The organism is Phenylobacterium sp. GW821-FHT12F10 (assembly GCF_058806695.1).
In genome coordinates, this window is record NZ_JBXAPY010000001.1 from 967,501 (window position 1) to 1,189,585 (window position 222,085).

Here is a 222,085-nt window from a genome sequence, read left to right on the forward strand (position 1 = left end):
GAAGCCTACAAGCAGTCGGAGCCACCTCGCGTGGTGACGGCGTACCTTTTGTATAATGGGTCAGCGACTTCATGTGCCGTGCAAGCTTAAGCCGTTAGGTGTAGGCGCAGCGAAAGCGAGTCTGAATAGGGCGAATAAGTACGTCGCATGACGACCCGAAACCAGGTGATCTATCCATGAGCAGGTTGAAGGCTGGGTAACACCAGCTGGAGGACCGAACCCGTGAATGTTGAAAAATTCTGGGATGACTTGTGGATAGGGGTGAAAGGCCAATCAAACCTGGACATAGCTGGTTCTCCGCGAAAACTATTTAGGTAGTGCGTCGGACGAATTCCTTGGGGGGTAGAGCACTGGATGGATGCGGGGGTCGCGAGATCTACCAATTCTAACCAAACTCCGAATACCCAAGAGAACTATCCGGCAGACACACGGCGGGTGCTAACGTCCGTCGTGAAGAGGGAAACAACCCTAACCATCATCTAAGGTCCCCAAGTAGTGGCTAAGTGGGAAACGATGTGGGATTGCTTTGACAACCAGGATGTTGGCTTAGAAGCAGCCATCATTTAAAGAAAGCGTAACAGCTCACTGGTCAAGCGATCCTGCGCGGAAAATGTAACGGGGCTAAAGCCACTCACCGAAGGTATGGGTTTGCAGTTTACTGCAAGCGGTAGCGGAGCGTTCCGTAAGCCTGTGAAGGTAAGGCGTGAGCCTTGCTGGAGGTATCGGAAGTGAGAATGCTGACATGAGTAACGACAAAGAGTGTGAGAAACACTCTCGCCGAAAGTCCAAGGGTTCCTGCGTAAAGCTAATCTGCGCAGGGTTAGCCGGCCCCTAAGGCGAGGCCGAAAGGCGTAGTCGATGGGAATCAGGTGAATATTCCTGAGCCAGTTGGAAGTGACGAATCCCGTAAATTGTCAGGGCTTAATGGATTGTTCCTGGCAGTGAAGGGGTTCCTGGAAATAACTCCAACGGAGACCGTACCCTAAACCGACACAGGTGGACAGGTAGAGTATACCAAGGCGCTTGAGAGAACTATGCTGAAGGAACTCGGCAAATTGCACGCGTAACTTCGGGATAAGCGTGACTCTGCTTAGGGCAACCTTTGTAGAGTGGCACAGGCCAGGGGGTAGCGACTGTTTATCAAAAACACAGGGCTCTGCGAAGCCGCAAGGCGACGTATAGGGTCTGACGCCTGCCCGGTGCCGGAAGGTTAAAAGGAGCGGTGAGAGCTGCGAATTGAAGCCCCGGTAAACGGCGGCCGTAACTATAACGGTCCTAAGGTAGCGAAATTCCTTGTCGGGTAAGTTCCGACCTGCACGAATGGCGTAACGACTTCCCCACTGTCTCCAGCATAGGCTCAGTGAAATTGAATTCCCCGTGAAGATGCGGGGTTCCCGCGGTCAGACGGAAAGACCCTATGAACCTTTACTGCAGCTTCGCCTTGGCGTTAGCGGCAACATGTGTAGGATAGGTGGGAGGCTATGAAACCGGGGCGCCAGTCTCGGTGGAGCCAACCTTGAAATACCACCCTTGTTGTCGCTGACGTCTAACCGCAGCCCGTTATCCGGGTTCGGGACATGGCGTGGCGGGCAGTTTGACTGGGGCGGTCGCCTCCCAAAGTGTAACGGAGGCGCGCGATGGTGGGCTCAGAGCGGTCGGAAATCGCTCGATGAGTGCAATGGCATAAGCCCGCCTGACTGCGAGACTGACAAGTCGAGCAGAGACGAAAGTCGGCCATAGTGATCCGGTGGTTCTGCGTGGAAGGGCCATCGCTCAACGAATAAAAGGTACTCTAGGGATAACAGGCTGATTTTGCCCAAGCGTCCACAGCGACGGCAAAGTTTGGCACCTCGATGTCGGCTCATCACATCCTGGGGCTGGAGCAGGTCCCAAGGGTTCGGCTGTTCGCCGATTAAAGTGGTACGTGAGCTGGGTTCAGAACGTCGTGAGACAGTTTGGTCCCTATCTGCCGTGGGTGTACGAAACTTGAGAGGATCTGTCCCTAGTACGAGAGGACCGGGATGGACATACCTCTGGTGGACCTGTCGTGGCGCCAGCCGCGCAGCAGGGTAGCTAAGTATGGAATAGATAACCGCTGAAAGCATCTAAGCGGGAAACTAACCTCAAAACAAGGTTTCGCCGAGAGCCGTGGTAGACCACCACGTTGATAGGCCAGGTGTGGAAGTGCCGCGAGGCATGCAGCTTACTGGTACTAATCGCTCGATCGGCTTGATCGTTCTTAGTGAAATTCATGAATGCGCTTCAGAAATCGCGCTTTCAGCAGTGATGTCTTCTCAAATATCCGTTTCGTTGACCTGGTGGTTTTGCCGAGAGGTCCCCACCCGATCCCATTCCGAACTCGGTCGTTAAGCCTCTCTGGGCCGATGGTACTTTGTCTTAAGGCACGGGAGAGTAGGTCGCCGCCAGGTCTACCAAACGGATATGTCCAATAACCCTTCAAATTACGATTTCTAGCTTTGCCGCGGGGTGGAGCAGCCCGGTAGCTCGTCAGGCTCATAACCTGAAGGTCACAGGTTCAAATCCTGTCCCCGCACCCAAGAACTCGGAAAGCCCCGCTCACGCGGGGTTTTTTGCGTTTGGGCCGTTGCGCTGGCTTCGAAACAGCCCAAATCTAAGCTTGCGAATACTTGAAGCGCAGCAGAATTGGCCCTCGATCATGCCCAAAATCGACCTCTCCGCCATCCCCGTGGGCCGCGGCAGCAGCTATCCCACGCCCTTCGACGCCCCGTGCGAGGGCCAGACCTATCAGAGGCTGGCGCGCGAGAGCGGCCTGACCCTGTTCGGGGTGAACCTGACGGTGATCGAGCCCGGCGCCTGGTCCAGCCAGCGCCATTGGCACACCCTCGAGGACGAGTTCGTCTGGGTCGTGGAGGGCGAACTCACCCTGGTCACCGACGCCGGCGAGGAGATCCTGCGGGCGGGCGACTGCGCGGCCTTCAAACGCGGCGTGGCCGACGGACACCACCTGGTCAACCGCACGGACCGGCCGGCCAAGGTGCTGGAGGTGGGCAACGCCGACCCGCAGGACGTCTGCACCTATCCCGACATCGACATGATCGCGGGGCCCGAGCCGGGCTACAAGCACAGGGACGGCTCGCCCTATCCGCCCAAGGCCTGACGCCTTGAGGCCCGACCACGAAAAAGGGGCCGGCGTTCGGCCGACCCCTTTCCCCGTTGGATCTGGGAGGTTCGCTTAGCGCTGGGCGACGCGCGTGGCCTGCATCTGGGCCACCTCGGAGGCGCCCAGCTGCTCGAGGGCGCTGTTGACCGAGCCCTTCACGCAGCGGCCATAGGCGTCGAGGAAGAGGGTCTCGCTGGTGGTCGCCTTGGCGCACACCTTCTTGGCGGCCGCGACGATGTCGGCGTGGATCTGGTCGCTGGACTTGCCGACCACGGAGACGCGGACGCTTTCGGCGGCGTTGGCGGCCGGAGCCAGGGCGAGGGTGGCCAGGGCGGCCAGGGTCATCAGTTTCATCATGTTCTTCGTCCCGGAAAGGGGTTGGGGTTCAACCGCCTCCCGGCGTTCCTCAGGCCGGCGCTGAGCTTCTCGATGGCTCAAGCGTCCCGCCTGAGACCGACTTAGCGCGTGGATTCGGCTGGCCGCAAGTGACAATGGTGCGACGCAATATGGGGAATATTGCGGTGCGATATGGGCAGGCGCCGCCGCCCAAAAGGAGGGCGCCCGAGGCGTCCGGGCCCGCGCGCGGCACGACGGTTGCGGCGGGGCGGGGGGAAGACGCCGAAATGAAACACTTGCGTTCGGCGGCTCTTCACACTTCATTAACCTCTCGTGCTCGCCGAGGTCCCATGTTGCTTCAAGTTCTGGCTCTGACCGCCGCCCTTTCGTCGCCGTCCAGCGCCCCGGCCGCCGAAGCCGCCGCCCCGGCCCTGGCCGCCAACGCCTATATCGTCGAGTGCCTGGTGAGCGGCGTGTCGTTGACGGAGTGCAAGGTGGTCGACGCCGACCCCGCCACCAACCCCGGGGCCGCCACGGCCCTGAAGCTGGCCGCCGACATCCACGTTCCGGTCTCCATGGCCCAGGCGGGCCGGATCCGCATCAAGCTGAACGTCAATCCGTAAGGCCCTCGGGCGCGATTGACGAAGGCGAGCCGCAGGCTCCAAAAGGCTCGCGCGCATCCTCGCGCCCGGAGCCCCCAGATGCAGACACGTAAGCTCGGCCCGTTCGAGGTCTCCGCCATCGGCCTCGGCTGCATGAGCCTGTCGCACGGCTACGGTCCCCCGGCGCCGCGCGAGCGGGCCGAGCGGGTGCTGAAGGGGGCGCTGGACGCCGGCTACACCTTCCTCGACACCGCCGCCGTCTACGGCGTGGGCCACAACGAGACCCTGATCGGCGAGGTGCTGGGCGACCGGCGCGGCGACTACGTCCTGGCCTCGAAGTGCGGTCTGACCAATGGCGACAAGCGCGAGCTGAACGGTCATCCCGACGTGCTGAAGGCCACCTGCGAGGGCAGCCTGAAGCGGTTGAAGACCGACGTCATCGACCTCTACTACCTGCACCGCTGGGACAAGCGCGTGCCCATCGAGGACAGCGTCGGCGCCCTGGCCGAGCTGGTGGCCGAGGGCAAGATCAAGACCATCGGCCTGTCGGAAGTGTCGGCCGACACCCTGCGCCGCGCCCACGCCGTCCACCCGATCACCGCCCTGCAGACCGAATATTCCCCCTGGACCCGCAACCCGGAGATCGCGGTGCTGCAGGCCTGCAAGGACCTGGGGGTCACCTTCGTGGCCTTCAGCCCGGTGGCCCGCGGGTTCCTGGCCGGCGGCGCCTCGGACCCGGCGGCCTTCCAGGAAGGCGACATGCGCCTGGGCATGCCCCGCTTCCAGGGGGAGGCCTTCGCCGCCAACCTGAAGCTGCTGGCGTCCTTCACCGCCCTGGCGCGGGAGGCGGGCTGCACGCCGGCCCAGCTCTGCCTGGCCTGGCTGCTGGCCAAGGACGAGACCATCGTCCCCATTCCCGGCACCACCAATCCCGACCACATGATGGAGAACGCCGGCGCGGCGGCGATCAGGCTGTCGGCGGACGTCATGGCCAGGGTCGAGGCCCTGGTGAACCCCCAGACCGTGGCGGGGCCGCGCTATTCCCCCGCCATGCAGGCAGCCATCGACACCGAGGGCTAGGCGAAGGGGACATGCGGCTGGCGAGGGTCGGCGCTTCCCCCTCCGCGTCATCCCGCATGCAGCGGCCAAGCCGCGGACGTGCGGGACCCATAGACACCGATCCGTCCGGCAAGCCCCGCGTGTCTGGGTCCCGGTCTTCCGCGTAGCGCGGAAGCCGGGACGGCACCCCTAAGGGTTGCCCGGGAGAGCTGCGCTCAGGCGCCTTCCAGGCTTTCGAAAGCGGTGATCAGGGCGGCCTGGGCCAGGCGCTTGGCGCGGGCGGCCACCTCGGCCTCGGGCAGGTCGTGCAGGCCGCGCGGGCGCGGCAGGCTGATCTGGACGGTGATCCCGTCATCGGTGAGGACGGAGACCCCGACCAGGGTCGGGCTGACGGTGACGGAGGGCGGCAGGGACAGGTCCAGCATGGCTTGCGTCTCCAGTTTCCCCCAACGGGGCGGGGTTTGGGCGCTGCGGACCGGCAAGTCCAGCCACGGTTTTATGACCGGATGTGATGGAACCCGTTAAGCCTGTGGGTGGGGCGCCGGGGCTTATGCGGCGAACACCCAGCCGTCGGTGAGGCTCGCCATGGAGACGCCCACAAGGATCATCTTTCCGCCGCCATCCATGTCGATCACCACGTCTGCGCCCACCTGCTTGGCGACCGCGCCTGTCCCGGCGTCGAGCTGTACACGGTCGCCCTGAGAAGGGTTGAAATCGATCACCCTGTCGATGCCTGCGCCGCCCCAGGTGTGGAAGGTGTCCGCGCCCGAACCGCCGCTGAGGGTGTCATCGCCCAAATCGCCGGACATCCAATCGTCGCCCGCGCCGCCCGACAGACTGTCGTTGCCCTGGCCGCCGCGCACCCAGTCGCGACCGACACCGCCATCCTGGGTGTCGGCGCCAAGGTTGCCGTAGACCACGTCGTCTCCGACCTCGCCGTAGAGCCAGTCATTCCCCTGCCCACCGACGACCCAGTCATCGCCGTCGTAGCCACGGACCGTGTCGTCTCCCTTGTTTCCATTTAGGTCATCGAAGTCTGCGCCGCCCGTCAGGCTGTCGTCGCCATCGTCCCCGCGGACGTAGTCCAGGCCGTCGCCGGCCCAGATGGTGTCATTGCCGGCCTGGCCGAAGACAGTGTCGGATCCGGGATAGCCCCATATGCTGTCGGCTCCGTCACCGGTCATGATGTAGTCGCCGAGAGGGCCGCCGCCGCCCAGCACGGTGTCGGAGCCCGTGAGATAGGCGTCGGCGAACTGCTGACCGGTGATGGTCGGCAACTGCTGCCAGAGCACCGAAAGTGGCGTCGAGATATCGGAGACCATCAAACCGCCCGGCCTGTCGAAGCCTTCGTAATAGAAGCCGTGGACATAGCCGTACTTGGGGAACCCCATCTGATCGGCGCCGCCAAAACCCGTGCCCTCGACATTGAAGGCGACGGTGTAGGGATTGGCACGATAGCTAATGTGCTGCTGATCGATGACGCTGAAGAACATGGTGCTAGGCGTGATTGCGGGAAACATGGGTCCGTTCATGTAAATCGGACCGTTCATCGTCGCCATGTTCAGAGCTGTCCCAGAAGTTGCAGGCCGGCAAGAACGCAGGCGCAGCGTGTGAACCCTACTAACCGCCCCCTCTAGTCCGCACCAGCCCCAGCCTCGAATTCTCCCTCCGCCGCGTCACGGCTGACACGGCGCCGCTTTGCCCCTAGACCATCGCCCATGCCGATTGCTCCGCCCCCGCCCGAAGTCGAAGTGCTCATCGTCCATCCGCCGCGCCTGCCGGCGCTGGGCGGGGAGGCGGTGTTCGCCGTCCAGCAGCTGAGCGCGGAGGATCTGAAGACCGCGCCGCGGCTGGACGTGGCCCTCAAGCGGGCGCCCGGCGTGTCGCTGTTCCGGCGGACCGGCAGCGACGCGGCCAATCCCACCATCCAGGGCATCTCCCTGCGCGGCGTCGCGCCGTCGGGGGCGGGCCGGGCCCTGGTGACCCTGGACGGGGCGCCGCAGAACGATCCCTTCGGGGGCTGGGTGATCTGGTCGGCCCTGCCGCCGGAAGGCCTGGAAAGCGTCACCATCGTGCGCGGGGCCGGCGCCGGCGCCTATGGGGCCGGGGCACTGACCGGGGTCATCGCCCTGGAGGAGCGCGGGAGCGGCGAGGGCGTCTCGGCCCTGGACCTCTCCGTCGCCCAGCGGGGCGGCGCGCGGGCGGCTGTAGCCATGGGCGCGACGGGTCTGCTGGTCACCGCGAGCGCCGAGACCTCCGACGGCTATGTGCCGGTGCGCGGCGGGCGTGGGGCGGCGGACACGCCCACGACGCTCGACTCCGGCGCCTTCGCGGTGCGGGTCCAGGGCGAGCGCGATGGCGTCGTCGGCGCCCTGCGGCTGGGAGTCTATGAGGAGCAGCGCGGGGCGGGCCTGAAGGGCGCCAACTCCACCGCCAGCGGCGGCTCGGCGGCCCTGACGGTGGCGAAGATCGTCGATGGCGGCGGCTGGCGGCTGCAGGCCTGGGCGCGGTCCAGCGACCTGGCCAACAGCTCGGCGGCGGTGGCGGCGGGGCGGGTCTCCACCACGCCCGCCAGCGACCAGTATTCGACGCCCGCCCTGGGCTACGGCTTCAACGCCGCCTGGCAGGGACGGGGCGAGGCCTTCTCTTGGGAGGTGGGCGGCGATGTCCGCTTCGCCGACGGCCACGCCTATGAGCGGTTCCGCTATCTGAGCGGCGCCTTCACCCGGGGCCGGGAGTCCGGCGGGACCACGGCTGTGGGCGGGGTCTATGCCGAGGGCGTTCTCGACCGCGGCGACTGGCTGATCACCGGCGGCGCCAGGATCGACGCCTGGCGCCAGGCGGACGCGGTCCGCCGCGAGCGGGACCTGGCCACCGGGGCGGTGACCCTGAACCAGACCTCCCCCGACACCTCGGGCACGACGCCGACGGCGCGGTTCGGGGCGCGCCGGCGGCTGGGAGACGACAGCTGGCTGAGGGCGGCGGCCTATGCCGGCTTCCGCGCCCCGACCCTGAACGAGCTGCACCGCCCCTTCCGGGTGGGCAATGACGTGACCGAGGCCAATCCGACCCTGACGCCCGAGACGCTCTACGGCGTGGAACTGGGGCTCGGCGGGGACGGAGAGACCCGCTGGAGCGCCACGGTCTTCTACAACCGCCTGGCCGATCCCATCACCAATGTGACGGTGGGCGCGGGCCCGGGGACCTTCCCGGTGGCGGGCTTCATCCCGGCGGGCGGGGTGCTGCGCCAGCGGCGCAACGCCGGCCAGATCGAGGCCTGGGGCCTGGAGGCCGATATCTCCCGCAGCTTCGGGGACCTGAGCCTGAACGGGGCCCTGTCGGCGACCAAGGCGGAGGTGGACGGCGGAACCGCCGCGCCTCAGCTCACCGGCAAACGCCCGGCCCAGACTCCGGAATATACGGTCACGGCCGGCGCCGACTGGAAGGCCTCGGAGCGGCTGACCCTGTCGGCGAACCTGCGCTTCGAGAGCGAACGGTTCGAGGACGATCTCAACAGCCGCAGGCTGGCGGCCTCGGCGGGTGTCGACGCCCGGGCGGCCTGGCGGCTCACCCCCGACAGCGAGGTCTATCTGGCCGCCGAGAACCTCACCGACGCGCGCATCGAGGTGGGGGAGACCGGCGATGGGACCGAGAGCTTCGCGGCGCCCCAGACCTTCCGGATCGGCTTCTCCCTGCGGCGCTAATCGGCGGTCTCGCCGAACAGCTCTTCGTGCTTGGCGCAGATGGCGGGCCACAGGGCGGCCATCTGCGGGACATCGAGACCGAACTCGCCGGTCAGGATCTCGCCGAACTGATCGGCGGACTCGATCAGGGTCTGGGTCCGCTCGCCCGGCCGGACGCGGCGCAGGGTGCGCCCCAGGATGATCACCAGGCCGTCCGGCGTATGCCGCTGGACGATGGGGAACTGGGTGAAGACCGACTCCGGGGCGGTGCGCAGCCACTGGCAGGTGGCGGCCAGGGTCTCCTCCCGCGCCGTCTCCAGGGTGAAGTCGAAATAGGGCGCGCCGCCCAGGGCATGGTTGTGCAGCCGCCACCAGTCGGCGTCGACCTGCTCCAGCTTGAAGTCGTAGCCCGCCACCCTGTGATCGCTGGCGGCCAGCGGGATGGGCTCCAGCACCCCGTCGCCGAAACCGACGTCGGCGATATAGGGCTGGTCGAGATCCACCCGCAGGACCAGGTGATTGCCGTGGCTCGCCTCGCCGCGCTCCATCCGGGCGACGGCGCCGGACAGGCGGGTGACCGCAAAGCCGATCTCCGACAGGGCCCAGCCCAGGACGCCGTTCATCTCGTAGCACCAGCCTCCGCGCCGGCGGGTGACCAGCTTGTCGAAGGCGTGGGCGACGGTCACGTCGCCCGGCGCCTTGAGCTGAACGTCCAGGTTCTCATAGGGAATGGCCAGCAGGTGGGCGCGGTGGATCGCGCGCAGGGTCTCGAGATCCACCCGGGGCGTCCCGGCATAGCCGATGCGGTCGAGATAGGCGGCAAGGTCCATGGGACGCTCCTTTCAAGGTCAAGCTAGGGCGGCTGGCGCGACTTCGCCAGCTTGGCTAGGACGGATCACTTGGACAATCTGACCACCGGGCTGGAACTGCGCCCGACATCAAGCAGCGCGTGGCGCTCAAGGTGCTGAGCCGAAGCTCCGTCCCCCGGCAGGCCGCCTTCGGCCTGGAGCGCGGCTGGCGCGACCTGGATTTCGTGCAGACGGTCGGCGACGACTACCCCCGCGACCTGGGCATTCTTGGCGATGACGGCGGCGAGGGTGCGGCGATCGTCGTGTTCAAGCGCGACGGCGATCGGGTGCGACTGTTCTGGGCCAGCGAGATGACGGACGAGATGGCCGATCCCGGCCAGGACCCGCGCGACGCGCCGGACATCGCGGCTCTCTGGTCGATCCTGGACCTCACGCCAGAGGGACGTGGCGCCGACTGGTATCCGAAGCTGAGCTACTGAGGCGACCGCCATGACCCGGCAGATTCTGTTCGTCCAGGGTGGCGGGGAAGGCGCGTACGACGCCTGGGACATCAAGCTGGTGGACAGTCTGACGCGGGCCCTGGGCCCCGGCTACGAGGTCCGCTATCCGCGCATGCCGAACGAGGAGGATCCGCAGTTCGCGGCCTGGAGGGCGGCGCTGGGCGAGGAGCTGGGCAGGCTGGAGGCGGGCGCCGTCCTGGTGGGCCATTCGATCGGCGCGACCGTCCTGGTCCATAGCCTTGCCGATGGCCTGGCCGCGCGGTCGCCGTCCGCGATCTTCCTGGTTTCGGCGCCGTTTGTCGGACCGGGCGGCTGGCCCAGCGACGATATCAAGCCGAAGCCGGACCTCGGCGCCAACTTGCCCGCGCCCGTCTATCTCTATCAGGGGGACGCGGACGAGACGACGCCGGCCAGCCACGTCGACCTCTATGCAAAGGCGATCCCGCAGGCGGTGGTGCGCAGGCTCCCGGGCCGCGACCATCAACTGAACAACAACCTGTCCGAGGTCGCCGCGGATATCCGCGACCTCGACCGACGGCGGTGATCAGCGTCGACGGCGGCTTGGCGAGAACGCCACGATGAAGCTGCTACTGATCGATCCGGCCGGAACCCCCAACACCGGCGACGCCGCAACGGCGACACCGGCGGTGGAGCTCCAGGCGCCGGGCTCGGCGCTCCGGCGGCGCGCGCTCAGTCCTTCTTGGGCGCCTCGCCCGCCCCGGCGCCGGTGATCAGGGCCACGATCTGCGGGCTGATGTTCTCGGCGCCCTTCTCCATCATGTGGGAGACGATGCGGGCGCCGACCGCGGCGCGGGTCTGGCTGGTGAACTCGGTCTTGTTCTCGCGCACCCAGTCCATGGAGGCCTTGCGGTTGACGTTGAGCTGCTGGAAGTGCGGGACCACGTAGCGGGCGATCATCTCGTAGGAGCGCTTGGTGTTCTCCCAATTGGCCCAGTTGTGGGCCATCATCAGATAGCAGCCGAAGCCGCCACTCTCTTCCTGCAGCTGCTCGATGCGGGCGATAGCCTCGTCCGGGGTGCCCACCACGGCCGAGCCGAGGGCCAGATAGGCCTCGACGGGGTCGCCGGCGAAGTCGTCGGGGACCATGGGCAGGTTGGCGATCTCGCGGAAGTAATAGATCCACTTCTCCAGGCCGAAGCGCACCTGTTCGATGGCCTTGTCCTTGGTCTCGGCGATGTGCATCTGGCCCACCAGCCGCCAGGCGTTGCGGTCCATCGTCTGGCCGCTGGCCTTGGCGATGTCCTCCGCGATGCCCCAGTTGGCGGCGAGCGCGTTGAACCCGGCCGTGGTGGTGGCGCCCAGGGAGAGCAGGCCAAGGCCGTGCTTGCCGGCCGCCCGCGCCCCGGTGGGCGAGACCTGGCTGGCCACGGCGATCTCCACCGAGGGCCGCGAATAGGGGGTCATCTGCAGGCGGGCGTTGACCAGGGTGAACCAGTCGCTCTCGTGGCTGACCTCCTCGCCGCGCAGCAGGCGCACCAGGACGTCGAGGGCCTCGTCCATGCGGTCGCGCTGCTTGGCCACCGGGATGCCCATCATGAAGGCGTCGGAGGACAGCGCGCCGGGGCCGGCCCCGAACATCACCCGGCCGCGGGTCATGTGGTCGAGCTGGTTGATGCGGTCGGCCAGCATCATGGGGTGGTGGTAGGGTAGGGAGGAGACCCCGGTGCCCAGCCGGATGTGTTTGGTGCGCTCGGCCGCGGCGGCGATGAACACCTCGGGCGAGGCGATCAGCTCATAGGCGGCGGAGTGGTGCTCGCCGATCCAGGCCTCCTCGTAGCCCAGATTGTCCATGTGCTGGACCAGCTCCAGGTCGCGCTGGATGGCCAGGGTCGGGTTCTCGTCCAGCGGATGGAAGGGCGCGATGAAGGCGCCGAAGCGCAGTTTGGTCTCGAGCATCTAGCCCTCCCTGGGTCTGTTTGGGAGACCTTAGCTGGGATGACGCGGGGGCGCCTAGCAGCCCGTACCTGCGTTTCGAAACCTCAGGACGCGGCGTCGCGGGCGGCCTCCAGGAACTTCAGAACCGAGAGCTCGAAGGCGCGCGGCGCGCCGGACCCCTTCAGGGGCAGGACCCCGCGCTCATAGGATTCCAGCACCAGGGGATGGATGTAGGAGCCCTTGCAGACCGCCGCGGTGTTGCCGAGCAGGGTCGCCACCGCCTTGACCGAGGCCGCGACATTGCGCCGAGCCTCGGCGGCGCTGGCCGCCGGCGGATGGGCCACCAAGGCGCGGGCCGCCGCCAGGGTGCCGGCCCAGGTGCGGAAATCCTTGGCCGAGAAGTCGTCCCCGAGGGCCTGGCGAATATAGGCGTTGACGTCGGCGCTCTCCACCGCCCGGCGCTGCCCGGCCTCGTCGATGTACTGGAACAGGCGCTGGCCGGGGATGTCCTGGCAGGCCTTGACGATGCGGGCCAGCCGGCGGTCGCGGAAGCCGGTCTGGTGGACCTTGCCGCTCTTGCCGCGGAACTCGAACACCGCGCCGGTCCCGGTGATCCTGGCGTGCCGGTCGCGCAGGGTGGTGAGCCCGAAGCTCTTGTTGGCGCGGGCATACTCCTCGTTGCCCACCCGGATCAGGGTGATCTCCATCACCGCCACCACGGCGGCCAGCACCTTCTCCCGGGGCAGGCCGCGGCGGGCGAGATCGGCGGCCACCCGCCGGCGCAGCCGCGGCAGGGCGCGGCCGAAGGCGATGACCCGGCCGTACTTGATCCCGTCGCGGTCCTGCCGCCACTCGGCGTGGTAGCGGTACTGCTTGCGCCCCTTCTGGTCGCGTCCGGTCACCTGGATGTGGCCGCGGGCGGAGGGGCAGATCCAGACCTCGGTCCAGGCGGGCGGGATGGCGAGGGCCTTGATGCGGTCCAGCGTCGCGGCGTCCTTCACGGCGCGGCCCTGCGGGTCGCGGTAGGCGAAGCCGGACTTGGTGGTGACCCGGGTGATGCCCGCGTCATCGTCGTTGACGTAGGTCAGGCCCACGGGGACGGGAGGACTGAGGTCCGCGGTGTCTCTGGCCATCTGTCGCCTTTGGAATTGGCCGGGGACGTGGCAGGTACGCCCCCTGTGGCCGGTCAACGTGAGGCCGGCGCGCGGGGTTCCTAAGTCGGACGGGAGACGCAAGAGCCGTGAACTATCGCCACGCCTTCCACGCCGGGAATTTCGCCGACCTGGTCAAGCACGCCGGCCTGCTGCGGCTGATGGCGGCGCTCACCAAGAGCGCCGGGCCGCTGACCGTCATCGACACCCATGCCGGGCGCGGGCTCTACGACCTGTCGGGCAGTGAGGCGCAGCGTTCCGGCGAGGCCCAGGCCGGGATCGGCCAGCTGATGAAGGCCGCCGACCTGCCCGCCGGCTTCGCCCCCCTGCGGGCGGCGGTGACCAAGCTCAACAATGGCGGTCCCACCAAGCTGTATCCGGGCTCGCCGCGGCTGATCGCCGACACCCTGCGCAAGAAGGACCTCTATATCGCTTGCGAGCTGCGCGGCGAGGAGCATGCGGCCCTGCGGCAGGCGCTGAAGGGCCGTAACGGGATCGAGACCCTGTGCGCCGACGGCTACGATACCGCCATCGCCCGCTGCCCGGCCAGGGGCGCGGTCCTGGTCCTGATCGATCCGCCCTTCGAGAAGGCCGACGACTATGCCCGCATCGTCGCCACCCTGAAGGCGGTGACCCGGCGCAACCGCGAGGCGGTGGTGATGATCTGGCTGCCCATCAAGGACCTGCAGACCTTCGACAGTTTCCTCAATGAGGCGCAGGATGCCGGGGCGGGTCCGCTGCTGGTGGCCGAGACCCGCATGCGGCCGCTGAGCGACCCGATGAAGATGAACGGCTGCGCCCTGATGATCGCCCGCGCCCCGGCCGACCTGGCCGCGCCGCTGGAGGAAATCTGCCGCTGGACCGCCCAGACCCTCGGCGAGAAGGGCCAGGGTCGAGTGTCGGTGTTGTCGTAACGTCATTTTGCGGTTGCGAAGGGCGGGCGTATGATATGTTGCATCGCACAATTCAACTCCGGAGACGTTCCATGATCGAGCTTAAGCCGAACGAGTCCGTCACCCCGACCGCGGCGCTTCACGTGCCGATCGGCGCGGCCTCGCCCCTGTGGTTCATGTTCGCGGGCGCGGCCTCGGCCGGCGTCGCCTATTGGTGGATGACCCGCTGGATGCGGCCGGTGAACCTGGAAGCCCTGCTGTCGGCGCCAGCCGCCGACGCCCATCCCCTGGAGGAGGCCGCCATCCTGGTGGAGGCCTTCGTCGAGCCGGTGCTGGAGGCTGCCGAGGTGGTGGAGCCGGTGCTGGAGGCCGGTGGCGTCGTCGATCCCGATCCCGCGCCGACCCCCGCGCCCGAGCCGGCCCCCAACCCCCTCGACACGCCTCCGCCGCCGGTGGAAGCCGCGGCCGGGGCGGCGCCTGTTCTGGAAGCCGCGCCCGAGCCGGCGACGCCCAAGCCCGTGGCCGCCAAGCCCAAGGCCGCGCCGAAGGCGTAGCGCGGCGACGCGCGGCGCATTATGGCTGATCCCAGCGCCGGAGACGGCGAGGGGGCCGCGACGTGCTGAAGCGAGGGCTGGACATCCTGGGCGCCGTGGCGGGACTGATCGTCCTGTCGCCCGTCCTGCTGATGCTGGCGGTCGCGGTGCGGCTGGAGTCCCCCGGCCCGGCCCTGCACTGGTCGCGGCGGGTGGGGCGGTTCAACAAGATCTTCGCCATGCCCAAGTTCCGCAGCATGCGCACCGGCGCGCCGGACGTGGCCACCCACCTGCTGCCCGATCCGGAGAGCTGGATCACCCCCCTCGGGCGCTTCATGCGCCGCACCAGCCTGGATGAACTGCCCCAGCTCTGGAGCGTGCTGGTGGGGGACATGAGCCTCGTCGGGCCCCGGCCGGCCCTGTTCAACCAGGACGACCTAGTGGGCCTGCGCACCCAGGCCGGGGTCGAGGTCCTGCGTCCGGGCCTCACCGGCTGGGCCCAGGTCAATGGCCGCGACGAGCTGCCGATCCCCGACAAGGCGCGGCTGGACGCCGAGTACCTGGCGCGCCGCTCCACCTGGATGGACCTGTCGATCATCGCGCGGACGGCGGTGACGGCCTTCTGGGGGCGGGGCGTCCGCCACTGACGGACCCCTTTGGCCGCTGAGGCGTTCTGGCGAGACGCGGAGCCTCCAGACCTTGTCAGCCGAACCGATCCATCACCGCGCCCGCACGGGCCTCATCCGCGCCCGGGACAGGGCCGCGGCAGGCCTGCGGCGGGCCCGCGGCGCGATGCGTCCAACCTGGGACCGGGCGCGGACCCGGCTGCGCGAGACCCGGTTCAAGCGCCCCAGCAACCGGACGCTGGCCTGGACCGGCGGGATCGTCGGCGTCCTGGTGGTCGCCATCGCCCTCTTCCTGATCCTGTTCGACTGGAACTATCTGCGCGGCCCCATCGGCCGTTTCGCCTCGGCGCGGACCGGCCGCGAGATCGTGCTGGCGGGGGACCTCAAGGTCCACGCCTTCTCCTGGCAGCCCACCGCCAGGGCGGAAGGAATCCGTATCGGCAACCCCAAGTGGGCCGGTCCCGGCCAGACGGCCGAGATCGCCAGGCTCGACCTGAAGGTCAAGCTTCTGCCCCTGTTGCGGGGGCAACTGGTGCTGCTCAACCTGCAGCTCGACCAGCCGAAGGTGAACCTGCTGCGCGACCGCCAGGGCCGGGCGACCTGGGATTTCTCCAACGGCAAGAAGAGCAAGACCCCCTTCCGCCTGCCGCCGATCCGGCGCTTCGTGATCAATGACGGCCATCTGCGGATCGTCGACCAGAAGCGGCGCCTGGTGCTGAACGGCGAGGTGAACGCCACCGAGAAGATGGGCCAGGCCGGCCGCGGCTTCCTGCTGAGCGGCGACGGATCGCTGAACGGAAACCGGTTCCTGCTGCGGGTGCAGGGCGGCCCCCTGCTCAATGTCGACCCGGACAAGCCCTATCCCTTCGACGCCGACATCCGCTCCGGCGCGACCCGGGTGACCGCCAAGGGCGCGATCCCCAAGCCCTTCGACCTGGGCCAGTTCTACATGAACACCACCGCCCAGGGCCCGGACCTGGCCGACCTCTACGACCTGACCGGCGTGGCGCTGCCCAACACGCCGCCCTATCGCCTGAGCGGCCGGCTGTCGCGGGACGAGCATCTCTACCGGATCGACGGCCTGGGCGGCCGGGTGGGCGACAGCGACCTCGCCGGCTCCATCTCGGTCCAGACCGGCGAGGATCGGCCCTATCTGAAGGCCGACCTGCGGACCCGCAGCCTGGACTTCGACGACCTGGCGGCGATCTTCGGCGGCGTGCCCTCGCGCAAGGCCGGCGAGACGGTGTCGGCCGAGCAGAAGGCCATGGGCCAGCAGATGGCCGCCCAGCGCCGCCTGCTGCCGGACTCCACCCTGAACGTCGAGCGCATCCGCTCCCTCGACGCCGACGTGCGCTATCGGGCGACCTCGATCCATGACGCGGTGGTGCCCCTGCGTGGCGGCGACGTGACCGTGAAGCTGGATCATGGCCTGCTGAGCGCCAATCCGCTGATGCTGGACCTGCCGCAGGGCAAGATCGCCGGCCAGGCGCACCTGAACGCCCGCGGCGCCGTGCCGGTGACCGACGTCGATGTCCGCTTCTCCAACGCCCGGCTCGAACAGCTCATCCCCATCAAGGGTCAGCCCCTGACCGGCAGCTTCGTCGGCCGCATCAAGCTGAAGGGGACGGGCAATTCGGTGCACCGTGCGGCGGCCAACGCCGACGGCGAGGTGCTGGCGGTGGTGCCGGGCGGCGAGATTCGCCAGGCCTTCGCCGAGCTGCTGGGGATCAATGTCACCAAGGGCCTGGGCCTGCTGTACGCCAAGGACCAGAGCGCCGTGCCGATCCGCTGCGGCGTGGCCCATTTCCAGGCCAAGGGCGGCGTGCTGACCGCCGACCGCATCGTCTTCGACACCAAGCCGGTCCTGGCCACGGGGCGGGGGACGCTGAACCTGGACACCGAGCGGCTCGATTTCCGCATCCAGGGGCACTCCAAGGAGCTTCGACTGGTGCGCCTGCTGTCGCCGATCACCGTCAAGGGGCCGATCCTCGCCCCCAAGGTCGGCATCGAGACCGGCCGGGTCATCACCCAGGGTGGGGTCGCCGCGGTCCTGGCCGGGGTGATCAACCCCCTGGCGGTGCTGCTGCCCTTCGTCGATCCAGGCCTGGCCAAGGACGCGGCCTGCGGCGCCCTGATCGCCGAGGCCGGCCGCGACGGGGCGCCCGTCAAGAGCGCGGCCCGCTGATCATTTCAGGGCGGCGACAAAGCGGCGCCCTTCTGAAACCAACCCGCGATTGACGCCGCGTCGGGACGCCCTGCAATGTCGCGGCTCAGGTTTTCAGCTTCGAAGAGGTCTCCCCATGTCGGCACGTCACACCAAGCGCCCGCTGGGCCTCGTCCTCGGCGTCGCGCTGAGCCTGGCCGCGGTGAGCGGAGCGGCTGTGGCCGCGGTGTCGGCCGAGAAGGTGATCGCCGAGCGCCAGAAGGGCCTGAAGGCCATGGGCGGCGCCTTCAAGACCATCAACGACAACCTCAAGACCGACGCCCCCGACGCCAAGCTGATCGCCGCCCAGGCCAAGATCGTGAAGGATTGGTCGCACCACATCCCCAAGTGGTTCCCGAAGGGCAGCGGTCCCGAGGCCGGCTTCAAGACCGCCGCCAAGCCCGAAATCTGGACCGACCCGGCCAAGTTCGCCGCCGCCGCCAAGGGCCTGCAGGTGGAGGCCGCGAAGCTGGAGACCATCGCCAAGGGCGGCAATATCGACGCCATCAAGGCCCAGGTGAAGGCCACCGGCGGCGCCTGCGGGACCTGCCACACGCCCTTCCGCGTGAAGTCCTAAGCGCTCATGAGCGAGACGCCCGCGGCGCCGACCAAGCTCTGGGACCTGCCGACCCGGATCACCCACTGGTCCCTGGTGGTGCTGATCCTCACCGCCTGGCTGAGCGGCGGCCAGCAGATGCAGATCCATACGCTCGCCGGCTACGGGGTGATCGGCCTGCTGGTGTTTCGGCTCTATTGGGGCTTCGCGGGCGGGGAGACCGCGCGGTTCTCCCAGTTCGTGAAGGGGCCGGGCGCCACGGTCGGCTACCTCAAGACCATGGGCAAGCGCACGGCCGCCGACATGGTGGGCCATAGCCCCGTGGGGGCGGTCAGCGTCGTGGCCCTGCTGCTGGTGATGATCGTCCAGGCCGGCCTGGGCCTGTTCGCCACCGACATCGACGGGATCAATTCCGGGCCGCTGTCCTACATGGTGGACTTCGACACCGGCCGCCTGGCCTCGGAATGGCACGAGCTGAGCTTCCGGGCGCTGCAGGGCCTGGTGGTCCTGCACCTGGCGGCCATCGCCTTCTACGCCCTGTGGAAGCGGCAGAACCTGGTGACCGCCATGATCACCGGCAAGCGCCGGTTCATCGGCCCGGCCCCGACCCTCAAGTTCGCCCCGGCCTGGCGCTTCGTGCTGGGGGTGGTGATCGCCGTGGGCGTCGCCTGGCTCATCGCCCGCGGGCTGAAGCTGCCGAAGCTGTAAAGGCCTCAGTGCATGGTGTCGGCGACGATCTCGAGCTTGTTGCCGTCGGGATCGAGCAGGACCGCGCCGTAGTAGTCGGGCGCGATATCGGGGTGCGCGCCCGCGGGCCGGACCGCGCGGGCGCCCTGGGCCAGGGCCGCCTCATAGGCCTGGTCCACCGCCTGGCGGCTGCCGGCGGAGAAGGCGATGTGGGTTCCCAGACCCGCCACCTGGGATCCGTCCACCGGATAGAGATAGAACTGCCGGCTCTGGCCGGGACCGTAGGCCAGCTCGGCCTCGGCCGCCCAGGTGTTGGCGCAGCCCAGCGGGGCGAAGAAGGCGTCGTAGAAGCGGCGCGCGGCGACAAGGTCGCGGACGCCCACCGACAGATGATCGAACATGTCTTTGCTCCCGGCCAAGCTTGCGCGGGATGTAGGGGCGCGGCGCGGAACCCGCAACCGCGCCGCCGGGGGGCTTAGGCCGCCGCGCCCTTCAGGCACTTGAGCCAGGCGTCCTCGCGAGCCTTTTCGGCCTCGCGCAGGGTGGCCTCGGCGTCGCGGACCGCGGCGTCGTGCTTGCGCCATTCCAGCACCGCGCCCTCGCGGGCGGCGCGGGCGGCTTCCATGGTCTCGAAACGGGCGAGGATGGCGCGCACGCTGTAGGTCACCGGCGGGCCCACCGTCTCGCGGTCGGGATAGAAGCCGGTGATGGAGTCCGTGCTCTCGCTGTCGATGTGGAAGACATCAGCCCAGCCGGCGTGGTGGCGCATCAGGGCCCAGGGACGTTGGACGGTCATCAATAGCTCCTCAGAATCCGCAAGGCGGTGTCTCACGCCGAAACTAGCCCGGCTCGCGCCCGGCTCCAACGGCGCAGGCGCGCCCATAGCAGATGCGCCGCGCCGGGCGAAAGCCCAACCGCGAATGTCGGCGTCTCATAGCGCCATCAAGGCCAGGGCGTTGGCCGCCGCGGCCCCGTGCATGGTGTTGTCGAAGATGCACCAGCCCTCGGTCCCGGGCGGGCGCGCCGCGAGGGTCCGGGCGACGGCGGCGATCTGCTCGGCGGAGTAGGGCGACGAGTACATGCGCGGCGACCCGTGCAGGCGAATATAGGTCAGGCCGGGCCAGCCGCCGGGCCGGGCGGCCTGCGGGACCACGGCGGGGTCGGCCGCGACGCGGGCGATGCGGGCGGCGGCCAGCCGGCTCGAGACATCTTCGGTGAACCAGGTGGCGTGCCGCGCCTCGAGCGCGGTCAGGTCATCGTGCAGCCGAGGCCATAGCGCCACGAAGGCCGCCGCCTCCGGGGTGAAGGCCAGGCTGGGGGGAAGCTGGATCAGCACCGGTCCGAGCTTGTCGCCCAGCGGCGAAACCTGCTCGAGGAAGGCGCGCGCCAGGTCCTCGGCGTCCGTCAGCCGCCGCTCGTGGGTGATGGTCCTGGGCGCCTTCACCGCGAACCGGAAATCCGCCGGCGTGGCCGCGGCCCAACGCTCGAAGATGGCGGCCTTGTGCGGCCGGTAGAAGGTGGTGTTGATCTCGACCGCCGGCAGGACGGCGGCGTAGCGCTCCAGCCCGGTCCCTTCGGTTGGGAAGTGTTCCGCCGAGGTGCGGGGAATGCTCCATCCCGCCGTGCCGATCCTGTCCATGAGGATTGAGCGCGCAGCCGCCGGAGCGGTTGCTAGGCGTCGAAGGCGATGACCCGGCTTTCCTGATCCCCGGCCACGCCCACCCGGGGGCAGGCGTCCTTCAGGGCGCAGAGGCCGCAGGCGGGGTCGAAGTGGGTGCAGATGGACTGGCCGTGGGGCTTGAGCAGCCAGTGCAGCTCGAAGACCTGTTCGGGGCCCCAGTCAGCGGGGACCTGGTCCATCAGGCTGTCATAGGCCTCCCGCAGGTCGCCGCCGCGGCCGGTGAGACCCAGGCGCCGCGCCACCCGGTGGACGTGGGTGTCCACCACCAAGGCTCGCTGGTTGAGGGTGGAGAAGTTCAGCACCGCGGCGGCGGCCTTAACCCCCACGCCGGGCAGGCGCATCAGCCAGGCCAGGGCTTCGTCCACCGGCTCGGCGGCCAGGAAGTCGAGGCTGAGCTCGCCGCGCTTGAGCAGGATCACCCGGACCAGGATCGGCAGCTGGCGGGCCTTCTGGTCGGCGAAGGTCACCGGATCGATCAGGGGCTCGAGGTCCTGCTGGGTCGCATGCACCAGGGCCGACCAGTCCGGATAAGCCGACCGCAGCCTGACGAAGGCCGCCCAGGTCACCTCGTCATAGGTGCGGGCGCCCAGCATGGCCTTGATGAGCTGGGAGACCGGATCCATCCGGTGCTCGGGCCGCTGGGGGCCGAACACCGTGCGCAGGCGATCGCGCGTGGGGGGCAGGTCTGACGGGAGGGCGAGACGAATCTGCATACCGTCACGCTAGAACAAAAGTAGAACATTTGTAAAGGGCCGCGCCGCGCCCTACGAAGGATCGCAGCATCCACGGGAAGGGCGGCCATGACCCCGGCTTCGGTCTCCGACTATCGCGAACTGGCGCGCCGCCGCCTGCCCAAGATGTTCTTCGAATATATCGACGGCGGCTCCTATGCCGAGGTCACCCTGGGGCGGAACGTCGCCGACATCGAGGCGCTGGCCCTGCGCCAGCGGGTCATGCGCGACATGAGCCAGCTGGACATGAGCATCGAGACCCTGGGCCAGAAACTGTCCATGCCGCTGGGCCTGTCGCCGGTGGGCATGGCCGGGATGTACGGACGCCGGGGCGAGGTCCAGGCCGCCAAGGCCGCCGCCGCCGCGGGGGTGCCCTTCTGCCTGTCCACCGTCGGGGTCTGTTCGGTGGAGGAGGTGGCCGCCTCGGGGACCGCCCCCTGGTTCCAGCTCTATATGCTCAAGGACCGCGGCTACATGGCGGAGCTCCTGGCGCGCGCCAAGGCGGCGGGCTGCCCGGTCCTGGTCTTCACCGTCGACCTGCCGCTGCCGGGCTCGCGCTATCGTGATGTCCGGTCGGGCTTCACCGGATCGAGCGGCGTCTCCGGCGCGCTGAACACCGCCTGGCAGGGGGTGACCCATCCCGGCTGGCTGTGGGACGTCTGGCTGCACGGCCGCCCCCACAGTCTGGGCAGCGTCGCCGGCGCGGTGCCCAAGGCGGGCTCGGTCACCGACTTCCTGAGCTGGATCGCGCGCAACTTCGACCGCTCGGTGACCTGGGCCGACCTCGACTGGGTTCGCAAGACCTGGGACGGCCCCATCGTCATCAAGGGGATCCTGGACCCGCAGGACGCCCGCGACGCCCGCTCGGCCGGCGCGCAAGGCCTTGTGGTGTCGAACCATGGCGGGCGGCAGCTCGACGGCGTGCGCTCCTCGATCTCGGCCCTGCCGGCGGTGGTGGACGCCGTCGGGAGCGACCTGGAGGTCTATCTGGACGGCGGGGTGCGCTCGGGTCTCGACGTGCTCAAGGCGCTGGCGCTCGGCGCCAAGGCCTGCTTCGTCGGCCGGGCCTGGGCCTATGCGCTCGGCGCCGGCGGCGAGAAGATGGTCGCCCGCATGCTGGGAACCCTGAAGAGCGAGCTGGCCACGGCCATGGTGCTGACCGGCTGCCGCAACGCTCGGGACGCGGACAAATCCCTGCTGGACGCCGCGCTGTAGAAAAACTTTTCAAATCCGCAGGTTCAGACCCATCGACAAGGGTCGTTCTTGCCGCTAATGGCCGCCCGAACGTACGTTTCACGGTCGGGTTCGGCCGTGCTGCCGCATGCCTGTAACGCATGCCTGTATGAGAATGAGGGACCCGCATGGGAGCTCCGGAACGGCAAGGTCTGTACGACCCGCGCAATGAACACGATGCGTGCGGTGTGGGGTTTGTGGCCAATATCAAGGGCCGCAAATCGCATGAGGTCGTGACCGCTGGTCTGGAAATCCTGATCAACCTCGACCACCGCGGCGCTGTCGGCGCCGATCCCCTGGTGGGCGACGGGGCCGGGATTCTGATTCAGATGCCCGACGCCCTGCTGCGCGACTGGGCCGGCAAGGAGGGCGTCACCCTGCCGGCGCCCGGCGACTACGCCGTGGCCATGTGCTTCATGCCGCAGGACGACGCCGCCCGCGCCGTGGCCGTCTCCCAGTTCGAGCACTTCCTGAAGGTCGAGGGCCAGGTCTTCATCGCCTGGCGCGACGTGCCCGTCGACACCACCGGCCTGGGCGAGGCCGTGCTGGCCGAGATGCCGGTGATCCGCCAGGCCATCGTCGGCCGCGGCCCGGGGACCAAGGACCAGGACGCCTTCGAGCGGAAGCTGCTGACCATCCGCAAGCAGCTGCAGAACCCCTTGGCCGAGCTGGCGGTGAAGAAGAACCTGCCGGGCCTGACCCAACTCTACCTGCCGTCCTTCTCGACGCGGACGGTGGTCTATAAGGGCCTTCTGCTGGCCGGCCAGGTCGGCACCTTCTACACCGACCTCGCCAACCCGTTGACGGAGTCGGCGCTCGCCCTGGTGCACCAGCGGTTCTCCACCAACACCTTCCCGTCCTGGAAGCTGGCCCACCCCTACCGGTTCATCGCCCACAACGGCGAGATCAACACGGTCCGCGGCAACGTGAACTGGATGAACGCGCGCCGCCGCACCCTGGAGTCGGACCTGCTGGGCCCCGACCTCAACAAGATGTGGCCGCTGATCCCGCACGGCCAGTCCGACACGGCCTGTCTGGACAATGCGCTGGAGCTGCTGGTGGCCGGCGGCTATCCGCTGGCCCACGCCGTCATGATGCTGATCCCGGAGGCCTGGGCCGGCAATCCGCTGATGGATCCCAAGCGCAAGGCCTTCTACGAGTATCACGCCGCCCTGATGGAGCCGTGGGACGGCCCCGCCGCCGTGGCCTTCACCGACGGCCGCCAGATCGGCGCCACCCTGGACCGCAACGGCCTGCGTCCGGCCCGCTTCGTCATCACCGACCAGGACCATGTGATCATGGCCTCGGAGGTCGGCGTGCTGGTGGTTCCCGAGGAGCGGGTGGTGCGCAAGTGGCGCCTGCAGCCCGGCAAGATGCTGCTGATCGACATGGAGGAAGGCCGGATCATCGAGGACGAGGAGATCAAGGCCTCCCTCGCCGACGCCGAGCCCTATGCCGACTGGCTGGCCCAGACTCAGTTCAAGCTGGAGGATCTGCCCGAGGCCCCGCCGGCCCAGGCCCTGCTGGGCAACGACCCCAGCCAGCTGCTCGATCGCCAGCAGGCCTTCGGCTACACCCAGGAGGACCTGCAGTTCTTCCTGGAGCCCATGGCCCAGACCGGGGACGACCCGATCGGCTCGATGGGTCAGGACATCCCCATCGCGGTGCTGTCGAAGCGCCCGAAGCTGCTCTACGACTACTTCAAGCAGAACTTCGCCCAGGTCACCAACCCGCCCATCGACCCGATCCGGGAAGAGCTGGTGATGAGCCTGGTGTCGATGATCGGCCCGCGCCCGAACCTGCTGGGCCGGCAGGCCGGCACCCACAAGCGCCTGGAGGTCTCCCAGCCCATCCTCACCAATGAGGACCTGGCGAAGATCCGCGCCATCAGCGAGCTGCTGGACGGCGCCTTCCGCACCGCCACCCTGGACGCCACCTGGGCGGCCGAGGAGGGCCCGGCGGGCCTGGAGCGGGCGCTCGATCGTCTGTGCCGCGAGGCCACCGACAACGTCCTGGCCGACATGAACATCCTGATCCTCTCGGATCGGGCCACCTCGCCGGACCGCATCGCCATCCCGGCGGCCCTGGCCACGGCGGCCGTGCACCACCACCTGATCCGCCAGGGCCTGCGCATGCAGACCGGCCTGGTGATCGAGACCGGCGAAGCCCGCGAGGTGCACCACTTCTGCGTCCTGGCCGGCTATGGCGCCGAAGCCGTGAACCCCTACCTGGCCTTCGAGACCCTGGAAAACCTCCGGGTCCAGAACGGCTATGCCCTGTCGGCCTACGACGTGCGCAAGAACTACATCAAGGCGGTCGGCAAGGGCGTGCTGAAGGTGATGTCCAAGATGGGCATCTCCACCTACCAGTCTTATTGCGGCGCCCAGATCTTCGACGCCGTGGGCCTGAACTCCACGGTGATCGAGCAGTACTTCACCGGCACCGCCACCACGATCGAGGGGATCGGCCTCTACCAGATCGCCGAGGAGGCGGTGCGCCGCCACCGCGACGCCTATGGCGACAACCCGATCTACGCGACCCAGCTCGACGTCGGCGGGGCCTACGCCTTCCGCCTGCGCGGCGAGGAGCACGCCTGGACCCCGGAGACCGTCAGCAAGCTGCAGCACGCCGTGCGCGGCAACCTGCCCGACGAGTACAAGGCCTTCGCCGCCGGCATCAACGAGCAGTCCCAGCGCCTGCTCACCATCCGCGGCCTGATGCGCTTCAAGTTCGCCGAGACCCCGCTCAGCCTCGACGAGGTCGAGCCGGCCAGCGAGATCGTCAAGCGCTTCGCCACCGGGGCCATGAGCTTCGGCTCCATCAGCCGCGAGGCCCACACGACGCTGGCCATGGCCATGAACCGGATCGGCGGCAAGTCGAACACCGGGGAGGGCGGCGAGGAATCCGACCGCTTTAAGCCCCTGCCCAACGGCGACTCCATGCGCTCGGCCATCAAGCAGGTGGCCTCGGGCCGCTTCGGGGTGACCACCGAGTATCTGGTCAACGCCGACGACATCCAGATCAAGATGGCCCAGGGGGCCAAGCCCGGCGAGGGCGGCCAGCTGCCCGGCCACAAGGTGGACGCCAATATCGCCCGGGTCCGGCATTCGACGCCGGGCGTCGGCCTGATCTCGCCGCCGCCGCACCACGACATCTACTCCATCGAGGATCTGGCCCAGCTGATCCACGACCTGAAGAACGCCAACTCCAAGGCCCGCATCTCCGTGAAGCTGGTCTCGGAAGTCGGCGTCGGCACGGTGGCGGCCGGCGTGGCCAAGGCGCGCGCCGACCACATCACCATCTCGGGCTTCGAGGGCGGCACCGGCGCCTCGCCGCTCACCTCCCTGACCCATGCCGGCTCCCCCTGGGAGATCGGCCTGGCCGAGACCCAGCAGACCCTGCTGCTCAACGGCCTGCGCACCCGCGTGGCCGTCCAGGCCGACGGCGGCCTGCGCACCGGCCGCGACGTGGCCGTGGCCGCCCTGCTGGGGGCCGACGAATTCGGCTTCGCCACCGCGCCGCTGATCGCGGCCGGCTGCATCATGATGCGCAAGTGCCACCTGAACACCTGTCCGGTGGGGGTGGCGACCCAGGACCCGATCCTGCGGGCCCGGTTCACCGGCCAGCCCGAGCACGTCATCAACTACTTCTTCTTCGTCGCCGAAGAGCTGCGCGAGATCATGGCCCAACTCGGCTTCGCCACCATGAACGAGATGATCGGCCAGGTGGAGCGCCTGGACATGCGCGAGGCCGTCGACCACTGGAAGGCCGGCGGCGTGGACCTGTCCAAGCTGCTGCACGCGGTGCGTCCCGAGGGCCAGAAGGGCCTGTGGAACATGGACCGCCAGGACCACGGCCTGGAGAAGGCCCTGGACAACACCCTGATCGCCGACGCCAAGGACGCGCTCGCCAACCGCACCCCGATGCGCGGCGAGTACCCGATCAAGAACATCAACCGTACCGTGGGCGCCATGCTCTCGGGCGAGGTGGCGCGCGCCTATGGCCACGCCGGCCTGCCGGAGGACACCATCTCGCTCACCTTCCACGGGGCGGCGGGCCAGAGCTTCGGCGCCTTCGCGGCCCGCGGGGTCAGCCTGGAGCTGATCGGCGACGGCAACGACTATGTGGGCAAGGGCCTGTCGGGCGGCCGGGTGGTCGTGCGCCAGCCCAAGGAATCCACCCGCGATCCGACCCAGAACATCATCGTCGGCAATACGGTCCTCTACGGCGCCATCGCCGGGGAGGCCTATTTCCAGGGCGTGGCCGGCGAACGCTTCGCGGTTCGCAACTCCGGCGCTGTCACGGTGGTGGAGGGCACGGGCGACCACGGCTGTGAGTACATGACCGGCGGCGTGGTGGTGGTGCTGGGCGACACCGGGCGCAACTTCGCGGCCGGCATGTCCGGCGGCATCGCCTATGTCTACGATCCCAAGGGCCGGTTCACCCCGCTGTGCAACACCGCCATGGTGGACATCGAGAAGGTCGCGCCCGCCAGCGGCGGCGCCGACGATCCCGGCCGTCCGAGCCAGCGCTCGATCTCGGTGGAGAACAACGGCATGGGCGACATGCTGGCCTTCGACGCCGAGCGCCTGAAGATCCTGGTGGAGCGGCACCTGCTCTATACGGGCAGCGCCCGGGCCCGGGAGATCCTGGAGAACTGGGACACCTGCCTGACCTCCTTCGTGAAGGTCATGCCCAAGGACTACCGCCGGGCGCTCACGGACATGGCCGCCGAACGGCTGGCGGCCGCCGCCGTCGCCGCCGAATAGTATTTCAGAGTCGGAGTAGACCCATGGGCAAGCCCACCGGCTTCCTGGAGATCGAGCGCCAGGATCGCGGATACGAGAAGCCGCAGGACCGCCTTCGCAACTGGAAGGAATTCGTCCACCCGCTGCCGCAGGAGACCCTGAACAAGCAGGCTGCGCGCTGCATGGACTGCGGGATTCCGTTCTGTCACACCGGCTGTCCGGTCAATAACCAGATCCCGGACTTCAACAACCTGGTCTATCGTGACCAGTGGAAGACGGCGCTGGAGAACCTCCAGTCCACCAACAACTTCCCGGAGTTCACCGGCCGCATCTGCCCCGCCCCGTGCGAGGCGTCCTGCACGCTGAACATCATCGACAGCCCGGTGACCATCAAGACCATCGAGTGCGCCATCGTCGACAAGGGATGGGAAGAGGGCTGGATCACCCCGCAGATGTCGCCGCGCGGCACCGGCAAGCGGGTGGCCGTGGTGGGCTCCGGCCCCGCCGGCCTGGCCTGCGCCCAGCAGCTGGCCCGCGCCGGCCACGCGCCGACGGTGTTCGAGAAGAGCGACCGCATTGGCGGTCTGCTCCGCTACGGCATCCCCGACTTCAAGATGGAGAAGCACCTCATCGACCGCCGCGTGGCGCAGATGGAGGCCGAGGGGGTCATCTTCCGCACCAATATGGAGATCGGCGTCACCGTCTCGGTCCAGCGGCTGCTGGACGACTACGACGTGCTGGTGATGGCTGGCGGGGCCGAGAATCCCCGCGACCTGGAGGTCCCCGGCCGCGAGCTGGAGGGCATCCACTTCGCCATGGACTTCCTGGTCCAGCAGAACAAGCGCAACGCCGGCGACGACGAACTGCGCGCCGCGCCGAAGGGCGCCATCTCGGCCACCGGCAAGCATGTGGTGGTGATCGGCGGCGGCGACACCGGCTCCGACTGCATCGGCACCTCCAACCGTCACGGCGCGGCCTCGGTGACCCAGTTCGAAATCATGCCCGAGCCGCCGGCCCGGGAGAACAAGTTCATGACCTGGCCCGACTGGCCCATGAAGCTGCGCACCTCGTCGAGCCACGAGGAGGGCTGCGAGCGCGACTTCGCCGTGGCCACCAAGCGGGCCATCGGCTCCAACGGCAAGGTCGAGGCCCTGGAGTGCGTGCGCATGGAGTGGGCGCCCGGTCCCGACGGGCGCCAGGTGCTCAAGGAAGTCGAGGGCAGCACCTTCCAGATCAAGGCCGATCTGGTGCTGCTGGCCATGGGCTTCGTCTCGCCGCGCCACAACGCCTTCACCGAACAGGCCGGCGTGGAGTTCGACGCCCGCGGCGCGGTCAAGGCGCCGGTCACCGACTACAAGACCACCACGCCCAACATCTTCTCCTGCGGCGACATGCGCCGGGGCCAATCCCTGGTGGTCTGGGCCATCCGCGAGGGCCGCCAGTGCGCCCAGGCGGTGGACGCCTTCCTGATGGGGGCGAGCAAGCTGCCGCGCTGAGGTCGCCAGACTCGGCGCGAGGCGCCAAGCTCCGCGATGGGAGATCCATCCGGGGAGGGTGCGGTGTGAGACAGAACCGGCAGTTGGCGGCGGTCTATGGGCTGTTGGCGATCATCGCCCTTGTCCTGACCTGGAGCCAGAACCTGGCCTATTTCGGGGGCGGCGGCGGCCTGTCGGCGTTTCCGGCCTTCCTGAGGGACGCGGCGGTCAATCCCGCCAGCCGGTCGGTGACCTTCGACATCGCGCTCGTGCTCTACGCCGCGGCGGTCTGGATGGTGTTCGAGGGACGGCGGCGGCGCATCCCCTTCGTCTGGGCCTATGTGATCGGGGGGCTGCTGGTGGCCATCAGCGTCACCCTGCCGCTGTTCATGGCCGCCCGCGAACTCAAGTCCGGCGCGACCCCCGAGATCGAGGGTCGTCCGGGCCTGCTGGACGGCGTCGGCCTGGGGGGCCTGGCCATCCTGATCATCGGGCTGTGCGCCTTCGTCCTCAGGGCGCCGGCGGGCTGAGGCCCTACCGCCCCGGCAGGTTGTTCACCGCGTCGAGCTGGTCGGCCACGCGGGCGGCCGTATCCACGGCGTAGTCGCGCAGGATGTCGTTGTCGCCCTCGGCGGCGTAGCGCTGGTGCAGGGCGAGCGCCTCCTGCTGGGCCCGGCGCTGCTGGGCCAGGTAGGTGTCGTCGAAGTCGCGACCGGTGGTCTGGGTCAGGGCGTCCATCTGGGCCCCCTTGGTCATGTCCCCGGACGGCGAGGTGGGCGGCGGCACATTGGCTGTCTCGGCGGCGGTGAGCAGGGCGTTGGTGGTCATCTCCGCGTCCTCGATCATGTGCTGGGCCAGTTCACGGACGGCCGGGTTGCGCGAGCGCGCCAGGGCCAGGCGGCTGGCGGTGACCTCGAAGGCGTCGGCGGCGAAGGCTTCGTCCACGTAGGACGCGGCGTCGGTGGGGGTGGGAGCGGGGCGCTCGGCCGGGCCCAGGCTGGGCTGGGCGAGGCTCGGGGAGGCGGCGGCGAGGGCGGCGATCGAGGCCGCGGCGACGAACCAGGCACGCATGGGGTTTCCTTCCGTTCGGAACGTGAACTGAAGGGGCAAACCGGCGCCGGGGCCCGAGGTTCCGGCGGCGCGGGGGGCGGGGCTCGAATCGTCCTACATCTGGCCCATGAAACGGCTGGTCTTCGATCTCGACGGCACCCTCGCCCTGGACGACCCGGGCCGCCCCTATGCCGAGCGCGAGCCCAACCTGCCGGTGATCGCCCGGCTGCGGGAATACCGCGAGCAGGGCTATTCCATCATCATCGCCAGCGCGCGGAACATGCGCACCTATGGCGGCCAGATCGGCCTGATCAACGCCAACACCCTGCCGGTCATCCTCGACTGGCTGGCGCGCCACGAGGTGCCCTATGACGAGGTGCATGTGGGCAAGCCCTGGTGCGGAACCGAGGGCTTCTACATCGACGACCGCGCCGTGCGGCCCTCGGAGTTCCTGGCCCTGTCCCTCGACGAGATCGCGGCCCTGATCGCCGCGGAGGCCTGAGGCCGATGACCGTCCGCCTGATCATGTCCGGGGCGGTGGTGGGCCAGGAGCTGGCCGCCGAGTTCGGCCCCCTGCCGCCGTCGATGCTGCCGGTGGGGGTGCAGAAGCTCTACGAACTGCAGCTGGCCGCGGTGGGCGGACACGGCGCCGTCCACCTGGTGCTGCCCGAGGCCCACGGCGTCTCGCCCTACGACAGCGACCGCCTGGCCGCCCTGGGGGTGGAGATCGTCCCCATCCCCGAAGGGCTCAGGCTGGGGGAGGCGGTGGTCTATGCGCTGAACGCCATCGGGGCCGGGGACGGGCCCGTCCACATCCTGCACGGCGACACCCTGATCTCCGACCCGCCCCTGGCGGCGGACGACCTCATCGTCGGGGGCCAGCGCGGCAACGAATACGCCTGGGCCGAGATGGAGATCGGGGAGGGCGGCCGCGTCCTGTCCCTGGTCAACAGCGCCGCCGGCGAGGACGGCCACGAGGGCTGGCCCGTCGCCGCCGGCTATTTCGCCTTCGCCTCGGGCCTGGATCTGCTGCGGTCGCTGACCCGGATGCGCGGCGACTTCATCGAAGGCGTGAACCATTACCTGGCCGAGCACGCGGTGCGGCTGGTCCCGGCCCAGGGCTGGCTCGACTTCGGGCACCTGCAGACCTTCTTCCAATCGCGGCTGGCGGTGACCACGGCGCGGGCCTTCAACACCGTGCGCATCGACGGCCTGACCGCGCGCAAGTCCAGCGCCGACCAGGCCAAGATCTGGGCCGAGACCCACTGGCTGCAGGAGGCGCCGCCCGCCGTCCAGGTCTATTGCGGCCGCCTGCTGGGCTTCGGGGCCGAGGAGGGCCGGGTCTTCTACGAGACCGAGTACGAGTACCTGCCGGTGCTCTCGGAGCTGTTCGTCCACGGGGCGGTGGGGCGCAAGCCCTGGCTGCGCATCCTGGCCTCCTGCGAGGACTTCCTGGCCGCCTGCGCCGCGCACAGAGGGACAGGCTCCGGCGACGCGGCCCTGAGGCTGCTGGTGGCCGACAAGACCCAGGCCCGCCTGGAGAGCTTCGCCCGCGACGCCCGGTTCGACATCGACCAGCCCCTGTCGCTCTCGGGCAGGCCCATGCCGTCCCTCCGGGCCATCAGCGAGGCCCTGGTCCCGGCCTATGGCCTGGACGCCGGGCGGCCGGACTCCATCCTGCACGGCGACTTCTGCTTCTCGAACATCCTCTACGACAGCCGGGTGCGGCGCATCAAAGCCATCGATCCCCGCGGCCTGGTGGGGGACAGGCCCACCATCTATGGCGACCTGCGCTACGACCTGGCCAAGCTGGCCCACTCCGTGGTCGGCCGGTACGACCAGATCATCGCCGGCCGCTGCGCGGTCACCGTCGACGGGAGCGACTACGCCATCGCCTTCGAGGAGATCGCCTGTCAGCCCTGGCTGGAGGCGGGCCTGGCCGACCTCGCCATCGACGGGGTGACGGGACTGTCGTCGGAGGTGCGCGCCATCATGGTCAGCCTGTTCCTGTCCATGATCCCTCTGCACGCCGACCGGCCCGACCGGCAAAAGGCCTTCGTGGCCAACGCCCTGCGGCTCTATGCGGAGCTCGAGGCGGCGTGATCGTCATCCCCATGGCCGGCCGCTCGCAGCGGTTCTTCGACGCCGGCTACGCCCAGCCGAAATATCGGCTGGACCTCAATGGTCTCAGTGTCTTCGCCCATGCGGTGGAGAGTTTCCGCGGCCAGTTCGAAACCCACCCCTTCCTGTTCATCGTTGCGGCCGAGGCCCTTGAGTTCGTTCGGGAAGAGACTCGCCGCCTCGGCGTGCGGGACGTCCGCGTCGTCGCCCTGCCGGGCCCCACGGCGGGCCAGGCCGAGACGGTGGAGCTGGGGCTGGAGGGCGAGGGCGACGCCACGCCGCTGACCATCTTCAACATCGACACCTTCCGGCCGGGCTTCGTCTTCCCCGGCCCCTGGTACGAGGCCCTGGACGGGTGGCTGGAGGTGTTCGAGGGTGAGGGGGACAACTGGTCCTATGTCCGGCCCGCGCCCGGCGCCGAGCCCCTGGCCCTGGAGACCGCCGAGAAGCGGCCGATCTCCAACCTCTGCTGCACCGGCCTCTACCACTTCGCCCGCGCCGGCGACTTCCGCGCGGCCCTGGCGGCCGAGCGCCTCGCGCCCCAGGCCCGGGAGCTCTATGTCGCCCCGCTTTACAACCATCTGATCGGCCGCGGCGCGCGGATCGGCTATCACCGGATCGGGCGAGACGAGGTGATCTTCTGCGGAACCCCGCAGGAATATCAGGGCCTTATCCGGCCTGCTTGACGATCTTGACGAGCTTGGCCGCCCGCGCGGTCCAGGTGTGGTCGGCGAGCGCCCGCTTGGCGCCGGCCCGGGCCAGGGCCGCCAGCGCGTCCTGGTCCTCCAGCAGGGCGGCGATCTGGCCGGGGACCCGGTCGAGCTTGTCCCAGGCGTAGACCGCCATCTCCCGGCCGGGCTTGAAGGCCTCGGCATAGTAGCGGTTCTCGTCGGAGATCACCGCCGCGCCGCCGCACATGGCGGTGAACACCCGCTCGTGCCCCCCGGCCACGAAGCCGTTGTTGGAGTTCAGCACCAGCCGGGTCCGCCGCAGCAGGTGCAGGGTCTCCTCGAAGCTGCCGACCCCGCCATAGACAAAGGACCTGTAGCGCTCCAGCAGCGGCTCCCAGCCATTGCCGTAGATGTGCAGGGGCGTGCCCGCCTGGCCCAGGGTGTTGAGCAGGGCGTTGCGGTGGTGGGCCTCGGCGTAGAACTGCGGGGCCTGCAGCAGGGGCAGGAACTCCTCGAACAGGTCCGGGGTCAGCTCCCCGCCCAGGCGAGCGATCACCGCCTTCAGGGCGTCCAGCACCGCAAGCTTGCCGTCGGCGGCCATCCGCTGGGCGATCTCCTCCACCGCGTCGCGGCCGATGCTGGGGGGTTCGTCGCGCCAGGGGGCGACGGGTTCGCCGCGATAGGTGCCGGTGAACAGCAGCGGGATGTCGCGGGCCAGGAAGGCGCCGTCGGTGGTCTCCAGCGGCGCGTCGATCTGGTTGGCGCCCGGCGGCAGGAAGGCGAGCTGCGCGAAGCCCCGGCCCTTGGACCAGGCGGCCATGAACTGGACGTGGCTGCGGTCGAGGAACAGCCCGACCTTCTTGCGGATCGGAACCGAGAGCCGCTGGGTGTGGTGGATCGGGTGGTCGACATAGAGCGAGGCGTAGGTCGCCCCGATGGCGTCGTAGACCGAGGCGTTCCCCACCTGGATCTCCGCCCCGATGCCGCTGATGCCGAAGTAGCAGTCGGCCGGGGCGGCGAAGCTGGCGTTGACCTTCTCCACCGCCTCGGGGGCGATGAGGTCGATGACCGCCGCCTCGTGCCCCAGCCCTGAGAGGGCGGCCGCCAGCTGGTCGATGTGCAGCCGCAGCGATCCGTACTGCGACTGGCCTTTGAACAGGACGAACCGCACGCGAACCCCTCACGACTTCAAGATCTCCAGACTCCGCCGATTCCGCGCTCGCCCCAAATCGCGACCTGGGGCTATGTCGAGGGCATGATCGCCAAGCTCCTCCTCGCCGCCGGCCTCTCCCTCGCCGCCCTCGCGGCCCAGGCGGCCGAGCCGCCCTATGTCGTCTATCGCGGCGCCAGCGTCATCGACGGGACCGGCGCCGGTCCCAGACCCGACATGTCCATCCTGGTGAAGGGCGACCGGATCGAGAAGGTCTGGGCCAATTCGGAGCTGGCCCTGAAGCTGCCGCCGGACACCCGGGTGGTGGACGTGAGCGGCCTCTACGCCCTGCCGGGCCTGATCAACAGCCACGAGCACCTGGCCACCCCCCCGGTCCGCGCCTTCGCCCAGGCCCAGCTGAAGCGCGACCTCTATGGCGGGATCACCGGCGTCCGCGACATGGCCGACGACCTGCGGCTGGTGGGCGACCTGGCCCGTGAGACCAGGATCGGGACGATGCCGGGGCCGGACATCTACTACGCCGCCCTGATGGCGGGGCCTGAGTTCTTCGACGATCCGCGCACCCACGCCGTCACCGCCGGCGCCGTGGCCGGTCATGCCCCCTGGATGCAGGCCATCGAGGCCAAGACCGACCTGAAGACCGCCGTGGCCCTGGCCCGTGGCACGGGCGCCTCGGCCATCAAGATCTATGCCGACCTGCCGGGCGAGCGGGTGAAGGCCATCACCGCCGAGGCCCACCACCAGGGCGTGCCGGTCTGGGCGCACGGGGCGGTGTTCCCGGCCAGTCCGCAACAGGTGCTGGACGCCCAGGTCGACGCCGTCAGCCACGTCTGCATGCTGGCCTATCAGGCCTCCAAGGCCCTGCCGCGCGCCTATCACAACCGCGCGCCCGTCGACTATTCCGCCTTCACGAACGGCGACAATCCATTGATGACAAAGCTGTTTTCCCAGATGAAGCGACAGGGGACGGTGCTGGACGCCACGGTGCTGGTCTATGCCGGCCTGGACGCGCGCGCCGCCGCCAATCCTAAGACCCCCAAGCCCTACTGCACCGCCGACCTCGCCGCCAGGCTGACCAACCAGGCCCTGCGCGCCGGCGTCACCATCTCCGCCGGCACCGACGGTTTCTCCGAGCCCGAGGACGCCTATCCCGGCCTGCACGATGAGCTGGAGCTGCTGGTGGCCAAGGCGGGCTTCACGCCGCTGCAGGCCATCTCGGCGGCCACCCTGGGCGGGGCGCTGGCGGTGACCAAGAACCCCGACTTCGGGACCCTGGCGCCGGGCAAGCTCGCCAACATGGTCTTCGTGGCCCAGGACCCCAGCGCCGACATCAAGGCCCTGCGGACCGTGGTCCTCACCGTCAAGCGCGGCGCAGACTACCGCCGCGCCGACTACGACCCCCAGAGCGACGCCGAGGCGCGCAAGGAGCCCCAATGATCTCGCGCCGCGCGACCCTCGGCCTCGGGGCCGCCGCCCTGGCCGCCACGGCCTTCCGCCCCGCGATGGCGGCCGGCGACCCGATCATCGTCAACGCGCTCGGCGGCCTGATCAATCCGAACCGCGCCATCGGCCGCACGGGCCCGCCGCCGCCCATGGAGGCCGACTTCGACGCCCGCTCCATCGCCGACGCCAAGGCCTCTGGCCTGACGGCGGTGAACACCACCCTGGGCTACGTCTTCGGCCCCGGCGATCCCTATGCGGAGACGCTTCGGAGTCTCGACGCCTGGGACGCCATCCTGGCCGCCCATCCCGCCGACCTGATGAAGATCACCAAGGCCGCCGACTTCGCCAGGGCCAAGGCGAGCGGCAAGGTGGGGCTGATCTACGGCTTCCAGAACGCCGTCCAGGTGGGCGACCATCTGGAGCGGGTGGACGAGTTCGCCGCCCGCGGCGTGCGCGTCATCCAGCTCACCTACAATCCGGAGAACAGCCTTGGCGACGGCTCCATGGCGCCGGCCAATCGCGGCCTGACCGAGCAGGGCCGCAGGGTGGTGGCCAAGCTGAACGAGGCCAGGGTCATGGTGGACCTTTCCCACTCGGGCGAGCGCACCTGCCTGGACGCCATCGCCGCCTCCAAGGTCCCGATCTCCATCAACCACACCGGCTGCCGGGCGCTCACCGACCTGCCGCGCAACAAGACTGACGCCGAGTTGCGGGGCGTGGCCGAGCAAGGGGGCTTCGTGGGGATCTACTTCATGCCCTTCCTGACCCTGGACGGCCATCCGAAGGCCGCCGACGTGGTCGCCCACGTCGAGCACGCCCTGAAGGTCTGCGGCGAGGATCATGTCGGCATCGGCACCGACGGCTCGGTCACCGCCATCGACGACCTGGCCGCCTACCAGGGCGCCCTGGAGAAGGAGATCGCCGAGCGCGCGGCGGCCGGCATCGGCGCCAAGGGCGAACGGGCCGACACCTATCCCTTCGTCGTCGACCTGCGCGGCGTGGACCAGTTCCGCAGGCTGGGAGCCTTGCTGGCCGCGCGGGGGATCAAGCCCCGGGTGATCGACAAGGTGCTGGGGGCCAACTTCGTGGACTATGCGGCCCGCGTCTGGGGCTAGCCGGGCGCTGGCTAGCCCATCCACCGCCCCACCAGCCAGAAGGCGCCGGCCGAGATCAGGGCGGCGGCCGGCATGGTGAGCACCCAGGCGGTGACGATGTCCTTGGCCACGCCCCAGCGCACGGCCGAGGCCCGCCGCGCCGCGCCGACCCCGACGATGGCCCCGGTGATGGTGTGGGTGGTGGAGACCGGGACCCCTAGGCTGGTGGCCAGGAACAGGGTGATGGCCCCGCCGGTCTCGGCGCAGAAGCCCTGCATGGGTGAAAGCCGGGTGATCTTGGAGCCCATGGTGTGGACGATCCGCCAGCCCCCGAACAGGGTGCCCAGGCCCATGGCCGCCTGACAGGACAGCACCACCCACAGGGGCACGTGGAACTCGCCGGTTCCAGATCCCATGCCGTGGGCGATCAGCAGGGCCGCGATGATTCCCATGGTCTTCTGGGCGTCGTTGCCGCCGTGGCCGAGGGAATAGAGCGAGGCCGAGACGAACTGCAGGCGGCGGAAGGTGGAGTCCACCGCGAAGGGCGTGAACCTCACGAAGGTCCAGGAGACGATCAGCACCAGCAGCAGGGCCAGCAGGAAGCCGGTCCCGGGCGACAGGACGATGGCGATGACGGTCTTGTTGAGGCCCGCCCAGATCACGGCGCTGAACCCGGCCTTGGCGATCCCGGCCCCCACCAGGCCGCCGATCAGGGCGTGGGAGGACGAGGAGGGGATGCCCGCCCACCAGGTGATCAGGTTCCAGGCGATGGCCCCCATCAGGGCCGAGAAGATCAGGCCGTCGGAGACCAGGTCGGGCGAGATGATCCCCGAGCCCACCGTCTTGGCCACGTGCAGGCCGAAGAACATGAAGGCGATGAAGTTGAAGAAGGCCGCCCAGATCACCGCGTACTTCGCCGAGAGCACCCGGGTGGAGACGATGGTGGCGATGGAGTTGGCCGCGTCGTGCAGGCCGTTCAGCAGGTCGAAGGCGAGCGCCGTGACGACCAGGATGATCAGGAGCGGCGTGACCCCGGCGAAATCCACGGGGTCAGACCTGTTCGATGACGATGCCGCTGATGCGGTTGGCCACATCCTCGAAGCGGTCCAGCACCTTCTCCAGGTGGCTGTAGACGTCGACGCCGACGATGAAGGCCATCGGATCGTCGTGACGATGGGCCGCGAACAGCGCCTTGCGGCCCTGGTCGTAGATGGTGTCGGACTTGTCCTCGATGTGGGTGATCTGCTCGGTGATCTGGTTCAGCCGGTGGGCGTTCTGGCGCATCTTGCCCATCAGGCCCACCGCCTCGCGGGTCAGTTCGGCGGCCTGGACGATGATGTCGGCCATCTCCTGCATCGGCGCCTCGAAGTCCCGCAGCTCGAACAGCATGATGACCTTGGCGGTCTTCTGCATCTGGTCGATGGCGTCGTCGAGGGAGGTGATCAGGTCCTTGATGTCGCCGCGGTCGAAGGGGGTGATGAAGGTCCGGCGCACCGCCAGCAGCACGTCGCGGGTGATCAGGTCGGCCTCATGCTCGAAGGCCATCACCTTGGCGCAGTCCTCCAGCACCCCGTCGCCGCCCTTCAACACGTTCCGCAGGGCCTGGGCGCCGGAGACCAGGGTCTCGGCGTGGGCCTCGAACAGGTCGAAGAACTTGTGCTCCTTGGGCATCATCGCCTGGAACCATGAGAGCATCGTCGATCCGCCGTCTGAAAGTCCGGGCGCGGAGGACTCAGCGCCGCTGTCTGGCCGCTCCATAGCCCGTCACGGCCGCGCGCTGAAATGGAATCACGGCCGGGGGCGTCCGCCGAGGTTCTTCCCCAGCACCGCGGCGATGATCAGGATGAAGGCCGCCAGCCGAAGCAGGTAGACCCCGCCCTGGTCCTCGCTGGCGATGTCCAGCAGCACCGGCAGGGCCTGGTTGAGGGCCATCAGCCAGAAGGCGCCGGCGAAGGCCAGGAACAGGGCGTCGCGGGTCCGCGCCCAGAAACGCAGGAAGAAGGCCCCGGCCACCAGATAGCCCAGGGCGATGGCGCCGCTCACGAAGGCGATCAGGACGGGGGTCATTCGGCCTCCCGGATGAAGCCGAACAGCAGGACGCCGATGGCCGCCAGGGCGCTGGCGTGGCGCAGGGGCCGGAAGTCGATGTCGGGGAACACCACCAGGTCGGCCACCAGGAACAGGTTGTTCAGGGCCAGGAAGGCGAAGCACAGGGCGGTCCACAGCAGCAGGCTGGTCCGCGCCCGCAGATAGGCGCGCGCCAGCAGGCCCGCGCACGCCAGGCTGGTGGCCAGGCACAACAGGTAGACGGCGGTCGGCGCGGTCACTTGGGGTCCCTCTTGATCCGGAAGGCGTCGGCCAGGGCCTGCAGCCGGTCGGGCGGGGTGACGATCGCGTTGATCACCGCCACCGACCGCTCACGATAGGCATGGTCGAGTTCGTCGCAAAGGCTGGCCAGGGCCGGGGCGGCCGGCGCGAACCGGTAACGCCCGTCCTGCGCCCGCAGCACCAGGCCCGCGCGCTCGAAGCGGGCCAGGTTGTCGCCGACGATGCCGGTGGAGGCGCGCAGCTCGCCCAGCAGCTCCTCGACGCCCCAGGCGCGCTCGGGCGACCGGCGCAGGAGCAGCAGCAGCTCCAGCGCCCAGACGGACCTCACATTCTCTCGAATGAAGCCCAGAAGGTCCTGATCCACCGACACGCCGCGCGTCTTCCCCCCGCCGAAGGCCGCGGAAGCTAGGCCGACCGGCCGTGTTTCTCAGCTCAAAATCTGTTGTTCGCGACAAGGGAACCGTTTTTGACCGAAGGACGTTTCGCGCAGCAGGGCGGGGGTGCGTGCCGCTTGAGGGGGAGACACCGGTCCGCGGAGGCGCGGCGCGATGGCCCTCGGCGCGCCGTCCCGCGGGTTCGTACCGTTCGGGGGAAACATGCCTGCATCTGCCACCCTTCAAACCACCTCCAAGTCCCGCCGCGCCAATGGCCGGGAGCCCCTGGGCCTGGAGACCCGGGAGCTGCTGGCGGCCCTGCGCGCCTTCCGGCGCGGGGACTTCTCGGTGCGCCTGCCGCGCGGCCTGGACGGCGCCGACGGGGAGATCGCCGAGGCCTTCAATGAGGTCGTCGAGCTCAACGACCGCATGACCAAGGAGTTCGAGCGGCTCGGCGACGTGGTGGGCAAGCAGGGCAAGATCAATCACCGCGCCAAGCTGCCGGCGGCCACCGGCTCCTGGGCCGCCAGCGTCGACGCGGTCAACACCCTGATCACCGACATGGTCCACCCGACGGCCGAGATGGCCCGGGTGATCGGCGCGGTGGCCAAGGGCGACCTCTCCCAGACCATGGACCTGGAGAACGAGGAGCGGCCCCTGCGCGGGGAGTTCCTGCGGATCGGCAAGGTGGTGAACACCATGGTGGGCCAGCTCGGCTCCTTCGCCTCCGAAGTGACGCGGGTGGCGCGCGAGGTGGGCACCGAGGGCAAGCTGGGCGGTCAGGCCCAGGTGCGCGGGGTGACCGGCGCCTGGAAGGACCTCACCGACAACGTGAACTTCATGGCCGCCAACCTCACCGGCCAGGTGCGCAACATCGCCGAGGTGACCACCGCGGTGGCAAACGGCGACCTGTCGAAGAAGATCACCGTGGACGTGAAGGGCGAGATCCTGGAGCTGAAGTCCACGATCAACACCATGGTCGACCAGCTCAACTCCTTCGCCTCCGAAGTGACGCGGGTGGCGCGCGAGGTCGGCACCGAGGGCAAGCTGGGCGGCCAGGCCCAGGTGAAGGGGGTGGCCGGCACCTGGAAGGAGCTCACCGACAATGTGAACCTGATGGCCGGCAACCTGACCGGCCAGGTCCGCAACATCGCCGAGGTGACCACCGCCGTGGCGCGCGGCGACCTGTCGAAGAAGATCACCGTCGACGTGAAGGGCGAGATCCTGGAGCTGAAGAACACCATCAACATCATGGTGGACCAGCTCAACGCCTTCTCCTCCGAGGTGACCCGCGTGGCCCGCGAGGTGGGCACCGAGGGCAAGCTGGGCGGTCAGGCCCGGGTGGAGGGCGTCACCGGCGCCTGGAAGGACCTCACCGACAACGTGAACTTCATGGCCGGCAACCTGACCGGCCAGGTGCGCAACATCGCCGAGGTGACCACCGCCGTGGCCAATGGCGACCTCTCCAAGAAGATCACCGTCGACGTGAAGGGCGAGGTGCTGGAGCTCAAGAACACCATCAACATCATGGTGGACCAGCTGAACGCCTTCTCCTCCGAAGTGACGCGGGTGGCGCGCGAAGTGGGCACCGAGGGCAAGCTCGGCGGCCAGGCCCAGGTCCGCGGGGTCGGCGGCACCTGGAAGGACCTCACCGACAATGTGAACATGATGGCCGCCAACCTGACCGGCCAGGTCCGCAACATCGCCGAGGTGACCACGGCCGTGGCCATGGGCGATCTGTCCAAGAAGATCACCGTCGACGTGAAGGGCGAGATTCTCGAGCTGAAGAACACCATCAACACCATGGTGGACCAGCTCAACGGCTTCTCCTCCGAAGTGACCCGCGTGGCCCGTGAAGTGGGCACCGAGGGCAAGCTGGGCGGTCAGGCCCAGGTGAAGGGGGTGGGGGGGACCTGGAAGGAGCTCACCGACAATGTGAACCTGATGGCCGGCAATCTGACCGGCCAGGTGCGTAACATCGCCGAGGTGACCACCGCCGTGGCCAACGGCGATCTCTCCAAGAAGATCACCGTCGACGTGAAGGGCGAGATCCTGGAGCTGAAGAACACCATCAACACCATGGTGGACCAGTTGAACGGCTTCTCCTCCGAAGTGACGCGGGTGGCGCGTGAAGTCGGCACCGAGGGCAAGCTGGGCGGCCAGGCCCAGGTGAAGGGGGTGGCCGGGACCTGGAAGGAGCTCACCGACAACGTGAACTTCATGGCCGCCAACCTGACCGGCCAGGTCCGCAACATCGCCGAGGTGACCACCGCCGTGGCCATGGGCGATCTGTCCAAGAAGATCACCGTCGACGTGAAGGGCGAGATCCTGGAGCTGAAGAACACCATCAACACCATGGTGGACCAGCTCAACTCCTTCTCCTCCGAAGTGACCCGCGTGGCCCGCGAGGTGGGTACGGAAGGCAAGCTCGGCGGCCAGGCCCAGGTGAAGGGGGTGGCCGGGACCTGGAAGGAGCTCACCGACAATGTGAACCTGATGGCCGGCAACCTCACCGGCCAGGTGCGCAACATCGCCGACGTCACCACCGCGGTGGCCAAGGGCGACCTGTCGAAGAAGATCACCGTGGACGTGCGCGGGGAGATCCTGGAGCTGAAATCCACCATCAACACCATGGTGGACCAGCTCAACGGCTTCGCCTCCGAAGTGACCCGGGTGGCGCGTGAAGTCGGCACCGAGGGCAAGCTCGGCGGCCAGGCCCAGGTGCCCGGCGTCGCCGGGACCTGGAAGGACCTCACCGACAATGTGAACATGATGGCCGCCAACCTGACCGGCCAGGTGCGCAACATCGCCGACGTGGTGACCGCGGTGGCCGAGGGCGACCTGAAGCGCAAGCTGACCCTGGACGCCAAGGGCGAGATCGCCAGCCTCGCCGACACCATCAACGGCATGATCGAGACCCTGGCCACCTTCGCCGACCAGGTGACCAACGTGGCCCGCGAGGTGGGGATCGAGGGCAAGCTCGGCGGCCAGGCCCGGGTGCCCGGCGCGGCGGGCCTGTGGCGCGACCTCACCGACAACGTGAACGAACTGGCCGCCAACCTCACCACCCAGGTCCGCGCCATCGCCGAGGTGTCCACCGCGGTGACCAAGGGCGACCTGACGCGCTCCATCACCGTCGAGGCCTCCGGCGAGGTGGAGGAGCTGAAGAACAACATCAACGAGATGATCCGCAACCTGAAGGATCAGACCTTCAAGAACACCGAGCAGGACTGGCTGAAGACCAACCTGGCCCGCTTCACCCGCATGCTGCAGGGCGAGCGCGACCTCTCCACCGTGTCGAACCTGGTGCTGTCGGAACTGGCGCCCCTGATCAACGCCCAGCACGCGGTCTTCTACGTCACCGACACCGACGAGGAGGGCCAGGACATCCTGACCCTGGCCGCCAGCTACGCCTTCAACAACCGCAAGCACCTGGCCAGCCAGTTCCGCCTGCGGGAGGGCCTGATCGGCCAGTGCGCGGCCGAGAAGTCCCGCATCCTGCTGACCAACGTCCCCAAGGACTACGTCCAGATCAGCTCGGGCCTCGGCGAGGCCGCGCCGCTGAACATCATCGTCCTGCCGGCCCTCTTCGAAGGCGACGTCAAGGCGGTGATCGAGCTGGCCACCTTCGGCGAGTTCAACGAGACCCAGCAGGCCTTCCTCGACCAGCTGATGGAATCCATCGGCATCGTGCTCTCCACCATCGCGGCCAACATGCGCACCGAGGGACTGCTCAAGCAGTCCCAGCTGCTGACCTCGGAACTGCAGGCCCAGCAGGAGGAGCTCACCAAGACCAACGACCGGCTGGAACAGCAGGCCGCCTCCCTGCGCCAGTCGGAGGAGCTGCTGCGCACCAAGCAGGACGAACTGCAGCAGACCAACGCCGAGCTGGAGGAAAAGGCCCACCTGCTCTCGTCCCAGAACACCCAGGTGGAGGCCAAGAACCGCGAGGTGGAGCAGGCCAAGATCGCACTCGAGGAAAAGGCCGAGCAGCTGGCCCTGACCTCGAAGTACAAGTCGGAGTTCCTGGCCAATATGAGCCACGAGCTGCGCACGCCGCTCAACAGCCTGCTGATCCTCTCCAAGCTGCTGGCCGACAACAGCCAGGGCAACCTGTCGGACAAGCAGGTGGAGTTCGCCAAGAACATCCACGACGCCGGCGCCGACCTGCTGGGCCTGATCAACGACATCCTCGACCTGTCGAAGATCGAATCCGGCACCACCACCCTGGACATCAGCGAGATGTCCTTCGCCGGGCTGAGCGATCAGGTGGACCGCACCTTCTCGCAGATCGCCAGCAACAAGCGGCTCGACTTCATCATCGACATCGACCCGGCCCTGCCGCGGTCGATGCTGACCGACGACAAGCGGCTGCAGCAGATCATCAAGAACCTGCTCTCCAACGCCTTCAAGTTCACCGAGACGGGCCATGTGAAGCTGAAGGTCAGCCGCGCGGTCTCCGGCTGGAGCCTGGCCAACGACCATCTCAACACCGCCGGCCAGGTCCTGGCCTTCGCGGTGGAGGACAGCGGCATCGGCATCCCCGAGGAGAAGCAGAGGATCATCTTCGAGGCCTTCCAGCAGGCCGACGGCACCACCAGTCGCAAGTATGGCGGCACGGGCCTGGGCCTCTCCATCAGCCGCGAGATCACCCGCCTGCTGGGCGGCGAGCTGCGGGTGGACTCCCGGCCGGGCCAGGGCTCGACCTTCACCCTGTTCCTGCCGCTGAACTTCAGCCCCGCCCAGGCCTCGGCGGCCACGCGCAACCTGCCCAGTCCGCCGCGCGCCCTGACGCCCCTGTCGCTGCCGGAGTCCTCGGCCGAGCCGGTGGCCGACGACCGCGACACCATCGCCGAGGGGGATTCGGTGGTGCTGATCGTCGAGGACGACCCGCGCTTCTCGGCCATCCTGCTGACCATGGTGCGGGACTCCGGCTTCAAGGGCGTGGTGACCGCGGAGGGCGGGGCGGTGCCCTCCCTCGCCCGACGGTTCTCGCCGGACGCCATCATGCTCGACCTCGGCCTGCCCGACATGGACGGCCTGGCCCTCCTGGATCTGCTCAAGCGCACCAGCGAGACCCGGCACATCCCGGTCCACGTCATCTCCGCCGACGACCAGCGGGGCCTGGGCCTGTCCATGGGCGCCTTCGGCTTCACCCACAAGCCGGTGGAGCGCGAGGAGGTGGTCTCGACCCTGCGCGAGGTGAAGAGCTTCGTGGAGAAGGATGAGCGCCACCTGGTCCTGGTGGGGGGCGAGGGGGAGGCGGCCGACACCCTGCGCAACTGCTTCGCGGGCATGGAGCTGTCGGCCGACCTGGCGGGCGTCCTGGCGCGCGATCCGGACGAGCGGCCCGAGGCCCTGGTGATCGACGTCAGCGCGGTCGGGCCGGGCGAGACGGTGGACCTGCTGAAACAGGCCCGCGGCCCGATCAACCCGGTGGTGATCTACGCCCCCGAGGAGCTGGCGCCGGAGGTGGAGCGCCGCCTGCGGCTGGCGGTGTTCGGCGGCCTGGCGCGCTTGGCTCGAACCCTGGACCAGCTCGTCGACCAGGTCTCGATCCTGCTGCACGAGCCGGTGGCGCGGCTCTCCGATCCGGCCCGCGCCAAGCTCGGCCTGGTCCGCAACGAGGACGCCATCCTAGCCGGCCGGAAGATCGTGGTCATCGACGACGACATCCGCAACATCTTCTCCCTGGCCAGCGCCCTGGAGGAGTACGGGGTGGAGATCTCCTACGCCGAGAGCGGCCGCGCGGGATTGGAGATCCTGGGGGAGCGCGACGACATTGACGTCGTCCTGGTGGACATCATGATGCCGGACATGGACGGCTACGAGACCATCCGCGAGATCCGCGCCCGCCCGGGGATGTCGAACCTGCCCATCGTGGCGGTCACCGCCAAGGCGATGAAGGGCGACCGGCAGAAGTGCATCCAGGCGGGGGCCTCGGACTATGTCTCCAAGCCGGTGAACATCGACCACCTGGTCTCGGTGCTGCGGGTCTCGATCCAGCGGGGCGACGCCCAGCGCCTGGCCGCAGACCCCGTCATGTCCCTCATTCCCCAGGCCGGGTGACCGCGTGAGCCACTCCATCCCCCTGCGTCCCGGCCGTCTTCGAAGCGCCGACCCGCCGCCGCCGGACATGGAGGCGCCGCTGCGGGCCAAGGTGCTGATCGTCGACGACGATGAGCGCAACGCCTACGCCGCGGTCCACGCCCTGGAGGCGCTGGGTCACGACCTGGTGGTGGCGCGCTCGGGGGACGAGGCCCTTCGCAAGATCCTGGAGGACGACTTCGCGGTCATCCTGCTGGACCTGCACATGCCCGGCATGGACGGCTTCGAGACCGCCAGCCTGATCCGCCAGCGCAAGCGCACCAACCGCACCCCCATCGTCTTCGTCACCGCCATCTTCCGGGACGAGGCCCACGTCTTCCAGGCCTACTCGGCCGGGGCCGTGGACGTGGTGTTCAAGCCCGTGGACCCTTTCATCCTGCGCTCCAAGGTCACGGTCCTGGTGGACCTCTATCTGAAGACCGAGGAGGTGAAGCGCCAGGCCGCCTACCGCCAGTGGCTGCTGGACGAGAACGCCCGCATCCAGGCGGCCAAGGCCTCGACCGAGCGCGCCCTGCGCCGCACCGAGGCCCGCCAGGAGGCCATCCTCCGCTCCCTGCCCGTGGTCTTCCACTCCCGCCGGGCCGAGGCCCCCTTCGAGGTGCTGTTCGTCAGCGAGTCGGTGTTCGACATCACCGGCTACACGGCCGAGGAAATGATGTCGGAGCCCGATTTCGGGTCCAGCCGCATCCATCCCGACGACCTCGACATGGTGGTGGAGAAGGTCTCGGCCGCGAACCGCACGGGCTCCTACGCCGTGGAGTTCCGCTGGCTGTGCGCCGACGGGACCTATCGCTACCTGCAGGACCAGGGGGTCCTGGCCCCCGGCGAGGACGGGGAAGGCCGCGAACTGTTCGGCGTCATCCTCGACGCCACCGACCGCCGCAGCCTGGAGGAGCAGCTCGCCCAGGCGCGCAAGATGGAGGCCGTCGGCCAGCTCACCGGCGGGGTGGCCCACGACTTCAACAACCTGCTGACGGTGGTGCTGGGCAATGTCGACATCATGGGCCGCAAGGTGGAGGACGAGGACCGGCGCGCCCGCCGGATCGACGCCATCCGCCAGGCCGCCGAGCGCGGTCGCGACCTGACCCGCCAGCTGCTGGCCTTCTCGCGCCGCCAGCAACTCACCCCGGTCACCCTCGACGTCAACGCCCTGATCCGCAACTTCACCCCCCTGCTGCGCCAGGCCGCCGGCGAGGCCATCGATCTGGAGCTGGCCCTGGAGGACGGCGAGCTGCGCGCCCACGTCGACCCCACCCAGCTGGAGACCGCCCTGCTGAACCTGGCGGTCAACGCCCGCGACGCCATGACCGGCGGCGGCCGCCTCACCCTCGGCAGCCGCCGGGTGAGCGACCTGGACGGCCAGGCCGGCGACTGGGTGTGCATCGAGGTCCGCGACACGGGCCACGGCATGGCGCCGGAGATCCGCGCCCGGGTGTTCGAGCCCTTCTTCACCACCAAGGAGGTGGGCAAGGGCTCGGGCCTGGGGCTCTCCCAGGTCTACGGATTCGTCAGCCAGTCGGAGGGCCATGTGCGCATCGAGAGCGCGCCGGGCGCCGGGTCCACCTTCCGCCTGCTGCTGCCGGCCACCCAGGCCCCGGCCCAGGCGGTGCGCGGCCCCGCCCCGGTGACAGAGCTGCGGGGCGGGGGCGAGCGCCTGCTGGTGGTGGAGGACGATCCCCAGGTCCTGGCCCTGACCCAGGACATGCTGGTGGGGCTCGGCTACCAGGTGGAGACCGCCACCAACGCCCGCGACGCCCTGGAGATCCTGGAGCGCCGGCCGGAGATCGAGTTGCTGTTCTCCGACGTGGTCATGCCGGGCGGGCTCAGCGGAGTGGACCTGGCCCGCGCCGCCCGCGTGCGGCGGCCCGACCTGCGCATCCTGCTCACCTCCGGCTTCGTCGGCGAGGGCGCGGTGCTGGAGACAGACGAGTTCCCCCTGCTGGACAAGCCCTATGAGGCCGCGGGCCTGATGGCCAAGCTGCACCAGGTGCTCAAGGCCAAGCCTCGGCGCCGCAAGGCGGCCGGCGGCAGGGCGGTGGCGGCTACGGCCTAGGCAGAAGCGGTCGCCGGCGGCGAAAAGCGCCTCGGCGTGCTTTCCTCGCCCACTGGGATCGTGGCTCTATGCCGCCGCCATCCAGGGGGAATCGTCTCGACCATGCGCCGCCAACTCGCCTGCCTCGCCGCTGTCGCCAGTCTCGCCGCCGCCGGCGCGGCCCAGGCCGCCGACCTGCTGATCTTCGGCGGGCCGATCTATACCGGGGTCGACAGCGCCCCCAAGGTCGAGGCCCTGGTGGTCCGCGACGGCAAGGTGGCCTTCGCCGGCGCCCTGGCCCAGGCCCGCAAGACCGCCGCCAAATCCCAGGCCATCGACCTGAAGGGCGCCGCGGCCTATCCGGGCTTCGTCGACGCCCACGGCCACCTGATGGGCATCGGCTTCCGGGAGATGACCCTGAACCTGGAGGGGACCCTCTCCATCGCCGAGATGACCGCCAAGGTGAAGGCCTGGTCCCTGGCCCACCCGGGGCCGGAGGTGCTGTCGGGACGTGGCTGGATCGAGACCCACTATCCGGAGAAGCGTTTCCCCACCCGCGCCGACCTCGACGCCGTGGTCTCCGACCGCCCGGTGGTCCTGAGCCGGGCCGACGGCCACGCCCTGGTGGCCAATTCGAGGATGCTGGCCCTGGCCGGCGTGACCCGCGACACGCCCGATCCGGCCGGCGGCCAGATCCTCCGCGACGCCGCGGGCGAACCCACCGGCATGCTGATCGACAACGCCAAGGCCCTGGTGACCGCCAAGGTCCCGCCGCCGTCCCCGGCCCAGATGCGCGAGGCCGCCCGCCGCGCCGTCGACCTCTATGCGTCGCGCGGCTGGACCGGCCTCCACAGCGTCAGCGTGGGGGCGGCCGACGTCGCCATCCTGAAGGACATGGCCGCGGCCGGGACCCTGCCGATCCGGGTCGACAACTTCATGGACCTGTCCTCGGCCGGCGACCTGCTCACCACCGGCCCCTCCGCCGACCCCACCGGCCTGGTCCGCATCGACGGGATCAAGATGTACATGGACGGGGCGCTGGGCTCGCGGGGCGCGGCCCTGCTGGCGCCCTATGACGACGCGCCGGGCACGGGCCTGCTGCTGACCCCCGCCGACGTGATCGCCAGGACCCTGGCGGCGGCGCGCAGGTCCCACGCCCAGATCGCCATCCACGCCATCGGCGATCGCGGCAACCGCCTGGTGCTGGACGCCTTCGAGACCGCCTTCGACGGCGATCCGGCCGCGCTGCGCGCCGCCCGCTGGCGGATCGAGCACGCCCAGGTCATCTCGCCCACGGACATCCCGCGCTTCGCCGAAGATGGCGTCATCGCCTCGATGCAGCCCTCCCACGCCATCGGCGACCTCTATTTCGCCCCGGCCCGCCTGGGGGCGGCCCGGCTGAAGGGCGCCTATGCCTGGCATGACCTGCTGACCAGCGGCGCCCCCATGGCCATCGGCACCGACGCGCCGGTGGAGAAGGGCGATCCCCTCGTCGAGTTCTACGCCGCGACCTACCGCCACGATCTCAAGGGCTATGCCGGTCCCGACTGGGGCCTGGATGAGGTGCTGACCCGGCCCCAGGCCCTGGCCCTGATCACCAAGGGCGCGGCCTACGCCGTGTTCCGGGAGAAGGACCTGGGGGATCTGTCGGTGGGCAAGGCCGCCGACCTCTCGGTCTTCTCCGTCGACCTGATGACCGCCCCGTTCCCCGAGATCGCCAAGGCCCACGCGGTGATGACCATCGTGGGGGGCAAGGTGGTCTATCGTGCGCATTAGGATAACTGCGGCCAGCCTGGCCTTGCCGGAGCCGGAGCGGCGCCCACCTCTGGCGCCATGAGCACCCTGCGCAGGCCCTTCGGCCAGAACTACGCCTTCGTGGTCGCCGCGGCGATCTTCGTCGCCCTGCTGGCCGCCGCCGGCCTGCGCTCGGCGCCCGGCGTCCTGATCCTCCCCCTGGAGCAGGCCTTCGGCTGGAGCCGCGCCACGGTCTCGACGGCCGCCGCGGTGGGCATCTTCCTCTATGGCCTGACCGGACCCTTCGCCGCGGCCCTGATGCAGTCCTTCGGGGTGCGCCGGACGGTGACCCTGGCCCTGCTGCTGATGGCGGTCTCCACGGGCCTGTCGTCGATGATGACGGAGCCCTGGCAGTACATCGCCACCTGGGGCGTGTTCGCCGGCTTCGGCTCGGGCGCGGTGGCCATGGTCCTGGGGGCCACCGTGGTGAACCGCTGGTTCGTCGAGCGGCGGGGCCTGATGATGGGCCTGCTGACGGCCTCGACGGCCACCGGGACCCTGATCTTCCTGCCGGCCATGGCCTGGCTGGCCGAGACCGCCGGCTGGCGGCCGGTGGTGCTGACCGTGGCCGCCGTCACCGGGATCCTGGCGCCCCTCCTGTGGTTCGTCCTGCCGGAGAAGCCCGCCGACATCGGCCATCTGCCCTATGGCGCGCCGGCCGACTACGAACCCCCGCCGCCGCCCGCCAACGGGGCGCTCAGCGTCGCCTTCGGGGCCCTGGCGCGGGCGTCGAGGACACGGACCTTCTGGCTGCTGTTCCTGGGCTTCTTCGTCTGCGGCCTCACCACCAACGGCTTGGTGGGGGTGCACCTGATCGCGCTGTGCGGCGACCACGGGGTGGCCGAGGTCCAGGCCGCGGGCCTGCTGGCCATGATGGGGCTGTTCGACCTGGTGGGCACCACGCTGTCGGGCTGGCTCACCGACCGCTACGACCCGCGCAAGCTGCTGTTCGTCTACTACGCCCTGCGCGGCCTTTCCCTGATCGTCCTGCCCTATACCGACTTCTCCATCGTCAGCCTCGGCGTCTTCGCGGTCTTCTACGGGCTGGACTGGATCGCCACCGTGCCGCCGACGGTGCGCCTGGCCACCGAGACCTTCGGCGACCGTGACGGCCCCATCGTCTTCGGCTGGATCGCCGCGGGCCATCAGGCGGGCGCGGCGACGGCCGCCGTCACCGCCGGGATCATCCGCACGATGCAGGGTAGCTATCTGGAGGCCTTCGTCCTGGCCGGCGCCGCGGGCTTCCTGGCCGCCGCCGCCTCCCTGATGATCCGCCGGGGGGCGGTGGCCCAGGCTGTCTAGGCCAGGGCCTCGTCCACCAGGTTCGGGAACACCTTGGCCACCTTGGAGAGCAGGTAGTCGCCGTAGGTCCCCTCGAACTCGTGCACGCTGGCGCCGTCCCAGCGGCCCTCCGCGCCGGTCACCGACGCCGCGCCGGGCAGGGGGACCATCCGGGCGGTGAAGTCGGGGTCGAAGAACAGCGGAAAGGACAGCCGGTCCTGGCCGCTGACATTCCTCACCCGGTGCGGCGTCGAGCGATAGCGGCCGCCGGTCAGCCGCTCCAGCATGTCGCCGATATTGCAGACCAGGGCGCCCTCCAGGGGCGGCGCCTCGATCCAGCCGCCGGGCGCCTTGACCTGCAGCCCCCCGTGCGCGTCCTGGGCCAGCAGGGTCAGCAGGCCGTAGTCGGTGTGCTCGCCCACGCCCCAGGAGCGGCTCCAGTCCTCGCCGCCGGGGCCCTGGGCCGGGTAGTGGAAGATGCGGAACAGCACGGTGGGCGTGTTGGTATAGGCGTCGCGGAAATAGTCGTCGTCGAGGCCGAGGCTCAGGGAGAACCCCTCCATGAGCGCCGCCGCGGCTCGGGTCGCGCCGGCCATATAGGCTTCGGCGGCGGTTTTCAGGCCGGGCAGGGCGGCGGGCCAGAGGTTGGCGCCGTGCATCGGCAGGCGCGCCTGCACGCGGGGATGGTCGGCCGCCAGGTCGGTCCCCAGATAGAGGCCCTCCTTGAGATCCGGCACGCCCGAGGTCAATTCGCCGCCCACCGGGAAGAAGCCCCGCCAGGCCCGTCCGCCGCGCGCCATGTCGATCGCCAGTTTCTCGTCCAGGGGCAGGGCGAAGAACCGGCGGCTCTGGGCCTCCAGCTCGCGCAGCGTCTCAAGGCCGATCCCGTGACCGGTGAGGTAGAAGAAGCCGTGGGCCTCGCAGGCCCGGGCGATCTCGCGCGCCACCCTAGCCCGGCCCGCCGCGTCGCCGCGGTCGAACAGGGCGCTCATCTCGATGACCGGCAGGGTCTCCATCAGGCGGCCGGCGCGGGCCGGGCGCGCTGGTTGTAGAGCAGCTTCATGCGGCGCTCGCGTTCCTCGGGCGTGACCGTGGCCGGATCCTCAGGCGGGCCGGCGGTGACCGCCATGCCCTTCACCACCGCGGGGCGGGCCGACATCGTGTCCCACCAGCGCTTGAAGTACTTGAACTCGCCCATGTCGATCCCCTGCAGCTCCCAGCTGGCGGTCCAGGGATAGGCGATCATGTCGGCGATCGTGTAGTCGTCGCCGGCGATCCAGGGGCGGTCATAGAGGCGGTTGTTGAGCACGCCGTAGAGCCGGTGGATCTCGTCGTTGAAGCGCCGCTGGGCGTAGGACTGGTCGCCGTGCTTGGGATCGACCCGGCTGAAGTGGCCGCGCTCGCCGGTCTTGGGACCCTGGTTGGCCATCTGCCAGACGACCCACTGGTTGACCTCGTACTTTCCGCGCACATCCTGCGGCCAGAAGCGCCCGAACTTCTCGGCCAGGTACATCATGATCGAGCCCGACTCGAACACGCTCAGCGGCGGCCCGCCGTCGGCCGGTTCGTTGTCCACCAGCACCGGCATGCGGTTGTTGGGGCCGATCTTCAGATAGGCGTCGGTGAACTGGTCGCCCTTGCCGATGTTTACCGGCACGATGTTGTAGGGGACCCCCAGCTCCTCCAGCAGGATAGTGACCTTCTTGCCGTTGGGGGTGGGCCAGTAGTGGAGATCGAGCATGGGGCGGCCTCGTCAGGATTTCAGGCGCCAAGCCTAGGCGCGGACCCCGCCGCCTCAACCCCACAAAATCTGAAAACTGACCCAGGCTGAACGCAAACGGGCCCTCGGCGATGCCGGGGGCCCGAAGCGTCATCGGCGAGAGACGCCGATGTCAGGGGTCTTAGTAGCCGCGCGGACGGTCGTCGCGGTCGCGACGGTCGAGGCGGATATTGGCGGCCACCGTGTCCAGCTTGGCCTGGATGATCGCGGCGTCGCGGCGGCCGAGCTGGCCGTTGCGATAGTGACGCATGCCGCGTTCCTGGCGGCTGATCATGTTGAGCGAGCGCAGGGCGTTGTTGGCCTCGGCGCGCGACAGCGAACCGTCGTTCATGCCGGTGCGGATGCGTTGCTCAAGCCAGGCGGTGCGGCCGCGGATGTCCTGCGGGGCGCTGGCCCAGCCGGAATTGGCTTCGTAGCTGGCGTTCTGGCCATAGCTGCCGGCCGCGGGGGCGGTGGCGATCCAGCGGCCCTGGGCGTCGTAATAGCCCGTGGCCGGACCGGCGCGCCAGCGACCGTTGGTGTCGTAGTAGCCGGGCTGGGCGTCGGCGACCCACATGCCGTTGGCGGCGCGGTGACCGGCGGGCTGGCCGGAGATCCAGCGGCCGTTGGAGTCGTAACGACCCGTGGCCGGACCGGCGACCCAGCGGCCATTGCCGTCATAGTAGCCGCTGGCCGAGGCGCCGACCCATTGGCCGTTGGCGTCGTAATAGCCGCCGGCCGAGGCCGGGACGTAACGGCCGTTGCGGTCATAGTAGCCGCTGGCCGAGGCCGCGGTGTTGGCGGCGATCCAGCGGTTCTGGTTGTCGTAGTAGCCGTTCGGGGCGCCATCGACCCAGCGGCCGTCACGGTCGTAGTAGCCGGCCGCGCTGGCCTGATCGACGGTGTTGGCGTGCCAGGCGCCATTGGCGTCGTAATAGCCATAGGCGTTGGCGCTGGTGCAGTTGGAGCGCGACTTGGCGATCTGGTTGCCGGCGATCGCGCCGCCGATGGCGCCGATCACCGAGCCTTCGGTCTTGGCGCCGTGGCCAGCGACCTGGCTGCCCAGGACGGCGCCCAGGCCCGCGCCGATGACGGTGCCGGCGACGCGGTTGTTGTTGGATTGTTGTTCGCAGCTCTGTTGCGCCAGGGCGAAGGTGGGCAGCAGGGCGGCCGCGGCGATGCCGGCGGCGAGAAGGGTCTTACGCATTGTGGTGAAGCTCCTGGATTGGACATGTGTCCGTCCGTCGGGAAGCTCAACGCGATGATGTGGTGGAGGTTCCGAACCCCGTCGCGCCCGTCGCGTCGAATAAGTCATTATTCGTCAGAGGGAACCGGCGGGCGGGTGCTAGGGTGGGTTTGCCGACATAACCGGTCGCTTGCGGAAATAAGCCGCAATCGGGTGGTCTCCTAACTCTCTCGAATGCGAGTCGCATTCTTTAGGTCAATGCTGTCCGGCCAAACCGACGACGTTGGCGTCTTCGGGTCTGGCCGCCTCGGCCGAAGGAAATCCGATCGCCAACATCCTGATCGTCGAAGACGACGTCTTTGTCCGCGAGATCGCGGGCCTGATCCTCGAAGACCTGGGTCACGTCACGGCCCAGGCCGGCGACATGAGCGAGGCCCTGGGCTTCCTGAACTCCACCCAACCCTTCGACGCCATGTTCTCCGACATCCGCCTCAAGACCATGTCGTCGGGCGGCTATGACCTGGCCGACCGCGCCGTCGGCCTGCGGCCCTCGCTGCGCGTGCTCTACACCACCGGCAACACCCTGACCGACGACATGCGCGCCCGGTTCGTGGAGGGCGCCCGCTATCTCCAGAAGCCCTACAGCGAGAAACAGCTGCAGGACTCCGTCACCCAGCTCCTCGCCGACTGATCGCCGACCGACGCCGGATTCCCGCGCGCCAACGCCCTAAAGTCACGGGACAGAACAGCATCGAAACGCAACTCCGCGAGGCCCGCTCCCGCCTCGCCGTCGCCCAGGCCGCCGACGACACCATGCGCGAGCAGGCCGAGGAAGCCCTGCTGAAGGCCGGCGCCCTGCAGAGCGCCATCTTCAACAGCGCCAACTTCTCCAGCATCGCCACCGACGCCAATGGGGTGATCCAGATCTTCAATGTCGGCGCCGAGCAGATGCTGGGCTACGCCGCCGCCGAGGTGATGAACAAGATCACCCCGGCCGACATCTCCGACCCCCAGGAGCTGATCGCCCGGGCCGAAGAGTTGAGCATGGAGCTCGGCACCCCCATCACCCCGGGCTTCGAGGCCCTGGTCTTCAAGGCCTCGCGCGGCATCGAGGACATCTATGAGCTGACCTATATCCGCAAGGACGGCAGCCGCTTCCCGGCCGTGGTCTCGGTGACCGCCCTGCGCGACGACCGCGGCGACATCATCGGCTACCTGCTGATCGGCACCGACAACACCGCCCGCAAGCAGGCCGAGGAGGCCCTGCTGAAGGCCGGCGCCCTGCAGAGCGCCATCTTCAACAGCGCCAACTTCTCCAGCATCGCCACCGACGCCAATGGGGTGATCCAGATCTTCAATGTCGGCGCCGAGCAGATGCTGGGCTACGCCGCCGCCGAGGTGGTGAACAAGATCACCCCGGCCGACATTTCCGACCCCCAGGAGCTGATCGCCCGGGCCGAAGAGTTGAGCATGGAGCTCGGCACCCCCATCACCCCGGGCTTCGAGGCCCTGGTCTTCAAGGCCTCGCGCGGCATCGAGGACATCTACGAGCTGACCTATATCCGCAAGGATGGCAGCCGCTTCCCGGCCGTGGTCTCGGTCACCGCCCTGCGCGACGTTCGCGGCGGCATCATCGGCTACCTGCTGATCGGCACCGACAACACCGCCCGCAAGCAGGTGGAGGAGGAGCAGAAGAAGTCCGACCAGAAGCTGCGGGACCAGCAGTTCTACACCCGCTCCCTGATCGAATCGAACATCGACGCCCTGATGACCACCGATCCGTCGGGGATCATCACCGACGTGAACCGGCAGATGGAGGCGCTCACCGGCTGCACCCGCGACGAACTGATCGGCGCGCCCTTCAAGGACTACTTCACCGACCCGCGCCGGGCCGAGGCGGCGATCAAGCGCGTCCTGCGCGAGAAGTCGGTCACCGACTACGAGCTGACCGCGCGGGCCCGCGACGGCGCCCAGACGGTGGTCTCCTACAACGCCACCACCTTCTACGACCGCAACCGCAAGCTGGAGGGGGTGTTCGCCGCCGCCCGCGACGTCACCGAGCGGAAGCGCTTCGAGGCCGAGCTTCAGCAGGCCCGCGCCGTGGCCGAGAGCGCCAGCCGCACCAAGTCCGACTTCCTGGCCAGCATGAGCCACGAGATCCGCACGCCGATGAACGCCATCATGGGCATCGCCGACCTGCTGGCCAAGACCTCGCTCACCGCCGAGCAGGACAAGTACGTGCAGATCTTCCGCCGCGCCGGCGACAACCTGCTCAACCTGATCAACGACATCCTGGACCTCTCCAAGGTCGAGGCCTCGCAGCTGGAGCTGGAACAGACCGGCTTCCGGCTCAACGACCATCTGGAGAAGGTGATCGAGATCGTCGCCGGTCGCGCCCAGGAAAAGGGCCTGACCCTCGACTGGGTGATCGCCTCGGACGTCCATCTGGACCTCGTGGGGGATCCCACCCGCCTGCGTCAGGTCCTGCTCAACCTGTTGGGCAACGCCATCAAGTTCACCGAGACCGGCGGCGTCAGCCTGCGGGTGGAGCTCGACACCGAGTCCTCCAGCCCCACCGCCCTGCGCTTCGTGGTCACCGACACCGGCATCGGCATTCCGCAGGACAAGCTCGGGCGGGTGTTCGAACGCTTCACCCAGGCTGACTCCTCCACCACCCGCCGTTTCGGCGGCTCGGGCCTGGGCCTCACCATCTGCAAACGCCTGGTGGAGCTGATGGGAGGCCGCATCTGGGCCCAGAGCGAGATGGGCAAGGGCAGCGTCTTCACCTTCACCGCGCCGCTCGAGGTCTGGGCCGACGTCGACCGCCCGGTCCTGGAACAGGCCGGGGAGGGGGTCCAGGCGCCCCTGCCGCCCCTGCGCATCCTGCTGGCCGAGGATTCCCCCGACAACTGCACCATCACCCTCGCCTATCTCGAGGACACCCCCTACCGGGTCGAGATCGCCGAGAACGGCGCCGTGGCCTGCGAGATGTTCGCCGCCGGGCGATACGACCTGGTGCTGATGGACCGCCAGATGCCGGTGATGGACGGCCTGGCCGCCACCCGGACCATGCGCGCCTTCGAGCTGGCCAACGGCCGCGCGTCGACCCCGATCGTGGCGCTCACCGCCGCGGCCCTGAAAGGCGACCGGGAGACCTGCCTGGCGGCCGGCTGCACCGCCTTCCTGACCAAGCCCATCAAGCAGGACGTGCTGCTGCGGGCGATCCGGGAACAGGCCCCCGCCGCGGCCGCTCCGCCCGAGCGGGAGCCGGGCGCCCTGGCGCGCAAGATCGCCGCCCGGGTGCCGGCCTATCTGCGAAACTGCCGGCAGAGCGCCGAAGCCATCCTCGTGGCCCTCGACGCCGGGGACTTCGAAACCGTCACCATCCTGGGCCACAACATGCGCGGCTCCGGCGCGGCCTACGGCTTCCAGGCCATCACCGATCTCGGCGCGGCCCTGGAGGCCGCCGCCGAGACCGCCGACCTCGCCGCCGCCCGCCAGGGGCACACCGACCTCACGGCCTGCCTCGATCGCGCCGAGGCGGTGGCGGCCTAGAGGGTCGTCACGAAGGCGTCGACCTCCCGGTCGGTCCGCAGGCGGACCACAGGGACATTCGCCCCGTATTGCTTCCGCGTCGCCTCGATGCGGGGGCGGTTGCGGCGGTTGAAGCCCCAGATGAACCGCAGCACGGTGAGCAGATCGCCGGGCCGATGCATCTCCCCGGCCCGGAACACGCGGGCGATCGCACGCCAGGCGCAGACCAGCCGCGGCCGCTCCAGCCACACCACCAGGTCGGCGCGAGGCAGGCGCAGATCGAAGGTCACCGCGGCGAAATTCCCGTCGCTGATCCAGGCCTCGCCGGCATGCAGCGCGGCCAGGGTCGCCCGGAACTCCGGCGTCTCCTGGGTCCGCGAGCGCCAGATCTCGTCCAGGTCGATCACCGGCGCCCCGGTCGCCGCCGCCAGCCGCCGCGCCAGCGTCGTCTTGCCGGCGCCGGCGCAGCCCAGAAGGATGATGCGGGTCATGGCCCGACACCTAGCCCGGCGGCGGGCGCGGGCCTAGGCCATCGTCACCGGCAGCTTCAGGAACACCCGCCCCGCGGCCGACGCCTGGGGCAGGGCGCCCGCGCGGATGTTCACCTGCAGGGCGGGCAGGATCAGGGTCGGCGGGGGCAGGGTGGCGTCGCGGGCCTGGCGCATGGCCACGAAGGCGGCCTCGTCGACGCCCTCGTGGGCGTGGACATTGTGGGCTTTCTCCTCGGCCACCGTGGTCTCCCATCGTGTCTCGGTGCGCCCCTCCGGCAGGTAGTCGTGCCCCACGAAGACGCGGGTCTGCGGCGGCAGGGCCAGGATCTTCCGGATGGACCGGTAGAGGGCGTGCGCGTCGCCGCCGGGGAAGTCGGCCCGCGCGGTCCCGTAATCGGGCATGAACAGCGTGTCGCCGATGAAGGCCGCGTCGCCGATCAGGTAGGTGACGCAGGCCGGGGTGTGGCCGGGGGTGTGCAACACCGAGATGGCCAGGTCACCCAGAGGGAGTTCGTCCCCCTCCCGCACCAGCCGGTCGAAGTCGCCCCCGGCGGGCTTCAGGTCGTCGGCCTCGAACATCGGGGCGAAGGCCTTCTGGACCTGGGTGATCGCCGCGCCGATCACCACCGGCGCCCCGGTCCGGCGGCGGATATGGTCGGCGGCCGACAGGTGGTCGGCGTGGGCGTGGGTCTCCAGGACATAGGTGAGCGTCAGGCCCTGCTCGGCGATGGCGGCCAGCACGGCGTCGGCCGAGCCGGTGGAGAGCCGGGCGCCCTTGGGTTCGAAGTCCAGCACCGGGTCTATGATCGCGGCCGCTCCGGTCGCGGGATCGGACACCAGATAGGTGGCGGTCGAGGTGGCGGGATCGAAAAAGGCCTGAACCTTGGGTGTCATGAACGGAGCCTCCAATGGCGTTGGCCTGTATATAAGAAGTTGCTAATTTAGAATCAACTGATATATAGAGCGGCATGGTCGACCTCGCGAACTTCGACATCACCCTGTTCGAGCCCCGGGCCGCCGAGGCGGCGAAGCTGCTGCGGGCGCTCGGCAACGAGCGGCGCCTGCTGATCCTGTGTCAGCTGGGGGACGGCGAGCGATCGGTGGGGGAGCTCCAGACCCGGGTTGGTCTGTCCCAGTCCGCCCTGTCCCAGCATCTGGCGGTGCTACGCGAGGAGGGGATCGTCGCCACCCGCCGCGACGCCCAGACCATCTGGTATCGGATCGCCGACCCCGCCGCGATGCGGGTGGTGGCGACCTTGGCGGAGATCTTCTGTCCGACCGACGGGGGGGCGACCTGACCATGGAACTCCCGATCCTCAGCCTGGTCCTCGCCGTCGTCGGGGGGGCGGTGATCGGCCTGCTGCTCTCGGTGTTCGGGGGTGGGGGTTCGGTCCTGGCCACGCCCCTGCTGCTCTACGTGGTCGGCGTGCGCGATCCCCACGTCGCCATCGGCACGTCGGCCGCCGCCGTGGCGGTGAACGCCCTGGTGGGGCTTGGCGCCCAGGCCCGGGCCGGCCGGGTGAAGTGGCGCTGCGCGAGCGTGTTCGCCGTCTCGGGCCTGATCGGCTCCCTGGTCGGCGCCCACCTGGCCAAGCAGGTGGACGGCGGCGCCCTCATCCTGTGGTTCGCCGTGGCCATGGCCGCGGTGGGGGGCTCCATGCTGATCCCGCGCAAGGCGGCGGGCGATCCCTTCGTGACCCTCACCCCGGCGCTCACCGCCAAGCTGGCGCCGCTGGGCCTGCTGGTGGGCCTGGCCGCCGGCTTCTTCGGTATCGGCGGCGGCTTCCTCATCGTGCCGGGGCTGATGGCGGCGACCGGCATGACCATGGCCCACGCCGCGGCCTCGTCCCTGGTCTCGGTGGTGCTGTTCGGGGCGGCGACCAGCGCCAGCTACGCGGTCTCCGGCCAGATCGACTGGGCGGTCTTCCTGGCCCTGGTGGCGGGGGGCGGCGTCGGCGCCCTGGCTGGCGGCCCCGTCGCCAACGCCCTGGCCGATCGGGCCGCCATCGCCCGCCGGGTCTTCGCCCTCTTCGTCATCGCCACGGCGGCCTATGTCGCCCTGCGCGCCCTGCACATCCTGGGCTAGCCCCTGGCGCGGGCCTGCGACATAAGGCGGGACATCCTCGGCGCGGAGACCTCCCATGAAGCTCTTCTATTCCCCGGCCTCGCCCTATGCCCGCAAGGTCCTCGTCGTCGCCCAGGAGCTGGGGGTCGCCCTGGAGGTGGTCCAGGTCGGCGCCAATCCCGCCGGCGCCCCCGATCCGGCGCTGGCCGCCGCCAATCCCCTGGCCAAGATTCCGGCCCTGCTGCGCGATGACGGCGTGGCGATCCATGACAGCCGGGTGATCTGCGAGTACCTCGACAGCCTGGCCGGCAAGCCCCTGACGCCCCCCGCCGGCGAGGCCCGCTGGTCGGTGCTGACGGAGGTGTCGGCCGCCGATGGCCTGCTGGATGCGGCCCTCCTGGCCCGCTACGAGGTGGCCCTGCGCCCCGAGCCCCTGCGCTGGCCCGACTGGATCGCCGGCCAGATGGGCAAGATCGACCGCGCCCTGGACCTCTTCGAGGCAGGCCCCCGCGACGCCGAAAACCCCAGCCTGGCCGACATCGCCGTCGCCTGCGCCCTGGGCTATCTGGACTTCCGCTTCGCCGCCCACGACTGGCGTGCCAGCCGTCCGAAGCTGGCCGCCTTCTTCGCCGCGATCTCCGAGCGCCCCTCGCTGAAATCCACCGCTCCGGCCTGACCCAACGGCAGGGCGAAACCCTGTTATCCTGTCTCCGCGGCGGCCGACCCAAGAGCCGCCCACGACCGGAGGACAGACGACCATGGCCCACGACGCCGCCTCGATGAACGCCCTGCTGGCCAAGCAGAAGGCCGCCCACCTGCGCGATGGCGCGCCCACGGCCGAGCAGCGCATCGCCCGCATCGACCGCTGCATCGGCCTGCTGATCGACCACCGCGAGGCCATCGAGCAGGCGCTGAACACCGACTTCGGCTCCCGCTCCCGGGAGGCCACGGCCTTCACCGACATCGCCGGCTCGATCGGCCCGCTCAAGCACGCGCGCGATCACCTGACCAAGTGGATGCGGCCGGAGAAGCGCAAGACCACCCCGGCGATCCTGGGCCTGTTCGGCGCCAAGGCCGAGGTTCGCTTCCAGCCCAAGGGCGTGGTGGGGATCATCAGCCCCTGGAACTTCCCGGTGAACCTGACCTTCGCCCCCCTGGCGGGCGTGCTGGCCGCCGGCAACCGGGCCCTGATCAAGCCCTCGGAATTCACCCCGGCCACGTCGGAGCTGATGGCCGCCATGTTCGCCAGCGTCTTCTCCGAGGAGGAGATCGCGGTGATCACCGGCGGGCCGGAGGTGGGCCAGGCCTTCTCCGACCTGGCCTTCGACCATCTGATCTTCACCGGCGCGACCTCCATCGCCCGTCACGTGATGCGGGCGGCGTCGGCCAACCTGGTGCCGCTTACCCTGGAGCTGGGGGGCAAGAGCCCGGTGATCCTGTCGAAGTCCGCCGACATGGCCACGGCGGCGGCCCGGGTGATGAACGGCAAGACCCTCAACGCCGGCCAGATCTGCCTGGCGCCCGACTATGTCATGGCCCCCAGGGACCAGCTGGAGGACTTCATCGGCCACGCCCAGGGCGCGGTGTCCAAGATGTTCCCGACCATCCGCGACAATCCCGACTACACCGCCATCGTCGCCGACCGGCACTACGACCGCATCAAGGGCTATGTGGACGAGGCCCGCGCCCGGGGCCTGCGCGTCATCGAGATGAAACCCGAGGGCGAGGACCTGACCCAGCAGGAACACCGCAAGATCGCCCCGACCCTGATCATCGACCCCACCGACGACATGAAGGTCATGCAGGAGGAGATCTTCGGCCCGGTCCTGCCGGTGAAGACCTATTCCGGCGGCGTCGACGAGGCCATCGCCTATGTGAACAGCCATGACCGGCCGCTAGGCCTCTACTATTTCGGCGACGACGCCGCGGAGAAGGAGAAGGTCCTGGCCGGCACCACCGCCGGCGGGGTGACCATCAACGACGTGATCTTCCACGTCGCCCAGGAGGAGCTGCCCTTCGGCGGCGTCGGCCCCTCGGGCATGGGCAGCTATCACGGGGTCGACGGCTTCCGCGAGTTCAGCCACCGCAAGTCCATCTACACCCAGATCAAGAAGGACATCGGTCCCCTGGTGCAGATGCGCCCGCCCTACGGCCCGGGCATCCGCAAGTACCTGGCCGGGGCGATGAAGCGCTAGGCCTTCGGCGTCTTCAGGGACAGCAGCGCCCGCTCGTGGGCGTAGGCGGCCACATCGGCCAGGGCGGCCTGGAGAGCGACGCGGACGCTCTCCAGGCGCACGGCCCCTTGGGTCTCGGCGGTCTCGCAGGCGTCGCCCAGGGCGAAGGCCCCGACGCCGCGCGCCGCGCCCTTGATGGTGTGCACCGCGTCGAGCCAGCCCTCGCTGGCCGGATCGAGCATCGTCGACCACATGGCGGCCTGTTCCCGGAACAGGGCGAGCACCTCGTCGATCACCTCGGCGTCGCCCGCGGCGAAGTCCTCGAGGAAGCCAAAATCCACCGCGCCGGTAAGGTCTCGCCTGGCCAAAAAATTCGTCCCCCAACCCGCCTTGCTTTCGGCGAGGCTTCAAGTATGTTCCGCGCCCTTGCCGCCAAGCCCCTCGCGGGACTCAAACGGTACGGGTGCATAGCTCAGTTGGTAGAGCAGCTGACTCTTAATCAGCGGGTCGTAGGTTCGAATCCTACTGCACCCACCATTCGCTTGGTGGACGGACTTTTCCAGAACTTCACAACAGAACCGCCGCCGCCTGGCGCGTGGAGAAACGTCGCTGCGGGTAGCCTTGGCCGGCGCCATACTCTATCTTCTAAGTTACGACTCCGGCCCTGGCGGCTCAGGTGTTTGTTTTCTTTGAATTTAAGACGAAGGCCATTGCCATGACCACTGAGGTCCCGACAGCGAAAGTCATCGACAAGAAGGCCCTGCTGGCCAAGTACGTCGCCGAGCGCGACAAGCGCCTGCGGGCCGATGGCAATTCCCAGTACCTGCAGGTGAAGGGCAATCTGGCCCACTACCTGGAGGACCCCTACACCCCGCGCGTCGAACGCGAGCCCAAGACCGACCACGTCACCTTCGCCTTCGTCGGCGGCGGCTTCGCGGGCCTGGTGACCGGGGCCCGGCTGGTGGAGCAGGGCGTCACCGACGTGCGCATCATCGAGAAGGGCGGCGACTTCGGGGGCACCTGGTACTGGAACCGCTATCCGGGCGCCCAGTGCGATACCGCCTCGATGATCTACATGCCCCTGCTCGAAGAGACCGGGCACATGCCGACGGAGAAGTACGCTCACGCGCCGGAGATCCTCGAACAGTGCCAGCGCATCGGCAAGCAGTACGGCCTCTATGACAACGCGCTCTTCCACACCGAGGTGGAGGACCTGTCTTGGGACGACGCCAACGCCCGCTGGGTGATCTCCACCAACCGCGGCGACCGCTTCACCGCCAGCTTCATCGGCCTGGGGACCGGGCCGCTTCACGTGCCCAAATTGCCGGGCATTCCTGGCATCGAGAGCTTCAAGGGCCACTCGTTCCACACCAGCCGGTGGGACTACGACTATACCGGCGGCGACCCCAAGGGCGCCAAGATGGAGAAACTCGCCGACAAGCGGGTGGCGATCATCGGCACCGGCGCCACCTCGGTCCAGGCGGTCCCGCACCTGGCCAAGGCCTGCAAACAGCTCTTCGTCGTCCAGCGCACGCCCTCCTCGGTGGACGTCCGTGCCAACAAGCCCATCGACCCGGAATGGTTCGCCTCCATCGCCACTCCGGGCTGGCAGCAGCGCTGGCTGGAGAACTTCACCGCCAACCAGGCGGGCGGGAACGCCGAGGAGGACCTGGTCCAGGACGGCTGGACCGACCTGTCGCGCCGCATCCGCGCCAAGATCGCGCAGCTGCCCCGGGAGGACCTGACCCCGCAGAAGATGCTGGCGGCCTATGAGGACAGCGACTTCGAGAAGATGGAGGAGATCCGCGCCCGCGCCGAGGCCATCGTCAAGGACCGCGAGACCGCCGAGAAGCTGAAGGCCTGGTACCGCCAGCTCTGCAAGCGGCCCTGCTTCCATGACGCCTATCTGCAGGCCTTCAACGAGCCCAGCACCACCCTGGTCGACACCGACGGCCAGGGCGTGGAGCGGATCACCGAGCGGGGCTTCGTGGTGGCCGGGGTGGAGTACGAGGTCGACTGCATCATCTACGCCTCGGGCTTCGAGGTCGGCACCGAATACAAGCGCCGCGCCGGCTTCGACCTGACCGGCCGCGACGGCCTCAAGCTGTCGGAGGCCTGGGGGGAGGGCATGAAGTCCAAGCACGGCATCCATGTGCACGGCTTCCCCAACGCCTTCTTCGTCCAGCCCACCCAGGGCGCGAACCTGATCTCCAACGTGCCCCACAACCTGACGGAGTCGGGCCGCACCATCGCCATGACCGTCAAGCACGCCCTCGACGTCGGCGCCAAGCAGGTGGAGGTGACGCAGGAGGCCCAGGACGCCTGGGTGCAGCTGCTGCTCACCGGCATGGGCCGCATGATGGGCGCGCCCGACTGCACGCCGGGCTACTACAACAACGAGGGCCAGGACCCGGGCCCGGCGGCCAAGCTGAACGTCGGCTATCCGGCCGGGGCCACGGCCTTCTTCAAGTATATCGACGCCTGGCGCAATTCCGGCCAGTTCGAGGGCCTGGCCTTCCGCTGAGCTTTCGGAGCCCAGCCCCCTGACGCATAGTCCCCCGAGTCACCGTCGACCCTCGCCGGCGGTGACGGCAGGGAGCGCTCTTGGAGTCCGTCGTCACCATCCTTCTGCTGCTGCTGGCGGTGATCCTCAGCGGCTCCTTGGCCCGCCTGACCCGGCTACCCCTGCCCCTGGTCCAGATCGCCCTGGGGGCGGTGATCGCGCTGTCCATCGTCCCGACGGTGGAGCTCGAGCCCGAGCTCTTCTTCCTGCTGTTCCTGCCGCCCCTGCTGTTCCTGGACGGCTGGCGGATTCCCAAGGACGACCTGCTGCGCGACCGGGCGACGGTCCTGGAGCTGGCCCTCGGCCTGGTGATCCTCACCGTCATCGGGGTGGGGTTCCTGATCCACTGGCTGATCCCCGCCATGCCGCTGCCCGTGGCCATGGCGCTGGCCGCCGTGGTCTCCCCCACCGACCCGATCGCGGTGAGCGCCATCGCCGCCCGCGCCCCTATCCCCAAGCGGATGATGCACATCCTCGAGGGCGAATCCATGCTCAACGACGCCTCGGGCCTGGTCTGCATGCGCTTCGCGGTGGCCGCCATGCTGACGGGGACCTTCTCGTTCCAGGAGGCCCTCGTCACCTTCGTCTGGGTGGCGTTCGGCGGGGTCGCCCTGGGGGTCTGCGTCACCTGGGGCGTGGTGCGGGCCAAGCAGTGGGTGACCAGCTATCTGGGGGAGGACACCAGCGCCCAGATCCTCATCAGCCTGCTCATCCCCTTCGGCGCCTATCTGCTGGCCGAGCACTTCCACTGTTCCGGCATCCTGGCCGCCGTCGCCGCCGGGGTGACCATGGGGTTCATGGAGCAGACGGGCCAGGCCCTGGCGGTCACCCGCGTGCGGCGCACCGCCGTCTGGGACACCGTGCAGTTCACCGCCAACGGGGTGATCTTCGTCCTGCTGGGGGAGCAGATGCCGGGCATCCTCGCCAAGGCCGGCGAGACCGTCCGGCTCACCGGCCACAGCGAGCCCTGGTGGCTGGCGGTCTATGTCCTGGCGATCAGCGCCGCCCTGGGCGCCCTGCGGCTCATCTGGGTCTGGGCCTCCCTGCGCTGGACCCTGTTCCGCGCCCAGCGCCGGGGGGAGAAGCCGCCGGCCGTGAACGGGCGGCTGGTGATCGGCATGTCGCTCGCCGGGGTGCGGGGCGCGATCACCCTGGCCGGGGTCCTCACCCTGCCGCTGACCCTGACCGACGGAACCGCCTTCCCCGGGCGCGACCTGGCGATCTTCCTGGCCGCCGGCGTGATCATCGTCTCCCTGGTGGTGGCCAGCGCCGGCCTGCCCAGCCTGCTGAAGAATCTCCAGCTGCCCCCCGAGCCCTCGCGCCAGGCCGAGACCGACCGGGCCCGCATCACAGCGGCCCAGGCGGCGATCAAGGCCATCGAGAACGCCCAGCACGCCCTGGGGGAGGGGCGTCCCGACGCCGACCTCTATACCGACGCCTCGTCCCGGATCATGGAGCTGTACCGCGAGCGGATCGACGGGCGCCTCGAGAGCCCGGAAGCCGCCGCCCTCAACCGCAAGGTCGAGCAGATCGAGCGCCAACTCCGCGTCGCCGGGCTCAGCGCCGAGCGTGACGAGATCTTCCGCATGGCCCGCGAGCACGAACTGGACGGCGAGACCGCCCGCAAGATCGTCCGCGAAATCGACCTGCTGGAGGCGCGCTACCGCCTCTGATGGGCTAGATCCCGGCCCCGTTGTCCAACGCCTGCAACGCCAGCTCGTGGGCCTCGGCCTCGGCGGTGATCCAGGCGATGAAGGCCTTCACCTGGGGCAGGCGGCCCTTGGCCTTGGGGTGGACGACGTAATAGGCGAAGTCCACGGCCGTCGAGATCTGCAGCGGCGAGATCAGGCGGCCGGCGTCGATGTCGGCCTGGGCCAGGGTCCGCTTGGCCAGGGCCACGCCGCGGCCGTTGACGGCGGCCTCGATCACCATGCTGGACTGGTTGAAGCGCGGGCCGCGGGTGCCGTCGACCCCCTTCACGCCCCGGGCGGCCAGCCACATGGTCCAGTCGGGGCAGCTGTCGTCGGGCTCCGGCGAGCCGTCGTGCAGCAGGGTGTGGCCCAGCAGGTCGGCCGGAGAGTTCAGCGGATGGCTGGCGTGCAGCTCCGGGCTCAGCACCGGGACCACGGTCTCGCCGATCAGCCGGCGGACCTCCAGCCCCGGATAGCGGCCGGCGCCGTAGCGGATGGCCACGTCCACCTCGCCGGCGGTGAGGTCCACCAGCTCCAGGCCCGCCGACAGCCAGACGTCCACCTGCGGATGCAGCTCCTCGAACTTGCCGAGCCTCGGCACCAGCCACTTGGCGGCGAAGGAGGGGGCGGCGGTCAGGGTCAGGCGGCGGCCGTCCACCGCGGCCGTCAGCATGGAGGCGGCCTCGGCCAGGCGGTCGAAGGCCTCGCGCAGGGCGGGCAGGGCGGTCTGGGCCGCGTCGGTCAGCAGCAGACCCTTGGGCGTGCGCTTGAAGAGGGCCGCGCCCACATAGTCTTCCAGGTTCTGGATCTGCTGGCTCACCGCCCCGGGGGTCACCGACAGCTCGTCGGCGGCGCGGGAGAAGTTCAGGTGGCGCGCGGCGGCCTCGAACGCGCGCAGCGCGTTGAGGGGCGGCAATCGGCGGCGCTGTGCGTCGCGTTCCATGGAGTTTTCCTGACAGCCCCGGCAGAAGACCTTGGCTTGCGAATTGGGCCTTACGTCGCCAGTTTGCAAGCGTCCGGCGGTGTATAGGCCCTTTTCACCGGCGGACATCCAGCGGGGCGGGCCTTACACCCGTCCCGCTTCAGGTTTCAAGTCTGGTCGTTAGAGAACCTAAAGCCCATGCCGCAGCGCTCGTCCAAGGCCAAGACCGCCAACCGCCTGGTCGTCCTGGGCGGCGAGGGCGCGCGCGAGGCCGGGTCGGTCTGGCTGGTGGGCGCCGGCCCCGGCGACCCCGAGCTACTGACCCTGAAGGCCTTCCGCGTGCTGGCGACCGCCGACGTGGTGGTCCATGACGGCCTGGTGAGCGACGAGATCCTCGACCTGGCGCCGGCCGCCGCCCGCCGGATCAGCGTCGCCAAGCGCAAGTCGCGCCATTCCTACGCCCAAGGCGAGATCAACAGGATGCTCGTGGCCTTCGCCCTGGACGGCCTGACGGTCGTCCGGCTGAAGGGCGGCGATCCCTTCATCTTCGGCCGGGGCGGCGAGGAGCTGGAAGCCTGCCGCGAGGCCGGCGTCGCCTGCCACGTTGTCCCCGGCGTCACCGCGGCCCTGGCCGCCGCCGCCGACGCCGGCGCCCCGCTCACCCATCGCGGCGCGGCCCAGGCCGTCACCTTCGTCACCGGCCACGCCGCGGCCGGCGCCGAGCCCGACCTGGACTGGGCGAGCCTGGCCAAGCCCAACCATACCGTCGTCATCTATATGGGCCTCTCCACCGCGGCCGGCATCGCCAGCCGCCTGATGGCCGCCGGCCGTGTGGGGTCGACGCCCGCCCTGATCGTCGAGAACGCCAGCCGCGCCGACGAGCGCCGGGTGGTCACCGACCTGGCGGGCCTGGCGGAGGCCGCCGCCGGGATTTCAGGTCCCGCCCTACTGATCGTCGGCGAGGCCATGGCGCTCGCCCAGGCCGGGACCGCGGAGATTGTTCAAAGCCTCGAGGCTCGGGGCCTCGAGCGGGGAGTGGGATCATGAAAGCCTTGACCGCCAATCGCCTGGAGGACGGCGAGGTCGTGTTCTGGAACAAGGGCGCCTGGGTGGAGCGGTTCGTCGACGCCGAGCTGTTCGCCGACGACGCCAGCGGCGAGGCCGCCGAGGGCCAGGGCAAGTCCCAGCCCAACACCGTGATCGACGTCTATCTGATCGACCTGATCGAGAGCGAGGGGCTCTGGGCGCCCCTCAGCTTCCGCGAACGCATCCGGGCCCTTGGCCCTCTCAACCACCCGACCCATGGCAAGCAGGCCGAGGGGGGCGCGGCCATCGAGGCCCTGCGGCGCGCCGCCGGCGCCTCGCGCTCCACCGGCCGCGTCAACCTGATCAAGCGTAAGTAGGGCCGATGTATCAGTACGACACCCTCGACAAGGAATTCCTGGCCGACCGGGCCGCCGAGTTCAAGGAACAGGTGGAACGCCGGCTTTCGGGCGAGATCACCGAAGACCAGTTCAAGATGCTGCGTCTGCGGAACGGTCTCTACCTGCAGCTCCACGCCTACATGCTGCGGGTCGCCATCCCCTATGGCTCGCTGAACGCGACCCAACTTCGCAAGCTGGCGGATATCGGACGGAAGTACGACAAGGGCTACGGCCACTTCACCACCCGCACCAACCTGCAGTTCCACTGGATCAAGCTGCGCGAAACGCCCGCCATCCTGGAGGAGCTGGCCAGCGTCGACCTGCATTCCATCCAGACCAGCGGCAACTGCATCCGCAACGTCACGTCGGACCCCTATGCCGGGGCGACGGCCGAGGAGATCGACGACCCGCGCGTCTGGTCCGAGGCCATCCGCCAGTGGTCGATGCTGCATCCCGAGTTCAGCCACCTGCCGCGCAAGTTCAAGTTCGCGGTCACCGCCGCGCCCAAGGACCGCACGGCGGCCCGGGTCCACGACATCGGCCTGGTGGTCCGCCGCGCCCGCGACGGGACGATGGGCTTTGAGGTGATCGTCGGCGGCGGGATGGGGCGCACGCCCTATGTCGGCCCGACCATCCGCGAGTTCCTGCCGGCCAACCGGCTGTTCTCGTACCTGGACGCCATCCTGCGCGTCTACAATCGCCACGGCCGCCGGGACAACAGCTACAAGGCGCGCATCAAGATCCTGGTGGCCGCCCTGGGCGCCGAGGAGTTCCGCCGCCAGGTCGAGGAGGAGTGGGAGAAGGTCGGTCCGAACGCCGACATGCCCGACCTGGAGATCGCCCGCATCCGGGCGGCCTTCGCGCCGAAGTCCTTCGACACCCTGGTGAACCGCTCCGAGGCCTTCGAGGCCGCCAAGGCCGCCGATCCGGCCTTCGCCCGCTTCGCCCGCAACAACCTCAAGCCCCACAAGCGGCCCGGCTACACCATCGTGGAGATCTCCCTGAAGGGGATCGGCGAGACGCCCGGCGACGCCACCTCCGACCAGATGGACGTGGTGGCCGACCTGGGCGAGCGCTACGGCCAGAACGACATCCGGGTGACCCACGAGCAGAACCTGGTGCTGCCGCACGTGAAGCTGGACGACGCCCACGCGGTCTATAGGGCGCTGGCCGCCGCGGGCCTGGGCACGCCCAACATCAACCTGATCACCGACATCATCGCCTGCCCGGGCCTGGACTACTGCGCGCTCGCCAATGCGCGCGCCATCCCCATCGCCCAGGACATCGCCACCCGCTTCGCCGATCAGGATCGCGCCGAGCTGGTGGGGGAGCTGAAGATCAAGATCAGCGGCTGCATCAACGCCTGCGGGCACCACCATGTCGGCCACATCGGCATCCTGGGGGTCGATAAGAAGGGCGAGGAGTTCTACCAGCTCACCCTGGGCGGCTCCGGGGCCGAGGACGCCGAGGTCGGCAAGATGCTGGGTCCGGCCCTTCCGGCCGACCGCGTCACCGACGCCATCGACACCATCGTCGAGGTCTATCTGCGCGAGCGCGCCGAGGGCGAGCGCTTCCTCGACACCTTCCGCCGCACGGGCGTCGCCCCCTTCAAGGAGGCTGTCTATGCCGAAGTTCATTAGGATCATCGACGGCCGCTTCGTTTCCGCCGACGACCCCTTCACCTATGTCGCCGACGACCAGGGCCTGCCCCAGGGCGACGTGATCATCTCGCTCACCCGGTTCTCCGCCGAGGGCGACGCCCTGATCTCCCAGGGCCGCGCCGTGGGGGTCCGCATCGAGCCGGACGAGGAGGTCGAGGCGCTCGCCTACGACCTGCCCAAGCTGGCCGTCGTCGCCGTCGCCTTCCCCAAGTACCGGGACGGCCGCGGCTTCTCCTCGGCCCACCTGCTGCGCGAGCGCTTCGGCTTCAAGGGCGAGATCCGCGCCGTGGGCGAGGTCCTGCGCGAGGAGGCCAACTTCCTCACCCGCTGCGGCTGCGACAGCTTCGAACCCGCCGACGGCTCGACCCCGGAGCAATGGGCCCACGCCGCCAATCGTCATCGTCACGTCTATCAACGCGCCGCCGACGGCCGCACCCCGGCCTTCGTCGAGCGCGCGGAGTCCTGAGCATGGCCTTTGATCAACTGGAACGCCCGCAGATCGCCCTGCGCCTCGACGCCGAACTGCGCCACGCCCATCCGGCGACGGTGCTGGAATCGGCCGTCGAGACCTTCGGCGACAGGCTGGCCCTGGTCTCCTCCTTCGGGGCGGAGTCCGCGGTGCTGCTGCACATGGTCTCCAGGATCAAGCCGGACATGCCGATCATGTTCCTCGACACCGGCATGCTGTTTGGCCAGACCCTGGACTACCGCCGCAACCTGGCCGCCAAGCTGGGCCTGACCGATGTGCGCGACCTGCGGCCGCTCTATACCGACCTGGCCACCGTCGATCCCAAGGCCAACCTCTGGCAGACCGACACCGACGCCTGCTGCAATATCCGCAAGGTGATCCCCCTCGACAGCGCCCTGAAGGACTTCGACGCCTGGATCACCGGGCGCAAGCGTTTCCACGGCGGCGACCGCCTGTCCCTGCCGGTGGTGGAGCAGGCCGACGGCCAGGTGAAGTTCAATCCCCTGGCCAACTGGGGCAAGACCGAGCTGGACGCCTACATGGCCCAGCACGACCTGCCGGCCCATCCCCTGGTGGCCCAGGGCTTCCCGTCGATCGGCTGCTGGCCCTGCACCAAGCCGGTGGAAGAGGGCGAAGATGTGCGCGCCGGCCGCTGGGCGGGTTCCGAAAAGACCGAATGCGGCATACATGTCGCCCGCGCGCCCGACGCCGTGACCAATGTCGGCGGCGATATCTAGCTTCTGAAGCGAACTGATCATGACCGATGTGACCGCCGCCGCCCCGGCCAAGAAGGCCGGCGCCTTCCTCCATGAGACCGTGACCTGGGTCCAGCACTGGACCGACAGCCTGTTCTCGTTCCGCACCACGCGGGACCCGGCCTTCCGCTTCCAGAGCGGCCAGTTCGTCATGGTGGGGCTGGAGGTGGACGGCAAGCCGCTGCTGCGCGCCTATTCCATCGCCTCGCCGTCCTGGCACGACGAGCTGGAATTCTATTCCATCAAGGTGGAGAGCGGGCCTCTGACCTCGCGGCTGCAGAAGATCCAGGTCGGCGACCAGGTCCTGATCGGCAAGAAGCCCACCGGCACCCTGGTGCTGGACGGGCTGAAGCCCGGCAAGCGCCTCTACATGCTGGGCACCGGCACCGGCCTGGCCCCCTGGCTCAGCCTGGCGCGCGACCCCGAGGTCTATGACCGCTTCGACGAGGTCATCGTCACCCACACGGTGCGCAACGTCGCCGATCTGAACTATCGCGAGCTGTTCGAGCGCGACCTGCCCAATGACGAGATCCTCGGCGAGATCGTCGCGCCGAAGCTGCGCTACTATCCCACCGTCACCCGCGAGCCCTTCAAGCACCAGGGCCGGATCACCGACCTGATCGCCTCGGGCAAGATCTTCGAGGACCTGGGCCTGCCGCCCCTGGACCCCGCCGTCGACCGCCTGATGCTGTGCGGCGGCCCCTCGGTCCTGGCCGACCTCAAGGTGCTGCTGGAGGCCCGCGGCTATGTCGAGGGCTCGCTGGCCGCGCCCGGCGACTACGTGCTGGAACGCGCCTTCGTCGAGACCTGAGCGATCACGCCGCGCAGGAAGTCGGCGCGGGCGGCCACGGTGGTCCTGGGAACCTCCACCACCCGGTAGTCCAGGCGCCACAGGGTCGCGACGATGCGGTCATAGGTCTGCACGGCCTCGGCGAAGTCCTGCTTGCGCTCGGCGTCCTGCACATAGATCTCCGCCCAGGGCGGGAAGGTGAAGACGTGGACATTGCAGGCCCGCGCCTCCAGCTGGGCCACCAGGTCCGGATCGGGGGCGAAGTCCGCCGTCCGCGCCCAGGCCAGGTCGTCCACCACCCCGCGGTCGAAGAAGACGGCGCGGGTCTCGCCGGCCAGGCCGTCATAGAGCGCCACGTCGCGGCGGGAGGTCTCCCGCCAGTAGGCCTGCTGATCGCCCCAGGGCAGGGCGGTCCCGCCGCTGGCCGCCTGCTCGCGGATCACCGCCCGCGCCGTCTCGTCGACGCAGAGCTCGCCCTGGCTTCGCAGGTGCTCGATGAGGGTGGTCTTGCCGGCGCCGGGACCGCCGGTCAGGACGAAGAAGTTGGATTTCAGCATGGGAGTCCTCGAAGGCATGGAGTTTCGCGCCGGCCAAGGGGCCGACGGGGAGCCGTCCGGGGAAAATCGTCGCGCCTCGGCGGCGCGGGGCCCGCCTAGCGGGGCGGGCAGCCCTTGAATTCGCCGGCCTTGACGACCGTGAGCTGGGCCAGGTTCAGGGGCCGCATGGGCTTCATCGAGCCCGAGCCGATGCCGGTGAACAGGTCGATCCTGGCGCCCTTGATCGCGCCGCCGACGTCGGAGGCGTACCAGTAGCCGTCGTGGGTGGAGCCGTCGGGCATGGGCAGGCCGACGGTTTCCTTGATGAACAGGACGGTGCGGCGGGGGATCAGGTTGCGGTCGATGGCGGCGGTGCGCATGGCCACCACCTTGCAGCCCAGGGAGTCCAGTCCGCCCACGCCCTTGGCGCCGGCATGGTAGAGGGTGGCCTTCAGGCGGAAGTCGGCCGAACCGGGCAGAGTCCCGGTGAGGGCGTTCATCAAGAGGTCCCCGATGGGGTCGGACGGAGCGGCGTGCGCTCCACCTCCGAAAGCCAGAAGGGGAAGGGCGGCCAGGGCGGCGAGGCGGCGTCCCATGACGGCGTCCTCCTTCGTCGTTGATCTGTCAGCGGCCGTCTGAGTACCGGGACTCTGGGGCCAGGGCAACCCCGCTATTAGGCTTACTCACAGGCGCCTGCAGACAGCTTCGATTGCGCGGCCAGAGTCTTGGTCTATCAACAGCCGCCAGCAACGGGGGCCTGCACATGCGCATCTACGGCGACTCCATCTCGGGCAACTGCCTGAAGGTGAAATGGACGGCGGATCATCTCGGGCTTTCCTATGACTGGATCGAGACCGACGTCATGAAGGCGGCGACCCGAACGCCGGAATTCCTGGCGATGAACCCGGCCGGCCAGGTGCCCGCCGTGATCCTGGACGACGGCCGGCCCCTGGCCCAGTCCAACGCCATCATCCTGCACCTGGCCGAAGGCTCGGATCTGATCCCCGCCGACGCCTATGAGCGGGCCCGCATGCTGGAGTGGATGTTCTGGGAACAGTACAGCCACGAGCCCTATGTGGCCGTCGCCCGCTTCCAGGTGCGCTTCCAGGGCAAGCCGGTCGCCGATCTGGAGCCGCGGCTGGTGGACCGCGGCAAGGCCGCCCTGCAGCGGCTGGAGGACGGCCTGGCGGCCCAGCCCTTCCTGGTGGGCGACCGCGTCAGCCTCGCCGACGTCGCCCTGGTGGCCTACACCCGCGAGGCCGGGGACGGCGGGTTCCGGCTGGCCGACTATCCCAAGGTCCAGGCCTGGATCGGCCGGGTCGAGACGGCGTTGAACATCGCCTGAGGCGTCTGCGACGTTGCGGTGAAATCGCCGCGTCGCGGATCCGGCGGCGCTTGCCTTCCGGTCCGCGGCGCTTCAAATCGCAGGCATGACGCTCAAGCCGCTCCGCCTCGCCCTGCTCCTGCTCGCCGCCGTCCCGGCCCCCGCCTTCGCCTGGGGCGGCGCCGGTCACCGGATGGTGGGGGAGGAGGCCATGCGGGCCCTGCCGCCCACCCTGCCGGCCTTCCTGCGCACCCCCTCGGCGGTGGCGGCCGTCGGCGAGCTGTCGCGCGAACCCGACCGTTCCAAGGGGGCGGGCAAGATTCACGACTCCAACCGCGATCCGGGCCACTTCGTCGACCTGGAGGATGACGGCCGCATCCTGGGCGGACCGGCCCTGGCCGCCCTGCCGCCCACCCGCGCCGACTACGAGACCGCCCTGCGCGCCGCCGGCCAGGACAGCTGGAAGGCGGGCTATCTGCCCTATTCCATCGTCGACCAGTTCCAGCAGCTCACCACAGACCTGGCCTATTGGCGGGTGGAGATGGCCGCCGAGCCGCGGCAGAAGAGCCGCGCGCGCCGCGCCTGGATGCATGCCGACCGCCTGCGCCGCGAGCAGCAGATCCTGATGACCATCGGCTTCCTGTCGCACTTCGTGGGCGACGGCTCCCAGCCCCTGCATGTCACGGCCCACTACAACGGCTGGGGCGACTATCCCAATCCCAAGGGCTACTCGACCGCCAAGGTCCACGGCCCCTTCGAGGAGGCCTTCGTCTTCGCCAATGTCCACGCCCCGGCGGTGCGGGCGAGGATGACACCGTTCCGGTCCTGCGGCTGCCCGATCGAAAAGCGGGTCGCCGACTATCTGGCCGTGGCCGGCGGCCAGGTCGTTCCCTTCTACGAGCTGGAGAAGGCCGGCGGCTTCGCCGAGGCCGATCCCCGCGGCGCGGCCTTCGCCACGGTGCAGGTCGCCGCCGGCGCCTCGGAGCTTCGCGACCTGATCGCCGAGGCCTGGAACGCCAGCGCCGGCGTCAAGATCGGCTGGCCCGCCGTGGCCGTGCCCGACGCCGTCAGCGGCAAGGTCGATCCCTACGAAGCCCTCTACGGCCGCAACTGATGGCCCCCCAGTTCGGCGCGCCGACTCCGGGCCTGACCCACGCCGACCGCCCGGCCGCCTTCGGGATCGCCGTGCGGGCGGGCAAGATCGCCCTGGTGCGGGTGGAGAAGCCGGGTTTTCCGCCCTGGCTGGACCTGCCCGGCGGCGCCCTGGACCCGGGGGAGGACGCGGCCCAGGCGGTTGTCCGCGAGTTCGGCGAGGAGACCGGCCTGAAGGTCGAGGCCGGCGAGGCCTATGCCCGGGCCGATCAGTATTTCGTCAACACCGACGGCCAGGCCTATGACAACCGCGCCACCTTCTTCGAGGTGACCGTCATCGCCGAGGCGCCGGAGCTGAAGGTGGAGGACGACCACACCCTGGTCTGGGAAGACCCCCGGGCCGCCATCGCCCGTCTGAGGCACGAGGCCCACGCCTGGGCCGTGGCGGCCTGGCTGCGGCGGGGCTGACGGACCCTCGGGCGTCAGGCGGCCTTGGACTTTCTGGCCGTCTTAGTTCGGGCCGGCTTGGCGGTGGTCGCCTTGGCCGGGGCCTCGCTTCGCTTCTTGCTGGCGTGCAGGGCAGGCAGGTCGCCGTTACGACCCTGCTTCTTGGTGACCAGGCGCAGCTCGGTGGCGTTCTTGTCGCACTCGGCCAGGATCGCCTCGAGTTCCTTGTCGGTGAGGTTCTCGATGCCGATGAAGCCGTTCTCGCCCTCCGACACGCGGATCAGCTCGTCGAGCTTGGCGTGCAGGGCGTTGTTGTCGCGGTTCTGGGTGTTCTGGATCAGGAACACCATCAGGAAGGTGATGATGGTGGTCGATGTGTTGATCACCAGCTGCCAGGTGTCGGAAAACCCGAACATCGGACCCGACAGGGCCCACAGCACCACCAGTACGCAGCAGCTGGCGAACACGATCGGCCGGCCGGTCCATTTGGAGACCGCCGTGGAAAATTTCGTGAAGAAGGCGGTGAACCCCGACATGCATCTGCTCCTGCCCGCATTGCGCGGCGCAGCCTGAACGGATAGTCGAACGCGCGAGTTCCGGCCCAAGAAGGAGCGTTCATGACCTCAGCCCACATCATCGACGTGAAGTCCCTGGCCGAGCAGGTCCGCGCCCAGGCGGCCGGCGAGACCGCCCTGCTGAAGGCCGAGCATGGCGTCCAGCCGGGACTGGCGGTGGTGCTGGTGGGCGAGGATCCGGCCAGCCAGGTCTATGTGCGCTCCAAGGGCGAGCATTCCCTGGCCGCGGGCATGCATTCGGAGACCCACCGGTTGCCCGCCGACGCCACCCAGGACGAACTGATGGCCCTGGTGGATCAGCTCAACGACGATCCGAAGATCCACGGGATCCTGGTTCAGATGCCGCTGCCCGGGCATCTCGACGAGAAGATGGTCCTGGCCGCCCTCGACCCCAACAAGGACGTGGACGGCCTGACGGTGGTCAACGCCGGCCTGCTGGCCAGCGGCATGCCCGCCCTGATCCCCTGCACGCCGCTGGGCTGCATGCTGGTCCTACGCCAGACCCTGGGGAACCTGGCCGGCAAGCGCGCCGTGGTGGTGGGCCGCTCGGTCCTGGTGGGTCGCCCGGTCGCCCAGCTGCTGCTGGCCGCCGACTGCACGGTGACCATCGCCCATTCCCGCACCGTCGACCTGCCCGCCGTCTGCCGCGAGGCCGACATCCTGGTGGCCGCCGTCGGCCGTCCCCAGATGATCAAGGGCGACTGGATCAAGCCCGGCGCCACGGTGATCGACGTCGGCATCAATCGCGTGCCCTTCCGCGATCCGGTCAAGGCCGCCGCGGGCAAGACCAAGCTGGTGGGGGACGTGGACTTCAAGTCGGCCGAGAAGGTCGCCGCCAACATCACCCCAGTGCCGGGCGGCATCGGCCTGATGACCGTCGCCTGCCTGCTCTCCAACACCGTCACCGCCGCCAAGCGCATCCACGGCCTGGAGGGCTGATCTTAGATCCTCCCCCGGCGCGAAGCGCGGTTTGGGGGAGGTGGCGCGCGTCAATAGACGCGTGACGGAGGGGGCTCGCGCCCACGAACAAGGGTCAAAGTCCCCCTCAGGCGCTTCGCGCCAGCTCCCCCAGCGGGGGAGCATCTTTCCACAGCCGCGCCCTCAGGCCGGCGTTTGGCCGAGCGCGCCGGTCCAGGCCACGATGTCGGTCAGCACGCCGCTGACGGCGGTGTTGAAGCCCGCCACGATGGCGGCCTGGCGGTTGTCGTTGACCGGGACGGCCTGCACGAAGGTGCGTTCGGCCACTAGGGTGCGGTCGGCGGAGCGGGTGAGGGTGGCGTGCACGCTCACCACCACCTGCGGCCTGGCCTTGGGGGCGTCGTAGGCGACCTTGAAGTCGGCGACGATCAGCTTGAGCGCATAGTCGGACTTGCCCATCTCGCCGCGGCCGATCAGCCGCGCCCGGCCGCCCTGGTCGAAGGCGCGGTTCACCGCCTCGTCGAACAGCACCGAGGCCGCCGCGACCCAGCGGGCCTGACCGATATAGGCCACGTCGCTGCCGCCGGTGACGGTGAGGATCTGGTCGCCGGCCGAGGGGCGGGTGAAGCCGTTGGCCAGCTTCATCACCCCGAAGGTCTCCCCCGAGGCCGGCGCGGCCGCCGAGGCGGGCGCGACATAGCCGAAGCTGTAGAGCTGGGCCGGCTTGCTCTTGGGGAAGAGCGAGATGCAGCCGGTGAGGGCCACGGCCGTGGCGGCCATGACGGTGAGCCGGAGAAGACGCTGCAGGCGGGTCATGGCTTCACCTCGAGTTCCTTGCCGGCCGGCTTGCCGACGGCGCCGCGGGGGTTGGTCTGGAGTTCATTGGCTAGGCGCTCGAGCGCCTCGGCGGTGGCCTGGAGCTGCACCGCCGCGGCGGTGAGCTGGGGCAGGCCGGTGGTGGCGAAGTCGCTGGTGGGGCCCTCGAGCTTGCCCATCATCTTGCGCAGGTCCTTGGCGGCGGCCTGGGCCTCCTCGGCGGCGTCGGCCACGTTCTTCATGGTCCGCTTGCCGTCGCCGTCCAGCAGGTTCTGGCCCGATTGGCCGAGCGCGGTGATGGACTGGGCGGCGGTGTCGATGCTCTGCAGGGCCTTCTGGGCGTCGGCGATCACCGCCTTGCGCTCCCGCAGTTCGGCGGTCACCGCCTGGGTGTCGCTGAGCGCCGCGGAGAAGGTCTTCACGTTCTGGTCCGACAGCACCTTGTTGATGCGGTCCAGCGCCTCCACCGTGCGGCTCAGCACCGTGCCGCCGCCCTCCAGCAGGTCGGAAAGCGTGCTGCGCTGGCTGCGGATCACCGGCACCTTGCCGTCCGGAGTCACCTCCCGCAGCAGGGGCTTGGAGGGCGTGCCGGCGCTGATCTGGACATAGTTCACCCCGGTGATGCCCTGGGGCTCCAGGGTGGCCACCGAGTCCACGCGGATCGGCACGTCGGAGGTGACCCGGGCGCGGGCCACCACGTTCTTGGGGTTGTCGCGGGCCAGCTCGATCTTGGTGACCTCGCCCACCTTGATGCCGTTGAACCGCACCTCGCCGCCCTGGGTCAGGCCGTTGATCGGGCCCTGGAAGACGATGTCGTAGAGCTGGTAGTCGCGGCTGAACTGGACCTTGGCCAGCCACACGCCGAAGATCACCAGACCCAGGAAGAGGATCAGGGTCGAAAGGCCCACCAGGGCGTAATTGGCGTCTTTTTCCATTAGCCCACTGTCTCGGCTTTTGTCGCTGAACGCACGGCGGCCCGGCCGCGCGGCCCCAGGAAATACTCACGAATCCACGGATGCTTGGACTTTTCCAGCGTCCGCACCGGGGCGTTGGCCACCACCTTCTTGTCGGCCACCACCGCCACCCGATCGGTGATCGCATAGAGGGTGTCGAGGTCGTGGGTGATCATGAAGACGGTCAGGTCCAGGCTGTCGGAGAGGTCCTTGATCAGCTCGTCGAAGGCCGCGGCGCCGATGGGGTCGAGGCCGGCGGTGGGCTCGTCGAGGAACAGCAACTCGGGGTCGAGGGCGAGCGCGCGGGCCAGACCGGCGCGCTTGCGCATGCCCCCCGACAGCTCCGAGGGCTTCAGATGGGCGGCGTTGGCCGGCAGGCCCACCAGGGCGATCTTCAGCTCCGCCAGCTCCATCACCACCCGCTTGGGCATGTTGGTATGCTCGTACATGGGGGCCGCGACGTTCTCGCGGACCGTCAGGTTGGAGAACAGGGCGCCCTGCTGGAACAGCACTCCCCAATGGCGTTCGATGGCCGACCACTTGCGGCGCGAGGCCTGCTGGATGTCCTGGCCGAAGACCTGGACCGTGCCGCCGTCCGGGGTCTTCAGGCCGATGATGGTGTTGAGCAGCACCGACTTGCCGCTGCCCGATCCGCCCACCACGCCCTGGACCTCGCCGCGCTTGACCACCAGGTCCAGGCCATCGTGGATGACCTTCTCGCCGAACCGCGAGACCAGGCCCTTCACCTCGATGGCGGGGCCCGTGGTCGGCAGTTCGTCCTCGGTCAGTTCGATGGCGTCCGGCGTCTCGAGGCTCACAGGTCGAGCTCCATGTAGATCAGGGCGAAGATCGCATCGATCAGGATGATGGCGAAGATCGCGTGCACCACCGCGGCCGTCACCCGGCGGCCGAGGGACTCCACGTCGCCGCCGACCTCCAGGCCCTGGCGGCAGCCGATCCCAGCCACCACCGCGGCCATGACCGGCGCCTTGGAGAGCGCGATCCAGAAGTGGGTCGCCCCCACATTGTCGACGATCCGCTGCAGGAAGAAGGAGGGGCCCAGGTTCAGCACCGACCAGGTGATCATCAGGCCGCCCGCCAGGCCCGCCAGGGTGGCCACGAAGGTCAGCAGGGGGATGGTCACGAGCAGGGCGACGAAGCGCGGCAGCACCAGGGCCTCGAAGGGATCGACCCCCATCACCTTCATGGCGTCGATCTCCTGACTCATCTTCATCGAGCCGATCTCGGCGGCGAAGGACGAGGCCGAGCGGCCGGCCAGCAGGATGGCGGTGATCAGGATGTTGAATTCGCGGGTCACGGCGATGCCGATCAGCTCGACGGCGAACACCTCGGCGCCGAACTGCCGCAGCATGTTGGCGCCCAGCAGGCCCACCACCGCGCCGATGAAGAAGGAGGTGGTGACCACGATCGGGATGGCGTCCAGCCCCGCCCGCTCGGCCAATGACACGCAGGCCGCCCAGCGGATGCGGCGGGGATCGAGGATCGCCCGGAACAGCACCACCAGCAGGTGGCCGGCGAAGGCCAGGGTGTCGATGATCTCCTTCGAGAGGTCCACCACGCCCTTGCCGATGCGGATGGTCAGTTCGTGGAAGCCGCGCGGCTTGGGCTTGGGGGGCGGCTTGACCACGGCGGCCTGGCTGACCAGCTCGATCAGCCTGCGGGTCTCCGGGCGAGCCTTGACGCTGGCGGCCTCGAACCGGTCGCCGGCCGCCTGGATGACAGCATAGGCGCCGGCGGTGTCCATGCGCCCGACCTGGGTGAGGTCCAGATGCACGGAACTGCGTCCGGCCAGCTCGTCGCGCAGGCCGCTGGCGGCGGGCCCGATGAGCGCGGCGGTCCAGTCGCCGGTGAGTTCGATGACCCCCTGATCGCGGGCGTCCTTGACGGTGAAATCGGCGGGTCGTTCCATCGGCTCGCGCGTCTTCGCCTTCCTGGAGAGGGATGGCTCGTTCGAGTCGAGCCTGGGAGCGAACCTAGCAGAGCCGGCCCCCCACGCCGAACGCCTTATGGCGCCGGTTGTTCCGTGCCCTGCAGCTTATCGGCGGCGCTGCTCGCGCTCTGGTGATCGCTGATTGTCGACATAGCCTATCTTTCGCCCAATTCCCTCGGGTATCAGAGGCCCCATGTTCAGTCGTCCAACTGCCGGGAGCGTCCCGTTGACCCGCCAGATCGATTTCGCCGGCAAGTCCGGATCGGTTTACCGCTATTCCGCCCTCGAGGAGGAGCGGACCCTTCCGCCCGTCGGGGCCAACTATGTCATCGCCCAGGTGACCCCCAAGGGCGCCAGCATCCTGTTCGCCGGCGAGACCGAGTGCCTGTCGGCCCGCGACTGGCAGGCGGCCCTGGACGAGGCCCACGCCCGCTACGGCGCGACCGAGGTGCTGATGCGCCTCAACGTCCGCGGCGCGGTGCGCAAGGCCGAGCGCGAGGACATCATCGAGGAACACAGCCCGCCCATGAACGCGGGCTAGCGGGATCAGCAGCGGCGGGAACCGGTCTTCCGCCCCCATCCCGCTCAACTAAGAAATAGCTCTAGACGCGCCCGCCCGGCATCATGGCGCCATGGCCTGGGCGATCGTGATCTTCGGGGCGGCGGTCTGGCCGGACGGCGGACCCAGCCCCACCCTGCGCCGGCGCGTCGCCTATGGCCGCCAGGCCGCCGCCGACCATCCCGACGCCCTGGTCTTCTGCTCCGGCGGCGTCGGCCGTCACGGACCCTCCGAGGCCTCCCTGATGGCCGATCTGCTGATCGGGCACGGGGTCGATCCCGCCCGCCTGGTCCTGGACGAACTCAGCCGCGACACTCTGGAAAACGTCGTGGCCGCCGCCCGCTTCATCCGCGCCGAGGGGCTGGAGGGCGCCGTGGTCTGCACCGACGGCTATCACGTCCCGCGCGCGCGCATGCTGTTCCGCACCCTGGGGGTTCCCAGCCGCCAGGGCCCGCGGCGCGCGGGTCCCGCCGGATCGCGCGCCTATTGGATGAGGATGCTGGTCCGCGAGACGCTGGCCTATCCCTACGACCTGGCCCTCGCCGTCGCGTCACGCCGCAGACTTCTGCGCGAGCTGGAAACCTGAGGGCAGAACTCAGCCGGCGATCCCGGCGATGTCGTCCACCGTGGCGAAGGTGAGCTTGGGATTGTGGGCGATCAGGCTCTCCGGGGTCGAATAGCCCCAGGTGACCGCGCCGAAGTCGATGCCGGCCTTGGCCGCCGCCCGGGCGTCGCGGTCCTCGTCGCCGATGCAGATGGTCTGGGTCCGGGTCATGGACAGCTTGCGCAGCACGCGGCGGAACTTCCGCGCCTTGCCGAACAGCGAGGCGCCGCAATCGAAGTGGACGAACAGGGCCGACAGTTCCGGCCCCAGGCCGATCCGCACGCTGGCCTCGGTGTCGGAGGACACCAGGGCCAGCACCACTCCGCGCCCGTGCAGCTCGCGCAGCATCTCCGGGATGCCGGGGAACAGCGGGATGCCGGAGGAGGCGTCCTTCTTCATGGCCCGGAAGTCCTTGGCGATCCGCGCCAGCTTCCAGGTGGAGACACCCATGGTCTTCATGATGACGCGCGCGCTCGCGCCGCGCAGCGACTCCCGCTCCTCGGCGTCGATGGCGCGGAAGTTGTGCCGCGCGGCCATGTGATCGAGGACGCTGGTGAACCACGGATAGGAGTCCGCCAGGGTGCCGTCGAAGTCGAAGATCGCGAGTCGATAAGCCACGGAAGTTTCGTAGCCCGTGGCGGCCCCGGCTGGAAGGGACCGATTGCGCGGCGCGACCCTGCGTCGAAGTTGCCGCCTTGCCGAATCAACCGCGGGCACGTCGTCTCTCCCCGCGTCCGCCTTCCGCCGCCGAGACACCGCCATGACCCCGCAAGAGTTTCTCTCCCAGCTCACGCAGAACATCGAGCGGTTCGAGAAGGTTGCGGCCTTCCTCAGCGTCCCCGGTTACCTCTCCTGGCACGAGGGCTTCACCCTGCTGAGCCTGGCCGAGGTCTGGCCGGTGGAGGGTGACATCGTCGAGATCGGCAGCTTCAAGGGCAAGTCCACCTGCTTCCTGGCCCAGGGCCTGCTGCGCTCGGGCCGCGGCAAGGTCCACGCCGTCGACCACTTCCAGGGGTCCCCGGAACATCAGAAGGGCGGGCATGAGGAGACGGCGGAGATCGTGGAGTCCGGCTCCACCTACGAGCAGTTCCGCGCCAATCTGGCGGCCTTCGGCCTGAGCGGCGTGGTCGAGGCCATCGTCTCGAGCTCCCAGGAGGCCGCGGCGGCCTGGACCGGATCGGCGCGGATGATCTTCATCGACGGCGACCATTCCTACGAGGGGACCAAGGGCGACTTCGAGGCCTGGTTCCCCCACGTGGCCGAGACCGGCCTGATCTGCTTCCACGACTACCAGAACAGCCACTACCTGGACGGGGTGACGAAGTTCATCGAGGAAGAGGTCAATCTTCACCCCAACATGCGCTTCCTGCACCGGGCCAACAGCCTGATGACCTACATGAAGGTGGCCTGAGGCCGGCGACGTGTTCCGGCGCGTCGAAGGAGGGGGAACCCCTCCCGGTCAGCGTCTCGCGACGGGCGGGAAGGAAGTGGTGGATGCGACAGGGATTGAACCTGTGACCCCCTCGGTGTGAACGAGGTGCTCTCCCGCTGAGCTACGCATCCTCCGGAAGGGATGCGCCTATAGCTCGCCGCTTCCCGCCGGGCAAGCGGTGAGAAGCCGCAGACACGCATCCGTCAACTGATCGAAGTGGTCGATGAGGATGTCGGCTCCCAGTTCGGCCACCGGGATCTGGGTGTAGCCGAAGCTCACCAGCACCAGGGGAACCCCCGCCGCGCGGGCCGCCCCGGCGTCCGGGGCGGCGTCGCCCACCATCACCGCCCGGTCGATCCGGCCCCCGGCGGCGGCGATGGCCGTGGTCAGGTGGCTGGCGTCGGGCTTCTGCTTCGGCGCCAGGTCGCCGCCGATCACGGCGTCGAAGAAGGGCCGCAGCGCCAGGGCCTCCAGGATCGGAATCGACAGGCCGGTGGGCTTGTTGGTGCAGACCGCCAACCTCGCCCCGGCGCTCTTCAGGGTGGCAAGACACTCGATCACCCCCGGAAAGGGCCGGGTCTGGTCGGCGCAGTGGGCGCCGTAGTGGGCGATGAACCGGTCGAACAGGGCCGGCATGCGCTCGGCCGGGACCGGGTGGCCCTGGGCGGTGAAGCCGCGCTCGATCAGCCATTTGGCGCCGTGGCCGATGAAGGGACGGGCCTCCGCCAGGGGCAGCGGCGCGATGCCCTCGTCAGCCAGCAGGACATTGAGCGTGTCGATCAGGTCGGCGGCGGAATCCACCAAGGTTCCGTCCAGATCGAAGGCCAGGGTGGCGCCGGCAAGCACGGTGAGGTCGGACACGGGCGCACGCTCCATCGAAAGCGCTCGCCGTTTCGGCTAAACGCCGCGAGATTGCAATGTCTTCGCCGATTCCAGGACCACGCCCATGACCGCACGCGCCGCCGTTATCCTCGCCGCCGGCCAAGGCACGCGCATGAAGTCGCCGGTTCCCAAGCTGCTGCACAAGGTGGGGGGACGCACCCTGCTGGACCGGGTGATCGACACGGTCCAGGCCTCGGGTTGCGAGCGGATCGTGGTGGTGGTGGGCGACCACAGCCCCGGCGTCCGCGAGCTGGTGGTCAAGCGCCTGGGGGAGGCCGCGGTGGCGGTGCAGGATCCGCCGCTCGGCACCGCCCATGCGGTGCTGGCGGCCAAGCAGGCCCTGGCCGACTTCAACGGCGACGTCCTGGTGACCAATGGCGACTGCCCGCTGCTGCAGGCCGCCGACCTCGATCCGCTGTTCGCGTTGAGGGCCTCGGGCACGGACCTGGCCATCATGGGCTTCAAGCCGGTGGACGGCCTGCTCTATGGCCGCCTGATCCTGGGGGCCGATGGCCACGTGATCCGGGTGGTGGAGCCCAAGGACGCCACGGCCGAGGAGTTGGCGGTGAAGGCCTGCAACGCCGGCATGTACTGCGCCGACCGCGCCGCGCTGTTCGCCTGGCTCGACCGCGTCGACAACAACAACGCCAAGCAGGAATATTACATCACCTCGATCGTCGGCCTGGCCACGGCCGAGGAGAAGAAGGTGCGGGTGAACTTCGCGCCGGAGAACGCGGTGATGGGCGCCGACACGCCGGCGCAGCTCTCCCAGGCCGAGGCCATCTTCCAGGGCCGCGCCCGCGCCCACTTCCTGGCGCAGGGGGTGGCCATGGCGGCGCCGGAGACCGTCCACTTCAGCTGGGACACCCAGCTTCAGCCCGGGGTGCAGGTGGAACAGTTCGTGGTCTTCGCGCCGGGCGTGAGCGTCGAGACCGGAGCGGTGATCCGCGCCTTCAGCCATCTGGAGGGCGCGGTGGTGCGCGCCGGCGCCCTGGTGGGGCCCTATGCCCGCCTGCGGCCGGGGGCCGACATCGGCGAGGATGCCCACATCGGCAACTTCGTCGAGGTCAAGAAGGTCAAGGTCGGCGCCGGCGCCAAGGCCAACCACCTGTCCTATCTGGGGGACGGCACGGTCGGGGCCGGGGCGAACATCGGGGCCGGCACCATCTTCTGCAACTATGACGGCTTCGACAAATACGAGACCCATATCGGCGAGAACGCCTTCATCGGCTCCAACACCGCCCTGGTGGCCCCGGTGAAGGTGGGCGCCGGGGGCATGACCGGCTCCGGATCGGTGGTCACCGCCGACGTCCCGGCCGACGCCCTGGCCCTGGCCCGCCCGCCCCAGCAGATCAAGGAAGGCTGGGCGGCGAAGTTCCGGGCCAGGAAGATGGCCGGTCGGGCGAAGAAATGAGTCGTAAACCTCCTCCCTCCCCTTCATGGGGAGGGGAGATCGCGGAGCGATCGAGGGTGGGGAAGTCTGACACGCCCCACACCTCACTGGCATTCCCCACCCGGGCGGCTTCGCCGCCTTTCCCTCCCCATGAAGGGGAGGGAGGATAGGTACGATGGACGCAGACGATCAGAAACGCGCCGCGGGCGAGGCCGCCGCGGCCCTTGTCGAAGCTGGCATGACCGTGGGCCTGGGCACGGGCTCCACCGCCGCCTGGTTCGTGAAGGCGCTCGCCGCCCGCAAGCTGGATGTGGTGGGGGTGGCGACCTCGGTGGCCACCGCCGAGCTGGCCGCCAGCCTGGGCATGAGGCTCAAGGAGCTGGGGGAAGCCAGGTCCATCGACCTCACGGTCGACGGCGCCGACGAGATCGGCCCGGCCCTGTCCCTGATCAAGGGCGGCGGGGCGGCCCTGCTGCGGGAGAAGCTGGTCTGGGAGGCCTCCAGGCGCTGCGTGGTCATCGCCGACGCCGCCAAGCGGGTTCCGATGCTGGGCAAGTTCCCCCTGCCGATCGAGGTGGTGGCCTTCGGGCACGAGACCACCATGCTGCGGATCTGCGATGCGCTCACCGAATGCGACCTTGGCATCGCCCCGCGCCTGCGGATGAAGGACGGCGCGCCGGTCCGCACCGACGGCGGCAATGTCATCTATGACGCCGCCTGCGGGCGCATCGAGGAGCCGGCCCTGCTGGCCGCGGCCCTGAAGAGCGTCACCGGCGTCGTGGACCACGGCCTGTTCCTGGACCTGGCCGATCTGGCCCTGGTGGGGACGGCCGACGGTGTGGTGAGGGTGGAGCCCTAGACCCGCTAAGGCCCAGGTTTATTTGATCTGACGTGTTCCCGCCGGACGGCCCGAGGGCCATTTCCAGTGGAAACGCTTCGAAGGAGTTTCACTTGGCGAGCTACGACTACGATCTCTTCGTCATCGGCGCGGGTTCGGGCGGCGTGCGCGCCGCGCGGCTGGCGGCCATGTCCGGGGCCAAGGTGGCGGTGGCCGAGGAGCACCGCGTCGGCGGCACCTGCGTCATCCGCGGCTGCGTGCCCAAGAAGTTCATGGTCTACGCCTCGGAGTTCGCTAGCTACGCCAAGGTGGCCGAGGGCTACGGCTGGTCGCCCAGCCAGTCGACCTTCGATTGGCCCAAGTTCCTGGAGGCCAAGGATCGCGAGATCGCCCGCCTGTCGGGGATCTATGTCACCAACCTCAGCAACGCCGGCGCCGAGCTGGTCCATGCCCGGGCCACCCTGAAGGACGCCCACACCGTCGAGATCGTCGGCAAGGGGACCGTCACCGCCGACAAGGTCCTGGTGGCCACCGGCGGCCGGCCCTGGATGCCCGCCGACCTGCCGGGCGTCGAGCACGCCATCAGCTCGGAGGAGGCCTTCCACCTGCCGGAGCTGCCCAGGTCGATCCTGATCGTCGGCGGTGGCTATATCGCCGTGGAGTTCGCCGGGATCTTCGCGGGCCTGGGGGTGGACACCACCCTGATCTATCGCGGCGCCAACATCCTGCGCGGCTTCGACGACGACGTCCGCTCCCACCTGGCCGAGGAGATGAAGAAGCGCGGCATCAAGGTGATCCTGGGCTGCAGCCACACCAGCATCGAGAAGACCGTCGCGGGCCTGGTGAGCCACCTCTCCAGCGGCCACGACGTCGTCACCGACCAGGTGATGCTGGCCACCGGGCGGACCCCCCACACCAAGGGCCTGGGCCTGGAGGCCGCCGGCGTGAAGCTGGCCGAAAGCGGCGCGGTGGTGGTGGACAAGTATTCCAAGACCAATGTCGACAACATCTGGGCCGTGGGCGACGTCACCGACCGCATCAACCTGACCCCGGTGGCGATCCGCGAGGGGGCGGCCTTCTCCCAGACCGAGTTCTACAACAACCCCACGACCTTCGATCACGACATGGTGGCCTCGGCGGTCTTCTCCCAGCCGCCCGTCGGTTCGGTGGGGCAGTCGGAAGCCCAGGCGCGGCACGAGCACGGCAAGGTCGATATCTACCTGTCCCGCTTCCGGCCGATGAAGACCACCTTCTATGGCGGCGACGACCGCTGCCTGATCAAGCTGGTGGTGGCCCAGGACAGCCAGAAGATCGTCGGCTGCCATGTGGTGGGCCCCGACGCGCCGGAGATCATCCAGATGGCCGCCATCGCGCTGAAGATGGGCGTCACCAAGGCCCAGTGGGACTCCACCTGCGCCGTCCACCCGACGCTCGCCGAGGAACTGGTGACCATGCGCGAGAAGCACGCGCCGGCGGGCCTGAGCGCGGCATGAACCCCACCGCCGCCCGGCCGAGCGCCAAGCTCGCCGCCTGGTGCGGCTGGGTGCTGGCGGGCGGTTTCGTCCTGACCCCGATCATCGGCTGGCTGGCGCCGCTGGCCTTTGCGCCCCTGCTGACCCTGATGGGCCTGCTGACCCTGCCGGCGGTGCGGGTCGAGGACGAGGACCGGCCCGTGGGCATCGCGGTGGTGACCCTGGTGCTGTGGGCGGCCGGTTCCTCGGTCTGGAGCCCCTTCACCGCCAAGGGCCTGGGAGATTCCACCGCCGCCAAGCTGATCGCCGAGACCGTGGTCTATTTCGCCGCCGTCTGCGCCGCCCGCGCGGCAGCCCCGGGAGGGCGGCGCGCGGCCCTGCACATCCTGGCCTACGGGACAGCCCTGCTCGGGCTGCTGATGCTGGTGGAGGGCCTGACCGGCGCCATGCTCTATCGCGCCGTCCGCGACGCCATCCACGATCCGATCCGGCCCGACCTGGGGATCAAGAACGCCGCCCAGGGCCTGTTCATCCTGGCCATGCTGGCCCCGCCCGCCGCCCTGGCCGCGGTGCGGGTGGCCCGGGCGCCCTGGCTGATCGTCCCCATGCTGGCGGGCCTGGTGGTGACCTGCGTCACCTTCGGCTACGACGCCCCCCTGATCGCCCTGGCGGCCTGCCTGCTGGCGGGTCTGGCCGTCTGGCGCTGGCCGAGCGGAGCGCCCAAGGCCTTGGCGGCGGTGGCTGCGACCTTCTTCCTCACCGCCCCGGCCATCGTCTGGGCCGTGCGGCGCTCGGGTTGGTACGCGGTTCTGGAGCGCGACGTGCCGCTCTCCTGGTCGCAGCGCATGGGCTACTGGCGCCACGCCGCCGACTGGATCAGCGACCATCCCTTGCGCGGCTGGGGCCTGGACGCCAGCCGGATGTTCAATCCCGGCATCAAGCTGCATCCCCACGACGCGGCCCTGCAGATCTGGCTGGAGCTGGGCCTGATCGGCGCCATGGCCGCCGCGGTCTTCTGGGTGGCCTTGCTGGCGGGCATGAGCCGCAAGGTCCGCGATCCGGCCCTGGCGGTCTCGGCGGCCACCGCGACGGCCTACCTGACCTTCAGCGCCTTCTCCTTCGGGGTCTGGCAGGAATGGTGGCTGGCCACCGGGGCCCTGGCCGCCGTGGCCTGCGCGGCCCTGCAGCGCCAGCCGGCCGTGGCGAAAGCCCGCGCCCCTGTGGCCGCGCGGCCATCGACGCCGGCCGTGTTCTCGGAGTAAGAACGCCGCGCCCGCCTGACCAAGCGGGAGCGGAGCGTGGATTTATGACCGAACACTGGACGCCGGCCTCCTGGAGAGCCAAGCCGGCCAAGCACCTGCCGACCGATTATCCGGATCCCGCGGCCCTGGCCGCGGTGGAGCAGACCCTGCGCGGCATGCCGCCCCTGGTGTTCGCCGGCGAGGCCCGGCGCCTGAAGACCCTGCTGGGGGAGGTGGCCGAGGGTCGGGCCTTCCTGTTGCAGGGCGGCGACTGCGCCGAGAGCTTCAAGGAGTTCCACGCCGACAACATCCGCGACACCTTCCGGCTGATTCTGCAGATGGCCGTGGTCCTGACCTTCGCCGGCGGCAAGCCGGTGGTGAAGGTGGGCCGCATGGCCGGCCAGTTCGCCAAGCCGCGCTCGGCGCCCACGGAGACCATCGGCGGGGTGGAGTTGCCCTCCTATCGCGGCGACATCATCAACGGCATGGACTTCGACTCCGCCTCGCGGATCCCCGATCCCCAGCGGCTGCTGCAGGCCTATTCCCAGTCGGCCTCGACCTTGAACCTGCTGCGCGCCTTTGCCGGCGGCGGCTACGCCGACCTCTACAACATCCACCGCTGGACCCTGGGCTTCGTCGCCGACAGCCCGCAGGGCGCGCGCTACCGCGAACTGTCGGAGAAGATCAGCGAGGCCCTGACCTTCATGGCCGCCATCGGGGTCACCCCCGAGAGCCAGCCGGATCTGCACCGCGTGGAGTTCTTCACCGCCCACGAGGCCCTGTTGCTGGGCTTCGAGGAGGCCATGACCCGCGTCGATAGCACCTCGGGCGAATGGTACGACACCTCGGCCCACCTGCTGTGGATCGGCGAGCGCACCCGCCAGCTGGACGGCGCCCACGTGGAGTACTTCCGGGGCATCAAGAACCCCATCGGGGTCAAGGTGGGCCCGACGGTGGAGCCCGACGAGCTGCTGCGCCTGATCGACGTGCTCAATCCCAAGAACGAGCCCGGCCGTCTGACCCTGTACGGCCGCTTCGGCTCCGACAAGATCGTCGACCGCCTGCCGCGCCTGATGGAGGCCACCAAGCGCTCGGGCCGCAGCCTGGTCTGGGCCATCGACCCGATGCACGGCAACACGCTGACCGCCGCCAACGGCTACAAGACCCGGCCCTTCGACCGCATCCTGTCGGAGGTGAAGAGCTTCGTGGAGATCGCCAAGGCGGAGGGCGTGCACCCCGGCGGCGTGCACCTGGAGATGACCGGCCAGAACGTCACCGAGTGCCTGGGCGGGGCCAGGGCGCTGAGCGAGGGCGACCTGGCCGACCGTTACCACACCCATTGCGACCCGCGGCTCAACGGCGAACAGGCCCTGGAGCTGGCCTTCCTGGTGGCCGAGAAGCTGAAGGAAGACCGGGTCGACGCGGCCTTGCGCGCCGCGGTCTGACGCCGGCCCTCCAGCGCGGCGGCCCTAGCCCGAAACCGGGTCCTGGGTCGCGGCGAACTTGCGCAGGGCGTCGGCCGCGCGTTTGGCGGCGGGGCCCGGGGGCGCGGTCTTGCCCTCGGCCATGGCCTGGAGCGCGGCCAGCTTCCTGGCCCTGGGCATCAGCCCGTCGGTCAGGCCGCGAACCACCGCGCCCTCGGACTCCAGGGCGCCGCCCACCTCGCTGAGGCGTTCGAGGAGCGGCTCGATCCCCACCAGGCCGGAACCCTTGTGGGTGAGCTTCCGATAGACGCCGGCCACGGCCTCCAGCGCGGCTTCCGGGCTTCCGGTGGCGTCGAGCAGGTCGGTCTTGAACTGGGGTGGGGTCACCGTCGCTTCGATGAAGCGCAGGGCGCGCCGCCGATTGGCGTCGCCGGTGACGTTCTTGAGCACGGTCAGCAGGCCATCGAGACCCGCCACGAGGGAGACCTGCTGGTGCAGCAGGGTGGCGATGAAGTTCGGCTCCACCAGCCGCTGCGAGCGAAGCAGGATGGCTTCGGCGACATCCTCGGCCGGCAGGCAGGGGCCGCTGGCGGCGGTCAGGGCGACGGCGAGCCCGCGCACGGCGGTGATCTCGCCCATGGCGCTGTCGGGCGCCAGGCGGCGCTTGCTGTCGAGCTCGGTCAGGACGCGGCGGCTCAGGGCCAATTGGAGATTGGGGAAATCCCCCCGGTCGATGCGATGCGCCAACCGGGCGCCGGCGGCGGGCAGGGGCGAGGCCAGGGGCCGCAGGGAGGCGTGGGCCTGGAAGACCGCGTCGATGATCCCGCCGTGGGCAAGGCGCGTCATCCCCAGCAGCAAGGCGCCGAGGTCGAGGTCCGGGCCCAGCAGTTCGGCCATCCCCAGGGGGGAGCGGCAGACGTCCTCGAGCGCCTGTTCCAGGATGGTGAGGGCGAGCGTCCGGGCGGAGCCGTCGGCGGGCGCGGCCTCGGCGAGGTCCATGAGCAGGGACACCTTGCCGCCCCAGCTGTCGGCGGCGGCGATGAAGCCCGCGACGCCTGCGGCCAGGCGATAGCCGTGTTCGGGGTCCGGCAGGCTGGTCGCGCAGGCCGCGGCGAAGGTCGCGCCGTCGATCCGTGGCAACAGTCCCTGGCGTTCGTCGCGGAGCATGCGGGCGATCGCCTGGTCGGCGACGCCGTGCAGGCTGCGCATCACCTCGTGGACGCTGGCGCGGCGCGCCAGAGCCATGGGGACGGCCACCTTCTGGAAGGCGTGCTGAAGATCGCGGCTGGAGGCCTCCAGCTTCTTGATGAGGTCGGGTCGATGCAGCAGTTCGAAGGGAGTGGCCAGGTTGTTGGCCAGCCAGCTGTCGAGGACCTCGCCGATCTGTTCGCGCGCCGAGGCGGTGTACAGGTCCGCGGCGTTCGAGCAGAGCGGTTCGAGACTGCGCCTGGGGGAGGGCGTTTTCGAAGTCACTGATTCTTCGGGCGGGCCGGATCGCTTCGGCGCGCCCTCTGCCTTTTCGAGTCGGGTTGACGTTGAATCGATCTTCGCGGGGAAGTCCGTACGAAATCCTAAGGCGATCCCAGATTGTTCACCCTGTGCGTCAGGGTCGCAGGCGCATAAATTACAGATGTAGTTTTTGTTCCCGGGCGCGTCTAGCATGTCCCTCCGGCAGGGGGAGGGCGGAGCGTGCGACGCAGCAGCGACTATGGCGGCCAACCCATCAGGCGGGGCGCGCGGCTCGCCTTCGCGGTGGCCGGCGTCTGCACGGCCGCGCCCCTGCTGGCGGTGACGGTGGGCCACGAGATGTCTCTAGCCGCCGCCGAGCGGGTCCAGGCCCGGGCCCTGACCCGCGCCCTCACCCGTCCGGGTCCGGCCTGCCCGGAGCTCGCCGGGACCGAGTTCGAGGCGCGTCATCGGCCTTTGAAGAACGTGTTCGACTATGGCGGGGTCCGCTTCGCCCGCCGGTTCGGCCACGCCGACTGCACGATGATAGGCCGCTACGAACCCGGTGGCGGTGAAGCCTATCCCGTCTGCCGGTTTACGGCTCCAGCAGTGTTGCGAGTCGCGCCGAACCAGGGGCGGGCGGTGATCTTCGAGGTCGGCGTCGGTCGCGCGGCCAGGGTCGTCGTCCGCGATGGCCGCGTCCGTTGCGTCCTGACCGGGCCGTTCGGCCTTTCCTGATCCACCTGCGGATGTGCCATTGTTATCACCGGGGCCGAGAAATCTGGCCCCGGGGCCCAAGCTTCGCTTGCGAGGCGAAGGGGGCGGCGGCAGGTTCCGGCCCTCTTTGAAAATTGGTGATCCCATGGCCGACCCCTCGGCCCCCGCGAACTCCCCGCCGGGAGGGCGCGCGCAAGTCGTCCGCACCGAACTGGCCGAGCTGCTGCAGCTCTCCTGGCCGGTGGTGCTGTCGCGCCTGGGCATCATGGGCATGGGCCTGTCGGACGCCATCGTCGTGGGGCGCTACTCGGCGACGGAGCTGGGCTATCACGCCATGGCCTGGGCCCCCACCAGCGTCATCGTCACCATGACCGTGGGCCTGCTGAGCGGCATCCAGGTGATGACCTCCCGGGCCAATGGCCAGGGCCGGCCGGAGATCACCGGGGCGGTGCTGCGCCGGGGACTCTCCTACAGCCTGTGGATCGGCCTGGCCTCGACCCTGATCCTGGTGGCGGCGGGACCGGGCTTCCTGCACATCCTGGGTCTGGAGAAGGACCTGGCCGACGGCGCCTCGCGCCCCCTGATCATCTTCGCCCTGTCCATGCCGGGCTACGCCTTCAGCGTCGCCGCCAGCTTCTGGCTGGAGGGGCAGGGGCGGCCCAAGCCGGCGGCGGTGATGATGTGGCTGGCCAATGGGGTGAACCTGGCCCTCGACCTGCTGCTGGTGCCGGGAACCTTCGGCCTGCAGCCGCTGGGCGCGGTGGGCGGCGCCTGGGCCACCACCGGGGCGCGGACCTTCCTGGCGGTCGCCCTGCTGGTCTACATCGCGCGAATGCCCGACGCCCGGGCCCTGGGTGTCTTCACCAAGCCCGAACCCGACCTGGCCGCGGAGGCCGAGCAGCGGCGGATCGGCTACGGCGCCGGGGCCTCCAACTTCTTCGAGGTCGCCTCCTTCGCCGGCATGAACGTCATCGCCGGCTGGATCGGCGGCCTGGCGGTGGCGGCCTGGGCCATCACCCTCAACGTGGTGGCGATCATCTTCATGGTCCCCCTGGGCCTGTCGACCGGGGCCGCGGTCCTGGTGGGCCGGGCCTATGGCGCGCGCGACACCGGCGCGGTCAATCGCGCCGGGGCCATCGCCTTCGGGGTGACGGCGGCCTTCGGCCTGCTGGTGAGCCTGATCGTCTGGCCCGGCGCGCGCCTGATCGCCGGCGCCTACACCCATGATCCCCTGACCCTCGCCATGGCCGCCCCGGCCGTGGCGCTATCGTGCCTGTTCCTGATCCCCGACGCCGTCCAGGTGGTGGCCGCCCAGGCCCTGCGGGCCAGGGGCGAGGTCTGGATTCCAACCTTCACCCACCTGGCCAGCTACGCCCTGGTCATGGCGCCTCTCGCCTGGTGGCTGGCCATTCCCATGGGCCTGGGCCTGAACGGCATCGTCTGGGCGGTGGTCGCCGCCAGCTTCCTGTCGGCGGGCCTGCTGCTGGCCCGCTTCCACTGGCTGAGCCAGCGCGGGCGCTAGTGAACGGAGTTTTCACGGGCGTCGGCTAGGGCTTTGGCCCATGGAACGCGTCCTCCCGCCCAAGACCCTCGCCCGCGCCCTGCTGCTGTTGGCCGCCCTGGTCTGCGGGATCGGCATGGTTGGGCCCTTCCAGGGCGCCGAGCAGGCCCTCGTGCCCTGGGACAAGGCCGCCCACTTCATGGCCTTCTACGGCCTGACGATCCTGCTGTTCTCGGCCTTCCCGACCCGCCGGCGGCTGGACCTCGCGGTCCTGTCCATCTTCGCCGGGGCGGCCGTCGAGGTGGCCCAGACCCTCACGGGCCGCGACGGCGAGATCGGCGACCTGTGCGCCGACGCCCTGGGCGCCTTGGCGGTCCTGGCCCCGGTCTGGCTGGAGCACCTGCGCTTCCCGCGCGTGGAACGGCGGGCCTCGGTCCTGCGAAAGCCTGAGCCGGACCTGGTCCGCGAAGCGGCCTAGCCCTCGACCCCCAGGATCCAGCCCTCTTCCGTCTCCGCGTCGACCACCACCGCCGGATCGGCGGTCTTGGAGGGGCCGAACACGGCGCCCAGCTTGCCGGCCTCGTCCAGCTTGGCGAAGTGTTCGGCGGTGACCCGCACCTGGGCCTGGTCCTTGACCTCGCCGGGCAGGGGCTGGGCCTTGTAGAGGCTCGGATAGACCTCGGTGACCACCACGTCGACGCCGGCCAGGTCGGCCTCGGTGAGCGCCTTGAACCCGGTCTCGAAGGGGTAGGCCTTGAGCGCCTCGCCACGGGCCAGCTTCAGCCGCCGCACGGCCGGGATGCCGAGGATCGCCTGACCGCCCACCGAGCCGTTGTAGTAGAGCTTCCAGATCGAGGCCGCGCCCTTGGCGGCGATGTCGGCGTGGCGGAACTCCGGCAGGTCGTCCGGGCCATGGGGCCGCGTGCGCTTGGGCTGCAGGGTGGTCAGCGCGTCCTTGGGCGGGCAGCCCCAGAAGGGGAAGGGTCCGCCGGTCATGCGCCGGTTGATCTCCGAGCCCACGCCAAAGCGGTTGTTGGTGTTGTCGGCCTTGTCCTTGACCATCTTGTCGAGCTGGTCCCAGACCGCGCGCCAGGGATGCTCGCCTGCGAGGTTCAGCGCCTTGGCGAAGCCGCGCGGGAAGCCCAGTGGGAAGTCGAAGCCCACCAGGGCGCGCTCCGAACGCTTCTTGAAGTCGTCGAGGATCGTGTTGAGCAGCTTCTCGGCCTCGGCCCGGGTGGCCGGGTTGTGGCTTTCGAAGGTGAGGCGGAAGCGGACGTCGCGCTTGGCGACGCCGATCCAGACGGAATCGGCCCCCGTGGACGGCTTGGCCGCCGCGCTCCAGTCGACGATCACATAGGCGCTAAACAGACGGGACACGGGGGGCTCCGGGGGAGGGAAGTCGGGAGGCTTGTAGACCTTCCCTTCCAACCGGCCAACGGCGCAGGCGTTCACATCGCAGGTGTTGTGGCTCCGGGCCGCGAATAGAGGTCGCAGGCGGCCACGCGCCGGTGGCGTCGGCCGCCTCGCCCCTGTATGCGCAGGCGAGCTTTCGGAGTGAGTCATGGCGGAAATCTTGCGGGGCGGCGTGATCGGCGCCGGCGTGTTCGGCGGCTATCATTCGCGCCAGTACGCCAACCAGCCGGGCGCGCGCCTGGCGGCCGTCTATGATCCCCACCACACCGCCCGGGCGCAGGAGATCGCCCAGAGCCATGGCGGCCAGGGCTTCGGCGACCTGGCGGCCTTCCTGCGGGAGGTCGACGTCGTCACCGTGGCCTCGCCCGGCAGCCATCACGCCGAGGGCGCGCTAGCGGCCCTGGCGGCGGGCAAGCCGGTCTATGTGGAAAAGCCCCTGGCGGTCAGCCTGGCGGACGCCGACAGGATCATCGGCGAGGCGGCCAGGCGCAGCCTGATCCTGGCCTGCGGCCACCAGGAGCGGGTGGTCTTCCAGGCCATCGGCCTCTTCGACGTCCCCGAGCAGCCCCTGCGGCTCGAGGCGGTGCGCCACGGGCCGCCCTCGGAGCGCAGCCTGGACGTCTCGGTGGTGCTGGACCTGATGATCCACGATCTCGACCTGGCGCTCTCCCTGTCGGCCGGCCAGCCCCTGGCGGTGGAGGCGGCCGGAGTCCGCGACTTCAGCGGCGGCTGGGACCAGGCCCGGGCCGAGGTCAATTTCGACAACGGCTTCCTGGCGGTGTTCGACGCCTCGCGCATGGCGCCGGCCCGCAAGCGCAGCATGAAGGTGGTCTATCCCTCCGGCGAGCTGGAGATCGACTTCCTGACCCGGGAGTTCCGCAACACCACCGGCTTCCCCCTCAACCCCGACTTCGCCGAGACGCCGGGGGCCAAGGATCCCCTGGGCGCCAGCGTCGCGGGCTTCCTGGCCGCCGTGCGCGGCCTGGCCCCGCGGCCCGTGGTCACCGGGGAGGAGGCGGCCCGGGCGCTGGATCTGGCCCTGGCCGTCGAACAGGCGTTGGAGGACGCCGGGTAAGCGGGTTAGCTTGCGCCCGCAGTTCCGGGAGAAACGCCATGTCCGACGCCTATGACTTCTCGTTCAAGTCCATCGACGGCGCGCCCCTGCCGCTGACCACCTTCAAGGACAAGGTCGTCCTGGTGGTGAACACCGCCTCCAAGTGCGGCCTGACCCCGCAATATGACGGGCTGGAAAAGCTCTACAGCGACTACAAGGACAAGGGCCTGGTGGTGCTGGGCGTGCCCTGCAACCAGTTCATGGGCCAGGAGCCGGGGACCGAGGAAGAGATCAAGGACTTCTGCGAGACCAAGTTCAACATCGACTTCCCGCTGACCTCCAAGGAAGACGTGAAGGGCGAGACCGCCCACCCGTTCTACAAGTGGGCCCTGGCCGAGCTGGGGGAGTCCGCCGATCCGGCCTGGAACTTCCACAAGCTGCTGGTGGGCAAGGACGGCAAGCTGATCCGCGCCTTTGGCCCGCGCACCGAGCCCCAGGCCGACGAGATCACCGCGGCGGTCGAAGCCGCCCTCTAGGTCGCTCATGACGAACGAGGCTCCGCCGTCCCGGCCAGAGGCGGGTGATACCGACGCCAAATTTCGGGAGGCGGTTCGACTGCATGGTATCGGCCAGCTGGACGAGGCCGAGTGCCTTTATCGCGCGGTCCTCGCGGAATCTCCCGTTCATCCACAGAGCCTCCTGAACCTGGGGCTCATTATGAAGGCGCGAGGCCGATACGAGGTGGCCCTCTCCCTCTGGCGCACCTCGGTCCTCAACAATCCCGACGAGGCTGCGGCCCACGTCGCCGCTGGGAAGGTTCTGGCTATGCTGGGACGTGTGGCCGAGGCGGTGCGGGCTTTCGAGGCCGCGCTGAAAATCCGGCCCCGGGACGCCGATGCGCTGAATTGCCGGGGCAACGCCTTGGCCCGGCTAGGCCTTCACTCCGAAGCCCTCGCCAGCTACGATCAGGCCCTGACGGTGGATCCGGACTACGGTCTGGCCGTAGTCAATCGCGCAAATATCCTGGGCGCAAACGGGCGGTCAGAGGAGGCCGTGGCGGCCTACAAGCATGGCCTGCGGCTGGGCCAGAAGAACCCGGAACTCCTGGGGGCCAAGCTCCACCAGCAGCTACAGAACTGCGATTGGTCCGACTATAGCGAAGCCACGGCCGAGATCGTCCGACATATCGAGGCTGGTGAGCCGGCGGACCTGCCCTTTCCTCTGCTTGCCCACTGTGATGACCCCAGCGTGCAGCTCTTGAACGCACGGAACCATGTCAGGCAGCGCTTTCCTATCTTGCCCGCCCACCTCTGGACGGGAGAAATCTATCGTCACGAGCGCATTCGCGTCGCCTATGTTTCGGCAGATTTCTTCAATCACGCGACGGTCCACCTCATGGCGGAGCTGTTCGAGCGCCATGACCCTGAGCGGTTCCAAATGGCTGCTTATGCGCTGGGGCCCAGGATTGAAGATGCGGAGCGCGCCCGGGTGCGGGCGGCCTTCCCGGAATTCCACGACGTCGCCGACCTTAGCGATCTCGAGGTTGCGAGGATGCTACGCGCCTCCGAAACCGACATCGTCGTCGACCTCAAGGGGTTCACCACCCACTGCAGGCCGGGAATATTTGCCCACCGCGCGGCGCCAATCCAGATGAACTATCTCGGCTATCCGGGGACGATGGGCGCCGATTTCATCGACTACATCATTGCTGATCACATCGTCATTCCGGCGGGGTCGGATCGCTTCTACATCGAGCAGGTGATCCGCCTGCCCCATAGCTACCAAGTCAACGGCCGTAGCCGTGGGGCCGTTGGCAGGGCTCCAACCCGGCATGAAGCAGAGCTTCCTCAAGACGCCTTCGTCTTCGCGTCCTTCAACGCCAGCTACAAGTTCAACCCACCGATGTTCGACTGCTGGATGCGCCTCTTGCGGCGCGTGCCCGGCAGCGTCCTCTGGCTTCTAGCCCCCGGGCCTACCGCGATCACCAATCTCCGGGCAGAGGCGGCGCGCCTAGGTGTGTCACCCGACCGCCTAATCTTCGCGCCCCGCCTAGCTTCCCAAGACCACCTTGCGCGCCATGGCTTGGCGGATCTCTTTCTCGACACCCTGCCCTGTAACGCCCACACCACGGCGAGCGACGCGCTGTGGGCGGGCCTGCCAGTGGTGACTTGTGCCGGACGAGGTTTAGTCGCGCGGGTGGCGGCAAGCCTGCTGACCGCTGTCGGCCTAACCGAACTCATCACCAACGAGCTTGAAGCCTACGAAGCCCTGGCGCTGGATCTCGCGTTGAATCCCGAACGGCTTGCCGCCGTGAAGGCCGATCTGCGCGCGCGGGTTGGGACCGCCCCTCTTTTCGACATTGATCTGACGCGCCGCCACATCGAGATGGCCTATACGACGGCCTGGGAACGCTTTCAGCGCGGCGAGCCCCCCGCCGCCTTCGACGTTCCCGCCTAGTCCTCGACGATGCGGCTGTGCTTTCGAGTGTCGCGCATGAACAGGTAGACCAGCAGGGAGACGCCGATCACCACGGTGACGTAGGTGAAGAACCAGGTCTCGTGGCCCTTGGACTTGAACCACAGGGCGACATATTCCGCCGTGCCGCCGAACAGGGCGTTGGCCAGGGAATAGGGCAGGGAGACCCCCAGGGCGCGGACCTCCGTGGGGAACAGTTCGGCCTTCACCACCCCGTTCACCGAGGAATAGGCCGCCACGATCAGCAGGGCGCCGGCGGTGATGGCGAAGGCGGCCAGGGGATCGCGGGTGACGGCCAGGGTCGAGAGGATCGGCCAGGTCAGGGTCACGCCGGCGACCCCGAACGCGATCAGCAGCGGGCGTCGTCCGACCCGGTCCGACAGCATGCCGAACAGCGGCTGGGCCAGCATGAACACCACCAGGGCGCAGGCGGTGACGGCGGTGGCCGTGTCCTTGGAGAAGCCCGAGGTGTTGACCAGGAACTTCTGGATATAGGTCGAGTAGGTGTAGTAGCCGAGCGTCCCGCCGGCGGTCAGGCCCATCACCAGCAGGCTCTCGCGGGGGTGGCTGACGATCAGTTTCCAGGTGCTGGCCCGCTCGCCGGACCGCGCGTGGAAGGAGGGGGTCTCGTGCATCCCCCGCCGGAACCAGAAGACCGCCAGGGCCAGGGCGCCGCCGATGAAGAAGGGGACCCGCCAGCCCCAGGCCTGCATGTCCTCCTTCGACAGCGCCGCGCTCAGCACCAGCAGGGTGGCCACCGCCAGCAGCTGGCCGGCGATCAGGGTGGAGTAGAAGATCCCCGACCAGAAGCCGCGGTTGGTGCGGCCGGCCATCTCCGACATGTAGGTGGCGCTGGTGCCGTATTCGCCGCCCATGCTGACCCCCTGCAGGATGCGGGCGGTGACCAGGACGACCGGCGCCCAGACACCGATCTGGGCGTAGCCGGGGCACAGAGCGATGATCAGGGAGCCCAGGCACATCAGGCTCACCGAGGCGACCATGGCCGCCTTGCGTCCCACGCGGTCGCCATAGAGGCCCATCAGCCAGGCCCCCACGGGGCGGGCGAAGAACCCGACACCGAACACGGCTGCGGCGTTCAGCAACTGGGCGGTCTGGTCGCCGTCGGGGAAGAAGACCTTGGCGAAATAGAGGGCGAAGGCGGCGTAGACGAACCAGTCATAGGTCTCCACCAGGTTGCCCGCCGACCCCGCCAGGATCGATTTCAACCGGTCGGCCGCTCGCACCGGCGTCGCCGCCGTCACCGTGATATCGACCATGTGTCCGCCTCCCCAAGCGGGCGGATACGAGCCGGTTTCGGCGTCGAGTTCAATGGCTGGCTAGGCGGTCTGGGCCACGGTCAGGCCCAGCTCGATGATCATCTGCTCGCGGATCACGAACTTCTGCACCTTGCCGGTGACCGTCATCGGGAAGGCGTCGACGAAGCGGAGGTAGCGGGGGATCTTGTAGTGGGCGATCTGGCCGCGGCAGAACTCGATCAGCTCCGCATCGGTGGCGGACTCGCCGGGCTTGAGGCGGATCCAGGCGCAGAGCTCCTCCCCGAAGCGGGGATCGGGAACGCCGACCACGGTGACGTCCTCGATCTTGGGGTGGCGGTAGAGGTACTCCTCCACCTCGCGGGGATAGACGTTCTCGCCGCCGCGGATGACCATGTCCTTGATGCGTCCGACGATATTGCCGTAGCCCTCCGCGTCGATGACGGCCAGGTCGCCGGTGTGCATCCAGCCCTCGGCGTCGATGGCCTCGGCGGTCTTCTCGTGATCGTCCCAGTAGCCCAGCATCACCGAGTAGCCGCGGGTGCAGAGCTCGCCCGTCTGGCCGCGGGGCAGGGTGTTTCCGTCGAGGGCCACCACCTTGCATTCCAGGTGCGGCTGCACCCGGCCGACGGTGGAGACGCGGCGGTCGAGGGGGTCGTCCAGGGAGCTCTGGAAGCTGACGGGGCTGGTCTCGGTCATGCCGTAGGCGATGGTGACGTCGGACATGTGCATGCGGCCGATCACCTGCTTCATCACCTCCACCGGGCAGGGGGAGCCGGCCATGCAGCCCGTCCGCAGGCTCGAGAGGTCGTAGCGGTCGAAGTCGGGGTGGCCGAGGATCGCGATGAACATGGTGGGCACCCCGTAGAGGCCCGTGCAGCGTTCGGCCTGGATCGTCTCCAGCACGGCGGTGGGGTCGAAGCCGTCGGAGGGATAGACCATGGCCGCCCCGTGGGTCAGGCAGCCCAGATTGCCCATCACCATGCCGAAGCAGTGGTAGAGGGGCACCGGCAGGCAGAGGCGGTCGCCGGGTTTGAGCCCGATGGCCTCGCCCACGAAGAAGCCGTTGTTGAGGATGTTCCGGTGCGAAAGGGTCGCGCCCTTGGGCAGGCCGGTGGTGCCGCTGGTGAACTGGATGTTGATGGGGTCGGAGGCCTTCAGGCCGGCCTCGATCGCCTTCAGGCGCAACATGTCGGTGGTCGTGGAGAGACCAGGAACGGACTCGAAGTCGAGCCAGCCCGACCTGGGGTCGCCGCCGATCTTTATTACAGTTTTAAGTTGTGTAAGGCGGGCGGCGGCCAGCTGGCCCGGGGCGCTCGTGGCGATCTCGGGGGCCAGGGTGTCGATCATGTCGGCGTAGAGGCTGGTCTTGAAGCTCTCGGCGGCCACCAGGGCTTTCACGCCCACCTTGTTGAGCGTGTATTCGACCTCGGAGAGCCGATAGGCGGGGTTGATGGTCACCAGGATCAGGCCGGCCTTGGCCGCGGCGAACTGGGTGAGGGTCCATTCGGCGCGGTTGGGAGACCAGATTCCGATCCGGTCGCCGGGCTCGAGGCCGAGGGCCAGCAGTCCGGCCGCCATGGCCGATGAGTGACCGTCAAGGTCCCGCCAGGTCCAGCGGATTCCCTGGTGGACGGAGACCACGGCCTCCTGGTCGGGCCAGCGCTGGGCGGCCTGCGCCAGGGCCTGGCCGATGGTGTCCTCGCGCAGGGGCGGATGGTCGGCGCCGCGGGCGATCGGATCGGTCTGGGGCATGGCGTTTCCTCCGGCGGTCTTGCGAGCGAGTTTCGCGCAAGTTCATGCCCGTGACCATGCCGGGGCTTCCAACCGCGGCCCCCGCCCGTTAGGGAAGGCGCAGTTTGAACGGAGGCGTCACGATGACCCGCAAGCCCGACGGAACCTGGGACAAGTCGAACCTCCCCAGCCGCCATGTGACGGAAGGCCCGGCGCGCGCGCCGCACCGGTCCTACTATTACGCCATGGGGCTCGGGAGCCGGGAGATCGCCCAGCCCTTCGTAGGGGTCGCCTCCTGCTGGAACGAGGCCGCCCCCTGCAACACCGCCCTGATGCGCCAGGCGCACGCGGTGTCCGAGGGGGTCAAGAAGGCCGGCGCCACCCCGCGCGAGTTCTGCACCATCACCGTCACCGACGGCATCGCCATGGGCCACGAGGGCATGCGCTCGTCCCTGGTCAGCCGCGACGTCATCGCCGACTCCGTGGAGCTCACCATGCGCGGCCACGGCTATGACGCCCTGGTGGGCATCGCCGGCTGCGACAAGTCCCTGCCCGGCATGATGATGGCCATGCTGCGGCTCAACGTCCCCAGCGTCTTCCTCTATGGCGGCTCCATCCTGCCCGGCCAGTGGCAGGGGCGCGACGTCACCGTGGTGGACGTCTTCGAGGGCGTGGGCATGCACTCGGCCGGCAAGATGAGCCTGGAGGACCTGTGCTCCCTGGAGCAGCACGCCTGTCCGTCGGACGGCGCCTGCGGCGGCCAGTTCACCGCCAACACCATGGCCTGCGTGTCCGAAGCCATCGGCCTGGCCCTGCCGCTCTCGGCCTCGCTGCCCGCCCCCTACCTGACCCGCGACGCCTACGCCGTGGCCTCGGGCGAGACGGTGGTGCGGCTGATCGCCGAGCAGCTGCGCCCGCGCGACATCGTCACCCGCAAGTCCTTCGAGAACGCCGCCGCCGTGGTGGCCGCGACCGGCGGCTCCACCAATGGCGGCCTGCACCTGCCGGCCATGGCCCATGAGTGCGGCATCGAGTTCACCCTGCGCGACTTCGCCGAGATCGCCCAGCGCACGCCGCACATCGCCGACCTCAAGCCCGGCGGCCGCTTCGTGGCCAAGGACATGGGCGAAGCCGGCGGCATGCCCATGCTGCTGAAGACCCTGCTGGAGGGCGGCTTCATCCACGGCGACTGCATGACCGTCACCGGCAAGACCATCGCCGAGAACGTCAAGGACGTGAAATGGCGTGACGACCAGGTGGTGATCCGCAAGGTCAGCGAGCCGCTCTCGCCCACCGGTGGCGTGGTGGGGCTGTGGGGCTCGCTCGCCCCCGACGGCGCCATCGTCAAGGTGGCCGGCATGACCAGCCACCGCAGCCATCGCGGCCCGGCCCGCTGCTTCGACGGCGAGGACGCCTGCTTCGCCGCCGTCGAGGCCGGCGACTATCAGGACGGCGACGTCCTGGTGATCCGCTACGAGGGCGCCCGCGGCGGGCCCGGCATGCGCGAGATGCTGTCCACCACGGCGGCGCTCTCGGGCCAGGGCCGGGGCGACAAGGTGGCCCTGATCACCGACGGCCGCTTCTCCGGCGGCACGCGGGGCCTCTGCGTGGGCCACATCGGTCCCGAGGCCCAGATGGGCGGCCCCATCGCCCTGATCCAGGACGGCGACATCATCCACATCGACGCCGACGCCGGGATCCTCGACCTCGAGGTCGACCCCATCGAGCTGGAGAACCGCCGTCGCCACTGGCAGCCGCGGGTGACCAACTACGGCTCCGGCGCCCTGTGGAAATACGCCCAGATCGTCGGCCCGGCCCACAAGGGCGCCGTGACCCATCCCGGCGCGGCGGGGGAAACCCACGTCTACGCCGACCTCTAAGGCGGTGAAGACGCTCGGCCTGCTCGGCGGGATGAGCGCCGAGAGCACGACGCTCTACTACCAGGAGCTCAATCGCCTGGTGCGCGAGCGGCTGGGCGGGCTGCACTCGGCCCAGTTGCTGCTGTGGTCCGTCGACTTCGCCGGCATCGCGGCGATGCAGGCCGCCGGCGACTGGGACGGGGCCGGCGCCGTGCTGGCCGAGGCCGCCCGGCGGCTGCAGGGGGCGGGGGCCGACGCCATCCTGATCTGCGCCAACACCATGCACCTGGTGGCCGACCAGGTGCAGGCCGCCGTGACCGTGCCGGTGATCCACATCGCCGACACCACGGCCGACGCGGTGAAGGCGGCGGGGTGTAAGCGGCCGCTGCTGCTGGCCACCAAGTTCACCATGGAGAAGGACTTCTACCGGGGGCGGCTGGCGGCCCAGGGGGTCGAGGCCCTGGTCCCCGATGCGGCCGACCGCGACCTGTTGCACGCGATCATCTATGACGAGCTCTGCCAGGGGGTGATCTCGGCGGCGTCGAAGGCGCAGGTGCTGGCGATGATCGCCAAGGCGGGCGAGGCCGACTGCGTGATCTTTGGCTGCACGGAGATCGGGCTGCTGCTGGCGCCGGGGGACCTCGCCGTGCCGGTGGTGGACACGGCGCTGGTCCATGCGCGAGCCGGGGTGGATTTCGCGCTGGGCTAAGACCAAACCCCCGCTCACCCCGGCGAAGGCCGGGGCCCAGATCTTAGGTCATGGCCTGAGTCCAAGAACCCGAATCGGCTGGTGAATCTGGGTCCCGGCCTTCGCCGGGATGAGCGGATCGAGGGGGCTATTTCTCGCGCTCGGCCTTGCGGGCGATGGCGTCCTGGCTTTCCTCGAATTCGCTGGCCTTGACGGCGCGGGTGTCCAGGGAGGGGCCGGCCGTCAGGTCGGGGGCGGTGGGGGTGAAGGTGACGGCGTCGCCGGAGGGCTTGGGAGCCGCGACGCCGAAGGCGGCGGGGTCCTGCTTGGCCTTCTGGGCCAGATAGTCGGCCTGTTCGTCGTCGGTGACGACGCCGTCCCTGTCAGCGTCGGCGGGCCGGAACAGCTTCATGGGCTGGGCGGCGACGGGGCCGGCCAGGGCGACCGCGACGGCGGCCAACAACGCGATACGCATACGAAAAATACCCCTCAACAGGCGGGCAATCTGACGGCGCCCGCCGTGGGGATCAAGAGACCGCCGAGACCCCGAACAGGAAGGGGTGGGCCAGGGCCAGGGCGACATAGACGACGATGGCCGCGAGAATCCGCCAGAGGCCGATCTCGCCCAGCTTCAGGGACTGGCGGCCGGCGACGATGGCGCCGAAGGGGATGTTGGAGGTCTGGGCGGCGAAGGCGTCCCACTTGTCGCCGAGCGCCCGCTTGCGCTTGGCGTCGATGCTGGCCGTGCCGAACAGGGCCAGGATCAGCAGGCCGCCGAACAGGGCGATGCTGGCGCGGTCGCCGTTCACCAGCAGGTGGCCCGCCGCCCACAGGGCCACGCCCCAGAGGAAGGGATGGCGGGTGACCCGCAGCATGCCCTTGACCACGTCGGGGCGGTCCAGGGCGCCCTCCTGCTTGACGCTGGTGGGGTTCGGCGTGGTCAGGCCCACCACCACGAACAGGAAGGCGAGCGCCTGGACCGCCACCTGGATCTTCCAGGTGACCGGGGTGATGTCCCAGTAGGCGAGGTTCCAGTCGGCGTTGCGGCTGTCGGCGAAGGCGAAGCCCAGCCAGGCGAGGCCGGCCGCCGAGGCCAGGGAGAAGAGGCCCATATAGGGGCCTTCGCCCATGGTCCCGACGAGGGCGCCGCGCAGTCGGGTGCCGGAGACGAGCAGGTGCAGCAGGATGAAGAAGGCCGCCGCGGCGAGCAGATTGGTCATGGAAACCTCCCCTAAGGTTGCGGGGAGGGTGCGCGCGTCAATTTACAGCGTCAAGTTTAGAGTGGGCGAGGATGACGGTCTTGAGGGGCAAGGGCCGCGCCTGGCGGTCTATCGCTCGCCGTCGTCCAGGTCGTCCTCGTCGGTCTCCCAGGGCGGGGGTTCGGCGCCGGCGCGGGGCTGGGGCGGGGGGAGGGGAAGTTCGGCCTGGGGCGTGGGGGTCGGAGGCGCCGGCGGCGGCGCCAGGGGGGCGGTCACCGCGGCGGCGGCGGCGGCCGCGGGCTGCAGCGCCCGGGGGCGGCGCAGGATGGCCTCGCTGCGGGCCAGCCAGCGGTTGGCCTCCAGCACGGCGGCGCCCGGCGAGGCGGCCACGCGGCGGGCCTCGTCCCCGCTGACCCAGAGATCCAGTTCGAAGTCGGGGTTCCGCGGGTCGTCGAAGATCAGCCGCAGGGTGACGCGGGCGGCGTGGCTGACCCGCTGGTCCAGGGCCCGGCGCGGCTCCTCGCGATGGACCCGGGCCACCACCTGGCCGTCGATGATCAGCTCGGCGCCCACCAGCTCGTCGATGCGGTAGATCAGGCACCAGGCGCCGGAGTCCCAGGCCACGGCGGCCAGGCCGGTGGCGAAGGAGAAGCCGACCCCGCGCCCGCGGCCCTTGGCCACCAGCATCGCCTCGGGCTCGCCCTTCAGCACGCGCTTCAGGGCGCGGCCGATGCGCCGCTCCTCGTCGAAGAACCAGATGGCCGCCGAGCCCGCGAAGGTCACGGCGGTCCCGGCCAGGGCGAGCAGCAGCAGGAGCCGGACGACGTCGTTCATGGCGCCAAGCTAGAGCGCTTCGCGGCGTGCGAGAAGCCTCGCCTCAACGGGCGTAGTTGATGGAATAGGTCGCTTCCAACAGATTGTTTTCGCGCATGAATTCCGCCATGGATTCATAGGTCGCGGTGCGGATCGGCCCCTGCTGGTCGTCGGTGCGCAGGCGCTGGTCGGCGATGGGGCCGAACAGGCGCAGGACGGCGTTGGCCTTCACCAGGGTCGGCTTGTAGTGGGCCTTGAGGTCGGCGGTGATCTGGTCGGGATCGCTGGTCTGCCAGATGGCCGCGGCGATGACGTTGAGCATGAAGTTGTTGCAGTTCTGGTAGGTCCGCTTCCACGGATTGGCCACCAGGGAATAGCGCCGGTTGTGGACCGCCTGATAGGTGGGGCTGTCGATCACCGCGATGATCCGGCGCTGCATCTCCGGCGAGGGGATGATCACCGCCATGTCGTCGACGGTGGAGCCGCGGGTGAAGTCGAAGGGATAGTCCTGGACCAGCCGGCTCTCGATCTTGGGCCAGGCCACGCCGTCGCCGGCATAGAGGTTGTAGACGGCGTAGCCCTGCTGGGTCTTGCCGTCCGCCGTCTTGATCATGCGGTGCACCCAGAAGCCGCCGTGGGTGTAGCTGATCCCTTCCGGAAGCTGGCTGCGCGGCCGGCCGGTGCGGAAGACGATGGCCAGCTTGGCGCCGCGGGCGGCCAGGTCGCGCTCCACCTGCTTGGAGAAGCCGGCCGCCTCTGCCGCCGTGAAGTGGGGGGCGACGGCGTGGGCCGAGGAGTCCTGGGCGGCGGCGGGCAGGGGCGCCGTGCTCAGGACGGAGGCCGCGGCGACGGCGATCAGGGCGCGGCGGATCATTTCTTAGCGGTGGTCGGGGTGTTGTAGGGCACGGCCGGGGCGGGATCGGGGGAGACCACCACCTTGTCGTCCACCACCAGCTTGCCCGAGGCGTCGGCCAGGTCGGAGACCGCCCCGCCCACACCCACCGAGGCCGCGCCGCTGGCGGCCACGGCCGAGCCGCCGGCCACCGAGCCCGCGCCCACCACGCCCACCGGCAGGGCCGAGACCCCCACGGCGGTCTTCACCCCCGAGGCGGCCAGCAGGCCCACGGCCTCCGAGGTCGCGGCCGAGGCGCCCGAGGCGTCGGTGGCGCTTTCCTGGGCGAAGGCGGGGGCGGCCAGCAGGCTGGCGGCCAGGGCGAGAAGCGGAAGCGAACGCATCACGGGGTCTTTCATGTTGGGAGCGGCCTCTTAACCATGCCGCCCTGATTTCGATAGTTAAGCTTTCGCAAGCTGAACGGCAGCTGACAGCGGCGGCTTATTTCGCCGGTGGCGCCTCGAACATCTGCGGGGGATAGGCGGCCAAACCCGGAAAGGCGGTCAGCCAGTCCTTGCCTCGGACCTGTTCCAGTAGGGCGGCGCACAGGGCCGGTGCGGCGGCGGCATAGTCGGTGACGGGGCGATAGCCGAGGGCCGCGGCGGCGCTCATGTCGGCCACCAGGGGCGCCTCGACGCTCCAGGGCGTGCGGCCCTTCCAGCCCTTCGGCGGGCCGGGGAAGGGGGCGAGGGTGGCCGAGGAGCCCATGGCGGACAGGATCGCCTCGCCGATCTCGATTACGGTAGGGGCGTCGGGATCGGCGGCGTTGAGGACGTGGAGGCCGGGCTGCTCCAGGGCGACGCGGGTGAGGTCCGCGAGGTTGGCGGTGGCGGTCGTGTGGAAGCGGCTCCGGCCGTCATAGGCCAGCGGGATGGCCTGCGCGCCGCGCAGGATCTGGGTCAGGAACCACCACTCGCGGGGCGCGCGGCTGCCCGGCCCATGAACGGCGAAGGGGCGCAGGATCTTCAAGGGGACGCGGGCGCCGTCCAGGAGGGCGTCCTCCATCGCCACCTTGTTGCTGGAATAGTCGGCGGTTCCGGGCGGGGCGCGGCGCTGGTCTTCGCGCAGGGGGATGGGATAGCGGGCGCCGTCACCCAGGGTGCGGCCCTCGTCGTCCACATAGACCTTGCCGGTGGAGATCACCGCCAGGGCGCCGATCCTGTCCTGCAGGGCCAGCCACTGGCGGGCGTGAAGGGCGGTGTAGGCCACGGTGTCGACGACGGCGTCGAAGGGTAGGGTCAGCGCGTCTGCGAGGGCGGTGTCGTCCTCGCGGTCGAGGATCGTGACCGCGACGCGGCCCTGGAGTTCGGCGGAAAGCTCGCCGTGGCGCTGGCCGACGGTGACGTCCCAGCCGTGCTCCAGCAGGTTGAGCGCCGCCGCCCGGCCGATTTGGCCCGAGCCTCCCAGGATGAAGGCGCGGCGGCTCACCGCCCTAGAGGTCCAGCTCGATCACCACCGGCACGTGGTCGGAGGGCTTGTCCCAGCCGCGGACGTCGCGGTGGATGACGCAGGCGGTGAGCTTGTCGGCGGCCTGGGGGGAGAGCAGGGCGTGGTCGATGCGGATGCCGTTGTTCCGTTGCCAGGCGCCGGCCTGGTAGTCCCAGAAGGTGTAGCTCTCGGGCGATCCGTCGACCTCCAGGAAGGCCTCGGTGAGGCCCAGCCACTTCAGCGCCCGGAAGGCCTCGCGGCTCTCGGTCTGGAAGAGGGCGTCGCCGGTCCAGTTCTGCGGGTTGGCGGCGTCGCGGGGCTCGGGGATGACGTTGTAGTCGCCCACCAGGGCCAGCGGCTCCTCATAGGCCAGCAGCTCGCGGGCGTGGGCGTTGAGGCGCGCCATCCAGGCCAGCTTGTAGGCGAACTTGTCGGTGCCGATGGGATTGCCGTTGGGCAGGTAGATCGAGGCCACCCGCACCGGGGTGGGGCCGGAGATCACCGCCTCGATATAGCGGGCGTGGTCGTCGCCGTCCTCGCCGGGCAGGCCCTTGCGGACGTCCTCCAGGGGGGTCTTGGAGAGGATGGCGACGCCGTTGTAGGTCTTCTGGCCGTGGACGGCGATATTGTAGCCCAGCCGTTCGAAGGCCTCGGCCGGGAACTTCTCGTCGACGCACTTGATCTCCTGCAGGCAGGCGACGTCGGGGGAGACCTCCTCGAACCAGCGCAGGACGGTCTCCAGCCGGGCGTTGACCGAATTGACGTTCCAGGTGGCGATCTTCATGGGCGTCCTTCGGCGTGAGGGTCTGGCTTAGATCTTGCGTCTACCGCCTCCATGCAAGGACCGCCAAGCAATCTAGGACAGGCCGCTAGCCTCGCGGGCGAACAGGACGCCGCCCGCGCGGCGATTCCGTTTGACGCGTGGCGGGGCGACGGGGACCTTGCGGCCATGTCAGGGGCCACCAAGCCGGGCCGGCGGCTGTCGCGCCGCGCCAAGATGATCTGGATGGGGGTGGCGACCGCCGCCTGCCTGGCCCTGGCGCCGGTCGGGGCCGTGGGCGCCCTGTTCTCGCCGCTGGTCTTCGATCACCAGGGCAACATCCTCAATCCCCTGGCCTGGATCGCCTTCCTGCTGATGGTCCTGTTCTGGATCGTCTGCCTGATCGGCCCCTTCCTGGCCTGGGTGCTGTTCAAGCGCGACCGCGAGCCCCTGGCCTGGGCCGCCATGGCCGCGCCGCTGGCCTGGCTGACCGTGCTGGTGGCGATCCTGCAGTTCATCCCCGGCTGAGGGCCGCCGCGGCGGCCTCCAGGATCATCGTCCAGCCCTGACCGGTCTGGTCGCGGTATTGGTCGTCGACGCCTTCGTGGGTCAGGGTCAGGGCGGCGCCGTCGCCGTCGGCGGCGATCTCCAGCCGCACGGTGGTGAAGCGGGGATCGTATTTCGGCACGGCGAACTCGAAGACCAGCCGGCGGGGGCGGTCCAGCTCCAAGATGCGGCCGACATGCTCGATGTCCTGGCCGTCGCGGCGGTCGACGAAGGTGTAGGCGCCGCCGACCCGGGGTTCGATGTCCACCCGCACCATCTCGCCGCCCGCGGTGGCGAACATGAAGCGCCCGGCGATGGCCGGGTCGAGGAAGGCGTCGAACACCCGCTCGGGGCTGACCGTGAAGCGGCGGGTGACGGTGACGGTCTGGGTCATTTCGGAGGCTCCTGGGCGTCCTGCGCCCGGAAGATGGCGTCCAGGGCCTCGAGGCTTCGCGTCCAGAGGGCGCGCTGGGTCTCGATCCAGGCCTGAGCCGCCTCGAGGGGGGCGGGGTTGAGGGTCAGCAGGTGCTCGCGGCCGGCGCGGCGGCGGATCACGAGGTCGGCGCGCTCCAGCATGCGGATGTGCTTGGAGACCGAGTTCAGGGAGATGTCGAAGGGGGCGGCGAGCTCGGTCACGCGGGCCTCGCCCCGGGTCAGCCGCGCCAGGATCGCCCGCCGGGTGGGGTCGGCGAGGGCGGCCAGGGTGTTGTCGAGCTGGGCAGTCATTCACCCATTTGGATGAATAAATCGATCCAGGTCAAGCCGGGGAGCGGTTGACCCGTCCGCCGGCCTCTGCCATGGGAGCGATTGAGAATTAATCGCAAAAGTGGATCGTGTTCATGGGACGGCTCGGCAGGGTATTGTGCGGCGGAACGGCCTTGGCGCTGCTGGGGGCGATCATGCCGGCTCAGGCCCAGGAGGCGGTGGCGGTCGACGAACTCGTGGTCACCGCCATGCGCTCCGAGGCGCCGCGCGCCACCGTGCCCTCCACCATCCAGATCATCGGCGAGACCGAGCTGCGGGTGCAGCAGGCCCTGGCGATGAGCGCGGTGGAGGCGGTCTCGGCCCTGGTGCCGTCCTTCTCGCCCACGCGGCAGAAGCTGTCGGGCGCCGGCGAGACCCTGCGCGGCCGCTCGCCGCTCTATCTGGTGGACGGGGTGCCGCAGTCGACGCCGCTGCGGGACGACAGCCGCGACGGCTTCACCATCGACCCCTTCTTCATCGACCGCGTCGAGGTGGTGTTCGGCTCCAACGCCATCCAGGGGGTCGGGGCCGCCGGCGGGGTGATCAACTATGTCACCGCCCCGACGCCCAAGTCCGGCCAGGGCTGGACCGGCAAGGTCATGGCCCAGACCAGCTTCGACGACGGGGTGCTGGACGACAGCTTCGGCTACAAGGCCGCCGGCCTGGTGGGCCGCGACTTCGGGACCTGGGACTTCGTGGCCGGCGCGGCCTACGAGACCCGGGGCGGCTATTACGACGCCCAGGGCCGCCGCGTCGGCATCGACGCGACCCAGGGCGAGCTGCAGAACTCCGACAGCTGGTCGCTCTTCGGCAAGGCGGGGGTCGACCTCGGCGACGAGCGGCGCCTGGAGGCCATGGTCAACCACTTCGAGCTGGAGGGGGGCGACGACTACGTCCTGGTCAACGGAAACCGCGCCACCGGCCTGCCGGCGACGGCCCGGCCCGGCGTCCAGCCCGGCCTGCCCACCGCCAACGAGGTGACCTCCGCGGCGATCACCTACAAGGACCGCGACCTGTTCGGCGGGGTCCTGACCGCCCAGGGCTTCGCCCACGACTATCACGGCGTCTTCGGGGGCTCGATCACCGGCACCTTCCAGGACGTCCGCCTCGCCCCGCTGAACACCCTGTTCGACCAGTCGGCCAACAATTCCCAGAAGCAGGGGTTCAAGCTGGACTACGAGCGCGGCTTCGCGGCGCTGCCGGGGTTCAAGGTGCTGGTCGGCCTCGATGGCCTGAAGGACAAGACCTACCAGGAACTGGTGCTGACCAACCGGATCTGGGTGCCCAAGACCACCTATAAGAGCCTCTCGCCCTTCCTGCAGGTCCACCAGGCGCTGTGGGACGACCGCATCCACCTCTCGGCCGGGGTGAGGCAGGAGAACGCCACCCTGGAGGTGGGGGACTTCACCACCCTGGCCTCGTCGGGCTCCACCCGGGTCGCCGGCGGCGCGCCCAGCTTCACGGAGGTGCTGACCAATGTCGGCGGGACCTTCCGGGTGACGGACGGGGTGGTCGCCTACGCCTCCTACGCCCAGGGGTTCACCATGCCGGACGTCGGCCGGGTGCTGCGGGCCATCAACACGCCGGGCCGTGACGTCGACACCTATCTGGACGTCGCCCCCGTGGTCTCCGACAACATCGAGCTGGGGGTCGAGTTCGCCCGCGGGCCGGTGAACGGGTCGCTGGCCTGGTTCGCCTCGGCCTCGGACAAGGGCGCCCTGCTGGTGCTCAACGCCGGCGGCACCTTCGACGTCCAGCGCCAGCGCACCGAGATCGAAGGCGTCGAGGCGACCCTGCGCTGGAAGGCCAAGGACTGGCTGACCCTGGGGGCGGCCTACTCCCACCTGGAGGGCCGGACCGACGGGAACGGCGACGGCCGGGTCGACCAGGACCTGGACGGGGCGAACATCTCCCCCGACCGCCTGACCCTGACCGCCGACGCCACTTATGGCGACTTCAATTTCCGCCTGCAGGGCCAGGTCTTCGAGGCCCGCAGCTTCCAGGGTCAGCCGGCGGCCAACGCCTTCGAGGGCTATGAGCTGCTGGACGCGGTGGCCGCCTGGAACGCGCCCTTCGGAACCGTCAGCCTGGGGGTTCGCAACCTGCTGGATGAGCAGTACATCACCTATAACAGCGACACGACCAACCCGACGGACAACGCCCGCTACTTCGCCGGCCAGGGCCGGGCGGTGACGCTGGGGATCGTCCGGGCCTTCTGATGGGTCTGATCCGCACCCTGCACGCCTGGGCCGGGGCGATCCTGGCGCTGATCCTGGTGCTCCTGGGGCTCACCGGCTCCCTGCTGGTGCTGCGCGAGGACTGGGTGAAGCTGACCGTGCCGGAGGCCCGCGCCGCGGTGACGGCGTCCCCGGCCGTGCTGGGGGCGGCCGCGGAGGCCGTGGAGGCCCAGGGGACGCCCCGCAGCATGATGTTCGCCGGGCCACACCTCGGGGTCCATCGGCTGACCTATGCGAAGGACGGCATGGCCTATGCCGCCGCCGACGGCGCGATCCTGGCCCGCTGGACCGACACCGAACGGGCCGAGCAGTGGGTCTTCCAACTGCATCACCGGCTGCTGGCCGGGGAGAGCGGTGAGATGGTGGTGGGGGTCGCGGGCCTGGCGGGGGCGATGCTGTGCCTGACCGGGGTGATCGTCTGGTTTCCCGCCTGGCGCAGCTTCGCGGGGAAGGTGTGGCCGAGGTCGGCGGCCCGGCGCGACCTCGTAGCCTCGCACCGCGACCTGGGCATCCTGATGGCCGTCCCGGTCTTGGTCCTGTGCCTGACCGGCGGGATGATCGTCTTCAACGACACCAGCAAGGCGCTGGTCACCGGACTGGCGCCCGGCGGCGTCGAAGCCCCCAACCCGCCCAAGGCGGGGCAGGGGGATATTGACTGGCCGGTGGCCCTGGCCGGCGCCCAGGCGGCCTTCCCGCGAGCGACCCTGCGGCTGGCCAGCTGGCCAGCCAAACCCGGCGCGCCAGCGGTCATCCGCATGAAGCAGCCGGCCGAGTGGCACCCCAACGGGCGGACGATCGTCTATATCGACCCGGCGACGTCGAAGGTGATCGGCACGGTGGACGCCCAGGCCTTCGGGCCCGGCGCGCGGTTCCAGAACGCTGTCTATCCGATCCATGCCGCCTCGGTGGGGGGCCGGGCCTATGACCTTGTGGTGTTCCTGGGCGGCGTCGCCCTCGCGGCCCTGGGCGGACTGGGCCTCTGGTCGTTCCTGATCCAGCAGCGCCGAAGTTGGGCGCGCGGGCGGTGAAGAGCCCGCTCGTCCCGGCCTTCGCCGGGATGAGCGGTCGGTTTCAGATCGAGAAGCTGACGCCGCAGCCGCAGCTGGACTTGGCGTTGGGGTTGCGGACGCGGAACTCGGCGCCGGCCAGTTCGTCGACATAGTCGATCACCGAGCCCTTCAGCAGGATGAGGCTCATCTCGTCCACCAGGGCCGCGGCGCCGTCATGTTCCACCACCAGGTCGTCGGCCTGTCGCTCGCTGACCAGGGCGAACTGGTACTGGAAGCCCGAGCAGCCGCCGCCCTCCACCGCCACGCGGAGCATGACGGGATGGCCCTCGGTCTTGCTGAGGTCGTGCAGCCGCTGGGCGGCGGTGGGGGAGAGGGTGAGGTCTGATGTGGTCATGATGCGTAAAACCCTGGTCTGGCCTATATGAGGGTGACTGGGCTCTTGACCAAGGGGCCACCGCAGATTGCGAGCATACATGGCTTTGACGGTTCCGCCCCGCGTCTCCTACGCCGAAGACCCCGGCCTGTCCCTGGGCCGCAAGGTCGTGGAGCCGGAAAGCCGCAACCGCACCCCCTTCGCCCGCGACCGCGACCGCATCATCCACGCCACCGCCTTCCGCCGGCTGAAGGAGAAGACCCAGGTCTTCGTGGCCCATGAGGGCGACCACTTCCGCACCCGCCTGACGCACTCCCTGGAGGTGGCCCAGGTGGCCCGGTCCCTGGCCACGGCGCTGGGGCTGGACGCCGACCTGGCCGAGACCATCGCCCTGGCCCACGACCTGGGCCACCCGCCCTTCGGCCACGCGGGCGAGGACGAGCTGCAGGTGCAGATGGAGCCCTATGGCGGCTTCGACCACAATGTGCAGACCTTCCGGGTGGTCACCAAGCTGGAGCGCCGCTATCCGCGCTGGGACGGGCTGAACCTCACCTGGGAGACCCTGGAGGGGGTGATCAAGCACAACGGCCCGGTGACGGCCAAGCTTTCCCAGCCCTCCTGGAAGGCGATCTCCGAGTTCGACGCCGAGTACGATCTCGGCCTGGACACCTGGGCCTCGGCCGAGGCCCAGTGCGCGGCGCTCGCCGACGACATCGCCTACAACAACCACGACGTGGACGACGGGGTGCAGGCGGGCCTGTTCCACCTGAAGGAGCTGCTGGACGTGCCGCTGATCGGCCCGATCCTGGCCAGCGTCTACAAGGACTATCCCGACCTCGACCCCGGCATCGTGCGGCTGGAGGCGGTGCGGCGCATGATCGGGGCCATGATCGACGACGTCCTGGCCGAGACCGAACGCCGGGCGGTCTCGTCCAAGGTGGCCTCAGCCGACGACGTGCGGCATCTCGACCACGCCCTGGTGGCCTTCTCCCGCGACATGCTGGAGGATCTGGGGCGGCTGCGGGAATTCCTGATGAACCGGATGTACCGGCACTGGAAGGTCAATCGCACCCGCTCCCAGGCCCGCCGTATTCTGGCCGAGATGTTCCAGTTGTTCATGGGCGAGCCCGATGTCCTGCCGACGGAGTGGTTCGCCCGGTCGCAGAACCGCGACGACGCCGGCCGCGCCCGGGTGGTGTGCGACTACATCGCCGGCATGACCGACCGCTTCGCCATCGAAGAGCACCGCAGGCTTTTCCACCTCGACGTCTGGAATTAGGGCGTCTCGGCGGTTCGAAGCCCGCCGCCCTTCGGTACACTGCCGCTGACGCCGCGCGATTCGTTTCGCGCGCGCTTTCCGATTCCCTTGGGAGCCTTCGATGACCAACCCCGATCGCGGCGCCTACACGCCCCCGACCGACGCGCCCCTGGCCTTCGACGCGCGCCAGCCGGTGCGCGGAACCCGGCCGGCCCCGATGATGCTGATCATCAGCGCCCTGGTGCTGATCGGCCTGGTGGTGGCGATCTTCGTCTTCTATCGCTCCGGCGTGCGCCAGGCCGGCGCCGCGCCGCAGGCGGTGGGGACCCCCGTGGGCGCCATCAAGGGCCCCGCGCCCGCAGAGGACCAGCCGGTGGACCCCGCCGCGGGCCTGCAGATCTACCAGTCCTCCGAGGGCGCCGCCGCGCCGACCACCCCCAACTTCACCGCCCCGCCGGAACAGCCCGCCGCCCGCGCCACCCCGCCGGTGGCCGTGGTCACCCCGCCGCCGGCCCCCAAGCCCGCGCCGACCCTGCCGGTGGCCGCCGGGCCCGCTCCCGGTCCCGTGGCGGCGCTTCCCGTCACCCCGGCGCCCAAGCCCGTCCCGGCCCTGAAGCCTAATCTGCCGGCCGCCACGCCGGCCGCCGCCGGCGGCGGCGCAGCCGCGGTGCAGATCGGCGCCTTCTCCTCCCAGGCCCTGGCCGACAAGGGCTGGAACGACGCGGCCAAGATCGCGCCGGGCGCCACGGCGGGCAAAGGCAAGCGGGTCGAGGCCATCCAGAAGGACGGCGCCACCCTCTACCGGACGGCGGTGACCGGCTTCGCCAGCCGCGCCGACGCCGCGGCCTTCTGCGATCAGCTCAAGGCCGCCGGCAAGTCCTGCTTCGTGAAGTGAGCGTCAAGGCCGCCATCCTCGGCTGCGCGGGCCTGAGCCTCTCGAGCGAGGAGCAGGCCTTCTTCCGCGACGTGCGTCCCTGGGGGTTCATCCTCTTCAAGCGCAATGTCGACAGCCCCGACCAGGTGCGGACCCTGACCGAGCAGCTCCGCGCCTGCGTGGAGCGGCCCGACGCGCCGATCCTGATCGACCAGGAGGGCGGCCGGGTCGCCCGCCTGGGGCCGCCGCACTGGCGGCGCTACCCGCCGGGCCGGGCCTATGGCGACCTGCCGGCCAACGACCCCCTGCTGCGCCGGGAGATCACCCGGCTGGGCGGGCGCCTGCTGGCCCACGACCTCGCCGCCCTGGGGATCAATGTCGACTGCGTGCCGGTGCTGGACGTGCCCGGCGAGGGCGCCCACGACATTATCGGCGACCGGGCCTACGCCAAGACCCCCGAGGGCGTCGCCCAGCTGGGCCGCGCGGCCTGCGAGGGCCTGATCGCGGGGGGCGTGCTACCGGTGATCAAGCACATCCCCGGCCACGGCCGGGCCATGGCCGACAGCCACCTGGACCTGCCGGTGGTGGACGCCGCCTACGAGGACCTCGACGCCCGCGACTTCGCCCCCTTCCGGGTCCTGTCGGACATGCCGATGGCGATGAGCGCCCACGTCGTCTACACGGCCGTCGACCCGCGCGGCCCGGCGACCACCTCCAAGCGGGCGATCAGCACGGTGATCCGCAAGGCCATCGGCTTCGACGGCCTGCTGATGACCGACGACCTGTCCATGAAGGCCCTGGGGGGCGACTTCACGACGCGGGCCAAGAGCGCGCTCTCGGCCGGCTGCGACGTGGTCCTGCACTGCAACGGCGACATGGCCGAGATGAAGGCGGTGATCGCCGGGACCCGCGCCCTGTCGGGCCGCGCCGCCCAGCGGGCCCGCGCGGCGCTGGGCCGCATCGCGCGGACCCCCGAGCCCTTCGATGCTGAGGAAGGGCGCGCGCGATTCGACGCGGCCTTCGCGGGGCAGTGGTCTTGAGCAACACCTTCCAGCCCAATCTCGACTTCGAGGCCGCCGCCACGGCGGCCGAGGACGGCGAGGCCCTGATCATCGACCTGGAGGGCTACGAGGGCCCGCTGCACGTGCTGCTGGCCCTGGCCCGCAGCCAGAAGGTCGACCTGATGAAACTGTCGATCACCCGGCTGGCCGACCAGTACCTGGCCTTCGTCCACCAGGCCCGTCGCATCCGCTTCTCGCTGGCCGCCGACTATCTGGTGATGGCCGCCTGGCTGACCTATCTGAAGTCCCGCCTGCTGCTGCCCAAGCCGGAGCGGCCCAAGGCCGAGGAGCCGCCGGCCGAGGAGATGGCCGCGCAGCTGGCCTTCCGCCTGGCCAAGCTCGACGCCATGCGCCGGTCGGCCGACGCCCTGCGCGACGGGGCCCAGCTGGGCCGCGACGTCTTCCTGCGCGGCGATCCCCAGGCGATCCAGATCATCCCCTCCAACCGCCTGGAGGGCGACCTCTACGGCCTGATGAGCGCCTATATCGCCCAGCGGAAGAAGGAACAGGACCGCCACTACACGCCGCGCACGCCCCAGGCCTATCCGCTGGAGGCGGCCCGCGAGCGGTTGCGGGATATGCTGCCCGACCTGTCGCGCTGGACCGCCCTGGAGGGCATTGCCCCGATGCGTCCGAGCAGCGAGCCGGGTCCCAGCCGCGCCTCCTATGTCGCCTCCACCCTCTCGGCCAGCCTGGAGCTGGTGAAGGAAGGGGCGATGGAGGCCCGTCAGTTGGAGGCCTTCGCCGACATCTTCCTGCGCGCCCGCCGGGGAGCCGCCGCGTGACCGATCCCGCCGAGCGCCAGGTCGAGGCCCTGCTGTTCGCCGCCGCGGGGCCGCTCAGCCTGGACGACATCGCCAAGCGCCTGCCGGCCAATTCCGACGTCGAGGCCGCCATCGCCGCCCTGCAGGCGACCTATGCGGGAAGGGGCGTGGAGCTGGTCTGCGTGGCCGACCGCTGGCGGTTCCAGACCGCGCCGGACCTCGCCTTCCTGATGACCGAGGAGCGGGAGGAGCCCCGGCGGCTGTCCAAGGCCGCCCAGGAGACCCTGGCCATCATCGCCTATCACCAGCCGGTGACCCGGGCCGAGATCGAGTCCGTGCGCGGGGTCCAGGCCAGCCGCGGCACCCTGGACGTCCTGCTGGAGCTGGGCCTGGTGCGGATGCGCGGCCGCCGCCGCACCCCGGGCCGCCCCGTCACCTACGGCACCACCGACGCCTTCCTGGAGCATTACGGCCTGGCGGCCCTGGCCGACCTGCCGGGCATGGCCGAGATGAAGGCCGCCGGCCTGCTCAGCCTGGATCTCCCCGCCGACTTCGCCATCCCCAATCCGGGCGGCGTGGACCTGGAGGAGGACCCGCTGGAGGACGACGCGGCGCCCGAATTCCACACAGACTTCCTCGGGGAGGAGGAAGAGAGCTGATTGAGGCGCTGGCCTCTTGCGAACCGATTGGCGCGCCGTCACCTAAACGACTATATTCGATTGGAATATCGCAACGGGCGCGCGCCCATTCGGGCGCCGGCGCAAAGGAGTAAGGTCATGGGTGCTTTCGGGCCCATCCACTGGATCATCGTGGCGATGGTCGTGCTGCTGCTGTTCGGCGGCCGCGGGAAGCTGTCGGGGATCATGGGCGACGCCGCCAAGGGCATCCGCGCCTTCAAGGACGGCCTCAAGGACGGCGACGAGGTGGCCTCGACGGCCGCCAAGCCCCTGCCCAGCGAAAAAGACGAAGCCCGCAGCTAGTCGGCTGCCGTTCCCGGAAATCCGCCCACGCCGGTCCTGATCGGCGTGGGTTTTGATCGTTTAGGCGTTGCCTATGCTTCCTGAAGTCGGCGGGATGGAACTGCTGGTCATCGCCGCGGTCGCTCTGATCGTGGTGGGGCCGAAGGATCTGCCCATGCTCCTGCGCAAGCTGGGGCAGTTCGTGGCGCGCCTGCGCTCCATGGCCGACGACTTCCGCGCCAGCTTCGACGAGATGGCCCGCCAGTCGGAGCTGGACGACCTGCGCAAGGAGGTCGAGGCCATGCGCCGCGGCCAACTGGTGGACCAGGCGGCGGCGGAAGCCTCGAACGTGGAGATCAACCAGGTCTTCAATGAGATCGGCGACAGCCTTCAGGGCTCGGGCATCCAGTTCCACCCGCCGATGAGCCACCAGTACGGCGAGGCCGAGGGCGCCGAGGGGGCGACCCCCGAACCCGTCGCGGCCAAGCCCAAGGCGGCCCGCAAGCCCCGGGCGCCGAGCGCGGCCACCACCAAGCCCAAGGCCGCGCCGAAGAAGAAGCCCGCCACCGTCGCCGCCGCGCGCCGCGCGCCCAAGGGGACGGTGTCTTGAGCGACGAGATCGACGACGAGATCGAGGCCTCCCGCGCTCCGCTGCTGGACCACCTGATCGAGCTCCGCTCGCGCCTGATCATCTGCGTCGGCGCCCTGGCGGTGGGGTTCGCGGTCTGCTTCGCCTTCTCCACCCAGATCTACTACCTGCTGCTGCACCCCTATCAGGTGGCCGCCCAGTTGATGGCCGCCCAGCGCCTGGCCGAGCATGCGGGGCCGCACGCGGGCTTCGTGGACGGAATCCTGCAGTTCCTGCACATCAAGCCGACCCCGCCGAACCAGGCGAGCTCGGCCGGCCCCTTCGACCTGCTGCTGGCCCTGGTGGGGCTGAAGGAGGTTCCGAACCTGACCTCGGGCGCGCTGAAACTGGTCTACACCGCGCCGCTGGAGTTCTTCTTCACCAAGGTGAAGCTGTCGGGCTTCGGGGCGGTGATCCTGACCTTCCCGGTGCTGGCCGCCCAGATCTACGGCTTCGTGGCGCCGGGCCTCTACAAGAAGGAACGGCACGCCTTCCTGCCCTTCCTCGTCGCCGCCCCGCTGCTATTCGCCCTGGGGGCGGCGCTGGTCTATTTCATGATCCTGCCCTTCGTCCTGTGGTTCTCGCTGAGCCAGCAGATCGTCGGGGTCGGCGCCATCTCGGTGGAGCTGCTGCCCAAGGTGTCGGACTACCTGACCCTGGTGACCACCCTGCTGATGGCGTTTGGGCTGTGCTTCCAGCTGCCGGTGGTCCTGACCCTGCTGGGCATGGCCGGGATCGTGGATTCCAAGCAGCTGCGGGCCGGGCGCCGCTACGCCATCGTCGGCATCTTCGTGGTGGCCGCGGTGGTGACCCCGCCCGACCCCATCAGCCAGACCCTGCTGGCGACCCCGATCATCCTGCTCTACGAGATCTCGATCTGGTGCGTGGCCCTCATCGACCGCCGCCGCGCCCGCGAGGAGGCCAGCACCGACGTGGCGCTGGTCTAGGGGGCGGTCCGGGCGGCGCTCCGTTGCAGGAACAATCACCGTCATCCCGGACGGCCGGCAGGCCGATCCGGGACAAAGGGGCCCAGCGCGCCGCCCCTGGATCCCGGCTCTCCGCTTCGCTGCGGCCGGGATGACGTGAAGGGTTTGCTGGCTAAGCCTGTCGACCGCCCATCCGCCCGGCAAGCCGATTCCAATCACGCGCCGCCCCTGGGGGTTGGCCGTGAGCGCGGCGCGCTCTAGAGAAAGCCGCTTACCTTACGGCGGATCCCATGCACGACATTCGAGCCATTCGCGAAACCCCTGAGCTTTACGAAAAAGCCTGGGCTGCGAAGGGCCGCTCCGGGGCGGCCGCGCAGGCGATCGCGCTGGACGCCAAGGTCCGCGCGGCCAAGACCGCCGCCGAGACCGCCCAGGCCAAGCGCAACGAGCTCTCCAAGCTGATCGGCCAGGCCAAGGCCCAGAAGAACGAGGCCGAGGCCCAGCGCCTGCTGGCCGAGGTGGAGGCCCTGAAGGGCGCCGGCGCGGCCCAGGCCGAGGCCGAGCGGGCCGCCAGCGCCGAGCTGTTCGACCTGCTGGCCTCGCTGCCGAATATCCCCGCCGAAGACGTGCCGATCGGCAAGGACGAGCACGACAATGTCGAGGTGCGCCGCTGGGGCGAGCCGAACCACGTCGCCGCGCCCAAGGACCACGTGGACCTGGGCGAGGCGCTCGGCCTGATGGACTTCGAGGCGGCCGCCCGGATGAGCGGCGCCCGGTTCGTGGTGCTGCGCGGCCAGCTGGCGCGCCTGGAGCGGGCGCTGGGCCAGTTCATGCTGGACATCCAGACCCAGGAGCACGGCTATACCGAGGTCTCGCCGCCGCTGATGGTGCGCAGCGAGGCCATGTTCGGCACCGGGCAACTGCCCAAGTTCTCCGACGACCAGTTCGTGGCGATTCCGGGCCTGGAGAACACCCGGGCGCTGAGCCCCAATGACCTGGCCGAGGCTTCGGATATTCGCTGGCTGATCCCCACCGCCGAGGTCTCGCTGACCAACCTGGTGCGCGAACAGATCACGGCCGAGGAGGAGCTGCCGCTGCGGCTCACGGCGCTCACCCCCAGCTTCCGCGCCGAGGCCGGCGCCTCGGGTCGCGACACCCGCGGCATGATCCGCCAGCACCAATTCTACAAGGTCGAGCTGGTCTCGATCACCGCGCCCGACCAGTCGGAAGACGAGCATGAGCGCATGGTCGGCTGCGCCGAGGCGGTGCTGAAGGCCCTGGAGCTGCCGTTCCGGACCATGAAGCTGTGCAACGGCGACATGGGCTTCTCGGCCCGGCGCACCTACGACCTCGAGGTCTGGCTGCCCTCGGAGGGCCGCTATCGCGAGATCAGCTCCTGCTCCAACTGCGGCGACTTCCAGGCCCGCCGCATGGACGCCCGCACCAAGGCGGCCGGGGAGAAGGGCACGCGCTTCGTCCACACCCTGAACGGCTCGGGCCTGGCGGTGGGCCGCACCCTGGTGGCGGTGATGGAGAACTATCAGGACGAGAACGGCCGCATCGCCATTCCCCAGGCCCTGCATCCCTACCTGCCGGGCCTGACCCACATCGGTGGCGAGGCGTGAGAATCCTGCTGACCAATGACGACGGCATCCACGCCGAGGGTCTGGTCGCGCTGGAGAACATCGCCAAGGCCCTGTCCGACGACATCTGGATCTGCGCCCCGGAATACGAGCAGTCGGGCGCCAGCCGGGCGCTGACCCTGTCGGACCCGGTGCGGGTGCGGAAGCTGGATCCCCGCCGCTTCGCCACCAGCGGCACGCCGACCGACTGCGTGATGCTGGCCATCTTCGAGCTGATGGAGGGCGCCAAGCCCGACCTGGTGCTGTCGGGGGTCAATCGCGGCGCCAACCTGGCCGAGGACGTGACCCTGTCGGGGACCGTGGCCGGGGCCATCGAGGGCATGGCCATGGGGGTGCCCTCCATCGCGCTCTCCCAGACCGGCTGGCCCACCGGCAACGAGGACATCTTCGCCCCCGCCGAGCACTTCGCGCCGGGGATCATCGCCAAGCTGGTGGAGACCGGCTGGCCCAAGGACGTGATCATCAACGTCAACTTCCCGGCCGCGCCGGTGGAGAAAATCACCGAGGTGGAGGTCACCCGCCAGACCTTCCGCGACATCAATGTGCGCCACGCCGAGAAGCGCACCGACCTGCGGAACCGGGACTACTACTGGATGGGTTTCCGGCAGGAGCGCTCCTCGCCCGCCGACGGAACCGACCTGAAGGCGATTTACGAGGGAAAGATTTCGGTGACGCCCTTGCACATCGACCTGACTCACCTTGAGACGGTCAATCGGCTGAAGGGCGTGCTGGGCGGCACGCCGCCCAAGGCGTAGATGAGCGTGGACATGACCAAGACGGAGAAGGACTCGCCTGAAACGCGGCTGGCGCGCCTGATCCTGAATCTGCGTTCGCAGGGGGTCAGCGACCCCGGCGTGCTGAACGCCATCGAGTCGACGCCGCGCGACCTGTTCACGCCCGATCTGTTCCAGGAGCGCGCCTGGGAGGATTCGGCCCTGCCCATCGCCTGTGGCCAGACCATCAGCCAGCCCTTCATCGTCGGCCTGATGACCCAGGCCCTGTCCCTGGAGCCCCGCGCCCGGGTCCTGGAGATCGGCACCGGCTCGGGCTACCAGACCACCGTGCTCTCCAAGCTCTCGCGGCTGGTCTACACCGTGGAGCGCTACCGGACCCTGATGGGGGAGGCCGAGGCCCGCTTCAAGGCGCTCGGTCTCACCAATGTGATCACCCGCTTCGGCGACGGCGGCCTGGGCTGGCCCGAGCAGGCGCCTTTCGACCGCATTTTGGTCACGGCGGCGGCGCCGGAGGAGCCCAAGGCTTTGCTTTCGCAGTTGAAACCCGGGGGGGTGCTGGTGGCGCCGATCGGCAAGGGACCCGTCCAGAGCCTCAAACGCTATACCGGCGACGGCAAGGGCGGCTTCACCGTCGAGGCCCTGACCGACGTTCGGTTCGTACCCCTGCTGGACGGCGTGGCCCGGGAGCTTTAGCCGTCCACAACCTTACGAGTTTGTGGGTTGGCGGTGATGGGCTCCTTAACCCATCATTAACCCCGACGCCTCGACTGATTCCGAACCCATAGAGCGGAGCGGCGATGACGCTTTCTTATTCCCGAACGGCCTTGATCCTGTTGGCGGCGACGTCCCTCAGCGCCTGCACGACCTATGCGCCGTTCGGCGAGGACGCCCAGGCGCCCCGGCCCAACTTCCCCACCCGCCTGCCGCCCCCCGGCGCCCAGGCCCCGCCGCCGGCCCAGGAGCCCCAGGACCAGGGCCCCATGCCGCGGCCCGGCCCGGGCCAGGTGGAGAGCCGTCCGCTGGAGCCCGTGCCCGGCGGCCCGGCCTATGTGACGCCCTCGACCCCGCCCTATACGCCGCCGCCCGCCTACCAGCCCCCGGCCTACCAGCCGCCGTATCAGCCGCCGCCGCCGGTGATGCAGACGGTCACCCGCCAGACGGTGACCGGCAAGGTGGTGGACGCCGCCGGACCGCCCAAGACCCACACGGTCAAGAGCGGCGACAATCTCGACGCTATCGCGCGGTCCATGGGCACGACCCGCAAGCAGCTGGCCGAGGACAACGACCTGAAGGAGCCCTACGTCCTGCGGCCCGGCAAGACGCTGAAGGGGCCCTCCAGCGACGCCAAGGCCTATGTGGTGGGGCAGGGCGACACCCTCTACGCCATCGCCCGGCGCTTCTCGGTCACGGGCCAGGCCCTGGCCGAGGCCAACGACATGAGCGTCGACAAGCCGCTGACCGCCGGCAAGAGACTGATCCTGCCCGACGGCTTCAAGGACAAGGGCCCCACCACGGTCACCGTGCGGGTCCAGGTCCCGGGCTCGGGCGTCCAGGCGCCGGCCCCCACCCCCTTCCAGCCCCAGACGCCGGCCCAGCCCCAGCGGCCGCCGGCCTACACCCCGCCGCCGGCGGTGACCCCGGAGCCCGAACCCGAGGCGCCGCGGACCACGACGACCACCACCACCAAGACCATGGTCACCGGCAAGCTGGTGGAGGTGGCCGGCCCGCCCCAGGTCTACACCGTCAAGAACGGCCAGAACCTCGACGCCATCGCCCGCGCCATGGACACCACCCGCAAGCAGCTGGCCGACGACAACAAGCTCAAGGAGCCCTACGTCCTCCACGCCGGGGACAAGCTGAAGGGCCCCAAGACCACGGTGAAGGCCTATGTGGCGGTGTCGGGCGACACGCTCACCCTGATCGCCAAGCGCTTCAGCGTCACCCCCAAGGCCCTGGCCGCCGAGAACAACATGAAGGTCGGCGACGCCATCAAGGCGGGCCGCAAGATCAGCCTGCCCGACGGCTACAAGGACAAGGGTCCGATCAAGGAGACCACCCGCACGACGGTCACCCTGCCGCCCGAGCCGCGGCGCGAGACCCCGCCGGTGACGCCGCCGCCGAGCCGGCCGGCCCCGCCGCCGGTCTCTCAGCCGGTGACGCCGCCCCCGTCCAACAACGACTACAGGCGGCCGACCCCGCCGCCGCCGACCCAGCCCAACCGCACCTTCCCGATTCCGCCGGCGGCGAGTTCCGGCCCGCTCAGCGACGCCCAGATCACCAGCCAGGGCCGGGGCCGGTTCAACTGGCCGCTGCGAGGCGACATCATCTCGGACTTCGGTCCCAAGGGGACGGGACAGCGCAACGACGGCCTGAACATCCGCGCCAACGCCGGGGAGGCCGTCCGCGCCGCCGCCGGCGGGGACGTGGTCTATGCCGGCGACCAGGTGCCCGGCTTCGGCAACCTAGTGCTGATCAAGCACGCCGACGGCTGGGTCACGGCCTATGGGCACCTGGCCCGGGTGGACGTGAAGATGCAGCAGAAGGTGGTCCAGGGTCAGCAGATCGGTCAGGCCGGCACCAGCGGCGGGGTCTCCGAACCCCAGCTCCACTTCGAGGTCCGCTACGCCCCGGCGCCGACGGAACGCGCCCGACCCATCGATCCGAAGCTGGTTCTGGGACGATAGGGTGTTCTCCCTCCCCGTCATGGGGAGGGTGGACGGCGGAACGCCGGACGGGTGGGGAATTGGGGCCAGACTCCCCCACCCCGATCGCTTCGCGATCTGCCCCTCCCCATGAAGGGGAGGGAGGCTACATCGGCAGGCTTTTCCCCAGCTCGCCGGCCAGGTCGCGGATGAACTGCCAGGCGACGCGGCCGGAGCGGCCGCCTCGCAGCTGGGCCCATTGCAGGGCGCGGCGTTCCAGGTCGGCGACGATCAGGCCGTGGGCGCGGGCGTAGGCGGTCACCGCCTCCAGATAGGTCGCCTGGTCCATGGGCGGGAAGCCCACCCACAGGCCGAAGCGATCGGAGACGCTGACCTCCTCCTCGGCGTCCTCGGCCGTGGCGATCAGGCCGCGGTCCTCGCCGTGGGCCCGCGGCATCAGGTGGCGGCGGTTTGAGGTGGCCACGAACAGCACATTGGCCGGCGGGCCGGAGACCCCGCCCTCCAGGGCCGACTTCAGGGCCTTGGCCGCCGCCGCGCCCTCCTCGAAGGAGAGGTCGTCGCAGAGCACCACGAAGCGTTCGGGGCGTTCGCGCAGGGTGTCGAACAGGGCGGGCAGGGCGGTGACCTGGTCGCGGTCGACCTCCACCAGCTTCAGGTCCGGGGCGTCCTGCGCCACCGCCATGAAGGCGGCCTTGGCCAGCGAGCTCTTGCCCGTGCCGCGCACGCCCCAGAGCAGGGCGTGGTTGGCCGGCAGGCCGGCGGTGAACCGCTGCAGATTCTCCAGGAAGCGGGCCTTCTGGGCGTCCACCCCGATCAGGGCGGCCAGCGGCAGGGCGTAATCGGGCGCCGGATGGAAGGCGTGGGTGGCCGGATCGTGGCGGAAAAGCCGCGCCCCTTCGAAGTCCGGAGTTATGCGGGCCGGGGGCGCCAGGCGCTCCAGGGCCGAGGCGATGCGCTCGAGAACGGATTTCAGCTCAGATTCCATGGCCGTGGTGCTTAGCGGTCCTGCCGTTCCATTGCAAAACGAGGGGCGAACGCATAGCTTCCGCCGACTTGAAAACCGGCGGCTTTTCGCACGCCCGACGACGAACTTCGGAGAGACCATGTTCGCCACCCCCGCCTTCGCTCAGACCGCAGGCGCCGCCGCCGGCGGCGGACCGCAGGAAATGCTGATGCAGTTCCTGCCGCTCATCGGCCTGGTCGTGCTGTTCTACTTCCTGATGATCCGCCCGCAGCAGCAGCGCATGAAGGCCCATCAGGCGATGATCTCCAATGTGAAGCGCAACGACACCGTGGTGCTGAACTCCGGCGTCATCGGCAAGGTAGTTCGCGTCGAGGACAAGGAAGTCGGCGTCGAGATCGCCCAGGGCGTCACCGTCAAGGTGGTCAAGACCATGATCTCCGACGTGCGGGTCAAGGGCGAGCCCGCCCCGGCCAACGACTCCAAGGCCTGAGAGCCCCGTAAATGATCGCTCCGTCCCGCTGGAGGACGATCGCCGTCCTGATTTCGGTGATCTTCGGCATCCTGTTCAGCCTGCCGAACGTGATTCCGCAGAAGACGCTCGACACCTTGCCGAGCTTCCTGCCGCACAAGAAGCTCAACCTGGGCCTCGATCTCCAGGGCGGCTCCTATCTGCTGCTGGAGGTCGACACCAAGGCCCTGCGCGCCGAGAAGCTGACGAACCTCATCGAGGACGTCCGCACCACCCTGCGCGAGGACAAGATCGACTTCACCGACCTGGGCCAGGTCGGTGGCGCGGTGTCGGTGCGGATCACCGATCCCGAGCAATTGACGGCGGCGACCAACCTGCTGCGCCGGAGCGTCGGTTCGCCGCTGGCCGGCGCGGTCGGCGGCCGTGACGTCACCATCAACTCCGGCGACGACCAGCGGATTCGCATCGTCTTCGCCGAGCAGGCCCTGGCCGCCGAGGCCGGCAAGGCGGTGGAGCAGTCCATCGAGATCATCCGCCGCCGGATCGACGAGCTGGGCACCAAGGAGCCCGATATCCGCCGTCAAGGCGTCGACCGCATCGTGGTCCAGGCCCCGGGCGAGAGCGACCCCGAGAAGCTCAAGAACATCATCGGCCAGACCGCCAAGCTGACCTTCCAGATGGTGGACGACAGCGTCACACCGGAGGAGGCCGCCGCCGGCCGCATTCCCCCCGGCTCGCAACTGCTGCCCTACGAAGAGGGCGGCGGGGCGATCCTGATCAAGAAGCGCGCCCTGGTCACCGGCGAGATGCTCACCGACGCCCACCAGGCCTTCGACTCCCAGACGGGTCAGGCGGTGGTCAACTTCCGCTTCAACGGCCAGGGCTCGCGACGCTTCGGCGACGCCACGGCGCAGAACCTCGGCAAGCGCTTCGCCATCGTGCTGGACAACAAGGTCATTTCGGCCCCGGTCATCCAGAGCGCCATCACCGGCGGGTCGGGCCAGATCAGCGGCAACTTCACCGCCGAGAGCGCCAACAACCTGGCCATCCTGCTCCGCGCCGGCGCCCTTCCGGCGCCCCTGAATGTCGAGCAGCAGAACACCGTGGGCGCCGAACTGGGCGCCGACGCGGTCAAGGCCGGGGCCCTGTCCCTGGCCGTCGGCGCCGCGGCGATCATCATCTTCATCGTGCTGGCCTATGGCCTGTTCGGGGTGTTCGCGGCGCTCGCCCTGATCGTCAACATGCTGCTGATCTTCGGCGTCATGTCGCTGTTCCAGTTCACCCTGACCTTCCCCGGCATCGCGGGCCTGATCCTGACCCTGGCGGTGGCCGTGGACGCCAACGTGCTGATCTATGAACGGGTGCGGGACGAGGCCCATGCGGGCCGATCCCCGATCTCGGCCCTGGAGCACGGCTATCAGCGGGCCCTGGTCTCCATCCTCGACGCCAACATCACCAGCGCCATCTCGGCCCTGATCATGTTCCAGTTCGGGGCCGGCCCCATCCGCGGCTTCGCCCTGACCCTGCTGATCGGGGTCGTCACCTCGGTGTTCACCGCCGTGGTCATCACCCAATTGCTCATCGGCTGGTGGTTCCGCGCCACGAAGCCGAAGACGCTGCCGATCGTTTGAAGGTTTTCCGCATGCGTTGGCCCCTGATCCGTCTTCTCCCGCGTGAATTCCACTTCAACTTCGTGGGGCTCGCGCCCTATGCGGCGGTGTTCTCGGCGATCCTCATCGTCCTGTCGGGCGTCTCCTTCTTCACCAAGGGCCTGAACCTGGGCATCGACTTCATCGGCGGGTCGCTGATCGAGGTCCGGACCCCGGGCGACGCGCCCATCGGCGAACTGCGCACGGCGCTCGCCGCCGCGGGCGGCGAGGACGCCAAGGTCCAGGCGCTGGGGGATTCCCACGGCGCCATGCTGTCGTTCCGCACCGCCGAGAACGTCAACGCGGTGGCCGGCGCGACCCGGATCCAGAACGAACTCACCAAGCGGTTCCCCGGCATCCAGTTCAAGAAGGTCGAGGTGGTGGGGCCCAAGGTCTCCGGCGAGCTGATGCAGGGCGGCTTCATGGCGCTCGCCATCGCCCTGGCCCTGATGCTCGCCTACATCTGGTTCCGCTTCCAGCTGCAGTTCGGCCTCGGCGCCGTGGTGGCGGTGTTCCACGACGTGCTGCTGACCCTGGGGGTGCTGTCGGTCACCGGCTTCGAGTTCTCCATGACCTCGATCGCGGCCCTGTTGACGGTGATCGGCTATTCGATGAACGAGAAGGTCATCACCTTCGACCGACTTCGCGAGAACCTGCGCAAGTACAAGACCACCCCCCTGGCCGAGGTGATCAACAAGTCCGAGAACGAGCGTCTGTCGCGGACCCTGATCACCGGCTCCACGGCGATCCTGGCCCTGTCGGGCGCCTTGGTCCTGGGGGGCGTGGTCCTGCGGCCCCTGGTGGTGACCATGGTGTTCGGGATCATCATCGGCACCTATTCGTCCATCTATGTCGCCCTGCCGATCATCCTGCTGTGGGGCGTCAAGCGTGGCGACGAGCCGGCCGAGCCGCTGAAGCCGGCCAACGCCCGGCCTTAAGCCATGGCCCGCGACGCGCCCTCCATCGACGCCTATGGCGACGGCGGGTTCCGGCTCTCCGGCGCGCGTCACGAGGGGTCTGTGCTCATCGTCCAGGACCGGGCCCGGCCCTGGCCGGTCACCGGCCTGGCCGAGCTGACGCCGGAGGCCCTGGCCCCGGTGCTGGAGGCGGGGCCGCGTGAGGTGGAGTTCGTCCTGCTGGGCCTCGGCGCCGCCAACGCCCTGCCGCCCCGGGCGGTCCGCGAGGCCCTGTCCAAGGCCGGCATCGGCCTGGAGTTCATGGACACCCCCACCGCGGCGCGGATGTACAATGTGCTCACCGCCGAGGGCCGCAGGCTCGCCGCGGGCCTGATCGCGATCTAAGCTCGTCCCTCCAGGGAGAGCTTCCATGCAGACCGTCCGTCTCGGCCGAACCGACGCCGTCGTCAGCGCCGCCGGGCTGGGCTGCGGCGGCCATTCCCGATTGGGCATGAGCGGCGGCGCCAGCGCCCAGGAGGCGTCCCGCGTGGTCAGCGCGGCCATCGACCTGGGGATCACCTTCATCGACACCGCCCGGCTCTATGGCACCGAGGAGGCCGTGGGCCTGGGGGTGAAGGGGCGCCGCGACCAGGTGTTCATCTCCACCAAGGCCACTCCAACCGGCGGTCGACCCGGCCGGGAGGGCGAGTTGGCGACGCCCGAGGAACTGACCGAGAGCCTGGAGGGGAGCCTGAAGCGGCTGGGGACCGACCATGTCGACCTCTTCAACCTGCACGGCGTCACGCTGGCCCAGTACGACGCCTGCCTGGAGACCCTGCTGCCGGAGCTGAAGCGCCAGCAGGCCGCCGGGAAGATCCGCCACATCGGGATCACCGAGGCCTTCGGCGTCGACACCTGCCACGAGATGCTGGCCCGGGCGGTTCCGGAGGCCCGGTTCGACGTGGTCATGGTGGGCTTCAACCTGCTGAACCCCTCGGCGCGGCGCACGGTGTTCCCGGCCGCCCAGGTCAAGGACATCGGGACCCTGATCATGTTCGCCGTGCGCCGGGCGCTGGGCCATCCCGACGTCCTGCGCGACACCGTCGCCAAGCTGCTGGCCAGCGGGGAGGTGGCGGCCGGCGCCGTCGATCCGCAAGCCCCGCTGGGCTTCCTGCGCGGCCATCCGGGGATCGCCTCGGAGCTGGAGGCGGCCTACCGCTTCTGCCGCCACGAACCCGGCGCCCACGTGATCCTCACCGGAACCGGCAGCGTCGAGCACCTGAAGGCCAATATCGCAGCCATCAACGCGCCGCCCCTGCCGACGGAAATCTCCGCCCGGCTGGAGGCGATCTTCGGCGGCGTGGACAGCGTCTCGGGCAACTAGCAGGCCCGCGGGAAACCCCTTATAGCTGACGGTCAGGGCAGGAATCGTAGAGGGATACCTATGGCTGGACTTCTCGCAAATCTCCGCAACACCGTCATCGTCAGCTTCGTGCTGGCGCTGATCATCATCGCTGGCTACTTCAGCCACTACGGCTCGGCTGACGCCATCTTCTTCCAGGCGCTGTTCCGCTTCATCCACGTCCTCTGCGGCATCATGTGGATCGGCCTGCTGTACTATTTCAACTTCGTCCAGATTCCGCAGATGGCCAATATCCCGGCCGAGCTGAAGCCGGCGGTCTCCAAGTTCATCGCCCCGGCGGCGCTGTTCTGGTTCCGCTGGGCGGCGCTCTTCACCTGGGTGGCGGGTGTGATCCTGGCCTTCAACCGTGGCTATCTGGTCCAGGCCTTCACCCTGGGCGCCACCGAGGGCTTCGCCGACGTCGGCCACATCTTCATCGGCATGGGCATGTGGCTGGCCACGGTGATGTTCATCAACGTCTGGGCCTTCATCTGGCCCAACCAGAAGATCGCGCTGGGCCTGGTGGAAGCCGACGCCGACGCCAAGGCCAAGGCCGGCCGCACGGCGATGCTGTTCTCGCGGACCAACACCCTGCTGTCGATCCCGATGCTGGTGACCATGACAATGAGCCAGACCATCTTCGGCTAGACCCGACGATCATCTACAATCGGAAGGCCCGCCCCAACCGGCGGGCCTTTTGCTTTTTGCGAACCCCATGTCCGAAGACGACGCCCACGACCCGAACGACCTCGACGCCCTGGTGGGCCGCGTCGATCCCGACCGCTGGCTGGCCAGCCGGTTCATCGCCGACGCGGCCGCCCGCGCCGATGTCGTCGCCCTCTACGCCTTCGACCACGAACTGGCCCGCGCGCCACGGGTCGCCTCCAACCCCCTGATGGGGGAGATCCGCCTGACCTGGTGGCGCGAGGTGCTGGACGAGGTGTTCGAGGGCCGGGCGGTGCGCAAGCATCCCACGGCCCTGGCCCTGGCCGAGGCCATCGGCCGCCATGGCCTGGCGCGGGCGCGGCTGGAGGCGATGATCGACGCCCGCTACCGCGAGCTCAGCGCCGAGCCGATGAAGCTGGGGGAGGCCTTGGAGTGGGCGGACGGCACGGCGGGGAACACCGCGGTCCTGGCGGCCCGGATGCTTGATCCGGCGGCCGACGAGGCCAAGGCCCTGGCCGGAGGCCGCGCCTGGGCCATCGGGCGGCTGATCGGCACGGCGGGCCTGGCCGGGCCCGATGTCGGGCCGATCCTGGACCGGGCGCTGAGGGAGGCGGGGGGCCTGTCGGTCCCGGCCTTCCCGGCCATCGCCCAGGCGACCCTGGCCCGCGTCCGCGCCAAGGGCCGCAGGCCCTCGGAGCTGGAAGCCCGCCTGCGCCTGTTCCTGGCCGTGGCGCGCGGCAAGGTCTGAGGCCTATTCGGCGGCGATCTTGGCGCCGCCGGTGACCCAGGTCTCCAGGTCGGCCAGGGCGCGCTCGCCCACCGCCAGCTTCTTGCCGCGGGACTTCTCCTTGGCGCCCAGCCTGCGGCCCGTGTCGTCACGCTTGGCCACGCCCTCCACGGGGGGCAGCAGGCCGTAGTTGATGTTCATCGGCTGGAAGGAGCCCTTGCCGCCCGCCAGGTGCCCGCCGGTGATGTGGCCCACCAGGGCGCCCAGGGCCGTGGTGGCCGGCGGCGCCTCGATCGGCGCGCCCAGGCGCTCGGCGGCGGCCAGGCGGCCGGCGAGCAGGCCCATGGCGGCGCTCTCCACATAGCCCTCGACCCCGGTCACCTGGCCGGCGAACCGTAGGCGGGGCTCGACCTTCAGCCGGAGCTGGTTGTCCAGCAGCTTGGGACTGTTGAGGAAGGTGTTGCGGTGCAGGCCACCCAGCCGGGCGAAGACCGCCTTCTCCAGGCCCGGGATCATCCGGAAGATATCTGTCTGGGCGCCGTGCTTCAGCTTGGTCTGGAAGCCCACCATGTTCCACAGGGTGCCCAGCGCATTGTCCTGGCGCAGCTGGACGATGGCGTAGGCCTTCTCCTGCGGATTGTGCTCGTTGGTCAGGCCCACGGGCTTCATCGGGCCGTGGCGCAGGGTCTCGCGGCCGCGCTCGGCCATCACCTCGATGGGCAGGCAGCCGTCGAAATAGGGGACGTTCTCCCAGTCCTTGAACTCGCTCTTCGGCCCGGCCAGCAGGGCGTCGATGAAGGCCTCGTACTGGTCCTTGTCCAAGGGGCAGTTGATGTAGGCCGCCGCGTCGCCGCCGGGGCCCTCCTTGTCGTAGCGCGACTGGCGCCAGGCCACGCCCATGTCGATGGACTCGAAGTTCACGATGGGGGCGATGGCGTCGAAGAAGGACAGCTCCCCCTCGCCGGTCAGGGTCAGGATGGCGGCCGACAGGGCCGGCGAGGTCAGCGGCCCGGTGGCCACGATGACGCTGTCCCACTCGGCGGGCGGCAGGCCGGCGACCTCCTCCCGGGCGATGGTCACGTTGGGGTGGGCCTCCAGCCGGGCGGTGACCGCCTGGGAGAAGCCGTCGCGGTCGACGGCGAGCGCGCCGCCGGCCGGCACCTGGTGGGCGTCGCCGCAGGACATGATAATGGAGTCCAGCCGGCGCATCTCGGCGTGCAGCAGGCCCACGGCGTTGCCGGTCCAGTCATCGGCGCGGAAGGAGTTGGAACAGACCAGCTCGGCCAGGCCGTCGGTGTGGTGGGCGTCGGTGCCGCGGACGGGGCGCATCTCGTGCAGGACGACCGGCACGCCGGCCTGGGCGATCTGCCAGGCGGCCTCCGAACCGGCCAGGCCGCCGCCGATCACGTGGACGGGATCAATCTTGGTGCTCATGCGTGGCTAAGTAGCAACGATTGGCTTCGATCGCGAGGGAGGCCTTGCGGCGAAAGAGCCGCAACCGCAAAGATCGCAGCCAAAGGGGCGGCCGACTCGTTTGGTTTTTCAGACGGGCGGCCAGAGGACAGACATGACCAAGTTTTCGCCGAGCGAGTCGGCGCTGGAAGGCTTCAGAATTACCCGCGAGCGGCCAGGAACGATCCTGGTCTGGAGCCTGGTCTACTTCGTCGGCATCATGGTCATCGCGATGATCATGCTCAGCGCGCTGGGCCCCGACTTCATCAAGTTCGTGCAGAAGGGCGGCCTGGAGTCGGGCGACGCCAGCGCCTACGGCGCGATGCTGCAGAAGCACAAGTTCTCGTTCCTGCTGGTGATCGTCATCTCCATCGCCCTGATGTCGGTGCTGATGGGCGGCATCTACCGCCTGGCCCTGCGGCCCTCGGAGAAGGGCCTGGCCCATCTGCGGCTGGGCGCCGACGAACTGCGCCTGACCATCGTCAACCTGGCCCTGTTCACGGTCGGCCTGCTGTTCCTGGTCCTGACCTTCACGGTCACCGCCGTCGGCGGCCCGCTCGGGGTGCTGGTGAGCCTGGCCCTGGCCGTCGGGATGATCTGGGCCGGGGTGCGGCTGCTGCTGGCCACCCCCATGACCTTCGCCGAGCACCGCATCGCCATCGTCGACTCCTGGCGTCTGACCAAGGGCCACTTCTGGAGCCTGTTTGGCATGACCATCCTGGCCATCATCTTCTACGTGATGGTCTGGCTGCTGTTCAGCATCATCAGCGCCGCCACCGTGGCCCTGGCGGGGGGCCAGGAGGCCATCGCCAATCCGGCCAACCTCGCCCCCCTGGCCATCGTGGCCTTCGTCGCCACCCTGGTCGTCCAGCTGCTGCTGCCGATCCTGCAGGTGGTGATGATCTATTCGCCGCTGGCCGAGGCCTATCGCGAACTGACCGGCGCGCCGCGGGACGCCCTGCCTTAAGGGCGCCCGCCGCCGGGATCAGGCGCTGGCGCTGGGCCGGGCGCTGACCCGGTCGTGCCAGGCCTTGAGGTGGGTGAATTCCGCGTCCAGCGGCAGGCCGATCCACTCGGCGAAGTCGATCGTCGACAGCAGGCAGATATCGGCCATGGTGTAGGTGTCGCCGGTGACGAACTCGCGGCCCTCCAGCTCGCGGTTCATGTACTTCTGGGCGCCCTTGTAGGTCTCGGCGTTGGACTCGCCAAAATCCTTGAACTGGGTCAGCAGGGCCGCCGTGCGCGGGTGGAAGTGGCGCCAGTACATGCCCACGGGCGTCATCACCGTGAACTCGATGCGGCGAATCCACTGGTCCACCAGGGCCTTCTCCACCGCCGTCGTCCCGAACATCGGCGGCCCGGGGTTGGTCTCGTCCAGGTAGCGGCAGATGGCGACGGTCTCGGAGATGGTGGTGCCGTCGTCCAGCTCCAGGGTGGGGAGCTGCCCCATGGAGTTCTTGGCGCGGAACTCCGGGCTCTTGTGCTCGCGTTTCATCATGTTGACCGGGGTCTCGGGCAGGTCGACGCCCTTCTCGGCCAGGAAGATGCGCACGCGGCGCGGATTGGGGGCCGGGTTCGGCGCGCCGTACAGCTTCATAGGGTCGACTCCAATGTCTTAAACGAATGGAACGACGCTATTTCAAACAATTGTTTGGGGGAAGAGCTCTCTTCCCCCAACGAAAGCTACGCGTTGACCAGCTTCTTCACCCGGTCCTTGCGGCGGTCCTCGTGGCGCTTGAGCAGGTCGGCCAGGTATCGGCCGGTCCAGCTCTTGGAGCTGGCGGCCACCTGCTCGGGGGTCCCCTGGGCGACGATCTCGCCGCCGCCGTCGCCGCCCTCGGGGCCGAAGTCGACGATCCAGTCGGCGGTCTTCACGACGTCGAGATTGTGCTCGATCACCACCACGGTGTTGCCCTGGTCGGCCAGTTCGTGGAGCACCTCCAGCAGCTTCTTCACGTCCTCGAAGTGCAGGCCGGTGGTGGGTTCGTCGAGGATGTAGAGGGTCTTGCCGGTGGCCTTGCGCGACAGCTCCTTGGAGAGCTTCACCCGCTGGGCCTCGCCGCCGGACAGGGTGGTGGCCGACTGGCCGACCTGGACATAGCCCAGGCCCACGCGCTTCAGCGTATCCATCTTGTCGCGCACCGGCGGCACGGCTTTGAAGAAGTCGGCGGCCTCCTCGACGGTCATGTCCAGGACCTCGGAGATCGACTTGCCCTTGAACAGCACCTCCAGGGTCTCGCGGTTGTAGCGCTTGCCGTGGCAGACGTCGCAGGTGACGTAGACGTCGGGCAGGAAGTGCATCTCGATCTTGATCAGGCCGTCGCCCTGGCAGGCCTCGCAGCGGCCGCCCTTGACGTTGAAGCTGAAGCGGCCGGGGCCGTAGCCGCGGGCCTTGGACTCCGGCAGGCCGGCGAACCAGTCGCGGATCGGCTGGAAGGCGCCGGTATAGGTGGCCGGGTTGGAGCGCGGGGTGCGGCCGATGGGGGACTGGTCGATGTCGATCACCTTGTCGAACATCTCCAGCCCCTCGATCTTCTCGTGGGGGGCCGGCACGTCGGAGGCGTTGTGCAGCCGCCGCGCGGCGGCCTTGTAGAGGGTCTCGATGGTGAAGGTGGACTTGCCGCCGCCCGAGACGCCGGTGATGCAGGTGAAGGTGCCGGCCGGGATCTCGGCGGTGACGTTCTTCAGGTTGTTGCCGGTGGCGCCGATGACGCGCAGCACCTTCTTCTTGGAGATCGGCCGGCGGTCCTGGGGCACGGCGATCTCGCGCGCGCCGGAGAGGTACTGGCCGGTGATGCTGTTGGGATTGGCCATGACCTCGGCGGCCGTGCCCTCGGCGATGATCTCCCCGCCGTGCACGCCGGCGGCGGGTCCCATGTCGATGACATAGTCGGCCGTCAGGATCGCCTCCTCGTCGTGCTCCACCACCAGTACGGAGTTGCCCAGGTCGCGCAGGCCCTTGAGGCTGGTGAGCAGGCGGGTGTTGTCGCGCTGGTGCAGGCCGATGGAGGGTTCGTCCAGCACATAGAGCACGCCGGTCAGGCCTGAGCCGATCTGGCTGGCCAGGCGGATGCGCTGGCTCTCGCCCCCCGACAGCGTGCCCGAGGCGCGGCTGAGATTGAGGTAGTCCAGGCCGACGTTCACCAGGAACCGCAGGCGATCATTGATCTCCTTCAGGATCCGCCGGGCGATCTCCATCTGCTTGTCGGTGAGGCTGGTCTCCAGGCCTGTGAACCATTCCTCGGCGTGGCGGATCGACAGGCGCGAGACCTGGCCGACATGCTGGCCGGCGATCTTCACCGCCAGGCTCTCGGGCTTCAGGCGATAGCCCTCGCAGGCCTCGCAGGGGGTCTCCGACTGATAGCGGCCCAGCTCCTCGCGCACCCAGGAACTGTCGGTCTCCCGCCAGCGGCGCTCCAGGTTCGGCAGCACGCCCTCGAAGGTCTTGTTGACCTCGTACTTCCGGGCGTTGTCGTCATAGACGAACTTGATCTTGTCGGCGCCCGATCCGTAGAGGACCACCTTGCGGGCCTGCTCGGGCAGCTTCCACCAGGGGTCGTCCATCGAGAAGCCGTAGTGGCGCGACAGGGCCTGCAGGGTCTGGGTGTAGAGCGGGGAGGGGCCCTTGGACCAGGGTGACACCGCGCCCTTGTGCAGGGACTTGTCCTTGTCGGGCACAACCATGTCGGCGTCGAAGGCCAGCTTCATCCCCAGACCGTCGCAGACCGGGCAGGCGCCGTAGGGGTTGTTGAAGGAGAACAGCCGCGGCTCGATCTCGCTGATGGTGAAGCCGGAGACCGGGCAGGCGAACTTCTCGGAGAACAGCAGGCGCTTCGGCTCGGCCTCGCCCTCGGCCTTGTCGGCCCACTCGGCCACGGCGATGCCGTCGGCGAGCTTGAGCGCGGTCTCCAGGCTGTCGGCGTAGCGGCCCTCGAGGCCGGCCTTGGTCACCAGCCGGTCCACCACGATGTCGATGTCGTGCTTGAACTTCTTGTCCAGGACCGGGGCGTCCTCGATGGGGAAGAACTCGCCGTCGATCTTCAGCCGCTGGAAGCCGGCCCGCTGCCACTCGGCGATCTCCTTGCGGTACTCGCCCTTACGCCCGCGCACCACGGGGGCCAGCAGGTAGAGGCGCTCGCCCTCGGGCAGGGCGACGAGCTTGTCGACCATCATGGAGACGGTCTGGCTCTCGATGGGCAGGCCGGTGGCCGGCGAGTAGGGCACGCCCACCCGCGCCCACAGCAGGCGCATGTAGTCGTGGATCTCGGTGACGGTGCCGACCGTGGAGCGCGGATTGCGGCTGGTGGTCTTCTGCTCGATGGAGATGGCCGGGGACAGGCCCTCGATCAGGTCCACGTCGGGCTTGGACATCAGCTCCAGGAACTGGCGCGCATAGGCCGAGAGGCTCTCGACATAGCGGCGCTGGCCCTCAGCATAGATGGTGTCGAAGGCCAGCGAACTCTTGCCCGACCCCGACAGCCCGGTCAGCACCACCAGTTCGCCCCGCGGGATGTCCACGTTGACGTTCTTCAGATTGTGCTCCCGCGCGCCGCGCACGCGGATGAAGTTCAGCTGTTCGGCCATCTTGTCCTGAAACGCTCTTCACCCGCCGAGGGTCTCGACGGGACCGTTTAATGTAGTGAACGGACTCACGGATAACATGGGAACAATCGGAGAACAAACGTCGCAGGACGTCAGTCTCCGACCTCCGCACGCCGTGGGTCGCGCGCGGACTCTAACGCGCGGGCCGCCGAAAACTGTCAGCAGTGATCTGAGATCCTAGCCTTCGCGCTTGGCGTAGACCGGCGGGCGCTTCTCCAGGAAGGCGCGGACGCCCTCGCCGAAGTCGTCGTCCTGGGCGCAGAGGATCTGGTTGCGGTCCTCCATGGCGATCACCGCCTCAAGGCCGTTCGCGTCGATGGCGTGGTTCAGGGCCTCCTTGGTGAGGCGCAGGCCCAGCGGGGTGGCGTTGAGCATGTCCTTGGCGAAGGCGTCGGCCTCAGGTTCCAGGGCCTCCGGCGCCACGACGCGGCTGACCAGGCCGAGTTCGCGGGCGCGCTCGGCGTCGATGAAGCGGCCGGTCAGCATGAACTCGGCGGCCACCGAACTGCCCACCATGCGCGGCAGGAAGTAGCTGACCCCGATGTCGCAGGCCGACAGCCCGATGCGGATGAAGGCGGCGTTCATGCGCGTCCGCGGGGTGGCGATCCGCACATCCGACGCCAGGGCCAGGGCGAAGCCGCCGCCGCTGGCCGCCCCGTCGACGCAGGCGATGATCGGCTGCGGGCAGCGGCGCATGGCGATGACGATCTCGCTGATCTGCCGCTGGCCCGTCAGGCCGGCGCCCACCGAGCGCGGCGTCCCGTCGTTGGACCCGGAACGCTCCTTGAGGTCCAGGCCGGCGCAGAAGGCTCCGCCGGCGCCGCAGAGCACCACCACGCGGACGTCGCGGCGCCAGTAGAGGCCGACGAAGAAGTCGCGCAGCTCCTCCACCAGCTTGCGGTTCAGGGCGTTCAGCCGCTCGGGGCGGTTCATGGTGGCCCAGACGACGTCGCCGTCCATGCGCAGGTCCAGATGCTCGTAGGTCATGCTTGCCTCGTCTGTCCGCCGTTCGCGGGCGAGATCGCCCCGCGCGCATCTTCGCCCTGCGGCTCAGCTTGCTGCGCGTCTCCCTGGGGACCAAGCTGAACGCCCGATCCCTACGTCAGGCAAGCCGGGCTTTGACTGACCCAGCGGGACCCCGCGCAGCGTGACGGCAAGAGACGCGACAGGGAGGCGTTCAGGTGAACTTCGATTTTTCCGACGAACAGAAGCAGCTGCGCGACGAGGCGCGGAAGTTCCTCGCCGACCGCTGCGCGCCGACCGCGGTGCGCGCCATCCTGGAGGGGCCGGAGCCCTATGACCGGGCCCTGTGGAAGGGGCTCGGCGAGATGGGCTTCCTCGGCGCGGCCATTCCCGAGGAATATGGCGGCGTCGGCCTCGGACACCTGGAACTCTGCGTGATCGCCGAGGAGCTGGGGCGGGCCAATGCGCCGGTTCCCATGGCCTCCTCCATCTATCTGGCGGCCGAGGCCTTGATGCTGTGGGGAACCGAGGCGCAGAAGTCCGCCTGGCTGCCCAAGCTGGCCTCCGGCGCGGCGGTGGGGACCCTGGCGCTCGGCGAAGGCGTCGGCCGGGTCACCGAGCGCACGATCAAGGCCCAGGTGGCCGGCGGCAAGCTGTCGGGGGTCAAGATGCCCGTGGCCGACGGCGACGTGGCCGACGTCGCCGTGGTGGCGGCGCGGGATGGGAAGGGCGTCTCGCTCTATCTGGTGGATATGGCTGGGCCGGGCGTCGCCCGCGAGACCCTGGAGACCATCGACCCCACCCGCAGCCAGGCGCGCATCGTCTTCGATCAGGCCCCGGCGGAGCTGCTGGGGGAGGCCGGGCAGGGCTGGCGCCTGGTGTCGGACCTGCTGGACCGCGCCGCCGTCCTGATGGCCTTCGAGCAGGTGGGCGGCTCCGACCGCGCCCTGGAGATGGCCCGCGACTACGCCCTGGAGCGCATGGCCTTCGGCCGCCAGATCGGCTCGTTCCAGGCGATCAAGCACATGCTGGCCGACATGTACGTCGCCGCGACCCTCGCCCGCTCCAACGCCTATTACGGCGCCTGGGCGCTCTCGACGGGTTCGGCGGAGCTGCCGGTGGCGGCGGCCACGGCGCGGGTCTCGGCCACCCAGGCCTACCAGCACTGCGCCAAGAACAACATCCAGGTGCACGGCGGCATGGGCTTCACCTGGGCCTTCGACTGCCACCTGTTCTACCGCCGCGCCAACGCCCTGGCGGTGGCCCTCGGCTCCCAGACCACCTGGGAAGACCTGCTGATCGAACGCCTGCGCCGGCGCAATGACGCCCCCGTGGCGGCCTGAGGAGGATAGGCTCATGAACTTCGACGACACCCACCAGGAAGCCGCCTTCCGCGCCGAGGTCCGCGCCTGGATCGACGCCAACGCCCCCAAGGAGCTGGAGGCCGAACTCAAGCAGGCGACCTTCGGCAATTCGGGCCTCACCAGCGGCGATCCCATCGCGCTGGCCAAGGCCTGGCAGAAGAAGAAGGCCGACGCCGGCTGGGCCTGCCTGCATTGGCCCAAGGAGTATGGCGGCCGCGGCGCCACCCCCATCGAGCGGGTGATCTGGGGCCAGGAGGAGGGGGTCTATGGGTCCCTGGGCGGCCTGTTCATCATCGGCCACGGCATGTGCGGCCCGACCCTGATGGCCTGGGCCAGCGAGGAGCAGAAGCGCAGGCTGCTGCCGCCCCTGGCCTCGGGCGAGGAGGTCTGGTGCCAGCTGTTCTCCGAACCCGCCGGCGGCTCGGATCTGGCGGGCCTGCGGACCCGCGCCGAACCCGCCAATGACGGCACCGGCGACTGGATCATCCGGGGCCAGAAGATCTGGACGAGCGGCGCCCAGAACTCCGACTACGGCATCCTGATCACCCGCACCGATCCCGACGTGCCCAAGCACAAGGGCCTGACCATGTTCTGGCTGAGCATGAAATCGCCGGGCGTCGAGATCCGGCCGATCAAGCAGGCCAACGGCCAGTCGGGCTTCAACGAGGTGTTCTTCACCGACGTCCGCATCCCCGACGCCCAGCGGCTGGGGGCGGTGGGGCAGGGCTGGACGGTGTCGCTGACCACCCTGATGAACGAGCGCCTGTCCATCGGCTCGGGCATGCCCACCGGCTTCCCGGAGTTGTTCGACTACTGCCTCAACCTGGAGACCGAGGACGGCCCGGCGGTGGACAACGCCATGGTCCGCTCGCGCCTGGCCCAGTACGCGGTGAAGGCCAGCGGCCTCAAGTACACTGGCATGCGGGCGATCAGCGCGCTGTCCAAGGGCGAGACCCCGGGGCCGGAGAACTCCATCGGCAAGCTGGTGGCCGGGGCCTCCATGCAGGAGTTGGCGATGTTCGCCCTCGACCTGCAGGGGGAGACCGGGGTGATCAACGACCCGCGCCACGCCGAGGCCGCCCAGAAGTTCCAGGCCATGCTGCTGCGCTCGCCGGCCACCCGGGTCGAGGGCGGCACCGACGAGATCCTGCGCAACATCATCGCCGAGCGGGTGCTGGGCCTGCCGGGGGATATCCGGGTCGACAAGGACGTGCCCTTCAAGGACATCCCCACCAGCGGCAGCCGCTAGGGCTTGGCGGTGCGCAGGTCGGCGGCGGCCTTCAGGACGCGGAGCGCATTGCCGCCCCAGATCTTGGCGACGTCCTCCTTGCTGTAGCCCGCCGCCATCAGGCGGGCGGTGATCGCCGGATAGTCGGTGACGTCCTCCAGGCCCTCGATGCCCCCGCCGCCGTCGAAGTCGCCGGAGACGCCGACGTGGTCGACGCCGGCCACCTCGATGGCGTGCAGCATGTGCTTCATGAAGTCGTCGAGATTGGCGCGGGGGACCGGCCACTTGGCGTCGATGGCCTTCTTGCCGTCCAGGAAGGCCTTGCGCTGGGCCGGGGTCATGTCGCGGCCCGTCGCGCCCACCGAGGTCATCAGGGCGGCCAGGGCGGCGTCGCGTTCCGGGATCTTCGGCGTCGGGACCATGTAGTTGGAGAAGGCGTTGATCTGGATGACCCCGCCCTTGGCGGCCAGGGCCTTGAGCCGGGCGTCGTCGATGTTGCGCGGGTTGTCGAAGATCGCCTTCAGGCCCGAGTGGGAGAGGATGATGGGGGCCGTCGACAGCTCCAGCATCTGGTCCAGCACGTCGTCGGAGGCGTGGCTGGCGTCCAGCACGATCCCCAGGCGGTTGGCCTCGGCGACGAAGGCTTTCCCCTTGGGACTCAAGCCGTTCCACACCTTGCCCTTGGGGTCGGTGGAGGAGTCGGCCAGGTCGTTGTTGAGGAAGTGGACCGGCCCCATCATGCGGACGCCGAGATTGTAGAAGGTCTGCATCAGGGTGAGATCGGCCTCCACCGGCTGGCCGTTCTCCATGCTCATGAAGACCACCTTCTTGCCCGCCGCGACGATGGGGGCGGCCTCCTCGGCCCGGGTGGCCAGGGCGAACTGGGCGCCGTGCTTGGCCACCATCTCGTGGATCTCCACGGCCCGCAGCAGGGCCGCGTCGCGGCTCTTGGCGTCGCCCTCGGGGGTGCGGGGCCCCTGCGGGGTGAAGATGGCGAAGAAGCCGCCGTCGACCCCGCCGTCCACCATGCGCGGATAGTCCACCTGGCTGCCGTCAGCGCCCACCGAATGGCGGTCCATGATGTCCCAGCCGGCCCGGTGGAAGTTGGCCGGGGTGTCGAAGTGGGTGTCCAGCACGATGGCGGCCTTGTGGGCCTCGGCGGCTGGGGAGGCCGCCAGGGCCGGCAGGGCGCAGGACGCCCACAGGATCGCGAGCGGTACGGTCAAACGGTGCAAGGCGTCTCTCCCCAACTGAAGGCGAGAGGGTGTCGCCGATCCCGGCGCCGGCGCAAGCCTCAGCTGCGGTCGATCCGGGCGGCGAAGCAGCCGCGGCCTGCATTGTGGGCGTGCAGGTAGGCCGCCTGCGTGTTTTCGAACAGCCGCAGGATCAGGCCCTCCACCTCGGGCCCCGGGACCACCTCGGCGTCGAGCATCATGCCGGCCTCGTCGAAGGCGCGCAGCGAGATGGCCTTGCGGACGGTGAGCACCGGCGGGACCTCGTCGATGAAGGTGGCGGGGGCGGTGGCGGCCTCGTTGACGAAGATGGCGTGCTGGCTGCGGTAGGGGGTGGCCGCCGGCTGGTGCTCGTAGTTCAGCAACAGCAGGGTTTCGCCGGGGGCGGCGTCGGCCAGCAGGATGCGGCAGGGGAAACCGACGGGCGCGTCGGCGGTCATGCGGAGGACCCCGCGCCGCGCCAGCTCGGCGTCGGGAAGGCCGAACAGGGGCCGGAAGGGTTCGACCGGCAGGCCGGAAATCGTGAAGGCCATTGGGGTTGCTCCAAGTCAGAGGGCGTCGTGGAAGATGACGCCGAGGGTGTGACGGGTCCCTGAGCGCAGGCGGCTGACGCCGTGGCGCAGGGTGACGCGGTAGGGGCCGCGGGTCCCTTGGACCGGGCGGTGATGGACGGCGAAGACCACGGCGTCGCCCTGGCCCAGGGGCACGACCTCGGCGCGGGACTGCATGCGAGGCCGTTGTTCCGTCAGGACAAATTCGCCGCCGGTGAAGTCCTCGCCGGGCGCCGACAGCAGGACGGCGACCTGCAGGGGGAAGACGTGCTCGCCGTAGAGGTCCTGGTGCAGGCAGTTGTAGTCGCCGGGCCCGTACCGCAGCAGCAGCGGGGTGGGGCGGACCTGGCCGGCGGCGTGGCAGCGGGCGAGGAAGTCCTTGTGCTGCAAGGGATAGCGGACGGGGATCCCCATCGTCTCGTTCCAGCGGTTGGCGACGCCGACGAGGCGCGGATAGAGGCTCTCGCGCAGCTGCTGGACGACGCCCGGCAGGGGGTAGCCGAAGTAGCGGTATTCGCCCCTGCCGAAGCCGTGGCGGGCCATGACCACCCGGCTGCGGAAGCCGTCCTCCTGGCCATAGAGGGCGGCCAGGTCGCGGCACTGGGCGGGAGTCAGCAGGGCCGGGAGGACGGCGCAGCCATAGGCGTCGAGGTCGGCCGCGAGGGACGTGTCGGTGGTCATGGATGGAGAAGTCGGGCCTTTGCCGGCCGGGCTCAAGGGGGCGCCTGGAACACAGGTCCGGATTGCGCCAGGGCGCCCCGGGGCCTATATCCGCGGGCCTCAGAAGGAGCCTGACGACCATGCGCATGCCGACGGAACGAGCCCTCGTCCGCCACCCCCATGCCCTCAAGGTCGCCCATGCCCGCCCATCTGATCCTCGAGCGTCTGTCCTACGCAACGCCTGACGGCGTAAGCCTTTTCGACAATCTGAGCCTGGCCTTCGGGGCCGAGCGCACCGGCCTGGTGGGACGCAACGGGGTGGGCAAGACCACCCTGCTGCGGCTGATCGCGGGCGAACTGACGCCGGCCGCCGGCTCGGTCGCTGTCAGCGGCCGGATCGGAACCTTGAGCCAGGCGATGAGCCCGCCGCCGGGCGCCACGGTGGCCGACCTGCTTGGCGTCAGGGCCGACATTGACCGACAAGTGCGCATCGAAGACGGACGGGGTTCGGAGGAGGACTTCGCCAACGCCTTGTGGGACCTGGAGTCTCGCATCGAGCAGGCCTTGGCCGCCGTGGGCCTCCAAGGCCAGCATGTGGACCGCGAGGCCGCCACGCTCAGCGGCGGGGAGGCCACGCGGCTGGCGCTCGCCGCCCTGCTGATCGCCCAGCCCGACCTGATCCTGCTGGACGAGCCCACCAACAACCTGGACGCCGAGGCGCGGAGCCTGGTGGCCCAGGTGCTGCGCGGCTGGAAGGGCGGGGCCATCGTGGTCAGCCACGACCGCGCCCTGCTGCGCGAGATGGACAGGATCGTCGAGCTGTCGGGCCTGGGCGCCAAGGTCTATGGCGGAAACTACGACCTCTATCTGGACCGCAAGGCCGCCGAGGAGGCCGCCGCCGCGCAGGGCCTGGCCGCCGCCGAGCGCACGGTGGCCCGGGTCGCCCGCGAGGCGCAAGGAGCCCGCGAGAAGAAGGCGCGACGCGACGCCGCCGGCAAGCGCTTCGCCGCCTCGGGCAGCGCGCCGAAGATCCTGCTGGGGGCCATGGCCGAGCGGGCGGAGAACTCCGGGGCCCGCGAAGGTCGGCTGGCCGACAAGCTGGCCGAGCAGGCCGGCGCGGAGCTGGCCGACGCCCAGGCGAAGGTGGAGCGGCTGCGGCGGCTGGCCTTCGATCTGCCGTCCTGCGGCCTGGCGGCCGGCAAGGGGGTGTTGGCCTTCGAGGACGTCACCTTCGCCCATCCCGGCGGCCGGCCCCTGGCCTTCGACCTGCGGATGACCGGCCCCGAGCGGGTGGCGGTGACGGGCCCCAACGGGGCGGGGAAGACAACGATGATCGGCCTGGCGGTGGGGGCGCTGATGCCCGCCTCGGGCCGGGTGAGCCTCGGGGTGCGGGCGGCTGTGCTGGACCAGAAGACCGCGATGCTGCGGGACGACGAGACCCTGGTCGCCGCCTTCCGGCGGCTCAACCCCACGGCTGGCGACAACGCCGCCCGCGCGGCCCTGGCCCGCTTCCTGTTCCGCAATGTGGCGGCCGACAAGCGGGTGGGGTCCCTGAGCGGCGGGGAGCGGCTGCGGGCGGCGCTCGCCTGTGTGCTCTGCGCGCAGGCCCCGCCGCAACTGCTGATCCTGGACGAGCCCAGCAACCACCTGGACCTGGACTCGCTCTCCGCCATCGAGGCCGCCCTGCGCGGCTATGACGGGGCCCTGCTGGTGGTGAGCCACGACCGGGACTTCCTGGACGCGGTGGGGGTGGAGCGGGAGATCACCTTGGGTCCTTCTCCCCTTGCGGGAGAAGGTGTCAGCGCAGCTGACGGATGAGGGGTCGCACTCCGTTCCAAGACAATACCTCGTCATCCCGGCCGAAGCGTAGCGGAGAGCCGGGACCCAGGGGCGGTGCGCATGGCCCCTGGGTCCCGGATCGGCCTGTCGGCCGTCCGGGATGACGGGAATGGGTTTGCTTGAGGCGTTTATCGACCCCTCATTCGACCCTACTCCGCAGGGCGACCTTCTCCCGCAAGGGGAGAAGGCAACCTCCCGAAATACCCCCACAGCAGGGCGAACCCGGCGGCCACGGCCGGCAGGGCCAGCAGGATCGGGACGCTCATCGGCGCCCCCAGGCTCACCAGGCCCGCGGCGGTGACGCAGGCGCCCGCGCAGCCGAGGTCCCAGCCGCCCTCGGTGGCCATGTGGAAGCGGAAGGGGCAGGGCGACGCCTTGGCGAGGTTGTAGGCCGCCGCGCCGAGGGGCGGCAGCAGCAGGGGCATGAGTACGGCGCCCAGCGCGTGGGCGGCGACGGCCAGCCAGGGCAGCGGCAGGCTGCCGGCCCGCAGGATCACGATGGCCACGGCCACGGAATAGGCGATCAGCACCGCCCGGCGGCCGCCGCCGCCGTCCACGTGGCGGCCGACCCAGAGGCCGAAACAGGCCCCCACCAGGCCGGCGAGCGCCATGGCCCCGCCATAGGCGGCGATGCTCTCGCCCAGGGTCAGGAACAGGGCGATCTCCCAGACGAAGAAGTAGCAGGCGTCGAACCAGCCATCGATCACCAGCAGGGCGAAGGCCAGCCGCGAGGCGTGGAGGGCGCCCGGCGCCCGGGGGAGCACCGCCATGTTGGGCAGGGCCAGCAGGGGCAGGACGGCGAGGGCCTGGATCACCGCGATCCCGGCGAAGGCCCAGCGGGGCCCGAGCGTCAGCAGGGCCCAGGTCCCCAGCAGCGGCGAGGCGATGCTGAGCACGGCGATGAAGGCCTCGCGGGCCGCCACCTGGTGGCCGCGATGCTCGGCGTCCCCCAGCATGGCGAAATAGGTGTTGTAGGCCAGCCAGTAGCTGAGCTCCGCCACCGCCGTGACCGCCAGCAGGGCCAGGAGGGGCCCGTCCACCCCGCGCACCTCCGCCAGCAGGGGGAAGCGCAGGGCCATCATCAGGGTCCCGGCGATCAAGAGGGGCTTGAGCCCGACCCGCTTGGCCAGGGGCAACATCAGGGGGCGCAAGGTGAAACGGCCGGTGACGATGGCCGCCTGGGCCAGCAGGGCGTGGGGGACCGAGACCCCCGCCTTCAGCATCAGGACGAAGAAGAAGATGCTCCCCGCGCCCTGGGCCAAGGCCTGGACGCCGGAATGCAGGTTGACGCGATTGATCGCGTCATTGCGCAGAAATGCCATGGGTTACCGGAGGTCGAGATGGGTGAGTACGGGCCGCGCGGTGTGGCGCGGCGGGTGCGGGGGGCGTTCAGCCCGCGGTGCAGCCGGTACTCATATCTCGGGGTCTTCCCTCTTGATGCGAGGAAGGTGGCTGAGAGAACGGCGGTTGGCAAGGGGCCTAAAACCCTCGCCCCCTTCAGGAGGAGAGGGAAGGGTGAGGGGGCCTCCGCGCAGCGGAGGTTTCTTCGGTGGCGGGAGCGGTCGCGGCGTCTCAGCAGTCCCCCTCACCCTACCCTCTCCCCCAGGGGGGAGAGGGGGGCGGTCGTCGGGAACTGGCGGGACAGGAACGCGCGTCCGCGCCGCCGCCTACTTGACCGCCGTCACCAGGGCGAAGGAGAGCAGGTCGCCGCGGTCGGCTTCGAGCATGGCGATGACGCGGTCGCGGTCGGGGGCGCGGCTGGCGCGGGTCCAGGCGAGCCAGTCGGACCAGCCGGTGTCCTGCAGTCGGGCTGAGGTGACGGTGACCAGGCCGGTGACCGCCCAGTGGAACCGCCACCAGTCGGCGGTGTGCCAGGCGGCCGCCTCCCAGCCGACGCAGGCCTTGATGTGGGCGGGGATCTCGCCGAGCTCCCGGCGCAGGGCCGGCGTGGCGATGCCGAGCTGTCCGCCGGGCTTCAGGAACCGCGTGATGTAGGCGAGGTAGCCGTCGGCCGTGCCGAAGTACTCGTAGGCGTCGATGCTGACGATGGCGTCGAACGAGGCCGGCGCGAAGGGCAGGGCGTGGGCTTCGGCCCGGACGGCCTCCACCCGCCCGGCCACCCCCGCCTGCGCGAACACCGCGGCGGCCTGGGCGGGATCCACCCAGAGATCGGCGGCGACGACCTCGACCCCGAATTCGCGGGCCAGGAACACCGAGGTGGCGCCGCGGCCCGAGCCGAGGTCCAGCACCCGCATGCCGGGCTGCAAGTCGAGATCCCGCGCCAGGTCCTCCAGCAGCCACAGGGGGTTGGGGCCCATGTCCAGGTCCAGCAGCCAGGCCGCGTCGTACCTGGAGGTCAGGGGATAGCGGTCGGGCTGGTGGAGGTCGGGGGTCATGTTCCGGGACGGTAGGCGGACGGCGCGCGGGTCCGCAACGGGTGGCTTGCGCGAACTCGGGTCTCGGCGGCAGATAGGGAAGCTTGACCTTGGGAGGGCCTGTCATGCGTCGCTTGGTTGTTGCGGCAGCCGCCGCTTTCCTGTTCGCCGCGCCGGCCGGGGCGGCCGATCGTCTGCTGGATCTGCGGCAGCCGGAGGTGGTGGCCCAGGCCCTGCGGGAGGGCGGGTTCCGCGGCGAGGTGAAGACCAACAAGGCCGGCGAGCCCTATGTGCTGAGCGGCGTCAACGGGTCGGACTTCACCGTGGAGTTCTACGCCTGCGAAGGGGTGAAGAACTGCGCCTCCTACCAGTTCAGCAGCTGGTACAAGGCCGAGCCCCTGTTCACGCCCACCTTCGCCAATGACTGGAACCGCGAGAAGCGCTTCCTGAAGATCTCGGTGGGAAGCGACGGGGAATTGAACGAATACATGGACTTCACCGCCATCGGGAAGACCACCTACGACAACTTCATGGACAGCGTCGACTGGTACAAGACCATGGACGCCAGCCTCGCCCGGTTCATCGAGGACAAGCGCAAGGCGTCGGCGGGGAAGTAGGGGGTAGATCCTCCCCCAGCGCGGAGCGCGGTTTGGGGGAGGTGGCGCGCGTCGGAGACGCGTGACGGAGGGGGCGGCAGGCATGGCGTCTCCAACCAAGAGTCAAAGTCCCCCTCAGTCAGCCTGCGGCTGACAGCTCCCCCAGAGGGGGAGCATCTGTGGGGCGTCAGATCTGTGGGGGGCGGGCATGGAGGCGCCGGCGCGGACGCGGCGAATTGCGAAAGAGCTCCGGCGCACGATGAGCCTTCCGGAGGTCCTGCTGTGGGTTCAGATCAAGGGGCGGAAGCTGGACGGACTGCCGTTCCGAAAGCAGCATCCGATCGGCCCCTACATCCTGGATTTCTACTGCGAGCGGGCGAAGCTCTGCATCGAGATCGACGGTGCTAGCCACGGAACCGAAGACCGGCCGGAGCGTGACGCGCGACGGGATAGCTGGCTCGCTGAGCAGGGGGTGCGAACTCTGAGATTGCGGGCGGGCTACGTGCTGGAAGAGATGGACGGGGTGCTGTCGATGATCCGCAAGGCGGCGAAGGGCGAGCCTCTGGCCCCCTAGATCCTCCCCCAGCGCGGAGCGCGGTTTGGGGGAGGTGGCGCGCGTCGGTAGACGCGTGACGGAGGGGGTGGCCGGCGGGGCTCGGGGAAACAAAAGTCAAAGTCCCCCTCAGTCAGCCTGCGGCTGACAGCTCCCCCAGAGGGGGAGCATCTGGGTCTCCAGATCCTCCCCCAGCGCGGAGCGCGGTCTGGGGATGACGGCGTGGCTTGTCGCCCCCTCAGTGCGGCTTCTGCACCACCTTGAACACCGCGTTGGCCCGGGCGCAGGGGTCGCCGTCGGCGGTGACGAAGGCCTGGGCGAAGCAGAGCGAGTTTCCGGGTTTGACGAAGATGGTGTCGAACTCCAGCCACTGGCCGGTGCGGGCGACGCTGAGGAAGTCCACGGTGAGGTTCACCGTCACCAGGCTGGCGCCGGCGCCCAGGACCTGGCCGCAGGACAGGCCCATGGCGTTGTCGGCCAGGGCCGTGATCAGGCCGCCGTGGACGAAGCCGCGGCTGTTGGTGTGGGCCTGGCCGGCCGGGAGGCCCAGGACCACCGCGCCCTCGGTGCGGCGGCTGTAGAGGGGCTCCCAGGGCTGGGTCAGGGGGCTCTGGCGGTCATGCCGCGCGAAGCCCCGCGGGATGGCGCAGGACTCCATCACGCCGCCGCCGTGACGCGATGCAGGCCTTCCAGGGTCATGGCGCAGGCCCGGGCCGCCTCGGCGCCCTTGGTGACGAAGTGCTCGGCGAAGAAGGCCTGGTGGATGTCGTGCTCATGGAAGTGGTGCGGGGTCAGCACGACCGAGAACATCGGCACCTCGGTCTTCAACTGCACCTGCATCAGGGCCGAGACCACGGTCTCGGCCACGAACTCGTGGCGGTAGATGCCGCCGTCCACCACCAGGGCGCAGCCGACGACGGCGGCGTACTTGGCGGTCTTGGCCAGAGTCTGGGCGTGGAGGGGGATCTCGAAGGCGCCGGGGGTCTGGAAGACGTCGATCATCGCCTCGGGGAAGCCCAGCTTGGCCATCTCGGCCAGGAAGCCCTTGCGGGCCTGGTCGACGATCTGGTGGTGCCAGGAGGACTGGACGAAGGCGATGCGGGCCGGGCGATAGGCGCCGTGGGCCGTGGGGACTTCATGGATGACTTGGGGTTGGGTCGTGTGGGTCATGGTCGTTTCCCTAAGGTGGTTCAACCACGACTCAGGGAGACACTGACGACAGGTCGTTGGAGTCCACGCGCGAAGGCGTGGCGACCCATCAGCAGTGGTTCTCATAACCGGACTCTAACCGTCGGCCCCGGGATCACACCGGTGTCTGCTGTCCCTGGCGGCGATGAGGCCGACAGGCGCCCGCGGGCTCGTCCGGCCGCCCCCTGGAGAGGGAAGGCCGGCATTACCGCCGGTGGGGACTTTCACCCCGCCCTGAGAACGCGTCCGCCGGAACAGCCCGGCGATGGGGTCAGGCTAGACCCAAAGCCTGAGTTCAAACAAGCGTTTTGATGAGGGGGCTAGGGCGCGGGCGTTCGCGGCGCTAGGGTCCGCCGCCCGATTCCAGGACCTCGTGAGACCCATGTTCGAACGGCTGATCGCCTTCCAAGCCCAGCACCAGCCGCAGGGCCTGGCCATCGCCTCGGCCTGGGACCGGTTCACCTATCGGCAGATGGCCGACGACATTCGGCGCTGCGCGGCCTGGGCCGCGGAGCTGAAGCTGCCCTGGGGGTCGCGGGCCCTGCTGGCGGTGCCCCACCCCTATCTGCACTGGGTGCTGACCTTCGGCCTGGAGACCGCCGGGGTGATCACCGCGGCCGCCAGCCCCCTGCGCGGCGTGGCCGACGACCTGCGGCTGATCGGGGCCCATGCGCTGTTCGCCCGCGACGTCCCCGACAACGCGCTCGGCGTGCCGGTCCACCGGATCGACCAGGCCTGGCTGGACGGGCTGCAGCACTATTCGCCCACCTGGGCCGGCGACCGGCCCCGGCGCGGGGAGGACGGCTTCCGCATCCTGGCCACCTCGGGCACCACGGGGGAGGTCAAGAAGATCCTGCTGACCCGGGCGATGATGGACCGCCGGGTGGCCGAGACAGCCGTCACCCAGGTCTTCGCCCCGGCCCGCAGCCCGCGGGGGATCTCCGACATCGGGGTGGGCTCCCTGGCGGGGATCCAGCTGGCCTTCCTGTGCTGGACCCGGGCCGGGACCCTGTGCAGCCACGACCCGCGCGGGACCTGGGCCCAGACCCTGAAGGACCTGGCCGTCGACTTCATGGTGACCTCGCCCTACCACCTGCAGGGGCTGCTGCGCAGCCTGCCCGACGACCATGCGCCGGACCCCGAGCTGATCGTCGGCATCGCCGGCGGCTCCCTGTCGCGGCCCCTGGCCGAGGAATGCCGGCGGCGGCTGTCGCCCTACATCATCCTGACCTATGGGGCGACGGAGACCGGGAGCGTGACGGTGGGCCATATCGACACCCTGGAGGGCGCCGAGGACTCCGCCGGCTACCTCAATCCCTGGGCCCGGGTGGAGGTGCTGGACGAGGCGGGGATGGCGCTGCCGCCGGGCCGGATCGGCGAGCTGCGCATCGGCGGCGACCAAGTGGTGGAGGGCTATCTGGACGATCCGGCGGGGACGGCGGCGTTCTTCAAGGACGGCTGGTTCTATCCCCGCGACGTCGGCGTGCTGACCGAGCAGGGGCGGCTGCAGGTGCTGGGCCGGGTGGACGACCTGATGAACATCGGCGGCGCCAAGGTGGTGGCCTCCAAGCTGGAGAACCTGGTGCTGAGACTGCCCGGCATCCTGGACGCCGCGGCCTTCGCCGCCCCCGACGAACAGGGGCTGGACGCGCCGCACGTGGCCTATGCGTGCGAGGCCGGCTTCGACATCGCGCCCCTGGAGGCGATCTTCACCGACACCCTGAAGCGGCCGCCGCGGCTGATGCGGCTGGACGCCATCCCGCGCAACCTGATGGGCAAGATCCAGCGCAACACCCTGCGCGACATGGTGGTGGCCGCCGCATGAGCGAGGATCCCGAGGCGGGCGGCGGCTTCGACGTCGACGACTGGGGCCGGCTGAAGGCCTTCAACGGCGCGGTGGCGACCCTGGAGGACGTGCAGGCCAAGGCGGCGATCTTCGCGCTCGCCGATACGCGCAACGCCCGGGTGCTGGAGATGGACCTGCCCCAGCCGCTGATCTGGTGGAGCGACGACGGCGAGCAGGCCGCCGTGGCGGTCCAGGCCGAGGTCCACGAGACCGACGACGGCGAGACCATGGAGGTGCTGGGCCTGATCTTCCCCGACGGCGGCGGCGGGGTGGCCCTGCTGGACGACGTCGATCTGGTGGACGATACCGATCCCATGTGGCGCAAGCTGGTGGCCGAGGCGATCGGCGACGAGAGCGCCGACGACGCCTGACCATCCCTGCCCGGAGACCCCGCCGTGACCGTCAACCTGTTCAGCTTCATCGACCTCTATCGCCGCGTGGTCGAGACCGCCCAGCACCTGCTGGACAAGGGGCTGGCGCATGCGGCCGCCGAGGGCGCCAGCGAAGCCGACATGTTGGGCTGGCGGCTGGTGGAGGATATGGCGCCCCTGGCCTTCCAGTTCGCGGTGCTGTGCAACTTCCCGCGCTCTTGGCCCGCGCGGGTGGCTGGACTGCCGGTCCCGGAGGAGCTGACCCTGGAGCCCTCGGTGGCGCAGATCCGCCAGGGCCTGGCGGACGCCAAGGCCTATCTGGCCGCCTTGACGCCCGAGCAGTTCGCGGGACGCGACGAGATTCCGCTGACGGTGATGATCGGCACGGGCATGGAGCCGACCTTGCCGGCGGCCCAGTGGCTGACGGTCTTCGCCACCACCAACCTCTATTTCCACCTGTCCACCGCCTACGGCATCCTGCGGGCCAGGGGCGCTCCGCTCGGCAAGGTCGACCTGTTCGCCAGCGGGCTTTAGCCTCCACGCCGGCGGGAAGGCTTGCGCCGGGCGGGGAGCGCGGTCCTAATCGGCTGAGTTCGGCGAGGAACTTCATTGCGGGCGGGACGTTTCCGCCCAGTGGCGGGGTCGCCCTGTGACGCACCGGGGTGAGATGGACGGTCTGGACAATTTCGTGGCGTCCCACAGTGACGACAGCCGCTACCGGCTGCTGGTCGACGCCATCACCGACTACGCCATCTACATGCTCGACCCCACCGGACGGGTCACCAGCTGGAATCCGGGCGCGCGCCGGTTCAAGGGCTATGAGGCCGCCGAGATCCTCGGGCACTCCTTCGCCCGCTTCTACACCCAGCCCGACCAGGAGGCCGGGCTGCCGCAACGGGCCCTGGCCACCGCGGCCGCCACCGGCCGCTACGAGACCGAGGGCTGGCGGGTGCGCAAGGACGGCGCCCGCTTCTGGGCCCATGTGGTGATCGACGCCATCCGCGACCCGGCCGGCGAGCTCATCGGCTACGCCAAGATCACCCGCGACCTCACCGAGCGGAAGATCGCCCAGGAGAGCCTGAAGCGCAGCGAGGAGCAGTTCCGCCTGCTGGTCCAGGGGGTCACCGACTACGCGATCTACATGCTGGACACCGGCGGGATGGTGACCAGCTGGAACGTCGGGGCCCAGCGGATCAAGGGCTATATGCCCGACGAGATCATCGGCGAGCACTTCAGCACCTTCTACACCGACCACGACCGCGCCGCCGGGGAGCCGCAGGCGGCCCTGGCCACCGCCGCCGCCGTGGGCCGGGTCGAGAAGGAGGGCTGGCGGGTGCGCAAGGACGGCAGCCGCTTCTGGGCCCATGTGGTGATCGACGCCATCCGCGACGACACCGGGGCGGTGATCGGCTACGCCAAGATCACCCGCGACAACACCGAGCGCCGGGAGGCCCAGCGGGCCCTGGACCAGGCCCGGCAGGCCCTGCTGCAGTCCCAGAAGCTGGACGCCATCGGCCAACTGACCGGCGGGGTGGCGCATGACTTCAACAACCTGCTGATGGCGGTGATGGGCAGCCTGGAGCTGCTGAGGAAGCGGCTGCCCGACGATCCCAAGGCGCTCGCCCTGCTGGAGAACGCGGTGCACGGGGCCCAGCGCGGGGCGGCCCTGACCCAGCGGATGCTGGCCTTCGCCCGCAAGCAGGACCTGAAGCTGGAGGGCGTGGACCTGGCGGCCCTGGTGGGCGGGGTGACCGGCCTGCTGGAGCGGTCCCTAGGCCCCGACATCGAGCTGACCTCCAGTTTCCCGCCGGGCCTGCCGCCGGTGCTGACCGACGCCAACCAGCTCGAGACGGTGCTGCTGAACCTGGTGGTCAACGCCCGCGACGCCATGCCCGAGGGTGGGCGGATCACCATCAAGGCCTCGGAGGAGGCCCTGGGGCCGACCTCGGAGGTGGGGCTGCCGGCCGGCGCCTATGTGCGGCTGGCGGTGACCGACACCGGAACCGGGATGGACGAGGACACCCTGGCCCGGGCCGCCGAGCCCTTCTACACCACCAAGGGGGTGGGCAAGGGGACCGGCCTGGGCCTGCCGATGGTCTACGGCTTGGCCGAGCAGTCGGGCGGGCGGCTGGTGCTCAACAGCCGGCCCGGACACGGCACCCAGGTGGAGCTGTGGCTGCGGCGCGCCGACAGCCTGGCGACGCCCGAGCCCCCCGAACCGCACGTCCTGGCCGACAGCGCGCCGTCGCGGCCCCTGGTGGTGCTGACGGTGGACGACGACGGCCTGGTGCTGATGAACACCGCGGCCATGCTGGAGGACCTGGGGCACCGGGCCATCGCGGTCTCTTCCGGCTTTGAAGCCCTGCAGGCGCTGGGCGAGCACCAGGTGGACCTGGTGATCACCGACCACGCCATGCCGCAGATGACCGGCCTGCAGCTGGCCGACGAGATCCGCGCCCGCCACCCGGACCTGCCCATCGTGCTGGCCACCGGCTATGCCGAGCTGCCGCCGGGGGCGGGGGAGGACGTGCCGCGGCTGGCCAAGCCCTACAGCCAGGCCCAGCTCGCGCGGCTGCTGCGGGGCCTGACGCGCAAGCCCGGCTAGGCTGGGCTAGGCCCGCTTGTTGAGGGTGATGGCGCTGGCCGAGCCGGGGGCGGAGGGGGCGGCCTTGGGGCCGTAGCCGGCGCCGGTGTTGCGCTGGGCGGCGACCTCGTTGGCGATGGTCTTCACCAGGCCCTCGGTGACCGTGCGGGCGGCGTCCAGGGCGCGGCCCTGGCGGGCCAGCACGCTGTCGAAGGCCTCGGTGGCGCGGATCAGGCGCGTGCGCTGGGCCAGCGGCGCGGCGGCCACCATGGTGGGGTCGGCGCGGACCCGGGCGGACTCGTGGCGGTAGATATTGGCCAGCCGCGAGGTCTCCTCGATGAGGGTCATGGCGTCCTGGGGCCGCTGCTGCTCGAAGGCCTGGGCCTCCTGCAGGATCAGCTCGGTGAGGCGCTCGGTGAGGATCACCAGCTGCTCGACGCGATCGGCGGCGTCCATGGCGGAAAGGGCCATCGTGATTTCCTAACTCAGACCTTGAAGCTTCAGCATTTCCTTAGCGACGACGGAGGAGACCCCGACGCCGCCGGACTTCACGACCTGCTTGGCCATGGCGTCCGTCATGAAGGACTTGAACATCTCTTCCCCGTGCCCGCCGCCGAAGGGCTCGGAGGTGTTCACGTCCTTCATCATCGCCCCCAGCATCACCGAGAGGAACGAGCTCTCGAAGTCCTTGGCGGTCTTCTCGATCTGACCGCGCTTGGACAGTTCGGCCGCGCTCATGGGCGCAGGCGACGGCGGCAGGTTTGCGGCGGGGGCGGCGATGTCGGCCATCACATGACCTCGATGTCGGCTTGCAGGGCGCCCGCGGCCTTGATGGCCTGCAGGATGGAGATCATGTCGCGCGGGGTGACGCCCAGCGCGTTGAGGCCGGCCACCAGGGTGGCGAGCGAGGCGCCCTCGCGCAGGGTGATCAGCTTCTTGCCCTTCTCCTCGTCCACCGAGACGCCCGACTGGGGCACCACCGTGGTGCGGCCCTGGCTGAAGGGGGCGGGCTGGCTGACGGCGGGGCTTTCCTGGACGCTGATGGTCAGGTTGCCCTGGGCGATGGCGACGGTGGAGATGCGGACGTTCTCGCCCATGACCACGACCCCGGCCACCTCGTCGATCACCACCTTGGCGGCGTCGTCGGGATCGACCGTGAGGTTCTCGATCTGGGAGATGAAGCCCACCATGTTCGTGCCCGGCGCGGGCTGGATGGTGACGATGGTGGGGTTGTCGGCCCGGGCGCAGCCGGGGAATTTCGCATTGATGACGTCGGCGATGCGCTTGGCGGTGGTGAAGTCGGGGTTGCGCAGGGTCATGCGCAGCTGGGCCATGCTGGCCAGCTGGAAGCCGATCTCACGCTCGACGATGGCGCCCGAGGCGATGCGGCCGGCGGTGGGCACGCCCTTGGAGATGGAAGAGCCCGAGGCGCCGCCGGCGGAGACCGAGCCGGTCTGCACCGTGCCCTGGCCGACGGCGTAGGCCTGGCCGTCGGCGCCGAGCAGCGGGGTCACCAGCAGGGTGCCGCCCTGCAGGCTCTTGGCGTCGCCGAGCGCCGAGACGCTGGCGTCGATGGGGGAGCCGGTGGCCACGAAGGCCGGCAGCTTGGCGGTGACCATGACGGCGGCCACGTTCTTGGTGTTGAGGTTGGCGTCGCGGGTGTTGACCCCCAGCCGCTCCAGCATCGCCTCGAGGCTCTGCTTGGTGAAGGGGGCGTTGCGCAGGCTGTCGCCCGTGCCGTTCAGGCCCACCACCAGGCCGTAGCCCACCAGCATGTTCTCGCGCACGCCCTCGAACTCGACGATGTCCTTGATCCGCGACCGGGCGAAGGACGGACCGGCGGCCAGGGCCGCGGCGAGCAGGACGGCGCTGAAGAGGCGAAGCGGTCGACGCATGAAACCCCGGGGGCCAACGGAAATAAGCTCCCCACGCCCTTGCGACGGGCGTGCCAGAGCGGTGTCCGAGAAAAGCCCAAGGATTCCAGTGGTTGAGTCGGGAGCCTGCGCGGCAGGCCGGGGTGCGGCGGCAGAATTTGCCCGGCATTAACCATACCCTAAGCATGCCGGGGCGATGACTGGGAGCGAAACGTCAGGTCAAGAGTTCGACTCACCCATGAAGGTCAACGGAACAAGCGGCGTCGGATCGGCGAGCGGGCCCGGCAAGGCGCGTCCGGCCGGCGACGGCGCGGGCTTCCGACTGCCCGCCGCCGAGGCGGCCCCGGCGCCGGCCCAGGCCGCCCGGGCCTCGGGCCTGTCGGGGGTCATGAGCGTGGACGCCATCCTAGCGTTGCAGGAGATGGGCGGGCCCCTGGAGGCCAAGCGCCGCGCCGTGCGCCGCGCCGGCCGGATCCTGGACGTTCTCGACGACGTGAAGGTGAGCCTGCTGTCGGGCGAGATGTCCGCCGACCAGCTCGATCGCCTGCGAATCGCCCTGCGCGACGAGCGGGAGGGCACCGAGGACACCAAGCTCGAAGGGGTTCTGGACGAGATCGAAACCCGGGCCGCCGTGGAGCTGGCCAAGCTCGAATGCGCGAAACGTGCGGCTTAATCGTCCGTCGTGCGCGAGCTGCGTTGAATCAAAAATTCGTTTTGATATAAGCGGCCCGCGTGTCTAAGGGGCGGTACTCTAGGGGGCGTGAGGCGTAAATGAGCACAGCCGCAGTGATGGCTGGAAAGCCGGGCTATCAACCTTCCGAGGATGAGCCCTTCATGAACGAGCGTCAGCTTGAGTACTTCAAGCAGAAGCTCCAGGCGTGGAAAGACGACATCCTGCGGGAATCCCGCGAGACGCTCGTCCACCTGCAAAGCGAAACCGAGAACCATCCGGACCTGGCGGACCGGGCGACGTCGGAGACCGACCGAGCCCTGGAACTCCGGACCCGCGATCGCCAGCGTAAGTTGATCTCCAAGATCGACGAAGCCCTGCGCCGCATCGCCGATGGTTCCTACGGCTATTGCGAAGACACCGGCGAGCCGATCGGCATCGCCCGTCTCGACGCCCGGCCGACGGCGACCCTCAGCCTCGAGGCGCAGGAACGCCACGAGCGCCGGGAACGCGTCCACCGCGACGACTAGGCGAGGGGCCTTTGGCTTCGCCCTGACCCTTCGCCCTTGCGGAGAAGGGTTGCGGGCTGCCGCGCCGCCCTTGGCAATTGCCCTGCTCATCCCGGCGAAGGCCAAGATGAGCGGTTGAGTGTCTGCGCCAATCGCCGCGCCCGGCATTGCGATGGCCCTGAGGCTGGCCTTCCCCGCCGAGCCGGGCTAGCAGACCGCCCCATGATCCGCCTCGACAATATCTCCAAGCAGAACGGCCACCAGATCCTGTTCATCGAGGCCTCGATGGGGGTCCAGAAGGGCGAGAAGGTCGGGCTGGTCGGGCCGAACGGCGCCGGCAAGACGACGCTGTTCCGCATGATCACCGGCCAGGAGCAGCCCGATGACGGCCTGGTCACGATCGATCCCGGCATGACCATCGGCTATTTCAGCCAGGACGTCGGCGAGATGTCCGGCCAGAGCGCGGTCGCCGCGGTGATGGATGGGGTCGGGCCGGTCAGCGCGCTCGCCACCGAAATGGCCAGGCTGGAGGCCGCCATGGTCGATCCAGACCAGGCGGGCGACCTGGACGCCAACATGGAACGCTACGGCGAGGTGATGGAGCGCTTCCAGGAACTGGACGGCTATGCGCTGGACGCCCGCGCCCGCGAGGTCCTGGCGGGCCTGAGTTTCAGCCAGGAACGCATGGACGGGGATGTCGGTCTGCTGTCCGGCGGCTGGAAGATGCGGGTGGCGCTGGCCCGCATCCTGCTGATGCGGCCCGACGGCATGCTGCTGGACGAGCCCAGCAACCACCTCGACCTGGAAAGCCTGATCTGGCTGGAGGCGTTCCTCAAAAACTATGACGGCGCGCTGCTGATGACCTCGCACGACCGCGCCTTCATGAATCGCATCATCGGCAAGGTGGTGGAGATCGACGGCGGTTCGCTCATCACCTATTCCGGCGACCTCGACTTCTACGACCAGCAGCGCGCGATGGGCGAACAGCAGCGCCAGGCGCAGTACGAACGCCAGCAGGCCATGCTGGCCAAGGAAATCAAGTTCATCGAGAAGTTCAAGGCGCGCGCCAGCCACGCCGCCCAGGTCCAGAGCCGGGTGAAGAAGCTGGACAAGATCGAACGCGTCGAGGCGCCGCGCCGCCGCCAGTCGGTCCAGTTCGAGTTCCGGAGCCCGCCGCGGTCGGGCGACGACGTGATCAACCTGCGCGATGTCCATAAGGGCTATGGCGACCAGCCGATCTACGAAGGCCTCGACTTCCTGGTGCGCCGCAAGGAACGCTGGTGCGTGCTCGGCGCGAACGGCGCCGGCAAGTCGACGCTGTTGAAGCTCGTGGCCGGCGCCACCACGCCCGACAAGGGCACGGTCAGCACGGGCGCCAGCGTCAGGATGGGCTATTTCGCCCAGCACTCCATGGACCTGCTGGACGGTGAAGAGACCGTCTTTGAGTCCCTGGACAGCTCATTCCCGCAGGCCGGCCAGGGGGCGCTGCGCACGCTGGCGGGGTGCTTCGGCTTCTCCGGCGACGATGTCGAGAAGCCCTGCCGTGTCCTGTCCGGCGGCGAGAAGGCGCGGCTGGTCATGGCGAAGATGCTGTTCGACCCGCCGAACCTGCTGGTCCTCGACGAGCCCACCAACCACCTCGACATGGCCACCAAGGAGATGCTGGTGGCGGCCCTGGCGGACTTCGAGGGCACGATGCTCTTCGTGTCGCACGACCGCCATTTCCTGGCGGCGCTGTCGAACCGGGTGCTGGAGCTGACCCCCGAGGGGGTCCATCGCTACGATGGCGGCTATAGCGAATACGTGTCCCGCACGGGCCAGGAAGCGCCCGGTCTGCACCCGGGAGCCTAGCGGGCGGTCTGGGGCGCCGCTTTCCGGGTGGCGAGGGGCGGGCGGCGCGGCTACATGACGAAGCATGACCAACCGCCTCGTCATCGCCGCCATCCAGGCCAATCCCACCGTCGGCGCCATCGCCGCCAATGAGGCCCTCGCCCGCGAGCGGCTGGCGGAGGCCCACGCGGCAGGCGCGGACATCGCCCTGTTCTCCGAGCTGTTCCTGACCGGCTATCCCCCCGAGGACCTCGCCCTGAAGCCCGCCCTGTGGGCCGCGGGCAAGGCCGCGGTCGAGCGGCTGGCCCTGGCCACCAAGGACAGCTGCGCGGCCCTGGTGGGGCTGATCTGGCCCGCCGAGCGCCCCGGGGCCAAGCCGCGCAACGCCCTGGCCTTCCTGGCCGAGGGCGAGATCAAGGGCGTGGCCTTCAAGTGCGACCTGCCCAACTACGGGGTGTTCGACGAGAAGCGCGTGTTCGAGCCGGGCCTGGGTCCCTCCGTCTTCGAATGGAAGGGGGTCAAGTTCGGGGTCCCGATCTGCGAGGACATCTGGGCGCCGGCGATCTGCGCCGACCTCAAGGCCAAGGGCGCCGAGATCCTGCTGGTCACCAACGGCTCGCCCTTCCGCCGCCTGGCCGAGACCGAGCGCATGGACGTGGCCACCGCGCGGGTGGCCGAGACCGGCCTGCCGCTGGTCTATGTCAACGAGGTGGGGGGCCAGGACGAGCTGGTGTTCGACGGCGGCTCCTTCGCGCTCTCGGCGACGGGCGAGGTGGTGATGCGCCTGGCGATGTTCGAGGAGCGCCTGGCGATCTGCGTCTGGGAAAAGGCCGACGACGGGGTCTGGGTCTGCGTCGAGGCTCCGATGGAAGACTGGGTCTCGGGCCCCGAGGAGGTCTACCGGGCCATGGTCCTGGGCCTGAGGGACTACGTGAACAAGTCCGGCTTCCCCGGTGTATTGCTTGGCCTTTCCGGCGGCGTGGATTCGGCAATCGTGGCAGTGGTGGCGGCCGACGCGCTGGGCCCCGACCGGGTGCGCTGCTTCATGCTGCCCTCGCGCTACACCAGCCAGGACAGCCTGGACGACGCGGCAGGGTGCGCGAAGCGCCTGGGGGTGCGGCTGGACGAGATCGCCATCTCGCCGGCCGTCGACGCCTTCGCCGAAATGCTGACGCCGCTCTATGAGGGCCGCGCGCCGGACCTGACCGAGGAGAACATCCAGGCGCGCACCCGGGGCCTGGCCCTGATGGCGCTCTCCAACAAGCTGGGCTCCATGCTGCTGACCACCGGCAACAAGAGCGAGATGGCCGTCGGCTACGCCACCCTCTACGGCGACATGTGCGGCGGCTTCAACGTGCTGAAGGATGTCTACAAGACCGAGGTCTACGCCGTCTGCGCATGGCGCAACGCCCACGATCCCTACGGCGTGGCGGCCTCGCCGATCCCCGAGCGGATCCTCACCAAGGCGCCCTCGGCCGAGCTGCGGCCCGACCAGAAGGACCAGGACAGCCTGCCGGAATACGCCGAGCTGGACGCCATCCTGCATGGGCTGGTGGAGGAGGAGGCGACCCTGGACGAGATCGTCGCCCGCGGCCATGCGCCGGCCACCGTCGAGCGGGTGCAGCGCCTGCTGTACAATTCCGAATACAAGCGCCGCCAGGCCGCCCCAGGCGTCAAGATCGGCCCCCGCGCCTTCGGCCGCGACCGCCGCTATCCCATCGTCAACGGCTTCCGCGACGTGGTGACGACGTAGGCTTCGAGGTCCTCCCCCCCTCCAGGGAAGGGGGGCCGCGAGGCCGTGGGCCTGGGATCCACCTTGCCCGGGAACGCGCTGCGCGCTGGGGGCGGAATTGGGTGGCAGTCGCCTCATGCGCGACGCCAGATTGCACTTCGAAGCTTGGCTGTTATCCTGCGTCCACTTTGGGCGGAGGGGTTTGGGATGCGGTTGTTTTCGCGGCTGGCGGTTTGCGCCGGTCTGATGATGGTGCTGAGCGCCTGCGCCACCACCGTCGACATCAGCGCCCGCTTCCCGCCGCGCTACGCCGAGACCGCCAATATCCGCAGGATCGCCGTGGCCGGCTTCGACGGCTATGGCGGGCGCGAGTTCCAATCGGCCCTGCAGGCCGAGCTGTTTTCCGCCACCTTCGACGGCCACCCCTATTTCACCGTGGTGGCGACGGGCGGCCCCAGCAATCCGAGCGCGGCGGCCGGCTATGGCCGCTCGGTGGGCGCGCAGGGGGTGATCCTGGGCACGGTGGGCACCGACTTCAACACCTCGACCTACCAGGGCAGCGAGAGCCGCTGCGTCCGGTGGGAGGGTGACAAGTGCAAGGAATACAAGTCCTTCCCCATCCCCTGCTGGCGCCGCAACGTCGACCTGATGGTGACGCCGAGCCTGGTGAGCGTGGCCACCGGCCGGGTGGTCTATTCGGCCCAGAAGCGGGCCAGCCGCAACACCTCCTGGTGCGGCAACGAGGCGCCGTCCACCGGCGACCTGGCCCTGGTGACCGACGCCCAGCGCGAGATCCTCGGCGATATCCGCCGCGACATCGCCCCCTACAACACCACCCTCTCGGCCACCCTGAAGACCAAGGGCGTGGGACTGAGCGAGGCGCTCAAGCCGCAGTTCACCGCCGCGGTGAAGGCCGCCTCCAGCGGCGACATGGCCGGCGCCTGCCAGGGTTGGACCAGCATCAACACCGCCCAGCCGGGCAACCTGGACACCGTCTATGACCTGGGGGTGTGCGCCGAGAGCGCCGGCGACTACGGCAAGGCGCTGGCCCTCTACCGCCAGGCCCAGCGCCTGTCGCCGGCCGCCGACAACGCCATCAACGAGTCCATCGCCCGCGCCCAGAACCTCGCCGACGCCAAGGCGGCCCTGGCCCGCAGCCAGAGGAAGTAGGGCGCTCTGGCCCTCTCCCACTTGTGGGAGAGGGTAGGGTGAGGGCTCTTTCCGAAGGTCCGCGGTTGCTCCACGTCAGGGACGCGCAGCTCTGCTGCGCGCGCCCTCACCCTGGCCTCTCCCCCAAGGGGGAGAGGGGCGCTGGACTTTCTTGCGCGGACTCTGTCGATGCGCCCCGCACTGGATCGTCGTCCTGAATGGCGAGAGAGTTGCGCGGCGATGGTGTCGCGGCTCGCGTTCAGGAGACGGTTTCATGCGCTTCATGTCCTTCATCACCACCACGGTCGACGCCGGCCCTCCGCCCCCCGAGCTCATGGAGGCGATGCACAGGCTGGCCGACCGGGAGATCAAGGCCGGCCGCATGATCGACGACGGCATGCTGGCGCCCATCGCGGCCGGGGCGCGGGTCAGCGTCCGGGGCGGCAAGCTCGCCGTGCTGGACGGCCCCATGGTGGAGGCCAAGGAGGTGGTGGGCGGCTACGCCATCTTCGAGTTCCGCAACAAGGAGGAGGCGGTGGCCTCGGCGGTGGAGTTCCTGCAACTGCACAAGGACCACATGCCCGGCTGGGAAGGCGTCTGCGAAGTGCGCGAGATGATCAGCCGTTGAGTCCGGAGGCGGACGCCCATCGCGCGATCCTGGCCGTCTGGCGGGTGGAGCAGCCGCGGCTGATCACCAGCCTGGCCCGCATGCTGCGCGACGTGCCGCTCGCCGAGGAGCTGACCCAGGACGCCCTGATCGCCGCCCTCGAGCGGTGGCCGGAGACGGGCGTCCCCGAGCGTCCCGGCGCGTGGCTGATGGCGACCGCCAAGCGCCGGGCCCTGGATCACCTGAGGCGCGGCCCCATGCTGGCGCGCAAGCACGGCATGGTGGCCCGCGAGCTGGAGGCGCAGCAGCAGGCCATGCCCGATCTGGACGCCGCCCTCGACGACGACATCGGCGACGAGATGCTGCGGCTGGTGTTCACCGCCTGCCACCCGATCCTGTCGCGGGACGCGCGGACTTGCCTGGCCCTGCGGATGATCTGCGGCCTGACCACGGCGGAGATCGCGCGGGCCTATCTGTTGCCGGAGGCGACCATCGCCCAGCGGATCGTGCGGGCCAAGAAGACGCTCTCGGAGTCGGGCCTGGCCTATGAGACCCCGCGCGGAGAGGACCTGGCCGCGCGCCTCGCCTCGGTGCTGGAGGTGGTCTACCTGATCTTCAACGAGGGCTATACGGCCGCCCGCGGCGAGGACTGGCTGCGGCCCCAGCTCTGCGACGAGGCCCTGCGACTGGGCCGGGTGCTGACCGCCGTGGCCGGGGACGAACCCGAGGCGCACGGCCTGCTGGCCCTGATGGAGCTGAACGCCTCGCGCGCCGCGGCGCGGACCGACGCGGCGGGGGAGCCGATCCTGCTGCTGGACCAGGACCGGGGGCTCTGGGATAGCTTGCAGATCCGCCGCGGGCTGAAGGCCCTCGCCCGCGCCCATGAGCTGGGTGGGGCCGGGGGCTTCCATGCCCTGCAGGCGGCCATCGTCGCCTGCCACGCGCGGGCGACGACGGCGGCGGAGACCGACTGGGGCGGGATCGCCGCCCTCTATGCCGAGCTGGCGGCCGTGGCGCCGTCGCCCGTCGTCGAGCTCAACCGCGCGGTGGCGGTGGGCATGGCCGAGGGGCCGGCGGCGGGGCTGGCCATCGTCGAAGGCCTGATGGGGGAACCGGCGCTGAAGACCTATCACCTGCTGCCCAGCGTGCGCGGCGACCTGCTGGCCAAGCTGGGCCGCCACGGCGAGGCCCGCGCGGCCTTCGAGGCCGCCGCCGCTCTGGCGGGGAACTTGCGGGAGCGGGACTTTCTGCTGAGGCGGGCGCGCGAGGCGGGGGAATAGCCGAGCTTCGATGGGCTCGGTAGGATCGCCCCATGACATCCGCCGCCGCCGCCATCGCCTGTATCGAGGCCTTCACCGACCGGTTCAACGCCCGCGATCCGGCGGGCATGGACGCGACCCTGCACTTCCCGCACCTGATCCTGGCCGACGCGCAACTGGTGATCTGGAAGGCGCCGAGGCAGCTCTCGCCGACCTATTTCGACGAGCTGGAGGCCACGGGCTGGGCGCGCAGCACCTACCACGCCAAGCAGGTGGTGCTGGCGAGCGACAGGAAGGCGCACCTGCTGGTGGACTATTCCCGCGACCGGGCCGACGGCACGCAGATCAGCCGCCACCAGAACCTGTGGATCGTGACCCTTGAAGACGGGCGCTGGGGCCTGAAGCAGAGATCCTACTGAGATGGACGAGATCACGCTGAGGACAGCGGTCCCGGCCGACGCCGCGGCGATCCGCGACCTGACGCGGGCGGCCTACGCCAAATGGGTCCCGCTGATCGGGCGCGAGCCCAAGCCGATGGGGGCCGACTACGTGGCCGCCGTGCGCGAGCACCGGTTCGACCTCCTGTATGTGGCGGGGAAGCTGGCGGCCCTGATCGAGACCGTCGACGAGGGCGACCAACTGCTCATCGAGAACGTGGCGGTGGCGCCGGAGCACCAGGGGCAGGGCTTGGGTCGTCGCCTGCTGGCCCAGGTCGAGGCGATCGCCGCGGGCCTCGGCCATGATCGCATCCGGCTCTACACGAACCAGCGCTTCGAGGAGAACATCACCCTCTATGGCCGTGTCGGCTACTGCATCGACGGCGAGGAGCCGATCGGCGACGCGGTGCGCGTGAACATGAGCAAGGCGCTCGCCCCCGACTGAGGGCCAATTGCCTTCCACAGGCCCACCGTTATCGTAGGTTGTCGTGGCGAACGTGAAGGCTGCGCCCGCGCAGGGAAGGAACACGCCATGATCCTCGGCCGATACATCCGCCGGGCCGCGCCCTTGGCCGTGGCGGTGGGTTTGATCTGCCCGGGCCTTGCCCTGGCCGACATGCCCGCGACCTGTGGTGACGCCCAGGCGCGAAAGGACGAGCAGGTGGTCGAGGCGGCGCTTGAAGCCAAGACCCCCGCGGCGCTCGCCGCCAAGGTCCCGGACCTGGAGGCGGCGCTGTCCCATGCGCCCGCGAGCTATCCGCAGATCGAGCAGGTGGGACAGGTCTACCGCATCCGGGGGATCGCCGATGACAAGGCCCGTTCCCTGACCTTGATGCTGCTGGTGACGGCGGCGAAGGAGCACCGCAACGCGCAGGCGGTCCGCTGCCCCGACACCTATCCGAACGCCGCCCTGCTGGCCGGTGTCTACTGGAACGAGGTCAAGACGCCGGCGAGGGCCCTGGCGGCGCTGGACCGGGGCTACGCCCTGCGGCCCGGCGACAGCAAGCTGGTGACGGAGAGGGGAATCTCTCTGCTGCTGCTGCGGCGGCTGGAGGAGGCCATCGCGATGTACTCCGCCTGGCTGGAGGGGGTTCCGAGCTCCACCAACGACAGCGGCCTGGTGAAGATGCTCTCGGAGATGACAGACAATGGCACAGATCGGGACCGTGCCCGCGTCCTGCGCGCCCGGGCGTTTTCCTATGTCGAACTGAACAAGCTCGATCTCGCCGAGGCCGACTACCGGGCCTCTCTCATCCTGGAGCCGGGCAACAGCAAGGCGCTGGGGGAGCTAAACTACATCGCCGGACTGCGCGCCGGTTCGGCGCCCACGGCGGTGGTGATCGGAACCGTGAAGGCGCCCAGGGACTAGGTCTCCGCGGCGAGGGGTTCGCCGCGACCTCAGGAGGCCCCCAGCCGGCGCAGGACCTCGCGGGGGATCTGGTGGTGGGCGATGACGGGGCGCTGGTCGCGCAGGCCCAGGGACTCGCGCTGGACGAAGAACATCCAGGTGGCCTTGGCGGCGGCCTTCACCAGGGCGTCGCGGGGCTCGGTCTGGTCCTCGCCGGCGTCGTAGGCGCGCAGGGCGGCCAGGGCCTTCTCCATCTTGCCGCCGATGCGGCCCAGGGCGGCGGCGGCCTCGCCGGCCATCTCGTGCTGCAGGAGGTCAAAGCCGCTGTCGCGGGCGGAGGGGGCCTGGCGTTTGCTGAACATGGGCGCTCCCATTGATCGGTCGGTGGAGATTAGCCAATTCCCCGCGGAATGCGCTAGTTCCCCCAGGATTAGGTCATCCGCAGGACGACGCTCTCCGGGACCGGCTCGGCGGGCCGCACGCCGCTGAGGGCCGGGATGATGTCCTCGACGCGGTCGACCGAGATCCAGCTGTCCATGAATTCCGGCGGGGTGAGGCGCGCGTCCACCGTGTGCTGGAAGAGGGCGTAGAGCGGCTCCCAGAAGCCGTTCGGGCTGTAGAAGACCACCGGCTTGGCGTGCAGGTCCAGACGGCGCCAGGAGAGCAGCTCGACGATCTCCTCCAGGGTGCCGATGCCGCCGGGCAGGACGATGAAGCTGTCGGCGCGATCGAACATGATCTGCTTGCGCTCGTGCATGGAGGAGACGACGACGGTCTCCACCACGTCCAGCCGGCGCTCGCGCTCCTTCAGGAAGTGGGGGATGACCCCCAGCACCTCGCCGCCGGCCTTGTGGGCGGCGATGGCGCAGGCGCCCATCAACCCGACCCCGCCGCCGCCATAGATCAGCTTCAGCCCGGCCGCCGCCATGGCCCGGCCCAGGTCCGCGGCGTCGGCCAGCAGCTGGGGATCGGCCGCGTCGGAGGAGCCGCAGAACACGCAGGCGCTCGAAAGGGGGGCGAGGTCTTGCCCCATGGGCGGTAAGCTCCGGAAAAGGACTCAAAGGCGCGCGCTGCTGACATGTTCGGCGCGCGGGGTCGATTAGCTAGGGTCTGGGTTAAGGAGTTTCAAGCAAGCCGTGATCCGCGTCCCGATTCCTATCGTCGCAGCCCTGCTGCTGACCGCCTGCGGCGCCGAGGCCCCCCGGGTCCCCATCGCGCCCAAGAAGGAGCCCGCGGCCCAGGCCGCCGGCTATGCGATCCCGGCCATGGTCACCCGGGTCGAGGCCGGGCCCGCGGGCCTGACCCTGACCGGCTCGGCGCCGGCCGGGGCGCCCGTCCGCCTGGCCAGTCCCGACGGCGCGGCCATGGCCGCCAAGGCCGACGACAAGGGCGTCTGGCGGCTGATCGTCCCGGCGGCGACCCAGCCGCGGCTGTTCGGCCTCTCCTCCACCCAGGGCGCCCGCACGGTCCAGGCCCAGGGCTACCTGCTGCTCACCCCCGACGGCCGCGGCTATCTGCTGCGTTCGGGCGCCGGGGCGGTGCGGGTGGGGCCGGTGGCGGGGCTGGCGATCACCACCTTCGACTTCGACCGGGAGGGGGCCGCCGTGGTCTCCGGGGCGGCGCCGGCCAGCGCCACCATCACGGTGCGCGCCGACGGCCGCCAGAGCGCCGACGGCCGGGCCGACGCGGCGGGGCGCTTCGCCATCTCGCTGAGCCAGCCCCTGGCGGCCGGCGCGCACGCGATCAAGATTTTTAGCGACGGGGCCGAGAATTCGGCGACAATCGACACCTCGCCCGCGGCCTCCCTGGTCGACGGGCCATTTCGAAGCAGCACCACGCCCGCGGGTTTGCGGGTGGACTGGATGACGCCGGGCGGCGGGGTCCAGTCCACAGTGATCCTCAATTGATCTCGGAATTTTCGCCTATCGCGTGACGTCCGGATTTCGGCCGTCGCGCTCTCGAACGGAGCATTTTCAAGGTGACATTCATGCACGCCGGCGGTGACCGGCGGTTCGCAAGTCCGGGGGCCGTGTCGCCGCCCTCGGTGAAGTTCAGCTTCTGGGCCTCGATGGCCGACCTCGGCCGGCTGGTCATGCGCTCGGGCGCCAAGGGCCTGTCCTGGCGCATCCCGGTGGCGCTCGCCGCCGTGTTCGTCGGCAAGCTGGCCGGCGTCACCGCCCCGGTGATGCTGGGGGACGCCATCAACACCCTGTCGCCCGCCGCCGGGCAGGCCGTGGCCATCGGCGCGGACTTCGTGGTCCTGGCCCTGGCCTTCGCGGGCCTGCGGCTGGTGTCCTCCTGCGCCCCCTATCTGCGCGACGCCATCTTCACCACCGTGTCGCAGTCCACCATGGCCAAGGCCGCGGTGGAGACCTTCGCCCATGCGCTCGCCCTGTCGCTGGACTTCCACCAGGGCAAGCAGACCGGAATGCTGGCGCGCATCATCGACCGGGGCTCGCGCTCCACCGACTTCCTGATCCGCAGCGTGGTGTTCAACCTGGGTCCCACGGCGGTCGAACTGGTGATGGCCCTGGTGGTGATGGTCCTGCGGCTGGACTGGCGGTTCGCGGCCACCACCTTCGTGACCATCGTCATCTACACGGTGGTGACGTTCCGGATCACCGACTGGCGGCTCAGCCACCGGCGCGAGCTGAACGAGGCCGACAGCCGCTCGGCGGGGCTCTCGGTGGACGCCATGATGAACTACGAGACGGTGAAGACCTTCGGGTCGGAGACCCGCACCGTGGCCCAGTACGAGGCCGCCATGGGCGACTATGTGGTCGCCTCGGTGAAGGCCAACACCTCGCTCTCCCTGCTCAACGCCGTGCAGGCGGTGATCCTGACCATCGGCCTGGCCCTGATGACGGTGCTGGCCGGGCTGGAGGTGATCGAGGGGCGCATGCGGATCGGCGACGTCACCACCGCCATCCTGCTGCTGACCGGCATCTACCAGCCCCTGAACATGCTGGGCTTCAACTATCGCGAGATCCGCCAGGCCTTCATCGACATGGAGCAGATGGTCAGCCTGACGGCCCTGAAGCCCGACATCGTCGACGCCGCCGACGCCGCCGACCTGCCGCCCTCGGCGGCGCACGGCGCCGACGTGGCCTTCGAGGGCGTGACCTTCCAGCACGACGCCCGCTCCAGCGGCCTGAAGGAGGTCAGCTTCCACGCCCCGCCGGGGACCACCACGGCCATCGTCGGCCCCTCCGGCGCCGGCAAGACCACGGCGGTGCGCCTGGCCCTGCGGCTGATCGATCCCCAGGCGGGACGGGTGACGATCGACGGCATGGACCTGCGCCAGGTGCGCCAGGCCTCCCTGCGCCGGGCCGTGGCCCTGGTGCCGCAGGACGTCGCCCTGTTCAACGACACGGTCTACGCCAATATCGGCTTCGCCCGGCCCGACGCGACGCCGGAGGAGGTGCGCAAGGCCGCCGAGGACGCCGAGCTGGGGCCCTTCATCGACGCCCTGCCCAACGGCATGTCCACCATGGTGGGCGAGCGCGGCCTGAAGCTGTCGGGGGGCGAGCGCCAGCGGGTGGGGATCGCCCGCGCCCTGCTGGCCAATCCCCGCGTGCTGATCCTGGACGAGGCCACCAGCGCTCTGGACGGCCGCACCGAGGAGGCGATCCAGGCCACCCTGCGCAAGGTCCGCGCCGGCCGCACCACCCTGGTGGTGGCCCACCGCCTCTCCACCATCGTCGACGCCGACCAGATCGTGGTCCTGCGGCGGGGCAGGATCGTCGAGCGGGGCACCCACGCGGAACTGCTGGCGAAGGCCGGAGAATACGCGGCGCTCTGGCGGCGGCAGACGCGGGAGCAGTAGCTCTATGGCCACGGCGAGGAGATCGACGCTGATCCGGTTCTGGCTCTCCCAACATCAGGGGGGCATCGGCGTCGCCTTGGGCGCAGTCATTCTGGTCGCCCTGGCGGCTGTCGTGCTGCCGAGGATGGCCCCCAATGTCGAACGGGTCGGGCGGGTCACGGGGTTTGGAGTCGGCGAGACCGAGGAGGGGAGCTATCCGGTGGCCCACATCCAGCTCTCGGACCGCCAGGTCACGGTGAGGCTCTCCGGAGGCCATGGGTGCCATCTGGGCGACCGCATCCGGGTCGGGGAGGGACGACAGGTGTGGGGGGCGTCCTATGGCGTCGGGCCCCGGCCCTGCGTGGTCCGAGAGGCGTCGGCCGATGCGCAAGCCCGCTAGCGCTCCCAAGACCCCCAAGCCCAAGGCCTCCGCCGTGCAGTCGGTAGGACGGTGCGTTTGCGGGGCCGTGAGGCTGGAGATCGACGTGCCGGCGGTCTGGGCCTGGCATGACCATTCGGCGGCCAGCCGCCATGCCCAGGGGGCGGCCTACGCCACCTATGTGGGGAGCTGGCGCAGCCGGTTCCGCATCCTGGAGGGGGAGGCGCACATCCGCCGCTACGAGGATCCGGAGCTGGGGACGGCGCGCAGCTTCTGCGGGACCTGCGGCACGCCGCTGTTCTATGAGCGGCCACGCTCGCCGAAGATGGTCAACATTCCCCGCGCCCTGTTCGCCGAGCGGACCGGCCGCGAGCCGCGCTACCACACCTCGGTGGCGCAGATGGCCGACTGGACCTGGCGCGGGGAGAAGATGGCGCCCCTGAAGGCCTATCCGGGGGTGATGTTCGTGCGGCCGCGCAAGACCCCGCCGGCGCCGGACGGCATGTTCTAGCTGAGGCGCTTCCAGTAGAGGATCGTCCCGCTGAGGCCGCCGTGGGGCTTCAGGGCGTAGTCGGGGATCTCGCCCACGCGGACATAGCCCAGGCCCTCATAGAGCCCCGCCGCGCCGCCGTCGCTGGCGGTGTCGAGCACCAGCAGGGAGCGGCCATGCTGGCGGGCGAGAGCCTCGGCCGCGCGCATCAGGGCCGCGGCGATCCCCCGGCCGCGACAGCTCTCGCGGACCATCAGCTTGGCGATCTCGCCGCGGTGCGGCTGGTTGGGCGGGCAATCCAGCAGCAGGGTCACCGTGCCGGCCAGGACCTCGCCCTCCCAGGCCCCGAGGACGACGCGCTTGCCCTCGGCGGCGGCGCCCAGGGCGCCGTCCCAGAAGGCGGCGGAATCGGCCTTCGACAGGGGATGCATGAAGCTGACCGAGGCGCCGCCGGCCACCACCTCGATGAGCAGGTCGCGGAGCCGGGGCGCGGCGTCGGGGCCGAGGGGGCGGATGTCGAACATGTCAGCTCCGGGCCAGGGCGACGACATAGGCGCAGGGCTCGGCGGTCTCGTTGGCGATGGTGACCTCGCCGGGCGGGCCGAAGCCCAGGGCGTCGCCGGCGGCCAGGCGGTGGCGCTCGCCGCCCTCGTGGATGGTCAGCTCGCCGGCCTGGACCCAGACCACCTGGCGGATGCGGGCGTAGGACGAGGCGGGCAGGGTGACCTTCCGCCCGGCAGGCATGTCGACGCTCACCAGCTCCACCGGATGGTCGGGCCGGCTGAACACCTGGCGGCGGAGATAGCCGGTCTCCGGATCGCGCCAGACCGGCTGGTCGGCGGCCCGCGACAGCCGGTCCTCCTGGCCCTCGGCCCGCAGCAGCAGGCCCGCCAGGGTCAGGTCGAAGGCGCCGGCCAGCCGCACCAGGATGACCGCCGTGGGGCTCATCTCCTCGCGCTCGATCTTGCTGATGGTGGCCTTGGCCACCCCCGACCGTTCGGCCACCTCGGCCAGGGACCAGCCGCGGGCGTCGCGCTCGAGCCGAAGGCGCGCGGCGATGCGGGCGCCGGTATCGTCCACTATAGTCGGCATTCGTCCTGTATAGTGGACGATGACGCCTCAGGCAACCGAGGCCCTACTCGGCGGCCTTGGGCACGTCGTCGTCACCGAAGACCAGCTGGCGATCCCGGGGCGTCTTGCGGCGCAGGCGCGGGCCCAGGGTGCGGGCCCAGAGCCAGGCGAAGCGGCGGCCCATGACCTTGGGGGCGGCCAGCAGGACCGGGGTCAGGATCAAGGTCAGCAGGGTGGCGAAGGACAGGCCCCAGACCACCGCGCCGGAGAGCTGCACCCACCACTCCGACCCCGGCGCCTTGTATTCGATGTGGGCGTTGTGGAAGTTCGGGTGGATCTGGAACATCAGCGGCAGCAGGCCCACCACCGTCACCAGGGTGGTGAGCATCACCGGCCGGAACCGCTGGGCGGCGGCGCGGACGGCGGCGTCGTCGGCCTCGTAGCCCGAGCGGCGGAGCTGGTAGTAGGTGTCCACCAGCACGATGTTGTGGCCCACCACGACCCCGGCCAGGGCCACGACCCCGGTCCCCAGCATGATCACCGAGATGTAGTCGAAGGTGTGCATCAGGTTGATCTGCACCCCCAGCAGCACGCCGACGGTGGAGAGCGCCACCGCCGAGAGGGTCACCAGCACGCCGTAGAAGCTGTTGAACTGCCACAGCAGGATCACCCCCATCATGAACAGGGACGCCGACATGGCGGTCATGAAGAAGACGGCGGCCTTCTGGCCCTCCTCGTCGGCGCCGGTGAACTTCCAGCGGACGGAGGGGTCGATGGGCGCCTTCTCCAGCCAGGGCTTGAGCTGGGCGATCTTCTGGTTGGCGGCGACGCCCTCGACGGCGTTGGCCTGGACGATCACCAGGCGCTGGCTGTCGCGGCGCTGGATGTTGGTCACCTGCTGGGCCGGGACGCGCTTGATGAAGTAGCTGGCGGGCACCGGACCCAGGGCCGTGGAGATCTTCATGTTCTCGAAGGCCGCCACGTTGCGACCCTCGGGCGTGAAGCGCACCCGGATGTCCAGTTCGTCCTCGGCGTCGTCGGGGCGGAAGCGGCCCACCAGCACGCCGCCGGTGGTGTACTGGATCGCCTGGCCGACGGTGAGCACGTCGACGCCGTAGCGGCCGGCGGCCTCGCGGTCGACGGCGAGGTTCCACTCGATGCCCGGCGAGGTGCGGTTGTCCTCCAGCTCGATCAGCTGGGGATCGGCGGCCAGCTTGGCCTTCACCAGGTTGGCGGCCTTGTTGAGCGCCACGGGGTCGTTGCCGCGCAGTTCGACCTGCACGTCCTTGCCGGTGGGCGGGCCGCCCTGGGGCTCGCGCACCTCGACCTGCATGCCGGGGATGTCGGTGACGCGCTTGCGCACCTCGTTGGCGATGTCCTTGCCGCGCAGGCCGAGCGCCTTGCGGTCCTCGTAGTCCTGGAAGTCGACATTGATGCGGCCGATGGTGTCGTTGGGCGGGGCGTTGGGGCCGCCGCCGCTGCTGGCCGAGCCGCTGCGGACGAAGATGGAGTTGACGCCCTTGATGCCCTGCAGGCGGGCCTCCACCTGGCTCACCAGCTTGTCCTGGGCCTCGGGCGACATGTTGCCCCGCGCCTTGACGTAGACGGCCACGAACTCGGGGTCCTGATCCAGGAAGAACTCGGTCCGGTGCTTGGTGTGGCCGAACCAGTAGAAGACCCCGACGATGATCACCAGGGTCGCGGCCATCACCCGGAAGGGATGCTGGCCGAGGAAGCTGATGTTGCGGGCGTACCAGCCCATGAAGCCGGTCATCTCGCGCGGGTCGCCCCGCTCGGACTTCTCGATCTCGGCCAGGTGCTCGGCGTCCACCGCGGCCTTGCGGGCGACGATGGAACCGAGCGCCGGCGTGAAGATCAGGGCCACGAAGATCGAGGCGCCCAGCACGAAGAACAGGGTCAGCGGCAGGAAGCTCATGAACTTCCCGGCGATCGAGTTCCAGAACATGAAGGGGATGAAGGCGCAGAGCGTGGTCAGGGTGCCGTTCAGCACCGGCCAGAACATGCGCTTGCCGGCGGCGGCGAAGGCCTCGCCCTTGGGCATGCCCTCGGCCATCTTGCGGTCGGCGTACTCCACCACCACGATGCCGCCGTCCACCAGGATCCCCACCGCCAGCACCATGCCGAACATGACCATCTGGTTGAGGGTCACGTGCATGGCGTTGAGCATCAGGAAGGCCAGCATGAAACAGGCCGGGATCGCCAGCCCCACCATCAGGCCCTGACGGATTCCGAGACTGGCGACGATGATCATCATCACCAGCAGGGTGGCCGACATCAGGCCGCTTTCCAGCACGATCAGGGTGCGGCCGATGAAGTCGCTCTCGTCGAAGATGTAGGAGACCTTGACCGTCTCGGGCCAGCGCTTCTGCTCCTCGGCCACCACGGCCCGGACCTTCTTGACGGTCTCCAGGACGTTGGCGCCGGAGCGCTTGGAGACGTCCAGGGAGTAGGCGGGCTGGCCGTTGAAGCGGCTGATATAGCTGGCTTCCTTGAAGGTGCGCCGCACGTCGCCGATGTCGCCCACGGTGATCAGGCGGTCGCCGTTCTTCTTGATGGGCAGGGAGAGGATGTCCTCGGGCTTCTCCACCACGCCGGGGACCTTGACCGCGAACTTGCCGGCGCCGGAGCGCAGGTCGCCGGCCGGCACCAACTGGTTGTTGCGGCTGATCACCTGGGCCAGTTCGCCGGTGGTGACGTTGTAGGCCTCCATCCGCATGGGATCGACGGTGACCTCGAGGAACTCCTCGCGGCCGCCGCTGAGGCTGGCCTCCAGCACCCCGGGGGTGGCCTCCAGGCGGTCCTGCAGGTCTCGGGCGATCCGCACCAGCTCGCGCTCGGGCGCCGCGCCCGACAGCACGATGCCGATGACGGGGTCGCCGGAGAAGTTGGCCTCCTCGATGATCGGCTCCTCGGCGTCCGGGGGGAACTTGCCCCGGGCCAGGTCGACCTTGGCGCGGACGTCCTCCAGGACCTTGTCCTTGTTGAAGTCGGCCTCGAACTCGAGATTGACGACGGCCATGCCCTGGCGGGCCACGGCGTTCATCTGCTTCAGGCCCTCGATGCTCTGAAGCTCGGTCTCCATGGGCTTGACCAGCAGCCGCTCGGCGTCCTCGGGGCTGACGCCCGGATAGGGCACCACCACCGAGACGAAGGGGATGGTGATGTCGGGGTTGGATTCCCGCGGCATCGAGTTGTAGGCCAGGAAGCCGAAAATGCTGGCGATCAGGGTGACGCCCAGCACGACCTTGCGCCGTTTTATCGCGCCGTCGATCAAGGGTCCGATCATCGTCTCTATCTCCAGGGGCGCGGGCGCGGCTTAGCGCGCGCTGGCGACCCGAACCTTCTGACCTTCGGCCACGTAGGACTGGCCGACCGTGATGACGCGCACCGGACCGCGGAGCCCCGCGACCCAGACGCCGCCGGGGGTTTCCTCGATCACCGTGACCGGGGCGAAGGCCACCTGATTGTTGGCCTCGACATAGCGGACGCCCTGGCGGCCGGCGGAGTCCAGCACCAGGGACGACACCGGCACCTGGTGGGCGGGGCCGACCCCGGCGGAGATGCGGACGGTGGCCGAGAGGCCCGAGCGGGCGGCCATGTTGGGGTTCGCCGCGGCGACCTCCACATGATAGGTGCGGGTCTGGGCGTCGGCGTCGCGGGCGACGTAGCGGACGCGGCCCGACAGGCGCTCCCCCGACAGCAGGGTGGCGGTGGCCGGGGCGCCGACGTGCAGCTTGCCGGCGTCGGTCTCGGGCAGGTCGCCGACGATCAGCAGCGGGTTCAGCTCGATCATGGTGCCGCAGGCCTGGCCCGGCGACAGATAGGCCCCGATCTCGGCCTCGCGCTTGTCGAACACCCCGGAGAAGGGCGCGCGGATGTTCATCTGCTCGACCCCGATCTCGGCCTGGCGGACCAGGGCCGCGGCGTTGTCGAGATTGGCCTGGTCCTGCAGAACCTGGGTCTGGGAGCGGAAGCCCTTCTTGGCCAGTTCCACCGAGGCCTGCTGGCTCAGCTGACGCGAGCGCAGGGCCGCGCGGGCCTGGTCCAGGGTCGCCTGGCGGGCGTCGACGTTCAGGCGGCAGAGCACCGCGCCCTTGGCCACATAGCTACCCTCGGTGGCGGGGGTGGCGGCCACCGTGCCGGGGCTCTCGGACTTGACCGACACCGTGCGGGCCGACTCGGTGCGGCCGCGGATCACCACGGCGTACTCGTGGACGCTCTCCGGCGTCAGGGCGACCTGGACCGAGGGCAGGGTGGAGGTGGACGTCGTCTTGGCCTGGGCGCCGTCCTTCTTCTCGCCCCCGCCGAACAGCGAGCCGATCAGGAAGTACAAGGCGGCCACGAGCAAGATTCCGCCCGCGAAGAGGTAAGAAGATTTGACGCGCATACAGCCGTTTCCCCGAGCGCAGCAGTCGTTCGGCGTCCGCACATGAGTCGGCCGCCCGCCCCGCAATCCTATGCAGATAGGTTGCAGTGGCTTTTGATGCCACCGTTCTGCGAGCGCAAATGAAATCGCGGACAGGATGATGTATGGCCGCATATTGTGCCCGTGAAGCCGCAGGATCGGCATGCACGTGCCCCCGGGCCCAAGCTGAGCCTTGGACACTATCCAGGGTTGAACGAAAAGGAGACGTCTTGAGATATCTGCACACCATGGTCCGCGTGGCCGACCTCGACGCCTCCCTGGCCTTCTATTGCGACAAGCTGGGGCTGAAGGAGGTCTCCCGCGTCGAGAACCAGGGGGGACGTTTCACCCTGGTCTTCCTCTGCGCTCCCGGCGACGAGGAGATGGCCAAGGCCAGCCGCGCCCCCACCGTCGAGCTGACCTACAACTGGGACCCCGAGGACTATCAGGGCGGGCGCAACTTTGGCCACCTGGCCTATGCCGTGGACGACATCTACGAGACCTGCGCCCGGCTGCAGGCCGGCGGGGTGACCATCAACCGGCCGCCCAGGGACGGCCACATGGCCTTCGTCCGCTCGCCGGACGGCATCTCGGTGGAGCTGCTGCAGGCCGGGCCCGCCAAGGCCCCGGCCGAGCCCTGGGTCTCGATGCCCAACACCGGGGTCTGGTGATGGGCGATCGGCTGGCGGGGCGCGCGGCCCTGATCACCGGGGCGGCCGGCGGCATCGGCCTGGCCTGCGCCGAGGCCTTCGCCGCCGAGGGCTGCGACCTGGCCCTGATGGACATCGACGACAAGCGCCTGGCCGCCGCGGCCAAGGACCTGGCCAGGCAGAGCGGCCGCAAGGTCCACGCCGTGCCCTGCGACGTCTCCGACGCCGCCGCGGCCCAGAAGGCGGTGATCCGCTCGGCGGCCCTGCTGGGGCGGATCGACATCCTGGTGAACAACGCCGGCATCCTGGCGCCGGGCGACATCCTGGACTGCGACCTGGCCGACTTCGACCGGGTGATGGCGGTCAATCTGCGGGCGCCCTTCGTGATCGGCCAGACCGTGGCCCGCCACATGGTGGACGCCAAGATCCGGGGGGCGATCATCAACATGTCCTCCATCAACGCCGTCGTCGCGATCCCCAACCAGATCGCCTACGTGGCCTCCAAGGGCGGGATCGCCCAGCTGACCAAGTCCATGGCCCTGGCCCTCGCCCCCCACGGCGTGCGGGTCAACGCCATCGGGCCGGGCACCATCTCCACCGACATCCTCAAGGACGTGATGGAGAACGAGGACGCGCGCCGCCGGGTGCTGGCGCGCACGCCGATGAAGCGGTTCGGCGAGCCCTCGGAGATCGGCAAGGTCGCCCTGTTCCTGGCCAGCGACGACGCCTCCTACATGACCGGCCAGACCCTCTATCCGGACGGCGGGCGGCTGGCCCTCAACTATACGGTGGCGGTGGATTAGGCCTTGGACGGCGGGCGACACGGCCTATGTCTGGGCCCGACCCTCGCCAGCCCGGAGCCCCCATGACCGACCAAACCTTCCTGACGCTCAATGACGGCCGGCTGATGCCCCAGGTGGGGCTCGGGGTCTGGCAGAGCCCGGCCGAGACCACCGCCGACACGGTGGCCACGGCGCTGGCGGCCGGCTACCTGGCCATCGACACCGCCGCGGCCTATCGCAACGAGCCCGGCGTGGGCGAAGGAGTGAAGCGCTCGGGGGTGGCCCGCGACAAGCTCTTCATCACCACCAAGCTGTGGAACGAGAACCAGGGCTATGACGCGGCGCTGGCGGCCTTCGACAAGAGCCTGGCGCGACTCTCCATGGACTATGTCGACCTCTACCTGATCCACTGGCCGGCCCCGACCCAGAACCTCTATCTGGAGAGCTGGAAGGCGCTGATCCGCCTGCGCGAGGAGGGCCGGGCCAGGTCCATCGGGGTCTCCAACTTCGCCATCCCGCACCTGGAGCGGATCATCGGCGAGACCGGGGTGACCCCGGCCGCCAATCAGATCGAGCTGCACCCCCGCTGGCAGCAGGCGCAGCTGCGCGCCTTCCACGCCGCCAAGGGGATCGCCACCACCTCCTGGAGCCCGCTGGGCCAAGGCCGGCTGCTGGACGATCCGGTGATTGGCGAGATCGCCGCCAAGCACGGCAAGACCGCGGCCCAGGTGATCATCCGCTGGCACGTGGACCTGGGCCTGACGGTGATCCCCAAGTCGGTGACCCCGGCCCGCATCGTGGCCAATTTCCAGGTGTTCGACTTCGCCCTCGACGCCGCGGACCTGAAGGCCATCGAGGGCCTGGACGCCGCCGACGGCCGCATCGGCCCCGATCCCGCCGCCTTCGGCTGACCCGTCAGGCGCTCAGATAGTCGTAGGCCACTTCCATCTTCCGGGAGGTCCGGGTCCCGGCATGGACCCGGCAGCGGAACATGCCGCGGCTTTCGTTGATCCATTGCGACTCCACGACGAAGCCGGCGTCGGCCAGCATCCTGTCGCAGCACAGGGGATTGGGCGCCCAGAAGTTGGTGAAGTCCTGGTTGTTGCTGTCGCCGGGCAGGTACTCGGCGAAGGGCTCGTCCTCGTGCTTGCGGCTGACCAGGGTCTCCAGGATGAAGGTTCCCTTGGCGTAGCGGCGCAGCGACCATAGGGCCCGGCACGGGTCGGGCAGGTGGTAGAGGACCCCCAGGCAGATCACCACGTCGAAGGGCTCGATGGGCAGGGTGTCCAGCTCGTAGACATTGGCGCGGATGAACCGGAACTTGCGCCCCGACAGCCGCTCCATGTCGGCGAAGCCGTAGAAGTCCTTGGCCGCGTAGTCGACGGCGGTGACCGAGGCGCCGCGGGCCGTCAGCATCTTGGTGAAGTAGCCGTCGGCGGGACCGATCTCGAGGACGGTCATGCCCGTCATGTCGTCGGGCAGGCCGAGCTCGCTCAGGGTGCCGCTGGGATCGTAGACGCCGGGGGTGACCACGCCGGGAAAGATCTCGAAGCGGTGGTACCACCACGGGCGCGAGGCCACGATCGCTTCGGCTTCGGCCTGATCCATGTCGCAAGTCCCCCAGGGCATGGCCCGACACCGGAGAACGGACATCCCGGGCAAGCGTTCCGTCGGCGGACCGATGGCGCGGGCGGCCGGTTCCGGGTAGAGGCGTGGGGCGGCCAGGGAGAGAGTTTTTGGTGAAGCGTCCGGGTTCCCGCAAGACCGTCACGGCCGCCAACCTGGCCGACCTGGGCGCCGCGCGGCTGGCCGCGATCCTGGTGGACGTCGCCGAGGCCCAGCCCACCATCAAGCGGCGCCTGCGCCTGGAGCTGGCCGGCGAGGTGGGGGCCGAGGACCTGGCCGCCGAGGTGGCCAAGCGGCTGGCGGCCATCGAGACCCGCCGCTCCCGCGTCCACTGGCGCAAGTACAAGGAGTTCGTCCGCGACCTGGAGCTCCAGCGCGCGATGATCGCCGGCAAGATGGCCCAGGAGAACCCGGCCCTGGCGCTGGATTTCCTCTGGCGCTTCGTCGACATGGCCGAGGGCGTCCTGTCGCTCACCAAGGACGACAAGGGCGAGGTGGAGGTGGTGTTCCTGGCCGCGGTGGAGGACCTGGGACCCGTCGCCGCGCGGGCCGGGGGCTCGAGCCTGGCCCTGGCCGAGCGCGCCTTCCAGGCCCTGGAGACCGACGAGAACGAGATCTTCGTGCGCCTGGTGGAGATCCTGCTGCCGGCCCTGGACGCCGCCGGGATCGCCCGGCTGCGTGACCTGCTGGAGGCCGCCATCGCTCGGCGCGGCCGGCCCAAGCCCGCACTGCGCGCCGCGGTCCAGGCGCTGGCCGACGCCCAGGGCGACGTGGACGGCTTCATCGCCACCATCACCGCCAGCGAAGCCCTGCAGCCCTGGACCGGCGCCCAGATCGCCAGCCGCCTCACCGCCGCCGGCCGCGCGCCGGAGGCCCTGGCGGCCCTCAAGCGCTCGGCCCCGCCCGCCTTCGCCGACGTGGCGCGTTCGCAGGCCCGGGTCGTGGCCTCGGCCCCCAGCCTGAAGGCCTGGGAGGACGCCTATCTCGAGGCCCTGGAGGCCGACGGCCAGGCCGACGCCGCCCAGGCGGTGCGCTGGACGGCCTTCGAGCAGCGGTTGTCGGCCGACCGGCTGCGGGCCTATCTCAAGCGCCTGCCCGACTTCGACGACGTGGAGGCCGAGGACCGGGCCATGGCCCATGTGGCGGGGTTCAAGAGCTTCCCCGCCGCCCTGCGCTTCTTCCTGGCCTGGCCGGCGCCCAGCCAGGCCGCCGCCCTGATCCTGGCCCGCGCCGGCGAAATCGACGGCGACGACTATGAGGGGCTGGAGGCCGCCGCCCAGGTGCTGGAGGGCCGCCACCCCCTGGCCGCGACCCTGCTTTACCGGGCGATGATCGGGCGGACCCTGCGGTTCAACCGCCGCGACCGCTTCGCCGACGCCGAGCGCTGGATGGCCGACTGCGCCATCCTCGCCCCCCAGATCGCCGATTTCGGGGACTATGAATCCCACGCCGACTTTGTGGGTCGGGTAGGACACACTCCACAGGCCTGACGCCCGGCGCCCCGCAAAGGCCGCGGTCGGGCCTTGCGGCGGACTCGTTCGAGGCGCACAGGGTCGCCCATGGCGATGCAGAAACGACGGATTGATCGCGCTCAGCGGTTTCGGGCGCGGCGAGTCTGGTGGGAACGGCACGGCGCCTTCGCCCGCGGCCTGCTCACCGGAACCCTCGTGACCCTGCTGGCGGTCTGGATCGCCAAGATGGCGGCCGCGACCTTCTAGACCCGCTCAGGCGTCCGCTCCGCGACGGCCGTCGCTGGCAGGTTCTCCAGCACCAGCAGGGCCGCGGCCGTGTTGGAGATGGGGATGTGGTAGTGCTGGTGGACCCGCGAGACCTGGCCGGTCATGGCGCCGCGCATGGCGATCCACATCAGCAGCTCCACCCCTTGCGACCCCGCCTGCTCGACGAGGTCCAGGCTGGAGTGCGCCGTGAGCGGCGAGGGATCGGTCGCCAGGGCCTCGAGGCACATCTCGTCGAAGTCGCGGTTGATGAAGCCGGCCCGTTCTCCCTCCAGCTGGTGCGACAGGCCGCCGGTGGCGATCACCACCACCTTCAGGTCCTGGTCATAGGCCTCGATGGCCCGGCCGATGGCCTGGCCCAGCTTGAAGCAGCGGCGGGGCGAGGGCAGGGGGTGCTGGACGGTGTTGATGGCGACGGGCACCGCCGGCGGCGGCGCGCCGTGAGGCCAGAACAGCTCCATGGGAATGCAGAAGGCGTGGTCCACCAGCATCTCCTGGCAGGTGGTCAGGTCGAACTCCTCGGCGATCAGATGCTCGATGATGTGCCAGGACAGGTCGCGGTCGCCGGCGAAGGGCGCCAGCACCGGCAGGCCCCAGCCCTCGTCGGCGTTGCTGTATTCCGCCGCCGCGCCGACGGCGAAGGTGGGCAGCTTGTCGAGGAAGAAGTTCAGGCCGTGGTCGTTGTAGAGCACCACGCAGGCGTCCGGCTTGACCTTGTCCAGCCAGGCCCGGGCGGCGGGGAAGCCGTCGAAGAAGGGCTTCCAGTAGGGCTCGCCCTCGCGGTGGTTGGCGATGGCGGCGCCGATGGCCGGCACGTGGGAGACGGCCAGGCCGCCGACGATGGTGGCCATGGTCTCAGGCCCCCGCCGCCAGCAGCTTGGCCTTGAAGGCCTCGACCGTGACCCCGGTCTGCTGGGCGCCCAGGTCCTGGACGCTGAGCCCCAGGATCCCGGCCAGCTTGGCCAGGTAGTAGATGTTGCCGCCCTCGGCCAGCAGGGCCAGGACGTCGCGGTCGGCGACGGCGCGGCGCTGGGCCTCGGTGAGGCCGAAGCGCCGCCCGTAGGCCTCCTCGTCGGCCAGGAAGGCCTGCCGGTTGGCCGCCTCGTTGAACGAGAAGCACATCTTGTTGAGGCCATAGCCCCGCTGGGCCATGGCCCCGTCGAACACGCCCAGCGCCTCGGCCCGCGTCGTCATGATCCGGCTCCCTCAATTCGAAGGGCAGGCGATCACCGCGCCCGGCGGGCGCCCTTGATCTGGGTCAAGCCGACCGTCATTCCCGCTGACGGTTTGTGACGCGAACGACGGGGCGACAGGCGCTAGCGCGGCGGGTCGTACTCCAGGCCGAGCTTGGCCAGGCGCGCGGCCTCCGGGCCGTAGCGGCGTCCCATGGCGGTCAGGTCGCCCTCGATCTGGGCGGCGACCGGGCCCGACTTCAGGGGCAGGCGGTAGGCGCCCGCCTTGGGCTCGCCGGTGGCCAGGATGGTCAGGCCGTGGCGGGAGCGCACGGATCCGAGGCCCGGCCGGGTGATCGCCACATGGGTCCGGTAGCTGCGCGACCAGGTGTCGGCGCGCAGGGCCAGGGCCACCTCGTCGACGCCGTCGGCCAGGGGGACCTCCACCGTCTCGTGACGCCAGAAGGCCGCCAGGGCCGCGACCCCGTGACGATAGTCGGAGCCGGTCACCTGGAAGTCGGCGGTGCGGTGGGCGGGACCCCATTCGCGCACGCCGATGCGCTCGGCGGTGGCCTGGGCGACCGGGCGGCCGCCGATGGCCTCCACCAGGGCGAGGGAGGCGGGGATCGAGGCCGAGACCCCGGTGGTGGAGATCACGCGCCCGTCCTGCACATAGCGGCGGTCGCGCACCCAGGTGGTGTCGGGATAGGCCTTGGTCAGACCCTTGAGGGCCGACCAGTGGGTGGTGGCGCGCTTGTCGTGCAGCAGGCCGGCGTTCGCCAGGACCCGGGCCCCCTCGCAGATGGAGACCACCACGGCGCCCTTGGCCGCCTGGGCTCGCAGCCAGGCCGCCAGCTCGGGGCTCTTGGGCTTCACCTGGGCGGGCACGATGATGATATCGGCGCCGGCGGGTTCGGCCGCGTCGAACTGGGCGATGGTCTGGTCGGCCATGACCCGCAGGGCGGGCCTCAGCCGGACCGCGCCGGGGCCGGTGGAGACGCTGCGCACCTCGGCGACGCCCGATTCCTTGAGCACGCCGTAGGGGATGGTGAAGTCGGTGGTCTCGGTCCCGGCGTTGTCGGCCAGGACCGCCACCAGCGGCCTGGCCCGACCGGCCTTGGGGGCCGGCAGGGTCAGGCCGTCGGCCGCGACAAGCGCCACGCTCGGCCCCGTCGCGGCCCAGGGCGTGACCGGTTGCAGGAAGGCGAGGGTCGCCGCGGTGGCCGCGGCGGCGAGGACGGGGGTGCGCATGTCAGGTCTCCGGGGAGGAAGCGGGCGTCAGTCTTGCGAGGCGGCAGGGGCGCTCGCCTGGCTCGGGGCGTTGCAGGCGCAGCTCTCGCCGCACTGGCAGTCGGGGCCGCAGGCGCAGGGTTGGCAGCTGCAGTTTTCGTTGGCGCAGGGGTCGGACATGGGTTGGTTCCTTCATCGGGTTGTCGATGACCGGACCCTAGGGCGAGAAATCGCTGGCGGAAATGTCATTGATGTCGCAAATTACGCCAATGACCGACCCTCGCCCCACCCCCCGCAACATCGCCCTGATCGGCTATGACGGCGCCCAGTCCCTCGATCTCGTGGGCCCGCTGGAAGTGTTCGCCATGGCCAACCGCTTCGCCGGCGTCACCGCCTACAGGATCATTCTGGCGGCGCTTGAGGGCGGAGAGATCACCTGTAATTCCGGCCTGAGGCTGGCGGGTTTCGTCGGCCTCGCCGACCTGCCGAACGACCTGGACACCGTGCTGGTGGCCGGCGGGGACGAGACGGGCCTGGTCTCCATGCGGGGCAGCGGCCTGGTGGAATGGCTGCGGGCGCGCCGCGAGAGCGTCCGGCGGATCGGCAGCGTCTGTTCGGGCGCCTTCGTCCTGGCCGAGGCCGGGCTGCTGGACGGGCGCCGCGCCACCACCCACTGGGACTCCTGCGACCAGATGCGGGCCTTCCGTCCCGCCGTCCGGCTGGAGCCCGACGCCATCTTCGTGGCCGATCCGCCCTTCTACACCTCGGCCGGGGTGACGGCGGGGATCGACCTGTGCCTGGCCTTCGTGGAGGCGGACCTCGGGGCGGAGGTGGCCCTGGCGGTGGCCCGCAACCTGGTGCTGTTCATGCGCCGGCCCGGCGGGCAGACCCAGTTCAGCGCGGGGCTCGGCGTCCAGGCCGCCGCCACGCCGCGCCTGCGCAAGCTGGTGGCCGAGATCAGCGCCGACCCCACCGGCGACCTCAGCCTGCCCGAACTGGCCCGGCGCGGCGGCATGACCGAGCGCACCTTCTCCCGCGTCTTCCAGAAGGAGATGGGGACCACCCCGGCCACCTTCGTGGAGCTGGCGCGGGTGGACCGGGCCAAGGCCCTGCTGGAGACCTCCGACTGGCCCCTGGCGCGGGTGGGGGAGCGGGCCGGGTTCGGCAGCCTGGACGGCCTGCACCGCGCCTTCCAGAAGCGGGTGGGGATCACGCCCGGCGAGTACCGCCAGCGGTTCGGGCGGGTGGCGGCCTAAGCTCTAGGCGCTGCGGCGGCGCAGCAGGATCAGGGCCTCGATCGCCAACAGGACCGCCGCCCCCGCCGCCAGCCAGGCCGCGTTCGGCTTGTCGGCCTGCTCGGCCACATAGACCGCCGCCAGGCCCCAGATGATGGGCGCCAGATAGACCGGCGAGGCCAGCCGCCAGCCCATCGCGCCCCCGGTCAGCAGCACCGCGGCGATCCCCAGCACCGCCCAGGTCAGGTCGGGTCCGATCACCCCTTGGGCCGTGAGCACGGTGAGGATGTTTATGGCCGAGGCGATGGTCAGCCAGCCGGCCAGCAGGGACAGGGGCCAGACGATCAGCAGACGGTCGCGGAAGGCGGGCAGGGGCGCCTGCGTCCGGGCGCGCGTCAGGCCCACGATCAAGGTCGCCGCCGAGACGATGATGATCACCACGCTGAGCCATTGGGCGTTGAAGGCCGAGGCCAGGATCCAGGCGCCGCAGCCGGCGATCGCCACCACCGAAGGCCAGGCCAGGGCCCGCAGGGTCGGGGTCTCGGGCGCGATCGTGACCTGGTAGAGGGCGTAGGCGGTCAGGCCCAGATAGATCAGGCCCCAGATGGAGAAGGCGTAGCCCGCGGCCCTCAGGGTCTGGTCGCCTTGTCCGGCGAACTCGGCGGCCGACAGCCCGATGTGCTGGGTGGCCTGGATCGCCGGGATGGCGATGGCCGCCGCCACAGCCAGCAGGACGACGAGGCTTCGTCCGAGGGGTCGTCCGGTCATGTCATGGCTCCGCTTGAAACCCTAGGAGCGCGGGGCGACGGCGTCGGTTCCCCGCCGCGCCCACGGTTCGCGCGGGGGCGATGTTGCGGCGGTTCGCCGCCCCGGGGAACCGGGCGCGGCGGCGGGCCATTTTTCATTGTGGCGGGGGCGGCGGCGGCGGATTATCTGGAGCCAATGAACTTGATCGATCCCGGCGTCGCCGCCCTGCTCGCCCAGGCGGTGGCGGCCCACGAGGCGGGACGGCTGGACGAGGCCGAGCGCCTGCTGCGCCGCCTCACCCTGTCGGCGCCCAAGCTGGCGCAGGCCCGGCATCAGTTGGGCCAGTTGCTCTACCAGACCGGCCGCTACCAGCTGGCCGAGGCCGAGCTGCGCCGCGCCCTGGCGATCGCCCCAAGCCCCGAGACCCGGCTGGGCCTGGGCTTGGCGCTGATGGCCCAAGGCCGATACCTGGAAGGCTGGAAGCTCTATGGGGCGCGCCACGAAATTCCGGCCATGCGGCTGCCTACGCCCAGGGACTTCCCCTATCCCGAATGGCGGGGCGAGGACCTGGCCGGCAAGCATATCGTGATCTTCCCCGAGCAGGGGTTCGGCGACCAGATCCAGTTCGCCCGCTTCGTCCCCCAGCTCCAGGCCCTGGGCGCCGAGGTCACCCTCTTGTGTCGGCCAAGCCTCGAGCGATTGTTCGCCCACAGCTTCCCCCGCGCCCGGGTGCTGGCCGCCGCCGGGGCGGTGGAGTTTCCCGATCCCGACTACTGGGCCATGGCCGGCGGCCTGCCGGCGCCTCTGGGGACCACCCTGGAGAGGCTGCCGGCGGAACCCTATCTCAGCACCCCGGCGACCTGGCCGGCCCTGCCGCCGGGCTTGAAGATCGGCCTGGCCACCCGGGGCAGCCCCACCAACGGCAATGACCGTCATCGGTCGCTCTCCGCGGACCAGGCCGCCCAGCTCGCCGCCGTCCTGCCGGGCCAGGTTTTCGACCTCGATCCCGCCGCGAGCGGGGCCCGGGACTTCGCCGACACCGCGGCCCTGATCGCCCAGCTCGACCTGGTGGTGACGGTGGACAGCTCCATGGTTCACCTGGCCGGGGCCCTGGGTAAGCCCTGCTGGGTGCTGCTGTCGGTGCTGGGGGTCGACTGGCGCTGGCTGGACCGGGCGAGCGACAGCCCCTGGTATCCGAGCGTGCGCCTCTACCGCCAGGGGTCCGATCACGCCTGGGGACCGGTCATCGCCGCGATCGGCGCGGACCTGGCGCGGGGCGACATAGGTTGAGGGCTGCGCCGCGCTTGGGCGGCGGTTCCAATGGCTCCCGGAGCAGGACTCGAACCTGCGACAAGTCGGTTAACAGCCGACTGCTCTACCAGCTGAGCTATCCGGGATCACCGTTGGAGGCGGGCGTATACGATGGCCCGCGCGTCGGTGCAAGTCGCTGCGCGACCTCTTTCAATAGCCCGCGGTCTTGCCGTTCGGCTTACCGTCCACGATCTGGTCCAGGTACTCGCTGAGGCCGTAGCCCACCAGGTCGCCGCAACGATAGCGGGTCATGCCCTCGGTGATGCGGGTCTGCAGCTCCTGACCGTCCGGCGTGGTGCGGCGGTTGCGCAGGGGGATCAGGGACATGACCTCGCCGGTGACCTCATAGGCCTTGCCGCCGTGGGTCTTCACCTTGGCCCGCAGGGCGGTCTGGTAGCCGTTCTCGTCCCAGTCCGAGTCGATCACGCATTCCTCGATCAGGTCGTAGGCGCCGTCGGCGAACACCATGCCGCCCTGGCGCGCGCCGCCCTTTCCGTCGCCGATCACCGACAGCATCATCCCGAAGTCGCGGCCGAAATTCATCGGGCACCAGCGGTACCAGTCGATGGCCTGCCAGTGGCGCGGGCCCCAGGACTTGTCGCGCAGACCAAAGCCCTCGATCTCGAATCGCTCGTCGCCGACGGTGAAGACGCCCTTGGCCGCGCAGTGCTGCTCGTAGTGGGCCTTGGCGAAGGACTTCTCCGGATCGATCTCGATCGGGACCCCGTCCTCGCGCACCGTCTCGCCGCCGTACATGGGCGAGACGCCCTCGTAGTCGAGGGTCACGGTGCAGGGCAGGGACGGATTGTCGCGGAAGGCCTTTTTCGGGTCCGCCATCTCGTGGGGACGCTCCAGAATCAGCGCCTTGCCCGAATAGGTCACCTTCAGGCGCTTGAAGGGTTCGACCACCTCGACCTTGAGTCCCCCGGCGTTCATCTCCGAATTGTCGGTGATGGTGGGCCGGGCGAACATGAAGGCCACCCGCCCGCCGGGCAGGTAGAGGCAGATGGTCATCTCGGCGTAGTGCTCGTTGGCGCGGTTGCCGATGCGGAACCAGCCGCCCGTCTTCTTCACCGGATCGAAGACGTTGAAGTACATGGATTCGTTGTAGTTCTTCACGTCGCCAGGATCGTGGGTGAACTCGTCCTGGGGTTCGAGGCGGGTCTTGAAACCGGTCGGGGCCTTGGCCATGGCATGTCCTCCATCCGCGACTTCGCGCGGTCTCGAGTCGAGCTTGCGCCGCTTGACGCCGGGGCCGCCAATCCAAAATGGCGCGGGCCAAAAAAAGAGCCCGGCCGAAGCCGGGCTTGGAAAGTGGTGATGGTGGGGTGTCTTCAAGGAAGACCGCCACAGAGTCGGTCCTTATGGTTAATCAGGTCTTAACCGCCGGTTCCGAGGGACACCCTCGACGGAGGGGCGGGGGCTCGGCTAACTCAGGGCCGGTCCTCAGGCGGAATCGCGATGCACATACATTTCACGGGCATAGCTGGGGCGGGCATGAGCGCGGTGGCGCTGATGATGCGCGACGCCGGGCATCAGGTCTCCGGCTCCGACGAGGACGTCTTCCCGCCCATGTCCACCTATGTGGCCGGGCTGGGCTTCCCGGTGACCTACCGCTTCGACGCCGCCAACCTGCCCGACCATCTCGACGTCCTGGTGCTGGGGACCAGCGCCAAGCTGGGCGGGGAGGACAATGTGGAGGTGGCCGCGGCCCGGGCCCGCGGGGTGCGCATAACCACCTTCGCCGAGCTGGTGGGGGAGGCCACCCAGGGCCGCGAGAACATCGTCGTGGCCGGCTCCTTCGGCAAGTCCACCTGCACCGCCCTGATGGCCCACATCCTGCGCAGCGCCGACTATGACGCCGGCTGGATGATCGGGGCCATCTCGCCCTCCCTGCCGGCCACGGGCTACTGGGGCAGCCGCCACGAGATGCTGCTGGAGGGCGACGAGTACATCGTCGGCCATGGCGACACCCGCTCGAAGTTCGCCCTCTACCACCCCCGGCACCTGCTGCTGACCTCGCTGATCCACGACCACGTCAACGTCTTCCCCACCTTCCACGACTACGAGGCGCCGTTCATCGACCTGATGCACGCCCTGCCGCGGGGCGGGCTGATGGTGGCGCGCGATCACGCGGCCATCCGCAAGATCGCCGGGGAGACCCACGCCCACACCGTCTGGTACGACACCGCCCCCTGCGACGGCTGGTTCAGCCAGGACGTGGCCTATGGCGACACCACCACCTTCAAGCTGACAGCGCCCGACGGGGAGCGCCTGCCGCTCACCACCAGCCTGCTGGGCGCCCACAACATCGAGAACATCGTCGGGGTCTGCGCCTTCCTGCTGGAGCGCCATCTGGTGAGCCAGGAGAAGTTGGCCCGGGGCGTGGCGAGCTTCCAGGGCATCCGCCGCCGGCTGGACCGGCTGACCAAGACCTCCAGGATCCCCCTGATCGAGGGCTTCGGCTCCTCCTACGAGAAGGCCCGCTCGGCCATCGACGCCCTGCAGCTGCACTATCCGGAGCGGCCGCTGATCGTGGTCTTCGAGCCCCACACCTTCTCCTGGCGCAGCAAGGACGCCCTGTCCTGGTACGACACGGTGTTCGAGGGCGCGGCCCGGGTCCTGATCATCCCGCCGCCGGGTCACGGGGCCGAGACCCATCACCAGTCCACCCATGCCGAGATCCTGGCCCGCGCCGCCGCCGCCGGGGTCAAGGTCGAGGGACCGACCAGCGCCCAGGCCGTGACCGAGTCCCTGTCGCACCTGAAGGGCGACGAGATCGTCCTGCTGCTGTCCTCGGGACCCCTGCTCGGCCTGCCCGACAGCCTGCCGCCGGTCATGGACCGGCTCTACGGATAGGGGAGGGGCCCATGCGCCTTGCGAACATCGCCCTGGCGGCCTGCCTTGGCCTGACGGCGGCGGCCTGCCAGAAGCCGGCGCCCGCCCGGCCGTCCGCCCCGGCGGTCGCGCCCCTGACCCAGGCCGAGCGCGACGCCGCCCGCGAAGCCCTGATGGCCCACGAGGGCGAGTGGGACTGCGCGGCGCCCGCCCCCTTCGACAAGGTGACCCGCCGCCTGCTGGTGGAGGACCCCGAGGCGCGGGTGGTCTCGCCCGCCGGCTTCCCCGGCCCGGTGGTGATCGGCGGCGCCACGGGCGTCACGGTGTTCCGCAAGGCCGGCGCCGGCTGGGCCGGTTACATGGTCGACCCGATCTCGCAGGTGCAGGCGGTCCGCTACGGGCCGCAGGGGCTCTATCTGGTCACCAAGGTCGTGCGCGAGGGCGGCGGGCCCCTGGGCCTGGCCCTGCTGCCCACCGGCGGCGGCGCCCTGGTCTGCGCGGGCCTCGCCACGCCCGAGGGCCTGGATGTCCCGGCCGAGCATCCCGAGTTCGTCAGCCTGTCCATGGACCCCGACGGCAAGGGCGCCCTGATCGCCAAGGCCGAGCGCGCCGAGGCCGCGACCCTCTGGTTCCGCTATGAAACCCGGGACGGGGGCGCGACCTGGTCGCAGGCCCAGACGGTCACCAAGCCCACGGCCGGTCCGCCCGACCTGCCGGCGCCGGACCAGCGCAAGGTTCCCCCCGCCCTGGCCCGGGAGATCGCCGGCGCCTGACGTTCTCTAGTGACGGGCGGGGATGGGCTGGACGTACTCGTCCTTGGCCGCCCCCTCGACCTCGGCGAAGGCCTTCTTCTTCGGCCCCATGAAGCCGAACAGGAAGGCGGCGACCTTGCGCATCTGGATCTCCTCGGCGCCCTCGGTGATCCGGTAGCGGCGGTGGTGGCGGTAGATGTGCTCGAAGGGCTTGTGGCGGGAATAGCCGATGCCGCCATGCACCTGCATGGCCCGGTCGGCGGCCTCGCAGACCAGGCGGTTGGCCCAGTAGTTACACATGGAGACCTTGTCGGAGATCTGCCGCTCGATCTCCTTGTGCTCCATGTGGTCCATGTCCCAGGCGGTCTTGCGGATCAGCCAGCGCAGCATCTCGCACTGGGTGGCCAGCTCCACCAGCGGCCACTGGATGGCCTGGTTGTCGGCCAGCGGCTTGCCGAAGGGCTTGCGGTCCCGGGCGTATTTCACGCTCTCCTCGATGCAGTAGACCGCCGCCCCGAGGGACGAGGCCGCCTGGCGGATGCGGTTCTGGTGCACGAAGCTCTGGCCGAGGCCGAGGCCCCGGTCGATCTGACCCCAGTAGCTGTCCTCCGGGATCCAGACGTCGGTGTAGCTGACGCGGGGGTGGTCGGTGGGCATGTTGAAGGTCCAGAGGTACTCCTCGACCTTCACGCCAGGCGTGTCGGCCGGCACGATGAAGCAGGTGATCCCCGTGGAGTCGCCGTCCTTGCCGCTGGTGCGGGCGAAGACCATGCAGTGGGTGGCCACGTGCATGCCCGTCGACCACATCTTTTCGCCGTTTATCAGCCAGCCGGGCTTGCCGTCCTTCTCGTGCGGGACCGCGCGGGTCTCCATGAAGGTGGCGTCAGAGCCGTGGTTGGGTTCGGTCAGGCCGAAGGTGGTGCGCATCTGGCCGGCCAGCAGCTTGGCGCCGTCCCGGTCGTACTGGGCGTTGGTGGCGAACTCCTTGAACATCAGGATGAAGGGGTTGTTGCCGACGATCGAATGCTCGTTCTGCAGGTCGTTGTGCAGACCCAGGCCCTTGGCGGCCAGGTGCTCGCGGATCACGGCCATGTCGAGATTGGAGCCGCCCTTGCCGCCCATCTCCGGCGGCCAGGCGTAGCGCAGGTGGCCGGCCTCGTCGGCCAGCTTGCGCGCCTCGCCCAGCAGCTCCTCCCATTCCTTCTTCGGCAGGCCGCCGGCTTCCCAGTCGGTGCGCTCGTATTCACGCCGGTGGTCGAAGTAGCGGATGTTGTCGTCCTTCTGCTCCAGAGGCTTGATCTTGGCCTCGATGAAGGCGTCCAGCTCGCCGAGATAGGCGACCAGTTCGGGGGGGAGGTTGAAGTCCATGGCGTTTCCCTTCGGCCTGTTTCTGGAAGCTCGCGGCCGTTCATTTTGACGATTTACAAGCCGACGCTCAGGGCCGCAGATCGTCAAGCAGAAGTCAGCTTGAGGTTCCGCCACGTCATGGAAGTCGATATCGCACAAGCGCTTGCGCAACTCGCGCCGACCCTCGGAGGGACGGGCGTCGAGGCCGCCCAGCGTCTGTCGGGTGGGGCCAGCATGGAGACCTGGGCCTTCACCCTGACCGGCCCCGGCGGACCTCGGGAGATGATCCTGCGCCGGCGTCCGGGGCCCTTCGACGAGGCGACCTCGCGCTCCACCTCGCTGGCCACGGAGGCCGCCCTGATCACCGAGGCGGCCCGGGTGGGGGCGCCCGTCGCGCCGCTGATCCGGCTGTGCAAACCGGAGGACGGCCTGGGGGAGGCGCACATCACCGCCCGGATCGGCGGCGAGGCCCTGGGCCGCAAGATCGTCACCGATCCGAGATTCGCGGCCGTGCGCCCCAAGCTCGCGCGCCAGTGCGGCACGGTGCTGGCCCAGATCCATTCGATGCGCGGCGAGGGCATCCCCCTGAAGCACGCCGACGCGGCCCAGGAGCTGGAGCGTTACGACGCGGTGTACCGCGCCTCGGGCGCCGAACGCCCGATCCTGGAACTGGCCCTGCAGCACCTGAGGAAGAACCCGCCGCCCCCGATGGCCGAGGTTCTGCTGCACGGCGATTTCCGTAATGGAAACATCATGTTCGATCCGGACCTTGGCGTGGCCGCGGTGCTGGACTGGGAGCTGTCCCACTGGGGGGATCCGGCCGAGGACCTCTCGTGGATCTGCGTCAATTCCTGGCGGTTCGGCGTCGCCGACAAGCCCGTGGGCGGGTTCGGAGAGTACCAGGATCTGCTGGACGGCTACGCCGAGGCGGGCGGCGTCGAGGTTCCCCTGAGCCGGGTCCTCTACTGGCAGGCGCTGGGGTCCCTCAAATGGGGGATCATGTGCCTGATGATGTACCAGAGCTACGCCAACGGGGCGGAGAGCTCGGTGGAGCGGCCGATGATCGGCCGCCGGGTCTCGGAGACCGAGATCGATCTCGTCAACCTGCTGGAGGCCGGCCTGTGATCGAGCACCCGAAAGCCGAGGAACTGGTGGACGCCGTCGCCAAGTGGATCGATGGCGTGCGCCCAAGCCTTGCCGCCCGCGACGCCTTCCTGGCCCGGGTGGCGGTCAATGTGCTGGGGGTGGTGCGCCGGGAGCTGACCCTGGGCCCCGCCGCAGAGGCGGCCGCCACCGCGCGGCTGCGCGACCTGCTGGGCCATGACGGTGACCTGAAGGCGTTGAACGACGAGCTGTGTGAGCGGCTGCGGTCGGGCGAGATGGGCGTGGCGACGCCCGGCCTGCTGGCGGCGCTGAAAGCCAATATCACCGAGCAGATCGCCATCGACCAGCCGAACTACAAGCCGGACCCCGGACCCAGGCGGTAGCGGCGGCGCGGCTGGCGTCTCGGCGTCGGCGGGACTATTCCGGCGGGATGAGCTTGACCCGTGACGACTGCCTGGCCCGCGACCGCGCCGATCCCCTGGCCGCGCGCCGGGACCTGTTCGAGCTGGAAGACGGGCTGATCTATCTGGACGGCAATTCGCTGGGCGCCCTGCCGCGCGCGGTGAAGGGCCGGCTGGCGCAGGCCGTGGAGACCGAATGGGGCCGGGGGCTGATCCGCTCCTGGAACACCGCCGACTGGATCGGCCTGCCGGCCCGCGTGGGGGCGAGGATCGCCGCCCTGATCGGGGCCGCGCCCGGCGAGGTGATCGCCGCGGACTCCACCTCGGTGAACCTCTTCAAGCTGGCGGCCGGGGCGCTGGCGATGCGGCCGGGGCGCAGGGTGATCCTGAGCGAGCCGGGCAACTTCCCCACCGACCTCTACATCCTGCAGGGCCTGGCCCAGTTCCTGCCGGACGTGGAGTTGCGGCTGGCGCCGCCGGGGGACCTGCACGCCGCCCTGGACGAGCGCGTCGCCCTGCTGCTGCTCACCCACGCCCACTACAAGACCGGCGCCCTGCACGACATGAAGGCCCTGACGGCCCGGGCCCACGAGGTGGGCGCGCTCGCCCTCTGGGACCTCAGCCACAGCGCCGGCGCCCTGGAGGTGGACCTGAACGGGGCGGGCGCGGACCTGGCGGTCGGCTGCGGCTACAAGTACTTGAACGGCGGCCCCGGAGCGCCGGCCTTCGCCTTCATCGCCACCCGCCACCAGGACGACTTCCAGACCCCGCTCACCGGCTGGATGGGCCACGCCCAGCCCTTCGCCTTCCGCGACGACTATGCGCCGGGGGCCGGCATGCTGCGGACCCTGTGCGGCACGCCCTCGGTCCTGGGCCTCACCGCCCTGGAGGCGGCGCTGAGCGCCTTCGACGGCGTGGCCATGGCCGAGCTGCGGGCCAAGTCCCAGGCCCTGGGGGACCTGTTCCTCGATCTCGTGGCCGAACGCTGCCCGGGCTTCGGCCTCGCCTGTCCGCGCGAGTCCGCCCAGCGCGGCAGCCAGGTCTCGCTCACCCACCCCAAGGGCTATCCCATCGTCCAGGCCCTGATCGCCCGGGGCGTGGTGGGGGACTTCCGCGCCCCCGACGTGCTGCGGTTCGGCTTCGCCCCCCTCTATGTGCGATATGTCGACGTCTGGGACGCGGTGGAGCACCTCTCTCAGGTGATGGCCCGTGAGGAATGGCGGGGCGAGCGCTTCAACCAGGTGGCGGCGGTGACATGAGCGACACGATCCACACCCGGCCCGACATCAGCTACGCCGACTACCTGGCGCTCGATCAGATCCTCAGCGCCCAGCGGCCGCGGTCGGACGAGCACGACGAGCTGCTGTTCATCGTCATCCACCAGGCCTCGGAGCTGTGGCTGAAGCTGTCGATCCACGAGCTGGCGGCCGCACGCCAGCAGATCGCCGAAGACGACCTGGGCCCCGCCTTCAAGATGATCAGCCGGGTCAGCCGTATCCAGGGCCAGCTGATCCAGTCCTGGGACGTGCTGGCCACCATGACGCCCAGCGAATACCACGCCATCCGCCCCCATCTGGGCCAGAGCTCCGGCTTCCAGTCGCACCAGTACCGGATGCTGGAGTTCCTGATGGGGGCCAAGGACGCCACGATGCTGGCGGTCCACGAGGGCACGCCGGCCCATGCCGACCTGGCCGCGGCGCTCGCCGCCCCCAGCCTCTATGACGAGTGCGTGCGGCTCCTGAAACGGCGCGGCTTTGACGTGCCGGCCGAGCGCGACTGGAGCCAGGTCCACGTCGCCGACCCGGCCATCGTGGCGGCCTGGGCCGTGGTCTACCGCGACCCCGAACAGTACTGGGACCTCTACGAGCTGGCCGAGAAGCTGGTGGACCTGGAGTTCCGCTTCCAGCAATGGCGCTTCGCCCACCTGAAGACCGTGGAGCGGATCATCGGCTTCAAGATGGGCACCGGCGGATCGTCGGGCGCCAGCTACCTGGCCAAGGCCCTGGAGGGCTCGTTCTTCCCGGAACTGTTCCAGGTGCGGACGGGGCTGTAGGGGAGGGGCCGGTGGAGTTCAGCTTCGAGGCGGAGGTCATCTACTGGCGCGGCCCCTCGCCCTTCTTCTACGCCCCGTTGCCGGCGCCCGAGGCCGAGGCGGTCCGGCGCCTGTCGAAGCTGGTGACCTATGGCTGGGGGATGATCCCGGTGGAGGTGACGATCAAGGGCGTGGTCTTCACGACCGCCATGTTCGCCAAGGACGGCACCTACTACCTGCCGCTCAAGGCCGCGGTGCGGAAGAAGGCCGATGTGACGGCGGGGGACCGGATCGCCATCGCGATGACGGTTCAGCCGGCTCAGCGGTAGACGGGGAGCGGGCGCCTTGGCGGAGCGGCGGGAATTCGATGTCGCGAGCTACGTGGCCTCCATCCGGAGCCGCCCCTGCTTCATCTGCGGCCTGGTCTCGGGCGACCCGGCCTTCGCCCACTACGTCGTCTACGAGGACGATTTCGCCATCGCCTTCCTCAACAAGTTCCCGCCCTTTCCGGGCTATGTCCTGGTCTGCCCCAAGGCGCACCTGGAGCAGGTGACCGGCGATTTCAGCCGGGACGACTACCTGCGGCTCCAGGGGCTGGTCCACGATGTCGGCGAGGCCCTGCGCGCGACCCTGGAGACCGAGCGGATCTACATCCTGTCCCTGGGAAGCCAGCAGGCCAATCGCCACGTCCACTGGCACGTGGCCGCCCTGCCGCCCGGCGTGCCGCTGGAAGAGCAGCAGTTCGCGGCCCTGGACGTGGAGCGGGCCGGGTTCCTGGCGATGACGCCGGAGGAGATGGCGGCCCTGGCCGACCGGCTGGCGGCGGCGATCGCGTCGCAGCGGATGACGCCGGAGGGCTGACGGGAGCCCGGGGGAAGGTTGCGCGTATTACGTCCGGCGTTTCGGCGGCGACATCGTCGAGTCACATCGCGCGCCGAAGACGCGACGGAGGTCCGCTCATCGCCCGTTCAGATGGAACAGGCTCTTGGGGGCCTCGCGTCGCTCTTTTCGCCTCTGCACAGGGTCAAAGCTTTGAAGTCCTCCCCCGCCACCCACCGCCTCGCGGTCGGCCTCATGCTTCGCCTGCTCGCCGGTACGGCCGCCGTCGCCCTCGGCGCCGGCTCCGCCCAGGCCCAGACGCCGGCCCCGGGCGCTGATCCCTATGCCGACGAGACCGAGGTCGAGGAGCTGGTGGTGGTGGCCGGCGCGCGCACCCTGCCGGGCTCGGTCGCCGGCGACATCACCCCGGAAGTGACCCTCTCGGCGCGGGAGATTCGGGCCTACGGCGCGGCCAGCGTCTCCGAACTGTTGACGGCGCTCGCCCCCCAGACCGGCAGCGGCCAGGGCAGCGGCGGCCGCCCGGTGGTGCTGATCAACGGCGCGCGGGCCTCGGGCTTCGCCGAGATCCGCGACCTGCCCACCGAGGCGATCGCCCGGGTGGAGATCCTGCCCGAGGAGGTGTCGCTGAAGTACGGCTACCCCGCCGAGCAGAAGGTGGTGAACATGGTCCTGCGCCAGCGCTTCCGCGCCAAGCTGGCGGAGGGCTCGGTGGAGGTCCCGACCCAGGGCTCGGCCGGGACGACGGTGGCGGGCCACGCCGCCCTGCTGCGCATCCAGCGCGGCCAGCGCCTGACCCTCGACGCCAAGGCCACCAAGGCCGATGCGATCCTGGAGAGCGACCGCGACGTCATCGGCGCCAGCCCCTTCCGCACCCTGCAGCCGGACTCCACCAATGTGGTGTTCAACGCCGTCTATGCCCGGCCCCTGGGCAATGGCGTGTCGGGCACGATCAACGGGACCTATGAGTCCACCGACACCGACTCCAAGCTGGGCGTCTCGCCCTTCGGGGCCGAGGCCCTGGCGCGGCGCTCCACCGCCGACAACGCCAGCCTGGCCGGGGCGATGAGCGGCGCCTATGCCGGCTGGCAGTGGTCCTACACCGGAAATATCTCACGCAACGTGGCCAAGTCCTTCAACGACCGCGCCCTGGGGGCCATCGCCTATACCGACCGCACCAAGTCCATCACCACCCAGGCCCAGTCCGACATCGTGCTGAACCGCGCCTTCTGGGAGCTTCCGGCCGGCCAGGTGGGCGCGACCCTGACGGGCCGGGTGTCGGCCACCGAGCTGGAGAGCGAGGCCCTGCGCGCCGGGGCGACCTCCTCCACCGACCTCACCCGCAACATCGGCCAGCTGCAGGCCAGCTTCGACGTGCCCCTGACCCGGGCCGGGGAGGGGCTGGGGGAGACGCTCGGCAAGCTGTCGGGCAATCTCAATCTCGGCTACCAGCACCTGTCGGACTTCGGCGACCTGGAGACGGTGGGGGCGGGGCTGAACTGGGTTCCGGTCAAGCCGCTGCGGCTGCTGGCCTCGGTGACGCGCACCGACCAGGCGCCGACGATGAATCAGCTCGGTGACCCCGTGGTCGCCACGCCGGGCGTGCGGGTCTTCGACCTGACCCGCGGCGAGACCGCCGAGGTGGTGCGGGTGACCGGCGGCGCCCCCAACCTGACCGGCGGCCAGCGCGAGGTGCTCAAGCTGGGGGTCACCTACAAGCCCTTCGACAAGACCAACCTGACCTTCCAGGCCAACTATGTTTCCAGCCGCACCGACAACCTGGTGGCGGCCTTCCCCTCGGCCTCGACCCAGGTGGAAGCCGCCTTCCCCGACCGCTTCGTCCGTGACGCCAGCGGGCGGCTGGTGCAGATCGACGCCCGGCCGGTGAACTTCGCGCGCCAGGCCCGCGACGAGCTGCGCTGGGGCTTCACCTATTCGCGCAATGTCGGACCGCAGCCGACCCCCGAGCAACTGGCCGCGTTCCGCCAGCGCCGCGAGGCCCGTCCGCCGGGGGGCGAGGGCGCCCCGGCGACCGCCGCCGGCCAAGGCCAGGACGCGCGGCCCGCGGGCGCGCCGGAGGGCCGACCTCCGCCCGAGGGGGCTGCGCCCTCCACGCCGGACGGCGGTCCCCGCATGGGCGGCGGCTACGGCGGCGGCTATGGCGGCGGCTATGGCGGTCCGGGCGGCGGCGGCGGCCGGGGCGGCGGAGGTTTTGGCGGCTTCGGGGGCGGCGGTCCGCGCGGCGGGGTCTTCCAGTTCGGCGTCTATCACACGGTGGCCTTCCGCGATGACATCCTGATCCGTCCGGGTCTGGCCGAGCTCGACCTGCTGGACGGGGCGGCGATCGGCGGCGGCGGCGGTTCGCCCCGCCATCAGGTGGACGTGCAGGCCAACTACACCCGCGCGGGCCTGGGCGCGGCCCTGAACGCCAACTGGCAGAGCGCCACCCGGGTGGTGGGAAGCGGGACCGGCGACGACCTGGAATTCTCCGACCAGACCACGGTGGACCTGCGCCTCTTCGCCGACCTGGGCGCCCAGCCCATCGCGCGGACCCATACCTGGCTGCGTGGCGCCCGGGCGACGCTCTCGATCGACAACCTGTTCGACAGCCGCCAGGAGGTGCGCTCGGCCGCCGGGGTCACCCCGATCAGCTATCAGCCCGACCTGCTGGACCCGGTGGGCCGCTCGGTGAAGCTGACCTTCCGCAAGCTGTTCTTCTAGGCCCGGATGCCGCCGCGCGTGGTCCGGAGTTGCGACACTCCAGGTTGAATGATTAACTCCCGGGACAAGGCGTCCTGGGGGGATCATGCGTGCATCCGCAATCGGGTCTGGCGTCCAGGGGAGGGCCCCCTGATGCTGGGTCCCACCGTCGACGTCGCCATCGGCCTGGTCTTCACCTACCTGCTGTTCGCCCTGTTGCTCTCCACGGTGCTGGAGGCCGCCGCCGGCTGGTTCAAGCTGCGGGCGGCGCGGCTCGAGCAGGCCTTCGCCCAGCTCATCGAGCATCCCGAGGCGGTGGCCGAGGAGCGCAACATCGTGGCCCGCTGGCTCTCGGGCCTGGGACACGGAAACGGGACGGCCGCGGCCGACAAGACCGTGCCGACGACGCCCCTGACCCCGGAGGAGGCCGAGGCGGCCACCGAGCGGGTCTCGGGGGATCTCGGCCCCAGCTTCGAGCTGCGCCACGAGGATATCTATCACCACCCCCTAGTGGGCGGCGGAGGGACCAGCCGGCCCTCCTATGTCTCGGCCCAGAACTTCGCCTCGGCCCTGCTGCAGGCCCTGCGGGCCGGGGCCAGCGGCCAGGCCCTGGACCAGGTGAAGGAGTCCGTCGACGCCCTGCCGCCGGGGCGCCTGCGCGAGGCCCTGGTGACCGCCCTGAACGAGGCCGACGGCGACTGGGACAAGCTCAAGACCGGGATCGAGCGCTGGTACGACGGCGCCATGGACAGGCTGAGCGGTCAGTACAAGCGCTACACCCAGCTCATCACCTTCATCCTCGGCCTGGTCCTGGCCATCGCCTTCAATGTCGACACCGTCCGCATCGTCCAGCGGCTCTACGCCGAGCCGACCCTGCGCGAGGCGATGGTGGAGCAGGCCAGGAAGACGGTGGAGGCGGACGCGCCGGCCGTTGCTCAGGACAGGGACCTCCCGGCCAAGGCCGCCGCCGTCGAACAGGCCCGCGACGACCTGCTGCGGAACGCCCCGGTGGGCTGGACCGCCCCGCCGACCCTGAGCCTCGCCCAGCTGGCGAGCGCGCCCGGCTGGCTGGTGACGGCGCTGGCCGGCATGCTGGGGGCGCCCTTCTGGTTCGACCTGCTGAACAAGCTGATCAATATCCGCAACGCCGGGCCCAAGCCCGAGAGCAGCACCGACCTGGCCAAGGGGAAGGGCAAGTGACCCAGCTCAGCCCCCACTTCTCCCTCGAGGAGCTGACCCGCTCGGAGACCGCCGCGCGGCTGAAGATCAGCAACCTGCCGCCGCCCCGGGAACTGGCCCGCCTGACCGAGACCGCCAAGGCCATGGAGGCGGTGCGCACCCTGCTGGGGGTCGGCGTCAATGTCTCCAGCGGCTATCGCGGCGTGGACCTGAACCGGGCGGTGAAGGGCGCCTCGTCCAGCGCCCACTGCCTGGGCTACGCGGTGGACTTCAACTGTCCGGGGCTGACCCCCTACGAGGTCTGCCAGAAGATCCTCGGCTCCAAGATCGTCTTCGATCAGCTGATCCACGAATACGGCCGCTGGACCCACATCTCCTTCGACCCGCGGATGCGGCGCATGCCCCTGTCGATCTTCGAGCCGCAGCGGCGCTACCTGAACGGCATCCTGCCCAAACCCTAGGTTTGCGGCCAAGCTGGGCGGAAAACGGAAGCCCAGGGAACATCGCCCCGCTCAGCCCTTGCATCGGGCTCCCAACGGTCCTTAGCTGGACCCAACAATAAGTCAGATAATGGGAGCGGAATATGAGCGAGACCCTTGCCCAGGCGCGCGCCGATCAGTCGGCCGAGGTGCTCTACGAGGTGGCCGACGGCGTCGCCGTCCTGACCCTCAACCGCCCCGAGCGGCTCAACACCATCTCCGGCCCCATGCTGTCGCTGCTGTCCAAGCTGCTGTTGCAGGCCGACGCCGACCCCGAGGTGCGCTGCGTGATCCTCACCGGGACCGGCCGGGCCTTCTGCGCGGGCCTGGATCTGGTGAGCGCCACCAGCGGCTCGGGCATCGGCTCGGAGACCCAGGCGGCCACCATCTCCGTGGACCTCGACCTGAAGACCGCCCCGCCGACGGTGATCTTCAACATGAACAAGCCCACCATCTGCGCCCTGAACGGCTCGGCCGCCGGCTATGGCCTCGACACCGCGCTGGGCTGCGACATCCGCATGATGGCCCAGGGCGCCAAGCTGGCCGCGGCCTTCGTCAAGCGCGGCATCGTGCCGGAGTCGGGCGGCACCTGGTTCCTGCCGCGCCTGATTGGCTGGTCCAAGGCCGCCGAGCTGATCTTCACCGGCCGCACCCTCACCGCCGAGGAGAGCCTGGAGATGGGCCTGGCCACCCACGTGGTCCCCGCCGAGGCGCTGATGACCGAGGCCCGCAAGCTGGCCAAGGAGATCGCCGACAACGCGCCCCTGGCGGTGCAGTCGGCCAAGCGGCTGATGCGCATGGGTCTGAACGAGACCTTCAACGACCACGTCCACCACGTCTTCCTGCAGTTCCTGCAACTGGTCCGCACCCAGGACTTCCGGGAGGGGATGACCTCGTTCCTGGAGAAGCGTCCCGCCGACTTCCAGGGACGCTGATCGCGACGATTCGCCGGTCGATTATTCGTCCGGCGCCCAAAACCGCCGCCCGTCGCCCAGGCATTAGGCACGGTCGGACCCTTTTGCCTCGGTCGCACAGGGATTGTCGGAATGGCGATTGTCACCCCCCACCCAGGCCGCTCCCTTGCGCGCCATCAAGCGTGGCGTGGGGATTAGAGCGATGACTCCGGACATCATGAACGGCGGGGGCGGCCTGTCGCGCCGCAGCTTCCTGGAGAGCCTGGGGGGGATGGGCGGGTCGGCCCTGCTGCTGGCCGGCATGACGGCCTTGGGCTTCGACATCGCCTCGGCCAACGCCGCGCCCCCGGAGCTGGGGGAGGGCGGCAAGGGCAAGAAGGTCATCGTCCTGGGCGCCGGGGTGGCCGGCATGACCAGCGCCTATGAGCTCTCCAAGGCCGGTTACGAGGTCACGGTGATCGAGGCCCGGGATTTCGCCGGCGGCCGCTGCCAGACCGCGCGCAAGGGCTTCAAGCTCACCGAGCTGGGCGGCGAGGCCCAGGAGTGCGACTTTGACGACGGGCTCTACATCAACCACGGGCCGTGGCGGATCCCCTATCACCACCGCTCGACCCTGCATTACACCAAGCTTTTCAACGTGCCCCTGGAGGTCTTCGTCAACGACAACGACGCCTCCTACGTCGCCTTCAACAAGGGGACGGGTCCCCTGGCCGGCAAGGCGATCCGCAAGGGCCAGATCGCCGCCGACGCCCGCGGGGCGGCCGCCGAGATCCTGGCCAAGCAGGTCAAACAGGGCGCCCTGGACCAGCAGATGACCGCCGAGGACCGGCAGCTGTTCCTCGCCTACCTGACCAAGGAGGGCTACCTCTCCGCCGACCTGGCCTACAAGGGCACGGACGGTCGCGGCTTCGACGTCAATCCGGGTCCCGGGGTGGTTCCCGGCCCCGGCAAGGAGTCGACCCCCTATCCCCTCACCGACGTCCTGCACTCCAAGGCCTGGGGCGTGCTGTCCTCGGTCACCGGCTACGAGCAGCAGCGCACCATGTTCCAGCCGGTGGGCGGCATGGACCAGATCGCCAAGGGCTTCGAGCGTCACGTCGGCAAGCTGATCCGCTATTCGACCCTGGTGAAGAAGTACCGCCAGAACGACAAGGGGGTGGAGGTCACGGTCTCCGGCCCCGACGGCAAGGTCGAGACCCTGAAGGCCGACTACTGCATCTGCACCATCCCGCTCTCGGTGCTGCGCCAGATGGACATGGGCGTTTCGCCGAAGTTCAAGGAGGCGATCGGCGCGGTCTCCTACGCCCTGGTGGGCAAGATCGGCCTGCAGATGAAGACCCGGTTCTGGGAGGAGAAGCACTTCATCTACGGCGGCCACGTCTATACCGACGACCCGGACATCAACACCATCACCCTGCCGTCCACCGGCTTCCAGGGCCAGAAGGGCGTGTTGCTGGGCTACTACAACTTCGGCGCCTCGGCGGCCAAGGTCAGCGCCCTCAGCCCCAAGGCCCGCCAGGCCTTCGCGGCCCAGGGCGGTCTGCGCGCCTTCCCGGAATACGCCGACAACGTGGAGACCTCCTTCTCGGCGGCCTGGCACCGCATCGAGCACAACCTCGGCGGCTGGGCCCAGTGGGACGACGAGGGGCGCCGCGACGCCTATCCGGTCCTCTGCGAGCCCGACGGCCGGCTGTACCTGGCCGGCGAACACCTCTCCTATCTCACCGGCTGGCAGGCCGGCGGGATCGAGAGCGCCTGGCAGCAGATCGCCAAACTGCACAAACGCGCCCAAGCGGCCTGATTTCCGGAGTCCAGAGTAAGATGCGTCTTTCGATCCCGCTGGCCGTGGTCGCCCTTGGCCTGTCGGCCGCCCCGGCCCTGGCCGCCGACGGCAAGGGGCTGTTCGCGGACAACTGCTCGGCCTGCCATCAGTTGACCGGCAAGGGCATTCCCGGCGCCTTCCCGCCCCTGGCCGGCAGCAAGATCGCCCAGGGCGATCCCGTGGAGCCGGTGACCCGCGTGCTGAAGGGCCGCGGCGGCATGCCCTCCTTCGCCAGCGAACTCACCGACCTGGAGGTGGCCCAGGTCCTGACCTATGTCCGCACCTCCTGGGGCAACAAGGGCAAGCCGGTGCAGCCGGCCCTGGTGACCTCCCTGCGCAGCGGCGCCAAGCGCGAGAACGCCAAGGCCTCGCTGCTGGCCCACTAGGTCTCGAAGCGTTAGGCGCCCGCGTCCCGCCACACCCGCCCGGCGGTGGGCGGGGCGAAGTGGGCGCCGATCAGCAGGACCTGGCTGGCCGCGAGGTCCGGCAGGCGGTGCCACGACGCACGCGCGCCGGGCCCGTCTCAGGCGCTCATTCCTCCGTCGACGACCATCGTGCTGCCCGTGGTGAAGCTGCTCTCGTCGGAGGCCAGGAACAGCACGGCGCGGGCGATCTCGTCGGGCGAGGCGTGGCGGCCGAGCGGGATGAGTTCGTCGAAGAAACTGTGGGCGTCGCGGCCGATGACCTGACCAAGATGATCCTCGACCCTGGTCTGGAAACTGTTCTGGGTGGGGCCGGGGTGGATGGTGTTGACCCGGATGCGCCGGCCGGCGACTTCCTTGGCTACGCATCTCATCAGGCCGATCTGGGCATGCTTGGCGGTGATGTAGCCGAAGGGGCCCGGATCCCCGCGCAGCCCGGCGACGCTCGAGGTGATGATCACGCTGCCGCCGTCGTTCATCATGGGGATGCCGTACTTGCAGGCGAGAAACGCGCCCTTGACGTGGACACGTAGGACATCGTCGAAGTCGTCTTCTGGGTAGTCGACCAGGGGCCCGATCGCCCCCACATTGCCGGCGTTGCTGAACAGCACGTCGATCTTGCCCCACCGGCTCACCGTGCTCGCCACATAGGCTCTGACGTCCGCCGCTTCGCCTACGTCGGCGACCTTGAAGGCGGCCTGGGCGGCGCCCAGCTCAGCGACAGCCGCGCGCAGGTCGTCCTCGCGCAGGTCAACCAGCATGACCCGCGCGCCTTCCGCCACAAAACGCCGGGCGCTGGCCATGCCAATGCTGCCGCCGCCGCCGGTGATGACGCAGACCTTGCCATCCAGGCGGCCGACGCCGCGCGTGCCCTCAGCCATGACCATCTTCCGGTTCTGTCTTCCCGCCCGTCAGAAGGGATAGTGGACGGCTTCAGTGTCGATGGTGATCCACCTTAGTTCCGTGAATTCAGCGATCCCCGCCTTGCCGCCGAAGCGGCCATAGCCGGACGCCTTGGTTCCCCCGAAGGGCATCTGAGCCTCGTCATGCACTGTCGGGCCATTGATGTGGCACATGCCGGCGTCGATACGCTTGGCGACCTTCAGCGCCCTGCGGATATTCTCGCTGAACACGGCCGAGGTGAGGCCATATTCGGTGTCGTTGGCCGTCCTGACGGCTTCGGCGTCGTCCTGCACCCGGATCACGCAAACGATCGGGCCGAAGGACTCCTCGCCATAGATGCGCATGTCCTTGGTCACCTGGTCGAGCACGATAGCGGACATGACCGTGCCGCGCGTCTCGCCGGCCACCACCAGCTTGGCGCCCTTGGCCACCGCATCATCGACCATTTCCTTGAGCCGCGAGGCCACCTCCGGCCCGACGACCGAGCCCAGCACAACGGCGCCCGACCGCGGATCGCCCGCCGGCAGCGCGGCCGCCTTGGCGGCGAACTTCTTGACGAAGGCGTCGCCGATCTTGCCCTGGACGATGATCCGCTCGGTCGACATGCAGATCTGGCCCTGGTTCATGAAGGCGCCGAAGGCGGCCGCATTGACGGCTTCGTCGAGATCGGCGTCATCGAGCACGACCAGGGGCGCCTTGCCCCCAAGCTCGAGCAGAACCGGTTTCAGGTATCTCGCCGCGGTTTCCGCGATGATCCGCCCCACCTTGGTCGAGCCGGTGAAATTGATCCGGCGCACGGCGGGATGGGCGATGAGCGCGCCGACGACCGCGCCGGCGTCCTCCGGCGCATTGGTGATGACATTGACCACCCCCGGCGGCAGGCCAGCATCGCGCATTACCGCACCGATCAGCCGATGGGTGGCCGGGCATATCTCGGAAGCCTTGAGCACGACTGTGTTGCCGCAGGCCAGGGGCGTCGCGATCGCCCGCACCCCGAGGATGACCGGCGCATTCCAGGGCGCGACGCCGAGCACCACGCCCGCGGGCTGGCGTATGGACATCGCCATGCAGCCGTGACGGTCCGACGGGATCACTTCGCCGGAGACCTGCGTCGTGAGGGCGGCCGCCTCCCGCAGCATGTTCGAGGCTAGCATGACGTTGAAACCCGCCCAGCCGGCCGTGGCGCCGATCTCGTTCATCATGGCGTCGGTGAATTCGGCGCCCCGCGCCTGCAGGGCGTCCGCGGCGCGCAGCAGCAGCGCCCGGCGTTCGGTGGGACCGAGATCCGCCCAGTCGGCGAAGGCCGCTTGGGCCGCGTCAGCGGCAGCCCGGGCGTCGGCTGGGGTGGCGGCGGCGGCGCGGGTAGCGACCGCCCCGGTCATCGGGTTGCGTCGCTCGAAGGTTGCGCCGCCGTGGGCCGCCACGTCCTTGCCGCCTATCAGGAAATTCACGTCCATGGGATTTCCCTCCGTCGATGATTTGGGCTGGCTGATACTACGCGCCTTGTCTTGGTTCACGCGCGGGCGCTTGCGGGAGAACCTGCGCAACAGTCGGTCAAGGAACATCGACGACCACCTCCACAAGGATCGGCTCGGAGGACTGCAAGGCGGCGCGCAAGGCTGAATCCAGGTCTCCCGGTCGGTCGACGCGGAGGGCCTGCAATCCCTGGGCGCGCGCAAGCCCGCAAAAATCAAGTTCCGGAAGGCTTGTTCCCACAGGGTTTGGCAGATCGAAGTGCCGAGCGAATTCGTGGAGCGCCTCGTAGCGCCCGTTGTTGATGATGACGAAGGCGATGGGTAGCCTGAGCTGCGCCGCCGACCACAGGCCCTGGATGGCGTACATCGCCGATCCGTCGCCCAGGACTGCGATCACCTTCTCCCCCGGCCGCCCCAGCGCCACTCCGACCGCGGCCGGCAGGCCGTGGCCAAGACCGCCGCTGGCGCAGGTGTAGAAGCCGTTCTCCTCGGTGATCGGCAGATAGTCGTGCATCGGTCCGCGACTGCTGGGCGCCTCCTCGACGATGATGCTGCCGGCCGGCCGCAGCGCCGCGATCTGCTGCAAGAGATAGCCATCGGTCAGGCGATCATCGGACAGCCGCTGCGCCCGGCCGCGTACCTGCGTCGCGCTGCGGACTTCGGGCCCCGGACCCGCCAGAAGCGCCAGAACGCCGAGCTTCAGACCCGTGACGATTGAGGCGCCGACCGGCGCCCATGCCGCCATGCCGGGATCGTCGACCAGTTGCACCAGCGTCGCGCCCGGGGGGATGAACGGGCCAAAGCCCTCAACGTGATAGGTGAAGACCGGGGCGCCCAGCACCAGGATGAAATCATGCCCCGCCAGGCTTTCCACGATCTTGGCGCGGTCCGCGGCGAGGAAGCCGGCGAAGAGGGGGTGGTCCTCTGGAAAGGCGTTGCGGCCCGACATGGGGCTTACCCAGACCTCGGCCTGATGACGTTCGGCCAGGGCGATGGTCTCCGCCCAGGCATCGTCGCGCGCGATCCCGGCGCCGACCACGATTGCGGGGCGGTTGGCGCGACTCATCGCCCGGGCGGTGTCGGCGAGCAGCGCCTGATCGCCCGACACGGTGCGGCTGACCTCTCGAGCCGCGACGGGCAGGCAGGGCCGATCCCAGTCATCGACCGGAATCGAGACGAAGGTCGGCCCCTGCGGGGCCTGCATCGCCACATAGTAGGCGCGTGCGATCGCGGCGGGCACGTCCTCGGCGCGGGCCGGCTGACAGCTCCATTTGACATAGGGCTTGGGAAACACCGTGGCGTCCTCGGCGAACAAGAAGGGTTCATGAGGCAGCATCGAACGAGCCTGCTGGCCCGCCGTTATCACCAGTGGCGTCTGGTTCTTGTATGCCGTGAAGATGTTGCCCAGCGCATGTCCGACGCCGGCGGCGGAATGGAGATTGACGAGGGCGGCGTTCCGAGTGGCCTGCGCATAGCCATCCGCCATGCCGACGACCACAGATTCCTGCAGCCCCAGCACGTAGCGAAAATCCGAGGGAAAGTCCCGGAACATCGGGAGTTCGGTCGAGCCTGGATTTCCGAAGACAGTCTTCAGCCCGAATGCGCGGAACAGATCGAAGGTCGCCTCGCGAACGCTCACCTGCCGCGCCGCTTCCTCACCTTCGGGCGCATCAGATGACGAAGTACGCATCGTGTCGGCCATGAACGTCTTCCTCGACCTTGAAACTATATTCGGGTCTCAACCACTTTTGCCGACCGCCCCCTGCATCGCCATTGCTGATGTGCGTTCAAGTCATAAGCTTTCAGCATGACTTCCACCGAGTGTGGGACCTGGAAGGCTATGCCCGGCAAGGCGCACTGGCGGCCCATCGAGGCGACGCCGGTCCGCCTCATCGGAAGAGCGTGTCCACATAGGCCGCACCGATGCCGACCTTCTCGTAATGCACGCGGGCGGCGGCGATGTAGTCGTGAACATCATAGTGCCCGATACTTTCGCCCGCCTCGTCGAGCCAGATGAGCGGGCCTTGCACCACGAAGAACACCCGCATCGGTTCGCCGCTGTCGTAGGCCACAAGAGTGTGGCCCTCGCCGGGAGGCTCGTAGACGAAGTCGCCCTCAGTGGCGGTCCAGTCGTGCTCGAGATAACCCCACTTGCCGGAGATCGTGTAGGCGAAGACTTGGTGGGGATGGTAGTGGCGGTTAACCAGGCCCGCGGACTTGGCCATCAGCACATCCGCCCACATGTTGCGCTGGGGGGATATCCAGAGGGGCTTCGACGACACGGTCTCACTGATCGGCACGAAGTAGCGCTCGTCGCCCTGCGCCACCTTTTCCTTGTAGACCTCCCGCAAAGCCTCCGGTTTGAACACGTTCTCGATCGGCTTGATGTCGCGCCAGAACTCGGTCTTCGCGTCCTCCGGCATTGTTCCACTCCCTGAATTCGAGGGTTTCCGATGGGCTCGAAGCCCCAATGAGGATGCCGCCGCCAAGCCGCCGCCTTTCGCGCCGCGGCCTGGGCGGGGCTAGTTCGACCCCGTTCTCCGCAACGGCCAGAAGCCGAGAAGATCGGCGAGGAAGACGATCAGCGGGAAGGTCACCGCCAACATGGCCGAGGCCAGCCAAAGCTCCAGCTGATAGGCGGGCGCGCCCGACGCCATGGTCTGCCCCGTGAGGAGCGGCGCGGCGAAGAGGTAGAGCCAGCGCATCGCGGCGCCGGCCGCCACCGCCGCGAGGCTCGATGCGAGACCGCGAAAGGGTTGCGGCAAGCGGGCGAAGGGCCACCCGTGCAGCAGGCTGAGCACGATGAAGAAGCCGAAGATGAAGGGGACCGGCGCGGCCACCAGGAACTGGACGATGTCCATGCGTAGGATGACGACCCCGCAATAGAAGGCCGTCGCCGCGAGGCCGAGCACATAGACCGAGGCCAGTAGCGAGAAGGCGGGCCCGCCAGGCTTCCGGAACAGGGAGACGGGCCAGAAGTCGCACATCGCGGCGAAGGTGATCACGGCGACTGAGGTCACCCCGAACACTAGGGGCGTCCAGGCGACGAACAGTCCGTGCGGATCGATCGCCGCCGAATAGAACGGCGCGCCCTTCAGGAACGAAAAGTCGAACAGCAACTGGAACAGCCCGTAGGCGACCAGGTAGCAGAAGGCCACGCTCAGCAGGCCGGACACCGTCGGCGGGACGGGCAGGGCCGAGATCGGCCAGGCGCCCCAGACCACGACGAACCAGAACGTCACCACGATGCTGAGGATCACGTACATGATCAGCGGGGGCGTCGGCGGGGCGATCCCGCCTCCGACGAGGCGGAAGGCTGCAAGGGCCGCGATCGCGCCCACCGACACACAGAGCAGCAGATAGGTCAGGCCCCTCGCCGGTTGCGGCAGGCGGGCGATCGGCGCCGGATGCTCGCAATGCCAGACGAGGCCGCAGACGATCTGTGTGGGGATGAGCGCCATGGCCAGGAAGGCGACCCAGGTGTTGAAGACGTCGGGCGGGAACGCGGCCATCACGCCAAAGGAGACGGCGAGAATTCCGGTCAGGCCCAGCAGGCCCAGCAGGGGCTGTCCCAGGCCTGCCGACGGAGGATTGGCGGGATGGTCGCTCATCGTTTCACCCTCATGCTTCGGAGTCGGCGGGTTGCAGCGCGCGCAGACGATTCGGCGCCGTCTCCTTCAGGCCCAGGGCGAGCAGCCCCGCCAGGATCGGCAGGACAGCCATGATCCAGAGCGGCGCTTGAAGTCCGAAACGGTCGGCGGCGGCGCCGGCGAGCGTGGGCGAGAGCACGCCGCCCACGCCTTCGCCGACGCCCATGATCAGCCCCAGGACGGTCGCCGTGTGCCGGGAATCGATCGTCTCGGACGGGATGGTCGCCATGAACAGGGGGAAGGTCCCGATCGCCGTCCATCCCAGGAAGAAGAGGGTGGCCAGGCCCCAGATGGAGCCCTGGAAGTACAGGGCGGCCAGGGGCGCGATGATTCCGAACAGCGGCGCCAGCGCCATGGCCGGCTTGCGCCCCACCCAGTCGGAGATTCCCGGCACCGCAAATCCCGCAACTCCGGCCGAGACGCCGAGCGTTCCGATGAGCCAGCCCATGGCCCCGGGATCCAGTTTGCGGACCTGGATGAGGAACAACGGCATGAAGGCGAAGCAGATGACGAGGGTCGACACCATCAGGACCGAGATGAGCATGCAGATGAAGACGTTGCGCTGGGCCACGGCCTGCCGCAGCGAAAGCCGCGCCCTGGGCGCGCCCGGCGCGTTCGCTTCCCGTGGCGGCTCGCGCACGAAGCGCCAGATGAGCAGGGCGCTGGCCACGGCCGGGATCGCGGCGAGATAGAAGGCGTTGCGCCAGCCGAATCTGGTGGCGACGGCGACCAGGATGATGGAAGCCGCCGTGGAGCCCAGGACGTTGGAGCCGAAATTCTGCATGAAGCCCATGGCGAGGCCGCGGCGGGCCGGAGCCACCTCGGTCACGGTCAGCGATTGACTGATGGGCAGGACGCCGCCCTCCAGCACGCCCATCAACAGCCGGGTGAGGAACAGGGCGCCGAAGGTGGCCGCAAGCCCGGAGAGCGCCGAGCAGAGCGCGAAGCCGAGGGTGACGACGACGAGGATGGGCTTCCTCAGGCCAGTCCTGTCCGACACCCCGCCGACCACGAAGCCCGCGACGGCCCAGGTGAGGGAGAAGACCGACGCGATCAGTCCGATCTGCGTATTCGTCAGCCCCAGGTCGGGCTGCACGAACGGCATCAGGAAGTTCAACGCGTTTCGATCGAAGAACAGGATCCCGAAGTTGAGGCTGAGGAGCCCGATCAGGAGGGGTTCGTAAAGGCGGCCAACCTGCTGGCGCATTGGGTCGTGTCCTCGACAGGCTCAGGTGGGAATCGATCGTGTCCTTGCGCTGGGCGCGCGGCCCGCGGCCGCGCGCCCAGCCAGGTCAGAACTTCACCCGGCCCATCAGTCCCCACTGCAGCTCGCCGTCGTTGGGCACGCAGTAATAGGATCCCGACACGCCCCGAAGATCCTGCAATTCGCTGCAGTACTTCTCCGACGTCAGGTTGGTTCCGAAGACCGAGAGCGTGTAGCGCCAGTCGGGACCGAACATGTAGTCGGCGTGGGCGTTGATTTCGAAGCGCGAGGTATAGGCGTCGATCGGCGGCTGCGGGCTGTACTTCGCCTTCGAGGAACTCTGGTAGCGCATGTCCGTCCCGATGGTCAGACGGCTGTCGCCCAGGTCGATGGATTTGGCGATCGAGGCGTTGGCGCTCATCTTGGGCGACAGCGGCAGTTCGTGACCCTTCTGGAAGTCCCCCTGGTGCAGGTCGAAGTCCAGGCCGGTGACATCGACGAGCTCGGTGTGGAGGAGCCCCAGGCCACCGTTGACCAACCAGCCAGCCGCCGGCACCCAGGTCACTTCGAACTCTGCGCCGTAGATCTTCGATTCCGGCAGATTGTTGAATTCGGGGCCGTTGACGCCGACGTTGAAGACCTGCTGGTTCTTCCAGGTATTGTAGAAAACCGCGCCGTTGAACACGAGCGAGCGGTCCATCAGCGTGGACTTGAAGCCGAGCTCGAAGGCGTCGAGCGTCTCAGGCTTGAGCGACCGTTGCGGGAATGGCGTGTCGTTGGTGTGGAGGAATTCGAGATCGAACTTCCCCGACTTGAACCCGCGCGAGTAGCTCCCATAGGCCATGACATCGGGCGTGAAGTGGTATTGCAGACCGATCTTGCCGCCGACTTCACCCTTCTTCAGGGGCGTCCGGTTGTTGATGTCGTCGGTGCAATTGCCCTGGAAGGGCGCGCTCAGGCCCTTCGCGAACAGACAGGGCGTATTGACCATGTGCGAGTACAGGAACGCCTTGTCATAGTAGGTCGCCGACGGAATACCTGTCTTGTCGAAGGCCCCGGCGAGGAAGTGGGGGTTGGTCTTGTCGTCGTGGGTGTAACGCAGGCCAAGGGTGCCGCTGAGCTTCTCAGTGAACTTGTAGTCGGCCTGACCGTAGGCTGAGACGCTCTTGTCGCTCAGGTCGGAGATGCTGAACGACGCCGTGTTCCTGTAGGGGTTCGGGATGACGTCGAACAGGGCGGGCGGGGTCACGCCCGCCGCCGAGGGGTGGGCCCCCGGGAACCCGTTCGTCCCGAAGCGGATGTCCTGCGCCAGGACCGAATCCTCCTTCAGGTAGTAGAGCCCCGCGATCCAGCGCAGCGCCGCCTTGTCGTCGATCGAGGCCAGGCGAAGTTCCTGGGTGACCTGCTTGTAGAGCTGGTCCATGTCGATCACGAGCACATCGTGGTTCAGGCCGGCCGGCCCGTTGACCGTGCCGGTATTGTCCTCCTCGTAGAGCGCGTGGGTCCGATCATAGGAGGTGATCGAGGTGAGCGAGACCGTCTCGAAGTCGTGCTTGATCTTCACATAGGCGCCATAGACGTCGAGCTTCGCGACCTGTCCCCCGCCGTTATAGACATCGCGCCAGCGGAACGTGGTGCGATTCAGCCCCTCGATATTGACGAGGCTGGCCGTCAGGACCGGGTTTTCCCAATCGATATTGCCGGTGAAGGGGACGGTGTCGTTGACCCGCAGGGGCGGATTGTTCGCCAGAGATCCGGTGACCTTCTGAGGATGCGACTGACTGTCGTCGTGGGCGTAGTGAATGTTGAAGGTGACGCGCGTGGCGTCGGAGGGCTCCCACACCAGGGCGCCGCGCAGGGCGTAGCGGTCCTCATCGCCATAGTGGTGATCGCCATCGGACAGATTGTTCCAGATCCCGTCGCGATGATGGATCTTGCCTGCCAGCCGAACCCCGGCGTCCGGGCCGAGGGGCGCTGCGAAAGCGGCCTCGGCGTCGATGAGATCATGCCGTCCGTAGGTGATTTCGGCATACCCGTCGACTGGGGCGCCGGGCTTGGGTTGCTGGGTGATGTAGTTGACGGCGCCGCCGGTGGTGTTGCGGCCGAAGAGGCTGTTCTGCGGGCCGCGGAGCACCTCCACCCGCTCCATGTCGAACAGCCCCAGCGTGCTCATATAGGACGAGTTCAAGGTCACTTCGTCCATGTAGATGCCGACGGACGAGGGCGCGTTGCCGAAGAACTCGTTGGTGCCCACGCCGCGAATGACGATGTGCTGGCTAAGGGAATTCTGGTCGGACATGTTCAGGTTGGGCGCCAATCGCATCACGTCGGTGAGCTTTTGCACCCCCGAATTCTGGAGTTGTTCGGCGTTGTAGGCCTGGATGGCGATCGGCACCTGCTGCAGGTTCGCCGAGCGCTTCTCCGCCGTGACGATGATTTCCTCGACCTGGGTCGCACCCCGGTCGGCTGTCGACTGGGCGGCGGCCGGGGCGGCCCAGGACAGCGCGCATGCCGACAGGACCAGACTCGACGCCCTCAGAAGCAGTTCGCTCTTATTTTTCGTCATGGTTCCCTCCCTGACCCATGACGCGACGCCGAGTTTTCCCCGGTCGCCGCCACAGGCGTTTGTTTTGACTATTTCGCCAAGAGTCGCTTTGAAGTCGGCCGACTGGCGCGCCGGATCCGCGCGCCGACGGCGAGGGCGCCAAGCGCTCGCCAGACGCCTCGGGACCGGATTGTATCGCCCCCTTCATTTTGACGATCTTGTCAAAGACCTTGATCCAACGATTTGGGGGCGCCTATTGCCGATTCAGGCGCAAGTCATAAGGTTTCGGTATGAGCCTCGATCCCCGGCAGCTCCGCGCCTTTCTCGCCGTCGTGGAGACCGGCAGCCTGGGGCGCGCCGCCGACGCCCTGCATTGCAGCGAGCCCGCGGTGAGCCGCATCATCAAGCGGCTGGAAACACAGCTCCACGTTCAGCTCTTTGAGCGCCGCACCACCGGGATGGAGCTGACCAGCTTCGGCCAGGCGCTTCTTCCCTATGCGAACCGATTGACCACGGAGGCGGTCCACGCCGTCGACGAGATCGACGCCCTGCGGGGGTTGGATCGCGGAACCTTGCGCATTGGGGCGGTCGCGAGCGCCGCCATCATGGTCCTGCCTTCGATTCTCGATCGCGTCTTGGGTCAGTCGCCGGGCCTGCAGATCCAGATCACCGAGGCGGTCGAGGACAAACTCGCCCAGGCCTTGGCCAACAACGCGATCGATATCGTGCTGTCAGGCGCGATCCCCGGCAGCCCGGACATCGTTCAGGTCGGGGACTCGAGGTTCAGCGACAACTACAGCGTCATCGCGTCGGCGACCCACCCGCTTCTGGAACGGAAGGACCTGACGATCCGGGACCTCCACGGCATGGAGTGGGTGATGCCGCCGGAGGACGCGGAACCCCGCAGGCTCTTCAACTCGTTGCTCGAACAGCTGAACGTCACGCTCCCCCGGGTGCGCGTGGAGACCCGGTCCCCGGCGGCGATCAAGGCCATGGTCGCACGAACCCAGTTCCTCGGATGGCTTCCCGAACCCCTCTTCGCCGCAGAACGCTCGGCGGGCCTTGTCAGCGTTCTGTCCGTGAAGGAACTGAACGTCCATCGGCGGTTCTATGTCTATCGTCGCCGACAGACCTTCATATCGCCGCCCGTGCTGAAATTCCTTGAGGCGCTTCGCGCCCTGTTCTGACCTCGGGCATGTCCGCTCTTGCGGGACGGTCGCCTCGCGCGCGCCATCACGATGGCGCATCCGGCGGGCCGAAGCGTGAACGGTTTCTGCAAACCGCTCTGCAATCTGGCTTGGCCTTAGGCCGAATTGTCTAGGGAAAATATGGAGGCCTGACCCGGAATCGAACCGGGGTGCACGGATTTGCAGTCCGCTGCGTAACCACTCCGCCATCAGGCCAACGCCGACGTCTTGAACACGCCGGGAGTTTTGAAGGGCGGATGGCTAACAGAACGACCCGCCTCGGGCAATGTCTGTCGCAGGGTCGCATTGCGTTCGGGTTAAGGGGCGACCTATAAGCGCGGAAATTACAGTTTCCGGTTTGGGGAATCATGGCCGATCTCGCCGAAGCCCGCTCGAACATGGTGGAGAGCCAGGTGCGTCCCAGCGACGTCACCGACATCCGCATCCACGACGCCATGCGCGCCATCCCGCGCGAGGATTTCGTGCCGCCGGGCAAGCGCTATCTGGCCTATGCCGACGCGCCGGTCGAATACGCGCCGGGCCGGGCGCTGCTGAAGCCCCGGGACGTGGCCAAGCTGCTGCAGATGGCCAAGCCGGTGAAGGGCGAGCGGGCCCTGGCCATCGCCGCCCCCTACGCCGCCGCGATCCTGGAGGCCCTGGAGGTGGTGGTGGACCGGCTGGAGGAGGGCGACCTCAAGACCGTCCCCGGCGCCAACTACGACCTGATCGTCGTCGAGGGCGCCGTCGCCCGCGCGCCGGAGGCCTGGCTGAAGGCCCTGGCGCCTGGCGGACGCCTGGCGGTGGTGGAGCGCGACGGTCCGGTGGGCAAGGCCTGCCTCTATGTCCGGGGCGAGGGCGACCTCGGCCGCCGCACCGTCTTCGACGCCACCCCGCCGCTGCTTTCGGGATTTGAGGCGCATCAAGGTTTCGCCTTCTGAAGCGTGCTGAAACGCACCCGAAACCTTGGCGTGAAAAAAGCTTAAGGTGACGCCCTCTGGCGTCATCTCAATTCGGCGGCCATATAGGCCCCGGTCTCTCTCGCCGATTTCGGGGATAAGCATGTTGAATAGCCGTCGCGGAGGTTTGCTCGCCGCAGTCTGCAGCGCGGGCCTCATCTGCGGTTTCACCGCCGGTCCCGCCGCCGCCGAAACCCTGGCCGACGCGATTGCGCTCGCCTACGAGTCCAACCCGACCCTGCAGGCCCAGCGCGCCACCCAGCGAGCCCTGGACGAGACCTATGTCCAGGCCCGGAGCGGCTACCGGCCCAGCCTGAGCGCCTCGGTGCAGGAGACCTTTTCCGACAGCCGCACCCCCGGGGCCTCGGGCCTGGTGGACACCAACGGCGACGGCATCCCCGACACGTTCGTCACCCGCAGCATCAGCCAGAGCCAGCGCGGCAACGCCTCGCTGTCCCTGAGCCAGCCGCTTTACACCGGCGGCCGGGTCGGCGCCGCGGTGTCGGCGGCGGAGGCCGACATCCTCACCGGCCGGGAGAATCTGCGCCGGGTCGAGGCCCAGGTGCTGGGCAATGTCATCACCGCCTATGTCGACACCCGCCGCGACCAGGAAGCCCTGCGCATCCGGCAGGAGAACGTCCGGGTTCTCGAGCGCCAGCTCGAGGAGTCCAAGGCCCGCTTCGACGTGGGCGAGATCACCCGCACCGACGTGGCCCAGTCGGAGTCGCGCCTGGCCTCGGCCCAGGCCCAGTTCCAGACCGCCCAGGCCCAGCTGGCCATCAGCCGCGCCAACTATGTCGCCATCGTCGGCCAGAGCCCCGGGGACCTGGCGCCCGAGCCGTCCCTGGCCAACCTGCTGCCCACCAGCATCGACCAGGCCTTCGACAGCGCCCAGGTGGACAATCCCCAGATCCGCGCCGCCCAGTACGCCGAGCAGGCCAGTAAGGCCCGGCTGTCGGGCGCGCGGGCCGAACGCATGCCCAGCGTCGCGCTGCGCACCACCCTGGGCTTCAGCGGCGACATCAACCCGGTCGACACCGATCTCTATTCGCGCAACCTCACCACCTCGGTTGGGGTCACCGTACCTCTGTTCACCGGCGGCCTGACCAATTCGCGGGTCCGCCAGTCCATCGAGCGCAACAATGTCGACCGCATCGGGGTCGAGACGGCCCGCCGGTCGGTGCTGCAGGGCCTGACTCAGTCCTGGAGCCAGCTCAGCGCCGCCCGCGCCAATATCGGCTCCACCGACACCCAGGTCCGCGCCGCCCGCATCGCCGCCGAAGGCACCCGCCAGGAGCAGCAGGTGGGCCTGCGCACCACCCTGGACGTGCTGAACGCCGAGCAGGAGCTGCGCGCCGCCGAGCTCGCCCAGATCACCGCCCGGCACGACGAATATGTCGCCGCCGCCAGCGTGCTGGCCCAGATGGGCCGGCTGGAGGCCGCCAACCTGACCCCCAATGCGCCGCACTACGACCCCAAGGCGAACTTCGGGAAGCTGCGCTTCGCCTGGGGCTGGGTGCCGTGGGAGGAGCCGATCGCCATCGTCGATTCGGCCCTGACCCCCAAGCCGCACGAAAAGCCGGTCAGCGCCCTGGCGACCGCGCCCAAATAAGGTCAGGCCCGTCGGTGACAGGCGCGGCGTTTCGCCTATCGGGCGAATCCGCGCTTGCGCAGCTTGGCGGAAATTGCAGGATCACACCGTCGCGCCTAGGCTGGCGTTGACGGATTCTCTCTTCGCTCCAGCGACGGCTCAACATGTCTGACCAGACCTCTCAAGAACCGACAATGGAGGAGATCCTCGCCTCCATCCGCCGCATCATCTCCGAAGATGATGCGCCCGGTTCGGAGGCCGCCGCGCCCGAGGAGGAGCCCGCCGAGGCCCCCGTCGCCGAAGAGATTCCCATCCCGCCCGAGGACGAGGACGACGGCGTCCTGGAACTGACCGAGAAGGTCGAGACCCACGGCGACATCGACGTCTACGCCGCCGCCGCCCCAACCCCAGAGCCGGAGCCGGCCTACACGCCGCCGCCCGAACCGACCGCCTGGGCCGACGACGCCCCGGACGTGGGTCCCGGCGCCGGCCTGGTGGGCGATCCCGCCGCCGCCGCCGCCGCGGCGGCCTTCGGTTCTCTGTCGTCGCAGATCCTGATGCCCCGGGACGGCCGCACCCTGGAGGACGTGGTGCGCGAGCTGCTGCGTCCGCTGCTCAAGCAGTGGCTGGACGACAACCTGCCGCGCATCGTCCAGGACACCGTCCAGTCGGAAGTCGAACGCATCGCGCGCGGCGGCCGAGTATAATTCTCCCCTGACCGTCAGGGCCGGGACATCGCCCGGCCTTCCGCGATCCCCGAGGCGTCCGCGCCGGAGGGATGACGTTTGTTGGGTGCGGGGTGTCGTGGATTTGCGGCAGGCGCCGCGCCCGTATATGCACCGCCTCAGCATGCTTGAAAAATCCTTCGACCCGAAAACCGCCGAACCCCGCCTCTATGCGAAGTGGGAGAGCTCGGGCGCGTTCGCGCCGACCTCGGACCCCGCCGCCGAGCCGTTCTCCATCGTGATCCCGCCGCCCAACGTGACGGGCTCGCTGCACATCGGGCATGCGCTGAACAACACCCTGCAGGACGTGCTGATCCGCTTCGAGCGGATGCGCGGCAAGGCGGCCCTGTGGCTGCCCGGGACCGACCACGCCGGCATCGCCACCCAGATGGTTGTCGAGCGGCAACTGGCCGCCGCCGGCAACCAGAGCCGCCGCGACATGGGCCGCGAGGCCTTCGTCGCCAAGGTCTGGGAATGGAAGGCCGAAAGCGGCGGGACCATCACCAACCAGCTTCGCCGCCTGGGCGCCTCCTGCGACTGGAGCCGCGAACGCTTCACCCTGGACGAGGGCCTCAGCGCGGCCGTGCGCAAGGTGTTCGTCACCCTGCACAAGCAGAAGCTGATCTATCGCGACAAGCGGCTGGTGAACTGGGACCCGGCCCTGCAGACCGCCATCTCCGACCTCGAGGTCGAGCAGAAGGAGGTGGACGGTCACTTCTGGCACTTCGCCTATCCCCTGGAGGACGGCTCGGGCGAGATCGTCGTGGCCACCACTCGCCCCGAGACCATGCTGGGCGACACCGCCGTCGCCGTGCACCCCACCGACGAGCGCTACAAGCATCTGATCGGCAAGGCCGTGCGCCTGCCCATCGTGGGCCGGCCGATCCCGATCATCGCCGACGACTACGCCGATCCGGAAAAGGGCTCCGGCGCGGTGAAGATCACCCCGGCCCACGATTTCAACGACTTCCAGGTCGGCAAGCGCCACAACCTGCCGCAGATCAACATCCTGACCCCGGATGCGAAGATCAACGAGAATGGCCCGCGCGACTATCAGGGCCTGGATCGCTTCGAGGCCCGCAAGAAGGTGATCGCCGCCTTCGAGGAGCTGGGCCTGCTGCGCGAGGTGGAGAAGACCCGCCACGCGGTCCCGCACGGGGATCGTTCCGGTGTCGTCGTCGAGCCCTACCTGACCGACCAGTGGTACGTCGACGCCAAGACTTTGGCCGGTCCCGCCATCAAGGCGGTGGAGGAGGGGCGCACGGTCCTCGAGCCCAAGACCTGGGAGAAGACCTACTACGAGTGGATGCGCAACATCGAGCCGTGGTGCGTCTCGCGCCAGCTCTGGTGGGGCCACCGCATTCCCGCCTGGTACGGGCCCGACGGCAAGATCTTCGTCGAGGAGACCGAGGACAAGGCCCGGGCCGCCGCCCGCGAATTCTATGGCCGCGACGAGCCACTGCGCCAGGACGAGGACGTGCTGGACACCTGGTTCTCTTCCGGGCTGTGGCCCTTCTCCACCCTGGGCTGGCCGGAGGAGACCGCCGACCTGGCGCGCTTCTACCCCACCAACACCCTGGTGACCGGCTTCGACATCATCTTCTACTGGGTCGCCCGGATGATGATGATGGGTCTCCACTTCACCGGTCAGGTCCCCTTCAAGCGGGTGTTCTTCAACGCCCTGGTCCGCGACGCCTCGGGCGCCAAGATGTCCAAGTCCAAGGGCAACGTCATGGATCCGCTGGAGCTGGTGGACCAGTACGGCGCCGACCCCCTGCGCTTCACCCTGACCGCCATGTCGGGCCAGGGCCGGGACATCAAGCTCTCGACCCAGCGCATTGAAGGCTATCGGAATTTCGGCACCAAGCTGTGGAACGCCGCCAACTTCTGCCAGTTCAACGGCTGCGTCCGCGCCGACGGCTTCGACCCCGCGGCGGTGAGCAATCCCCTGAACCGCTGGATCGTCGGCGAGACCCAGAAGACCGCCCAGTCGGTCACCGAGGCCATCGCCTCCTGCGGCTTCGACGGCGCGGCCAACGCCCTCTACCGGTTCATCTGGAACACCTATTGCGACTGGTATGTCGAGCTCTCCAAGCCCCTGCTGAAGGGCGAGGACGCCGGCGCCAAGGCCGAGACCCAGGCCACCGCCGCCTGGGCCCTGGACGTGATCCTGAAGCTGCTGCACCCGATCATGCCGTTCCTCACCGAGGAGCTGTGGGCCCAGACCGCCGATCTCGGCGCCCCGCGCGCCGAGGGCATGCTGATCTCCGCCCAGTGGCCCGATCTGCCCGCCAGCCTGCTGGATCCGAAGTCCGAGGCCGAGATCGGCCTGATCGTGGCGGCCATCACCGAGGGCCGCTCCGTGCGGGCCGAGCTGAACGTCCCGGGCTCGGCGCGTCCGCCCCTGCTGGTGCTGGACGCGAACGCCGACCAGCGCGCCGTGCTGGAGGCCAACGGGGCGATCGTGGCCCAACTGCTGCGCGCCTCGGAGGTTCGGATCGCCGACACCGCGCCACAGGGCGCCATCCCCTTCGTGGTCCAGGGCGTCACCTTCGCCCTGCCGGTGGCCGAGTTCATCGACCTGACCGTCGAGAAAGCCCGCCTGGCCAAGGAAATCGCCACCCTGGCCAGCGACATCGCCCACGTGATGAAGAAGCTCGGCAACCCCGACTTCGTGGCCCGCGCCAAGGAGGAGGTGGTCGAGGAGAACCGCGAGCGCCTGGCCGAGTCCGAGGCGGCGAAAGCCAAGCTGGAAGGGGCCCTGGCACGCCTGGAAGCCGTGGTCTGAGCCGACCGGCGTTCTTCCAAACAGCTGTTTGCGTCGACGCCTAGGTTATGCTTGTTCACCTAGGACGACGCGGCCTGTGAACGCCGCGCGCTTAGTGGAGAACGCTCAGATGTCCGAGGCTGTCTTGCCGGCCGGCTGGCCCGCCATGTCCATCGCCCAGGCCCACGCCATGATCACCGCCCCGGGGACTCCGGCGGAGATCGAGGAGGTGGTCATCCGGGGCGTCAAGACCAAGACCTGGAAGAACCAGCCGCCCACCCTGCGCTCGGTGGTGGAGATGTCCCGCGCCCACGGTGAGAAGGTCTTCCTGGTCTACGAGGACGAACGCGTCACCTTCGAGGCCTTCTACCGCGCCGT

213 protein-coding genes, 5 tRNA genes, 2 rRNA genes, 2 pseudogenes and 1 riboswitch (2 of these 223 running past the window's edge) are annotated in these 222,085 nt (G+C 69.4%); of the genes and pseudogenes, 137 read left to right on the plus strand and 85 right to left on the minus strand.

The window, feature by feature from the left end; genetic code table 11:
* The 4 genes from AC1RN5_RS04865 to AC1RN5_RS04880 all read left to right on the plus strand — a co-directional run.
* A 23S ribosomal RNA gene (locus AC1RN5_RS04865) occupies positions 1–2,237 on the plus strand; it begins 556 nt to the left of the window's first position.
* Positions 2,238–2,314: 77 nt separating this feature from the next.
* Positions 2,315–2,429 (plus strand): 5S ribosomal RNA (gene rrf / locus AC1RN5_RS04870).
* Positions 2,430–2,481: 52 nt separating this feature from the next.
* Positions 2,482–2,558: transfer RNA gene (locus tag AC1RN5_RS04875), tRNA-Met, on the plus strand.
* 119 nt (positions 2,559–2,677) lie between these two features.
* Positions 2,678–3,139, plus strand: a complete 462-nt coding sequence (locus tag AC1RN5_RS04880) for a cupin domain-containing protein (protein WP_493040115.1) — start codon at positions 2,678–2,680, stop codon at positions 3,137–3,139.
* A 75-nt stretch (positions 3,140–3,214) separates the two neighbouring features.
* Here the strand turns inward: AC1RN5_RS04880 and AC1RN5_RS04885 are convergent, their stop codons facing one another.
* Entirely contained in the window at positions 3,215–3,496 is a 282-nt protein-coding gene (locus AC1RN5_RS04885) for a hypothetical protein (RefSeq protein ID WP_493040116.1), read from the minus strand.
* Between the two features lie 332 nt (positions 3,497–3,828).
* Between AC1RN5_RS04885 and AC1RN5_RS04890 the strand changes: the two genes are divergently transcribed.
* Together AC1RN5_RS04890 and AC1RN5_RS04895 are read left to right on the plus strand one after the other, a co-directional pair.
* A complete protein-coding gene (locus AC1RN5_RS04890; protein WP_493040117.1) occupies positions 3,829–4,101 on the plus strand; it encodes a hypothetical protein in 273 nt (90 codons plus the stop codon).
* Positions 4,102–4,179: 78 nt separating this feature from the next.
* Positions 4,180–5,160 carry an aldo/keto reductase gene (locus AC1RN5_RS04895; RefSeq protein WP_493040118.1) on the plus strand — a complete coding sequence of 327 codons (981 nt, stop codon included), beginning with the start codon at positions 4,180–4,182 and terminating at the stop codon, positions 5,158–5,160.
* A gap of 194 nt (positions 5,161–5,354) precedes the next feature.
* Here the strand turns inward: AC1RN5_RS04895 and AC1RN5_RS04900 are convergent, their stop codons facing one another.
* Positions 5,355–5,564: a hypothetical protein gene (locus AC1RN5_RS04900; protein WP_493040119.1), complete on the minus strand. Its 210-nt coding sequence runs from the start codon at positions 5,562–5,564 to the stop codon at positions 5,355–5,357.
* A 123-nt stretch (positions 5,565–5,687) separates the two neighbouring features.
* On the minus strand, positions 5,688–6,698 hold the full coding sequence (locus tag AC1RN5_RS04905; protein ID WP_493040120.1) for a calcium-binding protein: 1,011 nt from the start codon (positions 6,696–6,698) through the stop codon (positions 5,688–5,690).
* A 159-nt stretch (positions 6,699–6,857) separates the two neighbouring features.
* On the opposite strand from AC1RN5_RS04905, the gene AC1RN5_RS04910 reads away from it, so the two are divergent.
* Entirely contained in the window at positions 6,858–8,843 is a 1,986-nt protein-coding gene (locus AC1RN5_RS04910) for a TonB-dependent receptor (protein WP_493040121.1), read from the plus strand.
* Here AC1RN5_RS04910 and AC1RN5_RS04915 read toward each other — a convergent pair.
* Entirely contained in the window at positions 8,840–9,652 is an 813-nt protein-coding gene (locus AC1RN5_RS04915) for an arylamine N-acetyltransferase family protein (RefSeq protein WP_493040122.1), read from the minus strand. The two genes, AC1RN5_RS04910 and AC1RN5_RS04915, sit on opposite strands and share 4 nt — an antisense overlap.
* Positions 9,653–9,744: 92 nt before the next feature.
* Between AC1RN5_RS04915 and AC1RN5_RS04920 the strand changes: the two are divergent.
* A pseudogene (locus AC1RN5_RS04920) lies at positions 9,745–10,110 on the plus strand (DUF899 family protein); the annotation flags it as partial.
* A gap of 10 nt (positions 10,111–10,120) precedes the next feature.
* Entirely contained in the window at positions 10,121–10,675 is a 555-nt protein-coding gene (locus AC1RN5_RS04925; protein WP_493040123.1) for an alpha/beta fold hydrolase, read from the plus strand.
* Between the two features lie 146 nt (positions 10,676–10,821).
* Here AC1RN5_RS04925 and AC1RN5_RS04930 read toward each other — a convergent pair whose 3' ends face one another.
* Both AC1RN5_RS04930 and AC1RN5_RS04935 read right to left on the minus strand, forming a co-directional pair.
* Positions 10,822–12,048 (minus strand): LLM class flavin-dependent oxidoreductase, encoded by a 1,227-nt coding sequence (locus AC1RN5_RS04930; protein ID WP_493040124.1) that lies wholly within the window; start codon positions 12,046–12,048, stop codon positions 10,822–10,824.
* 83 nt (positions 12,049–12,131) lie between these two features.
* Positions 12,132–13,160: a DNA topoisomerase IB gene (locus AC1RN5_RS04935; RefSeq protein WP_493040125.1), complete on the minus strand. Its 1,029-nt coding sequence runs from the start codon at positions 13,158–13,160 to the stop codon at positions 12,132–12,134.
* A 107-nt stretch (positions 13,161–13,267) separates the two neighbouring features.
* Here AC1RN5_RS04935 and rlmJ point away from each other — a divergent pair, with 107 nt between their 5' ends.
* From rlmJ to AC1RN5_RS04965, 6 genes are all read left to right on the plus strand, one after another.
* Entirely contained in the window at positions 13,268–14,092 is an 825-nt protein-coding gene (rlmJ, locus tag AC1RN5_RS04940) for a 23S rRNA (adenine(2030)-N(6))-methyltransferase RlmJ (RefSeq protein WP_493040126.1), read from the plus strand.
* Between the two features lie 71 nt (positions 14,093–14,163).
* Positions 14,164–14,625 carry a hypothetical protein gene (locus AC1RN5_RS04945; RefSeq protein WP_493040127.1) on the plus strand — a complete coding sequence of 154 codons (462 nt, stop codon included), beginning with the start codon at positions 14,164–14,166 and terminating at the stop codon, positions 14,623–14,625.
* Positions 14,626–14,687: 62 nt separating this feature from the next.
* Positions 14,688–15,251, plus strand: a complete 564-nt coding sequence (locus tag AC1RN5_RS04950; RefSeq protein WP_493040128.1) for a sugar transferase — start codon at positions 14,688–14,690, stop codon at positions 15,249–15,251.
* 52 nt (positions 15,252–15,303) lie between these two features.
* Positions 15,304–17,415 (plus strand): AsmA family protein, encoded by a 2,112-nt coding sequence (locus AC1RN5_RS04955; protein ID WP_493040129.1) that lies wholly within the window; start codon positions 15,304–15,306, stop codon positions 17,413–17,415.
* A 115-nt stretch (positions 17,416–17,530) separates the two neighbouring features.
* Positions 17,531–18,010 (plus strand): c-type cytochrome, encoded by a 480-nt coding sequence (locus AC1RN5_RS04960; protein ID WP_304698965.1) that lies wholly within the window; start codon positions 17,531–17,533, stop codon positions 18,008–18,010.
* Positions 18,011–18,016: 6 nt separating this feature from the next.
* Positions 18,017–18,697 carry a cytochrome b/b6 domain-containing protein gene (locus AC1RN5_RS04965; RefSeq protein WP_493040130.1) on the plus strand — a complete coding sequence of 227 codons (681 nt, stop codon included), beginning with the start codon at positions 18,017–18,019 and terminating at the stop codon, positions 18,695–18,697.
* Positions 18,698–18,702: 5 nt separating this feature from the next.
* Here the strand turns inward: AC1RN5_RS04965 and AC1RN5_RS04970 are convergent, their stop codons facing one another.
* From AC1RN5_RS04970 to AC1RN5_RS04985, 4 genes are all read right to left on the minus strand, one after another.
* Complete coding sequence (locus AC1RN5_RS04970) at positions 18,703–19,077, minus strand: VOC family protein (protein ID WP_493040131.1); 375 nt, start codon at positions 19,075–19,077, stop codon at positions 18,703–18,705.
* A gap of 74 nt (positions 19,078–19,151) precedes the next feature.
* Positions 19,152–19,472 carry a hypothetical protein gene (locus AC1RN5_RS04975; protein WP_304698961.1) on the minus strand — a complete coding sequence of 107 codons (321 nt, stop codon included), beginning with the start codon at positions 19,470–19,472 and terminating at the stop codon, positions 19,152–19,154.
* A gap of 135 nt (positions 19,473–19,607) precedes the next feature.
* On the minus strand, positions 19,608–20,315 hold the full coding sequence (locus AC1RN5_RS04980) for a DUF72 domain-containing protein (RefSeq protein ID WP_493040132.1): 708 nt from the start codon (positions 20,313–20,315) through the stop codon (positions 19,608–19,610).
* Between the two features lie 32 nt (positions 20,316–20,347).
* Entirely contained in the window at positions 20,348–21,070 is a 723-nt protein-coding gene (locus AC1RN5_RS04985; RefSeq protein ID WP_493040133.1) for an endonuclease III domain-containing protein, read from the minus strand.
* 87 nt (positions 21,071–21,157) lie between these two features.
* Between AC1RN5_RS04985 and AC1RN5_RS04990 the strand changes: the two genes are divergently transcribed.
* The 4 genes from AC1RN5_RS04990 to AC1RN5_RS05005 all read left to right on the plus strand — a co-directional run bounded on the left by AC1RN5_RS04990 (position 21,158) and on the right by AC1RN5_RS05005 (position 29,074).
* Positions 21,158–22,303 carry an L-lactate dehydrogenase gene (locus AC1RN5_RS04990; protein ID WP_493040134.1) on the plus strand — a complete coding sequence of 382 codons (1,146 nt, stop codon included), beginning with the start codon at positions 21,158–21,160 and terminating at the stop codon, positions 22,301–22,303.
* A 146-nt stretch (positions 22,304–22,449) separates the two neighbouring features.
* The gene (gene gltB, locus AC1RN5_RS04995; protein ID WP_493040135.1) at positions 22,450–27,090 is read left to right on the plus strand and encodes a glutamate synthase large subunit; all 4,641 of its coding nucleotides are present in this window, start codon (positions 22,450–22,452) and stop codon (positions 27,088–27,090) included.
* 23 nt (positions 27,091–27,113) lie between these two features.
* Positions 27,114–28,565, plus strand: a complete 1,452-nt coding sequence (locus AC1RN5_RS05000) for a glutamate synthase subunit beta (RefSeq protein WP_493040136.1) — start codon at positions 27,114–27,116, stop codon at positions 28,563–28,565.
* A gap of 65 nt (positions 28,566–28,630) precedes the next feature.
* Positions 28,631–29,074 carry a DUF2834 domain-containing protein gene (locus AC1RN5_RS05005; protein WP_493040137.1) on the plus strand — a complete coding sequence of 148 codons (444 nt, stop codon included), beginning with the start codon at positions 28,631–28,633 and terminating at the stop codon, positions 29,072–29,074.
* Positions 29,075–29,078: 4 nt separating this feature from the next.
* Here AC1RN5_RS05005 and AC1RN5_RS05010 read toward each other — a convergent pair whose 3' ends face one another.
* On the minus strand, positions 29,079–29,615 hold the full coding sequence (locus AC1RN5_RS05010; protein ID WP_493040138.1) for a DUF4142 domain-containing protein: 537 nt from the start codon (positions 29,613–29,615) through the stop codon (positions 29,079–29,081).
* A 106-nt stretch (positions 29,616–29,721) separates the two neighbouring features.
* Here AC1RN5_RS05010 and AC1RN5_RS05015 point away from each other — a divergent pair, with 106 nt between their 5' ends.
* The 3 genes from AC1RN5_RS05015 to AC1RN5_RS05025 are packed head-to-tail and all read left to right on the plus strand — an operon-like array spanning position 29,722 to position 32,401.
* Positions 29,722–30,096 (plus strand): HAD family hydrolase, encoded by a 375-nt coding sequence (locus AC1RN5_RS05015; protein ID WP_493040139.1) that lies wholly within the window; start codon positions 29,722–29,724, stop codon positions 30,094–30,096.
* Positions 30,097–30,101: 5 nt separating this feature from the next.
* Positions 30,102–31,697, plus strand: a complete 1,596-nt coding sequence (locus tag AC1RN5_RS05020; RefSeq protein ID WP_493040140.1) for a glycosyltransferase family protein — start codon at positions 30,102–30,104, stop codon at positions 31,695–31,697.
* Complete coding sequence (locus tag AC1RN5_RS05025) at positions 31,694–32,401, plus strand: glycosyltransferase family 2 protein (protein WP_493040141.1); 708 nt, start codon at positions 31,694–31,696, stop codon at positions 32,399–32,401. The genes AC1RN5_RS05020 and AC1RN5_RS05025 overlap by 4 nt, the downstream gene beginning before the upstream one ends.
* Here AC1RN5_RS05025 and AC1RN5_RS05030 read toward each other — a convergent pair.
* Entirely contained in the window at positions 32,385–33,557 is a 1,173-nt protein-coding gene (locus AC1RN5_RS05030; protein ID WP_493040142.1) for a glycosyltransferase family protein, read from the minus strand. The genes AC1RN5_RS05025 and AC1RN5_RS05030 overlap by 17 nt on opposite strands.
* A gap of 84 nt (positions 33,558–33,641) precedes the next feature.
* Between AC1RN5_RS05030 and AC1RN5_RS05035 the strand changes: the two genes are divergently transcribed.
* Complete coding sequence (locus AC1RN5_RS05035; RefSeq protein ID WP_493040143.1) at positions 33,642–34,994, plus strand: amidohydrolase family protein; 1,353 nt, start codon at positions 33,642–33,644, stop codon at positions 34,992–34,994.
* The gene (locus tag AC1RN5_RS05040) at positions 34,991–36,115 is read left to right on the plus strand and encodes a dipeptidase (RefSeq protein ID WP_493040144.1); all 1,125 of its coding nucleotides are present in this window, start codon (positions 34,991–34,993) and stop codon (positions 36,113–36,115) included. Before AC1RN5_RS05035 ends, AC1RN5_RS05040 begins: the two co-directional genes overlap by 4 nt.
* An 11-nt stretch (positions 36,116–36,126) precedes the next feature.
* Here AC1RN5_RS05040 and AC1RN5_RS05045 read toward each other — a convergent pair whose 3' ends face one another.
* From AC1RN5_RS05045 to AC1RN5_RS05065, 5 genes are all read right to left on the minus strand, one after another.
* A complete protein-coding gene (locus AC1RN5_RS05045; protein WP_493040145.1) occupies positions 36,127–37,140 on the minus strand; it encodes an inorganic phosphate transporter in 1,014 nt (337 codons plus the stop codon).
* Between the two features lie 4 nt (positions 37,141–37,144).
* Positions 37,145–37,789, minus strand: coding sequence for a DUF47 domain-containing protein (locus tag AC1RN5_RS05050; protein ID WP_493040146.1), 645 nt, complete (start codon positions 37,787–37,789; stop codon positions 37,145–37,147).
* Positions 37,790–37,882: 93 nt separating this feature from the next.
* A complete protein-coding gene (locus tag AC1RN5_RS05055) occupies positions 37,883–38,161 on the minus strand; it encodes a DUF5985 family protein (RefSeq protein ID WP_493040147.1) in 279 nt (92 codons plus the stop codon).
* Positions 38,158–38,421 (minus strand): DUF5985 family protein, encoded by a 264-nt coding sequence (locus tag AC1RN5_RS05060; RefSeq protein WP_421932188.1) that lies wholly within the window; start codon positions 38,419–38,421, stop codon positions 38,158–38,160. The genes AC1RN5_RS05055 and AC1RN5_RS05060 overlap by 4 nt, the downstream gene beginning before the upstream one ends.
* Positions 38,418–38,750 (minus strand): hypothetical protein, encoded by a 333-nt coding sequence (locus AC1RN5_RS05065; protein WP_493040148.1) that lies wholly within the window; start codon positions 38,748–38,750, stop codon positions 38,418–38,420. The genes AC1RN5_RS05060 and AC1RN5_RS05065 overlap by 4 nt, the downstream gene beginning before the upstream one ends.
* A 268-nt stretch (positions 38,751–39,018) precedes the next feature.
* Between AC1RN5_RS05065 and AC1RN5_RS05070 the strand changes: the two genes are divergently transcribed.
* The 4 genes from AC1RN5_RS05070 to AC1RN5_RS05085 all read left to right on the plus strand — a co-directional run bounded on the left by AC1RN5_RS05070 (position 39,019) and on the right by AC1RN5_RS05085 (position 50,032).
* On the plus strand, positions 39,019–44,865 hold the full coding sequence (locus AC1RN5_RS05070; protein WP_493040149.1) for a HAMP domain-containing protein: 5,847 nt from the start codon (positions 39,019–39,021) through the stop codon (positions 44,863–44,865).
* 4 nt (positions 44,866–44,869) lie between these two features.
* Positions 44,870–46,957 (plus strand): response regulator, encoded by a 2,088-nt coding sequence (locus tag AC1RN5_RS05075; protein WP_493040150.1) that lies wholly within the window; start codon positions 44,870–44,872, stop codon positions 46,955–46,957.
* A 102-nt stretch (positions 46,958–47,059) separates the two neighbouring features.
* The gene (locus AC1RN5_RS05080; RefSeq protein ID WP_493040151.1) at positions 47,060–48,712 is read left to right on the plus strand and encodes an amidohydrolase; all 1,653 of its coding nucleotides are present in this window, start codon (positions 47,060–47,062) and stop codon (positions 48,710–48,712) included.
* Between the two features lie 57 nt (positions 48,713–48,769).
* Positions 48,770–50,032, plus strand: a complete 1,263-nt coding sequence (locus AC1RN5_RS05085) for an MFS transporter (RefSeq protein ID WP_493040152.1) — start codon at positions 48,770–48,772, stop codon at positions 50,030–50,032.
* Here AC1RN5_RS05085 and AC1RN5_RS05090 read toward each other — a convergent pair.
* The 3 genes from AC1RN5_RS05090 to AC1RN5_RS05100 all read right to left on the minus strand — a co-directional run bounded on the left by AC1RN5_RS05090 (position 50,029) and on the right by AC1RN5_RS05100 (position 52,977).
* Positions 50,029–51,027 (minus strand): isopenicillin N synthase family dioxygenase, encoded by a 999-nt coding sequence (locus AC1RN5_RS05090; protein ID WP_493040153.1) that lies wholly within the window; start codon positions 51,025–51,027, stop codon positions 50,029–50,031. The genes AC1RN5_RS05085 and AC1RN5_RS05090 overlap by 4 nt on opposite strands.
* Positions 51,027–51,752 (minus strand): glutathione S-transferase N-terminal domain-containing protein, encoded by a 726-nt coding sequence (locus AC1RN5_RS05095; protein WP_493040154.1) that lies wholly within the window; start codon positions 51,750–51,752, stop codon positions 51,027–51,029. The genes AC1RN5_RS05090 and AC1RN5_RS05095 overlap by 1 nt, the downstream gene beginning before the upstream one ends.
* Positions 51,753–51,912: 160 nt before the next feature.
* Positions 51,913–52,977 carry a glycine zipper 2TM domain-containing protein gene (locus AC1RN5_RS05100; RefSeq protein WP_493040155.1) on the minus strand — a complete coding sequence of 355 codons (1,065 nt, stop codon included), beginning with the start codon at positions 52,975–52,977 and terminating at the stop codon, positions 51,913–51,915.
* A 262-nt stretch (positions 52,978–53,239) separates the two neighbouring features.
* Here AC1RN5_RS05100 and AC1RN5_RS05105 point away from each other — a divergent pair, with 262 nt between their 5' ends.
* A complete protein-coding gene (locus AC1RN5_RS05105; protein WP_493040156.1) occupies positions 53,240–53,647 on the plus strand; it encodes a response regulator in 408 nt (135 codons plus the stop codon).
* A gap of 122 nt (positions 53,648–53,769) precedes the next feature.
* Entirely contained in the window at positions 53,770–56,511 is a 2,742-nt protein-coding gene (locus tag AC1RN5_RS05110) for a PAS domain S-box protein (RefSeq protein WP_493040157.1), read from the plus strand.
* On the opposite strand, the gene AC1RN5_RS05115 is transcribed toward AC1RN5_RS05110, so the two are convergent.
* Together AC1RN5_RS05115 and AC1RN5_RS05120 are read right to left on the minus strand one after the other, a co-directional pair.
* Complete coding sequence (locus AC1RN5_RS05115; RefSeq protein WP_493040158.1) at positions 56,508–56,981, minus strand: AAA family ATPase; 474 nt, start codon at positions 56,979–56,981, stop codon at positions 56,508–56,510. The genes AC1RN5_RS05110 and AC1RN5_RS05115 overlap by 4 nt on opposite strands.
* A 33-nt stretch (positions 56,982–57,014) precedes the next feature.
* Positions 57,015–57,875 carry an MBL fold metallo-hydrolase gene (locus AC1RN5_RS05120; protein ID WP_493040159.1) on the minus strand — a complete coding sequence of 287 codons (861 nt, stop codon included), beginning with the start codon at positions 57,873–57,875 and terminating at the stop codon, positions 57,015–57,017.
* 74 nt (positions 57,876–57,949) lie between these two features.
* Between AC1RN5_RS05120 and AC1RN5_RS05125 the strand changes: the two genes are divergently transcribed.
* From AC1RN5_RS05125 to AC1RN5_RS05140, 4 genes are all read left to right on the plus strand, one after another.
* Positions 57,950–58,279: an ArsR/SmtB family transcription factor gene (locus AC1RN5_RS05125; protein WP_493040160.1), complete on the plus strand. Its 330-nt coding sequence runs from the start codon at positions 57,950–57,952 to the stop codon at positions 58,277–58,279.
* A 2-nt stretch (positions 58,280–58,281) separates the two neighbouring features.
* The gene (locus AC1RN5_RS05130) at positions 58,282–59,067 is read left to right on the plus strand and encodes a sulfite exporter TauE/SafE family protein (RefSeq protein WP_493040161.1); all 786 of its coding nucleotides are present in this window, start codon (positions 58,282–58,284) and stop codon (positions 59,065–59,067) included.
* Positions 59,068–59,122: 55 nt separating this feature from the next.
* The gene (locus tag AC1RN5_RS05135; RefSeq protein ID WP_493040162.1) at positions 59,123–59,722 is read left to right on the plus strand and encodes a glutathione S-transferase family protein; all 600 of its coding nucleotides are present in this window, start codon (positions 59,123–59,125) and stop codon (positions 59,720–59,722) included.
* A gap of 82 nt (positions 59,723–59,804) precedes the next feature.
* Positions 59,805–61,241 carry a coniferyl aldehyde dehydrogenase gene (locus tag AC1RN5_RS05140; protein ID WP_493040163.1) on the plus strand — a complete coding sequence of 479 codons (1,437 nt, stop codon included), beginning with the start codon at positions 59,805–59,807 and terminating at the stop codon, positions 61,239–61,241.
* Here AC1RN5_RS05140 and AC1RN5_RS05145 read toward each other — a convergent pair.
* Positions 61,238–61,588, minus strand: a complete 351-nt coding sequence (locus AC1RN5_RS05145; RefSeq protein ID WP_493040164.1) for an Hpt domain-containing protein — start codon at positions 61,586–61,588, stop codon at positions 61,238–61,240. The two genes, AC1RN5_RS05140 and AC1RN5_RS05145, sit on opposite strands and share 4 nt — an antisense overlap.
* 93 nt (positions 61,589–61,681) lie before the next feature.
* Here AC1RN5_RS05145 and AC1RN5_RS05150 point away from each other — a divergent pair.
* The 3 genes from AC1RN5_RS05150 (at position 61,682) to AC1RN5_RS05160 (ending at position 65,456) form a co-directional block, all read left to right on the plus strand.
* Positions 61,682–61,757: transfer RNA gene (locus AC1RN5_RS05150), tRNA-Lys, on the plus strand.
* Positions 61,758–61,935: 178 nt separating this feature from the next.
* Entirely contained in the window at positions 61,936–63,744 is a 1,809-nt protein-coding gene (locus tag AC1RN5_RS05155) for a flavin-containing monooxygenase (protein ID WP_493040165.1), read from the plus strand.
* 80 nt (positions 63,745–63,824) lie between these two features.
* On the plus strand, positions 63,825–65,456 hold the full coding sequence (locus tag AC1RN5_RS05160; protein ID WP_493040166.1) for a Na+/H+ antiporter: 1,632 nt from the start codon (positions 63,825–63,827) through the stop codon (positions 65,454–65,456).
* 4 nt (positions 65,457–65,460) lie between these two features.
* On the opposite strand, the gene gcvA is transcribed toward AC1RN5_RS05160, so the two are convergent.
* Positions 65,461–66,417, minus strand: a complete 957-nt coding sequence (gcvA, locus tag AC1RN5_RS05165) for a transcriptional regulator GcvA (RefSeq protein WP_493040167.1) — start codon at positions 66,415–66,417, stop codon at positions 65,461–65,463.
* 177 nt (positions 66,418–66,594) lie between these two features.
* Here gcvA and cobA point away from each other — a divergent pair, with 177 nt between their 5' ends.
* Genes cobA through AC1RN5_RS05195 form a run of 6 tightly spaced genes read left to right on the plus strand, consistent with a single transcriptional unit; the run spans position 66,595 to position 71,516 of the window.
* Entirely contained in the window at positions 66,595–67,443 is an 849-nt protein-coding gene (cobA, locus tag AC1RN5_RS05170; RefSeq protein ID WP_493040168.1) for a uroporphyrinogen-III C-methyltransferase, read from the plus strand.
* Entirely contained in the window at positions 67,440–67,799 is a 360-nt protein-coding gene (locus AC1RN5_RS05175) for a DUF2849 domain-containing protein (RefSeq protein WP_493040169.1), read from the plus strand. The genes cobA and AC1RN5_RS05175 overlap by 4 nt, the downstream gene beginning before the upstream one ends.
* 5 nt (positions 67,800–67,804) lie before the next feature.
* A complete protein-coding gene (locus AC1RN5_RS05180; protein WP_493040170.1) occupies positions 67,805–69,460 on the plus strand; it encodes a nitrite/sulfite reductase in 1,656 nt (551 codons plus the stop codon).
* Positions 69,444–69,947 carry a DUF934 domain-containing protein gene (locus tag AC1RN5_RS05185; RefSeq protein ID WP_493040171.1) on the plus strand — a complete coding sequence of 168 codons (504 nt, stop codon included), beginning with the start codon at positions 69,444–69,446 and terminating at the stop codon, positions 69,945–69,947. Before AC1RN5_RS05180 ends, AC1RN5_RS05185 begins: the two co-directional genes overlap by 17 nt.
* Positions 69,948–69,949: 2 nt before the next feature.
* Positions 69,950–70,687 (plus strand): phosphoadenylyl-sulfate reductase, encoded by a 738-nt coding sequence (locus AC1RN5_RS05190; protein ID WP_493040172.1) that lies wholly within the window; start codon positions 69,950–69,952, stop codon positions 70,685–70,687.
* A 19-nt stretch (positions 70,688–70,706) separates the two neighbouring features.
* A complete protein-coding gene (locus AC1RN5_RS05195; protein ID WP_421932161.1) occupies positions 70,707–71,516 on the plus strand; it encodes a ferredoxin--NADP reductase in 810 nt (269 codons plus the stop codon).
* On the opposite strand, the gene AC1RN5_RS05200 is transcribed toward AC1RN5_RS05195, so the two are convergent.
* Both AC1RN5_RS05200 and AC1RN5_RS05205 read right to left on the minus strand, forming a co-directional pair.
* On the minus strand, positions 71,483–72,052 hold the full coding sequence (locus AC1RN5_RS05200) for an AAA family ATPase (RefSeq protein WP_493040173.1): 570 nt from the start codon (positions 72,050–72,052) through the stop codon (positions 71,483–71,485). The genes AC1RN5_RS05195 and AC1RN5_RS05200 overlap by 34 nt on opposite strands.
* Positions 72,053–72,147: 95 nt before the next feature.
* Positions 72,148–72,627 (minus strand): 3D domain-containing protein, encoded by a 480-nt coding sequence (locus tag AC1RN5_RS05205; RefSeq protein ID WP_493040174.1) that lies wholly within the window; start codon positions 72,625–72,627, stop codon positions 72,148–72,150.
* A 167-nt stretch (positions 72,628–72,794) separates the two neighbouring features.
* On the opposite strand from AC1RN5_RS05205, the gene AC1RN5_RS05210 reads away from it, so the two are divergent.
* The 3 genes from AC1RN5_RS05210 to AC1RN5_RS05220 all read left to right on the plus strand — a co-directional run bounded on the left by AC1RN5_RS05210 (position 72,795) and on the right by AC1RN5_RS05220 (position 74,915).
* Positions 72,795–73,376 (plus strand): glutathione S-transferase family protein, encoded by a 582-nt coding sequence (locus tag AC1RN5_RS05210; protein WP_493040175.1) that lies wholly within the window; start codon positions 72,795–72,797, stop codon positions 73,374–73,376.
* A gap of 85 nt (positions 73,377–73,461) precedes the next feature.
* Positions 73,462–74,469: a phospholipase C/P1 nuclease family protein gene (locus AC1RN5_RS05215; RefSeq protein ID WP_493040176.1), complete on the plus strand. Its 1,008-nt coding sequence runs from the start codon at positions 73,462–73,464 to the stop codon at positions 74,467–74,469.
* Positions 74,469–74,915, plus strand: a complete 447-nt coding sequence (locus tag AC1RN5_RS05220) for an NUDIX domain-containing protein (protein WP_493040177.1) — start codon at positions 74,469–74,471, stop codon at positions 74,913–74,915. The genes AC1RN5_RS05215 and AC1RN5_RS05220 overlap by 1 nt, the downstream gene beginning before the upstream one ends.
* A 14-nt stretch (positions 74,916–74,929) precedes the next feature.
* Here AC1RN5_RS05220 and AC1RN5_RS05225 read toward each other — a convergent pair whose 3' ends face one another.
* On the minus strand, positions 74,930–75,430 hold the full coding sequence (locus AC1RN5_RS05225; protein WP_493040178.1) for a low affinity iron permease family protein: 501 nt from the start codon (positions 75,428–75,430) through the stop codon (positions 74,930–74,932).
* An 81-nt stretch (positions 75,431–75,511) separates the two neighbouring features.
* Between AC1RN5_RS05225 and folD the strand changes: the two genes are divergently transcribed.
* Entirely contained in the window at positions 75,512–76,408 is an 897-nt protein-coding gene (gene folD, locus AC1RN5_RS05230; protein ID WP_493040179.1) for a bifunctional methylenetetrahydrofolate dehydrogenase/methenyltetrahydrofolate cyclohydrolase FolD, read from the plus strand.
* Between the two features lie 162 nt (positions 76,409–76,570).
* Here folD and AC1RN5_RS05235 read toward each other — a convergent pair whose 3' ends face one another.
* The 4 genes from AC1RN5_RS05235 to AC1RN5_RS05250 are packed head-to-tail and all read right to left on the minus strand — an operon-like array spanning position 76,571 to position 80,086.
* Positions 76,571–77,203: an ABC-type transport auxiliary lipoprotein family protein gene (locus AC1RN5_RS05235; protein ID WP_493040180.1), complete on the minus strand. Its 633-nt coding sequence runs from the start codon at positions 77,201–77,203 to the stop codon at positions 76,571–76,573.
* Positions 77,200–78,138: an MlaD family protein gene (locus AC1RN5_RS05240; protein ID WP_493040181.1), complete on the minus strand. Its 939-nt coding sequence runs from the start codon at positions 78,136–78,138 to the stop codon at positions 77,200–77,202. The genes AC1RN5_RS05235 and AC1RN5_RS05240 overlap by 4 nt, the downstream gene beginning before the upstream one ends.
* Positions 78,138–78,974 (minus strand): ABC transporter ATP-binding protein, encoded by an 837-nt coding sequence (locus AC1RN5_RS05245; protein WP_421932151.1) that lies wholly within the window; start codon positions 78,972–78,974, stop codon positions 78,138–78,140. The genes AC1RN5_RS05240 and AC1RN5_RS05245 overlap by 1 nt, the downstream gene beginning before the upstream one ends.
* On the minus strand, positions 78,971–80,086 hold the full coding sequence (locus tag AC1RN5_RS05250; protein WP_493040182.1) for an ABC transporter permease: 1,116 nt from the start codon (positions 80,084–80,086) through the stop codon (positions 78,971–78,973). The genes AC1RN5_RS05245 and AC1RN5_RS05250 overlap by 4 nt, the downstream gene beginning before the upstream one ends.
* Before the next feature lie 247 nt (positions 80,087–80,333).
* Here AC1RN5_RS05250 and AC1RN5_RS05255 point away from each other — a divergent pair, with 247 nt between their 5' ends.
* Together AC1RN5_RS05255 and AC1RN5_RS05260 are read left to right on the plus strand one after the other, a co-directional pair.
* Positions 80,334–80,648 carry a hypothetical protein gene (locus tag AC1RN5_RS05255; protein ID WP_304700541.1) on the plus strand — a complete coding sequence of 105 codons (315 nt, stop codon included), beginning with the start codon at positions 80,334–80,336 and terminating at the stop codon, positions 80,646–80,648.
* Between the two features lie 91 nt (positions 80,649–80,739).
* Complete coding sequence (locus AC1RN5_RS05260; protein WP_493040183.1) at positions 80,740–81,252, plus strand: YdcF family protein; 513 nt, start codon at positions 80,740–80,742, stop codon at positions 81,250–81,252.
* A 9-nt stretch (positions 81,253–81,261) separates the two neighbouring features.
* On the opposite strand, the gene AC1RN5_RS05265 is transcribed toward AC1RN5_RS05260, so the two are convergent.
* The gene (locus tag AC1RN5_RS05265) at positions 81,262–81,888 is read right to left on the minus strand and encodes an HAD hydrolase-like protein (protein WP_493040184.1); all 627 of its coding nucleotides are present in this window, start codon (positions 81,886–81,888) and stop codon (positions 81,262–81,264) included.
* A 142-nt stretch (positions 81,889–82,030) separates the two neighbouring features.
* Between AC1RN5_RS05265 and AC1RN5_RS05270 the strand changes: the two genes are divergently transcribed.
* Complete coding sequence (locus AC1RN5_RS05270) at positions 82,031–82,681, plus strand: class I SAM-dependent methyltransferase (protein ID WP_493040185.1); 651 nt, start codon at positions 82,031–82,033, stop codon at positions 82,679–82,681.
* 77 nt (positions 82,682–82,758) lie between these two features.
* On the opposite strand, the gene AC1RN5_RS05275 is transcribed toward AC1RN5_RS05270, so the two are convergent.
* Together AC1RN5_RS05275 and gph are read right to left on the minus strand one after the other, a co-directional pair.
* Positions 82,759–82,833 (minus strand) — tRNA-Val (locus AC1RN5_RS05275).
* A 16-nt stretch (positions 82,834–82,849) separates the two neighbouring features.
* On the minus strand, positions 82,850–83,563 hold the full coding sequence (gph, locus tag AC1RN5_RS05280) for a phosphoglycolate phosphatase (RefSeq protein ID WP_493040186.1): 714 nt from the start codon (positions 83,561–83,563) through the stop codon (positions 82,850–82,852).
* An 85-nt stretch (positions 83,564–83,648) separates the two neighbouring features.
* Here gph and glmU point away from each other — a divergent pair, with 85 nt between their 5' ends.
* From glmU to AC1RN5_RS05305, 5 genes are all read left to right on the plus strand, one after another.
* Entirely contained in the window at positions 83,649–84,998 is a 1,350-nt protein-coding gene (gene glmU, locus AC1RN5_RS05285) for a bifunctional UDP-N-acetylglucosamine diphosphorylase/glucosamine-1-phosphate N-acetyltransferase GlmU (RefSeq protein ID WP_493040187.1), read from the plus strand.
* 154 nt (positions 84,999–85,152) lie between these two features.
* On the plus strand, positions 85,153–85,836 hold the full coding sequence (gene rpiA, locus AC1RN5_RS05290) for a ribose-5-phosphate isomerase RpiA (RefSeq protein WP_493040188.1): 684 nt from the start codon (positions 85,153–85,155) through the stop codon (positions 85,834–85,836).
* 92 nt (positions 85,837–85,928) lie between these two features.
* Complete coding sequence (gor, locus tag AC1RN5_RS05295; protein WP_493040189.1) at positions 85,929–87,308, plus strand: glutathione-disulfide reductase; 1,380 nt, start codon at positions 85,929–85,931, stop codon at positions 87,306–87,308.
* Positions 87,305–88,549, plus strand: coding sequence for an O-antigen ligase family protein (locus AC1RN5_RS05300; RefSeq protein ID WP_493040190.1), 1,245 nt, complete (start codon positions 87,305–87,307; stop codon positions 88,547–88,549). The genes gor and AC1RN5_RS05300 overlap by 4 nt, the downstream gene beginning before the upstream one ends.
* Positions 88,550–88,593: 44 nt before the next feature.
* Positions 88,594–89,973 (plus strand): class II 3-deoxy-7-phosphoheptulonate synthase, encoded by a 1,380-nt coding sequence (locus tag AC1RN5_RS05305; protein ID WP_493040191.1) that lies wholly within the window; start codon positions 88,594–88,596, stop codon positions 89,971–89,973.
* A 24-nt stretch (positions 89,974–89,997) separates the two neighbouring features.
* Here AC1RN5_RS05305 and AC1RN5_RS05310 read toward each other — a convergent pair whose 3' ends face one another.
* Positions 89,998–91,425, minus strand: coding sequence for a hypothetical protein (locus AC1RN5_RS05310; RefSeq protein ID WP_493040192.1), 1,428 nt, complete (start codon positions 91,423–91,425; stop codon positions 89,998–90,000).
* Between the two features lie 216 nt (positions 91,426–91,641).
* Here AC1RN5_RS05310 and AC1RN5_RS05315 point away from each other — a divergent pair, with 216 nt between their 5' ends.
* From AC1RN5_RS05315 to AC1RN5_RS05325, 3 genes are all read left to right on the plus strand, one after another.
* Positions 91,642–92,136 carry a hypothetical protein gene (locus AC1RN5_RS05315; protein WP_493040193.1) on the plus strand — a complete coding sequence of 165 codons (495 nt, stop codon included), beginning with the start codon at positions 91,642–91,644 and terminating at the stop codon, positions 92,134–92,136.
* Positions 92,137–92,260: 124 nt separating this feature from the next.
* The gene (locus AC1RN5_RS05320; protein ID WP_493040195.1) at positions 92,261–93,637 is read left to right on the plus strand and encodes an MATE family efflux transporter; all 1,377 of its coding nucleotides are present in this window, start codon (positions 92,261–92,263) and stop codon (positions 93,635–93,637) included.
* Between the two features lie 40 nt (positions 93,638–93,677).
* The gene (locus AC1RN5_RS05325; RefSeq protein ID WP_493040197.1) at positions 93,678–94,094 is read left to right on the plus strand and encodes a VanZ family protein; all 417 of its coding nucleotides are present in this window, start codon (positions 93,678–93,680) and stop codon (positions 94,092–94,094) included.
* On the opposite strand, the gene AC1RN5_RS05330 is transcribed toward AC1RN5_RS05325, so the two are convergent.
* Positions 94,091–94,993, minus strand: coding sequence for a cobalamin biosynthesis protein CbiG (locus tag AC1RN5_RS05330; protein ID WP_493040199.1), 903 nt, complete (start codon positions 94,991–94,993; stop codon positions 94,091–94,093). The genes AC1RN5_RS05325 and AC1RN5_RS05330 overlap by 4 nt on opposite strands.
* A gap of 184 nt (positions 94,994–95,177) precedes the next feature.
* On the opposite strand from AC1RN5_RS05330, the gene AC1RN5_RS05335 reads away from it, so the two are divergent.
* From AC1RN5_RS05335 to AC1RN5_RS05345, 3 genes are read left to right on the plus strand one after another with little or no spacing between them, the layout of a single operon-like run.
* Positions 95,178–96,104, plus strand: a complete 927-nt coding sequence (locus AC1RN5_RS05335; protein WP_493040200.1) for a Gfo/Idh/MocA family protein — start codon at positions 95,178–95,180, stop codon at positions 96,102–96,104.
* A gap of 38 nt (positions 96,105–96,142) precedes the next feature.
* Positions 96,143–96,619 (plus strand): glutathione peroxidase, encoded by a 477-nt coding sequence (locus tag AC1RN5_RS05340; protein ID WP_493040201.1) that lies wholly within the window; start codon positions 96,143–96,145, stop codon positions 96,617–96,619.
* A gap of 7 nt (positions 96,620–96,626) precedes the next feature.
* Positions 96,627–98,540, plus strand: coding sequence for an O-linked N-acetylglucosamine transferase, SPINDLY family protein (locus AC1RN5_RS05345; RefSeq protein WP_493040202.1), 1,914 nt, complete (start codon positions 96,627–96,629; stop codon positions 98,538–98,540).
* Here the strand turns inward: AC1RN5_RS05345 and AC1RN5_RS05350 are convergent.
* Together AC1RN5_RS05350 and AC1RN5_RS05355 are read right to left on the minus strand one after the other, a co-directional pair.
* A complete protein-coding gene (locus AC1RN5_RS05350; RefSeq protein ID WP_493040203.1) occupies positions 98,537–99,835 on the minus strand; it encodes an MFS transporter in 1,299 nt (432 codons plus the stop codon). The genes AC1RN5_RS05345 and AC1RN5_RS05350 overlap by 4 nt on opposite strands.
* Before the next feature lie 60 nt (positions 99,836–99,895).
* Positions 99,896–101,587 (minus strand): AMP-binding protein, encoded by a 1,692-nt coding sequence (locus tag AC1RN5_RS05355; protein ID WP_493040204.1) that lies wholly within the window; start codon positions 101,585–101,587, stop codon positions 99,896–99,898.
* Positions 101,588–101,709: 122 nt separating this feature from the next.
* Here AC1RN5_RS05355 and ilvD point away from each other — a divergent pair, with 122 nt between their 5' ends.
* A complete protein-coding gene (ilvD, locus tag AC1RN5_RS05360) occupies positions 101,710–103,446 on the plus strand; it encodes a dihydroxy-acid dehydratase (protein WP_493040205.1) in 1,737 nt (578 codons plus the stop codon).
* Between the two features lie 4 nt (positions 103,447–103,450).
* Complete coding sequence (locus AC1RN5_RS05365; protein WP_493040207.1) at positions 103,451–104,134, plus strand: aspartate/glutamate racemase family protein; 684 nt, start codon at positions 103,451–103,453, stop codon at positions 104,132–104,134.
* A 127-nt stretch (positions 104,135–104,261) separates the two neighbouring features.
* Here AC1RN5_RS05365 and AC1RN5_RS05370 read toward each other — a convergent pair whose 3' ends face one another.
* The 7 genes from AC1RN5_RS05370 to xth form a co-directional block, all read right to left on the minus strand.
* Entirely contained in the window at positions 104,262–104,588 is a 327-nt protein-coding gene (locus AC1RN5_RS05370) for a hypothetical protein (protein ID WP_493040208.1), read from the minus strand.
* Between the two features lie 52 nt (positions 104,589–104,640).
* Positions 104,641–105,333, minus strand: coding sequence for an NnrU family protein (locus tag AC1RN5_RS05375; RefSeq protein WP_493040210.1), 693 nt, complete (start codon positions 105,331–105,333; stop codon positions 104,641–104,643).
* A gap of 108 nt (positions 105,334–105,441) precedes the next feature.
* On the minus strand, positions 105,442–106,146 hold the full coding sequence (locus AC1RN5_RS05380) for a hypothetical protein (RefSeq protein WP_493040211.1): 705 nt from the start codon (positions 106,144–106,146) through the stop codon (positions 105,442–105,444).
* A 43-nt stretch (positions 106,147–106,189) separates the two neighbouring features.
* Positions 106,190–106,999 (minus strand): DUF2145 domain-containing protein, encoded by an 810-nt coding sequence (locus AC1RN5_RS05385; protein WP_493040212.1) that lies wholly within the window; start codon positions 106,997–106,999, stop codon positions 106,190–106,192.
* A complete protein-coding gene (locus AC1RN5_RS05390) occupies positions 106,996–107,361 on the minus strand; it encodes a hypothetical protein (RefSeq protein WP_493040213.1) in 366 nt (121 codons plus the stop codon). Before AC1RN5_RS05390 ends, AC1RN5_RS05385 begins: the two co-directional genes overlap by 4 nt.
* 97 nt (positions 107,362–107,458) lie before the next feature.
* On the minus strand, positions 107,459–108,445 hold the full coding sequence (locus AC1RN5_RS05395) for an NAD-dependent epimerase/dehydratase family protein (protein WP_493040214.1): 987 nt from the start codon (positions 108,443–108,445) through the stop codon (positions 107,459–107,461).
* A 4-nt stretch (positions 108,446–108,449) separates the two neighbouring features.
* Positions 108,450–109,229 (minus strand): exodeoxyribonuclease III, encoded by a 780-nt coding sequence (gene xth, locus AC1RN5_RS05400; RefSeq protein WP_493040215.1) that lies wholly within the window; start codon positions 109,227–109,229, stop codon positions 108,450–108,452.
* 165 nt (positions 109,230–109,394) lie between these two features.
* On the opposite strand from xth, the gene AC1RN5_RS05405 reads away from it, so the two are divergent.
* On the plus strand, positions 109,395–109,733 hold the full coding sequence (locus AC1RN5_RS05405) for a hypothetical protein (protein ID WP_421932120.1): 339 nt from the start codon (positions 109,395–109,397) through the stop codon (positions 109,731–109,733).
* Here the strand turns inward: AC1RN5_RS05405 and AC1RN5_RS05410 are convergent.
* Together AC1RN5_RS05410 and AC1RN5_RS05415 are read right to left on the minus strand one after the other, a co-directional pair.
* Entirely contained in the window at positions 109,720–110,145 is a 426-nt protein-coding gene (locus AC1RN5_RS05410) for an SRPBCC family protein (RefSeq protein ID WP_493040216.1), read from the minus strand. The genes AC1RN5_RS05405 and AC1RN5_RS05410 overlap by 14 nt on opposite strands.
* The gene (locus AC1RN5_RS05415; RefSeq protein WP_493040217.1) at positions 110,142–110,477 is read right to left on the minus strand and encodes an ArsR/SmtB family transcription factor; all 336 of its coding nucleotides are present in this window, start codon (positions 110,475–110,477) and stop codon (positions 110,142–110,144) included. The genes AC1RN5_RS05410 and AC1RN5_RS05415 overlap by 4 nt, the downstream gene beginning before the upstream one ends.
* 113 nt (positions 110,478–110,590) lie before the next feature.
* Between AC1RN5_RS05415 and AC1RN5_RS05420 the strand changes: the two genes are divergently transcribed.
* Both AC1RN5_RS05420 and AC1RN5_RS05425 read left to right on the plus strand, forming a co-directional pair.
* Complete coding sequence (locus AC1RN5_RS05420; RefSeq protein ID WP_493040218.1) at positions 110,591–112,714, plus strand: TonB-dependent receptor; 2,124 nt, start codon at positions 110,591–110,593, stop codon at positions 112,712–112,714.
* The gene (locus tag AC1RN5_RS05425; RefSeq protein WP_493040220.1) at positions 112,714–113,760 is read left to right on the plus strand and encodes a PepSY-associated TM helix domain-containing protein; all 1,047 of its coding nucleotides are present in this window, start codon (positions 112,714–112,716) and stop codon (positions 113,758–113,760) included. The genes AC1RN5_RS05420 and AC1RN5_RS05425 overlap by 1 nt, the downstream gene beginning before the upstream one ends.
* Positions 113,761–113,803: 43 nt before the next feature.
* On the opposite strand, the gene erpA is transcribed toward AC1RN5_RS05425, so the two are convergent.
* The gene (gene erpA, locus AC1RN5_RS05430; protein WP_421932115.1) at positions 113,804–114,136 is read right to left on the minus strand and encodes an iron-sulfur cluster insertion protein ErpA; all 333 of its coding nucleotides are present in this window, start codon (positions 114,134–114,136) and stop codon (positions 113,804–113,806) included.
* A gap of 79 nt (positions 114,137–114,215) precedes the next feature.
* Here erpA and AC1RN5_RS05435 point away from each other — a divergent pair, with 79 nt between their 5' ends.
* From AC1RN5_RS05435 to AC1RN5_RS05490, 12 genes are all read left to right on the plus strand, one after another.
* Positions 114,216–115,394, plus strand: a complete 1,179-nt coding sequence (locus AC1RN5_RS05435; protein ID WP_493040222.1) for a deoxyguanosinetriphosphate triphosphohydrolase — start codon at positions 114,216–114,218, stop codon at positions 115,392–115,394.
* Positions 115,395–115,494: 100 nt separating this feature from the next.
* The gene (gene ftsN, locus AC1RN5_RS05440; protein WP_493040223.1) at positions 115,495–116,268 is read left to right on the plus strand and encodes a cell division protein FtsN; all 774 of its coding nucleotides are present in this window, start codon (positions 115,495–115,497) and stop codon (positions 116,266–116,268) included.
* Positions 116,265–117,287, plus strand: a complete 1,023-nt coding sequence (gene nagZ / locus AC1RN5_RS05445) for a beta-N-acetylhexosaminidase (protein WP_493040225.1) — start codon at positions 116,265–116,267, stop codon at positions 117,285–117,287. Before ftsN ends, nagZ begins: the two co-directional genes overlap by 4 nt.
* Positions 117,284–118,093, plus strand: a complete 810-nt coding sequence (locus AC1RN5_RS05450; RefSeq protein ID WP_421932111.1) for a segregation and condensation protein A — start codon at positions 117,284–117,286, stop codon at positions 118,091–118,093. Before nagZ ends, AC1RN5_RS05450 begins: the two co-directional genes overlap by 4 nt.
* Positions 118,090–118,731 carry an SMC-Scp complex subunit ScpB gene (scpB, locus tag AC1RN5_RS05455; RefSeq protein ID WP_493040227.1) on the plus strand — a complete coding sequence of 214 codons (642 nt, stop codon included), beginning with the start codon at positions 118,090–118,092 and terminating at the stop codon, positions 118,729–118,731. Before AC1RN5_RS05450 ends, scpB begins: the two co-directional genes overlap by 4 nt.
* A gap of 117 nt (positions 118,732–118,848) precedes the next feature.
* Positions 118,849–119,052 (plus strand): twin-arginine translocase TatA/TatE family subunit, encoded by a 204-nt coding sequence (gene tatA, locus AC1RN5_RS05460; protein WP_493040228.1) that lies wholly within the window; start codon positions 118,849–118,851, stop codon positions 119,050–119,052.
* A 73-nt stretch (positions 119,053–119,125) separates the two neighbouring features.
* Positions 119,126–119,641 (plus strand): Sec-independent protein translocase protein TatB, encoded by a 516-nt coding sequence (tatB, locus tag AC1RN5_RS05465; RefSeq protein WP_493040230.1) that lies wholly within the window; start codon positions 119,126–119,128, stop codon positions 119,639–119,641.
* A complete protein-coding gene (tatC, locus tag AC1RN5_RS05470) occupies positions 119,638–120,606 on the plus strand; it encodes a twin-arginine translocase subunit TatC (protein ID WP_493040231.1) in 969 nt (322 codons plus the stop codon). The genes tatB and tatC overlap by 4 nt, the downstream gene beginning before the upstream one ends.
* A gap of 269 nt (positions 120,607–120,875) precedes the next feature.
* A complete protein-coding gene (gene serS / locus AC1RN5_RS05475; protein WP_493040233.1) occupies positions 120,876–122,210 on the plus strand; it encodes a serine--tRNA ligase in 1,335 nt (444 codons plus the stop codon).
* A complete protein-coding gene (gene surE, locus AC1RN5_RS05480; protein ID WP_493040234.1) occupies positions 122,207–122,983 on the plus strand; it encodes a 5'/3'-nucleotidase SurE in 777 nt (258 codons plus the stop codon). The genes serS and surE overlap by 4 nt, the downstream gene beginning before the upstream one ends.
* Positions 122,984–123,655, plus strand: a complete 672-nt coding sequence (locus AC1RN5_RS05485; protein WP_421932103.1) for a protein-L-isoaspartate(D-aspartate) O-methyltransferase — start codon at positions 122,984–122,986, stop codon at positions 123,653–123,655.
* A gap of 104 nt (positions 123,656–123,759) precedes the next feature.
* Positions 123,760–125,646 carry a LysM peptidoglycan-binding domain-containing protein gene (locus AC1RN5_RS05490; RefSeq protein WP_493040236.1) on the plus strand — a complete coding sequence of 629 codons (1,887 nt, stop codon included), beginning with the start codon at positions 123,760–123,762 and terminating at the stop codon, positions 125,644–125,646.
* A 124-nt stretch (positions 125,647–125,770) separates the two neighbouring features.
* On the opposite strand, the gene AC1RN5_RS05495 is transcribed toward AC1RN5_RS05490, so the two are convergent.
* Positions 125,771–126,610 (minus strand): ATP-binding protein, encoded by an 840-nt coding sequence (locus AC1RN5_RS05495; protein WP_493040237.1) that lies wholly within the window; start codon positions 126,608–126,610, stop codon positions 125,771–125,773.
* A 118-nt stretch (positions 126,611–126,728) separates the two neighbouring features.
* On the opposite strand from AC1RN5_RS05495, the gene yajC reads away from it, so the two are divergent.
* The 7 genes from yajC (at position 126,729) to AC1RN5_RS05530 (ending at position 132,419) form a co-directional block, all read left to right on the plus strand.
* On the plus strand, positions 126,729–127,079 hold the full coding sequence (gene yajC, locus AC1RN5_RS05500) for a preprotein translocase subunit YajC (RefSeq protein ID WP_493040238.1): 351 nt from the start codon (positions 126,729–126,731) through the stop codon (positions 127,077–127,079).
* 11 nt (positions 127,080–127,090) lie between these two features.
* Positions 127,091–128,689, plus strand: a complete 1,599-nt coding sequence (gene secD, locus AC1RN5_RS05505) for a protein translocase subunit SecD (RefSeq protein ID WP_421932099.1) — start codon at positions 127,091–127,093, stop codon at positions 128,687–128,689.
* Positions 128,690–128,700: 11 nt separating this feature from the next.
* Positions 128,701–129,645 (plus strand): protein translocase subunit SecF, encoded by a 945-nt coding sequence (gene secF, locus AC1RN5_RS05510; RefSeq protein ID WP_493040239.1) that lies wholly within the window; start codon positions 128,701–128,703, stop codon positions 129,643–129,645.
* 3 nt (positions 129,646–129,648) lie between these two features.
* Positions 129,649–130,008, plus strand: a complete 360-nt coding sequence (locus tag AC1RN5_RS05515) for an Mth938-like domain-containing protein (RefSeq protein WP_493040240.1) — start codon at positions 129,649–129,651, stop codon at positions 130,006–130,008.
* A gap of 25 nt (positions 130,009–130,033) precedes the next feature.
* Complete coding sequence (locus AC1RN5_RS05520; RefSeq protein WP_493040241.1) at positions 130,034–130,987, plus strand: aldo/keto reductase; 954 nt, start codon at positions 130,034–130,036, stop codon at positions 130,985–130,987.
* Positions 130,988–131,047: 60 nt separating this feature from the next.
* Positions 131,048–131,653, plus strand: a complete 606-nt coding sequence (locus tag AC1RN5_RS05525; RefSeq protein WP_421932095.1) for a urate hydroxylase PuuD — start codon at positions 131,048–131,050, stop codon at positions 131,651–131,653.
* A gap of 67 nt (positions 131,654–131,720) precedes the next feature.
* Positions 131,721–132,419, plus strand: a complete 699-nt coding sequence (locus AC1RN5_RS05530) for a squalene/phytoene synthase family protein (RefSeq protein ID WP_493040242.1) — start codon at positions 131,721–131,723, stop codon at positions 132,417–132,419.
* 3 nt (positions 132,420–132,422) lie between these two features.
* On the opposite strand, the gene trmFO is transcribed toward AC1RN5_RS05530, so the two are convergent.
* Complete coding sequence (gene trmFO, locus AC1RN5_RS05535) at positions 132,423–133,832, minus strand: methylenetetrahydrofolate--tRNA-(uracil(54)-C(5))-methyltransferase (FADH(2)-oxidizing) TrmFO (protein WP_493040243.1); 1,410 nt, start codon at positions 133,830–133,832, stop codon at positions 132,423–132,425.
* A 133-nt stretch (positions 133,833–133,965) separates the two neighbouring features.
* Here trmFO and AC1RN5_RS05540 point away from each other — a divergent pair, with 133 nt between their 5' ends.
* Positions 133,966–134,817: a hypothetical protein gene (locus AC1RN5_RS05540; protein WP_493040244.1), complete on the plus strand. Its 852-nt coding sequence runs from the start codon at positions 133,966–133,968 to the stop codon at positions 134,815–134,817.
* An 18-nt stretch (positions 134,818–134,835) separates the two neighbouring features.
* Here AC1RN5_RS05540 and AC1RN5_RS05545 read toward each other — a convergent pair whose 3' ends face one another.
* The 3 genes from AC1RN5_RS05545 to AC1RN5_RS05555 all read right to left on the minus strand — a co-directional run bounded on the left by AC1RN5_RS05545 (position 134,836) and on the right by AC1RN5_RS05555 (position 139,439).
* Positions 134,836–135,447, minus strand: a complete 612-nt coding sequence (locus tag AC1RN5_RS05545) for a glutathione S-transferase family protein (RefSeq protein WP_493040245.1) — start codon at positions 135,445–135,447, stop codon at positions 134,836–134,838.
* Positions 135,448–135,533: 86 nt separating this feature from the next.
* Positions 135,534–138,434, minus strand: a complete 2,901-nt coding sequence (gene uvrA / locus AC1RN5_RS05550; protein WP_493040247.1) for an excinuclease ABC subunit UvrA — start codon at positions 138,432–138,434, stop codon at positions 135,534–135,536.
* Positions 138,435–138,629: 195 nt separating this feature from the next.
* Entirely contained in the window at positions 138,630–139,439 is an 810-nt protein-coding gene (locus AC1RN5_RS05555; protein ID WP_493040248.1) for an enoyl-CoA hydratase/isomerase family protein, read from the minus strand.
* 194 nt (positions 139,440–139,633) lie between these two features.
* On the opposite strand from AC1RN5_RS05555, the gene AC1RN5_RS05560 reads away from it, so the two are divergent.
* Both AC1RN5_RS05560 and AC1RN5_RS05565 read left to right on the plus strand, forming a co-directional pair.
* Entirely contained in the window at positions 139,634–140,758 is a 1,125-nt protein-coding gene (locus tag AC1RN5_RS05560) for an acyl-CoA dehydrogenase family protein (protein ID WP_493040249.1), read from the plus strand.
* 13 nt (positions 140,759–140,771) lie between these two features.
* Positions 140,772–142,028, plus strand: coding sequence for an acyl-CoA dehydrogenase (locus tag AC1RN5_RS05565; RefSeq protein ID WP_493040250.1), 1,257 nt, complete (start codon positions 140,772–140,774; stop codon positions 142,026–142,028).
* On the opposite strand, the gene AC1RN5_RS05570 is transcribed toward AC1RN5_RS05565, so the two are convergent.
* The 3 genes from AC1RN5_RS05570 to AC1RN5_RS05580 are packed head-to-tail and all read right to left on the minus strand — an operon-like array spanning position 142,025 to position 144,471.
* A complete protein-coding gene (locus tag AC1RN5_RS05570) occupies positions 142,025–143,242 on the minus strand; it encodes a dipeptidase (protein ID WP_493040251.1) in 1,218 nt (405 codons plus the stop codon). The genes AC1RN5_RS05565 and AC1RN5_RS05570 overlap by 4 nt on opposite strands.
* Positions 143,243–143,301: 59 nt before the next feature.
* Positions 143,302–143,772, minus strand: coding sequence for a DUF1203 domain-containing protein (locus AC1RN5_RS05575; RefSeq protein WP_493040252.1), 471 nt, complete (start codon positions 143,770–143,772; stop codon positions 143,302–143,304).
* 15 nt (positions 143,773–143,787) lie between these two features.
* Positions 143,788–144,471, minus strand: coding sequence for a 2OG-Fe(II) oxygenase (locus AC1RN5_RS05580; protein ID WP_493040253.1), 684 nt, complete (start codon positions 144,469–144,471; stop codon positions 143,788–143,790).
* 177 nt (positions 144,472–144,648) lie between these two features.
* Between AC1RN5_RS05580 and AC1RN5_RS05585 the strand changes: the two genes are divergently transcribed.
* Both AC1RN5_RS05585 and AC1RN5_RS05590 read left to right on the plus strand, forming a co-directional pair.
* Positions 144,649–146,268, plus strand: coding sequence for an ABC-F family ATP-binding cassette domain-containing protein (locus tag AC1RN5_RS05585; protein ID WP_493040254.1), 1,620 nt, complete (start codon positions 144,649–144,651; stop codon positions 146,266–146,268).
* 33 nt (positions 146,269–146,301) lie between these two features.
* Positions 146,302–146,412: pseudogene (locus AC1RN5_RS05590) on the plus strand (hypothetical protein); the annotation flags it as partial.
* Between the two features lie 26 nt (positions 146,413–146,438).
* Here AC1RN5_RS05590 and AC1RN5_RS05595 read toward each other — a convergent pair.
* Together AC1RN5_RS05595 and AC1RN5_RS05600 are read right to left on the minus strand one after the other, a co-directional pair.
* The gene (locus tag AC1RN5_RS05595; protein ID WP_493040255.1) at positions 146,439–147,611 is read right to left on the minus strand and encodes an MFS transporter; all 1,173 of its coding nucleotides are present in this window, start codon (positions 147,609–147,611) and stop codon (positions 146,439–146,441) included.
* Positions 147,612–147,956: 345 nt separating this feature from the next.
* The gene (locus AC1RN5_RS05600) at positions 147,957–148,685 is read right to left on the minus strand and encodes an SAM-dependent methyltransferase (protein WP_493040256.1); all 729 of its coding nucleotides are present in this window, start codon (positions 148,683–148,685) and stop codon (positions 147,957–147,959) included.
* Positions 148,686–148,789: 104 nt separating this feature from the next.
* Between AC1RN5_RS05600 and AC1RN5_RS05605 the strand changes: the two genes are divergently transcribed.
* Positions 148,790–149,281: a YbjN domain-containing protein gene (locus AC1RN5_RS05605; RefSeq protein WP_493040257.1), complete on the plus strand. Its 492-nt coding sequence runs from the start codon at positions 148,790–148,792 to the stop codon at positions 149,279–149,281.
* Between the two features lie 187 nt (positions 149,282–149,468).
* Positions 149,469–149,834 carry an endonuclease domain-containing protein gene (locus tag AC1RN5_RS05610; protein ID WP_493040258.1) on the plus strand — a complete coding sequence of 122 codons (366 nt, stop codon included), beginning with the start codon at positions 149,469–149,471 and terminating at the stop codon, positions 149,832–149,834.
* Positions 149,835–150,051: 217 nt separating this feature from the next.
* Here the strand turns inward: AC1RN5_RS05610 and AC1RN5_RS05615 are convergent, their stop codons facing one another.
* Positions 150,052–150,471, minus strand: a complete 420-nt coding sequence (locus AC1RN5_RS05615; protein ID WP_493040259.1) for a PaaI family thioesterase — start codon at positions 150,469–150,471, stop codon at positions 150,052–150,054.
* Positions 150,471–150,983, minus strand: a complete 513-nt coding sequence (locus AC1RN5_RS05620; RefSeq protein ID WP_493040260.1) for a 6,7-dimethyl-8-ribityllumazine synthase — start codon at positions 150,981–150,983, stop codon at positions 150,471–150,473. The genes AC1RN5_RS05615 and AC1RN5_RS05620 overlap by 1 nt, the downstream gene beginning before the upstream one ends.
* Positions 150,984–151,076: 93 nt before the next feature.
* Positions 151,077–151,247: riboswitch (FMN riboswitch) on the minus strand.
* Positions 151,248–151,383: 136 nt separating this feature from the next.
* Between AC1RN5_RS05620 and AC1RN5_RS05625 the strand changes: the two genes are divergently transcribed.
* The 4 genes from AC1RN5_RS05625 (at position 151,384) to AC1RN5_RS05640 (ending at position 155,823) form a co-directional block, all read left to right on the plus strand.
* On the plus strand, positions 151,384–152,826 hold the full coding sequence (locus tag AC1RN5_RS05625) for a class I adenylate-forming enzyme family protein (protein ID WP_493040262.1): 1,443 nt from the start codon (positions 151,384–151,386) through the stop codon (positions 152,824–152,826).
* Entirely contained in the window at positions 152,823–153,218 is a 396-nt protein-coding gene (locus tag AC1RN5_RS05630) for a hypothetical protein (RefSeq protein ID WP_493040263.1), read from the plus strand. The genes AC1RN5_RS05625 and AC1RN5_RS05630 overlap by 4 nt, the downstream gene beginning before the upstream one ends.
* A 24-nt stretch (positions 153,219–153,242) precedes the next feature.
* Positions 153,243–153,752: a DUF1993 domain-containing protein gene (locus tag AC1RN5_RS05635; RefSeq protein ID WP_493040264.1), complete on the plus strand. Its 510-nt coding sequence runs from the start codon at positions 153,243–153,245 to the stop codon at positions 153,750–153,752.
* Between the two features lie 154 nt (positions 153,753–153,906).
* Positions 153,907–155,823 (plus strand): hybrid sensor histidine kinase/response regulator, encoded by a 1,917-nt coding sequence (locus AC1RN5_RS05640; protein ID WP_493040266.1) that lies wholly within the window; start codon positions 153,907–153,909, stop codon positions 155,821–155,823.
* A 6-nt stretch (positions 155,824–155,829) separates the two neighbouring features.
* Here the strand turns inward: AC1RN5_RS05640 and AC1RN5_RS05645 are convergent, their stop codons facing one another.
* Genes AC1RN5_RS05645 through AC1RN5_RS05655 form a run of 3 tightly spaced genes read right to left on the minus strand, consistent with a single transcriptional unit; the run spans position 155,830 to position 157,697 of the window.
* On the minus strand, positions 155,830–156,273 hold the full coding sequence (locus AC1RN5_RS05645) for a flagellar basal body protein (protein ID WP_421932072.1): 444 nt from the start codon (positions 156,271–156,273) through the stop codon (positions 155,830–155,832).
* A gap of 9 nt (positions 156,274–156,282) precedes the next feature.
* Positions 156,283–156,591 carry a rod-binding protein gene (locus AC1RN5_RS05650; RefSeq protein WP_493040268.1) on the minus strand — a complete coding sequence of 103 codons (309 nt, stop codon included), beginning with the start codon at positions 156,589–156,591 and terminating at the stop codon, positions 156,283–156,285.
* Entirely contained in the window at positions 156,591–157,697 is a 1,107-nt protein-coding gene (locus AC1RN5_RS05655; protein ID WP_421932070.1) for a flagellar basal body P-ring protein FlgI, read from the minus strand. The genes AC1RN5_RS05650 and AC1RN5_RS05655 overlap by 1 nt, the downstream gene beginning before the upstream one ends.
* Before the next feature lie 217 nt (positions 157,698–157,914).
* Here AC1RN5_RS05655 and fliX point away from each other — a divergent pair, with 217 nt between their 5' ends.
* From fliX to AC1RN5_RS05705, 10 genes are all read left to right on the plus strand, one after another.
* Entirely contained in the window at positions 157,915–158,349 is a 435-nt protein-coding gene (gene fliX, locus AC1RN5_RS05660; RefSeq protein ID WP_493040270.1) for a flagellar assembly regulator FliX, read from the plus strand.
* 98 nt (positions 158,350–158,447) lie between these two features.
* The gene (dksA, locus tag AC1RN5_RS05665; RefSeq protein WP_421932068.1) at positions 158,448–158,876 is read left to right on the plus strand and encodes an RNA polymerase-binding protein DksA; all 429 of its coding nucleotides are present in this window, start codon (positions 158,448–158,450) and stop codon (positions 158,874–158,876) included.
* 201 nt (positions 158,877–159,077) lie between these two features.
* Positions 159,078–160,706: an ABC-F family ATP-binding cassette domain-containing protein gene (locus tag AC1RN5_RS05670; RefSeq protein ID WP_493040273.1), complete on the plus strand. Its 1,629-nt coding sequence runs from the start codon at positions 159,078–159,080 to the stop codon at positions 160,704–160,706.
* Between the two features lie 64 nt (positions 160,707–160,770).
* Positions 160,771–162,438 (plus strand): NAD+ synthase, encoded by a 1,668-nt coding sequence (locus AC1RN5_RS05675; protein ID WP_493040274.1) that lies wholly within the window; start codon positions 160,771–160,773, stop codon positions 162,436–162,438.
* A 186-nt stretch (positions 162,439–162,624) separates the two neighbouring features.
* Positions 162,625–163,587 (plus strand): tetratricopeptide repeat protein, encoded by a 963-nt coding sequence (locus tag AC1RN5_RS05680; protein ID WP_493040275.1) that lies wholly within the window; start codon positions 162,625–162,627, stop codon positions 163,585–163,587.
* 253 nt (positions 163,588–163,840) lie between these two features.
* Complete coding sequence (locus AC1RN5_RS05685; protein ID WP_493040277.1) at positions 163,841–164,194, plus strand: YciI family protein; 354 nt, start codon at positions 163,841–163,843, stop codon at positions 164,192–164,194.
* Positions 164,191–165,453 (plus strand): RNA polymerase sigma factor, encoded by a 1,263-nt coding sequence (locus AC1RN5_RS05690; protein WP_493040278.1) that lies wholly within the window; start codon positions 164,191–164,193, stop codon positions 165,451–165,453. Before AC1RN5_RS05685 ends, AC1RN5_RS05690 begins: the two co-directional genes overlap by 4 nt.
* Positions 165,454–165,485: 32 nt before the next feature.
* The gene (locus AC1RN5_RS05695; RefSeq protein WP_493040279.1) at positions 165,486–165,851 is read left to right on the plus strand and encodes a DUF6841 family protein; all 366 of its coding nucleotides are present in this window, start codon (positions 165,486–165,488) and stop codon (positions 165,849–165,851) included.
* Between the two features lies 1 nt (position 165,852).
* The gene (locus AC1RN5_RS05700) at positions 165,853–166,314 is read left to right on the plus strand and encodes a GNAT family N-acetyltransferase (protein ID WP_493040280.1); all 462 of its coding nucleotides are present in this window, start codon (positions 165,853–165,855) and stop codon (positions 166,312–166,314) included.
* A gap of 87 nt (positions 166,315–166,401) precedes the next feature.
* Positions 166,402–167,238, plus strand: coding sequence for a hypothetical protein (locus tag AC1RN5_RS05705; protein ID WP_493040281.1), 837 nt, complete (start codon positions 166,402–166,404; stop codon positions 167,236–167,238).
* 29 nt (positions 167,239–167,267) lie between these two features.
* On the opposite strand, the gene AC1RN5_RS05710 is transcribed toward AC1RN5_RS05705, so the two are convergent.
* Together AC1RN5_RS05710 and AC1RN5_RS05715 are read right to left on the minus strand one after the other, a co-directional pair.
* A complete protein-coding gene (locus AC1RN5_RS05710; protein WP_493040282.1) occupies positions 167,268–167,579 on the minus strand; it encodes a DUF6665 family protein in 312 nt (103 codons plus the stop codon).
* Between the two features lie 68 nt (positions 167,580–167,647).
* Positions 167,648–168,250: an LOG family protein gene (locus tag AC1RN5_RS05715; protein WP_493040283.1), complete on the minus strand. Its 603-nt coding sequence runs from the start codon at positions 168,248–168,250 to the stop codon at positions 167,648–167,650.
* A gap of 103 nt (positions 168,251–168,353) precedes the next feature.
* On the opposite strand from AC1RN5_RS05715, the gene AC1RN5_RS05720 reads away from it, so the two are divergent.
* The 4 genes from AC1RN5_RS05720 (at position 168,354) to AC1RN5_RS05735 (ending at position 171,912) form a co-directional block, all read left to right on the plus strand.
* Positions 168,354–169,124: an Ig-like domain-containing protein gene (locus AC1RN5_RS05720; RefSeq protein ID WP_493040284.1), complete on the plus strand. Its 771-nt coding sequence runs from the start codon at positions 168,354–168,356 to the stop codon at positions 169,122–169,124.
* A gap of 80 nt (positions 169,125–169,204) precedes the next feature.
* A complete protein-coding gene (locus AC1RN5_RS05725) occupies positions 169,205–171,043 on the plus strand; it encodes an ABCB family ABC transporter ATP-binding protein/permease (RefSeq protein WP_493040286.1) in 1,839 nt (612 codons plus the stop codon).
* Between the two features lie 76 nt (positions 171,044–171,119).
* Positions 171,120–171,422 carry a hypothetical protein gene (locus AC1RN5_RS05730; protein ID WP_493040288.1) on the plus strand — a complete coding sequence of 101 codons (303 nt, stop codon included), beginning with the start codon at positions 171,120–171,122 and terminating at the stop codon, positions 171,420–171,422.
* Positions 171,406–171,912, plus strand: coding sequence for a GFA family protein (locus tag AC1RN5_RS05735; protein ID WP_493040290.1), 507 nt, complete (start codon positions 171,406–171,408; stop codon positions 171,910–171,912). The genes AC1RN5_RS05730 and AC1RN5_RS05735 overlap by 17 nt, the downstream gene beginning before the upstream one ends.
* On the opposite strand, the gene AC1RN5_RS05740 is transcribed toward AC1RN5_RS05735, so the two are convergent.
* From AC1RN5_RS05740 to AC1RN5_RS05755, 4 genes are read right to left on the minus strand one after another with little or no spacing between them, the layout of a single operon-like run.
* Complete coding sequence (locus AC1RN5_RS05740; RefSeq protein WP_493040292.1) at positions 171,909–172,415, minus strand: GNAT family N-acetyltransferase; 507 nt, start codon at positions 172,413–172,415, stop codon at positions 171,909–171,911. The genes AC1RN5_RS05735 and AC1RN5_RS05740 overlap by 4 nt on opposite strands.
* 1 nt (position 172,416) lies before the next feature.
* The gene (locus tag AC1RN5_RS05745) at positions 172,417–172,983 is read right to left on the minus strand and encodes a helix-turn-helix domain-containing protein (protein WP_493040293.1); all 567 of its coding nucleotides are present in this window, start codon (positions 172,981–172,983) and stop codon (positions 172,417–172,419) included.
* A 43-nt stretch (positions 172,984–173,026) separates the two neighbouring features.
* A complete protein-coding gene (locus AC1RN5_RS05750) occupies positions 173,027–176,269 on the minus strand; it encodes an efflux RND transporter permease subunit (protein ID WP_493040294.1) in 3,243 nt (1,080 codons plus the stop codon).
* Positions 176,270–176,299: 30 nt separating this feature from the next.
* Positions 176,300–177,325 (minus strand): efflux RND transporter periplasmic adaptor subunit, encoded by a 1,026-nt coding sequence (locus AC1RN5_RS05755; protein ID WP_493040295.1) that lies wholly within the window; start codon positions 177,323–177,325, stop codon positions 176,300–176,302.
* Between the two features lie 293 nt (positions 177,326–177,618).
* Here AC1RN5_RS05755 and AC1RN5_RS05760 point away from each other — a divergent pair, with 293 nt between their 5' ends.
* From AC1RN5_RS05760 to AC1RN5_RS05770, 3 genes are all read left to right on the plus strand, one after another.
* A complete protein-coding gene (locus AC1RN5_RS05760; RefSeq protein ID WP_493040296.1) occupies positions 177,619–178,059 on the plus strand; it encodes a VOC family protein in 441 nt (146 codons plus the stop codon).
* Entirely contained in the window at positions 178,059–178,841 is a 783-nt protein-coding gene (locus AC1RN5_RS05765; RefSeq protein WP_493040297.1) for an SDR family NAD(P)-dependent oxidoreductase, read from the plus strand. Before AC1RN5_RS05760 ends, AC1RN5_RS05765 begins: the two co-directional genes overlap by 1 nt.
* A 62-nt stretch (positions 178,842–178,903) precedes the next feature.
* Positions 178,904–179,731: an aldo/keto reductase gene (locus AC1RN5_RS05770; protein ID WP_493040299.1), complete on the plus strand. Its 828-nt coding sequence runs from the start codon at positions 178,904–178,906 to the stop codon at positions 179,729–179,731.
* Positions 179,732–179,735: 4 nt separating this feature from the next.
* Here AC1RN5_RS05770 and AC1RN5_RS05775 read toward each other — a convergent pair whose 3' ends face one another.
* Positions 179,736–180,428: a class I SAM-dependent methyltransferase gene (locus AC1RN5_RS05775; protein ID WP_493040301.1), complete on the minus strand. Its 693-nt coding sequence runs from the start codon at positions 180,426–180,428 to the stop codon at positions 179,736–179,738.
* Positions 180,429–180,559: 131 nt separating this feature from the next.
* Between AC1RN5_RS05775 and AC1RN5_RS05780 the strand changes: the two genes are divergently transcribed.
* Positions 180,560–181,936, plus strand: coding sequence for a DUF6880 family protein (locus AC1RN5_RS05780; RefSeq protein WP_493040302.1), 1,377 nt, complete (start codon positions 180,560–180,562; stop codon positions 181,934–181,936).
* A 69-nt stretch (positions 181,937–182,005) separates the two neighbouring features.
* The gene (locus tag AC1RN5_RS05785; protein ID WP_421932042.1) at positions 182,006–182,164 is read left to right on the plus strand and encodes a hypothetical protein; all 159 of its coding nucleotides are present in this window, start codon (positions 182,006–182,008) and stop codon (positions 182,162–182,164) included.
* On the opposite strand, the gene AC1RN5_RS05790 is transcribed toward AC1RN5_RS05785, so the two are convergent.
* From AC1RN5_RS05790 to AC1RN5_RS05800, 3 genes are all read right to left on the minus strand, one after another.
* Positions 182,161–183,033 (minus strand): class III extradiol dioxygenase family protein, encoded by an 873-nt coding sequence (locus tag AC1RN5_RS05790; protein WP_493040303.1) that lies wholly within the window; start codon positions 183,031–183,033, stop codon positions 182,161–182,163. The genes AC1RN5_RS05785 and AC1RN5_RS05790 overlap by 4 nt on opposite strands.
* A 4-nt stretch (positions 183,034–183,037) precedes the next feature.
* A complete protein-coding gene (locus AC1RN5_RS05795) occupies positions 183,038–183,376 on the minus strand; it encodes a protocatechuate 4,5-dioxygenase subunit alpha (protein ID WP_493040304.1) in 339 nt (112 codons plus the stop codon).
* 122 nt (positions 183,377–183,498) lie between these two features.
* Positions 183,499–184,605, minus strand: a complete 1,107-nt coding sequence (locus AC1RN5_RS05800; protein ID WP_493040305.1) for a DJ-1/PfpI family protein — start codon at positions 184,603–184,605, stop codon at positions 183,499–183,501.
* Positions 184,606–184,853: 248 nt separating this feature from the next.
* On the opposite strand from AC1RN5_RS05800, the gene AC1RN5_RS05805 reads away from it, so the two are divergent.
* Positions 184,854–185,840 carry a GlxA family transcriptional regulator gene (locus AC1RN5_RS05805; protein WP_493040307.1) on the plus strand — a complete coding sequence of 329 codons (987 nt, stop codon included), beginning with the start codon at positions 184,854–184,856 and terminating at the stop codon, positions 185,838–185,840.
* A 3-nt stretch (positions 185,841–185,843) separates the two neighbouring features.
* On the opposite strand, the gene AC1RN5_RS05810 is transcribed toward AC1RN5_RS05805, so the two are convergent.
* Positions 185,844–186,587, minus strand: a complete 744-nt coding sequence (locus AC1RN5_RS05810; RefSeq protein ID WP_493040308.1) for a TspO-related membrane protein — start codon at positions 186,585–186,587, stop codon at positions 185,844–185,846.
* A gap of 174 nt (positions 186,588–186,761) precedes the next feature.
* Here AC1RN5_RS05810 and AC1RN5_RS05815 point away from each other — a divergent pair, with 174 nt between their 5' ends.
* Positions 186,762–187,856, plus strand: a complete 1,095-nt coding sequence (locus tag AC1RN5_RS05815; RefSeq protein ID WP_493040309.1) for a tetratricopeptide repeat protein — start codon at positions 186,762–186,764, stop codon at positions 187,854–187,856.
* Between the two features lie 31 nt (positions 187,857–187,887).
* Here the strand turns inward: AC1RN5_RS05815 and AC1RN5_RS05820 are convergent.
* A tRNA-Asn gene (locus AC1RN5_RS05820) sits at positions 187,888–187,963 on the minus strand.
* Positions 187,964–188,027: 64 nt separating this feature from the next.
* Positions 188,028–189,068 (minus strand): DUF7064 domain-containing protein, encoded by a 1,041-nt coding sequence (locus AC1RN5_RS05825; RefSeq protein WP_493040310.1) that lies wholly within the window; start codon positions 189,066–189,068, stop codon positions 188,028–188,030.
* Positions 189,069–189,338: 270 nt separating this feature from the next.
* On the opposite strand from AC1RN5_RS05825, the gene AC1RN5_RS05830 reads away from it, so the two are divergent.
* Both AC1RN5_RS05830 and AC1RN5_RS05835 read left to right on the plus strand, forming a co-directional pair.
* A complete protein-coding gene (locus tag AC1RN5_RS05830) occupies positions 189,339–190,736 on the plus strand; it encodes a Mur ligase domain-containing protein (RefSeq protein WP_493040311.1) in 1,398 nt (465 codons plus the stop codon).
* An 11-nt stretch (positions 190,737–190,747) separates the two neighbouring features.
* Positions 190,748–191,488 (plus strand): hypothetical protein, encoded by a 741-nt coding sequence (locus AC1RN5_RS05835; RefSeq protein WP_493040312.1) that lies wholly within the window; start codon positions 190,748–190,750, stop codon positions 191,486–191,488.
* 6 nt (positions 191,489–191,494) lie between these two features.
* Here the strand turns inward: AC1RN5_RS05835 and AC1RN5_RS05840 are convergent, their stop codons facing one another.
* Entirely contained in the window at positions 191,495–192,835 is a 1,341-nt protein-coding gene (locus AC1RN5_RS05840; RefSeq protein WP_493040313.1) for an acyl-CoA dehydrogenase family protein, read from the minus strand.
* 117 nt (positions 192,836–192,952) lie between these two features.
* Here AC1RN5_RS05840 and AC1RN5_RS05845 point away from each other — a divergent pair, with 117 nt between their 5' ends.
* The 12 genes from AC1RN5_RS05845 to AC1RN5_RS05900 all read left to right on the plus strand — a co-directional run bounded on the left by AC1RN5_RS05845 (position 192,953) and on the right by AC1RN5_RS05900 (position 204,668).
* Positions 192,953–193,939, plus strand: coding sequence for a phosphotransferase family protein (locus AC1RN5_RS05845; protein ID WP_493040314.1), 987 nt, complete (start codon positions 192,953–192,955; stop codon positions 193,937–193,939).
* A complete protein-coding gene (locus AC1RN5_RS05850) occupies positions 193,936–194,301 on the plus strand; it encodes a DUF6285 domain-containing protein (protein WP_493040316.1) in 366 nt (121 codons plus the stop codon). The genes AC1RN5_RS05845 and AC1RN5_RS05850 overlap by 4 nt, the downstream gene beginning before the upstream one ends.
* Positions 194,302–194,348: 47 nt before the next feature.
* The gene (gene kynU / locus AC1RN5_RS05855; RefSeq protein WP_493040318.1) at positions 194,349–195,578 is read left to right on the plus strand and encodes a kynureninase; all 1,230 of its coding nucleotides are present in this window, start codon (positions 194,349–194,351) and stop codon (positions 195,576–195,578) included.
* Positions 195,575–196,372: a tryptophan 2,3-dioxygenase gene (locus AC1RN5_RS05860; RefSeq protein ID WP_493040319.1), complete on the plus strand. Its 798-nt coding sequence runs from the start codon at positions 195,575–195,577 to the stop codon at positions 196,370–196,372. Before kynU ends, AC1RN5_RS05860 begins: the two co-directional genes overlap by 4 nt.
* 11 nt (positions 196,373–196,383) lie before the next feature.
* The gene (locus AC1RN5_RS05865) at positions 196,384–196,680 is read left to right on the plus strand and encodes a DUF1905 domain-containing protein (protein ID WP_493040321.1); all 297 of its coding nucleotides are present in this window, start codon (positions 196,384–196,386) and stop codon (positions 196,678–196,680) included.
* 16 nt (positions 196,681–196,696) lie between these two features.
* Positions 196,697–197,212: an HIT family protein gene (locus AC1RN5_RS05870; protein ID WP_493040322.1), complete on the plus strand. Its 516-nt coding sequence runs from the start codon at positions 196,697–196,699 to the stop codon at positions 197,210–197,212.
* A gap of 213 nt (positions 197,213–197,425) precedes the next feature.
* On the plus strand, positions 197,426–199,909 hold the full coding sequence (locus AC1RN5_RS05875) for a TonB-dependent receptor (RefSeq protein ID WP_493040323.1): 2,484 nt from the start codon (positions 197,426–197,428) through the stop codon (positions 199,907–199,909).
* Between the two features lie 132 nt (positions 199,910–200,041).
* Positions 200,042–201,088 carry a hypothetical protein gene (locus AC1RN5_RS05880; RefSeq protein WP_493040324.1) on the plus strand — a complete coding sequence of 349 codons (1,047 nt, stop codon included), beginning with the start codon at positions 200,042–200,044 and terminating at the stop codon, positions 201,086–201,088.
* Positions 201,085–201,528, plus strand: a complete 444-nt coding sequence (locus AC1RN5_RS05885) for a D-Ala-D-Ala carboxypeptidase family metallohydrolase (protein WP_493040325.1) — start codon at positions 201,085–201,087, stop codon at positions 201,526–201,528. The genes AC1RN5_RS05880 and AC1RN5_RS05885 overlap by 4 nt, the downstream gene beginning before the upstream one ends.
* Before the next feature lie 122 nt (positions 201,529–201,650).
* Positions 201,651–202,481, plus strand: coding sequence for an enoyl-CoA hydratase/isomerase family protein (locus tag AC1RN5_RS05890; protein WP_493040326.1), 831 nt, complete (start codon positions 201,651–201,653; stop codon positions 202,479–202,481).
* A gap of 181 nt (positions 202,482–202,662) precedes the next feature.
* Positions 202,663–204,261, plus strand: a complete 1,599-nt coding sequence (locus AC1RN5_RS05895) for a flavin monoamine oxidase family protein (RefSeq protein WP_493040327.1) — start codon at positions 202,663–202,665, stop codon at positions 204,259–204,261.
* Between the two features lie 20 nt (positions 204,262–204,281).
* On the plus strand, positions 204,282–204,668 hold the full coding sequence (locus AC1RN5_RS05900) for a c-type cytochrome (protein ID WP_493040328.1): 387 nt from the start codon (positions 204,282–204,284) through the stop codon (positions 204,666–204,668).
* 137 nt (positions 204,669–204,805) lie between these two features.
* On the opposite strand, the gene AC1RN5_RS05905 is transcribed toward AC1RN5_RS05900, so the two are convergent.
* The 7 genes from AC1RN5_RS05905 to AC1RN5_RS05935 form a co-directional block, all read right to left on the minus strand.
* On the minus strand, positions 204,806–205,585 hold the full coding sequence (locus tag AC1RN5_RS05905; protein WP_493040329.1) for an SDR family NAD(P)-dependent oxidoreductase: 780 nt from the start codon (positions 205,583–205,585) through the stop codon (positions 204,806–204,808).
* 30 nt (positions 205,586–205,615) lie between these two features.
* Positions 205,616–207,064: an aldehyde dehydrogenase gene (locus tag AC1RN5_RS05910; protein WP_493040330.1), complete on the minus strand. Its 1,449-nt coding sequence runs from the start codon at positions 207,062–207,064 to the stop codon at positions 205,616–205,618.
* 97 nt (positions 207,065–207,161) lie between these two features.
* On the minus strand, positions 207,162–208,784 hold the full coding sequence (gene mdlC / locus AC1RN5_RS05915) for a benzoylformate decarboxylase (protein ID WP_493040331.1): 1,623 nt from the start codon (positions 208,782–208,784) through the stop codon (positions 207,162–207,164).
* A gap of 187 nt (positions 208,785–208,971) precedes the next feature.
* Complete coding sequence (locus AC1RN5_RS05920) at positions 208,972–209,505, minus strand: 2,4'-dihydroxyacetophenone dioxygenase family protein (protein WP_493040332.1); 534 nt, start codon at positions 209,503–209,505, stop codon at positions 208,972–208,974.
* Between the two features lie 99 nt (positions 209,506–209,604).
* Positions 209,605–210,693: a hypothetical protein gene (locus tag AC1RN5_RS05925; RefSeq protein WP_493040333.1), complete on the minus strand. Its 1,089-nt coding sequence runs from the start codon at positions 210,691–210,693 to the stop codon at positions 209,605–209,607.
* A gap of 10 nt (positions 210,694–210,703) precedes the next feature.
* Positions 210,704–211,939: an MFS transporter gene (locus AC1RN5_RS05930; RefSeq protein ID WP_493040334.1), complete on the minus strand. Its 1,236-nt coding sequence runs from the start codon at positions 211,937–211,939 to the stop codon at positions 210,704–210,706.
* Positions 211,940–212,024: 85 nt separating this feature from the next.
* On the minus strand, positions 212,025–214,502 hold the full coding sequence (locus AC1RN5_RS05935) for a TonB-dependent receptor (protein ID WP_493040335.1): 2,478 nt from the start codon (positions 214,500–214,502) through the stop codon (positions 212,025–212,027).
* A gap of 269 nt (positions 214,503–214,771) precedes the next feature.
* Here AC1RN5_RS05935 and AC1RN5_RS05940 point away from each other — a divergent pair, with 269 nt between their 5' ends.
* Complete coding sequence (locus AC1RN5_RS05940) at positions 214,772–215,668, plus strand: LysR family transcriptional regulator (RefSeq protein ID WP_493040336.1); 897 nt, start codon at positions 214,772–214,774, stop codon at positions 215,666–215,668.
* A 142-nt stretch (positions 215,669–215,810) separates the two neighbouring features.
* Here AC1RN5_RS05940 and AC1RN5_RS05945 read toward each other — a convergent pair.
* Positions 215,811–215,884: transfer RNA gene (locus AC1RN5_RS05945), tRNA-Cys, on the minus strand.
* 152 nt (positions 215,885–216,036) lie between these two features.
* Here AC1RN5_RS05945 and AC1RN5_RS05950 point away from each other — a divergent pair.
* From AC1RN5_RS05950 to AC1RN5_RS05970, 5 genes are all read left to right on the plus strand, one after another.
* Positions 216,037–216,606: a protein-L-isoaspartate O-methyltransferase family protein gene (locus AC1RN5_RS05950; protein WP_421931992.1), complete on the plus strand. Its 570-nt coding sequence runs from the start codon at positions 216,037–216,039 to the stop codon at positions 216,604–216,606.
* A 121-nt stretch (positions 216,607–216,727) separates the two neighbouring features.
* Positions 216,728–218,236, plus strand: a complete 1,509-nt coding sequence (locus AC1RN5_RS05955) for a TolC family outer membrane protein (RefSeq protein ID WP_493040337.1) — start codon at positions 216,728–216,730, stop codon at positions 218,234–218,236.
* Positions 218,237–218,379: 143 nt separating this feature from the next.
* Complete coding sequence (locus tag AC1RN5_RS05960; RefSeq protein ID WP_493040338.1) at positions 218,380–218,922, plus strand: DUF2497 domain-containing protein; 543 nt, start codon at positions 218,380–218,382, stop codon at positions 218,920–218,922.
* A 142-nt stretch (positions 218,923–219,064) separates the two neighbouring features.
* A complete protein-coding gene (locus AC1RN5_RS05965; protein WP_493040339.1) occupies positions 219,065–221,728 on the plus strand; it encodes a valine--tRNA ligase in 2,664 nt (887 codons plus the stop codon).
* A 109-nt stretch (positions 221,729–221,837) separates the two neighbouring features.
* A protein-coding gene (locus AC1RN5_RS05970; RefSeq protein ID WP_493040340.1) for a class I adenylate-forming enzyme family protein crosses the window boundary here: on the plus strand, positions 221,838–222,085 show its start. Its footprint extends 1,513 nt past the window's final position; the window shows 248 of its 1,761 coding nt (coding positions 1–248); it begins with the start codon at positions 221,838–221,840; its stop codon lies beyond the right edge, outside the window.

Coding starts and splice junctions, on each gene's coding strand:
- AC1RN5_RS04880 (WP_493040115.1), top strand. CDS start 2,678: ATGCCCAAAATCGACCTCTCCGCCATCCCCGTGGGCCGCGGCAGCAGC.
- AC1RN5_RS05715 (WP_493040283.1), bottom strand. CDS start 168,250: ATGGGGCAAGACCTCGCCCCCCTTTCGAGCGCCTGCGTGTTCTGCGGC.
- AC1RN5_RS05785 (WP_421932042.1), top strand. CDS start 182,006: ATGGCGATGCAGAAACGACGGATTGATCGCGCTCAGCGGTTTCGGGCG.
- AC1RN5_RS05895 (WP_493040327.1), top strand. CDS start 202,663: ATGACTCCGGACATCATGAACGGCGGGGGCGGCCTGTCGCGCCGCAGC.
- AC1RN5_RS05325 (WP_493040197.1), top strand. CDS start 93,678: ATGGAACGCGTCCTCCCGCCCAAGACCCTCGCCCGCGCCCTGCTGCTG.
- AC1RN5_RS05090 (WP_493040153.1), bottom strand. CDS start 51,027: ATGGAGACCCTGCCGGTCATCGAGATGAGCGCCCTGTTCGACCGCGGC.
- AC1RN5_RS05790 (WP_493040303.1), bottom strand. CDS start 183,033: ATGGCCACCATCGTCGGCGGCCTGGCCGTCTCCCACGTGCCGGCCATC.
- cobA (WP_493040168.1), top strand. CDS start 66,595: ATGCCGCAGCGCTCGTCCAAGGCCAAGACCGCCAACCGCCTGGTCGTC.
- AC1RN5_RS05485 (WP_421932103.1), top strand. CDS start 122,984: ATGAGCGTGGACATGACCAAGACGGAGAAGGACTCGCCTGAAACGCGG.
- AC1RN5_RS04960 (WP_304698965.1), top strand. CDS start 17,531: ATGTCGGCACGTCACACCAAGCGCCCGCTGGGCCTCGTCCTCGGCGTC.
- AC1RN5_RS05240 (WP_493040181.1), bottom strand. CDS start 78,138: ATGGAAAAAGACGCCAATTACGCCCTGGTGGGCCTTTCGACCCTGATC.
- AC1RN5_RS05355 (WP_493040204.1), bottom strand. CDS start 101,587: ATGCCCCAGACCGATCCGATCGCCCGCGGCGCCGACCATCCGCCCCTG.
- AC1RN5_RS05540 (WP_493040244.1), top strand. CDS start 133,966: ATGACCAAGTTTTCGCCGAGCGAGTCGGCGCTGGAAGGCTTCAGAATT.
- AC1RN5_RS05435 (WP_493040222.1), top strand. CDS start 114,216: ATGGCTTTGACGGTTCCGCCCCGCGTCTCCTACGCCGAAGACCCCGGC.
- AC1RN5_RS05200 (WP_493040173.1), bottom strand. CDS start 72,052: ATGCTGAAATCCAACTTCTTCGTCCTGACCGGCGGTCCCGGCGCCGGC.
- AC1RN5_RS05940 (WP_493040336.1), top strand. CDS start 214,772: ATGAGCCTCGATCCCCGGCAGCTCCGCGCCTTTCTCGCCGTCGTGGAG.
- kynU (WP_493040318.1), top strand. CDS start 194,349: ATGAGCTTGACCCGTGACGACTGCCTGGCCCGCGACCGCGCCGATCCC.
- AC1RN5_RS05205 (WP_493040174.1), bottom strand. CDS start 72,627: ATGGGACGCCGCCTCGCCGCCCTGGCCGCCCTTCCCCTTCTGGCTTTC.
- AC1RN5_RS05520 (WP_493040241.1), top strand. CDS start 130,034: ATGCAGACCGTCCGTCTCGGCCGAACCGACGCCGTCGTCAGCGCCGCC.
- trmFO (WP_493040243.1), bottom strand. CDS start 133,832: ATGAGCACCAAGATTGATCCCGTCCACGTGATCGGCGGCGGCCTGGCC.
- AC1RN5_RS05410 (WP_493040216.1), bottom strand. CDS start 110,145: ATGACCCAGACCGTCACCGTCACCCGCCGCTTCACGGTCAGCCCCGAG.
- AC1RN5_RS05420 (WP_493040218.1), top strand. CDS start 110,591: ATGGGACGGCTCGGCAGGGTATTGTGCGGCGGAACGGCCTTGGCGCTG.
- AC1RN5_RS05875 (WP_493040323.1), top strand. CDS start 197,426: ATGCTTCGCCTGCTCGCCGGTACGGCCGCCGTCGCCCTCGGCGCCGGC.
- AC1RN5_RS05335 (WP_493040200.1), top strand. CDS start 95,178: ATGGCGGAAATCTTGCGGGGCGGCGTGATCGGCGCCGGCGTGTTCGGC.
- AC1RN5_RS04945 (WP_493040127.1), top strand. CDS start 14,164: ATGATCGAGCTTAAGCCGAACGAGTCCGTCACCCCGACCGCGGCGCTT.
- AC1RN5_RS05390 (WP_493040213.1), bottom strand. CDS start 107,361: ATGCGTTCGCTTCCGCTTCTCGCCCTGGCCGCCAGCCTGCTGGCCGCC.
- gcvA (WP_493040167.1), bottom strand. CDS start 66,417: ATGGAACGCGACGCACAGCGCCGCCGATTGCCGCCCCTCAACGCGCTG.
- AC1RN5_RS05050 (WP_493040146.1), bottom strand. CDS start 37,789: ATGCTCTCATGGTTCCAGGCGATGATGCCCAAGGAGCACAAGTTCTTC.
- AC1RN5_RS05925 (WP_493040333.1), bottom strand. CDS start 210,693: ATGAGCGACCATCCCGCCAATCCTCCGTCGGCAGGCCTGGGACAGCCC.
- yajC (WP_493040238.1), top strand. CDS start 126,729: ATGTTCGCCACCCCCGCCTTCGCTCAGACCGCAGGCGCCGCCGCCGGC.
- AC1RN5_RS05110 (WP_493040157.1), top strand. CDS start 53,770: ATGCGCGAGCAGGCCGAGGAAGCCCTGCTGAAGGCCGGCGCCCTGCAG.
- AC1RN5_RS05585 (WP_493040254.1), top strand. CDS start 144,649: ATGCCCGCCCATCTGATCCTCGAGCGTCTGTCCTACGCAACGCCTGAC.
- AC1RN5_RS05180 (WP_493040170.1), top strand. CDS start 67,805: ATGTATCAGTACGACACCCTCGACAAGGAATTCCTGGCCGACCGGGCC.
- AC1RN5_RS05650 (WP_493040268.1), bottom strand. CDS start 156,591: ATGGCCGACATCGCCGCCCCCGCCGCAAACCTGCCGCCGTCGCCTGCG.
- AC1RN5_RS05680 (WP_493040275.1), top strand. CDS start 162,625: ATGCGGTTGTTTTCGCGGCTGGCGGTTTGCGCCGGTCTGATGATGGTG.
- AC1RN5_RS05190 (WP_493040172.1), top strand. CDS start 69,950: ATGGCCTTTGATCAACTGGAACGCCCGCAGATCGCCCTGCGCCTCGAC.
- AC1RN5_RS05605 (WP_493040257.1), top strand. CDS start 148,790: ATGCGTCGCTTGGTTGTTGCGGCAGCCGCCGCTTTCCTGTTCGCCGCG.
- tatB (WP_493040230.1), top strand. CDS start 119,126: ATGCTTCCTGAAGTCGGCGGGATGGAACTGCTGGTCATCGCCGCGGTC.
- AC1RN5_RS05795 (WP_493040304.1), bottom strand. CDS start 183,376: ATGACGACGCGGGCCGAGGCGCTGGGCGTGTTCGACGGGGCCATGGCC.
- AC1RN5_RS05525 (WP_421932095.1), top strand. CDS start 131,048: ATGGCTGGACTTCTCGCAAATCTCCGCAACACCGTCATCGTCAGCTTC.
- AC1RN5_RS04935 (WP_493040125.1), bottom strand. CDS start 13,160: ATGGCCAGAGACACCGCGGACCTCAGTCCTCCCGTCCCCGTGGGCCTG.
- AC1RN5_RS04990 (WP_493040134.1), top strand. CDS start 21,158: ATGACCCCGGCTTCGGTCTCCGACTATCGCGAACTGGCGCGCCGCCGC.
- AC1RN5_RS05610 (WP_493040258.1), top strand. CDS start 149,469: ATGGAGGCGCCGGCGCGGACGCGGCGAATTGCGAAAGAGCTCCGGCGC.
- AC1RN5_RS05800 (WP_493040305.1), bottom strand. CDS start 184,605: ATGCGCACCCCCGTCCTCGCCGCCGCGGCCACCGCGGCGACCCTCGCC.
- AC1RN5_RS04985 (WP_493040133.1), bottom strand. CDS start 21,070: ATGCAGATTCGTCTCGCCCTCCCGTCAGACCTGCCCCCCACGCGCGAT.
- AC1RN5_RS05545 (WP_493040245.1), bottom strand. CDS start 135,447: ATGAAGCTGTACGGCGCGCCGAACCCGGCCCCCAATCCGCGCCGCGTG.
- AC1RN5_RS05115 (WP_493040158.1), bottom strand. CDS start 56,981: ATGACCCGCATCATCCTTCTGGGCTGCGCCGGCGCCGGCAAGACGACG.
- ilvD (WP_493040205.1), top strand. CDS start 101,710: ATGACCCGCAAGCCCGACGGAACCTGGGACAAGTCGAACCTCCCCAGC.
- AC1RN5_RS05825 (WP_493040310.1), bottom strand. CDS start 189,068: ATGGCCAAGGCCCCGACCGGTTTCAAGACCCGCCTCGAACCCCAGGAC.
- AC1RN5_RS05495 (WP_493040237.1), bottom strand. CDS start 126,610: ATGGAATCTGAGCTGAAATCCGTTCTCGAGCGCATCGCCTCGGCCCTG.
- uvrA (WP_493040247.1), bottom strand. CDS start 138,434: ATGGCCGAACAGCTGAACTTCATCCGCGTGCGCGGCGCGCGGGAGCAC.
- AC1RN5_RS05575 (WP_493040252.1), bottom strand. CDS start 143,772: ATGGCCTTCACGATTTCCGGCCTGCCGGTCGAACCCTTCCGGCCCCTG.
- AC1RN5_RS05840 (WP_493040313.1), bottom strand. CDS start 192,835: ATGGACTTCAACCTCCCCCCCGAACTGGTCGCCTATCTCGGCGAGCTG.
- AC1RN5_RS05565 (WP_493040250.1), top strand. CDS start 140,772: ATGAACTTCGACGACACCCACCAGGAAGCCGCCTTCCGCGCCGAGGTC.
- tatA (WP_493040228.1), top strand. CDS start 118,849: ATGGGTGCTTTCGGGCCCATCCACTGGATCATCGTGGCGATGGTCGTG.
- AC1RN5_RS05305 (WP_493040191.1), top strand. CDS start 88,594: ATGACCGAACACTGGACGCCGGCCTCCTGGAGAGCCAAGCCGGCCAAG.
- AC1RN5_RS05350 (WP_493040203.1), bottom strand. CDS start 99,835: ATGGTCGATATCACGGTGACGGCGGCGACGCCGGTGCGAGCGGCCGAC.
- AC1RN5_RS05320 (WP_493040195.1), top strand. CDS start 92,261: ATGGCCGACCCCTCGGCCCCCGCGAACTCCCCGCCGGGAGGGCGCGCG.
- AC1RN5_RS05845 (WP_493040314.1), top strand. CDS start 192,953: ATGGAAGTCGATATCGCACAAGCGCTTGCGCAACTCGCGCCGACCCTC.
- AC1RN5_RS05385 (WP_493040212.1), bottom strand. CDS start 106,999: ATGATCCGCCGCGCCCTGATCGCCGTCGCCGCGGCCTCCGTCCTGAGC.
- AC1RN5_RS05000 (WP_493040136.1), top strand. CDS start 27,114: ATGGGCAAGCCCACCGGCTTCCTGGAGATCGAGCGCCAGGATCGCGGA.
- AC1RN5_RS05155 (WP_493040165.1), top strand. CDS start 61,936: ATGACCACTGAGGTCCCGACAGCGAAAGTCATCGACAAGAAGGCCCTG.
- AC1RN5_RS05670 (WP_493040273.1), top strand. CDS start 159,078: ATGATCCGCCTCGACAATATCTCCAAGCAGAACGGCCACCAGATCCTG.
- AC1RN5_RS05600 (WP_493040256.1), bottom strand. CDS start 148,685: ATGACCCCCGACCTCCACCAGCCCGACCGCTATCCCCTGACCTCCAGG.
- AC1RN5_RS05620 (WP_493040260.1), bottom strand. CDS start 150,983: ATGACCCACACGACCCAACCCCAAGTCATCCATGAAGTCCCCACGGCC.
- AC1RN5_RS04905 (WP_493040120.1), bottom strand. CDS start 6,698: ATGGCGACGATGAACGGTCCGATTTACATGAACGGACCCATGTTTCCC.
- AC1RN5_RS04900 (WP_493040119.1), bottom strand. CDS start 5,564: ATGCTGGACCTGTCCCTGCCGCCCTCCGTCACCGTCAGCCCGACCCTG.
- AC1RN5_RS05960 (WP_493040338.1), top strand. CDS start 218,380: ATGTCTGACCAGACCTCTCAAGAACCGACAATGGAGGAGATCCTCGCC.
- AC1RN5_RS05695 (WP_493040279.1), top strand. CDS start 165,486: ATGACATCCGCCGCCGCCGCCATCGCCTGTATCGAGGCCTTCACCGAC.
- AC1RN5_RS05340 (WP_493040201.1), top strand. CDS start 96,143: ATGTCCGACGCCTATGACTTCTCGTTCAAGTCCATCGACGGCGCGCCC.
- AC1RN5_RS05700 (WP_493040280.1), top strand. CDS start 165,853: ATGGACGAGATCACGCTGAGGACAGCGGTCCCGGCCGACGCCGCGGCG.
- AC1RN5_RS05070 (WP_493040149.1), top strand. CDS start 39,019: ATGCCTGCATCTGCCACCCTTCAAACCACCTCCAAGTCCCGCCGCGCC.
- AC1RN5_RS05580 (WP_493040253.1), bottom strand. CDS start 144,471: ATGACCACCGACACGTCCCTCGCGGCCGACCTCGACGCCTATGGCTGC.
- ftsN (WP_493040223.1), top strand. CDS start 115,495: ATGACCAACCCCGATCGCGGCGCCTACACGCCCCCGACCGACGCGCCC.
- AC1RN5_RS05220 (WP_493040177.1), top strand. CDS start 74,469: ATGGCCCCCCAGTTCGGCGCGCCGACTCCGGGCCTGACCCACGCCGAC.
- AC1RN5_RS04915 (WP_493040122.1), bottom strand. CDS start 9,652: ATGGACCTTGCCGCCTATCTCGACCGCATCGGCTATGCCGGGACGCCC.
- AC1RN5_RS05655 (WP_421932070.1), bottom strand. CDS start 157,697: ATGCGTCGACCGCTTCGCCTCTTCAGCGCCGTCCTGCTCGCCGCGGCC.
- AC1RN5_RS05085 (WP_493040152.1), top strand. CDS start 48,770: ATGAGCACCCTGCGCAGGCCCTTCGGCCAGAACTACGCCTTCGTGGTC.
- AC1RN5_RS05910 (WP_493040330.1), bottom strand. CDS start 207,064: ATGGACGTGAATTTCCTGATAGGCGGCAAGGACGTGGCGGCCCACGGC.
- AC1RN5_RS04975 (WP_304698961.1), bottom strand. CDS start 19,472: ATGACCGTCCAACGTCCCTGGGCCCTGATGCGCCACCACGCCGGCTGG.
- AC1RN5_RS05370 (WP_493040208.1), bottom strand. CDS start 104,588: ATGCGTATCGCGTTGTTGGCCGCCGTCGCGGTCGCCCTGGCCGGCCCC.
- secD (WP_421932099.1), top strand. CDS start 127,091: ATGATCGCTCCGTCCCGCTGGAGGACGATCGCCGTCCTGATTTCGGTG.
- AC1RN5_RS05645 (WP_421932072.1), bottom strand. CDS start 156,273: ATGGCCCTTTCCGCCATGGACGCCGCCGATCGCGTCGAGCAGCTGGTG.
- AC1RN5_RS05675 (WP_493040274.1), top strand. CDS start 160,771: ATGACCAACCGCCTCGTCATCGCCGCCATCCAGGCCAATCCCACCGTC.
- AC1RN5_RS05810 (WP_493040308.1), bottom strand. CDS start 186,587: ATGACCGGACGACCCCTCGGACGAAGCCTCGTCGTCCTGCTGGCTGTG.
- glmU (WP_493040187.1), top strand. CDS start 83,649: ATGACCGCACGCGCCGCCGTTATCCTCGCCGCCGGCCAAGGCACGCGC.
- AC1RN5_RS05930 (WP_493040334.1), bottom strand. CDS start 211,939: ATGCGCCAGCAGGTTGGCCGCCTTTACGAACCCCTCCTGATCGGGCTC.
- AC1RN5_RS05835 (WP_493040312.1), top strand. CDS start 190,748: ATGCGCCTTGCGAACATCGCCCTGGCGGCCTGCCTTGGCCTGACGGCG.
- AC1RN5_RS05345 (WP_493040202.1), top strand. CDS start 96,627: ATGACGAACGAGGCTCCGCCGTCCCGGCCAGAGGCGGGTGATACCGAC.
- AC1RN5_RS05225 (WP_493040178.1), bottom strand. CDS start 75,430: ATGTCGGGGTTCACCGCCTTCTTCACGAAATTTTCCACGGCGGTCTCC.
- AC1RN5_RS04980 (WP_493040132.1), bottom strand. CDS start 20,315: ATGGACAGGATCGGCACGGCGGGATGGAGCATTCCCCGCACCTCGGCG.
- AC1RN5_RS04910 (WP_493040121.1), top strand. CDS start 6,858: ATGCCGATTGCTCCGCCCCCGCCCGAAGTCGAAGTGCTCATCGTCCAT.
- AC1RN5_RS05530 (WP_493040242.1), top strand. CDS start 131,721: ATGTCCGAAGACGACGCCCACGACCCGAACGACCTCGACGCCCTGGTG.
- AC1RN5_RS05920 (WP_493040332.1), bottom strand. CDS start 209,505: ATGCCGGAGGACGCGAAGACCGAGTTCTGGCGCGACATCAAGCCGATC.
- AC1RN5_RS05235 (WP_493040180.1), bottom strand. CDS start 77,203: ATGACCCGCCTGCAGCGTCTTCTCCGGCTCACCGTCATGGCCGCCACG.
- AC1RN5_RS05775 (WP_493040301.1), bottom strand. CDS start 180,428: ATGGATCAGGCCGAAGCCGAAGCGATCGTGGCCTCGCGCCCGTGGTGG.
- AC1RN5_RS05300 (WP_493040190.1), top strand. CDS start 87,305: ATGAACCCCACCGCCGCCCGGCCGAGCGCCAAGCTCGCCGCCTGGTGC.
- AC1RN5_RS05125 (WP_493040160.1), top strand. CDS start 57,950: ATGGTCGACCTCGCGAACTTCGACATCACCCTGTTCGAGCCCCGGGCC.
- AC1RN5_RS05890 (WP_493040326.1), top strand. CDS start 201,651: ATGAGCGAGACCCTTGCCCAGGCGCGCGCCGATCAGTCGGCCGAGGTG.
- AC1RN5_RS04930 (WP_493040124.1), bottom strand. CDS start 12,048: ATGCTCGAGACCAAACTGCGCTTCGGCGCCTTCATCGCGCCCTTCCAT.
- AC1RN5_RS05950 (WP_421931992.1), top strand. CDS start 216,037: ATGGCCGATCTCGCCGAAGCCCGCTCGAACATGGTGGAGAGCCAGGTG.
- AC1RN5_RS05130 (WP_493040161.1), top strand. CDS start 58,282: ATGGAACTCCCGATCCTCAGCCTGGTCCTCGCCGTCGTCGGGGGGGCG.
- AC1RN5_RS05630 (WP_493040263.1), top strand. CDS start 152,823: ATGAGCGAGGATCCCGAGGCGGGCGGCGGCTTCGACGTCGACGACTGG.
- AC1RN5_RS04885 (WP_493040116.1), bottom strand. CDS start 3,496: ATGAAACTGATGACCCTGGCCGCCCTGGCCACCCTCGCCCTGGCTCCG.
- AC1RN5_RS05955 (WP_493040337.1), top strand. CDS start 216,728: ATGTTGAATAGCCGTCGCGGAGGTTTGCTCGCCGCAGTCTGCAGCGCG.
- AC1RN5_RS05860 (WP_493040319.1), top strand. CDS start 195,575: ATGAGCGACACGATCCACACCCGGCCCGACATCAGCTACGCCGACTAC.
- fliX (WP_493040270.1), top strand. CDS start 157,915: ATGAAGGTCAACGGAACAAGCGGCGTCGGATCGGCGAGCGGGCCCGGC.
- AC1RN5_RS05260 (WP_493040183.1), top strand. CDS start 80,740: ATGGCCTGGGCGATCGTGATCTTCGGGGCGGCGGTCTGGCCGGACGGC.
- rpiA (WP_493040188.1), top strand. CDS start 85,153: ATGGACGCAGACGATCAGAAACGCGCCGCGGGCGAGGCCGCCGCGGCC.
- AC1RN5_RS05615 (WP_493040259.1), bottom strand. CDS start 150,471: ATGGAGTCCTGCGCCATCCCGCGGGGCTTCGCGCGGCATGACCGCCAG.
- serS (WP_493040233.1), top strand. CDS start 120,876: ATGCACGACATTCGAGCCATTCGCGAAACCCCTGAGCTTTACGAAAAA.
- AC1RN5_RS05555 (WP_493040248.1), bottom strand. CDS start 139,439: ATGACCTACGAGCATCTGGACCTGCGCATGGACGGCGACGTCGTCTGG.
- AC1RN5_RS05380 (WP_493040211.1), bottom strand. CDS start 106,146: ATGAACGACGTCGTCCGGCTCCTGCTGCTGCTCGCCCTGGCCGGGACC.
- AC1RN5_RS05055 (WP_493040147.1), bottom strand. CDS start 38,161: ATGACCCCCGTCCTGATCGCCTTCGTGAGCGGCGCCATCGCCCTGGGC.
- AC1RN5_RS05765 (WP_493040297.1), top strand. CDS start 178,059: ATGGGCGATCGGCTGGCGGGGCGCGCGGCCCTGATCACCGGGGCGGCC.
- AC1RN5_RS05010 (WP_493040138.1), bottom strand. CDS start 29,615: ATGCGTGCCTGGTTCGTCGCCGCGGCCTCGATCGCCGCCCTCGCCGCC.
- AC1RN5_RS05490 (WP_493040236.1), top strand. CDS start 123,760: ATGACGCTTTCTTATTCCCGAACGGCCTTGATCCTGTTGGCGGCGACG.
- AC1RN5_RS04890 (WP_493040117.1), top strand. CDS start 3,829: ATGTTGCTTCAAGTTCTGGCTCTGACCGCCGCCCTTTCGTCGCCGTCC.
- AC1RN5_RS05935 (WP_493040335.1), bottom strand. CDS start 214,502: ATGACGAAAAATAAGAGCGAACTGCTTCTGAGGGCGTCGAGTCTGGTC.
- AC1RN5_RS05595 (WP_493040255.1), bottom strand. CDS start 147,611: ATGGCATTTCTGCGCAATGACGCGATCAATCGCGTCAACCTGCATTCC.
- AC1RN5_RS05900 (WP_493040328.1), top strand. CDS start 204,282: ATGCGTCTTTCGATCCCGCTGGCCGTGGTCGCCCTTGGCCTGTCGGCC.
- AC1RN5_RS05215 (WP_493040176.1), top strand. CDS start 73,462: ATGACGCTCAAGCCGCTCCGCCTCGCCCTGCTCCTGCTCGCCGCCGTC.
- gltB (WP_493040135.1), top strand. CDS start 22,450: ATGGGAGCTCCGGAACGGCAAGGTCTGTACGACCCGCGCAATGAACAC.
- AC1RN5_RS05735 (WP_493040290.1), top strand. CDS start 171,406: ATGCGCAAGCCCGCTAGCGCTCCCAAGACCCCCAAGCCCAAGGCCTCC.
- mdlC (WP_493040331.1), bottom strand. CDS start 208,784: ATGGCCGACACGATGCGTACTTCGTCATCTGATGCGCCCGAAGGTGAG.
- AC1RN5_RS05705 (WP_493040281.1), top strand. CDS start 166,402: ATGATCCTCGGCCGATACATCCGCCGGGCCGCGCCCTTGGCCGTGGCG.
- AC1RN5_RS05415 (WP_493040217.1), bottom strand. CDS start 110,477: ATGACTGCCCAGCTCGACAACACCCTGGCCGCCCTCGCCGACCCCACC.
- AC1RN5_RS05685 (WP_493040277.1), top strand. CDS start 163,841: ATGCGCTTCATGTCCTTCATCACCACCACGGTCGACGCCGGCCCTCCG.
- AC1RN5_RS05750 (WP_493040294.1), bottom strand. CDS start 176,269: ATGATCGGACCCTTGATCGACGGCGCGATAAAACGGCGCAAGGTCGTG.
- AC1RN5_RS05135 (WP_493040162.1), top strand. CDS start 59,123: ATGAAGCTCTTCTATTCCCCGGCCTCGCCCTATGCCCGCAAGGTCCTC.
- AC1RN5_RS05745 (WP_493040293.1), bottom strand. CDS start 172,983: ATGCCGACTATAGTGGACGATACCGGCGCCCGCATCGCCGCGCGCCTT.
- secF (WP_493040239.1), top strand. CDS start 128,701: ATGCGTTGGCCCCTGATCCGTCTTCTCCCGCGTGAATTCCACTTCAAC.
- AC1RN5_RS05015 (WP_493040139.1), top strand. CDS start 29,722: ATGAAACGGCTGGTCTTCGATCTCGACGGCACCCTCGCCCTGGACGAC.
- AC1RN5_RS05250 (WP_493040182.1), bottom strand. CDS start 80,086: ATGGAACGACCCGCCGATTTCACCGTCAAGGACGCCCGCGATCAGGGG.
- AC1RN5_RS04965 (WP_493040130.1), top strand. CDS start 18,017: ATGAGCGAGACGCCCGCGGCGCCGACCAAGCTCTGGGACCTGCCGACC.
- AC1RN5_RS05905 (WP_493040329.1), bottom strand. CDS start 205,585: ATGGCTGAGGGCACGCGCGGCGTCGGCCGCCTGGATGGCAAGGTCTGC.
- AC1RN5_RS05625 (WP_493040262.1), top strand. CDS start 151,384: ATGTTCGAACGGCTGATCGCCTTCCAAGCCCAGCACCAGCCGCAGGGC.
- AC1RN5_RS05175 (WP_493040169.1), top strand. CDS start 67,440: ATGAAAGCCTTGACCGCCAATCGCCTGGAGGACGGCGAGGTCGTGTTC.
- AC1RN5_RS05805 (WP_493040307.1), top strand. CDS start 184,854: ATGACCGACCCTCGCCCCACCCCCCGCAACATCGCCCTGATCGGCTAT.
- AC1RN5_RS05770 (WP_493040299.1), top strand. CDS start 178,904: ATGACCGACCAAACCTTCCTGACGCTCAATGACGGCCGGCTGATGCCC.
- AC1RN5_RS05515 (WP_493040240.1), top strand. CDS start 129,649: ATGGCCCGCGACGCGCCCTCCATCGACGCCTATGGCGACGGCGGGTTC.
- AC1RN5_RS05425 (WP_493040220.1), top strand. CDS start 112,714: ATGGGTCTGATCCGCACCCTGCACGCCTGGGCCGGGGCGATCCTGGCG.
- AC1RN5_RS05035 (WP_493040143.1), top strand. CDS start 33,642: ATGATCGCCAAGCTCCTCCTCGCCGCCGGCCTCTCCCTCGCCGCCCTC.
- folD (WP_493040179.1), top strand. CDS start 75,512: ATGACCTCAGCCCACATCATCGACGTGAAGTCCCTGGCCGAGCAGGTC.
- AC1RN5_RS05740 (WP_493040292.1), bottom strand. CDS start 172,415: ATGTTCGACATCCGCCCCCTCGGCCCCGACGCCGCGCCCCGGCTCCGC.
- AC1RN5_RS05140 (WP_493040163.1), top strand. CDS start 59,805: ATGGCCCACGACGCCGCCTCGATGAACGCCCTGCTGGCCAAGCAGAAG.
- dksA (WP_421932068.1), top strand. CDS start 158,448: ATGAGCACAGCCGCAGTGATGGCTGGAAAGCCGGGCTATCAACCTTCC.
- AC1RN5_RS05080 (WP_493040151.1), top strand. CDS start 47,060: ATGCGCCGCCAACTCGCCTGCCTCGCCGCTGTCGCCAGTCTCGCCGCC.
- AC1RN5_RS05270 (WP_493040185.1), top strand. CDS start 82,031: ATGACCCCGCAAGAGTTTCTCTCCCAGCTCACGCAGAACATCGAGCGG.
- AC1RN5_RS05195 (WP_421932161.1), top strand. CDS start 70,707: ATGACCGATGTGACCGCCGCCGCCCCGGCCAAGAAGGCCGGCGCCTTC.
- AC1RN5_RS05830 (WP_493040311.1), top strand. CDS start 189,339: ATGCACATACATTTCACGGGCATAGCTGGGGCGGGCATGAGCGCGGTG.
- AC1RN5_RS04925 (WP_493040123.1), top strand. CDS start 10,121: ATGACCCGGCAGATTCTGTTCGTCCAGGGTGGCGGGGAAGGCGCGTAC.
- AC1RN5_RS05815 (WP_493040309.1), top strand. CDS start 186,762: ATGAACTTGATCGATCCCGGCGTCGCCGCCCTGCTCGCCCAGGCGGTG.
- AC1RN5_RS05210 (WP_493040175.1), top strand. CDS start 72,795: ATGCGCATCTACGGCGACTCCATCTCGGGCAACTGCCTGAAGGTGAAA.
- AC1RN5_RS05100 (WP_493040155.1), bottom strand. CDS start 52,977: ATGCGTAAGACCCTTCTCGCCGCCGGCATCGCCGCGGCCGCCCTGCTG.
- AC1RN5_RS05880 (WP_493040324.1), top strand. CDS start 200,042: ATGCTGGGTCCCACCGTCGACGTCGCCATCGGCCTGGTCTTCACCTAC.
- AC1RN5_RS05120 (WP_493040159.1), bottom strand. CDS start 57,875: ATGACACCCAAGGTTCAGGCCTTTTTCGATCCCGCCACCTCGACCGCC.
- AC1RN5_RS05405 (WP_421932120.1), top strand. CDS start 109,395: ATGTCAGGGGCCACCAAGCCGGGCCGGCGGCTGTCGCGCCGCGCCAAG.
- AC1RN5_RS05185 (WP_493040171.1), top strand. CDS start 69,444: ATGCCGAAGTTCATTAGGATCATCGACGGCCGCTTCGTTTCCGCCGAC.
- AC1RN5_RS04970 (WP_493040131.1), bottom strand. CDS start 19,077: ATGTTCGATCATCTGTCGGTGGGCGTCCGCGACCTTGTCGCCGCGCGC.
- erpA (WP_421932115.1), bottom strand. CDS start 114,136: ATGACCACATCAGACCTCACCCTCTCCCCCACCGCCGCCCAGCGGCTG.
- AC1RN5_RS05710 (WP_493040282.1), bottom strand. CDS start 167,579: ATGTTCAGCAAACGCCAGGCCCCCTCCGCCCGCGACAGCGGCTTTGAC.
- AC1RN5_RS05020 (WP_493040140.1), top strand. CDS start 30,102: ATGACCGTCCGCCTGATCATGTCCGGGGCGGTGGTGGGCCAGGAGCTG.
- AC1RN5_RS05040 (WP_493040144.1), top strand. CDS start 34,991: ATGATCTCGCGCCGCGCGACCCTCGGCCTCGGGGCCGCCGCCCTGGCC.
- AC1RN5_RS04895 (WP_493040118.1), top strand. CDS start 4,180: ATGCAGACACGTAAGCTCGGCCCGTTCGAGGTCTCCGCCATCGGCCTC.
- xth (WP_493040215.1), bottom strand. CDS start 109,229: ATGAAGATCGCCACCTGGAACGTCAATTCGGTCAACGCCCGGCTGGAG.
- AC1RN5_RS05375 (WP_493040210.1), bottom strand. CDS start 105,333: ATGACCAATCTGCTCGCCGCGGCGGCCTTCTTCATCCTGCTGCACCTG.
- AC1RN5_RS05095 (WP_493040154.1), bottom strand. CDS start 51,752: ATGCTCGATCTCCACTACTGGCCCACCCCCAACGGCAAGAAGGTCACT.
- AC1RN5_RS05965 (WP_493040339.1), top strand. CDS start 219,065: ATGCTTGAAAAATCCTTCGACCCGAAAACCGCCGAACCCCGCCTCTAT.
- AC1RN5_RS05725 (WP_493040286.1), top strand. CDS start 169,205: ATGCACGCCGGCGGTGACCGGCGGTTCGCAAGTCCGGGGGCCGTGTCG.